At 72.9% G+C, this 169683-nt stretch carries 144 protein-coding genes, 1 tRNA gene and 2 riboswitches; of the genes, 64 read left to right on the forward strand and 81 right to left on the reverse strand.

The annotated features are described in order from the left end of the window. Positions 1 to 150 precede the first annotated feature (150 nt). The 4 genes from ACFYVJ_RS23570 to ACFYVJ_RS23585 all read right to left on the reverse strand — a co-directional run bounded on the left by ACFYVJ_RS23570 (position 151) and on the right by ACFYVJ_RS23585 (position 5083). Positions 151 to 1884 (reverse strand): ABC transporter substrate-binding protein, encoded by a 1734-nt coding sequence (locus ACFYVJ_RS23570; protein WP_388894707.1) that lies wholly within the window; start codon positions 1882 to 1884, stop codon positions 151 to 153. A 133-nt stretch (positions 1885 to 2017) separates the two neighbouring features. After that, positions 2018 to 3016, reverse strand: coding sequence for an ABC transporter permease (locus ACFYVJ_RS23575; RefSeq protein ID WP_388894710.1), 999 nt, complete (start codon positions 3014 to 3016; stop codon positions 2018 to 2020). Between the two features lie 360 nt (positions 3017 to 3376). Then, entirely contained in the window at positions 3377 to 4177 is an 801-nt protein-coding gene (locus ACFYVJ_RS23580) for an enhanced serine sensitivity protein SseB C-terminal domain-containing protein (protein ID WP_388894713.1), read from the reverse strand. A gap of 132 nt (positions 4178 to 4309) precedes the next feature. After that, the gene (locus ACFYVJ_RS23585; RefSeq protein ID WP_388894716.1) at positions 4310 to 5083 is read right to left on the reverse strand and encodes an enhanced serine sensitivity protein SseB; all 774 of its coding nucleotides are present in this window, start codon (positions 5081 to 5083) and stop codon (positions 4310 to 4312) included. A 131-nt stretch (positions 5084 to 5214) separates the two neighbouring features. Here ACFYVJ_RS23585 and ACFYVJ_RS23590 point away from each other — a divergent pair, with 131 nt between their 5' ends. After that, positions 5215 to 5820 (forward strand): hypothetical protein, encoded by a 606-nt coding sequence (locus ACFYVJ_RS23590; RefSeq protein WP_388894719.1) that lies wholly within the window; start codon positions 5215 to 5217, stop codon positions 5818 to 5820. Between the two features lie 80 nt (positions 5821 to 5900). On the opposite strand, the gene ACFYVJ_RS23595 is transcribed toward ACFYVJ_RS23590, so the two are convergent. Beyond that, positions 5901 to 6464, reverse strand: coding sequence for an AAA family ATPase (locus ACFYVJ_RS23595; RefSeq protein WP_388894722.1), 564 nt, complete (start codon positions 6462 to 6464; stop codon positions 5901 to 5903). A gap of 164 nt (positions 6465 to 6628) precedes the next feature. Further along, positions 6629 to 6726: riboswitch (glycine riboswitch) on the forward strand. Between the two features lie 157 nt (positions 6727 to 6883). Between ACFYVJ_RS23595 and gcvT the strand changes: the two genes are divergently transcribed. The 5 genes from gcvT (at position 6884) to ACFYVJ_RS23620 (ending at position 12869) form a co-directional block, all read left to right on the forward strand. Then, entirely contained in the window at positions 6884 to 8017 is a 1134-nt protein-coding gene (gene gcvT, locus ACFYVJ_RS23600) for a glycine cleavage system aminomethyltransferase GcvT (protein ID WP_388894725.1), read from the forward strand. Positions 8018 to 8118: 101 nt separating this feature from the next. Continuing rightward, the gene (gcvH, locus tag ACFYVJ_RS23605; RefSeq protein ID WP_388894728.1) at positions 8119 to 8493 is read left to right on the forward strand and encodes a glycine cleavage system protein GcvH; all 375 of its coding nucleotides are present in this window, start codon (positions 8119 to 8121) and stop codon (positions 8491 to 8493) included. Positions 8494 to 8548: 55 nt separating this feature from the next. Beyond that, positions 8549 to 9817, forward strand: a complete 1269-nt coding sequence (glyA, locus tag ACFYVJ_RS23610) for a serine hydroxymethyltransferase (protein WP_388894731.1) — start codon at positions 8549 to 8551, stop codon at positions 9815 to 9817. A 235-nt stretch (positions 9818 to 10052) separates the two neighbouring features. Beyond that, on the forward strand, positions 10053 to 11435 hold the full coding sequence (locus ACFYVJ_RS23615; protein ID WP_388894734.1) for an L-serine ammonia-lyase: 1383 nt from the start codon (positions 10053 to 10055) through the stop codon (positions 11433 to 11435). 479 nt (positions 11436 to 11914) lie between these two features. Beyond that, positions 11915 to 12106: riboswitch (cyclic di-AMP (ydaO/yuaA leader) on the forward strand. A 1-nt stretch (position 12107) separates the two neighbouring features. Further along, positions 12108 to 12869 carry a transglycosylase SLT domain-containing protein gene (locus ACFYVJ_RS23620; protein WP_388894736.1) on the forward strand — a complete coding sequence of 254 codons (762 nt, stop codon included), beginning with the start codon at positions 12108 to 12110 and terminating at the stop codon, positions 12867 to 12869. 120 nt (positions 12870 to 12989) lie between these two features. On the opposite strand, the gene ACFYVJ_RS23625 is transcribed toward ACFYVJ_RS23620, so the two are convergent. After that, positions 12990 to 14468: a glycosyl hydrolase gene (locus ACFYVJ_RS23625; protein ID WP_388894739.1), complete on the reverse strand. Its 1479-nt coding sequence runs from the start codon at positions 14466 to 14468 to the stop codon at positions 12990 to 12992. Positions 14469 to 14803: 335 nt separating this feature from the next. On the opposite strand from ACFYVJ_RS23625, the gene ACFYVJ_RS23630 reads away from it, so the two are divergent. Next, positions 14804 to 15556: a hypothetical protein gene (locus ACFYVJ_RS23630; protein WP_388894742.1), complete on the forward strand. Its 753-nt coding sequence runs from the start codon at positions 14804 to 14806 to the stop codon at positions 15554 to 15556. Positions 15557 to 15614: 58 nt separating this feature from the next. On the opposite strand, the gene ACFYVJ_RS23635 is transcribed toward ACFYVJ_RS23630, so the two are convergent. After that, positions 15615 to 16148: a hypothetical protein gene (locus tag ACFYVJ_RS23635; RefSeq protein WP_388894745.1), complete on the reverse strand. Its 534-nt coding sequence runs from the start codon at positions 16146 to 16148 to the stop codon at positions 15615 to 15617. A gap of 194 nt (positions 16149 to 16342) precedes the next feature. On the opposite strand from ACFYVJ_RS23635, the gene ACFYVJ_RS23640 reads away from it, so the two are divergent. Further along, positions 16343 to 18118 carry an RNA ligase family protein gene (locus tag ACFYVJ_RS23640; RefSeq protein WP_388894748.1) on the forward strand — a complete coding sequence of 592 codons (1776 nt, stop codon included), beginning with the start codon at positions 16343 to 16345 and terminating at the stop codon, positions 18116 to 18118. After that, on the forward strand, positions 18118 to 20439 hold the full coding sequence (locus ACFYVJ_RS23645; protein ID WP_388894751.1) for a poly(A) polymerase: 2322 nt from the start codon (positions 18118 to 18120) through the stop codon (positions 20437 to 20439). Before ACFYVJ_RS23640 ends, ACFYVJ_RS23645 begins: the two co-directional genes overlap by 1 nt. A 46-nt stretch (positions 20440 to 20485) precedes the next feature. Here ACFYVJ_RS23645 and ACFYVJ_RS23650 read toward each other — a convergent pair whose 3' ends face one another. Both ACFYVJ_RS23650 and ACFYVJ_RS23655 read right to left on the reverse strand, forming a co-directional pair. Continuing rightward, positions 20486 to 21292: an SAM-dependent methyltransferase gene (locus ACFYVJ_RS23650; RefSeq protein ID WP_388894754.1), complete on the reverse strand. Its 807-nt coding sequence runs from the start codon at positions 21290 to 21292 to the stop codon at positions 20486 to 20488. A 4-nt stretch (positions 21293 to 21296) separates the two neighbouring features. Further along, positions 21297 to 22172 (reverse strand): SAM-dependent methyltransferase, encoded by an 876-nt coding sequence (locus ACFYVJ_RS23655; RefSeq protein ID WP_388894757.1) that lies wholly within the window; start codon positions 22170 to 22172, stop codon positions 21297 to 21299. A 245-nt stretch (positions 22173 to 22417) separates the two neighbouring features. Between ACFYVJ_RS23655 and ACFYVJ_RS23660 the strand changes: the two genes are divergently transcribed. From ACFYVJ_RS23660 to ACFYVJ_RS23670, 3 genes are all read left to right on the forward strand, one after another. After that, positions 22418 to 24298, forward strand: a complete 1881-nt coding sequence (locus ACFYVJ_RS23660) for a sugar-binding protein (RefSeq protein WP_388894760.1) — start codon at positions 22418 to 22420, stop codon at positions 24296 to 24298. Positions 24299 to 24539: 241 nt separating this feature from the next. Next, positions 24540 to 25868 carry a DUF2252 domain-containing protein gene (locus tag ACFYVJ_RS23665; protein ID WP_388894763.1) on the forward strand — a complete coding sequence of 443 codons (1329 nt, stop codon included), beginning with the start codon at positions 24540 to 24542 and terminating at the stop codon, positions 25866 to 25868. A 184-nt stretch (positions 25869 to 26052) separates the two neighbouring features. Then, positions 26053 to 27900 carry a chitinase gene (locus tag ACFYVJ_RS23670; protein ID WP_388894766.1) on the forward strand — a complete coding sequence of 616 codons (1848 nt, stop codon included), beginning with the start codon at positions 26053 to 26055 and terminating at the stop codon, positions 27898 to 27900. A 196-nt stretch (positions 27901 to 28096) separates the two neighbouring features. Here the strand turns inward: ACFYVJ_RS23670 and ACFYVJ_RS23675 are convergent, their stop codons facing one another. Further along, positions 28097 to 28726, reverse strand: a complete 630-nt coding sequence (locus tag ACFYVJ_RS23675; protein WP_388894769.1) for a snapalysin family zinc-dependent metalloprotease — start codon at positions 28724 to 28726, stop codon at positions 28097 to 28099. A 199-nt stretch (positions 28727 to 28925) separates the two neighbouring features. Between ACFYVJ_RS23675 and ACFYVJ_RS23680 the strand changes: the two genes are divergently transcribed. The 4 genes from ACFYVJ_RS23680 to ACFYVJ_RS23695 all read left to right on the forward strand — a co-directional run bounded on the left by ACFYVJ_RS23680 (position 28926) and on the right by ACFYVJ_RS23695 (position 33705). Beyond that, positions 28926 to 29873 carry a LysR family transcriptional regulator gene (locus ACFYVJ_RS23680; RefSeq protein WP_388895052.1) on the forward strand — a complete coding sequence of 316 codons (948 nt, stop codon included), beginning with the start codon at positions 28926 to 28928 and terminating at the stop codon, positions 29871 to 29873. A gap of 222 nt (positions 29874 to 30095) precedes the next feature. Continuing rightward, complete coding sequence (locus ACFYVJ_RS23685; protein ID WP_388894771.1) at positions 30096 to 31475, forward strand: hemolysin family protein; 1380 nt, start codon at positions 30096 to 30098, stop codon at positions 31473 to 31475. Continuing rightward, positions 31472 to 32494, forward strand: a complete 1023-nt coding sequence (locus ACFYVJ_RS23690; protein ID WP_388894774.1) for a hemolysin family protein — start codon at positions 31472 to 31474, stop codon at positions 32492 to 32494. The genes ACFYVJ_RS23685 and ACFYVJ_RS23690 overlap by 4 nt, the downstream gene beginning before the upstream one ends. Positions 32495 to 32634: 140 nt before the next feature. Then, the gene (locus ACFYVJ_RS23695; protein WP_388894776.1) at positions 32635 to 33705 is read left to right on the forward strand and encodes a hypothetical protein; all 1071 of its coding nucleotides are present in this window, start codon (positions 32635 to 32637) and stop codon (positions 33703 to 33705) included. A 33-nt stretch (positions 33706 to 33738) separates the two neighbouring features. Here ACFYVJ_RS23695 and ACFYVJ_RS23700 read toward each other — a convergent pair whose 3' ends face one another. After that, positions 33739 to 34389: a LysE family translocator gene (locus ACFYVJ_RS23700; RefSeq protein ID WP_388894779.1), complete on the reverse strand. Its 651-nt coding sequence runs from the start codon at positions 34387 to 34389 to the stop codon at positions 33739 to 33741. A 444-nt stretch (positions 34390 to 34833) separates the two neighbouring features. Here ACFYVJ_RS23700 and ACFYVJ_RS23705 point away from each other — a divergent pair, with 444 nt between their 5' ends. Next, positions 34834 to 35568 carry an ANTAR domain-containing protein gene (locus ACFYVJ_RS23705; RefSeq protein ID WP_388894782.1) on the forward strand — a complete coding sequence of 245 codons (735 nt, stop codon included), beginning with the start codon at positions 34834 to 34836 and terminating at the stop codon, positions 35566 to 35568. A gap of 131 nt (positions 35569 to 35699) precedes the next feature. Here ACFYVJ_RS23705 and ACFYVJ_RS23710 read toward each other — a convergent pair whose 3' ends face one another. The 3 genes from ACFYVJ_RS23710 to ACFYVJ_RS23720 all read right to left on the reverse strand — a co-directional run bounded on the left by ACFYVJ_RS23710 (position 35700) and on the right by ACFYVJ_RS23720 (position 37984). After that, entirely contained in the window at positions 35700 to 36185 is a 486-nt protein-coding gene (locus ACFYVJ_RS23710; RefSeq protein WP_388894785.1) for a hypothetical protein, read from the reverse strand. A gap of 87 nt (positions 36186 to 36272) precedes the next feature. Then, positions 36273 to 36923 (reverse strand): S1 family peptidase, encoded by a 651-nt coding sequence (locus ACFYVJ_RS23715; RefSeq protein WP_388894787.1) that lies wholly within the window; start codon positions 36921 to 36923, stop codon positions 36273 to 36275. Positions 36924 to 37378: 455 nt separating this feature from the next. Continuing rightward, a complete protein-coding gene (locus tag ACFYVJ_RS23720) occupies positions 37379 to 37984 on the reverse strand; it encodes a hypothetical protein (protein ID WP_388894790.1) in 606 nt (201 codons plus the stop codon). Between the two features lie 228 nt (positions 37985 to 38212). On the opposite strand from ACFYVJ_RS23720, the gene ACFYVJ_RS23725 reads away from it, so the two are divergent. Beyond that, on the forward strand, positions 38213 to 38908 hold the full coding sequence (locus tag ACFYVJ_RS23725) for a response regulator transcription factor (protein WP_101421329.1): 696 nt from the start codon (positions 38213 to 38215) through the stop codon (positions 38906 to 38908). A gap of 42 nt (positions 38909 to 38950) precedes the next feature. Here the strand turns inward: ACFYVJ_RS23725 and ACFYVJ_RS23730 are convergent, their stop codons facing one another. Continuing rightward, complete coding sequence (locus ACFYVJ_RS23730; RefSeq protein ID WP_388894793.1) at positions 38951 to 40762, reverse strand: GAF domain-containing protein; 1812 nt, start codon at positions 40760 to 40762, stop codon at positions 38951 to 38953. Positions 40763 to 40990: 228 nt separating this feature from the next. On the opposite strand from ACFYVJ_RS23730, the gene ACFYVJ_RS23735 reads away from it, so the two are divergent. Beyond that, a complete protein-coding gene (locus ACFYVJ_RS23735; protein WP_388894796.1) occupies positions 40991 to 41563 on the forward strand; it encodes a TIGR03086 family metal-binding protein in 573 nt (190 codons plus the stop codon). Between the two features lie 22 nt (positions 41564 to 41585). Here ACFYVJ_RS23735 and ACFYVJ_RS23740 read toward each other — a convergent pair whose 3' ends face one another. From ACFYVJ_RS23740 to ACFYVJ_RS23755, 4 genes are all read right to left on the reverse strand, one after another. After that, complete coding sequence (locus tag ACFYVJ_RS23740) at positions 41586 to 42056, reverse strand: PaaI family thioesterase (protein WP_388894799.1); 471 nt, start codon at positions 42054 to 42056, stop codon at positions 41586 to 41588. A gap of 576 nt (positions 42057 to 42632) precedes the next feature. Beyond that, on the reverse strand, positions 42633 to 43217 hold the full coding sequence (locus ACFYVJ_RS23745; RefSeq protein ID WP_388894802.1) for an ATP-binding protein: 585 nt from the start codon (positions 43215 to 43217) through the stop codon (positions 42633 to 42635). 294 nt (positions 43218 to 43511) lie between these two features. Further along, the gene (locus ACFYVJ_RS23750) at positions 43512 to 44279 is read right to left on the reverse strand and encodes an enoyl-CoA hydratase/isomerase family protein (RefSeq protein ID WP_388894805.1); all 768 of its coding nucleotides are present in this window, start codon (positions 44277 to 44279) and stop codon (positions 43512 to 43514) included. A 115-nt stretch (positions 44280 to 44394) separates the two neighbouring features. Continuing rightward, complete coding sequence (locus ACFYVJ_RS23755; protein ID WP_388894809.1) at positions 44395 to 45633, reverse strand: Ig-like domain-containing protein; 1239 nt, start codon at positions 45631 to 45633, stop codon at positions 44395 to 44397. Between the two features lie 332 nt (positions 45634 to 45965). Between ACFYVJ_RS23755 and ACFYVJ_RS23760 the strand changes: the two genes are divergently transcribed. From ACFYVJ_RS23760 to ACFYVJ_RS23770, 3 genes are read left to right on the forward strand one after another with little or no spacing between them, the layout of a single operon-like run. Next, entirely contained in the window at positions 45966 to 47261 is a 1296-nt protein-coding gene (locus ACFYVJ_RS23760; protein ID WP_388895056.1) for an MFS transporter, read from the forward strand. Between the two features lie 34 nt (positions 47262 to 47295). Next, positions 47296 to 49251, forward strand: a complete 1956-nt coding sequence (locus tag ACFYVJ_RS23765; protein ID WP_388894812.1) for an ABC transporter ATP-binding protein — start codon at positions 47296 to 47298, stop codon at positions 49249 to 49251. After that, entirely contained in the window at positions 49248 to 51104 is a 1857-nt protein-coding gene (locus ACFYVJ_RS23770) for an ABC transporter ATP-binding protein (protein ID WP_388894815.1), read from the forward strand. Before ACFYVJ_RS23765 ends, ACFYVJ_RS23770 begins: the two co-directional genes overlap by 4 nt. A 37-nt stretch (positions 51105 to 51141) precedes the next feature. Here the strand turns inward: ACFYVJ_RS23770 and ACFYVJ_RS23775 are convergent, their stop codons facing one another. After that, positions 51142 to 51642 (reverse strand): HAD domain-containing protein, encoded by a 501-nt coding sequence (locus ACFYVJ_RS23775; protein WP_388894818.1) that lies wholly within the window; start codon positions 51640 to 51642, stop codon positions 51142 to 51144. A 425-nt stretch (positions 51643 to 52067) separates the two neighbouring features. On the opposite strand from ACFYVJ_RS23775, the gene ACFYVJ_RS23780 reads away from it, so the two are divergent. From ACFYVJ_RS23780 to ACFYVJ_RS23800, 5 genes are all read left to right on the forward strand, one after another. Beyond that, on the forward strand, positions 52068 to 52970 hold the full coding sequence (locus ACFYVJ_RS23780; RefSeq protein WP_388894821.1) for a lysozyme: 903 nt from the start codon (positions 52068 to 52070) through the stop codon (positions 52968 to 52970). A 111-nt stretch (positions 52971 to 53081) separates the two neighbouring features. Further along, positions 53082 to 55328 carry a right-handed parallel beta-helix repeat-containing protein gene (locus tag ACFYVJ_RS23785; RefSeq protein ID WP_388894824.1) on the forward strand — a complete coding sequence of 749 codons (2247 nt, stop codon included), beginning with the start codon at positions 53082 to 53084 and terminating at the stop codon, positions 55326 to 55328. Next, positions 55325 to 55813 (forward strand): hypothetical protein, encoded by a 489-nt coding sequence (locus ACFYVJ_RS23790; protein WP_388894827.1) that lies wholly within the window; start codon positions 55325 to 55327, stop codon positions 55811 to 55813. Before ACFYVJ_RS23785 ends, ACFYVJ_RS23790 begins: the two co-directional genes overlap by 4 nt. Beyond that, complete coding sequence (locus ACFYVJ_RS23795) at positions 55813 to 57096, forward strand: hypothetical protein (RefSeq protein ID WP_388894830.1); 1284 nt, start codon at positions 55813 to 55815, stop codon at positions 57094 to 57096. The genes ACFYVJ_RS23790 and ACFYVJ_RS23795 overlap by 1 nt, the downstream gene beginning before the upstream one ends. A 41-nt stretch (positions 57097 to 57137) precedes the next feature. After that, on the forward strand, positions 57138 to 57722 hold the full coding sequence (locus tag ACFYVJ_RS23800) for a TetR/AcrR family transcriptional regulator (protein ID WP_388895059.1): 585 nt from the start codon (positions 57138 to 57140) through the stop codon (positions 57720 to 57722). A gap of 11 nt (positions 57723 to 57733) precedes the next feature. On the opposite strand, the gene ACFYVJ_RS23805 is transcribed toward ACFYVJ_RS23800, so the two are convergent. The 11 genes from ACFYVJ_RS23805 to ACFYVJ_RS23855 form a co-directional block, all read right to left on the reverse strand. Further along, positions 57734 to 58465, reverse strand: a complete 732-nt coding sequence (locus ACFYVJ_RS23805; RefSeq protein WP_388894832.1) for an MBL fold metallo-hydrolase — start codon at positions 58463 to 58465, stop codon at positions 57734 to 57736. An 83-nt stretch (positions 58466 to 58548) separates the two neighbouring features. Then, a complete protein-coding gene (locus tag ACFYVJ_RS23810) occupies positions 58549 to 59637 on the reverse strand; it encodes a hypothetical protein (RefSeq protein ID WP_388894834.1) in 1089 nt (362 codons plus the stop codon). After that, positions 59637 to 61070, reverse strand: coding sequence for a polysaccharide pyruvyl transferase family protein (locus ACFYVJ_RS23815; RefSeq protein WP_388894836.1), 1434 nt, complete (start codon positions 61068 to 61070; stop codon positions 59637 to 59639). The genes ACFYVJ_RS23810 and ACFYVJ_RS23815 overlap by 1 nt, the downstream gene beginning before the upstream one ends. Positions 61071 to 61125: 55 nt before the next feature. Continuing rightward, on the reverse strand, positions 61126 to 62466 hold the full coding sequence (locus tag ACFYVJ_RS23820) for a UDP-glucose dehydrogenase family protein (RefSeq protein ID WP_388894838.1): 1341 nt from the start codon (positions 62464 to 62466) through the stop codon (positions 61126 to 61128). Positions 62467 to 62484: 18 nt separating this feature from the next. Next, positions 62485 to 63822: a hypothetical protein gene (locus tag ACFYVJ_RS23825; RefSeq protein WP_388894841.1), complete on the reverse strand. Its 1338-nt coding sequence runs from the start codon at positions 63820 to 63822 to the stop codon at positions 62485 to 62487. 14 nt (positions 63823 to 63836) lie between these two features. Further along, positions 63837 to 65939: an acyltransferase family protein gene (locus ACFYVJ_RS23830; RefSeq protein WP_388894844.1), complete on the reverse strand. Its 2103-nt coding sequence runs from the start codon at positions 65937 to 65939 to the stop codon at positions 63837 to 63839. Between the two features lie 55 nt (positions 65940 to 65994). Continuing rightward, positions 65995 to 67944, reverse strand: coding sequence for a glycosyltransferase family 2 protein (locus tag ACFYVJ_RS23835; RefSeq protein WP_388894847.1), 1950 nt, complete (start codon positions 67942 to 67944; stop codon positions 65995 to 65997). A gap of 13 nt (positions 67945 to 67957) precedes the next feature. Beyond that, positions 67958 to 69979 (reverse strand): hypothetical protein, encoded by a 2022-nt coding sequence (locus ACFYVJ_RS23840; protein WP_388894850.1) that lies wholly within the window; start codon positions 69977 to 69979, stop codon positions 67958 to 67960. Beyond that, complete coding sequence (locus ACFYVJ_RS23845; protein WP_388894853.1) at positions 69976 to 71508, reverse strand: SDR family NAD(P)-dependent oxidoreductase; 1533 nt, start codon at positions 71506 to 71508, stop codon at positions 69976 to 69978. Before ACFYVJ_RS23845 ends, ACFYVJ_RS23840 begins: the two co-directional genes overlap by 4 nt. A gap of 131 nt (positions 71509 to 71639) precedes the next feature. Continuing rightward, positions 71640 to 73205, reverse strand: a complete 1566-nt coding sequence (locus ACFYVJ_RS23850; protein ID WP_388894856.1) for a glycosyltransferase family 2 protein — start codon at positions 73203 to 73205, stop codon at positions 71640 to 71642. Positions 73206 to 73295: 90 nt separating this feature from the next. Then, positions 73296 to 74669, reverse strand: a complete 1374-nt coding sequence (locus tag ACFYVJ_RS23855; protein WP_388895062.1) for a cation:dicarboxylate symporter family transporter — start codon at positions 74667 to 74669, stop codon at positions 73296 to 73298. A gap of 136 nt (positions 74670 to 74805) precedes the next feature. Between ACFYVJ_RS23855 and ACFYVJ_RS23860 the strand changes: the two genes are divergently transcribed. The 5 genes from ACFYVJ_RS23860 (at position 74806) to ACFYVJ_RS23880 (ending at position 81179) form a co-directional block, all read left to right on the forward strand. Next, complete coding sequence (locus tag ACFYVJ_RS23860; protein WP_388894859.1) at positions 74806 to 77007, forward strand: ATP-binding protein; 2202 nt, start codon at positions 74806 to 74808, stop codon at positions 77005 to 77007. Then, complete coding sequence (locus ACFYVJ_RS23865; RefSeq protein WP_388894862.1) at positions 77004 to 77705, forward strand: response regulator; 702 nt, start codon at positions 77004 to 77006, stop codon at positions 77703 to 77705. The genes ACFYVJ_RS23860 and ACFYVJ_RS23865 overlap by 4 nt, the downstream gene beginning before the upstream one ends. Positions 77706 to 77919: 214 nt before the next feature. Beyond that, positions 77920 to 79260, forward strand: a complete 1341-nt coding sequence (locus ACFYVJ_RS23870) for an ABC transporter substrate-binding protein (RefSeq protein ID WP_388895065.1) — start codon at positions 77920 to 77922, stop codon at positions 79258 to 79260. Between the two features lie 23 nt (positions 79261 to 79283). Continuing rightward, entirely contained in the window at positions 79284 to 80270 is a 987-nt protein-coding gene (locus ACFYVJ_RS23875) for a carbohydrate ABC transporter permease (RefSeq protein WP_388894865.1), read from the forward strand. A 3-nt stretch (positions 80271 to 80273) separates the two neighbouring features. Further along, a complete protein-coding gene (locus ACFYVJ_RS23880; RefSeq protein ID WP_388894867.1) occupies positions 80274 to 81179 on the forward strand; it encodes a carbohydrate ABC transporter permease in 906 nt (301 codons plus the stop codon). A 144-nt stretch (positions 81180 to 81323) separates the two neighbouring features. Here ACFYVJ_RS23880 and ACFYVJ_RS23885 read toward each other — a convergent pair whose 3' ends face one another. Then, complete coding sequence (locus ACFYVJ_RS23885; protein WP_388894870.1) at positions 81324 to 81869, reverse strand: lytic polysaccharide monooxygenase auxiliary activity family 9 protein; 546 nt, start codon at positions 81867 to 81869, stop codon at positions 81324 to 81326. Positions 81870 to 82139: 270 nt separating this feature from the next. Here ACFYVJ_RS23885 and ACFYVJ_RS23890 point away from each other — a divergent pair, with 270 nt between their 5' ends. Both ACFYVJ_RS23890 and ACFYVJ_RS23895 read left to right on the forward strand, forming a co-directional pair. Beyond that, complete coding sequence (locus ACFYVJ_RS23890; protein WP_388895068.1) at positions 82140 to 82727, forward strand: helix-turn-helix domain-containing protein; 588 nt, start codon at positions 82140 to 82142, stop codon at positions 82725 to 82727. A 216-nt stretch (positions 82728 to 82943) separates the two neighbouring features. Next, positions 82944 to 83471: a GNAT family N-acetyltransferase gene (locus ACFYVJ_RS23895; RefSeq protein ID WP_388895071.1), complete on the forward strand. Its 528-nt coding sequence runs from the start codon at positions 82944 to 82946 to the stop codon at positions 83469 to 83471. Here ACFYVJ_RS23895 and ACFYVJ_RS23900 read toward each other — a convergent pair. Further along, complete coding sequence (locus tag ACFYVJ_RS23900; protein WP_388894872.1) at positions 83468 to 84340, reverse strand: oxidoreductase; 873 nt, start codon at positions 84338 to 84340, stop codon at positions 83468 to 83470. The genes ACFYVJ_RS23895 and ACFYVJ_RS23900 overlap by 4 nt on opposite strands. 138 nt (positions 84341 to 84478) lie before the next feature. Between ACFYVJ_RS23900 and ACFYVJ_RS23905 the strand changes: the two genes are divergently transcribed. Continuing rightward, a complete protein-coding gene (locus ACFYVJ_RS23905) occupies positions 84479 to 85333 on the forward strand; it encodes a LysR family transcriptional regulator (protein ID WP_388894875.1) in 855 nt (284 codons plus the stop codon). Positions 85334 to 85351: 18 nt separating this feature from the next. On the opposite strand, the gene ACFYVJ_RS23910 is transcribed toward ACFYVJ_RS23905, so the two are convergent. The 4 genes from ACFYVJ_RS23910 to ACFYVJ_RS23925 all read right to left on the reverse strand — a co-directional run bounded on the left by ACFYVJ_RS23910 (position 85352) and on the right by ACFYVJ_RS23925 (position 88847). Then, positions 85352 to 85942 carry a hypothetical protein gene (locus ACFYVJ_RS23910; protein WP_388894878.1) on the reverse strand — a complete coding sequence of 197 codons (591 nt, stop codon included), beginning with the start codon at positions 85940 to 85942 and terminating at the stop codon, positions 85352 to 85354. 33 nt (positions 85943 to 85975) lie between these two features. Beyond that, positions 85976 to 87031: a hypothetical protein gene (locus tag ACFYVJ_RS23915; protein WP_388894881.1), complete on the reverse strand. Its 1056-nt coding sequence runs from the start codon at positions 87029 to 87031 to the stop codon at positions 85976 to 85978. A gap of 8 nt (positions 87032 to 87039) precedes the next feature. Further along, positions 87040 to 87699 carry a hypothetical protein gene (locus ACFYVJ_RS23920; RefSeq protein WP_388894883.1) on the reverse strand — a complete coding sequence of 220 codons (660 nt, stop codon included), beginning with the start codon at positions 87697 to 87699 and terminating at the stop codon, positions 87040 to 87042. A 122-nt stretch (positions 87700 to 87821) separates the two neighbouring features. After that, entirely contained in the window at positions 87822 to 88847 is a 1026-nt protein-coding gene (locus tag ACFYVJ_RS23925; protein ID WP_388894886.1) for a 6-phosphofructokinase, read from the reverse strand. Between the two features lie 268 nt (positions 88848 to 89115). Between ACFYVJ_RS23925 and pta the strand changes: the two genes are divergently transcribed. The 3 genes from pta to pyk are packed head-to-tail and all read left to right on the forward strand — an operon-like array spanning position 89116 to position 93938. Continuing rightward, positions 89116 to 91275 carry a phosphate acetyltransferase gene (gene pta, locus ACFYVJ_RS23930; RefSeq protein ID WP_388894889.1) on the forward strand — a complete coding sequence of 720 codons (2160 nt, stop codon included), beginning with the start codon at positions 89116 to 89118 and terminating at the stop codon, positions 91273 to 91275. Beyond that, a complete protein-coding gene (locus ACFYVJ_RS23935) occupies positions 91272 to 92480 on the forward strand; it encodes an acetate/propionate family kinase (protein ID WP_388894892.1) in 1209 nt (402 codons plus the stop codon). The genes pta and ACFYVJ_RS23935 overlap by 4 nt, the downstream gene beginning before the upstream one ends. A gap of 33 nt (positions 92481 to 92513) precedes the next feature. After that, entirely contained in the window at positions 92514 to 93938 is a 1425-nt protein-coding gene (gene pyk / locus ACFYVJ_RS23940) for a pyruvate kinase (RefSeq protein WP_388894895.1), read from the forward strand. Between the two features lie 22 nt (positions 93939 to 93960). Here the strand turns inward: pyk and ACFYVJ_RS23945 are convergent, their stop codons facing one another. The 4 genes from ACFYVJ_RS23945 to ACFYVJ_RS23960 form a co-directional block, all read right to left on the reverse strand. Then, complete coding sequence (locus ACFYVJ_RS23945; protein WP_388894898.1) at positions 93961 to 95295, reverse strand: hypothetical protein; 1335 nt, start codon at positions 95293 to 95295, stop codon at positions 93961 to 93963. Then, entirely contained in the window at positions 95282 to 95842 is a 561-nt protein-coding gene (locus tag ACFYVJ_RS23950; protein ID WP_388894900.1) for a DUF6114 domain-containing protein, read from the reverse strand. The genes ACFYVJ_RS23945 and ACFYVJ_RS23950 overlap by 14 nt, the downstream gene beginning before the upstream one ends. A gap of 90 nt (positions 95843 to 95932) precedes the next feature. Continuing rightward, positions 95933 to 96562, reverse strand: a complete 630-nt coding sequence (locus ACFYVJ_RS23955) for a DUF6230 family protein (RefSeq protein WP_388894903.1) — start codon at positions 96560 to 96562, stop codon at positions 95933 to 95935. A 465-nt stretch (positions 96563 to 97027) separates the two neighbouring features. Then, positions 97028 to 98014 carry a tetratricopeptide repeat protein gene (locus tag ACFYVJ_RS23960; protein WP_388894906.1) on the reverse strand — a complete coding sequence of 329 codons (987 nt, stop codon included), beginning with the start codon at positions 98012 to 98014 and terminating at the stop codon, positions 97028 to 97030. Positions 98015 to 98210: 196 nt separating this feature from the next. Here ACFYVJ_RS23960 and ACFYVJ_RS23965 point away from each other — a divergent pair, with 196 nt between their 5' ends. Both ACFYVJ_RS23965 and ACFYVJ_RS23970 read left to right on the forward strand, forming a co-directional pair. Beyond that, positions 98211 to 98879, forward strand: coding sequence for a TetR/AcrR family transcriptional regulator (locus tag ACFYVJ_RS23965; protein ID WP_388894909.1), 669 nt, complete (start codon positions 98211 to 98213; stop codon positions 98877 to 98879). A gap of 67 nt (positions 98880 to 98946) precedes the next feature. Further along, the gene (locus ACFYVJ_RS23970; protein WP_388894912.1) at positions 98947 to 99921 is read left to right on the forward strand and encodes an NAD(P)-dependent alcohol dehydrogenase; all 975 of its coding nucleotides are present in this window, start codon (positions 98947 to 98949) and stop codon (positions 99919 to 99921) included. 85 nt (positions 99922 to 100006) lie between these two features. On the opposite strand, the gene ACFYVJ_RS23975 is transcribed toward ACFYVJ_RS23970, so the two are convergent. Beyond that, the gene (locus ACFYVJ_RS23975) at positions 100007 to 101707 is read right to left on the reverse strand and encodes a methylmalonyl-CoA mutase (protein ID WP_388894915.1); all 1701 of its coding nucleotides are present in this window, start codon (positions 101705 to 101707) and stop codon (positions 100007 to 100009) included. Between the two features lie 152 nt (positions 101708 to 101859). On the opposite strand from ACFYVJ_RS23975, the gene ACFYVJ_RS23980 reads away from it, so the two are divergent. Beyond that, positions 101860 to 102201, forward strand: a complete 342-nt coding sequence (locus ACFYVJ_RS23980; RefSeq protein ID WP_388894918.1) for a DUF3817 domain-containing protein — start codon at positions 101860 to 101862, stop codon at positions 102199 to 102201. Positions 102202 to 102261: 60 nt separating this feature from the next. Here ACFYVJ_RS23980 and ACFYVJ_RS23985 read toward each other — a convergent pair whose 3' ends face one another. Then, on the reverse strand, positions 102262 to 102768 hold the full coding sequence (locus ACFYVJ_RS23985; RefSeq protein ID WP_388894921.1) for a MarR family winged helix-turn-helix transcriptional regulator: 507 nt from the start codon (positions 102766 to 102768) through the stop codon (positions 102262 to 102264). Positions 102769 to 102789: 21 nt separating this feature from the next. Continuing rightward, entirely contained in the window at positions 102790 to 104136 is a 1347-nt protein-coding gene (locus tag ACFYVJ_RS23990) for an MFS transporter (RefSeq protein ID WP_388894924.1), read from the reverse strand. A gap of 82 nt (positions 104137 to 104218) precedes the next feature. Here ACFYVJ_RS23990 and ACFYVJ_RS23995 point away from each other — a divergent pair, with 82 nt between their 5' ends. Together ACFYVJ_RS23995 and ACFYVJ_RS24000 are read left to right on the forward strand one after the other, a co-directional pair. Continuing rightward, positions 104219 to 105211, forward strand: coding sequence for a DUF5937 family protein (locus tag ACFYVJ_RS23995; protein ID WP_388894927.1), 993 nt, complete (start codon positions 104219 to 104221; stop codon positions 105209 to 105211). A 121-nt stretch (positions 105212 to 105332) separates the two neighbouring features. Continuing rightward, positions 105333 to 106340, forward strand: coding sequence for a glycoside hydrolase family 6 protein (locus ACFYVJ_RS24000; protein WP_388894930.1), 1008 nt, complete (start codon positions 105333 to 105335; stop codon positions 106338 to 106340). A 197-nt stretch (positions 106341 to 106537) separates the two neighbouring features. Here the strand turns inward: ACFYVJ_RS24000 and ACFYVJ_RS24005 are convergent, their stop codons facing one another. From ACFYVJ_RS24005 to ACFYVJ_RS24015, 3 genes are all read right to left on the reverse strand, one after another. Beyond that, a complete protein-coding gene (locus ACFYVJ_RS24005; protein ID WP_388894934.1) occupies positions 106538 to 108472 on the reverse strand; it encodes a galactose oxidase-like domain-containing protein in 1935 nt (644 codons plus the stop codon). Between the two features lie 3 nt (positions 108473 to 108475). Further along, positions 108476 to 110461, reverse strand: a complete 1986-nt coding sequence (locus tag ACFYVJ_RS24010; protein ID WP_388894937.1) for a glycosyltransferase family 2 protein — start codon at positions 110459 to 110461, stop codon at positions 108476 to 108478. Positions 110462 to 110593: 132 nt separating this feature from the next. Next, positions 110594 to 110938, reverse strand: a complete 345-nt coding sequence (locus tag ACFYVJ_RS24015) for a DUF3817 domain-containing protein (protein ID WP_388895074.1) — start codon at positions 110936 to 110938, stop codon at positions 110594 to 110596. 129 nt (positions 110939 to 111067) lie between these two features. Between ACFYVJ_RS24015 and ACFYVJ_RS24020 the strand changes: the two genes are divergently transcribed. Genes ACFYVJ_RS24020 through ACFYVJ_RS24030 form a run of 3 tightly spaced genes read left to right on the forward strand, consistent with a single transcriptional unit; the run spans position 111068 to position 113070 of the window. Beyond that, positions 111068 to 111706 carry an AIM24 family protein gene (locus ACFYVJ_RS24020; protein ID WP_101421379.1) on the forward strand — a complete coding sequence of 213 codons (639 nt, stop codon included), beginning with the start codon at positions 111068 to 111070 and terminating at the stop codon, positions 111704 to 111706. After that, a complete protein-coding gene (locus tag ACFYVJ_RS24025; RefSeq protein WP_388894941.1) occupies positions 111707 to 112357 on the forward strand; it encodes an AIM24 family protein in 651 nt (216 codons plus the stop codon). It abuts the gene before it with no gap. Positions 112358 to 112380: 23 nt separating this feature from the next. After that, positions 112381 to 113070 (forward strand): AIM24 family protein, encoded by a 690-nt coding sequence (locus ACFYVJ_RS24030; protein ID WP_388895077.1) that lies wholly within the window; start codon positions 112381 to 112383, stop codon positions 113068 to 113070. Positions 113071 to 113129: 59 nt separating this feature from the next. On the opposite strand, the gene meaB is transcribed toward ACFYVJ_RS24030, so the two are convergent. Together meaB and ACFYVJ_RS24040 are read right to left on the reverse strand one after the other, a co-directional pair. Then, entirely contained in the window at positions 113130 to 114092 is a 963-nt protein-coding gene (meaB, locus tag ACFYVJ_RS24035; RefSeq protein ID WP_388894944.1) for a methylmalonyl Co-A mutase-associated GTPase MeaB, read from the reverse strand. A 99-nt stretch (positions 114093 to 114191) separates the two neighbouring features. Next, complete coding sequence (locus ACFYVJ_RS24040; protein ID WP_388894947.1) at positions 114192 to 115400, reverse strand: acetyl-CoA C-acetyltransferase; 1209 nt, start codon at positions 115398 to 115400, stop codon at positions 114192 to 114194. A 132-nt stretch (positions 115401 to 115532) separates the two neighbouring features. Between ACFYVJ_RS24040 and mce the strand changes: the two genes are divergently transcribed. The 7 genes from mce (at position 115533) to ACFYVJ_RS24075 (ending at position 124776) form a co-directional block, all read left to right on the forward strand. Beyond that, positions 115533 to 115970: a methylmalonyl-CoA epimerase gene (gene mce, locus ACFYVJ_RS24045; RefSeq protein ID WP_388894949.1), complete on the forward strand. Its 438-nt coding sequence runs from the start codon at positions 115533 to 115535 to the stop codon at positions 115968 to 115970. Between the two features lie 166 nt (positions 115971 to 116136). Continuing rightward, on the forward strand, positions 116137 to 119511 hold the full coding sequence (scy, locus tag ACFYVJ_RS24050) for a polarized growth protein Scy (protein WP_388894951.1): 3375 nt from the start codon (positions 116137 to 116139) through the stop codon (positions 119509 to 119511). 103 nt (positions 119512 to 119614) lie between these two features. Beyond that, positions 119615 to 120550: a cellulose-binding protein gene (locus ACFYVJ_RS24055; protein ID WP_388894954.1), complete on the forward strand. Its 936-nt coding sequence runs from the start codon at positions 119615 to 119617 to the stop codon at positions 120548 to 120550. A gap of 145 nt (positions 120551 to 120695) precedes the next feature. After that, positions 120696 to 121703, forward strand: coding sequence for an ABC transporter ATP-binding protein (locus tag ACFYVJ_RS24060; RefSeq protein WP_388894957.1), 1008 nt, complete (start codon positions 120696 to 120698; stop codon positions 121701 to 121703). Between the two features lie 5 nt (positions 121704 to 121708). Further along, complete coding sequence (locus tag ACFYVJ_RS24065) at positions 121709 to 122488, forward strand: ABC transporter permease subunit (protein WP_388894960.1); 780 nt, start codon at positions 121709 to 121711, stop codon at positions 122486 to 122488. 159 nt (positions 122489 to 122647) lie between these two features. Then, positions 122648 to 123814, forward strand: coding sequence for an ABC transporter ATP-binding protein (locus ACFYVJ_RS24070; protein WP_388894962.1), 1167 nt, complete (start codon positions 122648 to 122650; stop codon positions 123812 to 123814). Continuing rightward, a complete protein-coding gene (locus ACFYVJ_RS24075; protein WP_388894965.1) occupies positions 123811 to 124776 on the forward strand; it encodes an ABC transporter permease in 966 nt (321 codons plus the stop codon). The genes ACFYVJ_RS24070 and ACFYVJ_RS24075 overlap by 4 nt, the downstream gene beginning before the upstream one ends. 67 nt (positions 124777 to 124843) lie before the next feature. On the opposite strand, the gene ACFYVJ_RS24080 is transcribed toward ACFYVJ_RS24075, so the two are convergent. Together ACFYVJ_RS24080 and ACFYVJ_RS24085 are read right to left on the reverse strand one after the other, a co-directional pair. Further along, a complete protein-coding gene (locus tag ACFYVJ_RS24080; protein ID WP_388894967.1) occupies positions 124844 to 125509 on the reverse strand; it encodes a response regulator in 666 nt (221 codons plus the stop codon). Then, complete coding sequence (locus ACFYVJ_RS24085) at positions 125502 to 126776, reverse strand: sensor histidine kinase (RefSeq protein ID WP_388894970.1); 1275 nt, start codon at positions 126774 to 126776, stop codon at positions 125502 to 125504. Before ACFYVJ_RS24085 ends, ACFYVJ_RS24080 begins: the two co-directional genes overlap by 8 nt. Positions 126777 to 126943: 167 nt before the next feature. Here ACFYVJ_RS24085 and ACFYVJ_RS24090 point away from each other — a divergent pair, with 167 nt between their 5' ends. Next, a complete protein-coding gene (locus tag ACFYVJ_RS24090) occupies positions 126944 to 127594 on the forward strand; it encodes a hypothetical protein (protein ID WP_388894972.1) in 651 nt (216 codons plus the stop codon). On the opposite strand, the gene ACFYVJ_RS24095 is transcribed toward ACFYVJ_RS24090, so the two are convergent. The 3 genes from ACFYVJ_RS24095 to ACFYVJ_RS24105 form a co-directional block, all read right to left on the reverse strand. Then, on the reverse strand, positions 127511 to 128083 hold the full coding sequence (locus ACFYVJ_RS24095; RefSeq protein WP_388894975.1) for a cob(I)yrinic acid a,c-diamide adenosyltransferase: 573 nt from the start codon (positions 128081 to 128083) through the stop codon (positions 127511 to 127513). The two genes, ACFYVJ_RS24090 and ACFYVJ_RS24095, sit on opposite strands and share 84 nt — an antisense overlap. A 23-nt stretch (positions 128084 to 128106) precedes the next feature. Then, positions 128107 to 128862 (reverse strand): ABC transporter permease, encoded by a 756-nt coding sequence (locus ACFYVJ_RS24100; RefSeq protein ID WP_388894978.1) that lies wholly within the window; start codon positions 128860 to 128862, stop codon positions 128107 to 128109. Positions 128863 to 128964: 102 nt separating this feature from the next. After that, positions 128965 to 129750: an ABC transporter ATP-binding protein gene (locus ACFYVJ_RS24105; protein WP_388894981.1), complete on the reverse strand. Its 786-nt coding sequence runs from the start codon at positions 129748 to 129750 to the stop codon at positions 128965 to 128967. A gap of 79 nt (positions 129751 to 129829) precedes the next feature. On the opposite strand from ACFYVJ_RS24105, the gene ACFYVJ_RS24110 reads away from it, so the two are divergent. The 5 genes from ACFYVJ_RS24110 to ACFYVJ_RS24130 all read left to right on the forward strand — a co-directional run bounded on the left by ACFYVJ_RS24110 (position 129830) and on the right by ACFYVJ_RS24130 (position 135725). Next, positions 129830 to 130471, forward strand: coding sequence for a TetR/AcrR family transcriptional regulator (locus ACFYVJ_RS24110; RefSeq protein WP_388894983.1), 642 nt, complete (start codon positions 129830 to 129832; stop codon positions 130469 to 130471). 125 nt (positions 130472 to 130596) lie between these two features. After that, positions 130597 to 131451: a 3-hydroxyacyl-CoA dehydrogenase family protein gene (locus ACFYVJ_RS24115; RefSeq protein WP_388894986.1), complete on the forward strand. Its 855-nt coding sequence runs from the start codon at positions 130597 to 130599 to the stop codon at positions 131449 to 131451. A gap of 330 nt (positions 131452 to 131781) precedes the next feature. Next, complete coding sequence (locus tag ACFYVJ_RS24120; protein WP_388895080.1) at positions 131782 to 132066, forward strand: STAS domain-containing protein; 285 nt, start codon at positions 131782 to 131784, stop codon at positions 132064 to 132066. Between the two features lie 109 nt (positions 132067 to 132175). Next, entirely contained in the window at positions 132176 to 134941 is a 2766-nt protein-coding gene (locus ACFYVJ_RS24125; RefSeq protein WP_388894989.1) for an ATP-binding protein, read from the forward strand. Between the two features lie 223 nt (positions 134942 to 135164). Beyond that, a complete protein-coding gene (locus tag ACFYVJ_RS24130) occupies positions 135165 to 135725 on the forward strand; it encodes an RNA polymerase sigma factor (RefSeq protein WP_388894992.1) in 561 nt (186 codons plus the stop codon). 346 nt (positions 135726 to 136071) lie between these two features. Here the strand turns inward: ACFYVJ_RS24130 and nucS are convergent, their stop codons facing one another. Beyond that, a complete protein-coding gene (gene nucS / locus ACFYVJ_RS24135; protein WP_047018161.1) occupies positions 136072 to 136743 on the reverse strand; it encodes an endonuclease NucS in 672 nt (223 codons plus the stop codon). Between the two features lie 217 nt (positions 136744 to 136960). Between nucS and ACFYVJ_RS24140 the strand changes: the two genes are divergently transcribed. Beyond that, positions 136961 to 137353, forward strand: a complete 393-nt coding sequence (locus tag ACFYVJ_RS24140) for an SCO5389 family protein (RefSeq protein WP_388894996.1) — start codon at positions 136961 to 136963, stop codon at positions 137351 to 137353. A gap of 65 nt (positions 137354 to 137418) precedes the next feature. Here ACFYVJ_RS24140 and ACFYVJ_RS24145 read toward each other — a convergent pair whose 3' ends face one another. Next, on the reverse strand, positions 137419 to 138450 hold the full coding sequence (locus ACFYVJ_RS24145; RefSeq protein ID WP_388894998.1) for an LLM class flavin-dependent oxidoreductase: 1032 nt from the start codon (positions 138448 to 138450) through the stop codon (positions 137419 to 137421). 199 nt (positions 138451 to 138649) lie between these two features. Between ACFYVJ_RS24145 and ACFYVJ_RS24150 the strand changes: the two genes are divergently transcribed. From ACFYVJ_RS24150 to ACFYVJ_RS24160, 3 genes are all read left to right on the forward strand, one after another. Beyond that, positions 138650 to 138976, forward strand: coding sequence for an ATP/GTP-binding protein (locus ACFYVJ_RS24150; RefSeq protein WP_388895000.1), 327 nt, complete (start codon positions 138650 to 138652; stop codon positions 138974 to 138976). A gap of 321 nt (positions 138977 to 139297) precedes the next feature. Beyond that, on the forward strand, positions 139298 to 140551 hold the full coding sequence (locus ACFYVJ_RS24155; RefSeq protein WP_388895002.1) for a glycoside hydrolase family 18 protein: 1254 nt from the start codon (positions 139298 to 139300) through the stop codon (positions 140549 to 140551). 315 nt (positions 140552 to 140866) lie between these two features. After that, complete coding sequence (locus tag ACFYVJ_RS24160) at positions 140867 to 142621, forward strand: glycosyl hydrolase family 18 protein (protein ID WP_388895083.1); 1755 nt, start codon at positions 140867 to 140869, stop codon at positions 142619 to 142621. 99 nt (positions 142622 to 142720) lie between these two features. On the opposite strand, the gene ACFYVJ_RS24165 is transcribed toward ACFYVJ_RS24160, so the two are convergent. From ACFYVJ_RS24165 to ACFYVJ_RS24280, 24 genes are all read right to left on the reverse strand, one after another. After that, positions 142721 to 143161: a DUF2550 domain-containing protein gene (locus tag ACFYVJ_RS24165; protein ID WP_018842171.1), complete on the reverse strand. Its 441-nt coding sequence runs from the start codon at positions 143159 to 143161 to the stop codon at positions 142721 to 142723. 36 nt (positions 143162 to 143197) lie between these two features. Further along, positions 143198 to 143578 carry a F0F1 ATP synthase subunit epsilon gene (locus ACFYVJ_RS24170; protein WP_388895005.1) on the reverse strand — a complete coding sequence of 127 codons (381 nt, stop codon included), beginning with the start codon at positions 143576 to 143578 and terminating at the stop codon, positions 143198 to 143200. Positions 143579 to 143688: 110 nt separating this feature from the next. After that, positions 143689 to 145134, reverse strand: coding sequence for a F0F1 ATP synthase subunit beta (atpD, locus tag ACFYVJ_RS24175; protein ID WP_388895007.1), 1446 nt, complete (start codon positions 145132 to 145134; stop codon positions 143689 to 143691). A gap of 2 nt (positions 145135 to 145136) precedes the next feature. Beyond that, positions 145137 to 146078, reverse strand: coding sequence for a F0F1 ATP synthase subunit gamma (locus tag ACFYVJ_RS24180; protein ID WP_388895009.1), 942 nt, complete (start codon positions 146076 to 146078; stop codon positions 145137 to 145139). A gap of 2 nt (positions 146079 to 146080) precedes the next feature. After that, positions 146081 to 147652: a F0F1 ATP synthase subunit alpha gene (gene atpA, locus ACFYVJ_RS24185; protein WP_388895011.1), complete on the reverse strand. Its 1572-nt coding sequence runs from the start codon at positions 147650 to 147652 to the stop codon at positions 146081 to 146083. Between the two features lie 104 nt (positions 147653 to 147756). Continuing rightward, complete coding sequence (locus ACFYVJ_RS24190) at positions 147757 to 148572, reverse strand: F0F1 ATP synthase subunit delta (protein ID WP_388895013.1); 816 nt, start codon at positions 148570 to 148572, stop codon at positions 147757 to 147759. Between the two features lie 58 nt (positions 148573 to 148630). Next, positions 148631 to 149197 (reverse strand): F0F1 ATP synthase subunit B, encoded by a 567-nt coding sequence (locus tag ACFYVJ_RS24195; RefSeq protein WP_388895015.1) that lies wholly within the window; start codon positions 149195 to 149197, stop codon positions 148631 to 148633. Between the two features lie 29 nt (positions 149198 to 149226). After that, on the reverse strand, positions 149227 to 149472 hold the full coding sequence (gene atpE, locus ACFYVJ_RS24200; RefSeq protein ID WP_388895016.1) for an ATP synthase F0 subunit C: 246 nt from the start codon (positions 149470 to 149472) through the stop codon (positions 149227 to 149229). An 80-nt stretch (positions 149473 to 149552) separates the two neighbouring features. Then, the gene (atpB, locus tag ACFYVJ_RS24205) at positions 149553 to 150263 is read right to left on the reverse strand and encodes a F0F1 ATP synthase subunit A (protein ID WP_388895086.1); all 711 of its coding nucleotides are present in this window, start codon (positions 150261 to 150263) and stop codon (positions 149553 to 149555) included. 304 nt (positions 150264 to 150567) lie between these two features. After that, positions 150568 to 151017 carry a hypothetical protein gene (locus ACFYVJ_RS24210; RefSeq protein WP_388895018.1) on the reverse strand — a complete coding sequence of 150 codons (450 nt, stop codon included), beginning with the start codon at positions 151015 to 151017 and terminating at the stop codon, positions 150568 to 150570. Between the two features lie 258 nt (positions 151018 to 151275). After that, positions 151276 to 152685 carry an MraY family glycosyltransferase gene (locus tag ACFYVJ_RS24215; protein ID WP_388895019.1) on the reverse strand — a complete coding sequence of 470 codons (1410 nt, stop codon included), beginning with the start codon at positions 152683 to 152685 and terminating at the stop codon, positions 151276 to 151278. Positions 152686 to 152832: 147 nt separating this feature from the next. Next, on the reverse strand, positions 152833 to 153465 hold the full coding sequence (locus ACFYVJ_RS24220) for a protein-tyrosine-phosphatase (protein WP_388895021.1): 633 nt from the start codon (positions 153463 to 153465) through the stop codon (positions 152833 to 152835). Beyond that, complete coding sequence (locus ACFYVJ_RS24225) at positions 153462 to 154109, reverse strand: L-threonylcarbamoyladenylate synthase (protein ID WP_388895023.1); 648 nt, start codon at positions 154107 to 154109, stop codon at positions 153462 to 153464. The genes ACFYVJ_RS24220 and ACFYVJ_RS24225 overlap by 4 nt, the downstream gene beginning before the upstream one ends. A 13-nt stretch (positions 154110 to 154122) precedes the next feature. After that, on the reverse strand, positions 154123 to 154980 hold the full coding sequence (gene prmC / locus ACFYVJ_RS24230) for a peptide chain release factor N(5)-glutamine methyltransferase (RefSeq protein ID WP_047018144.1): 858 nt from the start codon (positions 154978 to 154980) through the stop codon (positions 154123 to 154125). A 37-nt stretch (positions 154981 to 155017) separates the two neighbouring features. Then, on the reverse strand, positions 155018 to 156097 hold the full coding sequence (prfA, locus tag ACFYVJ_RS24235; protein WP_388895026.1) for a peptide chain release factor 1: 1080 nt from the start codon (positions 156095 to 156097) through the stop codon (positions 155018 to 155020). A 143-nt stretch (positions 156098 to 156240) separates the two neighbouring features. Further along, entirely contained in the window at positions 156241 to 156462 is a 222-nt protein-coding gene (rpmE, locus tag ACFYVJ_RS24240; RefSeq protein ID WP_018840095.1) for a 50S ribosomal protein L31, read from the reverse strand. Between the two features lie 219 nt (positions 156463 to 156681). Beyond that, positions 156682 to 157830: an LCP family protein gene (locus ACFYVJ_RS24245; protein ID WP_388895029.1), complete on the reverse strand. Its 1149-nt coding sequence runs from the start codon at positions 157828 to 157830 to the stop codon at positions 156682 to 156684. Positions 157831 to 158037: 207 nt separating this feature from the next. Beyond that, complete coding sequence (gene rho / locus ACFYVJ_RS24250; protein WP_388895032.1) at positions 158038 to 160020, reverse strand: transcription termination factor Rho; 1983 nt, start codon at positions 160018 to 160020, stop codon at positions 158038 to 158040. Between the two features lie 545 nt (positions 160021 to 160565). Further along, positions 160566 to 161537, reverse strand: coding sequence for a homoserine kinase (thrB, locus tag ACFYVJ_RS24255; protein ID WP_047018139.1), 972 nt, complete (start codon positions 161535 to 161537; stop codon positions 160566 to 160568). A 409-nt stretch (positions 161538 to 161946) separates the two neighbouring features. Beyond that, complete coding sequence (gene thrC, locus ACFYVJ_RS24260; protein WP_388895089.1) at positions 161947 to 163011, reverse strand: threonine synthase; 1065 nt, start codon at positions 163009 to 163011, stop codon at positions 161947 to 161949. A 36-nt stretch (positions 163012 to 163047) separates the two neighbouring features. Continuing rightward, positions 163048 to 164340: a homoserine dehydrogenase gene (locus tag ACFYVJ_RS24265; RefSeq protein ID WP_388895036.1), complete on the reverse strand. Its 1293-nt coding sequence runs from the start codon at positions 164338 to 164340 to the stop codon at positions 163048 to 163050. A gap of 157 nt (positions 164341 to 164497) precedes the next feature. Next, positions 164498 to 165886, reverse strand: a complete 1389-nt coding sequence (gene lysA / locus ACFYVJ_RS24270; RefSeq protein ID WP_388895039.1) for a diaminopimelate decarboxylase — start codon at positions 165884 to 165886, stop codon at positions 164498 to 164500. 42 nt (positions 165887 to 165928) lie between these two features. After that, complete coding sequence (locus ACFYVJ_RS24275) at positions 165929 to 166972, reverse strand: DALR anticodon-binding domain-containing protein (protein ID WP_388895043.1); 1044 nt, start codon at positions 166970 to 166972, stop codon at positions 165929 to 165931. A gap of 63 nt (positions 166973 to 167035) precedes the next feature. Beyond that, positions 167036 to 167488 carry a response regulator gene (locus tag ACFYVJ_RS24280; RefSeq protein WP_388895046.1) on the reverse strand — a complete coding sequence of 151 codons (453 nt, stop codon included), beginning with the start codon at positions 167486 to 167488 and terminating at the stop codon, positions 167036 to 167038. A 164-nt stretch (positions 167489 to 167652) separates the two neighbouring features. On the opposite strand from ACFYVJ_RS24280, the gene ACFYVJ_RS24285 reads away from it, so the two are divergent. Then, positions 167653 to 167724 (forward strand) — tRNA-Arg (locus ACFYVJ_RS24285). Positions 167725 to 168017: 293 nt separating this feature from the next. On the opposite strand, the gene ACFYVJ_RS24290 is transcribed toward ACFYVJ_RS24285, so the two are convergent. Beyond that, entirely contained in the window at positions 168018 to 169031 is a 1014-nt protein-coding gene (locus ACFYVJ_RS24290) for a tyrosine-type recombinase/integrase (protein ID WP_388895049.1), read from the reverse strand. Positions 169032 to 169683 lie beyond the last annotated feature (652 nt).

Consider the following 169683-nt stretch of genomic DNA (forward strand, 5'->3'; position numbering starts at 1 on the left):
GGGGGGGGGGGCCCCCCCCCCCCCCCCCCCCCCCCCGGGGGCCCCCCCCCCCCGGGGGCCCCCCCCCCCCCCGGGGGGGGGGGCCCGGGGGGGGGGGGGGGGGGGGGGGGGGGGGGGGCCCCCCCCCCCCCCCCCCAGCCGGTGGGGGTGCTACTTCAGGCCGAGGTTCAGGTAGTCGTACTGACCGCTGAACGCCTGCGAGACCACCAGGTTGGTGAGCTTGTCCGAACGCTGGTGCAGGACCTTGAAGTAGGAGAGGGGCACGATGGCCGCCGTCTCCAGCATCTTCTTGTCCACCTCGGCGTACGCCGTGGCACGGGCCGCCTTGTCGGGGTCCGCGATCGAGTCGTCCAGGAGCTTGTTGATCTCCGGGTCGTCCAGGTACGAGATGTTCGTGTTACCGGACTCGCCGAGCGCGCCGCCGTTGGCGATCTGCTGCAGGAAGCCGTAGCCGCTGGGCCAGTCGGAACCCCACTGCATCATGTACAGACCGGCGTTGTTGTCCTCGGTCCACTTGCGGGAGCCCGCGAAGTCGGTGAAGTACTTGCCGCCGGGGAACTTCTGGATCTCGGCGTTGATGCCGACCTTCTTCAGGGCCGCCTGGATCGCGGTGGCGTTGTCGATCTCGTCCTGCCGCTCGGTGCGGGCGGTCAGCACGGTGTCGAACCCGTCGGGCTTGCCGCACTCCTTGAGCGCGGCCTTGGCCTTGTCCACGTCGCCCTTGTTGCCCTCGCTGGCGTACGGGTCGTCGTACGCCTCGTGGCTCGGGACGTCCGGGGGCAGCGCGGTGGTGGCGATGTCGCCCTTGGGCTCGCCGCCGAGCGCGCGCATCGAGGAGTCCTTGTCGACGGCGTACTCCACGGCCTTGCGGCAGTTGACGTCGTCGAACGGCGCGAGCTGGGTGTTCATGGCCAGGTAGGTCAGCCGGCCGCCGGTCGGGTTGTCGAGCATGTTCGACTTGTCCCGCAGCATCTGGGACTGGGTCTGAGCGGTGACGCCGAGGGCGTCGAACATGATGTGGGTCTTGCCGGCCTCGATGTTCTTGTCGATGGTCTCGGGGTTGACCTTGAACCGGACCTCGATCTTGTCCGGGAGCTGCTTGCGGATCGGGTCCGTCTTCGGGTCCCACTGGTCGTTGCGGACCAGGGTGGCGGACTTGTCCAGGTCGAAGCTCTCGAACTTGTACGAGCCGGAGGAGACGATGTTCTTCTGGTAGTCCGAGCCGTTGTCCTTGTCCCGCGGCACCGGCGCCGTCTGGGTCATGGCCACGAGGTAGTCGAACTCCTGGAACGCCTGGTCGAGCTTGAAGACGATCGTGTGGTCGTCGGGGGTCTCGATGGACGAGATGCCCTCTTCGCTCTTGTCCTTGTACGGACCCTTGTAGTCGTCAGGGTTCTGCAGGTACTGGGCGAAGTAGTTCGGGCCGAGGGAGAGCACGTCGCGGGCGTAGTTGCTCCGCTCGACGGCGTACTTGACGTCGCCGGCCGTGATCTCGGTGCCGTCCTCGTACTTGACGCCCTTCTTGATCTTGTAGGTCCAGGTCTTGCCGCCGTCGGTGGCCTCACCGGGGCCCTCGGCGAGGTCCGGGACCGGCTCCGCGGCCTGTGCGCCCGGGCCGGGGGCGTAGGTCATGAGGGAGCGCGCGTACAGGCGGCTGAAGTTCCACACGTAGCCGTAGTACGTGTTGCCCGGGTCCATCGAGTCCGGCACGTCGGCCGACTCGTAGACGAGGGTGCCGCCCTTCTTGTCGGAGGCGTTGAGGACCTTCTCGATCGCCGCGTTCGCGGCGGCGCCGCCGCTCTCGCCGTCGTCGCCGCCGTCGTCGTTGCCGCCACCGCCGCAGGCGGAGACGGTCAGCGCGACCGAGACGGCAACCGCGAGCATGGCGGCTGATTTCGACCTGAGTTTCATGGTGAGGCGTTGCCCCCTGGTTCGGAGTGATGGGACGAGAGCGGGAACGGCGGGTGCCGCGCCCAGGCTGCTTCTTGGGGTCATCGGGGTCACGGGCTCATCGGCGTCATCGGCGGCCCTTGGGATCGAGTGCGTCCCTGAGCCCGTCGCCCAAGAGGTTGAAGGCCAGCACGGACAGGAAGATCGCCACGCCCGGTACGATCATGAACATCGGATCGACCTGGTAGTAGTCGATCGCGCTGCTCAGCATGCCGCCCCAGGATGCCTGCGGCGGCTGGATGCCCACGCCGAGGAAGCTGAGCGCCGCCTCGAAGAGGATGTTGGTCGGGATCAGCAGGGTGGAGTAGACGAGGATCGGCCCCACCAGGTTCGGCAGCAGCTCCCGGAAGAGGATGAAGGGGCCGCGCGCGCCCAGGCTCTTCGCCGCCTCCACGAACTCGCGTTCGCGGAGGCTGAGCGTCTGTCCGCGCACGATGCGGCCGATATACGGCCAACTGAAGAAGCCGATGACGAAGATCAGCACGCCGATGTGCAGCTCCAGGCCCTTCAGCCCGAACGCGCCGCCCTGCAGCGCGGCCGAGATGGAGATGGCGAAGAGCAGCACCGGGAAGGCCAGGAACGTGTCCATGGTCCGGCTGATGATCGTGTCCGCCCACTTGCCGTAGTAGCCGGCGATCACGCCGAGGACGGTGCCGATCACGACGGCGACCATGGTGGCTCCGAAGGCGACGAGCAGCGAGACCCAGGAGCCCTCCAGGATCCGGGTGGCGATGTCGCGGCCGAGCCGCGGCTCGATGCCCAGCGGGTGGTCCCAGCTCATGCCGCCGAACGAGCCGTACGGCGTGGCCAGGGAGGGGTCGACCAGATCCTGGTTGAGCTTGTTGGGGTCGAGCCCGAAGATCGACTGGATCGGCCGGGAGAGCGCGGCGATCAGGATGAGGAACACCACGAGGACGCCGCCGGCCATGGCGACGCGGTCGCGCTTGAGCCGCATCCAGGCGATACGCCCGAGTGAACGGCCCTCGATCCGGCTCTTGTCCACGCCCTCGACGAGAGCTTCCGGCGTCGCCTCGGTGGCGCCGGTCGTCTCGATAGGTGCCGTCATGTTGTGGGGACCCCTCTCGAGCGGCGGCGTCCCGCCGTCGTCTGCCGCGGTAGCGGCTCAATCGCTTCGCTGGTGCAAGTCATGCCGTGGTGCCGTGATCCGTTGTGCCGTAGTGCCTGGTGCCGTTAGTCCGTGATCGTGAAGCTCTGCCGTCGCACAGGGGAACGACAGCTTCCCGCGGGGGGAGTCTTCAATGCGCCTGCGATCACTCGCCAGACCCCAAGGGGAATGGATGCGCAAACGTGATGCGATGCAGTGGATAACCGTTATCCGGACATCCGACCGCCGCTGAGCGGATCTTCACCGGCCCGATATCGGTATACGTACGGATATAACAGGGTCAGACAGGTCGGGGGCTGCTCAGAACTGCGGCGCAGGTCCCGGCTGCCAGCCGGACTGCGGGGCGCCGCCCGCGGAGTGCGGCGGCGGGTAGCCGTAGCCGGCGGGCGGGGCGGCCGGGCCGCCGCCGTAGGCGCCGCGGTCGAAGAACGGCCGGGAGTTCGCCCGCATCCACATCGCCACCGGGTCGTGGTCGTCCGCGAGCGCCACCGTGGAGACCGCCAGGCCCGGGGGCACGGCGGCCACGGACTCCTGCATCATGGACTGCGCCGCGGCGACGGACTGCGCACCCGTGTCGTACAGGTCGATGCCGATGGCGAGGTACGGCTCGCCGAGCGCCGGCTGCACCCAGGCGCGGCAGAGCGTGCGCACGGCGGGGGTCCGGTGGGCGGTCTGGCCCAGCAGGGCGTAGAACTGCGCGACGTCCACGACCGGTTCCGCGATCCGCAGCGGCCCCGCGGGCAGCCGGTCCAGGCCCGTGGCCACCCGGCGCAGGTCGAGCCAGGGGACGCCGACGCCGCCGCCGGCGGCGTGCGGGTCGAGCCAGAGGCCCCAGCGGTCCGGGTAGAGCGCCGCGGCGATCTCCGCCCCGGCGACGGGCTCGTGGGCGCCGGCCCAGCCGCTGGCGGCCAGCTCGCGGTCGGAGCTGAAGCAGGGCGCGTAGGCGTGGCCCTCGACCTGCATGCTGCCGTACTGCGCGTCCGGCGAGTCGGGGCGGCCCTGCCAGAGCAGCATCCACACCTGCCCGGCGGCCAGCGCGGCGAGCAGCGCCTCGTACGCGTCGTACCTGCCGGGAGCCACCTGGCGGACCAACTGGTCCACACCCGCTCCCCGCGCGCTCCCGCTCGCGCCCCCGTTCACCCTGGGCCCCAACCCTTCGTCTCGGCCGCCGCCGCTCCCGGGCACGCGTGTACGCCCGGAAAGGTCATCAAACCAGCTTAGAGCCTGACCCCGTCAGCCGACCCGGATGTAGAACGGCTCGACCTTGGCCCGCATCCAGGTGATCACCGGGTCCACCGCGGCGTCGAGGAAGACCAGTTGGACCTTCCACGGCACCGGCTGCGCACCGAGTGCGCGGCCCAGCGCCTCCACCGTCGCCTGCCTGCTCTCGTCGTACGTGTCCAGCAGCTCGACCCCGATGTAGAGCTGCTCCGCACCGCCCTCGACGCTCGCGAGCCCCCGGCGCGCGCTGCGTACCACCCCGATCCGCTCGAACTCCTCCCGCGCGACGGACAGGAAGTCCACCGGGTCGTCCTGCCAGTCCGGCGTGAACAGCCGCACCCGGCCGCCGCGCACCTCCCCCGGCAGCCGCGGCGCCCCGCGGTCCCGGCACAGCTCCGCGACCGCCGCCGGCGGCAGCGGCACGCCGACCGTGCCGCCGGGGTTGACCGCGATGCCGACCTGCGGCGGCAGCCCGCGGGCGAACTCGCGGGCGGGCGCGACGGTGAACGACATGTGGGAGCCGGTGACCCGCAGGAACTCCTCCTGCGAGGAGAACACCGGCACGTACGGTGCGCCGCCTATCTCGGTCGTCGGCAGGGGTAGCGTGGGGCTGTCCGGCCCGCCGCCCTCCGGCAGCGGCACCCACAGGCTGCTGCGGCCCAGCACCTCCAGCAGCCGCGGGGCGGCCTGCGGGTTGCCGAGCGAGGCGGCGAGCACCTCCTCCAGCTCGTTGCCGGGGAAGCCGCCCGTGGCGGGGGGCTGCGGGGAGCGGTAGTCGAAGCTCATCGGGACCAGCCAACTTTCGGGGGATGAACGTCGGCACCCTAACGGCTGCCAGCGCTCGCGGGCGAAGGCCGCACCTGCCCACGGTGGAGTCCTCTCACCCTCAGGACCTCGCGACAGGGAGCCCGTTTTCCATGCGTACGAACCGAATGGCCGGCCTCGCCGCCACCGTCGTCTCCGCCGTCGCCGGCGGCGCCCTCGTGCTCGGCATGGCCGGGCCCGTCGCCGCCGCCGGGGACGCCGCCGTGGGCGGGCACCGCGGCGGCGGGACCGCGGCGTCCGCCCCGGCCGCCGCCGACGTCGACCCGCCGACGCTGCACCTGCTGGCGCAGCTCGGGCACCTCACCGCCGCCACGGCCCGGACCGTCGAGCAGGTCCAGCAGGCCGTCGCCGACGGCGGCCGGCAGAACCCGCGCACGCTGCCCGACGTGCGGTCGCCCCTGGACGCGGTGGGCGCGGCGGCGGGGGCCAAGGGCAAGGTGAAGTCGATGAAGGCGCGGGAGACGACCGCCCTGGCGCAGGCCGTCGGCTCGCTGCGGGAGGAGCTGGCCGGCCTGGTACGGGCCGGGCGGGCAGGCGACCGGGCGGCGGTGGCCGACCGGGCCACGGTGACCGTGGCGGCGCTGGTACGGGTCCTCGCGGCCACCGCGGTCAGCGGGCTGGTGCCGGCCGGGCAGATGCCGCAGATGCCGCAGAACGCGGCGGCGCCGCCGAGGCTGCCGGCGCAGTCCGGCGCGTAGCGGCCGGGCCGCCGGCCGCCGCCTGCCGGTCCGGTCCGTCCGGCGGTGCGGTGCGGTCCGCCGCCTCGCCGCCCGCGGGCTCAGCCGAAGCTGATCGAGCGCAGCGCCCCCGTCGCCTCCCCGTCCAGCACCAGCACCGAGTCGCACCCCTCCGCCGGCTGCCCGGCGTGCGCCCAGTCCAGCAGCCTCCGGTGCGCCCACCGGTGCCGGGCGAAGGCGTACCGGGACACCGCACGCCCGCGCCGCGACTGCCGCTCCCGCGCCACCTCCGGCGGCACGTCGAGCACCACGACGTGCACCCCGCGCCCGTGCCGCCTGGCCTGCCTGGTCAGCCACCACCGCACCCACGGCAGCGTGCCGCAGTCGTGCACGACGAGGCTGCCGCCCGCGCGGACCGCGAGCCGCAGCCGCGCGTAGTGGTCGACGCGGACTAACGGCCGGTAGAGGGCGTACGGCAGCCGCGTGCCCAGCTTCTGCGCCCAGCGCTCGCGCACGTACTGCGAGTCGATCAGCCGCACCGCGGCCGGCGGCTGCGTGCGGCGCATGAGGGTGCTCTTGCCGCTTCCCGGCAGGCCGGAGATCACGACGATGTCCCCCTCGGGATATCGAAGCCGTTCCCTGGAGGCCGCCTGCTCCACCGTCACGCTGCCTCCCACGCCCCGCACCGCTGCCTCTTGCCGTCCACAAGCCTCGCAACAGCGGCGGGACTCGACAAGGACGCAACGGAAGGTGGCCTCCCACTTCTTCCCCTGTCCCGCGGTCGAGGGCGCGTGCAATGATGGGGCCCGCCAACTGCATACCGGCCGTCAGAACCCGCGCGGGAGAGTCCCGGTGCCTCGTCGCACCGGGCGCCGAAGGAGCAAGTCCTCCCTTGAATCTCTCAGGCACCGTCACCGCGCGGGCGAGGCAGATCTGAAAAGCGGGCGGCGCACTGGAGCACGACCGTGCGCCGGCGCCGCCCCACCCAAGGTGCAAGCCACGCTCCCGCGGGATCGTGGCGAACCTCTCAGGTTCCGATGACAGATGGGGAGGACACGACCACCCCCTGTCCGGGAGCCTGATGATGACCACTGAGAGCCCTGCACCGCGCCGTACCGCGCTCGACGCCACGCACCGCGCCCTCGGCGCCACCATGACCGACTTCGCCGGCTGGGACATGCCGCTGCGCTACGGCAGCGAGCGCGAGGAGCACGTCGCGGTGCGCACCCGCGCCGGCCTCTTCGACCTCTCCCACATGGGCGAGATCGCCGTCACCGGCCCGCAGGCCGCGGCCCTGCTGGACTACGCCCTGGTGGGCCGGCTGTCCGCGGTGCGCCCCGGCCGCGCCCGTTACACGATGATCTGCCGCGAGGACGGCGGCATCCTCGACGACCTGATCGTCTACCGGCTCGCCGACGAGGAGTACATGATCGTCGCGAACGCCGCCAACGCCCAGGTGGTCCTGGACGCCCTCGCCGGGCGGGCCGCCGGCTTCCCGGGCGCCGAGGTGCGCGACGACCGGGAGGCGTACGCCCTGATCGCCGTGCAGGGCCCCAAGTCGCCGGCCGTCCTCGGCCGGGTCACGGACGCGGACCTGGCCGGCCTGAAGTACTACGCGGGCCTGCCGGGCACCGTCGCCGGCGCGGAGGCGCTCATCGCCCGTACCGGCTACACCGGCGAGGACGGCTTCGAGCTGTTCGTCCGCCCCGCGGACGCGGCCGCCGTCTGGGCGGCGCTGACCGCGGCGGGCGCGGACGACGGCCTGGTGCCGTGCGGGCTCTCCTGCCGCGACACCCTGCGCCTGGAGGCCGGCATGCCGCTGTACGGGCACGAGCTGACCACCGCGCTCACGCCCTTCGACGCCGGGCTCGGCCGGGTCGTCAAGCTCGACAAGCCCGGCGGCTTCGTCGGGCGCGAGGCGCTCGAACGGGCCGCCGAGCGGGCCGCGGCCGAGCCGCCGCGGGTGCTGGTCGGCCTGGTCGCCGAGGGCCGGCGGGTGCCGCGCGCGGGGTACGGGGTGGTGGCCGGCGGCCGGCGCATCGGCGAGGTCACCTCCGGCGCCCCCTCCCCCACCCTGGGCAAGCCGATCGCCATGGCGTACGTGGACGCCGCGCACGCGGCACCGGGGCCCTCGGCGGCCACCGGCGTGGGCGTCGACATCCGCGGCAGCCACGAGCCGTACGAGGTCGTCGCCCTGCCCTTCTACAAGCGCGACTGACCGGCTCCGCACCACGCCCGGCCCTTGTCCGCGGCGGCCGCTCGACCGCGCCACCAGCGCCCCTTTACGCCACTCACGTCCCGATCCTGGAGAATCGCCTTATGAACAACCCTGAGCACCTGCGCTACAGCAAGGAACACGAGTGGGTCGCGACCGACGACGGCGTGGCCACCGTGGGCATCACCGCCCACGCCGCGAACGCGCTCGGCGACGTCGTCTTCGTCCAGTTGCCGGACGTGGGCGCCGCGGTCACCGCGGGCGAGCCCTGCGGCGAGCTGGAGTCGACGAAGTCCGTCTCCGACCTCTACGCGCCGGTGACCGGGGAGGTCATCGCGAACAACCAGGACGTCGTGGACGACCCCGCGCTGGTGAACTCCGGTCCGTTCGAGGACGGCTGGCTGTTCCGGGTGCGGGTCTCGGCCGAGGCCGCCGACCTGATGTCCGCCGCCGAGTACACCGCGTTCACCGCGGGCTGAGCTCCGCCGCCGCAGCCCCGCCCGCCCGCGTCCCTCTCTTTCCCCGGAAGGTCCCATGTCCCTTCTGAACGGCTCGCTCCACGAGGTCGACCCCGAGGTCGCCGCCGCCGTGGACGCCGAACTCAAGCGCCAGCAGTCCACCCTCGAAATGATCGCCTCGGAGAACTTCGCCCCGGTCGCCGTGCTGGAGGCACAGGGCTCGGTCCTCACCAACAAGTACGCCGAGGGCTACCCAGGACGCCGCTACTACGGCGGCTGCGAGTACGTCGACGTCGCCGAGGAGCTGGCCCGCGAGCGGGTCAAGGCGCTCTTCGGCGCCGAGGCGGCGAACGTCCAGCCGCACTCGGGCGCGTCGGCGAACGCGGCGGCGATGTTCGCGGTGCTCAAGCCCGGCGACACGATCCTGGGCCTGGACCTGGCCCACGGCGGGCACCTGACCCACGGCATGAAGATCAACTTCTCCGGCAAGCTGTACGACGTCGCCGCCTACCACGTCGACGCCGAGACCGGCCAGGTCGACATGGCCGAGGTCGAGCGGCTGGCCAAGGAGCGGCGGCCGAAGCTGATCATCGCGGGCTGGTCGGCGTACCCCCGGCAGCTCGACTTCGCCGGCTTCCGACGGATCGCCGACGAGGTCGACGCGCTGCTGATGGTCGACATGGCGCACTTCGCCGGTCTCGTCGCCGCGGGCCTGCACCCCAACCCCGTGCCGTACGCGGACATCGTCACCACCACGACGCACAAGACCCTCGGCGGCCCGCGCGGCGGGGTCATCCTCTCCCGCCAGGCCCTCGCCAAGAAGATCAACTCGGCCGTCTTCCCCGGCCAGCAGGGCGGCCCGCTGGAGCACGTGATCGCGGCCAAGGCGGTGTCGTTCAAGATCGCCGCGTCCGGGGAGTTCCGGGAGCGGCAGCAGCGCACGCTGGACGGCGCCCGGATCCTGGCCGAGCGGCTGCTGCGGGACGACGCCCGCGCGGCCGGCGTCTCCGTGCTCTCCGGCGGTACGGACGTCCACCTGGTCCTGGTCGACCTGCGCGCGTCCGAGCTGGACGGCCAGCAGGCCGAGGACCGGCTCCACGAGATCGGCATCACCGTCAACCGCAACGCGGTCCCGGACGACCCCCGCCCGCCCATGGTCACCTCCGGCCTGCGTATCGGCTCGCCCGCGCTGGCCACCCGCGGCTTCACCGCCGCGGACTTCGAGGAGGTCGCCGACGTCATCGCCGAAGCCCTCAAGCCGGGCTTCGACGAGGCGAAGACGGCCACCCTCGCCGCCCGGGTCACCGCCCTGGCGCAGAAGCACCCGCTGTACCCCGGCCTGTAGCCCGTACGGCCCGGGGGGGGGGGGCGCCCCCCCCCCCCGGCCCCCCCGGCCCCCCCCCCCGCCCCCCCCCCCCCCCCCGGCCCCCGGCCCCCCCCCCGCCCCCCGGGGGCCCCCCCCCCCCCCCCGGGCCCCCCCCCCCCCCGGGGGGGGGCCCCCCCGGGCCCCGGGGCCGTACGCGCAACCCGTCACCGCACCACGCACGCGCACGCCCCACGCAAGGACAAGGGAGTCCCGAGTGGCCATCTCCGTCTTCGACCTCTTCTCGATCGGCATCGGCCCGTCGAGCTCGCACACGGTGGGCCCGATGCGGGCATCCCGGATGTTCGCGCGCCGGCTGAAGAACGAGGGCCTGCTGGCCCACACCGCCGCCGTACGCGCCGAACTCTTCGGCTCCCTGGGCGCCACCGGCCACGGCCACGGCACCCCCAAGGCAGTGCTCCTCGGCCTGGAGGGCCACTCGCCGCGCACCGTCGACATCGAGTGGGCCGAGGGCGAGGTGGAGCGCATCCGCAGCACCGGGCGGCTGCACCTGCTGGGCGCCGAGATAGGGCGCGACCACGAGATCCCCTTCGACGTCGCCGCCGACCTCGTGCTGCACCGGCGCCGCTCGCTGCCGTACCACGCGAACGGCATGACGCTGGCCGCGTACGACGCGGACGGCGGGACGCTGCTGGAGAAGACGTACTACTCGGTGGGCGGCGGCTTCGTCGTCGACGAGGAGGCGGTCGGCGAGGACCGGATCAAGCTCGACGACACCGTACTGAAGCACCCGTTCCGTACCGCGGACGAGATGCTGCGCCGCACCCGCGAGACGGGCCTGTCGCTCTCCTCGCTGATGCTGGAGAACGAGCGCGCCTGGCGCACGGAGGCGGAGATCCGCGGCGGGCTGCTGGAGATCTGGCGGGTCATGCGCGAGTGCGTCGCCCGCGGCACCAGCCGCGAGGGCATCCTCCCCGGCGGCCTCAAGGTCCGCCGCCGCGCGGCCGGCGAGGCCCGCCAGCTCCGCGCGGCGGGCGACCCCGCGGCGCACGCGATGGAGTGGGTCACCCTGTACGCGATGGCGGTCAACGAGGAGAACGCCGCCGGCGGCCGCGTCGTCACCGCCCCCACCAACGGCGCGGCGGGCATCATCCCCGCGGTCCTCCACTACGCGGCGGACTTCGTCCCCGGCGCGGACGACGACACCGCGGTCCGCTTCCTCCTGGCGGCGGGCGCGATCGGCATGCTCTTCAAGGAGAACGCCTCCATCTCCGGCGCGGAGGTCGGCTGCCAGGGCGAGGTGGGCTCGGCCTGCTCCATGGCCGCAGGCGGCCTCGCCGAGATCCTCGGCGGCACCCCGGAACAGGTGGAGAACGCCGCGGAGATCGGCATCGAGCACAACCTGGGCCTCACCTGCGACCCGATCGGCGGCCTGGTCCAGATCCCGTGCATCGAGCGCAACGGCATGGCGGCGGTCAAGGCCATCACCGCGGCCCGCATGGCACTGCGCGGCGACGGCCAGCACTTCGTCTCCCTCGACAAGGCCATCAAGACCATGAAGGAGACGGGCGCGGACATGAAGGTCAAGTACAAGGAAACCGCCCGCGGCGGCCTCGCGGTCAACGTGGTGGAGTGCTGAGGGAGTTGGCGAGAAATCCGCACGCCGCACTCGCCAACTGAGCACCCCCCGTCCGCAATCCGGCGGTGACTCCGAAGAAGTCGTTTCCCTTTGGCCAGTTGACGCCTCGCCGTCTCCGCTGGCGAGCGGTTTCCCCCGCTACGGATTCGTGAATTCCCGCCGTACGGACGCGGCACCAGACAGCCCGGAACAAACGGACTTGTCGGATATTCCCTGCCGGACGATACGCCCCATTTGAAGGATTCGCCCCCGATCGCCCCGTGCTCCTGCCCGATCGGACCTCATGTGTCCGGTGACGCGAATCACGTTCGGCCGCGAGCGCCCGCGGGGGGAATTCACAGTTTCCTTATCCCGAAAGCGAGTTGCGGCCCGCTCCGCTTTCCGCGGCGGCACTCACCCGGCCCGGGAGCCGGTCCCGTATTGGCCGGACGAGTTCCGCAGCTTGTCCGGACCGGAAAGACATGCTTAAGTCTCCGCCAGCCGGGTGGACGCCGAATCCTGCCGCCATCCGGAAACCGTTCCCTAATCACACACGGCAGGAGCGGGGGACCCATAGGTAAGTTGCCGGTCCGTATTCAGGACCGGCTTGGGGTGAAGTCGCACCGCGGTGCGGCCGGGCATCTCCAGCCCGAACCCGACAGCTCACCTCGCAGGCGCTGAGGAGAAACACCCATGCCTGCAAAAGGTAAGCATCGCCGTCCCAAGCTGCGCCTGATCAGCCGCGGCCTCACTTTCGCCGGCGTCAGCGGCGTCGCGATCGCCGCCCCGCTGATCGGCGCGTCCTCGGCCTCCGCGGCCGGCTCCGTCCCCGCGGCCGCCCCCCAGACCGGTGTACGCGCCGAGGCCCCCGCCGCGGCGACCGCCGGCGCGGCAGCGGCCACGTACGCCGTGGTCGCCGGAGACTCCCTGGCGAAGATCGCCGACCGGGAATCCGTGCGCGGCGGCTGGAAGAAGCTGTACGAAGACAACCGCGAGGCCGTCGGCGGCAACCCGCACTTCATCCTCCCGGGCCTTGAACTCGTGCTCGGCGCCAAGGCCGACAAGGCCGACAAGGCCGACAAGGCCGAATCCGAGCCGGGCATGAAGACCGCCAGCGCGACCGTCACGAGCTACCCGGACAACCTCGACGGCTGGATCCGGGAGTCCCTCGACATCATGGCCGAGCACGGCATCCCCGGTACTTACGACGGTATTCACCGCAACATCATGCGGGAGTCCGGGGGCGACCCGCAGGCCATCAACAACTGGGACATCAACGCCGTGAACGGCACGCCCTCCAAGGGCCTGCTCCAGGTCATCGCTCCCACCTTCGAGGCGTACCACGTCCCCGGTACCTCGACGGACAGCTACGACCCGGTGGCCAACATCACCGCCGCGTGCAACTACGCGGCCGACCGGTACGGGTCGATCGACAACGTCTACGGGCCGTACTGACGGACCGGAGAGCGCCGGTGTCCCCACCGGCGCTCTCCACGGGCCTGCGGCCCGTCCCGCCGAACGAGGGCGGGCGGCAGACCCGACGGGCCGGGGAATGCCCCGTGCGCCGGCCCCGGTTCAGCGGGTCCGGGCCGGAGGGTGGGAGCGCCAGTCGCCCAGTTCGTCGAGCGTGATGACGTAGTCGTCCTCGTAGACCTTCCTGAGGAACGGCAGCGGGTTGTGCTCGCCGTCGTCGATGAACTCGCCGCTCCAGGTCGTGAACCAGCTCCAGTCCGCCTCGTAGGTCCGCAGCAGGTCCGGGTCGGGGATGGAGCCCGTCTCGGTCATGGCGACGAGCTTCTCGTCGCCGACGAGGTCGACCAGCTTGTCGTACGTACCGCTGGCCGGTCCGTGGTCGCCGATCGGGGGGTAGGTGTCGGCGCTGATGACGTCGACGACGTCGTCGCCGGGATACCAGGCCGGGTCGACGGAGTTCCACACCCAGATGAGGTTGTGCAGCCCGTGGTGGCCGGTCATGCGCTCGTACATCAGCCGCCACAGCTCCTTGGCCGGCCCGGGGCCCTTGGCGCCCCACCAGAACCAGCCGCCCTCGGCCTCGTGCAGCGGGCGCCACAGCACCGGGACGCCCGCGTCCTGCAGCCGCTTCAGCTCTGCCGCGATGGCGTCGATGTCGCGCAGCAGCAGTGCGTACTCCGCGGACTGCGGGTCGGCGAGCGCCGCGGCCACGTCGAAGGTCGTCGCGTCGGTGTAGAAGCCGCGCCACCACTCCTTGCCGGGTTCGTCGATGAGGCCGGCGGGGGCGTTCCAGTGCCAGACGAACGTGGTGATGCCGCCGCGTTCGTCCCAGGCGAGGGCGTTCTCGACCTCGGTGGAGGTGGTGCCGCGCTCGACGCGGCTGGGGGAGTAATCCATCATGTCGTGGCCGGCCACGGCCGGCGCGCGGCCGACGTTCTCCTCCACCCAGCGGACGGAGGCCGCGTCCTGCTGGCCGCTGAGGATGTGTTCGCCGTAGCCCGCGGTGAGGTAGCTGAGCAGCGCCCGGGCCTCCGGGGTGGCCTGCGGGTCGACGGGGACGCCCGAGACCTGGTGCGGCGGGCGGGGCTCGCTCGGGCTGAGGCTGATGGCATCGATCTCGTACCAGCCCCAGTTGTTCACGATCGTGATCGTGTCGGCGCCCTCCCCGAGCAGCACCTTGCCGGCGGCCACGGTGCTGAAGGTGTCGGTGGCGGCGAGCGTGACGTCGCCCGCGCCCTCGCCGTTGAGCTGCAGCGATGCCACCTTCTGACCGTACGGGGCACGGTAGTGGATGGTGAGGTCGTGGAGCCCGGCCGGGCCGTCGGGGACGGTGACGGTGACGGAGTCCTCGGCCGCGTCGAAGCCGGTGACGTAGCCGGTGCCGGAGTGGCCGGGCGCGGAGGACTCGACGACGGTGCCGTTCAGCCGGCCGTCCTCGGCCTCGTAGACGACGGGTTGGGCACGGGCGCCGTTCTGGCCGGCCGCGGCCTCGGGGGCCGTACCGGCGGAGAGGAGGGCCGCGAGGAGCGCGGTCAGGACGAGGAGCGCCAGTGCGGGCGTGCGGCGGAGTAGGTGGATCACCGGGGATCTCCTGCCGGGGTGTGGGGGATACGGGCGGGGGGTGCGTTCCACGGTCGATGGGAGCGCTCCCATCATGCTTCCGTGTAATGGCCACGTCAATGCGGCGGGCGGCGGGCGTCCGTCGCCGCCGGCCCGGGACGGACACCGGCGCGGTGACGCGGGCGATGTCCGTGAGACCTTCGCCGGGGGCCGGTTCGGCGGGCCGGGCCGCCGGATCCGGACCCGTGCCGATTCGACGGCAACCGTTCGACGGCTCTGCGGCCACCGTCCTCGTACGCGCGGGAGAGCGCACCCCTCCCGTGCCCCCCACGACACGAGGCAAGGAGAGTGGCGCGATGAGCCGCAGCAAGCGCACCCCCACCGGACGACCCCGGCGCCGGAGCAGAGCCGTTCGTACCCTGATCGCCGCCCCGCTGCTGGCGGCGCTCGCACTCCTCGGGCATCTGGCGGTGCCCGCGCAGGCCGCGGTGGCGCAGACCTGGCAGTCCTGCGACCAGTGGGGGAACTGGCAGTCGCCCGACGGCTACATCCTCTACAACAACATCTGGGGCTCCGGCGCGGGCAGCCAGTGCATCTCCGCGGAGTCGGCCCACGACTGGACGGTCCACGCGGACCACCCGAACACCGGTGGCATCAAGTCGTACCCCAACGCCAAGTGGATCGTGAACGAGCCGGTGAGCCGGATCGACCGCCTCAGCAGTACGTACGACGTCACCGTGCCGAGCAGCGGCGCGTACAACACCACGTACGACGTGTGGGACACCGCCTACGACTACGAGGTCATGCTCTGGATGAACTGGACCGGGCCGGTGGGACCGCTCGGCCAGTTCCGGACCACCGTCGCGCTCGGCGGCCACACCTGGGACGTCTACAGCGGGAGCAACGGCAGCAACGAGGTCTTCTCCTTCCTCCGGCACGGCGACTCGACCGCCGGCCGGGTGGACCTCCTGGCCGTGCTCCGCTGGCTGAGCGACCAGGGCTGGTGGGGCGACGTGACCGTCGGCGACGTCCAGTTCGGCTACGAGATCACCTCGGCGGCCGGCGGGCTGGACTTCACCACGAACGCCTTCGACGTCACCTCCGGCTGACCGCGCCGGCGCGGCGGCGGGCGCCCCGGCCCGCCGCCGCGCGGCGGGCTGCCGCGGCTCAGCGGAGCACCGCGGCGCGCTCGGCCTCGGTGAGCGGGGGCATGTGGCGGACCGCGACGGCGGCCAGACCGCCCCGGGTGCCCGGGATCAGGTGCTCGACCAGGGCCAGTTCGGCCGGTGCCGGCCGGCCGCCGTTGTAGGGGTTCTCGATCGCCGACAGGCCGGCTTCGGGGGCGGGGAAGGCGTGGGTGGCGAGGGTGCGGCCGCCGTAGCGGATGGTGGCGAAGCTCTCCGCTTCGCGGAGCAGCCGGTAGGCGCGGAAGTAACTCACCTTCTCGCGGGCGCGGAACAGCTCCTTGAGCTCCTGCGCGAGCCGGACGTCCGCACCGCCGCCGTCCAGGACGGCCTCCCGGATCCGGTCGAGGACGGGTGCGCCCGCCCGGTCCAGGAACACCATGATCGACCCGGGCGGGGTCAGCAGGCCCTGGGCGGGATCGCTCGGGACGTAGTCGATGATCTCGATCGGGCTGGTACGAAGCTCGCGCTCCACCAGTTCATCGGCCGCGAGCTGCAACGCCGTTGACCTGTCCATACGCGCGGTCCGTTTCTCCGAGGCACGAGGGTGCCGCAGTGTCGGCTCCCGCGCGCGGCGGCCCCGTCAGGCGCACGACGTACGGGCGGGGAATTCACCCCACCGGCGGCCGTCACCGCCGGGGTTATTCGCTGGAGCCGGGCCGCCGGGCGCTTCTAGAGTGGCCGGACCCGACCGCGTCACGGAGCCGGATCATGCGTGTGCACTATCCCCGTACGCCGCATCTGCCGTGGTCCCCGGGGGCGGCCCCGGACGACGTACGAACCGGTGACCTGGGCGGGCTGCGGGGGCGCGAGGTCGTGGTCACCGAGAAGCTCGACGGGGAGAACACCACCCTCTACGCCGACGGGCTGCACGCCCGGTCCCCGGACTCGGCGCACCATCCGTCGCGGGCATGGGTGAAGGGGCTGCAGGGGCGGATCGGCGGGGAGATACCGCCGGGTTGGCGGGTGTGCGGGGAGAACGTCTTCGCGCGGCACTCCCTCGCGTACGAGGACCTGGAGAGCTGGTTCTACGGCTTCTCGGTCTGGGACGGCGACCGCTGCCTCGGCTGGGACCGTACGGTCCGGTTCTTGCGGCGACTGGGCGTGCCCGTGCCGCCGGTGCTGTGGCGCGGAGTGTTCGACGAGCGGGCGCTGCGCGCGCTGCGGCCGGACACCGCGCGCCAGGAGGGGTACGTCGTACGGGCCGTCGAGGGCTTCGGGCGCGCGGAGTTCGGGGAGCGGATCGCCAAGTGGGTGCGCCGGGGGCACGTGCAGACCGGCACGCACTGGATGCACGCCGCCGTCGTGGAGAACGGGCTGGGGCCGAAGGCCGCGCTGTGGACGGTGCGTTCGGGCGGGACGGCGAGCGTGGCGGCGCTGTCGGCCGCGGTGGGCGTCGCGCCCGGGGACCCGCCCGCCGCCGGGGCCGAGGTCGCGGAAGCGGTCGCCGGGACCGGCGCCGAGGCCGCCGTCGCCGACGTGTCCGCGCGGCTGGACGGGCTCGGCCGCCACGGTGACGCGCGGCTGGCCGGGGTGCTGGCGGTGATGCTGCGCGGCTCGCGCCGGGCGTGGCTCGCGCCGCGGCTCGCGGGGCCGCTGGGCCTGCCCGCCGCGCGGCGGGTCGCCGATCTGACGGGGCTGTTCGCCGCCGTGCAGCGCCCGTACCCGGACGGCGACCGAAGGGCCGGTCTCGTACGCCTCGCGCTCGCCGCCGACCTCGGGGTGCTGCACGCGGTCGCGGGGGCGCTCGCGCGGGACGCGGAGGCGCGCGAGCAGGTGGAGTGGTCGGCGCTGCACGCCGAGGACGCCGGGCTGCTCGGCGCGGCGCCCCTGGCGCCGCTGCGGGCCGGGCTGCGGGAGGCGCTCGCCGGCGTCGGCGCCGATGCCGCGGACAGGTGCTGGGCCGAGGCGCGGGAGGCGTACGCGGCCGGGCGGATCACCACGGCCGCGGAGGCGGTGGCGGCGAGTTGGCGGTGGCGCTCCGGATCGTTCCCCCGGCTGGTCCACCTCGTCGGTCCATCCGGCAGCGGCAAGAGCACGTTCGCCAGGGGCCTCGCCGGGACCGACGCGTACGTCAGCCTGGACGACCTGCGCGAAGCCCGCGGCTCGCGCGCCGACCAGCGGGCCAACGGTGACGTCCTGCGGACCGGTCTGGCACGGCTCGACGCGGCGCTGGCCGGCGGCGGGACCGCGGTGTGGGACGCCACCTCCCTCAACCGGCACCAGCGGGCCGCCGTGCACCGGGTCGCGGAGCGCCGCGACGCCCTGGTCACCCACGTGGTCACGCTGGTCGGCGAGGACGAGCTGGCGCGGCGCAACCGGGAGCGGACGCACCCGGTGCCGCCGGACGTACTCGCCGCCCAGCTCCACCGGTTCACCCCGCCCTACCCGGGCGAGGCGCACCGCACCTGGTACGTCGGGGCCCACGGCGCGGTCGCCGACGTCAGCGGCGCCCTGGCCGGGGCGGCGGACGGAGGCGAGGCGTGATGCGTACGAGCGACGAGATATACCACCGGGTCCGCTGGGACCCGCGGTTCGATCCGGCCAGGTTCGTGCTGGGGATCCACCAGCGCGGCGCGGCCCCCAAGCGGGTCCCGCTGCCCTCCTTCGTCCCCGGCGGCGACATCCCGTGGCACCGGATCGTGTTCGTCGAGGCGGACGGCGAACTGCTCTGGGACCGCACCGCCGGCGTGGACCGTATCGACACCTCGGACGCCGGCAGGAGGCGCAGTCCGCGGCTGCTGCGCGCACCCTTCTTCACCGCCAGGACACCCTTCCGGTGGGAACCGGGGGCCGGTTGGCGCCCCGCGGGCGACCCGCCGCCCGCGGCGGCGGGGAGCGCCGCGCGCGTCCGTGTCCTCACCTGGAACACGCTGTGGGACCGGTACGACAGCGACCGCATCGAGACCGCCCGGCGCCGCCCGCTGCTGCTCGCGTCCCTGGCGGCGGCCGACGCGGACGTCATCGCGCTCCAGGAAGTCGAACCGGACCTGCTCGCGCTGCTGATGCGGGCGCCCTGGGTCCGGGCCGGCTACACCCTGGGGACCGACCCGGGCGGCAAGGACGTCCCCGACTGCGGGCTGCTGCTGCTCAGCCGGCTGCCCGTACGGGAGGCGGGGTGGCACGGGCTCGGCCCTCACAAGGCCGTCACCGCCGTCACCGTGGACACCGGCGGCGCACCGCTCGTCGTGGCCGCGACCCATCTGAGCAGCGACCACTCCGACGACGGCCCCGCCAGGCGGGAGGCCCAACTGGGCAGGATCGCCGAGGGGCTCGGCGGCGTGTCCTGCGACCTCGTCCTGGCCGGTGACTTCAACGACGGCGGCGACGCACCCGCCGCCGCGCTCGGGCTGCGGGACGTCTGGACGGAAGTCCACGGCCCGGCCGACAGGACGCCCACGTTCGACCCGGGCGTCAATCCGCTGGCCGCCGTGTCCTCGCTGTCCGGCCAAGCCTCGCGGCTGGATCGCGTCTTCGTACGTCCCGGGCGGCTGCGCGCGGCGGGGGCCGCCCTGCGGGGCGACTCGCCGGCGGCGGACGGGCTGTACGTCTCCGACCACTACGGCGTGCAGGCGGACATGGAGCCGGCCCCCGCCGAAGCCGCAGCCGAACCCGCCGCCACCGAACCCGCCACCGAAGCCGCCACCGGGCCCGCGGCCCGGCCCGCCGCCACGAGCGAGGCCGAGGACGCCCGGGCGCGCGAGATCCTGCGGCGCGTCTCCGTGGCGCTGGGCGAGGGCGTCGTCCACCTCGCCGGATCGCGGCGCATGGGCTGTGCCCTGGCGGGTGCGGACGTGGATCTGGTCGCGGCGCTGCCCGGCACCGCCGATCCCGCCGCCGCACGCGCCCGGGTGACCGCCGCCCTGCCGGACGCGACCCGGGTGCGGCAGGTGACCGGCGCCCGCGTGCCGGGCCTGCGGCTGCGCACCGACGGTCTGGACGTCGACCTGGTGGTCGTCGCCACCGGAGCCCTCGATCCCGCGGAAGCCGTCGCCCGCCGCGCCGGGCCGGGCGACGCGGCGGCGGTCGCCCTGAGCGCGGTGAGCGACGCGGACGCGGTACGGGCCGCGGTCGCCGGCCGGCACGCCGCCTTCGCCCGGCTCGCCACCGGGGTGAAGGCGTGGGCGAAGGCCCGCGGGCTCGACTCGGCGCCGTTCGGCGGACTGCCGGGCCTGGCCTGGTCGGTGCTGGCGGCCCGTACCGTACGCGAGGCCGCGGACCCGGCCGCGCCGGACCTGCCGGCACAGTTCTTCGGCACCTGGGCCGCCTGGGACTGGCGGAATCCGGTCGCCCTCGGCGCCGCGGCCGCCGGACCGCCGGAGCCGGTGGCCGTCCTCACCCCCACGGAGCCGGTCCGCACCTGCACCGGGCAGGTCACCGCCGGCTTCCGCGACCTGCTGGCCGACGAGTCGTACCGCGCCTGGACCCTCCTGGAGCAGGCGGCGGAGACCGGCGCGGACCCCTGGCCCGCGCTGCTGGCGCCGCCGCCGCTGCACCGGCGGCACGCGGCCTGGGCGGTCCTGACCGTACGCGGCGGCGGCGCCGGGGAGTTCGAGGAGACCCTGGGGCGGGTCAGGGGGCGGCTGCTGGCGCTGCTCACGGCGCTGGCGGAGGCCGGCGCGGCCGACGCGCACGCCTGGCCGCGGCCGTTCGAGACCGGCCCGGCCCTCGCCCGGTACGCGATCGGCCTCGGCCGCACCCCGCCGGGCGCCGCCCGGCTCGCGGAGATCGCCGGCGGATGGAGCGGCGGGCTGCGCGGGGTCGGCGTCGACTGGGCGGCGGGCGGCACCGTACCGGCCCTGCGCTGATCCCGGGCCGCGCTCGCCCGTACCGTGGCCGCTGTGGCCCCCGCGGCTACCGCTTGCGGCCGACGCCGCCCCACTGGTCCACGTCCCGCGGACCGGCGAACGGCGTCGGGTCGGGCCGCCAGGTGGGGATGGGCACCACGCCCGGGTCGATCAGCTCCAGCCCCTCGTAGTACGCCTTGATCTGGTCCGGGGCGCGGAGGCGGTACGGGACGCCGCCGGCGGCCGCGTAGCGGCGGAGCGCCTCGACGTACTCCGGGCTGGTGTCCGTGCCGTCGTACTGCACCAGGAAGCTGCCCGGCGGCAGCCCCGCGAGCAGGCGGGAGACGAGGCCGCGGGCCGTGGTGTGGTCCTCGACGTGGCCGAGGATGCCCAGCAGCATCAGGGCCACCGGGCGGCCGAGGTCGAGGGTGCCTGCGGCCCGGGCGAGGATCGCGCCGGGGTCGTGGACGTCCGCGTCGAGGTACGTCGTGACGCCCTCGGGGGTGCTGGTCAGCAGGGCGCGGGCGTGGGTGAGGACCATGGGGTCGTTGTCGACGTAGACGATGCGCGACTCGGGGGCCACGCGCTGCGCCACCTCGTGGGTGTTGTTCTCCGTGGGCAGCCCGGTGCCGACGTCGAGGAACTGGCGGATGCCGGCCTCCGCCGCCAGCCAGCGCACCGTGCGGATGAGGAACGCGCGGCAGGCGCGGGCCTTCTCCGCCTGCTGCGGGTAGACCGAGAGCACCTCGTCGCCGGCCGCGCGGTCGACCTCGTAGTTGTCCTTGCCGCCGACCCAGTAGTTCCAGACCCGCGCCGAGTGCGGGACGGAGGTGTCGATGGCGCCGGCGAGCCGCGGCGCTTCGTCGTCGCTCACGGCGTCACGGCTTCCTCGCGATGAGGCCCAGGCACGATGCCTCGGCATCGGTGTACAGGGGCGCGGGCGGTTCTTCCGGGGTGTCGGGGGACCAGCGGTTGACGGGCAGGATGCCGGGCGGCAGCAGGTCGAGGCCGAGGGCGTCGACGAGTCCGGCGAGTTCGCTCTCGTCGCGGGCGTGCGCGGGCAGGCCCTGGCGGTGGTAGAGCCGGGCGGCGGCCTCGACCTCCGCGGGGGCGAACTCGGCGGTGATGTGGCTGAGGATGAGGTGGCTGCCGGCGGGCAGTGCGTCCATCAGGGCGCCGACGATGCGCCGCGGGTCGTCCTCGGGGGTGATGAAGTGCATGATCGCCACGAGGTTGACGGCGACGGGCCGGGCGAGGTCGAGGGCCGGGTCGGCGCCGGTCATGCAGGGGTGGCCGAGGATGGTCTCCGGGCGGCGCAGGTCGCCCTGGATGTAGTCGATGCGGCCCGCGGCGGTGGAGTTCATCAGGGCGCGGGCGTGCGCGAGCACCACGGGGTCGTGGTCGGTGTAGAGGATGCGCGCCGCGGGGCGTACGGCCTGGGCTATCTCGTGGACGTTCGGCGAGGTGGGGATGCCGGTGCCGACGTCCAGGAACTGGTCGACGCCGAGGGCGGCCAGCCGCTCGACGGCCAGGTGCATGAAGTGCCGGTTGGCGCGGGCGAACTTGCCCACGCTGGGCCAGACCCCGACGACCCGCTCGGCGGTCTCCCGGTCCGGCGCGTAGTGGTCCTTGCCGCCCAGGTAGTAGTCGTACATCCGGGCGGTCTGCGGCTTGGTGAAATCGATCTCGGGCGGGGTCCAGGACGTCCCGGCCACGGTGCTCAGCCAGGCCGTCTCGCCGCTCTCGGTGGTCACATGCGCTCCGGATTACGCCGTCGGATGATCCGCACTCTGTCACACCCGGTGCGGTTTGTCTCGTACTCCCGTTCCCGTGCGCTCAGTTGGGAACACCGCGGAACGCGCGGGGAGCCGCCGCCCGAAGTCCAGTTGACAAGATGTCCTGACAAACCCCTTGCCCCCGCTCCCGGACTGGCTTAGAAAGGTCGGTCGTGAGCCCTCGTCAAGCAGGGCTCACCACGTACGTCAAGGGGAGGCCATCGGTGACGAACTCGGCGCAGGGGGACAGAACGGAGCCCGCAGGGGCACAGGACGCGGACCGGTCAGGGCCGAGCCGGCGGCTCGTCTCGGCCGCACTGGTGTCCGGCATCGTCGGTACGGCACTGGGCGCGACCGCCCCGTCCGCGTGGGCGGACGACTGGAGCGTGCCGCGCCCGCGCAAGGCGCCGCCGGGACGGCGGGACCGCGCCCACAACGACGTGCTCTTCGTCGGCGCGCACCCGGACGACGAGTGCGGCAACCTCGCGACCTTCGGGCAGTGGCGGGAGCAGCACGGGCTGAGCACCGGCGTGCTCACCGTCACCCGCGGCGAGGGCGGCGGCAACGCGGTCGGCCCGGAGGAGGGCCCGCCGCTCGGCCAGATGCGCGAGGACGAGGAGCGCGAGGCGGTCGGCCTCGCCGGCATCGACAACATCTACTACCTGGACAAGCCCGACTTCTGGTACACCCTGTCCGGCCCGCTGACGGCCGCGATCTGGGACGTGGACGACACGCTGGAGCGCGTCGTCCGGCTGATCCGCGCCACCACGCCCGACACGGTCGTGACGATGGACCCGCGCCCCTTCAACCAGCACGGCGGCCACCAGTTGTCCGCGCGGCTGGCCATCGAGGCGTTCTTCCTCGCCGGCGACCCGCGCGCGTTCCGCTCGCAGATCACCAAGGAGGGCTACCGCCCGCACCGCCCGCGGCTGCTGCTCGCGCAGAACTACGGCTTCGGCAGCCTGCTCGGCCCGGACGCCCCGAAGCAGCGGCGCACGGACCGCGCCAGCGGCCTGCCCGTCTTCGGCGTCTTCACCGGCACCCCCAGCAAGGAGTACGGCACGAGCTGGGCGCAGGTGGAGCGCAACGCCGCCCGCAAGTACGTCACGCAGGGCTGGGCCGCGCGGCCGCCGCAGGTGCCGACCGACCCCGAGCAGTTGGGTTCGGACTGGTACACGGTGCTGGCGGCGAACGGCAAGGCCGTGAAGTCGAAGGTGCGGTCCCAGGGCGAGCTGCGCCCGCTGTACGCGGAGTTCCGCGACTGGACGGAGCGCGTCGGGCTGCCGTGGCTGGCGAACGACACCCAGCCCACGTACCCCGCCGCCCCGGCCACGACGATCCCCGAGGTCGCCACCGCCCCCGTGCTCGACGGGGTGGAGCGTCCCGGCGAGTACCCGGGCCCGGAGCTGCCGCTGGTGCACTGGGAGGGCGAGAAGGTCGGCGCGGAGGACATCTCGGCCACGGCGAAGCTGTCGCGGCACGGTGACGACCTGTACGTGTTCGTCAAGGTCACCGACGACCGCAGGGGCACGGCGCTGGAGGAGAGCGACGCCAAGCGCCACTGGCGTACGGACGCGGTCGAGATCACCCTCGACCCGCGTGGCACCGCCGACGACACCTCGACGACCTTCAAGACGGGCATCTTCCCGTACACCGCGAACGGCGGCGGTGCGGCGGCCGAGCGCGACGGCGACAACCGGCAGGGCCCGGCGGCCACCACGGCGCCCGGGATGCGGGTGGTCTCGGCGGTCTCGGACCCGTACCGGGGCTACACGATCGAGGCGAAGATCGCGCTGGCCGACCTGCCGGCCGCGGCGGACCCGGAGAAGTTCGCGCTCAACGTGCTGGTGTACGACTCGGACACCGACGACAAGACGGGTCAGACCCGGCTTGCGTGGTCGCCGTTCGGCAGCGCCCAGGCCGACCCGTACGTCTGGGGCACCGCGACGCTGGAGGGGTACACCCCGCCGGCGGACCGGCCCACGGAGCCGGCCGAGCCGGAGATCCCGAAGGACGCGGCACGCAGCGAGGACTCGCCGGCATCGGTGGCGCAGTCGCGGCGTACGGGCGTCCCGCTCGCGGTCGGCCCGCGCCCCCGCCGCTGACGCGGCGCACGGGCAACGGCAGACCGGCAGACCGGCAGACCGGCAGAAGGACAAAGGCAGAAACAGCAGGAGGACGGGCCGGCTCCGGCCCGGCCGAAGCCCCCGGCGGGCGCGCGCCCTTGACGCGCGCCCGCCGGGCGTACGCCCCGCGCCCCGCCCGCCCCGGCGGGGCGCGGACCGCACTTCCCGGGCACCCCGGGCGCCCCGTTCGGAGGGGTGCTCCGCCGGTATCGTGAGCCGCATGGTCACGGACACCAAGGACGCTCAGCGCGGCGAGGAAATACTCGCCGTCTTCGACTCCGCATTCGGTGAGCTGCTCGCCGCCGATCCCGCCGCCTTCCGGCTCAAGTTCCGCAAGATGGCGGCCTCGGCGTTCGCCTTCTACCGCGGGACCGCCGCCCTCTACTACCACGACCTGGAGGCCGGCGAGCGCGGCGACCCGTTCCTGACCGAGCAGACCGGCCGGGTCTGGATCCACGGCGATCTGCACGCCGAGAACTTCGGCACCTACATGGACGCCAACGGCCGGCTCGTCTTCAACGTCAACGACTTCGACGAGGCGTTCGTCGGCCCGTTCACCTGGGACGTCAAGCGGCTGGCCGGCTCGCTGGCGCTCATCGGCTACACCAAGGCGCTCAGCGACGGCCAGATCTCCGGCCTCGTCCGCGCCTACGCCGGCGCCTATCGCGAGCGCATCCGCGCCCTCGCCGCCGGCGCCAAGGACGACGAGGTGCCGCCCTTCACCCTCGACACCGCCACAGGACCGCTCCTCGGCGCGCTGCGCACCGCCCGTGCGCACACCCGCTTCGGGCTGCTGGAGTCGATGACGGAGGTACGGGACTTCGAGCGCCGCTTCACCTCCGGCGGCGGCGCCATCGAGCTGGACGCGTCGACCCGCGCCCGGGTGCTCGACGCGTTCGAGGGCTATCTGGAGACGCTGCCCTCCGGCGGCCGGGAGCGGCGCCCGGACGCGTACCGGGTGAAGGACGTGGTGGGCCGCCGGGGCATCGGGATCGGCAGCGCGGGGCTCCCGTCGTACAACATCCTCCTCGAAGGGCACAGCGACGCCCTGGAGAACGACATCGTCATCTACATGAAGCGCGGCCAGACCCCGGCGGTGGCGCGGCACGTCACCGACCCGGCGATCCGCGGCTACTTCCACCACGAGGGGCACCGCACGGTCATCTCGCAGCGCGCGCTGCAGGCCGCCTCCGACCCGTGGCTGGGCTGGACCGAGCTGGACGGGGCGGGGCAGTTGGTCGCGGAGGTGTCTCCGTACGCGGTGGACCTGGACTGGTCGGACATCGACGACCCGGAGCAGGCCGCGGCCGTCGTGGGCGACCTGGGCCGGGCCACCGCCACCATGCACGCGGCGGCGGACGTGGCGGAGAGCGGGCACTCGCTGGTGCCGTTCTCGACGGAGCAGGCGATCGACCAGGCGATCTCGGCGGACGCCGACGGGTTCACCGAGATGCTGGTGGACTTCGCGCACGACTACGGCGTACGGGCGCGGGCGGACCACCAGATCTTCGTCGACCTCTTCCGCAACGGGCGGATCTCCGGCCTCTGAGGGAAGCCCCCGGTTTCCACGACGGCCTCCTGACGGCGGAACACGGCGGCGGCACAGGGCGCGTACGCGGACGGCGTGCGCGCCCTGACGTGTACGCGTCCCCTTGACATCATTATTGGTCTGGACCAACCTGTCCCACGCGCATCCCCGCCAGGCCCCAACACCCCAAGCCGTGGAGGCAGTTGTGGACCGATTCCCGCGCTTCTCCAGACACCGTTCCGGCCGCAGCGCCCCGCTCGCGGCCCTGCTCGCCGCGCTCGCCCTGCTGGCCGGCGCGCTCTCCGGCACCGCCGCAGGGGCCACCGCGCCCGAGGCGGCCGCGGAGCCCAACCTCGTCCGCAACGGCGGCATCGAGGCCGGTCTCGACGGCTGGAGCTGCTCCGCCGGCAGCGGCTCCGCGGTCACCAGCCCGGTGCGCAGCGGTGCGTCCGCCCTGCGGGTCCAGCCGTCGGGCGGCGACCAGGGCCAGTGCACCCAGACCGTGCCCGTGCGCCCCAACTCGCAGTACGCGCTGAGCGGCTGGGTGCAGGGCGCGTACGCCTACCTCGGCGCCCGCGGCACCGGCACCACGGACGTCGCGGACTGGACCCCCGCCGCGAGCACCTGGACCGAGCTGAACACGTCCTTCACCACCGGCCCGAACACCACCTCGGTGACGGTCTACACCCACGGCTGGTACGGCCAGCCCGCGTACCACGCCGACGACCTCACGCTCACCGGACCCGGCGGCGACCCGGGCACCGCCCCCGCCGCCCCCTCGGGGCTCGCGGCCGGCGCCACCACCGCCACCTCCGTCACGCTGTCCTGGGGCGCGGTGAGCGGCGCGACCGGCTACACCGTCTACCGGGACGGCACCCGCGCCACCTCCGTGACCGGCACCTCGGCCACCGTCACGGGGCTGACGCCCAGGACCGCGTACCGCTTCGAGGTGACCGCCACCAACGCCGCCGGCGAGTCCCCCAGGTCCACCGCGGTCAGCGCCACCACCGGCGACGGCGGCGGCAACCCCGGCGGCACCCTGCCCCCGCACGCCCTCGTCGGCTATCTGCACACCAGCTTCGCCAACGGCTCGGGCTACACCCGGCTCGCGGACGTCCCGGCGAGCTGGGACGTCATCAACCTCGCCTTCGGCGAGCCCACCTCGTCGACCTCCGGCGACATCCGCTTCGCGCTCTGCCCGCAGACCGAGTGCCAGAACGTGGAGCCGGTGGCGGACTTCAAGGCGGCGATCAAGGCCAAGCAGGCCGCGGGCAAGAAGGTGCTGCTGTCCATCGGCGGCCAGAACGGGCAGGTCCAGTTGACCAGCACGGCCGCGCGCGACGCCTTCGTCCGGTCGGTCGGCGGCATCATCGACGAGTACGGGCTCGACGGCGTCGACATCGACTTCGAGGGCCACTCGCTCTCGCTCGACAACGGCGACACCGACTTCCGGAACCCCACCACCCCGTCGATCGTCAACCTGATCTCGGCGCTGAAGACGCTCAAGGCGAAGTACGGCGAGCGGTTCGTGCTCACCATGGCGCCGGAGACGTTCTTCGTGCAGATGGGCTACCAGTTCTACGGCACCGGCCAGTGGGGCGGCCAGGACCCGCGCTGCGGCGCGTACCTGCCGGTGATCCACGCGCTGCGCGACTCGCTCACACTGCTGCACGTCCAGGACTACAACTCCGGCCCGATCATGGGCCTGGACAACCAGTACCACACCATGGGCGGCGCCGACTTCCACATCGCGATGACGGACATGCTGCTCACCGGCTTCCCGGTCGCGGGCAACGCCGAGCGGTTCTTCCCCGCGCTGCGGCCCGACCAGGTGGCCATCGGGATGCCGGCCAGCACCCAGGCAGGCAACGGGCACGTGTCGACCGGCGAGGTGAACAAGACGCTGGACTGCCTGACGAAGGGCAGCAACTGCGGCTCGTACCGGACCCACGGCACCTGGCCCGGCATGCGCGGGCTGATGACCTGGTCGATCAACTGGGACCGGTACAACAACTGGGAGTTCAGCAGGAATTTCGACGCCTACTGGCCGTAGGAGGGCCGGAGCCGGAGACGTGCGCCGGCCCCGGGCGGCCGGACGCGCGCCGCGCCCGCCCCGCGGATTCGCGGGGCGGGCGCGGTCGGGCCGCCGGGCACTCGGCCCGCGGGCAGCGGCCCGCCGGTCCCGTGTGGGGCCGGGACCGGGCTCGGCCGGCGGCCGGTTCCGGGCGCGGCCCGGAACCGGGTCCGGCTCAGCCGAAGTTGCGGTCCACGCGGGCGGCTTCGTTCGCGTTCGGGTAGGCGTTGCGGCAGGAGGTGCCGGGGCCGCCGCCGGACATCAGTTCGCTGCACGGGCCGCTGTAGTTGTCCGGCAGGCCGAGGATGTGGCCGGTCTCGTGGGTGACGACGCGCAGCGAGTAGTACTGCTGCGTCTGGCGCAGGTCCAGGAAGACGTAGCCGTGGCCGCGGCCGTCGGTGACGGCGTGGCTGCCGCGCGGGTCGTTGCCCTGGCGGTAGCTGAAGTCGCCGGAGCCGGAGGTCTCGGCCAGCGTGATGTTGTTGGTGGCGTTGTTCCAGATCTGGGTGCTCTGGGATATGTCGCCCTGGTAGTTGGGCGCGCTGGCGTCGTTGTACGTGATGGTGATGGCCTGGTAGCCGGGTTCGGCCGCCTGCTTCTCGCGCGCCTTGTCCCGGATCATCTCGAAGAAGGCCCGGTTCTGCGCCTGCTGTTCCTTGTCGTGCCCGACATACGCCGCGGAGGCGGTGGCCTGCGTCGTCTGCCGGTCGTGGTGGTCGGCCGCGGGTGCCGGGGAGGCGGCCAGGCCGGTCAGCGCCAGGCCGAGGCCCAAGGCGGTCGAGACCAGTCTTCCGGAGAGCTTCATGGGGGTTTCTCCTCACGAACGATTGGTCGGTCGGTCGGTGAGGAGTCTGCGGGCGAAGAGGTGGCCGGGGGCAGATCTCATCCGGTGATAGCGGCGTGCGATCCCACCCCCGCCGGCGCCCGCCGCCGGGGCGGAACGGCGCATAGGTGTAGTGCCCCTGACAAATAATTGCGGCTATGCTCCCCGCGTGGAGCTGGAGTTGAGGCATCTGCGCGCGCTGTGCGCGATCTCCGACGCCGGAAGTGTGCACGGGGCGGCCAGGTGGCTCGGAGTCTCCCAGCCCGCCCTGACGGCCCAGTTGAACCGCATCGAACGGGCCGTGGGCGGCCGGCTGTTCGTACGCGACCGGTCGGGCTGCCGCCCGACCCCGCTCGGCCGCTCCGTGACGGCCCGCGCCCGGCCGATCATCGCCGAGATGTCCACCCTGGTCAGCGAGGCGCGCGAGGAGGCCCGCGCGCTGGAGAGCGGGCCCCGGCTGCGGCTGGGCAGCACCGCGAACCGGGCGGTGGCCGGCTGGCTGTGCCGGCTGCGCGGGCGGTTCCCGGACACGGACGTCTCCATCCGCGTCGACCCGTCGCCGAACTCGCTGCTGCGGATGGTCGCCGAGGGCCAGCTCGACGTCGCGTTCGTGCACGAGGTCACCGGCTGCCCGCTGCGCGTACCCGACGGCGTCGGCCAGCGCACGCTGCTCTGGCGCGAGCCGCAGTTCGTCGCGCTGCCCGCGGCGCACCCCGCGGCCGCGGGCGAGGAGGTGGCGCTCGCCGACCTCTGCGGGCACCCGTGGGTCATCGACCCGCACGTGGACGGCGAGTGGCACGGCATCCGCCGGATGTTCGCCAGCGCCGGTCTCGAGCTGCGGGTCATCCAGGGCGACTATCTGACGGGCGCCGACCTGGTACGGGCCGGGGTCGCGGTCACCCCGTGCCAGCCCACCTCGACGCCGCGCCCCGGCATGGCGATCAGGCCGCTGCGCGGCGACCCGCTGACCGTACGGCTGCTGCTGGCCGCCCGGGCGGCCTCGACCACCGACGGCGAGTTCCACGCCGTCTACAGCGCGCTGGAGGACGCCTACCGCGAGGCGGCCAGGTCCACCGAGACGTATCTGCGCTGGCTGCACCGCAACGACAACCCGCTGCTGCTCACCTGACGCCAGCTGACGCCGGCCCGCCCGCACCCCTCCGTGCCTGGCCGCGGGCGCGCAAGCCGGTTTACTATCCCTTTACCCTGGTGTCGGAGACACTCGACAGGAGACACTTCCGGCACCCCGCCGACGATCACGAAGGAGCAGCGGTCCCGCAATGGGCGAACCTCCCAGTACCAGCCGTGCCACAGCCCGCCGGAGAACGAGCGACGGGGCGGGGGTGGCACGGTGACCGAGATCCTTCTGCTGCTCGCCGCCCTGGCCCTCACCCTGGCCTGCGCGATCTTCGTGGCGGCCGAGTTCTCCCTGACCACCGTCGAGCGCGGCGACCTGGAGCGGGCCGCCGCCGCGGGTGAGCGGGGCGCCGAGGGCGCCCTGAAGGCCGTCCGCCGGCTCACCTTCCAGCTCTCCGGCGCCCAGCTCGGCATCACCGTGACCTCGCTGGTCATCGGCATGCTGGCCGAGCCCTCGCTGGCCACGCTGCTGCGCGGCCCGCTGGAGGCCATGGGCCTGGGCGGCACGGCGCCGCCGGTCGCGACGCTGCTGGGCGTGGCACTGTCCACGGTGGTCCTGATGGTGATCGGCGAGCTGGTGCCGAAGAACTGGGCGATCGCCCGGCCGCTGGCCGTGGCGAAAACCGTGGCCGGGCCGCAGCGCGGCTTCACTGCCGCCTTCGGCCCGTTCATCCGCCATCTGAACAGCACCGCGAACCGCGTCGTGCGCCGCGTCGGTCTCGAGCCCGCCGAGGAGCTGGCCTCGGCCCGTACGCCCGACGAACTGGTCTCGCTGGCCCGGCACTCCGCCGCGGGCGGTGCGCTGGAGCCGGACTCCGCCGAGCTGTTCGTCCGCACCCTGCACCTGCACGAGCTGACCGCGGAGAACGTCATGACGCCCCGCGTCGACGTCAAGGCGCTGGAGTCCGGCGCCACCGCCCTCGACGCCGCGAACCTCGCCCACGCCACCGGGCTGTCCCGCTTCCCCGTCTACGCGCACAGCCTGGACGAGGTCGTCGGCACGGTGCACATCCGCGACGTGCTCGCGCTCGAACCCCGCACCCGGGCCGCGACGCCGGTCACCGAGCTGGCCACCGAGCCGCTGCTGGTGCCCGAGACGCTGCCCGCCGACCGGCTGCTGGAGCAGTTGCGCGAGCGGCGCACGATGGCCGTGGTCATCGACGAGTACGGCGGCACCGCGGGCGTGGCCACCATGGAGGACATCGTGGAGGAGGTCGTCGGCGAGGTACGCGACGAGCACGACCCGGTCGAGCTGCCCGACCTGCAGCCGGCGGGCGTCGGCGCGGACGGCAGGCCCACCTGGGACGCCGACGGCAGCGTCCGCCTTGACCAGCTCGCGGAGCTGGGCCTGGAGGCCCCAGAGGGGCCGTACGAGACCGTCGCGGGGCTGATCGCCACGCTGCTGGCCCGCATCCCCGCCAAGGGCGACGCGGTGCACCTCGCCGGCTGGCGGCTGGACGTCCTGGCCGTCGAGCACCACCGCGCCGACCGGGTCCGGATCACCGCTCCCGCCGAGGACGCGGCCGCTGCCGCGCCGCCGCGCCGGGCCGCCGCGCCCGACCAGCGCCGGCCCGCGGAGGAGGTGCGCCGGTGACCGCGCTGCAACTGTGGATCGGCGCCCTGACGCTGGTCACGAACGCCTTCTTCGTCGGCGCGGAGTTCGCGATGATCTCCGTGCGGCGCAGCCAGATCGAGCCGCAGGCCCGCCGCGGGCACAAGCGCGCCCGCATCACGCTCTACGGCCTCGAACACCTCTCCGCGATGATGGCCACGGCCCAGCTCGGCATCACCGTCTCCTCGCTGGTGCTGGGCGCGGTCGCGGAACCGGCCATCGCGCACCTGCTGGAGCCCGGCTTCGAGGCGTCGAACGTGCCGTCCGCCGCGGTGCACCCGATCGCGTTCGTGATCGCGCTGACCGTGGCGACGTACCTGCACATGCTCATCGGCGAGATGATCCCGAAGAACATCGCGCTGGCCGCGCCCGTGCCCACGGTGCTGCTGCTGGGCCCCCCGCTGGTCGCGGTGACCCGGGCGCTGCGCCCGGTGGTCTTCGGCATCAACGCCTTCGCGAACGTGCTGCTGAAGCTGCTGCGGGTGGAGCCGAAGGACGAGGTGGCGGCGGTCTTCACCGACGACCAGCTCGCCCGCATGGTCACCGACGCCAGCCAGGCCGGGCTGCTGGAGCCGGCCGACGGCGAGCGGCTGCGGGACGCGCTGGAGCTGGGCACCCGGCCGGTCGGCGAGATCCTGGTGCCCGCGGGCACCATGACGACCGTCGAGGACACCGTCACCCCGGCGCGCCTGGAGCGGCTGGCCGCCGAGGCGGGCTTCTCCCGCTTCCCGGTCACCGACCGGGGCGGCGCGCTGCTGGGCTACCTGCACATCAAGGACACCCTCGGGGTGACGGAGCGGGACGCACCGTTCCCGCGTACGGCGCTGCACCCGATGACGCGGGTGGCCATCGACACCCCGCTGGACGACACGCTGACCGCCCTGCGCGCCGCCGGCAGCCATCTGGCGGCCGTCACCGGCGACCAGGGCCGGGTGCTGGGCTTCGTCACCATGGAGGACGTCCTGTCGGAGCTGGTGGGCCCCGCACCGGCCGCGGCCTGAGCGCTCGCCCGCCGGCCCCGCCCACCGGCTCCCGCCGGGGGTACGGGCCGGCGGGCGGGCGGCGGCGCGCGGGAAAACCCCTCGTGTGCGGGGACCGGCCGCGGTACGGTCGCGCTCTCGGCGACGGCGGGAGGCGGCTCATGCACGGTCCGCCCTCCGGCGCGCCCGCGGACGCCCCCGTACCCCCGGCACCCGGCGTCGAGCTGTTCTGCGACGAGTCCGGCTACGAGGGCGAGAACCTCGTCGGCGGCATCACCGACGTCTTCGCCCACGCCGCTGTGACGGTCCCGGCCGCGGACGCGGCTGACTGCATCCGCGAGCTGCGAAACCGCATCCGCTCCCCCGCCACCGTCTACAAGGCGAACCACCTCCAGCGCGAGAAGCACCGCGGCACGCTGCTGTGGTTCCTCGGCCCCGGCGGGCCGCTCCCCGGCCGCGCCCGCGTGCACCTGACGGAGAAGTCCTTCTTCGCCGTCGCCCGGATCGTGGACCTGCTGGTGTCGGGCACGGACCCGGCGGACGCGGCGGCGATGCTGCGCGGCGCGCACGCGCGCGGCCCCGCGGGCGAGCTGTACCGCGCGGGCCCGCGCCTCTACGGCGGCGAGCGCTGGCGGGCGTTCCTCGCCGCGTTCAACGAGCTGATGTGGATCAACACCCGCCGGGGCGCGGAGACCTCGGCGGACGGCTTCTTCGGGCTGGCCGGCGAGCTGCACCGGGCCGGGGCGCCGGGCGAGGCCGGGCGGCTGCTGGGGCTCGTACGGCAGGCGCGGCCGCGGACCGAGGCGCTGCGTGCCGCGCTCCTCGAAGACCCGCGGACCGTGCCCGCGCTGGACTCGCTGCTGCCGGCGCTGGCCGCCGCGGTCGCGTACTGGGGGCGGGACGGGGCGCCGGTGACGGTCGTGCACGACCGGCAGACGGCGCTGACGGACGAGCGGGTGGCGCGGCTGTACGAGGTGTGCCGGCCGCCCCGGGCGCGGCTGCGCGGGCTGCGCTTCGTCGACGCCGAGACCGATCCGCGGGTGCAGCTCGCCGACTTCCTCGCGGGGATCGCCCGCAAGCGGGCCTCCGACGCACTGGCCGGTCTCGCCGACCCCGAACTCGACGAGCTGCTGCGCCCGTACGTCGCCCCGGACTCGGCGTGGGGCGACGCGCGGAGCTGGGCGCTGCTCGCCCCCGCACCCGCGCCCCGGGCGGGCCTCACCCCGGCGTGAGGGCGCCCGGGCCCGGGGCTCCCGGGTGCGGGCTCAGCGGGGTGTGGCCGCCAGCCGTACGGCAAGGCCGGCGAAGACCGTGCCGCTGAAGATGTTGAGCCCGCGCGCCAGCCGGCGGCTGCGGCGCAGCGCCCGCGACAGCCGGCCGGAGAGCAGGCCGACCGAGCCGTCGACGCAGAAGCCCACGATGACGCCGATGATGCCGAGGAGGAGCAACTGCAGCGGCAGATGGCCGCGGCCGGGGTCCACGAACTGCGGCAGGAACGCGATGTTGAACATGATGACCTTGGGGTTCAGCAGGTTGGTGATCATTCCCTGCCAGAACGCGCGGCGCGGCCGGGGACCGCTGCGCCCGCCGTCGGCGCCGGCCGCCGCGTCGTCCTCGCCGCCGGGCACGGAGCGGTCCCGGAAGGCGCGGATCGCGAGGTAGAGGAGGTAGGCGGCGCCGAGCCAGCGGAGCACGTGGTAGAGCACCGGCAGCGCGCCGAAGAGCGCGGAGAGCCCGAGGGCGGCGGCGCAGGCGTGCACGAGCATGCCGCAGGCCACGCCGGCCGCGGCCATCACGCCCATGCCGGAGCCGCCGCGCCCGCCCATGGCCACGATGAACATCATGTCGGGGCCGGGGGTGATGGAGAGCACGAAGATCGCCACGACGAAGGCGGCGAGGAGGGACAGGTCGACCATGGCGGCGATACTGGCACCGCGCCGCCGTGCCGGGCGACCGAATTCCGGATGCCGGGACGCGCCGCCGCGGGACTGTCGCCCGGCCCTCGTACACCGCCTCCGCGAGTCCTGCGCACCGTCGCGGCATATGCCATCCGCGGTCCCGGACGACCGCGGAACGCTCGCTGAACGCCCGCGTCCGCGGGGCAGCTTCGCCCCCCGTGCCGCAGCCGTCTAATGTGGTCTGCCACGACCACCCCGGACCCCGGTGGGCCGTCGCCGGAGCACGAGCGAACCGCCCATCGCCGGGAGCAAGTCCCGGTGCGCGCCCACGCTCGACCGGGAAGCACTCCCGAGTTCAGCCCACGTGCCCGGATGCGGGCAGCGGGTCGCGCGTGACCTCCGGCGGCACGTCCGGCCGCACATCCGGCCGGCACAGCAGCCGTGAAACGAGGTGACGACCCCATGCCCGAGGAGTCGCGAGAGGAAGGTCTGGCCGCCGCGTTCGTGGACCTGGCCGACACCCTCGACAGCGATTTCGACGTCGAGCAGCACGCGCGCAGGCTAGCGCTGCACTGCGCCGAGTTGGTCGACGTCAGCGCCGCGGGCGTCGTCCTCGCCGCCGACGACGGTGCCGCGCTGACCGCGTCGGCCTCCGACGAGCGCGCGCACGCCCTGGAGGAGGCGGAGGTGGAGTGGGGCGAGGGCCCCGCCGTGGACTGCTTCCGCACCGCGAGACCCATGCCCGCCATCGCGCTCGCGCACGCGCGGGCCCGCGCGGACTGGCCCCGCTTCACCGGCCGGGCGCTGGAGCTGGGCTTCGCCCTCGTCGCCTCCGCGCCGATGCAGGTACGGGGCCAGACGGTCGGCGCACTCACCCTCTTCCGGGACCGGCCCGGCACCCTGCACGCCGCGCAACTGCGGCTGGGCCAGGCGCTCGCCGACGTCGCCACCCTCGGCATCCTGCAGCAGCGCGCGCTGGCCGAACAGACGGCGGTCGCGGCGCAGTTGCAGAACGCCCTCAACTCCCGCATCGTCATCGAGCAGGCCAAGGGCGCGCTCGCCCAGCGCCGGAGCATCGCCGTCGACGAGGCGTTCCGCCTGCTGCGCGGGCACGCCCGCAACAACCGCAGGCCGCTGGCCGACGTGGCCCGCGAGGTGGTCGAGGAAGGGCTCGACCCGGCGCCGCAGGACGGCTGAATCCGGCCCCTGGGACGGCCGGTTCCCGCCGGCCGGCTCCGGTCCTTCGGTCCGGTCCGTCGGCAGGCACGCGCGCCGGGGGGCGCGGGGCCGGCGGGCGGAGACCGGGGACAGCGGAGGCCGGGCGGGACTCAGGACAGGGCGAACGTCGGCGGCACGCTGGGCAGTTCCATCGCGGCGTCCAGGAACCGGTCCTCGCGCGGCGGCAGGAACTGCAGCGTGCTCGCGTGCGCCGGTCCTTCCGCCGTCATCGCCCACATGCACAGCATTGCCGCGGGACGCCCCGCGGGACCGGGCGACGCCTCCAGCGTGGCATAGCGCACCGGCGCCCCCAGCGGCGCCGTCACCAGCACGAAGTGCGCCTCGGGCGGCGCCACCGCGGGCGGCAGCGTGACGAGGACGGAGTCGTGCCGGACGAGCCGGCCCACCGGCCGTTCGTCCGACTGCTCCCCGGCGGGCAGCCCCGCCCCCGCCTGCCGCCACAGCGCCCGCAGCTCGGCGTCGAGCGAGCCGTCGAGCGCGGCGGCGAGCAGGCGCTCCGGTGCGGTCAGGGCGAAGTCGCGGAGCACGGCGTGGGCGAAGGCGTAGTGCTGGCGTCGGGCATCCGTAGGATTCATACATCAGTTCTATCCGAGCCCACTGACAACGCCCCTCCGCCCGGCGGCCGTTCGCCCGCGCGAACGGCCGAACGGCCGCCCGCCGGCTCAGGGCAGGGTGAGCCCGTACGCCTGGAGTGCGGGGACCACCGGCTGGTAGAAGGTCGTCCCGCCGCTGACGCACGAACCGCCGGACACGATCAGCCCGAGGGCCGTGCCGCCGGAGTAGGCGGGCCCGGCGCCGTCGCCAGGCTCGACGCAGACGTTGGAGCTGAACAGGCCGAAGACCACACCCTCCGGGTAGCTGACGCTGATGTTGAGCGAGAGGACCGTGCCGCAGTGCACGCCCGTGGTCCGGCCGGCGTGGCAGATCTGCCGCCCGACGGAGGGCTGGGCGGCACCGGTGATCTGGATCGCACCGGTACCGGCCGACACCTGGCTGGGGTAGGTGAAGGCGGGGTTGGTGTAGCGGATCAGGGCGAAGTCGCCGCCGGGGAAGTTCACGCTCTCGGTCCTGCCGACCTCCACCGTCCTGGCGGGGTCCACGTACCAGACCGGTCCTGCGGCGTCGGCGCAGCGGCCCTGCATCAGGGCGTAACGCTCCCCGCCGCGGCCCGCGTTGAAGCCGACCGGGCAGGACGGCCCGGTGCTGCTGTAGAGGACGTCGCCGCCGCGGACTGCCTGGGCCTGCGCCCCGGCGGCGGGCGGGGCGAGGGTGGTGAGCACGGCGAGGAGCACGGCGGCCAGAACGGCCGCCACCGGGGTGAGCCTGAGGGGGGCGGGGTGCGGGGTGAGCGGAGCGCGACGTAAGTTCACGGATCCTCCCGTCGTGGGGTCGGCGACCGCATTGTCGCGCAGGGCCGACTGCCCCGTACAGCAGAGCCGTTCGGCCCTATTCGGGTGCGTATCGCCCCGGGCATGCTGGATCCGCCTCGGCGAGCCGTGGCGTGGGGGGTGAGAGCCGATGCGGCGCGGAAGCCCGCGCCGCATCGGCTCGCCTTCGTCTTCGCCGTCCCTCCCGCACGGCCGGCCGCCGCGCGCGCCTCGCCGGCTAGGGTCTGTCGTTTGGATCTTCGCCGGGCTCGCGACGCCTGGCACCGCACCTCGCGGCGTTGTCGTCGGTCGACGACGCTCCGCGTCGACTCCCTCCTCTGCCTTGCGATGCACGGCACCAGCCGCCGCTCCCTGATCCGACAAGATCCAAACGACAGACCCTAGCGCTCGGAGGGCCCCGCGCTCCCCTGCCGCCAGTGCGGCTCCACCCGCGCCCAGTCGCGCTCCCACTCCTCCGCGCGCCTGCGGTCGAGGCGTACGCGCACCACGGTCCTGGACCCGAACGCCAGGCACCCCACCACCCCGGCCGCCCCGCCGGCGGCCACGGCGCTCTGCACGCCGGTGTCGCCCGCGGGCGGCGGCGGGTCGACGGCGTGCCGGCCCGCCGCGTCCGTCCAGATCTCCGCCTCCGCGCCCTTGAGCAGCCCGGCGGACACCGGCGTACGGCCCGTGCGCGCCCGCCCGTCCACGTCCCGCCAGCGGACCTTGGTGGCCACCTCGCCGCCCGACCACGCGTCGCCCCGCAACATCGTCAGCGGCGGCGCGTCCTCCAGCAGCACGGCTGTCGTACGCTGCCGCTCCGCGCTGCGGCTGCTCAACTCCTCGTGGACGGCGGCCGCGGAGGCCCAGGCGGCCGCCGTACCGCCGAGGGCGAACACCGCGAAGGCGCCGAACGTCACCCAGCCCTCCAGCACGTCCGTACGCCGTCTGAAGGGGTTGCGCCGGCTCCACACTCTGCGTACCGGGCGGTCCCCCTCGCACCCCATGCCCGCTCCCGCGGCCATCGGCACCCCCCATCCGCTTCCCTCGCGCCCGGGTAAAGGCTCTCCCACCGACTGTCGCACTTCGGTCCCCGTTCGGCGAGAACCGGGCGGACGCCGGCGCGCGGGTCGTAGCATCCGGGTGCCCGCACCGTGCCGGTCATGGGCCCGTTCGGCCCTACCCCCGGGGCACGGCGGCCAAGGACGATCGAGCCAGCCGAGCAGGACTGAAAGGTGCCCGACGTGACAGTGGAAAGGAAATTCTCGGCGGCCCGGCCCATCAGGGTCTTCCTCGTCGACGACCACGAGGTGGTCCGGCGCGGCCTGCGCGACCTGCTGGAGGCCGAGCCCGGCATCGAAGTGACCGGCGAGGCGGGCACGTTCGCGCAGGCGCTCGCCCGCGGCCCCGCGCTGCGGCCCGACGTCGCCGTACTGGACGTCCGGCTGCCGGACGGCGACGGCATCGGGGTCTGCCGCGAGCTGCGCTCGCGGATGCCCGAGCTGGCGTGCCTGATGCTGACGTCCTTCGACGACGACGACGCGCTGCTGGACGCCATCATGGCGGGGGCCTCGGGGTACGTGCTCAAGCAGATCAAGGGCGGCGACCTGGTCTCCGCGGTACGGACCGTGGCCTCCGGGCAGTCCATGCTCGACCCCGCCACCACCGCCCGGCTGATGACGAACCTGCGCCGTGACGACGTCCCTTCCGCACCGGAGAACGAGGTGCTCGCCGGCCTGTCGCCGCGTGAGCTCGACGTACTGGAGCTGATCGGCGAGGGCCTGACGAACCGGCAGATCGGCCAGCGGCTCTACCTGTCGGAGAAGACCGTCAAGAACCACATCTCGCGGCTGCTCGCCAAGCTCGGCGTGGAGCGCCGCATACAGGCGGCGGTGCTGGCCAGCAAGGCCCACCGCCCGCCGGGCGCGTGACGCCCGCCGTACGCACCCGCCGCGGCCCGCGCGCCGCGCCGCTCACCCCCGGCCGGGGTCCTGCCCGCTCCCGTCCGTGCCGTCCGCGCCGTCCTCCGGCCCGTCCGCCCGCTCCTCCGGGCCGCCCGGCTCCCGCGCCGCCCGGCGGTCCAGCGGCACCCGCCACACCAGGCGCGTACCACCGCCGGCCGGCGGGTCGAGCATCAGCTCGCCGCCGAGCTGCCTGGCCCGCTCCGCGATGTTCGCGAGGCCGCTGCGCCGCCCGCCGGCCGGCAGGCCGCGCCCGTTGTCCGTCACCGTGAGCGCGACCAGGCCCTGCCCGGCGATCACCGTGATCTCGACCGACGACGCGCCCGCGTGCCGGGCGGCGTTGGACAGCGCCTCGCCGAGCACCGCCACGAGGTGGTCGGCCACCGGCGCCGGCACGTCGGTGTCGAGCAGCCCCTCGGTGCGCAGCACCGGCGTGAACCCCAGGGTGGCGACCGAGTCCTTGACCTGGCTGAGCACGCGCAGCCGCAGGCCCTGCGCGGTCGGCCCGTGCTCGTGTCTGCGCAGGCCGAAAATCGTGGTTCTGATGATCTTGATGGTCTCGTCCAGGTCGTCCACCGCGCGCAGCAGCCGCTCGGTGCCCTCCTCGTGGGTCACGAAGCGCACCGCGCTCTGCAGCGTCATGCCGGTGGCGAACAGCCGCTGGATGGCCAGGTCGTGCAGGTCCCTGGCGATGCGGTCGCGGTCCTCGAAGAGCGCGAGCTGCTCGGCGTCCCGGCGCCGCTGGGCCAGCTCCATGGCCACCGCCGCCTGCCCGGCGAAGCCCACCAGGGCGTCGGTCTCCTCCGGGCCGAAGCGCTCGCCGCCCGCCTCCCGGCCGACGAGCAGCACGCCGCGCAGCCCGTCGCTGGTGCCCAGCGGTACGGCGACCGCCGGGCCGATGCCGTTGGCCGGCAGCACGCTGTTCCGTACCCGCGGGTCCTTCGTCACGTCGTCGCTGATCGCCAGCTCGACCCTGGTGAAGGCGGCGCCGGACAGCGTCCCCTTCATCGGCATCGTGCGCCCTTCGAGCACGTCGGCCGCGGTGCCCTGGGCGAGCACGATACGCAGTTCGTCGGCGCCCTCGGCGGGCAGCGCGACGGTGCCGAGGTCGGCCTTGAGGATGCTGCGGGCCCGGTCGAGCATCAGGCCCAGCACCTCTTCCTCCTGGGCGCCGGAGAGCAGGGTGTTGGTCACCTCGCCGCTGGCCTCGATCCAGCGCTGCCGGCGGCGGGCCTCTTCGTACAGCCGGGCGTTCTCGATCGCCACGCCCGCGGCCACGGCGAGCGTCGACAGGACCGCCTCGTCCTCGCCGTCGAACTCCTTGGCGCTGCGCTTCTCGGTGAGGTAGAGATTGCCGAAGACCTCGTCGCGGACCCGGATGGGCACGCCGAGGAAGGAGTGCATCGGCGGGTGGTTGGCCGGGAGGCCGTACGAGGACGGGTGGTCCTGGAGCTCCTGGATGCGCAGCGCCTCGGGGTGCCGGATCAGCTCGCCGAGCACGCCGTGCCCCTGCGGCAGCGGGCCGATCTCCTCGTACTCCTCGACGGAGATCCCCACGGGGATGAACTGCGCCAGCCGCTCGCCGTGTTCGATGACGCCGAGGGCACCGTACTCGGCGTCCACGAGCACCACCGCGGCCTCCACGATCCGCCGCAGCACCTGGCGCAGGTCCAGCTCCCTGCCGACCGTGAGCACCGCCTCCAGCAGGCTGTGCACCCGGTCGCGGGTGCCGCGCACCTCGTCGATGCGCAGTTGCAGCTCGTCCAGGAGCTGGTCGAGCTGGAGGCGGGGCAGGTGCCCGCCGCCGTGTCCGCTTGTCGCCATCGCATCCCCCCACAGGACCCCGGGTGGTCAGACAGCACCTCCCCGCACCACGGTAGCCACGTCGTCACGCTCCGGGAGCCTTTCCCGGTCACCCGAATGCACGATGCGGCGCGGGCCTGCGGAAAGCCTCACGGAGTGTGGACACCGGCGAGGCTCCCGGCCGCCGGGCCCGCGGCGGGGGTCCCGCTCGGCGGGCGGGCGGCCGGGATGCGCCCTTACCGTGGGCATATGGCAGAGAACGAGACCCTGGCCCTGCACGCCGCCGCGCTCGATCAGTTCACCCGGCACGTCCACCAGGTCGGTCCCGACCAGTGGGGTGCGGCCACGCCGTGTACGGAGTGGAGTGTGCGGGATCTCGTCAACCACATGACCGTCGAGCAGTTGTGGGTGCCGCCGCTGCTCTCCGGCGACAGGGTCGAGGGGGTGGGCGACGAATACGAGGGCGACCAGCTCGGCGACGATCCGGTGGAGGTCTGGGACGGCGCCTCCGCCGAGGCCCGCGCCGCCTTCGCGGAACCGCTCGCCCTGGCCCGCAGGGTGCACCTGAGCTACGGGGACAGCTCCGCGGAGTCGTACTGCCTGGAGATGGCCGTGGACGCGATCGTGCACTCCTGGGATCTGGCCCGGGGCATCGAAGCCGACGACGTACTGCCCGCGGAGCTGGCGGAGTTCGCGCTGGCCCAGGTGGAGCCGCAGGCCCGGATGCTGGCGGCCAGCGGGCTCTTCGCCGCCCCGGTGCCGGTGCCGCCGGACGCGGACGCGCAGACGCGGCTGCTGGGGCTGACCGGGCGCCGCGCCTGAGCCGCGGGGCCCTGCGGCGGGGCTACGTGTCCGTGCGCTGCGGGGCGGTGAGGATCGTGCCCTGCGCCACCGCACACAGCTCGGGACCGCGCTCACCGTCCGCGGCGGCCCGGGTGTCCGCGGTGTCCCCGGTGGCCGGCCCCACCGCGTAGATGTCGCAGCGGCAGACGGCCTGGCGCCGGCCCGCGTGCACCACGTACGCCTCGGCCCGCAGGGTGCCGTCCCGCGCCGGGCGCAGGTACTGCACGGAGAAGCCGCCGGTGAGGACCGCGGGGCCGAGGACCGTGCCGGCGGCGAAGGTCAGCGCGTTGTCGGCGGCGTAGGCGAGCAGCCCGCCGTGCGCGTAGCCGAACTGCTGCCGCAGGTCGTCGCGGATGTCCACCTCCAGCGTCGCGGCACCGTCCGCGAACGCGGTGATCCGCGCGCCGAGCAGCCGGCTGAACGGCTGCTCGTCGAGCACCTTCTGCGCGAAGTCGATCCCGAGGTCCGTCATGTGACCCCACGGTAACGGCTGTTGCGCCGCGCCCCTAGCTTGTTCTTTGCCCTGGGCGGTCTGTAGCCGGGCAGGGCGGGCCCATGAAGGCGTCGAGCTCTTCGATGATCTTGCGGAGTTCGCGGGCTCCGCGAGGCGACATTGCCCGGATCACGCCGCCGAGCAGGTCGCGGGCTTCGAGTGGGTTGCCGCAGCAATACCAGTGCACGTTGCCGAACTCGTCGTCGTGCCAGAGCTCGCGCTCCGGGCGATGGACGTAGTCCCGCCAGAGGCGCAGTGCCGCGCTGGTGTCCCCCGGCCGAAGGTAGTTCCGCGTGCGTTCAAGGCGAACGATCTCGGACAGTGCTCGCGGGGAGAGGCGGTCGATGGCCGGCCTCGAGTTCTGTGGCTCATGCCGGTCCGGGATTCCGGCCCGGATGCGTCCTGGCCGTCTACGCGGCATGGACCTTTCGGTTGGTCGTCATGCCGTACATGGTGCCACGATCCCGCAGCGGACCGCTGGACCTGGCTCCCGGCCGTCGCCCACCCGGCTCCGCCTGGCCCGGCCACCCGCACCGGCGACTTCTGGCACACGCCCTAGCCGCGCTCGGGTTCGCGGAGTTCGACCCAGGTGCACTTGCCGCGGGGCAGCAGGTCCACGCCCCAGCGGTCGGCGACCTGGTCGATGAGGAACAGCCCGCGGCCGCTGGTGTCCATGTCGCGTACGGGCATCAGGCACGGCAGCGCGCGCGAGGGGTCGCGCACCTCGATGCGGATCCGGCCGCGCCCCCGCGACATGCGCAGCCCGAACGTGCGCGCCCCGGTGTGCCGTACGGCGTTGCCGACGAGCTCCGAGACCAGCAGCACGGCGTGCTCGGCCAACCCCGGCGACATGCCCCAGTGCCGCACGACGACCGCCTCGGCGAGCCGGCGGGCGGCCCCGGCGGACTCCGGCCGCGACGGCAGCCGCACCTCGCCGACCGCGGGGTTGCCCCAGTGCTCCATCGGTCCCGGCGCGGCGGTGCCCGAAGCACCGTCGGCGGGGGCCGCGGTGGGGAAGCGCCGGTAGGCGGGCGAGGGCAGCGGCCGCAGCAGCTTCCTGCGCGACCGCCGTACGGCGAGGGTCTCCGGATGTGCCGGCTCGTCCCGGTGGAGTTGCTGGATGTCCTCGAGGCCCGCCATGGCCTCATGATGGCGCGGGCGGACGTCTTTGGGAGCATTTCCGCGCCAACAAGTCCTGCGGAAGCCTACATTCCGTGAGCGCTCTCAGGCATATGCCAGAGCTACGTGGCCTCGGCCCCACCCCGCTGAACTGCGTAAACTCCCCGGTGCCCGGCCGCCGCCGGACCCCAAAACGCCCGAATCACCGAAGTCTTGCTTCCGGCGTCCACTACCCCCGGGCGGGGGTAGTGGTCACGGAGCGTCGCCGGGCGCCCGGGGCGGCGGCACCCGCCTGGCGGGCGCCGGCGGGCCGGCTCAGCGGAACTCCGCCTTCCCCGGGCCCTGCTCCACGAAGCTGCGCATCCCGGTCTCCCGGTCCTCGGTCGCGAACAGTCCCGCGAACCAGCTCCGCTCCAGCGCCAGCCCCGTCTCCAGGTCCGTCTCCAGACCGTGGTCCACCGACTCCTTCGCCGCCCGCAGCGCCATGGCGGGCCCCTTGGCGAGCCGCGCCGCCCAGGCGTGCGCCTGCTCGTACACCTCCGCGTCCGGCACCACCCGGTCCACCAGACCGATCGTCAGCGCCTCCGCGGCCTTGACCATCCGGCCGGTGAAGATCATGTCCTTGGCCCGCGAGGGCCCGACCAGCCGGGCGAGCCGCTGCGTGCCGCCCGCGCCCGGGATCAGCCCGAGCAGGATCTCCGGCTGGCCCAGCTTCGCGCCCTCGCCCGCGATCCGGATGTCGGCGCAGAGCGCCAGCTCGCAGCCGCCGCCCAGGGCGTACCCGTTGACCGCGGCGACGACCGGCTTCGGCACCCGCGCCAGCGCCGTGAACGACTCCTGCAGACCGCGGCTCCGCGCGACCATGGCCGCGTGGTCCATCGCCTGCATCTCCTTGATGTCGGCGCCGGCGGCGAAGACCTTCTCGCCGCCCCACACCACCAGGGCGCGCACGTCGTCACGGCCGGCCGCCTCGGCGGCGAGTTCGCGGATACGGTCCTGGACGGCGATGTCCAGGGCGTTCATGGGCGGGCGGTCCAGGCGCAGCGTACCGACGCCCTCGGCGACCTCCAGGTATGCAGTCATGCCACCACACGTTAGCGCTCATTAACGCCGCGGGGCCCGGTGCGCTTGCTCACACACCGGGCCCCGAGTGCCGTCCGTCCGGATCATCCGGCGGCGCGGCGATCGCTCTCGTCCGTCACTGCGGTGCGGTCCACTCCTCCCAGGACATGTTCCAGCCGTTCAGGCCGTTGTCCGGGGCGATGACCTCGTCCTTGGCGTTCTTGACCTCGACCACGTCACCGATGAGGGAGTTGCGGAAGAACCAGGAGCCGGGCGTCGACTTGTCGCCGCCGCCGCGGGCGTCGTACAGGCCGATGCAGCCGTGGCTGGCGTTGGCCGAGCCGAACGTGGCCTGTCCCGACCAGTAGTTGCCGTGGATGAAGGTGCCGGAGGTGGAGAGGCGCTGCGCGTGCGGTACGTCCTTGATGTCGTACTCGCCGCCGAAGCCGACCGTGTCGCCGTCCATCCTGGTGACCTCGAGCTGCTCGGTGATCACCATCTTGCCGTTCCAGGTCGGCGTGGACGGCGCGCCCGTGGTGACCGGGATGGTCTTGATGTTCTTGCCGTTGCGCTCGACCTTCATCTTCTTGCTGTCGGCGTCGACCGTGCTCACCTGGCGGCGGCCGATCTCGAAGCCGACGTCCTTGTGCTGCTCGCCGTAGACGCCGTCCGCGCCCTCGACGCCGTCGAGGCGCAGGCTGAGCGTCACGTCCGTGCCGGGCTCCCAGTACTCCTCGGGGCGGAAGTCCAGCCGCTGGTTGCCGAACCAGTGGCCCTCGATCTCCACGTCGGGGTCGGCGGTGACCTCGATGGCCTCCTCGACCTCCTTCATGTTCGAGATCGGCTGGTTGAAGTTGAGCGACACCGGCATGCCGACGCCGACGGTGCTGCCGTCCTCGGGCGTGAAGTGGCCGATGAAGGTGTTCTCCGGCACGACGGTGGTGAAAGTGGTGTCCTTGGCGGACTCCAGCCCCTCGGAGTCCTGCGCGACGGCGTGCACCTTGTACTTGGTCTGGGTACGCAGGTGGCCGGCCGGCTTCCAGACGGCGCCATCCTTCGAGATCTCGCCCTTGACCTCGGCGCCCTTCTCGTCCGCCACCTTCACGGAGACGAGCTTGCCCTTGTCCGCGGTCACCTTCAGGTCGCCCTGGGTGCCGACCGCGTCGGCGCCGTCCTTCGGCGTGATCTCGACGACGGCCCGCGAGACCTTCTGCTCCTCGCCGCCCGAGCCGGAACCCCCGGAACCGCCCTTGCCCCCGTCGCCGTCCCCGCCGTCGGAGCCGCCGCACGCCGTCACCACGACGAGCACGGCTCCGGTCAGCAGCGCCGACAGGCTGTGCCGGGTACGTCCCCTTCGTATCCGCTCCACCTTCAACGCCGTATTCTCCCCTCGGCCACACCGAGCCAGAAGTCCCCCGCGCGTGGTCCATGCGCGCCTTTGCGTTCAAGGTATCCCCAGCCACGGAGTTGTGACGCCGCACGATTGTCACCGTTCGGTCCCAACTGGTACGCGCTCCAAAGGCGCTTGCCGCGCGGTAATCCGGTGGCGCCCCGGGAGCCGCCGGGTGACACTGCAACCCGATGACCTCCTCTTCCGCCTCTTCCCCGCCCCCGTCCCCCCGCCCACAGGACCCGGCCGGGAGCGCCCGCCCGCCGGAACCCCCCGCGCCGCCGCACGACGGCCCGCCGGAGCTGCCCCGGCGGCCCCTGCGCAGCCGCGAGTTCGGCCTCTTCTTCGTCGCCCGCGGGATCGCCAGGCTCGGCGACATGATGGCGCCCGTCGCGCTCGCCGCCGGGCTGATCATGCACGGCTACGGCGCCGGGGCGGTCGGCCTGGCGATGGCGTCGATGACGGCGTGCTTCGCCGGATTCGTCATCTTCGGCGGGGTGTTCGCTGACCGGTTCAACGCCCGCGCCGTGATGATCGGCGCCGACCTCGCCCGGGTCGGCACGCAGGTGGCGATGGCCGGGCTCTTCCTCTCCGGCGACGTCGTGCTCTGGCAGGTCTGCGCGCTGTCCGCGCTGAACGGCACCGCGGCCGCGATGTTCCAGCCGGGGGTCGCCGGCATCATCCCGCGGATCGCCGACGACGTGCAGGGCGCCAACGCCTCGATCCGTACGGCCGAGTCGGCGATGACGCTCGCCGGCCCCGCCGCGGCGGGCGCGCTGGTCGGCGTCACCTCGCCCGGCGGCGTCTACGCCGCGCACGCCGCGACGTACGCCGTGAGCGCCCTGTGCCTGGCGCTGCTGCGGCTGCCGCCGCGCCCGGCGGACGACGCGCCGCCCCCGCCGCCGCCGAAGGGCGGGCGCGGACGGGCGTTCCTTGCCGATCTGGCGGAGGGCTGGCGCGAGTTCTCGTCCCGCACCTGGATGTGGGCGGTCATCGCGGTGTGGATGGTCTTCATGATCGGCTCCTGGGGCCCGACGGTGCCGCTGGTGGCGGCGGAGGTGGTCGGGGAGTACGGGGCCGGGGCGTACGGCGTCGTCAACTCCGTGATGGGCGCCGGGATGGTCGTCGGCGGGCTGGTCGCGATGCGGCTGCGCCCGGCGCGCCCGCTGCGCGCCGGGGCGATCGCGGCGCTCGGCTTCGGCGCCCAGCCGGCGGCGGTGGGGCTCGGGCTGCCGGTGCCGGCGATCGCCGGGGCGATGGCGGTGGCCGGGGCGGCACTCGCGTTCTGGGGCGTGATGTGGGCGACGAGCGTCCAGACGCAGGTGCCGCCCGCGGCGCTGAGCCGGGTGAACGCCTACGAGATCGCCGGCTCCATCGCCATGCTGCCGGTCGGCAACGCGCTCGCCGGGCCGGCCGCGGGGGCGTTCGGCGCGCACGCGGTGCTGGTGTTCAACGGGGTGCTGGCGGTGCTGACGGCGTGCGCGCTGCTCGCCGTACCGGCGATACGCAACCTGCGCAGGGTGGACCGCGTACGCAAAGATCCCGCCAAAGCAGACACCCGGTGGACGCATGCGCGCATGACCGACAGGTCAGGAGAAGGGAAAACAGGGTGAGCGGTTAGCCTGCCCTTACGTAGGCTCGGGGGCGATGCCTGCAGCCGCCATACGCACCGAAGAGCCCGAGCCCGCCGACTCCCCGACCGCCGCCGGTACCGGCCCCGACCTCGAAGGACCGCCCGCGGGCGGCGAGGAGGACCGCTCCGCGGTGCGCTCGCTGGTGCGGCTGTGGCCGTACGTCCGCCCGGTGCGGGTGCGGCTGTTCTCGGCGGCCGGGGTGGCGATCGTCGCCTCCTGTATCGGGCTCGTGATCCCCCTGGTGCTCAAGTGGCTCGTGGACGGCCCGGTGGCCGACCGCGACTCGGCGGGCGTGTGGCTGGGCGGCCTGCTGATCCTGGCGCTCGGCATCGCCGAGGCGGCGCTGTTCGGCTTCCGCCGCTGGCTGGTGGCTCGCCCGCTGGCCGGCGTGGAGGCGGCCATGCGGGCGAGCCTGTACCGGCACCTGCAGCGGCTTCCGGTCTCCTTCCACGACCGCTGGGCCTCAGGACAACTGCTCTCCCGCGGCACGACGGACCTCCAGCTCATCCGGATGTTCCTGGCCTTCCCGCTGACGTTCCTGGTCGTCAACGGCACGACCATCGCGGTCGGCTGCGCGGTCCTGCTGGCGCAGGAGTGGACGCTCGGCCTCGTGCTGCTGGCGCCGGTGATCCCGCTGGTGGCGCTCTGCTCGGCGTTCGAGCGGCGCTTCTTCGGCGCCGCCCGCCGGGCGCAGGACCAGGTCGGCGACCTGACGACGGTGGTCGAGGAGGCGGTGCTCGGCATCCGCATCGTCAAGGGCTTCGGCCGGCACCGCAGCCAGGCGCAGGCGTTCCGCCGGCTGACCCACGAACTGCGCGGCACCGAACTGCACAAGGCGCGGCTGCTGGCCGGGATCTGGGCGCTGATCATGACGCTGCCGGAGCTGGCGATCGGCGCGGCGCTGGTGCTGGGCACCATGCAGGTCGCGGACGGCGACCTGTCGGCGGGGACGCTGGTGGCGTTCCTGTCGACGGCGATGGCGCTGCGCTGGCCGGTGGAGTCGATCGGGTTCCTGCTGGCGATGTGCAACGAGGCGGCGACCGCGGCAGACCGCTACTTCGAGGTGCTGGACGAGCCGGAGGCGGACGCGGCGGACCGCAAGTCCGCCGCGGCACCTGTGCCGCCTGCCGTTTCCCCCGCCGCCGTGCCCGCGCAGCGCACCGCGCCGCCGCCGGAAGCCGCGGACGGCATCCGCTTCACCGGCGTCGTCTTCCGCCACCCCGACGCCGGCCCCGGCACCGCGCCCGTACTCGACGGCGTCGACCTGCACGTGCGCTCCGGCGAGACCCTCGCCCTCGTCGGCGCCACCGGCTGCGGCAAGACGACCCTCACGGCGCTCGTCCCGCGGCTGTACGACCCGACCGCGGGCCGCATCAGCCTCGACGGCCGCGACATCACCGACCTCCCCCGCGACGAGCTGCGCGCGCTGGTCGCCGTCGCGTTCGAGGAGCCGACGCTCTTCTCCGCGACCGCCGGCGAGAACGTGCTCATGGGCTCGTACGAGGCGGAAGAGCACGATCTGCTGCGGGCGTTGGACGTCGCGCAGGCCGACTTCGTGCACCGGCTGCCGGACGGCCACCGCACGGAAGTCGGCGAGCAGGGCCTCAGCCTCTCCGGCGGCCAGCGGCAGCGCCTCGCGCTGGCGCGGGCGATCGTCGGCCGGCCGCGCTTCCTCGTGCTCGACGATCCGCTCTCCGCGCTCGACGTGCACACCGAGGCGCTGGTCGAAGCCGCGCTGCGGCGGGTGCTGGCGACGACCACGGCGCTGGTGGTCGCGCACCGGCCGTCGACGGTGCTGCTCGCCGACCGGGTGGCGCTGCTGTCCGGCGGCCGGATCGCGGCGGTCGGCACGCACGACGAACTCCTGCACGGCAGCGCGGAGTACCGCGCGCTGATGGCGGGCGTACCGGAGGAGCGGACGGACGGCGCGGCCGGTGCCGCGCACGGCGACGAGGGGGAGCGGCGATGACGGCGACGGTCACCGAGAGACCCGGCGGCGAGGAGCCGGACGACGACCGCCCGCGCCCGCGGACCGACCCGTTCGACCAGGACCTGCTGCCCGCGCCCGAGGGCGCCTCGCGCACCCTGCTGCGCTCGCTGCTCGCGCCGCACCGCCGCCGGGTCGCCGCCGCGACCGTGCTGATCCTGCTCCAGCAGGCCGCGGTGCAAGCAGGTCCGCTGCTGGTCGCGTACGCCATCGACCACGCGGTGCCCGCGCTGCGGCGCGACGACCACGGCCCGCTGATCGCCGTGGGCATCGCGTACGCGGTCTGCGCGGTGGCCTCCGGGCTGCTCCAGCACACCTTCGTACGGGCCGCCGCGCGCATCAACCAGGACGTGCTGCTCGACCTGCGGGGCCGCATCTTCCGCCACGCGCAGGCCCTCGACGTCGACTTCCACGACCGCTACACCTCGGGACGGCTCATCTCCCGCTCCACCAGCGACGTGGAGTCGCTGCGCGAGCTGCTGAGCGAGGGGCTGCAGGAGCTGATCGTCGTGGTGCTCCAGGTCGTGTACATCTCCGCGCTGCTGCTCTGGCTGGACCTGGGTCTCGGCGGGGCGGCGCTGCTGTCGTTCGTGCCGCTGTACCTGCTGATCCGCAACTTCCAGCGGCGTTCGATCAAGATCTACACCAAACGGTCGACGGCGATCGCTCAGGTGATCGTGAAGTTCGTCGAAACGATGAACGGCATCCGGCCGGTCCAGGCGTTCCGCCGGGAGCGCGCGAACGACGAGGACTTCGACCGGCTCAACGGGCACCACGAGCGGGTCAACGGCGACTCCATCCTGGAGATGGCGCGTTACGTGGTCTCCTCCCGGCTGACCGCGAACTTCTTCGTGGCGGCGATCGTGCTGTGGGGCGCGTACCGGGTGGCGGAGGACGACCTCGCGCTGGGGGTGCTGGCCGCGGCGGTGCTGTATCTGCGGCGGCTGTACGACCCGATCGACCGGCTCGGGATGTTCCTCAACTCCTACCAGTCGGCGGCGGCGTCGCTGCAGAAGATCGCCGGGCTGCTGGCGCAGCGGCCTGGGGTGGCGGAGCCGGCGGAGCCGCGGCCGCTGCCGGCGCGGCGGGAGGAGCTGCCGGGCCGGGAGGTGCGCTTCGAGGGGGTCGGCTTCTCGTACCGTACGGGCGGCGAGGTGCTGCCCCGCTTCGACCTGACGGTGCCGGCGGGGCAGACGGTCGCGGTCGTCGGCTCGACGGGGGCGGGGAAGTCGACGCTGGCCAAGCTGCTGGCGCGGTTCTACGACCCGAGCGCGGGCCGGGTGCTGCTGGACGGGGTGGACCTGCGGGAGATCGCGAACGCGGAGCTGCGGCGCGGGGTGGTGATGGTCACGCAGGAGGCGTTCCTGTTCTCGGGCACGGTGGCGGAGAACATCGCGATCGGCCGCCCGGACGCGACCCGCGAGGAGATCGAGGCGGCGGCGAAGGCGCTGGGCGCCCACGCGTTCATCACGGCGCTCCCGGACGGCTACGACACGGACGTACGCAAACGCGGCGGCCGCATCTCGGCGGGCCAGCGCCAGTTGGTCGCGTTCGCCCGCGCGCTGCTGGCGGACCCGGCGGTGGTGATCCTCGACGAGGCCACGTCGTCGCTGGACATCCCGGGCGAACAGGCGGTGCAGGAGGCGATGCAGACGGTCCTGCAGGGTCGCACGGCGGTGGTCATCGCCCACCGCCTGTCGACGGTGGAGATCGCGGACCGGGTCCTGGTGATGTCCGAGGGCCGCATCGTGGAGGACGGCCCGCCCGCCACCCTGATAGCCGACCGCGGCCGCTTCGCGGCCCTCCACCGGGCCTGGCAGGACAGCACGCTCTGACCCCCGGCGGCACGGGCACCTTCGTACGGGCCCCGGCCTAGAGCCCGCGCAGCCAGGCGTCGAGAGCGGCGAAGTCTGCATCGGTGAGCCCCCGCCCGGGGTCGACACGGTGCAGCAGGGCCCGCTCCGGATGGTGATCACCCACCCAGCGGCGGTCGGCTTCGGAGATCTCGTCGTCGACCCAGGCGAACGGGCGGCCGGCCGCCCAGTCGACGAGGAGCGGGGTCTTCCAGTGCAGGCCGCCGGGCTCTTCCCGGTCGTCGTGCTCGGGGATGCCGACCACGGGCAGGTCCGGCAGGCCGAGGAGGGGCGCGACGCTCTCGTTGGCGTCGGCCTGCCAGGTCGTGGCCCAGACGAGTTCGCACGGCAGCGCCGCCAGCCGCGGCCCGTCCGCCGGTTCGACCCGGGTCAGCAGGGGGTTTCCGGTGTCGGGCGTGCGGTGTGCCGTACCGCCGGGTCGGCCGTGCCATGTGGGGCCGAAGGGGATGAGCGGTCCGTCGACGTCGAGGAAGATCAGGGGGCGTACGGAATCGGTCACAGCCGCACGGTAACGGCCGTGGCCGAGGCCCGGATCCGGGGGCCGGGACGGCGGCCGGTGGGAGTGGTGGGGCGCCCCGGGGTCAACGGGTGCGGTGGGGTGCGCGGTTCGATCGGCGGCGGGAGCCGATGACCGTGGGGGTGCACAGCGTGTCTAGTCTGGCACGCTCCGTGACCGGAATGCTATTCTTCGTTTCGGCTTTCACACCATGAAAGTTGACGATTTCCACTCCGGTAACCGCAGCTCAGCGCACGCGTCACTGGACTGGACCATAAAGGGTGGCGGTCCCCCCTTCTCAGGCAGGCGTTCCTATGCGTCACTCTTGTCGTGTACGCATCAGAAATGCCGGTCTGTTCGTACACCAAGCAGCACCCAGCACCGCCTCTCCCCACCCCCACAGAGCACACGAGTGCCAGGAGGCCGCGATGCACCTGCACAAATCACTCACCCACCGCCTCTTCTCCCGCCGCGCCGGCCGCACCCGCGCCGGCGCCGCCGTCGTCCTGGGCGCATCCCTCGCCCTGGTCGCGGGGCTCACCGCCCCGTCGGCCGCGTCCTCACCGGCCGCCGACAGCGACGCCAAGAAGAAGAACCCCGTGCCGCTGGGCCACGCCTACATGGGCATGGGCGTGACCGCGGATCAGTCGTCGCCCGACGTCAGCCCGATGGACCACACCACCGGTGTGCAGGGGATCGACGTCTCGCACTGGCAGGGCAGCATCAACTGGACGTCGGTGCGCAACGCCGGCATCCAGTTCGCCTGGATGAAGGCGACCGAGGGCACCACCTACAAGGACCCCTCGTTCAACACCAACTACCCGGCCGCCTACCGCGCCGGCGTCATCCGCGGCGCCTACCACTTCGCCCGGCCGGACTCCTCCAGCGGCGCGGCCCAGGCCAACTTCTTCGCCTCCAACGGCGGCGCCTGGTCCCGGGACAACCTCACCCTGCCCGGCGTGCTGGACATCGAGAACAACCCCTCGGGCGCGGCCTGCTACGGGCTCTCCCAGACCGCGATGCGCAACTGGATCCTCGACTTCTACAACACGTACAAGGCGCGGACCAGCCGTGACGTCGTCATCTACACCAGCCCGAGCTGGTGGAACAGTTGCACCGGAGGCTGGAACGGCATGGCCTCGCGCAGCCCGCTGTGGGTCGCGCACTGGACCTCCGCGCACAGCCCGTCGATCCCGAACGGCTTCCCCTTCTACACGGTGTGGCAGTACACCAGCACCGGGCGGGTCGCCGGCATCTCCGGCAACGTCGACCGGGACAAGTTCAACGGCACCCGCGCCCGGCTGCTGGCGCTGGCCAACAACACCGCGTAACCCGGGGACATCATGCGACGAAGGGGCCGGCCGGGGCTACGGCCGGCCCCTTCCGCACGGGCCCCCGCGCCCGGGGGTCACAGAAGATGAAAATTGCTCTACTCTTCCGCCATGTCGTGGACGCGTAAGGTCCGAACGGCCCTTCTCCCGCTCGTCGCGCTGGGCGCGCTGCTCCTCACCGCCGCCCCCGCCGCCGCGCACGAGGAGCGCCCGGTCGAGTTCCCCGACGGCACCGGCAGCGTGCCGGCGTACCGCGACGAGGAGCCCGACCTGCTGGTCTGCAAACCGGACCGGGCGGACTTCGAGGCCCGTGTCGCGGACTTCCCCACCGCGCTGCGCGAGCGCAACCTGCGGCTGTACGAGCGCTGCCGCGACCGCGGTTACGAGCATCTGCAGGAGGCCGTCGACGCCGCCGACGCGTCCGGTATGACCATCGCCATACTCCCGGGCGTCTATCTGGAGGAGCCCAGCCGGCCGCAGCCCACCGGGGCCTGCGCCCGGCTGAAGGCCCCGCGGTCCGACTTCGGGTACCAGATCCTGTCGTACGCGCAGCAGGAGCGCTGCCCGCACAACCAGAACCTCGTCGCCATCATGGGCAAGCGGGACCTGCAGATCGAGGGCACCGGCGCCGACCGCGGCGACGTCGTCATCGACGGCCAGTACCGCAAGCTCAACGTCATCCGCGCGGACTCCGCCGACGGCGTCTACTTCCGCAACTTCACCGCCCAGCGGTCCACCTTCAACTCGCTGTACGTGCTGGCCGCCGACGGCTTCGTCATCGACGACGTGCTCACCCGGTGGAACGACGAGTACGGCTTCCTGACCTTCGCCTCCGACCACGGCCTGTACCGCGACTGCGAGTCGTACGGCAACGGAGACTCCGGCATCTACCCGGGCAGCGCCTCCGACATCAACGACGGCCGCGGCTACGACGTCCCCCGCTACGCCATCGAGATCACCGGCTGCCGCAGCCACCACAACATGGTCGGCTACTCCGGCACCGCGGGCGACTCGGTCTGGGTCCACGACAACGAGTTCGACCACAACATGGGCGGCGCCTCCATGGACAGCGCCTTCCCCGGCCACCCCGGACTGCCGCAGAACCACGCGAAGTTCGAGCGGAACCTCATCCACGACAACAACCAGAACTACTACCCGTACGTCGCCGACGGCACCTGCGCCAAACCGCCCGCGGAGCGCGGCTACGAGCAGGGCGTCGTCTGCCCGCAGATATCCATGCCGCCCGGGACCGGCATCATCACCGCGGGCGGCAACTGGAACATCTACCAGGACAACTGGATCTACGGGCACCAGCGCACGGCGTTCTACCTCAACGCCGTGCCCGCGTTCATCCGCGGCGAGGGATCGCCTGGCAAGCAGCTCGACACCTCGCACCACAACCGCTACGCCGGCAACCACCTCGGCGTCGACCGCGCGGGCAACGAGCGGCCCAACAAGACGGACGTGTGGTGGGACGGACAGGGCGAGGGCAACTGCTGGCAGGGCGACGCGGGGGCGAGCAACCCGCGCACGCTGCCGGAGTGCGGCTCGCGCCCCGGCGACGTGTCGGGCGGTTCCGACCGGATCGTCGGCGAGCCGGTGAAGCTGGCGCAGTTGCTGGTGTGCGCGGAGTACGACGTGCAGGCGCGGAAGCTGCCCGCGGGGTGCGACTGGTACGGGGCGCGGGGCATCGAGCGGATCGAGGTGCAGATCGCGCTGGCCGTGGCGGTGGTGCTGGGGCTGGTCGGCGGGGTGCTGTGGTGGCGGCTGCTGCGGCGCGACGCGGTGGCCGGGGGCGCCGCGGTGGCGGGGGCGGCGGGGCTGGTGCTCGACGTGGTGGGGGCGGCGGGTTCGTACGCGCACACCTGGGTGCCGGTCGTCGCGCTGGTGCTGACCGGCGCGTGGTGGACGGCGACCGGGCTGCGGCTGCGGGCCCGACTGGCGGGCGGGCGGCCCGGGTTCACGGGGGTGACGATGGCGATGGGCGTGCTGACGCTGCTGGACGCCTTCGACAAGTCGGTGCTGCTGATCCCGTGGATACCGCTGAGCCCGGCGTGGCTGCGGACGCTGCTGGGACTGGTGTGGGTGATCTGGACGGTGATAGCGGTCGCCAGGCGCGTACCCGCGCCGGACCCGGCGGCCGGCCCGGCGGTGGAGGAGGCGGCGGAGGAGGCGGGGGGTCCGGGATCGGAGCGCGCGAAGGAGCCCGCGGCGCACCCGCACGCGGCTCCCGAGACGGGCCCGGCGGCGGGCAACGCGACGGGCCCCGCGGCTGACCCGGAGCCAGGCCGCCCGGCGGCCGGTCCCGGTCCCCGGCCGGGGACCGCCGGCCCGGCGCCGGAGGCCGGCCTCGCATGAGCCGCCGCACTCCCTTTCCCGCCCCCTCCCCCGCCGTCCGCCTCGCTCTGCTCGGCCTCCTCGCCGCCGTGCTCGTGGCGCTCGCCGGTGCCGGCTGTTCGCGCGGCGACACCCACCACAAGCCCGGCACCGGCCACGAGGTCGCCACCGGATCCGTGCCGCCCGCCACCGACGTGCCCGACCGGAGCGCCAACGGCTCCGACGCGGGCGCCGGTACGGGCGCAGGCACCGTCGTGGAGATCGCCGTACGGGACGGCGAGGTCGTCCCCGCGCCCGGCCGGGTGGAGGTGGGACTGGGCGAGCGCGTGACCCTCCGCGTCACCGGCGACACCGACGACGAACTCCACGTCCACGGCTACGACAAGACCGCGGAACTCCGCGCCGGCGAGGCCGCCGAGCTGGCGTTCACCGCGGACCGCGCCGGGGTGTTCGACGTCGAGACGCACGGCTCCGGCCTCGTCCTCACCCAGCTCATGGTGCGCTGATGCCGCTCGCCCACGGCGTCGGCGGCACCCAGGACCTGCCGATACCCGCCTTCTACGCCTACGCCGGCGGCTTCGCCGCCCTGCTCGTCTCCTTCCTCGCGCTCGGCCTCCTCTGGCCGGAACCCCGCTACGCCGGCGCCACCGCGGGCCGCCCCCTGCCCCGCGCCGTGCAGCGCCTCGCCGCCGCGCCCGCGCTGCGCCGCACCGCCGCGGGCGCCGGGCTCGCCGCCGCCGCGTTCGTCGCCGGCCACCTGCTCCTCGGCCCCGACGACCCCGCCCGCAACCCCGCGCCGGGCGCGGTCTACGTGCTCCTCTGGGTCGGCCTCGTCCCCGCCTCCCTCCTCCTCGGCCCCGTCTGGCGCCTGCTCAACCCGCTCCGTACGCTCCACGCCCTGGCCTGCCGCGCCCTGGGCCGCGACCCCGCCGCAGGACGCCCGCTGCCCGCCCGGCTCGGCCACCGGCCCGCCGCCGCCGGGCTGCTGGCGTTCACCTGGCTGGAGCTGGCCGCGCCGGAACCGGCCGCCACCGCCGCCCTGTCGGCGTTCCTCGCCGCCCACGCCGCCGTCCAGCTCACCGGCGCGGCCGTCTACGGCGACCGGTGGTTCGCGCAGTGCGACCCCTTCGAGGCGTACAGCGCGCTGCTCGCCCGGCTCGCCCCCGTCGGACGCCGCCCCGTCGACGGCGTGCTCGTGCTGCGCTCCCCCCTCGCCGGACTCGACGCCACCCCCGCCCTCCCCGGGCTGACCGCCGTCCTGTGCGTGCTCCTCGGCTCCACCGCCTACGACGGCTTCTCCGCCGCGCCCTCCTGGATCGGCACCCTGCAGACCTCCTCCCTCGGCCGCACCGCCACCGCCACCCTCGGCCTGCTCGCCGCCGTCGCCCTCGTCGCCGTCCTGTACGCCGGCTGCGCGGCGGCCGTCCGCCTGGTCTCCGGCCGGCTCGCCCATCCGCTGGGTGCCTTCGCCCACTCCCTCCTGCCGATCGCGCTCGGCTACCTCGTCGCCCACTACTTCACGCTCTTCGTCACCGAGGGCCCCCGTACCGTCGCCCTCGCAGCCGGCACTGACGATCCGGCCCCGGCCGACCCCCCGCTCGATCCCGGCGGCCTCGCCGCGCTCCAGGTCACCGCCGTCGTCACCGGCCATGTCCTGGGCGTCATAGCGGCCCACGACCGCGCCGTCCGCCTCTTCCCGCCCGCCCGCGCGGTCGCGGGCCAACTGCCGCTGCTCGCGCTGATGGTCTGCTACACGGTCGGCGGCCTGACCCTGCTGCTGGCGGCGTGACCGTGCGGCCGGGCGGCGCGGCGGCGGAGCGGTCCGGCACCATGGACGGCGTGAGCACCCCCTCCCTCCGCCGTACCCCCGTCCAGCAGCGCAGCGCCGAGCGGCTGGCCCGGATCCTCGACGCCTGCGCGGAACTCCTCGACGAGACCGGCTACGAGGGCCTGACGACCAGCGCCGTCGCCGACCGCGCCGGCGTGCCCATCGGCTCGGTGTACCGCTTCTTCCCCAACAAGCGCGCGCTCGCCGACGCGCTCGCCGCCCGCAACCTCGACGACTTCACCGCCCGCGTCACCCGCCGGCTGGCCGCCGAGCCCGCGCAGGCCGGCTGGCGGCGCATCCTGGACTCGATGCTGGCGGAGTACGTCGCGATGATGCGGACGGTCCCGGGCTTCGCGCAGGTGGACTTCGAGGCCAACGACCCGGTCGCGGCCCGGCTCTGCGACATCCTCGCGGAGCGGCTGTCCCTGCCGGTGACGCCGTCGCTCCAGCGGTCGTGCCTGGTGGCCGTCGAGGCGGCCGACGCCCTGCTCCAACTCGCCTTCCGCGCCGACCCGGAGGGTGACGCGGAACTGCTGGCGGAGACCCGGACGCTGCTGCACGCGTATCTGTCGCGCACGCTGGACTGAGGAGGGCGGGGTCAGCCTCCCAGGGCCGCCTCCGCCTCCTTCCGGCGGCGCGGCGCCTCGTGGCTCTCCACGTACCAGTCGTACGCGCCGCCCACCAGCTCCCGCGCCAGCGCCAGGTCCGGGCCCGCCCCCTCCTCCCGCAGGTGGTGCGGGGGCGGGTAGTAGCAGTCGCCCACGAACAGCACGCCCTCCGACGGCACCCCGACCACCGTCGAGTCCGCCGCGTGCCCTCCGCCGACGTGCCGCAGTTCGGCCGTCACGCCGCCGAGCCGGATCACGTGCCGGCCGGTGAACGTCGCGGCGGGCGGCACGATGCGGAACGCGTCCCAGCCGTCCTCCGCCATGGCCCGCAGGCGCGCCGCGTAGCTCGGGGCCAGTCGCGGGTCACGGGCCATCTCGGCCCGTACGTACGCCTCCGACCACGGCTTCTCCGCCTCCGTGCGCAGGGCGTCCGCCGTCAGCTCGTGCGCGGTCACCGGCACGGCCCACTCCTGCGCGCCCCAGACGTGGTCCCAGTGGTGGTGGGTGTAGACGAGGGCCCGCGCCTTGGGCAGGCCCGCGCCGCCGAGGGCGTTGCGGATCCGGCGGGCCAGCGCGGGGCTGTGGCCGGCGTCGACGAGCAGACAGCCGTCGTCGCCCGCGATCACCCCGACGCCCGCCCGCACCCGGTCCGGGTCCGGGTGGTGCGGCCACCACCACACCCGGTCCGTGATCCGCACCAGCCCCGGCACCGCTGCCGCCATGTGCCCGCCTCCCTCTCGCCGCCCCGGCGCCGACAGGCCCGGGACCCGGACTATATGCCGGGCCGCGCCCGCGGGCCCCGGGGCTACGGAGCCTCGGCCGCCGCCAGCAGCGCCCCCGTCACCGCCGCGTACGCCGCGGCCACCGGCAACGACGGCTCCGCGGCGGCGGAGTCCCCCGGCCCTGCGGCCCCGGCGGACCCCGCCGGGTCCCCGGCGGGGTGCTCCGGCACCAGCGTGTCCAGGTCCCCCACCACCCGGACGCCCGACTTCCTGATCCCCGCGACCATCTCCGCGCTGACCTCCGCCGCCGCCCGCCGCGCCCACGCGGGCGTGGCGATCCGCTCGGCGGGGTCCTTCGGCACGTGCGCCCCGCGCAGGCAGCGCACCAGGGCCTCGCGCACCAGCTTGCGTTCCGTGGCGGGGCGTTCGGCCCTGGCCAGCTCCCTGTTCACGAGCCGCAGCACCTCCACCTCCCCGGCGGTCAGCGAGCGGTTGGTGAACCCGTCCTGCTCCGGCTCCAGCACCCCGTCCGGCAGCCCCAGCAGCCCTTCGAACGCGCGCAGGTGCGCCAGCGGTTCTGCCTGGTCGACGACGACCACCGTGAGGCGGTCCGCACCGACGGCGTCCGCCCAGCGCGCCACCAGCTCGTCGTGCCGGTGCCGCCGCCAGAACGACGGCGTCGGCTTCCGGTACGGCGGTCTGCGCAGCATGCCGTCGAGCCACTTCTCGTACGTGTGCTGGTGGCCGGACTTGATGTACTCCTGCCACTGCGAGGGCAGGATCTTCACCAGCGGCCGCAGCGTCACGACGACGTGCACCCGCTCCCCGCCGAGCCCGTCGACCACCGCGCGCACCGCGGCGGCGTCCGCGTTGGCGAAGCGCTCGCTGCTGACGACGACCCGGCGCCGCCGCCCCGCGCCGGCGACCTCCGCGCACAGCTTCTCCCAGTGCGCCATGCTCGGCGCCTCCAGGCTGTGCACGGGGGTCCCGCCGGCGATCGCGGCGGCGGCGTGCGCGGGCTGCCGGGAGGCGCCGGCGTACCGGACGCCGTGCGCGGCCAGCGCGCGCCGGCTGCGGTGGAACGCCCCCTGCAGCGTCGTGGTGCCGGTCTTGTGCGGCCCGATGTGCACCAGCCGGGTACCCGGCGGGAGCGCGCCCTGCCGCTGTGCCATCAGCCCCGCCCGCCCCGGCCCTTGAAGACCCCGCCGAGCCGCGCCATCGGCCGCTTGTCCATGGCGGTGACGCGCCGCTCGAGACCGGCGAGCCGCTTCTCCAGCCGCTCGACCTCGCCGGCCAGCTCCTCGTTGCGCTCCTTCAGCTCCGTGGCGCGGCGCACCGCGCCGTCCAGCCGCTTGCGGGCGATGTCCGCCCGCTCGTGCAGCCACGCGAAGCGGTAGGCGTAGGCGCCGTCGTCGGAACCGTCCCAGCTCCGGATCGAGGGCGGCAGGTCGAGTTCGGCCATGCGCTTCTCGAACGCGGCGCCGTCGTCGCCGTGGGAGTAGGTGTTCTGCAGGTCGTTGCGGTCGAGGAACTGGACGAAGCGGTCCCAGCGCTCCCGGTGGCCGGTGTGCAGCCCCGAGAAGTCGGCGTTCTCGTACACCTTGGCCGGGTCCATGTCGGCGGGCTGGTCGGCCAGCATCTCGTGCGGGATGCCGAAGTAGCGGCAGAGCTCCAGGGTGCGCGAGTCGTGGACGAGCACGACGGCGGGGGTGCCGGCGAGCAGCGCGGCGATGTTGCCGTGGATGCGGGTGCCGAAGGCGAAGTCGCGCTCGCGCAGCTCGGCCATCCAGCCGTACGGGTCGGTGGGCACCCGCGTCTTGTCGTCGCGCAGCAGGCCGTGCGCGCCGGCGGTCGGCAACTCGGGCGTCAGCCCCTTCTCCACCGACGTGTCGCCCCAGAGCAGCAGTTCGGCGTCGGTGAGGTTCTGCGCGTAGTACACGAGGTCGTCGAAGCGCTCGTACGCGCGCTGCGCGATCTCCGCGATGGGGCCGACGCGGACGGCGTCCGGGGAGACGTTGATCGCGATCCGGGAGGCGTCGGTGATGCCCGCGTCGGTCTTGCGGATCTCGGGGAAGGTGTCGCCGTAGAGGAACATCGACGGGCAGCCGATGATGTCGACGTCCTTGAAGCCGAGTTCGTTCAGGTAGCCGGCGGTCAGCTCGCCGCGTACGCCCACCGACGCGGACCGCTTGAGCACCGCCTTCATGAACTTCTTCACCGACGGCTCGATGGCCTTGAGCCGCTCGGTGTCGTAGTCCGCGGCGACCTGGGCGCCGACGCCGATGACGACGACGGGGATGGTCAGTTGCTCGATGAGCCGGGTGAGCCGGTTGAGCGAGGCTTCGAACGACGGCCGGAAGGCGTTGGCGAGCGGCACGACGAAGGCGTCGTACTCCTCGTTTATCCGGGCGGCACGCTCCGGGGAGTAGTCCGTCTTGATGCCGTTGGACGTGACCTCGGTGTCCGGGGTCAGGAGCAGTTTGTGGACTGCGTCGCTGAAGAGCAGGTTCCCGGAGTTGGTGCCGATCAGGTCCTGCTGGATGACCTCCGTCGTCGTCGGGATGTGGAAGGGGCTCTTACCAGAGCGGATGAGAAGGCGCTTCATGGTGGGGGTGGTTCCGTTCGTGTGGGGGTGCTGCGGAGTGGTGCGGGAGAAGACTTCAGAGCGCGGGACGGCCGATGGCGCGGAAGGTCCAGCCCGCGGCGCGCCAGGGCGCCGGGTCCAGGGTGTTGCGGCCGTCGATGAGGTGCGCGGTGGCTGCGGCGCGGGCGAGCCGGCGCGGGTCGAGGTTGCGGAACTCGCTCCATTCGGTGAGGTGCAGCACGACGTCGGCGCTGCCGACCGCGTCCTCGGCGGAGTCCGCGTAGCGCAGCGTGGGGAACTCCCGGCGGGCGTTGTCCATGCCCTTCGGGTCGTAGACGGTGACCTGGCCGCCCTGGAGGTGGATCTGCCCGGCGACGTTGAGCGCGGGGGAATCGCGCACATCGTCGGAGTCGGGCTTGAACGCGGCGCCCAGGACGCCGATCCGCCGGCCCAGGAAGGTCCCGCCGCAGGCTTCGCGGGCGAGTTCGACCATGTGGGCGCGGCGGCGCATGTTGATCGAGTCGACCTCGCGCAGGAACGTCAGCGCCTGGTCGACACCGAGTTCACCGGCACGGGCCATGAACGCCCGGATATCCTTGGGCAGGCAGCCACCGCCGAAGCCGATCCCGGCACGCAGGAACTTCTTCCCGATCCGGTCGTCGTAGCCGATCGCCTCGGCCAGCTTGACCACGTCGCCGCCCGCCGCCTCGCATATCTCCGCCATGGCGTTGATGAACGAGATCTTGGTCGCGAGGAAGGCGTTGGCCGAGGTCTTCACCAGCTCGGCGGTCGGGTAGTCGGCGACCACGAACGGGGTGCCGTCGCCGACCGGCCCCGCGTACACCTCGCGCAGCAGTTCCTCGGCGCGCTCGCTCGCGACGCCGACGACGACGCGGTCGGGGCGCAGGGTGTCCTCGACGGCGAAGCCCTCGCGCAGGAACTCCGGGTTCCAGGCCAGCTCGGCCTGCTCGCCCGCCGGCGCCAGTTCGGCCAGCCGGCGCGCCAGCCGGGCCGCGGAGCCCACCGGCACCGTCGACTTCCCGACCACCAGACAGGGCCGGTCGAGCCGCGGCGCCAGGGTGTCGATCGCGGCGTCGACATAGCTCATGTCGCAGCCGTACTCGCCCTGCTTCTGCGGCGTGTTCACACACACGAAGTGCACGTCACCGAAGGCGGCCACCTCGTCCCAGTCCGTGGTGAAGCGCAGCCGCCCCGTCGCGCCCTCGACCCCCGCGACGTGCTTGCGCAGCAGGTCCTCAAGGCCCGGCTCGTACATCGGCACTCTGCCCGCCGACAGCAGCTCGACCTTCTCCTTGACGACGTCCAGGCCGAGCACCTCGAAGCCCAGCTCCGCCATCGCGGCGGCGTGCGTGGCACCGAGGTAGCCGGTGCCGATCACAGTGATTCTCAACGACATCCGTGCAGGTCCTTCTGGTTATCGGCGGATACGGCGAAGGCCGCGCCTGGCGGCGCTCCGCAGCGGGTTGGTGGCGCCGCCCCGGCCTCCGGCGGAGGCGTCGGCGGGCGCCGGCTCGGGCGTGGGGGTGGTGGCGGCCGTCCCGGTGGCGGTGGACGCGCCGGACCCGGAGGAGTTCGGCCCGGTGGCGTCCTTCGCCGCCGCGGCGGCCTTGCTATCGTGCGCGGCCGCTTCGGCGGCGGTCCTGGTGTCGAGCGAGGACTGCGCGAGCAGTGCGCCGATGACGGCCTGCGCCGCGGCGGCCGCGGGGATCGTCGCCTCGGCCGGCGGCGCGGCCGGCGCGCTCGGCCGCTTCGCCAGCGACGCCAGGTCGCCGACGATGTTGACGCCGAGCGCGGCGATGGCGGCGGTCATCTCCTCGGCCAGCTCGGTCGCCTCGGCCACCGCCCACTCGGGGGTGGTGACGCGCGCCTCGTCGCGGCCGGGCTGGTACTTGTCGCGCATCCGGCGCAGCGCCCCGGCGCGTACGACCTTGCCGTGCCGCTCCACGGACCAGCCGCGGCGGTGCGACTCCACGTTGAGCAGCCGGACCAGCTCGGCCTCGCCGTGGGTCATCGACCGGTTGTCCCGCTCGTCGTAGACGAGGAACCCGGCCGGCAGCCCGGCGAACTCCTCGAAGACGCGGAGCTGCATCTGCTGGTCGGACTCGTCCTGCACCAGGACGGTCAGGTTCTCCGGGCCCGCGGCCGCCGCCCAGCGGGCGATCAGCTCGTCGTGCCGGTGCCGACGCCAGAAGCTGGGCGTCGGCTCGATACACGGCTCCCGGTGGAACATGGCCTCCAGCCAGTCCTCGTACGACGAGCGCAGCCCGTTGCGCACGTACTGCTGCCACTGCGACGGCAGGATCTTCAGCAGCGGCCGCAGCGTGACGACCACGTGCACCCGTCCGCCGCCGCCGAGTTCCGCGACGACGTCGCGGGCGGCGTCGTCACCGGCGTTGGAGAAGTACTCGGTGCTGATGACCGTGCGCCGGTCGGCGGCCTGCTCGACCTGCTGCACCAGCCGCCGCCAGCGCTCCATGCCGGGCCGGTCGCGCTGCAGGAACACGTCGAGCTCTTCGCGTACGGGCGTGCCCGCGGGCCCCGGGAACTCGACCCCGATCTTGGCGAGCGCCGCCGCGACCGGCTGCCGCTTGCTGCCGGCGTAGACCACGTCGTAGGCGGGCAGCCGGTCACGCGCGCTGTGGAACGCGCCCTGCAGCGCGGTAGTGCCGGTCTTGTGCGGACCTATGTGGAGGAGGCGCCCGCCGCGCGGCACCGTGGGCACCAGCGACGGCGGCGTTGGCTGCGTCGGCATCAGAAGTCCTTCTCTCATCCGACACTCTCCGGCAACTGGTCGTCCAGCCAGCCCGTGAGCGTCTGCATGTACGTCTCGGTGATGTGCTCACCGGCCCGGTAGACGATCACGTTGCCGATGACGGCCGGGCAGGTACCGTCCGGGCAGAGCTCGGGCGCGAGGTCGATGACGTCGACCCCGGTCCGCTTCGCCGCCTCCGTGGTGACCTGCTCGTATTCCAGCCCCTCGCGCAGCGGGAACGCGCAGTCGGTGAGTTGGTCGGTGGCTCCCGACACGCACGAGGGTATGTCCTGCGGCGGGTACGGGATGTCGGCGAACGCTGTGACGTCCGCCCCGTTCTCCTTCAGCTCGCGCAGCGTGGCGGCCATCCCCTCGCGCAGGGCGGCGGTGTTGTCGTCGCCGTCGAGCTTGTCGCCGCCGCTCATGGCCGCCTGGTCGTCGCGGTTGCCGACCAGGACGAGGTCGGCCTCCTCCGCCGCGATGCGCTCGACGGCGGAGGCGCGCCAGTCGTCGCACTCGGTGTAGTCGCGCTCGTACTGCCGGTTGTAGATGGTGACCTTGGCGGGCGTGCAGGCGGACTTGGTGAGGATCAGCAGCCGCCAGCCGCGCTCCTCGGCGACGGTGATCAGCGCCGGGGAGAACTGCGCGGCGTGCGAGTCGCCGAAGAGCGCCACCGTGGTGTCCGAGTCCTTGTCGCCGTAGACGCAGCCCTCGGCCTCGGTGTCGCGCTGGCCCGCGTGGCAGCCGTTGCCGTACACCGCGCCCTCGTCGGCGTCGGCGTCCTCGGGCAGCGGGCTGAGCACGGAGGCGGACTCCTGGACCTTCGTGGAGTCCTGCAGCGCGGCGGCGCCGACGGCCTGCGAGGGGTCGGCGAGCTTCATGGTCGGCACGGTGGCCCAGGTCAGCCAGCCCAGCAGGGCGCCGGCGGCGGTGCAGGCGAGGCCGAGGACGAGGCCGCGGCCCACCGGCGCCAGCGCGCGCGAGACCCGTACCGGGTTCTCCACCAGCTTGTGGGTGAGCGCGGCGGGCACCCAGCTCGCCGCGACCACGACCGAGAGCTGGGCGGTGGTGATGCCGGGCCACTTGACGGTCGCGAAGGCGACGGCCGGCCAGTGCCAGAGGTACCAGGAGTACGAGATGCGCCCCACGTACCGCATCGGCGCGGTGCCCAGCAGCTTCGCGCCCGCCGTGTCCTGCGCCGCGGCCCCGGCCGCGATGATCGCGGCGGCGCCCAGCACGGGCAGCGCGGCGGCGGAGCCGGGGAACGGGGTGTCGTCGGAGAAGCCGAAAGCGGCCACCGCGATGGCCCCGAGCCCGGCCAGGGCCAGCCCGCCGGCGAGCCGGCCCGGCAGCCGCCGCCAAGCGTCCGCGGGCACCAGCGCGACCAGCCCGCCGACGGCCAGCTCCCAGCCGCGGGTGAAGGTGGAGAAGTACGCGGCGCCGGCCTCCTCCTGGGTGAGGTAGACGGAGTACGCGAACGAGGCCACGGCGATGGCGCCGAGCGCGACCGCCAGCCGCGGGCGCACCGCCTTGCCGCCGCGGCGCGTGCACCACCAGCCGATGGCGATGATCAGCAGCGGCCAGACCAGGTAGAACTGCTCCTCGACCGCCAGCGACCAGAAGTGCTGTACGGGGCTGGCGTCGGCGCCGAGCGCGGAGTAGTCGACGGCGAGCGACGCCTGCTGCCAGTTGACGACGTAGAGCGCGGCCGCGGCCAGGTCCTTGGCGACCGTCTTGCGTTCCACCGGCGACATCAGCAGCCACGCCAGCAGCGCGACCGCCGCCAGCACGACGGCGGTCGACGGCAGCAGCCGGCGGGCGCGGCGCGCGTAGAACCCGGTGAGGGAGATCCGCCCGCTGCGCTCCAGCTCGCGCACCAGCAGCCCGGTGATCAGGAAGCCGGAGATGACGAAGAAGACGTCCACGCCGACGTAGCCGCCGGAGATGAGCGGGACGCCGGCGTGGTAGAGCAGCACCACCCCGACGGCGACGGCCCGCAGGCCCTCGACGTCGGGACGGAACCCCCGGCCGGGGCCGGCCGCGCGCTGCGCGTCCGGCTGGGACCGGCGCTCGGTCGGATCGTGCGCTTCGAGCGCCGGGGCCTGCTGGCCGTGCATCAACCCTCCGGGTAACGGTGCTGGTGGTGTGGGGTACGCCTGCCGCGCCTCGACGTCACTTGCGCGCGGCGAGCCGGCGCAGCACGGTGACGATGTTCCGGCCGGCCGGCGGTCCCGCGTCGGCCGGGGCGGGCTCGGCGGGGCTCACGGGCACGGTCCAGGCGAGGCTTCCGGCGCGTACGGTGACCTGCGGCGTGAAGGAGTCGCGCCGCTTGCGGGCCTCGCGGGGCAGCCGCAGCCGGGCGCGGTACTTCCGGCCGGCGCCGGCGGCCTTGCCCGGCTGGGCGACGGCGGAGGCGACGATGCCGGCGGGGCCCTCGACGTCGAGCCGCACCGCGTCCGCGGGCAGCCCGGAGACGGTGGCGCGCACGTCGACGACGAGTTCGTCGCGGCGCGTCACAGCCTGGGCGGCGACGTCGAACCGCTTGGCCGCGTGGTGCTTGATCTCGCCCAGCTCCAGGGTGAGGTGGCCGGTGGAGCGGATCGCGTAGAGGGTGACGACCTGGCCGGAGCCGGCGTGCTTGGGCGCGGCGTGCATCGCCGGCTGCTTGACGAGGGCGTTGTTGTTCTCGTCGCCGAACCGGGTGACGTTGGCGTCGCCCGAGGCCAGCGAGAGGTCCCAGAGCGCCTCGGCGAGCGGCTCGCCGCCGCCCGCGGTCGCCGGGTCGACGTCCAGCCGGAAGTCCTGGTAGCCGGCGTCGTCCCGGTCCCCGGCCACGGTCAGCGGCAGCCGGTGCTCGACGATGCCGCCGCGCTGCTTGAGCAGCATCTCCGGCGGGGCGCTCCAGCCGTCGGGCGCGGGCGCCTTGATCTTCCCGGCGAGGTGGACGACGCCGGAGGCGGGGTCCAGCTCCGCCGTGCCGACCCGGAACGGGATGGGCAGTTCGTCCGTGATGTCGTAGAACTCGTCCGGGATGTTCCTGGCGGGGTCGCGGAAGAACGGGTAACGGGCGTAGACCCGGCCGTTCTCCGCCAGGTGCTCCGCCTCGCGGTCGCCCAGCTTCTTGTGGTACTTCGACGCCGTGAGCAGGTCGTCGAGGTCGCCGCGGCGCACCAGCTCCATCAGCAGCCGCTCCACCGCGGACAGCCGGGCGGCCATGCCCTCGCTGTAGTACTCGTCGAAGAGCCGCCGCATGTCCTCGAACGCCTCGCGCTGGTCCGAGGCGTTCTTCTCGCGGCGCAACTGCCGGATGGTGTGCGGCAGGTCGATGGTGTAGTGCCTGGCCAGCAGGTGGTGGCGCCGCGGGCCCTCCGGCACGTACTCGCCGACCAGCTCGAACATCGCGCGCAGGAAGCGGATCCGCGGCGCGGTGCCCTTGGTGACGGAGGTGTTGTTGCCGCCGTCGTCGCGCTTGACCCAGTACACGCAGTCGTAGTCGGCGATCACGCTGATGCCGTCGGCGTTCAGGTACGCGGCACTGGTGAACGGCTGGTCCTGGCCGACCCGCAGCTCGGGCCGGAACCGCAGCCGGTGCTTCTCGACCAGCTCGCGCCGGAAGAGCTTCATCGGGTTCAGCGTCCAGTACACGCGCGAGCTGAACACGTCGGTACGGGCCAGGTTCTGGTGGTACATGGATGTCGGGGCGTTGCGGCCGTTGACGCCGATCATCTTGCCGACGACCACGTCGGTGCCGTGGGTGTCGGCCAGGCGGACCATCCGCTCCAGCGTCTCGCGGCCGATGTAGTCGTCGGCGTCGAGGAAGAACACGTAGCGGCCCCTGGCCCGCTCCAGACCCACGTTGCGCGGGCCGGCCGGGCCGCCGGAGTTCTCCTGGTGGATGACGGTCATCCCCGGGTTCTCCGCGGCGAGCCGGTCCAGCTCGGCGCCGGTGCCGTCGGTGGACCCGTCGTTGATGACGAGGATCTGGAGCCGGTCGGTGCCGATCGTCTGCTCCAGCACCGAGGTCACGCTGCGGGTGATGTAGGGCATCGAGTTGTACGCGCCCGTGATCACCGTCACGTCGGGTATGGGTCCGGCCGCGGCCGTGTCCGCAGGGGTGGTCATCGTGCGGTTCTCCTTAGACGGCGCGCTCTAGATTGCGGCGCTCGGACTTCTCCGCCAGCGCGCGCACCGCCTCGCCGAAGCGGACGACGGAGGCGGGCTCGTCGGGTCCGAGCAGGTATTCCTTCAGCTCCTCGCGCGCTCCGCGCAGCGGGTCCGCCGCGGGGTCGGGGACGGCGGCGAGCAGCTCGTCGATCCTGGCGGCGTCGGGGGCGAGGATGACCGCCGCCCGTACCGCGGTGTTCTGGCGTGTGAACTCCTGCTCCCCCAGGCCCGCCGAGTCGGTCACCGCGTACGGCTTGCCGCTGGCGATGAAGTCCGACACGACGCTGGAGATGTCCGAGACCATGCCGTGCGAGACGTTGAAGCAGTCGTACAGCCGCGGCCGGTCGCCGGTGACGACCCGGTGCTCCCACCAGCCGAAGGAGCGCCAGTAGGCGTGGTTCCACTCCTCCTTCAGCCGGGCCGCCTCCGCCTCGCGGGCGGGGTCGACCACGGCGTCGCGGGAGGTCTGCGCCTCGTCGGCGGAGTCGTCGGTGAGCCGGCCGAGCCGCTCCAACTGCGCCTCGATACGCGCCAGCTCGGCCCGCGCCGCCTCCCGCTCGCCCTGCTCGGCCGCGGCGGCCCGGACCCAGCGGGGGTCGGCGGCGCGCTGCGTACGGGCCTGCTCGACCATGGCGACGATGCGCTCGTGGGCGGCCTTGGCGAGCGGGCTGACCATGCCGGTGAACGGGTGCGGCTTGTACAGCACGCGCACCGGCGGGTCGGCGGCCAGCAGCCGGCGGACGATGTTCTCGCCGGCCAGCATGAGCGAGGTGTTGCCCGGGTCGTCGGTCCAGCCCTCCCACGTCGGCGCGTAGAGGATGGTGGGGACGCGGTCGGCGGCGGGCACCTCGGCGGGGCGGATCGGCGCCAGTTGCGGGCGGCCGACCTCCACGATGGCGTCGTCGCGGACACCGACGTCGGCCAGCGCGTAGCGGTCGCGCCCGGCCCGGCCCGCGGTCCACACCTCGTCGTAGACCTTGGCGTACGGGTTGATGCTGGCGACCTTGTCGCTGTCGCCGTGGCCGATGAAGACGTGCTTCATCGTGGGCACCCGCAGCAGGTGGATGTTCTTGCCGACGTTCGCGGGGTACAGCGCGACCCGTACCGACGCCAGGTCCATGTTCATCAGGTGCACCGCGGACGGCACGCACGCCACCGGCACGGTGGTGGAGGCCAGACCCGGCAGCGTGTGCTGCTCGCGCACGATGAGCAGCGGCCGCTCGTCCAGCTCCTCCAGCGTCTCCAGCCACATGTTGATCTGGTACGTGGACTCCTTGGTGCCGGAGAAGTAGAGCACCAGGGTCGGCCGGTAGGCCCGCAGCCACTCGTCGAACCACTCCAGCACCGCGTCCCGCTTCGGCGGCAGCGCGCCGGGCCGCAGGTGGTAGGCCACCACGAGGATGTAGAGCACCGTCAGGCCCAGCGTCACGCCCATGCCGGCGTAGCCGTACGCGCCCCGCCCGGTCTCGGCGGCGACGAGCACGCCCGTCACGGCGAAGAGGTCGAGGTGCTGGACCTTCTCGGCGGCCCGGTGGGTGAGCACCCGGGGCGCGGCGTCGGAGATGCCGAGCGGCGCCAGGTCGATGTTGCGGGTGACGACGGGCAGCTTGCGGCGGTTGCGCAGCAGCGTGAGCAGGCCGCTGTGCGGCGCCTGGAGGGTGGCGACGAGGGCGAAGCAGGCGATGGCGTCGTAGCCGAGGGTGTCGCCGGCGACGCCCATCCGGGCCAGCAGCAGCACGAGCAGCAGTTGCCGCAGCATGAAGCGGAGCGTCAGGCCCGCGCGGGCCCGGGAGAGCCGGGTGAGCAGGTAGACGTTGCGGCGGTGCAGGAAGTGGTCGGAGACGTAGCTGACGGCCGCCACCACGGCGAACATGCCGAGGCTCGGTATCAGCGCGGCCACGAGCATCAGCGGGTACGAGGCCAGCATCAGGGCGGCGGCGGCGAACTCCGCCGGGCTGCCGACCCGGACCAGGCGAATCAGTGCCCCCGTCACCGCACACCCGCCTCGGCGCCGCCCTCGCTGCGGTCGAGCACGGCGGCCAGCGCGCGGTCCACGCGCGAACCGCGGGTCGGATCCTGCTGCCGTACGTCGATGACGTGGCCGGTCATCTCCGAGAGCAGCACGTCCAGGGAGGTGCGGGCGACGGCCTCGGAGGCCAGCAGCGAGCCGGCGGGCTCCTCGCCGAACGCCTTGGTGCGCATCGGGGTGGCGGTGCGCTCGGGGTTGATGCAGTTGACGCGGACGCCGTCGCCGGCCCACTCGTCGGCGAGCGCCTGGGTGAGGTTGACGACGGCGGCCTTGGTGGAGGAGTAGAGGCTGTACTCGGCGCGGCCGCGGGTGTAGCTGCTGGAGGTGTAGAGCAGCAGTTGGCCGCGGGTCTCGGCCAGGTACTTGTGGGCGATCCTGGCTATCTGCACCGGGGCGAGGTAGTTGACGCGCAGGGCCTCTTCGAGGGCGGCGTCGTCGGTCTCGGCGAGCCGGCCGATGCGCAGCACGCCGGCGGTGTTGACGACGTAGTCGACGCGGCCGGTCTCGTCGTAGGCGCGGCGCAGCGCGGCCTCGATGTCGGCGGGGTTCTCCACGTGGGTGCCGGTGGTGGAGCGGCCGAGCGGGTAGACGTGGGCGCCGTAGCCGCGGGCCAGCTCGCAGATGTCGCCGCCGATGCCGTACGAGCCGCCGAAGACGACGAGCGTGCGGCCCTCCAGCAGGCGGCGGTGGGCCTCCTCGTCGCTGTGCTCGGGGGCGGAGGTGGAGGCGAGCTGGAAGAGCTTGTCGGCGATGAAGACGTCGACGGGGTGGGTGACCTTCATGTTGTACTCGTCGCCCGCGACCACGTGGATCGGCACGTCCGGCAGGTACTTCAGCACCACCGAGCAGTCGTCGGTGGCCTGGAAGTTCGGGTCGCCCGCGGCCACCTCGTACGCCCGCCGGATGGTGGAGAGCTTGAACGCCTGCGGGGTCTGCCCGCGGCGCAGCCGGGAGCGGTCCGGGACGTCGGTGATGAACTCGCCGTCCTCGCCGTGCCGCCGGGTGACGATGATCGTGTCGGCGGAGGGGATGGCGACGTCCACGGCCTGGTAGCGCTCCAGGGCGGTGACGCAGTCGGCGATGACGCGGGCCGACAGCAGCGGGCGTACGGCGTCGTGGAAGAGGACGTTCGCGTCCTCGCCCTCGGCGAGGTCCGCGCCGATCTCGGCGATGGCGCGCTCGGTGGTCTCGTTGCGGGTGCCGCCGCCCTCCAGCACGCGGCGCACCTTCGTCAGCCCGGCCTTGGCGACGATCCCCTCGACGTCCTCGACGTAGCCGGGGGCCATGAGGACCAGGATCTCGTCGACGCTCTCGGCCTGCTCGAAGACCGTGAGGGTGTGCTCGATCACGGTCTTCCCGGCGATCTTCAGCAGTTGCTTGGGTATGGAGAGCCCCACGCGTTGCCCCGTACCGCCCGCCAGCACCACGGCGGTGGTTCGGATGGCCTGGCCGGACGTACTCGCTGTCGGCTCCGTGGGGGCGCCTGTCGACACTGCTGCTCCTGGTGGTGATCGTGAGCGTCAGCCGAATTCGGGGTGAATTCGGCTCGACTGAAAGACATCCGAATGATGCGCAAAGTTGTACCCGGTTACGAGCTGCGCACGAGATCGTCACCTCCCCGTGATCAGGAGGCCGGGCGGACCGCCCCGCGGCTGCCCCGGCCGAGCCAGCCGAGCAGCGCCCGCACGGGGTTCGCGCTCTCCACCCGTACGGCCTGCAAAGGCAGCTCCGACCTGCTGTTTCCCGCGATCCGCAGGGCCAGGTGCCAGGTGCCGGGCTGGGGCAGCCGGATACGGGCCGTGAACACCTGCTTGCCGCCCGTGCCGGAGGCGGATGTGGCGGTGTTCACACGCTCGTTGGCGGGTGCCGGGACCGCGACGGCGACCGTGCGCCCGTCGCTCTCGCGGGTCGCCGTCAGCTCCAGCGCCACCGCCGGCAGCCGGACGCGGCGCCGGCCGCGGACCGATAACACCCGGGAGTCCCGGCGGTCCTGGGCGACGCTGACGGACCCGGGGCGGATGAAGGAGCGGGCGCCGACCTGGCGGGTGACGTCGAACACGGCGTCGGGCAGGCCGAGGCGGGAGTCGCGGAAGTACGGGTAGTGGGCGAAGACCCGGCCGCCCTCGACGGTGAAGTCGGCGGGCGCCAGCCAGCGCACGGGCTTGGCGCCGCCCGCGCGGTCGAGCGCGTCGCGGCGCCTGCCGATGTACCGGACGACCGCCACCGCCTCGTCGTACAGCCCGCGGCGCACCAGCTCGCTCTGGAGCCGCACGATCGCCGGGAGCTTCGCGATCGCCGTCTCGCTGTACCAGCGGGCGACGGGCTCGTGTAGCGCGGCGAACATCCGGCGGGAGCGGTCGGGGTCGCTCTCGCGCTGCACGCCGCGCAGGGCGCGCTGGAGGTTGACCCCGAAGAGGCGGGTGAGGAGGTGGTCGCGGCGGGGTCCCGCGGGGGTGTTCTCGCCGACGAGGGCGAACATCGCGGCGAGGGTGCCGGAGCCGCCGGGGCTGCCGGGGCGGGGGGCCTTGCGGACGGTGGTGGTGAGGTTGCCGCCGTCGTCGCGGAGCACGTAGTACACGCAGTCGTACGAGGCGAGCACGGAGATCTTCGCCGCGTGCAGGTACGCCTTCGTCACGAAGATCTGGTCCTCGCCGGTACGCAGTTCCTCGGGGAAGCGCAGCCCGTGCCGCTCGATCAGCTCGCGGCGGAACAGCTTCATGGGGTTGAGCACCCAGAAGACCCGGGAGCCGTACAGGTCGGCGTCGGGCTGGTCGCGCTTGAACATCGACGTCGGCGGCTTCCGCCCGCCGACGCCGACGAGCTTGCCGACGACGACGTCCGAGCCGTTCTCGTCGGCCATGGCGGACATCCGCTGGAGCGCCTCGGGTCCCAGGTAGTCGTCGGCGTCGAGGAAGAACACGTAGCGGCCGCGGGCCAGCCGGATGCCGGCGTTGCGCGGGGCCGCGGGGCCGCCGGAGTTCTCCTGGTGCACGACGCGGACGCGCCCCGGGTGCAGTCGGGCGAAGCGGTCCAGCTCCGCGCCGGTGCCGTCGGTCGAGCCGTCGTCGACGGCGACGATCTCGACGGCCTCCGGCGGCAGGCTCTGCCCGAGCACCGATTCGACGCACCTGGTCAGGTACGGCATGGCGTTGTACGCGGCGATGACCACGCTGACGTGCGGCTGCTCCACTGGCCCCCCAGCCCGTTCTCGATGTTGTCCAAGGAGACCGGCCCGGGGGGCGAATGGTTGTCCTGTGTTTCCGTATTCGTAACGGGTTATTCAGACCTTGACGGGCTGCGAACCCGGCTCCAGCGGCGCGTCCGCCGGCTCCTCCGGCTGCTCCGCGGGCGAGGGCGCGTGGTCGTCGACCAGGGTCGCCTCGTCGAACGGCACCCGGCCGGCGAGGACCTGCTCGACCCGGTCCTTGTCGATCTCCTTGGTCCAGGTGCCGATGAGGACCGTGGCCACGGCGTTGCCCGCGAAGTTGGTCAGCGCCCGGGCCTCGCTCATGAACCGGTCGATGCCGACGATCAGGCCGACGCCGTCGACCAGTTCCGGCCGGTGCGACTGGAGCCCGCCCGCCAGGGTGGCCAGGCCGGCGCCGGTGACGCCGGCGGCGCCCTTGGAGGCGACGATCATGAAGACGAGCAGCGAGATCTGCTGGCCGATGGTGAGCGGGTCGCCCATCGCCTCGGCGATGAACAGCGAGGCCATGGTGAGGTAGATGGCGGTGCCGTCGAGGTTGAAGGAGTAGCCGGTCGGCACGGTGATGCCGACGACGGGCTTGGAGACCCCGAGGTGCTCCATCTTCGCGATCAGCCGCGGCAGCGCCGACTCCGAGGAGGAGGTGGAGACGATCAGCAGGAACTCCCGGGCCAGGTACTTCAGCAGCCGGAAGATGTTGATGCCGGTGAAGAACTTCAGCACCAGGCCGAGCACCACGAAGACGAACAGCGCACAGGTGACGTAGAAGCCGATCATGATCATGGCCAGCGACTTCAGCGCGTCCACGCCGGTCTCGCCGACGACCGCGGCGATGGCGCCGAACGCGCCCACCGGGGCCACCCACATGATCATCGCGAGCACCCGGAAGACCAGCCGCTGGATGTGCCCGATGCCGATCAGCACCGGCTCGCCGACGCGGCCCATGGCCTGCAGCGCGAAGCCGACGAGCAGCGCCACGAACAGCGTCTGGAGCACCTCGCCCTCGGTGAAGGCGGAGACCATGGTGTGCGGAATGATCCCGAGCAGGAACTCGGTGGTCGACTCGGCGTCGCCGGCGGCGGCCTGGTCGGCCCCCACGCTGCGGGTCTCGTCGGTGATGTGCAGGCCGTCGCCAGGCTGCACGATGTTGCCGACGACCAGGCCGATGGCCAGCGCGGCGGTGGACATCACCAGGAAGTAGCCCAGCGCCAGCCCGCCGACCGCGCCTACCTTGGCGGCCTTGCGGACCGAGCCGATGCCCAGCACGATCGTGCAGAAGATGATCGGCGAGATCATCATCTTGATCAGGTTGACGAAGCCCTCACCGATCGGTTTGAGCTCCACGGCCGCGTCCGGCGCGGCGAAGCCGACCAGGACGCCGGCCAGGACGGCGACGATGACGGCTAGGTAGAGAAAATGGGTGCGGTCCCGCTTCACGCGGCCCGCCACGGGGGTGGGTGCAGCCACGTCGCTGCCTCCTCACGGCTCGGTTTCCCTGCGGTTCCGGTGAATATGTCGGCCGCCGCGGACGGCGTCACCGTTGCGTTCATTTCGTTCACGTGACCGGTCCGGCGACACTGGAGCCATGCGCCTCCCCCGTCCCCGCAGCCTGGCCGGCCAGCTCTTCGCGATGCAGGTCGTGCTGGTCACGCTCATGGTGGCCGGGGCGGCGGTCTTCATGTACGTCACGGCGCACGACCGCGCGGAGGAGGCGGCGGCCCGGCAGGCGGAGTCCACGGCGCGGTCCGTGGCGGCGGCGCCGGGCGTCGCCGAGGCGGTCACCGGCGACGGCAACCCCTCCGACGTCCTGCAGCCGTACACCGAGCGCGCCCGGCGGGGCACGGCGGTGACCTTCATCACGATCATGGCTCCGGACGGCACCCGCTACACCCACCCCAACCCGGACGTGATCGGCGAGGCGTTCCTCGGCCACACCGCCCGCGCGCTGCGCGGCGAGACCTTCACCGAGACGTACACCGGCACGCTCGGCCCGTCGCTGCGCGTGGTCACGCCGGTACGGGCGGACGACGGGCGGATCGTCGGGCTGGTGAGCGCGGGGATCACCATCAAGACGATCAGCGACGAGGTGCGGCGGCAGCTCATGCCCGTGCTCTACGTCGCGGCGGGCGCGCTGGCGCTGGCGGGGCTCGCCACGTACCTGATCAACGCGCGGCTGCGGCGGCACACGCACGGCATGAACGCCGGTGAGCTGAGCCGGCTGCACGACTACCACCAGGCGACGCTGCACGCGGTCCGCGAGGGCCTGCTGATGCTCGACGGCGCGGGGCGGATCGCGCTGGTCAACGACGGCGCGCGGGAGCTGCTCGGCATGGGTGCCCGCGGCGAGGTGGTGGGCCGCCCGGTCGCGGACCTCGGGCTGCCGGGGCCGCTGACGGAGGCGCTGCTGTCGCCGGGGCCGCGGGTCGACGAGGTGCACCTGACCCGGGACCGCACGGTGGTGGTCAACACCTCGCCGGTCACCGGCGGCGAGCACCGCGGCACGGTCGTCACGCTGCGGGACGTCACGGAGCTGCAGACGCTGACGGGCGAGCTGGACTCGGTACGGGGCTTCGCGGAGGCGCTGCGCTCGCAGGCGCACGAGTCGGCGAACCGGCTGCACGCGGTGGTCTCGCTGATCGAGCTGGGGCGGACGGCGCAGGCGGTGGAGTTCGCGACGTCGGAGCTGGAGCTGGCGCAGACGCTGACGGACCGGGTGACGGGCGCGGTGACGGAACCGGTGCTCGCGGCGCTGCTGCTGGGGAAGGCCGCGCAGGCGAACGAGCAGGGGGTGGAGCTGGTGCTGAGCCCGGACAGCCGCATCGACGACGGCGTGCTCCCGCCGACGCTGCCGCCGCGGGACCTGGTGACGGTGCTGGGCAACCTGATCGACAACGCCGTGGACGCGGCGGCGGAGGGTGCGAGGACCCGTACGGCGTCCGGGATACGGGACACGGCGCAGCCGCAGGTACGGGTCACGGCGCTGGCGGCGGACGGCGAGCTGCTGCTGCGGGTGGCGGACGACGGCCCGGGGGTGGACCCGGGCCGCGCGGAGGAGGTCTTCGCCCGCGGCTGGACCACGAAACGCGCGGGCCCCGCCGGCCGCGGCCTGGGCCTGGCCCTGGTCCGCCAGGCCGCCCGCCGCCACGGCGGCGAGGCCACGCTGACGAGCGGGGAGACGGGCGGCGCGGAGTTCACCGTCCGCCTGCCCCTGGGCCCGCCGGCCTCCCCGGGCGCCCCGGCTCCGGAAACCGGGTGGCCACCGGAGGGAACGGCGACGGCAGCGGCGGAGTCGCCGAGCGGACCGAGCCCGGAAGCCGAGGACCCGCGGGACGGGCCGGCGCCGGAAGCCGGCCCGGCCGAGGGTGCGAAGGACGCGGGAGCCGCACCGCCCGCGGACGTGGCGGAAGCCGGGACGGCCCCGGGCGAGCCGGTCACGGCAGCCCCGGCGGCCGGGAGCGGGCCCGCCGCGGAAACCGCGGCACAGCCGCGGGACCCGGCCGACAGCGGCGCCGCCGCGTCGGCGCCCCGGGTCCCCGCGGCGCGCAACCCGGCCGACGACACCCCGCGCCGGCACCGGCCGACCGGACCCGCCGACCCACCCACCGCACGGCCGGATCCCGGCGACTCCGCTTCCGACCCTCTCCGCCCCGCGGGCCCCTCCGCTCCCGCACGGGCCGCCCGGCCCGCGAACGCGCCCGAACCGCCCGCGCGTTCGGCTCCCCGGACCCGCGCCGGCCACCCGTACCCCCGGCGCCCCGCGGACGCCGACCGCCGGGGTGACCGGTGACCGCTCCCGGGCGCTCCGCGCCGATCCGCGTGCTCGTCGTCGAGGACGATCCCGTCGCCGCCGATGCGCATCGGCTCTACGTCCAGCGCGTGCCCGGGTTCGCCGTCGCCGGGGCCGCGCGGTCGCGGGCCGAGGCGGCCAGGATCCTCGACCAGGTGCCCGTCGACCTGATCCTGCTCGACCTCTACCTCCCCGACGGCCACGGCCTCGCCCTGCTCCGCTCGTTGCGTACCGCGGGGCACGCCGCCGACGTCATCGCCGTCACCTCCGCCCGCGACCTGGCCGTGGTCCGCGAAGGGGTGTCCCTCGGCGTCGTGCAGTACGTGCTGAAGCCGTTCGCCTTCGCCACCCTGCGCGACCGCCTCGTCCGCTACGCCGAGTTCCACGCCGCCTTCGGCGAGGCCGGCGGCCAGGACGAGGTGGACCGCGCGCTCGCCGCGCTCCGCGCCCCGGCGCAGGCCGCGTTGCCCAAGGGGCTCTCGGGCCCCACCCTCGCCGCCGTCACCGACGCCCTGCGCCGGGCGGGCGACGACGGCCTCACGGCCACCGCCGCCGGCGAGGCCACCGGCACGTCGCGCATCACCGCCCGCCGCTATCTGGAGCACCTGGCGGAGACCGGCCATGCCGTCCGCGCCCCGCAGTACGGCCAAGTGGGCCGCCCCGAGCTCCGCTACCGCTGGTCCGGCTCCCGCCCCTGACGGCCCGTCACGCGGCTCCGCGCGAAAACTTCCGGGCCCGGCGACGGCTGAAATCAGTCGGTACAGCACGGGAAACCGTCGGTACAACAACGTTGTCACCGATACGGGACAGCCCTTGTCAGAAGGATTGACCGGACATCCGGACAGCCGTACTTTCTCCGCATCCTCGCCCGAGCCGCAGGGAGGTCCCGCCGTGCACCGCCCCGTTTCCCCCATGCTCGCCACCGCGCTCACCGCCGTCCTCGCCGCCACCGCGCTCTCCGCCTGTGGAGACTCCGGGAGCGATCCGGACACGATCAGAATCCAGTTCAAGAAGTCCACCGACGCCAAGAACAAGATCTTCGACCGCGAGATCGAGGCGGTGAAGAAGGAGTTCGAGGAGAAGTTCCCGGGCAAGAAGGTCGAACTGATCCCCGTTCAAGTGCCTGACGAGCAGTACTACACCAAGGTCCAGCAGATGCTGCGGTCCCCCAAGACCGCCCCCGACCTGGTGTACGAGGACACCTTCCTGATCAACTCCGATATCGCCGCGGGGCTGCTCACGCCCCTCGACGACTACCTCGAGGACTGGAAGGACTGGGGCCAGTACATCGACACGGCGAAGACCGCCGCGCAGGGCCAGGACGGCAAGACGTACGGCGTCCCGGACGGCACCGACACCCGCGGGCTCTGGTACAACAAGGAGCTCTTCGCCGAGGCCGGACTCCCCGTCGACTGGCAGCCGAAGACCTGGGACGACGTCCTGGACGCCGCCCGCACCATCAAGCGCGAACTGCCCGACGTCATCCCGCTGAACGTCTACACCGGCAAGCCCGCCGGCGAGGCCGCGTCCATGCAGGGCTTCGAGATGCTGCTGTACGGCACGGGCGCCGACCCGCTGTACGACCCGAAGTCGAAGAAGTGGGTCGCCGGCAGCCAGGGCTTCACCGACGCCCTCGACTTCGTGCACACCGTCTACAACGACGGCCTCGGCCCCGACCCGCAGGACGCCCTCGACCCCAACGTCGGCACCAAGGTCGGCACCGAGTGGCTGCCCGAGGGCAAGCTCGCCATCGACCTCGACGGCTCCTGGATGTCGAACAACTGGCTGGAGACCGGCCCGAAGCCGTGGCCGGAGTGGACCGAGGTGCTCGGCCAGGCCGCCATGCCCACCCAGAACGGCGAGGCGCCCGGACGGGTCAGCATGTCCGGCGGCTGGGCCTGGTCCATCCCCGCCAAGGCCAACAACCCCGACCTGGCCTTCGAGTTCATGAAGGTCGCCCAGTCGCGGAAGAACAACACCCGGCTGACCATCGCCAACGGCCAGATCGCCGTCCGCGAGGACGTCGCCGCCGACCCGGAGTACCAGGCGTACGTCCCGGGCGTCGAGTTCTTCACCGGCCTGGTCGAGGACACCCACTACCGCCCGGCGCTGCCGGTCTACCCGCAGGTCTCCACCGCCATCCAGGAGGCCATGGAGCAGGTCACCACGGGCGACGCCTCCGCCGAGGAAGCCGCCGGGGGCTATGACGAACAGCTCGATTCGATCACCGACGGCGAGGTGGTCGAGAAGTAGCCGCCCGAGCAGCCCGAGAGGCCATGGTGAGCAAGCACACCCCCGCCCCCGCCGGGCCCCGGGACGCCGCCGGTGCGGCGCGCGTCCCCGGCCAGGCGGGCGGCGGCCGCCGCCGCACCGGACCTGCGAAGCACCCGCAGCCGCCCCGCTCCGTGCTGCGCGCGCTGCTGCGGGCGCTGCCCGTGGGTCCCTCCCTCGTCCTGATGCTGCTGTTCCTGGCGGGCCCCATCGCGTACTGCGTGTGGATCGCCTTCACCGACCTGCAGTTGTCGGGCCAGGCCGAGTCGTCGTTCGTCGGTCTGGAGAACTTCCGTACCGCCTTCGACGACGAGGGTTTCATCAACGCCGTCTGGCTGACGCTGGTGTTCACGATCCTGTCGTCGATCGTCGGCCAGAACACGCTCGGACTCGCGCTCGCGTCGCTGATGCAGCGGGCCTCGAAGACGGTGCGCACCGTCACCGGCGCCATCGTCATCACCGCCTGGGTGGTGCCCGAGGTCGTCGCCGGCTTCCTGCTCTACGCCTTCTTCCGCCGCGAGGGCACACTCAACTCCGTACTGGACTGGCTCCATCTGCCCAGCCAGAACTGGCTGTACACGCTGCCGATCCTGGCCGTGTCGTTCGCCAACATCTGGCGCGGCACGGCGTTCTCGATGCTCGTGTACTCCGCCGCGCTCTCCGAGATCCCCAAGGAGATCACGGAGGCGGCGGAGGTCGACGGCGCGGGCGGCTGGCGGAAGCTGTGGCACGTCACGCTGCCGATGATCAGGCGCTCGATCGCCACCAACCTGATGCTCAACACCCTGCAGACGCTCTCGGTCTTCGGGCTGATCTGGGCGATGACCCGCGGCGGCCCCGGCGACCGCAGCCAGACGCTGCCGCTGTTCATGTACGAGCAGGCGTTCAAGAACAACCTGCTCGGCTACGGCACGGCGGTGGCCCTGCTCCTGCTGCTGGTGGGCGCCCTGTTCTCGCTGGTGTACATGCGGATGCTGCGTACGGAGGTATGAGCGATGCCCACGTCCACGCTCACCCGCGACACCCCGCCGCCCGGCACCCCCGCGCCCCGCAAGCGCGGCCCGGGCCGCAGGCCGGGCGCGCGCCGGAACAGCCGGCGGCTGGCGGCCGACCTGTGCCTGCTGCTGGCGGCGCTGGCGTTCGTACTGCCGCTGGCCTGGCTGCTCTTCTCGTCCGTCGACGCCGACTCGGGCCTGACCGCCCGGCCGCCGACGGACGTCACCTGGGACAACTTCGACGCGGTGATGACCACGGACATCACCTTCCGCCCGCTGCTCAACAGCCTGATCCTGTGCGGCTCCGCGACGGCCGTCACGGTCGTCGCGGCGGCGCTGGCGGCGTACCCGCTGTCGCGCTTCAGCTCGCGGCTGAACCGCCCCTTCATGCTGACGATCCTCTTCACCACCAGCCTGCCGATCACCGCCATCATGGTCCCGGTCTACGGGCTGTTCGTGCAGATCAACCTCATCGACACCATGTCCGGCACGGCGTTCTTCCTGGCCAGCTCGCAACTGCCGTTCGCGATCTGGCTGATGAAGAACTTCATGGACGGGGTGCCGAAGGTGCTGGAGGAGGCGGCCTGGACGGACGGCGCGTCGTCGATGCAGGCGCTGGTGCGGGTCATCCTGCCGCTGATGGGCCCGGGCGTCGTGGTGGTGACGGTCTTCTCGTTCATCATGATGTGGGGGAACTTCTTCGTCCCCTTCATGCTGCTGCTCAGCCCGGACCAGATGCCCGCCTCCGTCTCGATCTTCGAGCTCTTCGGCAACATGGGCTCTGTGGTCTACGGGGAGCTGGCCGCCTTCTCGATCATCTACTCGGCGCCGGCGGTGCTGCTGTACGTGCTGATCGCCCGCCGCCTCGGCGGCGGCTTCGCGCTGGGCGGCGCGGTGAAGGGCTGACGGTGCGGGGGCGGGGTGCGGTGAAGGGCAGACCGGGGCCTGGCCGGCCCTCCACCGCCGCCCGCGGCGGCCGCGCGGCGCGCCTGGCGGGAAGCCCGCCGGACGTGTCCCTTACGGCCACGGGGACGGACCTGCCCGGCGGCGTCAGCCGCCGATGTTGACGTCGATGCAGGCGTAGAAGGCGTTCCCGGTGTCGGCGACGTTCCACACGGCGAGCACCTTCTGCTTGCCGGTGATCCCGCCGAAGTCGACGGAGTGGCTGAACTCGGCCGGCGGCTGGGCGCCGCCGTCGTCGAACTCCGCGACCTTCTGGCCGCCGACGAAGTACTGCCAGGTGCTCGTGCGGTGCCTGGCCGTGATCTTCCAGTCGAACGTCGTGGTGCTGCCGACGTTGGTGACGTTCCAGCCGCGGTTGTCGTCGTCCAGTTCGCCGAAGCCCTGGTTCCCGCCGCTGCAGCTCGTCAGGCCCTTGGGCCCCTCGACGCTCTGCGGCTCGTACTTGATGCCGCCGCACGGGACGACGCCCTGCGCGCACTGCTGCTGACGGCTCGGCGGGCTGGTGATCCAGCCGTGGGCGCTCGCCTGCTGGCTGGGCAGGGCCAGGAGGAGCAGCGGCGCTACGCCGGCGCCGACGACGGCGGCACGTGTCGCACTGCGGCGTTTGCTGGCAGGCTTGGTCCTGCGGTGCATACAACTCTCCTTGCGTGGGGGGTCATTGGTCTAGACTTTAGCTCTTGGCCGTCCACCGTCAACCCCTCCGGCCCCACGCGCATCCCGCCGCAGCTTCGGCGGAACGCACGGTTGATAACGGGGTGCACCACTACCTACGGTGACGGTGTGACGACACAGGTGCCCGGCCCCGGCGCCGGCCCGCCGGAACATCAGCCGCCCTTCGACCCCGAGGCGGCCCGCCGATTACGCCGCGCCCTGGGCCTCGGTCACGACCACGTCGCCTACGGCATGCGCGCCGCGTACGGCCTGGCCGTACCCGCCGCCGCGGTCGCCGACTGGGAGAAGGGCCACGCCCGCCCCTCGCGCACCGAACTCGACGCCCTGGCCGGCGCGTTGTGGTGCACACCGGCCGACCTGATGGGCTCCCCCACGTCGCTCCACGCCCACCGCCGCGCCCACGGCCTGCCCCTGGACGACGTGGCCCGGCACATCGGCATGGACCCCGCCACGTACCTCAGCGCGGAGCGCACCGGCCGCTGGCCCGGCACCGAGTCCCAGGCCACCCGGCTCGCCTACCTCCTCCGCCTCCCGCTGCCCGACCTGCTGGACCTCACCGGCCGCAGCGAACCCCTGGCCCGCCACCTCCGCGACGCCGCCACCACCCGCTGGCAGCCCCAGGTCCGCCCGGTCGCCCGCCTCACCCGCCTCCCCCGCCGCCCCCTGGAACGCGCCCTGAGCACCCTCCACGAGGAGTACCAGACCCGCACCGCCGCGGCCCGCAACTGGGGCGACGGCCCCCCGCCGGAATCCGCGGCGGGAGTGACGACGTACCTCCAGCAGGTGCTCCCCCGCTTCTGGGAACTCCTCCGCAACTGACGGTGGCCGGCGGGCGATGACGCCGGCGGACGGTGCTGCGCGGACAGTCGCCGGTCCCCGGGAGCACAAGGGGCCGCAGGCTATGCTCGGCGGGAACCCGCGGGTGACGTGACACAGCCCCGCCGGGGACGGTCCGGGTCCTCGCCGCGGGACGCGTACCGGCCCGGCCGCTCGCCTTCCGCATCCGCATCCCTGGGAGTTCCGACGGACACCGAACTGACCGCCGTCGCCGCCGAGACCATCAGGACCGCGCGGCTCGACCTGCTGCCGCTGCGCGTCGGGCACGCCGACGAGATGGCCGGCGTGCTCTCCGACCCTGCGCTCTACGCGTTCACCGGCGGCTCGCCGCCCGCGCTCGGCGAACTGCGGGCGCGCTACGTGCGGTTGGCCGCCGGGGCGCCCGGGGGCGGGACGGTGTGGGGGAACTGGGTGCTGCGGGTGCGCGCGGACGGCGGGCTCTGCGGGTACGTGCAGGTGACGATCCGCGAGGAGGTCGCCGAGGTCGCCTGGGTGGTGGGGACGCCGTGGCAGGGCCGCGGCTACGCCGGTGAGGCCGCCCGGGGGCTCGTCGCGCGGCTGCGGAGGCTGCCGTTGCGGGCCGTCGTCGCGCACGTCCACCCCGGCCACCGCGCCTCCGCGGCCGTCGCGGCGGCCGCGGGTCTTGAGCGTACGGACCTCGTCCAGGACGACGAGGTCGTCTGGCGCCTCGACCTCACCTCGCCGCCACCGCCCGCCGCCCGCTAGCGGCCGATGCCGTCCAGTTCCGCCATGTCCGCCCGGGAGAGCGCGAGTTCCGCCCCCGCGGTGTTCTCGCGCAGGTGGGCCACCGAGGACGTACCGGGAATGAGCAGGATGTTGGGCGACCGCCGCAGCAGCCACGCCAGCGCGACCGCCATCGGCGTCGCCTCCAGCCGCGTGGCCACCGCGGACAGCGCCGTGGACTGCAGCGGGGTGAAGCCGCCGAGCGGGAAGAAGGGCACGTAGGCGATGCCCTGGGCGGCGAGTTCGCCGATCAGCTCGTCGTCCTGGCGGTGGGCGAGGTTGTACATGTTCTGTACGCACACCACCGGCGCGATCGACCGCGCCTCGGCGACCTGCTCCGCCGTCGCGTTGCTCACCCCGAGGTGCCGGATCAGGCCCTGCGACCGCAGTTCCGCCAGGGTCCCGAAAGCCTCGGCGAGCGAGCCCGGCCTGGGGCCCTGGACGTCGCCGAGGCGGAGGTTGACCACGTCGAGGGCGTCGAGGCCGAGGTCGTCCAGGTTCTCGCGGACGGACGCGCGCAGTTCCTCGGGGCGCCGGGCCGGCGGCCAGCCGCCCTGCGCGTCGCGGACCCCGCCGACCTTGGTCACGATGTGCAGGGACGCCGGGTAGGGGTGCAGGGCCTCGCGGATGAGCCGGTTGGTGACGCGCGGTCCGTACGCGCCCGCGGTGTCGATGTGGGTGATCCCGAGGGCCACCGCCTCCCGCAGGACGGCGAGCGCGCCGCCGCGGTCGGCGGGCGGGCCCATGACCCCGGGTCCCGCGAGCTGCATGGCGCCGTAGCCGACGCGGCTGACGGTCAGATCGCCGAGGGTCCAGGTGCCGCCGGGAGGCGGGGCGGAGGGGGTGTGCATGGCTGTGCCTTCGCTGTCGGGGCGGTAGCGGGCCGTCCGGCCCGTGCCGTCGATGCTCGCCCGAGGGCGCGCGGCGCGGCCAATACCGACACGGCCGCCCCTCATACCCGGCGGGTATCACCGACGTAGCCTGGATGCGTGGACACCCTGGAGACCCGCGAGCTGCGCTACTTCGTCGCCGTGGCCGAGGAACTGCACTTCGGCCGCGCCGCCGGCCGCCTCGGCATCGCCCAGCCGCCGCTGTCCCGGGCGGTCCAGCAGCTCGAACGGCGCCTCGGCGTCCGGCTGCTGGAGCGCGACCGGCGCGGCGTCGCCCTGACCGCGGCCGGCGAGACGCTGCTGCACGAGGGCCGCGCCGCCCTCGCCGCGACCACCGCTGCCGCCCGCCGCACCCGCCGCGCGGGCGGCGCCGACGGCCCGGGCGCCTCGCCCGACCGGCTGGTGCTCGCGGTGAAGGCCGCCGCGTCCCACGAACTGCTGCACAAGCTCCTCGACGCCTACGCCGCCGAACCCGGCGCGGCCGACGTCGAGGTGCTGCCCAGCGGCACCTGCGAACAGGGGGAGATGCTGCGCGACGGCCGCGCCGACGTGGCGCTCATGCACGCCCCGTTCAACTCGCTGGCCGGCTTCGACAGCGAGGAGCTGACGAGCGAGGGCCAGATCGCCATCCTGCCCGCCGCCCATCCCCTCGCCGCGCGTACGGCCCTGACCCTGGCGGACATCGCCGACGTCCCCGGCCTCCCGCTCGCCCGCTGGACCCGCGACGCGCCGGGTCCAGGACCCGAGATCCACGACCAGACGCAACTGGCCCAGTTGATCGCGCTCGGCCGCACCGCCGCCGTCTTCCCCGACTCCGCCCGCGCCTGGCTCTGGGCCGAGCACACCGCCGTCCCGCTGACCGACGCGCCGCCGGTGGTCACGCACATCGCCTGGCCCGCGCACAGCCGCTCGCTCGCCCTCGCGCTCCTGGTCCGTACCGCCACCCGGCTGTGACGCGCTCGGACCGCCGCGCTACTCCTCCACCTGCGCCCGCTGCCAGGCCAGATAGTCCGCGACCAGCTCCGGCGGGTTCGCCTCCGCGGTGAGCGGGATCTGCTCCTCCGGATCGTCCATGTCGAACAGCACCACGGGCAGCGGCCGCCCCAGCACCTCCTCGACGCGCCCCGTCTCGTGCAGATGCCGCGCCACGTCCACGCAGTCCTCGGCGAAGTCCGCGCACAGCAGGTCGTACACCGCGGACCACCGGTCCGAAAACTGCTCCTCGTCCTCGAACCACAGCCCCTTCGCGGTCGCCTCCGCGCGGTGCAGCACGGTGCCCACGGGATCCTCCGGCACGTGCCCGACCCGCTCGAACCCGTCGAGGATCCAGTACGCGTACGACCACCGCACCTCGCCGTCGGGATCCAGCTCCCCGCGGGCGGCCTCGCGCTCGCGGCGGATCTGCGCCTCGGTGTTGTAGCCGACCTGCACGTACGGATAGCGGGCGTCCTGGTCGACGCGGTACATCTGCAGGGCGACGACGTAGATCTCGGGTCTCAGCTCCACCGGAAACGTGTCGAGGATCCGGTACGCCTCCTGCTTCAGATGCTGCCGAAACGACATCTCCGCCCACCCTTCCCGGCGACCCGTCCGCCCCTACCGTACGACCGACTGGATCTCCCGCACGTCGAGTTCCTGCGTGGCCTCGATGATCCCGGTCGGCAGCGGTTCGTCCGTCGTGCCGTCCGAGGCGCTCCAGGTCACCCGCCAGGTGACGGAGGCGGTGAAGTCATAGGGGCCGGTGCTCTCGGAGGACCGGAGATAGGTCACCCCACACGGCGGCACCTTGTCGGCGTTCCCCTTCCGGTACGGGGCCCCGACGCCCCCGTCACCGTCCATCGCACACTCACCGCCGCCGGGGTGCAGTTCGGCGTCGTCGGTACCGGGATCGATGGTCAGCGAGACGGGGGTGGCGGTGGTCTCGACCCACAGCCCGAGGGCGGGCACTTCGGCCCGTGCAGTCACCGGCCGGAACTCGGCGCCGTCCAGCCACACCCAGGTCGGAAGGTTGACGACCTGCTCCCCCTCGGGCCGCAGCTCGGCCTCGGTGTCGGGCACGATCATCCGCTCGTAGGCGAGTTCGGCAAGCATCCTGGGATCGATGGCCTGCCCCTGTGCCCAACCGGGCGGAGGCTCCTCGTTGTCCACCCAGAACGGCACCTCGCTGCATGCGCTCCGAGCGAGGAAGTTCTCTTCAGCCGGGTTCGGTACGCCGGCCCAGAACATCCCCTCCCCGTCGTTCTCGACGTTCCAGTCCTTGAAGCCCGGGTGCCTCGGCCAGCTATAGCCGTCCTCGTAGTGCCTGAGCAACACCGCCAGGCCGCTGCCCGGGTGGCCGGTCATCCCCGGCTTCCCCATCTGCTTCTCCAGGGACTTCTTGGTCACCCGCTTGAAGTCCTTGGCGCCGAGATAAGGGGCGTACCAGCACGGCGGCGGATCCCAATCCGCGGTGGTGGGTGTGAGGTTCCCCGGCTCCCGGCCGTCGTCCTCCACCGCACCGGAGAACTTGATGCCACCGCCCGTGCTGGCCCAGATCTCGTTATCGCTGGCACCGGCATCGGACCCCGGGTCCGTGCTGACGTCGGCGCGTGCCGGGGAGCCTGCCGACAGCAGGAGTCCGATCCCCACGAGGAGCGATAACCCTCTCGTCATCCTTCGTGCTACTCCCTGCACTGTGTCGCCTCCGTCTCGACCTCGATGCTGGTGGCCTGCCAGACGTCGTCCCGGCCCAGGGACGTGCCCATCGCGACCCGGTAGTACAGGAAGCTGGAGTCGCTCTCCTCGGTGCGCAGCACCTTCCCCGAGTCGATCTCCTTGCTGAACATCTCCGCCTGGTTGGCACAGAACGACAGCGCGACCGCGGTCGCGTGCGTCTCCCTTTCGAGCCGGTAGAAGCGCTGCGTGCCCGTCAGGGTGACGCCTGCCTCAAGGCTCTGCTCGACCTGGTCCTGCGCGTACGTCAGAGCTTGGCCTCGTCCGTAGAACTGAGCCGCCGGATCCGCATGCGACTGCTCGGTGACACCGCGGAAGATGCTCCGGAGGTAGTTCTGTGCGTCGCGCTGCGCCACGATCTCGTCCGGATTCGACGGCTCGGCCCAGTCGAAGACCAGTTCCACGTCTTTTGGCAGCGATACGTCCGGCGCCCCCTCCGGCGCCTCTTCCTCCGGCTTCGGCGATTCCGGCGCATCGGACGACGAGTCCTTCGCCCCTTGGATCTTCCCCGACTTGCCGTCGCCGGAGCCGGAATCCCCGCACGCGGTGAGCGTCAGCGCCGCAGCCGTCGCGAGGGCGGCGGCCGTCAGGGCAGTGCGTGTGCGCATGGCAAGAAGCTCCCGGTCGGTCGGCGGGAACAACTGGCGCCGGTGCGCGGCCTCTTGTCCCCCGGTGGCGGACTCTGCACGGTACGTTACCGAACCCGCCGCCGGGGCTTAAGGACAGCGCGTCAGAAGACGACCTCCGCCTCGTCCATGCGGTACGCCGGCACCCGCTTCAGCTCCCGGGTCGCCTCCGCCAGCGGGGCCATCACGATGTCCGTCCCCCGCAGCGCCGTCATCTGCCCGAAGTCGCCGCGGTGCACCGCCTCCACCGCGTGCCACCCGAAGCGCGTCGCCAGCACGCGGTCGTACGCCGTCGGCGTGCCGCCGCGCTGGACGTGGCCGAGGATGACCGGCTTGGCCTCCTTGCCCAGGCGCCGCTCCAGTTCGCCGGCCAGGCGGTTGCCGATGCCGGTGAAGCGCTCGTGGCCGTACTGGTCGATCTCGCCCTTCTGGTACTCCATCGTGCCCTCCGCCGGGTGCGCGCCCTCGGCGACGCAGATGACGGCGAACTTCTTGTGCCGGTCGAAGCGCTCCTCGACCATCTTGCACAGGTTGGCGATCTCGAAGGGACGCTCCGGCAGGCAGATGCCGTGCGCGCCGCCCGCCATGCCGGACTCCAGCGCGATCCAGCCCGCGTGCCGGCCCATGACCTCGACGACCATGACCCGCTGGTGGGACTCGGCGGTGGTCTTCAGCCGGTCCATCGCCTCGGTGGCCACGCCGACGGCCGTGTCGAAGCCGAAGGTGCGGTCGGTGGCGGAGATGTCGTTGTCGATGGTCTTCGGTACGCCGACGACCGGCATCCCCGCGTCGGCGAGCATCGCCGACGCCGTGAGGGTGCCCTCGCCGCCGATCGGGATGAGCGCGTCGAGGGCCAGCTCGCGGCTCAGCTCCTCGGTGTTCTCGCAGGCTTCGCGGAGCCGGTCGCGCTCCAGCCGGGACGAGCCGAGGACGGTGCCGCCGCGGGCGAGGATGCCGCTGACGGCGTTGAGGTCGAGCTTGCTGTACCGCCCTTCGAGCAGTCCCTTGAAGCCGTCCTCGAATCCGATCACCTCGTCGCCGTGACCGGCCACGGCGCGGTGGACCACCGACCTGATCACCGCGTTCAGGCCGGGGCAGTCTCCGCCTGCCGTGAGTACTCCGATGCGCATGTCTCTCCTGCTCGGTGCCGTCGCATGCATGCTCGATGCCGATTCTCCCATGCTCCGGGAGTCACTCGTCCGAACAGCCGGTTAACCCTCTGTCACACTCGGCGGTCACCTCGCCGTCACCCCCGGGGGGGCAGAGCCGCCCGCACCCCCGCCCCCGCGCCCCGCCCCCGTACCCGCCGCAGTACCCGCCGCCCTTCGCGCGCCCCGCCCCCTGCCCGACTGTATGGTCGAACAGGACCGCGACGGACGGGACGGATGGAGTGCAGGAGTGACCCGCAGCGTCTACGTCGCCGGCATCGGCCGCGGTGACGGCCGTCAGGTCGTCGAGCTGGGCATGATGGAGCTGCTCTCCCGCCAGGTCGACCGGGTGGGGATCTTCCGCCCGCTGGCGCACGCCGACGCCGATGCCCGCGACCCCGTCTTCGACCTGCTCCGCGCCCGCTACCGGCTGAGCCAGCCGCGCGCCGGGGTGCTCGGCATGACGTACGGGCAGGCGTCCGCGCTCCAGGCCGAGGAGGGTACGGACGCGCTGGTGGCCCGGCTCGTCGGGCGGTTCCACGAGATCGCCGCCGACTACGAGGCCGTGCTCATCTTCGGCAGCGACTTCGCCGACACCAACATCCCCGCCGAGCTGGCGCTCAACGCCCGCCTCGCCAACGAGTGCGGCGCCGCCGTGCTGCCCGTCGTCGGCGGCGCCCAGCAGTCCGCGGAGTCGGTGGTCGCCGAGGTGCGCAACGCGCACGACGCGTACACCTCCCTCGGCTGCGACGTGCTGGCGATGATCGCCAACCGGGTCGGCCCCGACGCCGCCCCCCGGGCCCGCGCCGCCGCCGCGGACATCGGTGCCCACCTGCCCGTGCCGGTGTACGTCATCCCCGAGGACGCCGGCCTCGCCGCCCCCACCGTCGCGCAGATACGGGACGCCCTCGGCGCCGGGCTGCTGGCCGGCGACGCCGGCGGGCTGGCCCGTGACGTACGCGACTTCGTCTTCGGCGGCGCGATGCTCCCGGCGTTCCTGCCGGCCCTCAGCGAGGGCTGCATGGTCATCACCCCCGGCGACCGCGCCGACCTCGTCGTCGGCGCCCTGGCCGCGCACTCCGCCGGCTCCCCCGCCATCGCCGGGGTGCTGCTCACGCTGGACGAGCGGCCCGGCCCCGACATCATGGCGCTGGCCGAGCGGCTGGCGCCGGGGACGCCGCTGCTCACGGTGGCCGAGGGCTCGTTCCCCACCGCCGCCGCGCTGGTCGGGCTGCGCGGCGAGCTGAACGCCGCGACGCCGCGCAAGGCGGACATCGCCCTCGGCCTCTTCGAGTCGCACGTCGACTCCGCGCAGCTCACCGGGCGGCTGGCGGGGGCGGCGAGCGGACGCGTGACGCCGATGATGTTCGAGCACATGCTGATCGAGCGGGCGCAGTCCGGCCGCAAGCACGTGGTGCTGCCGGAGGGCACCGAGGAGCGGGTGCTGCTGGCGGCGGAGGTGCTCGTACGGCGCGGGGTGTGCGATCTCACCCTCCTCGGCGAGGAGCAGACGATCCGCAAGCGCGCCGCGGAGCTGGGGCTGAGCCTGCCGCTGCTGAGCGCGGACGCCCCCTCGGCGCGGCCGGACGGACCGGCCACGGCCCGGATCACCGACCCCCGCGTCTCGCCGCTGCGGGAGAGCTTCGCCGAGCTGTACGCGCAGTACCGCTCGCACCGCGGCGTCAGCGTGGAGCTGGCGTACGACGTGCTGGGCAACGTCAACTACTTCGGCACCCTGATGGTGCAGCAGGGCCTGGCCGACGCGATGGTCTCCGGCGCCGCGCACTCCACGGCCGCCACCGTCCGCCCGGCGTTCGAGGTCATCAAGACCGCGCCGGGGGCCGCGATCGTCTCGTCCGTCTTCTTCATGTGCCTCGCGGACCGGGTCCTGGTGTACGGGGACTGCGCGGTCAACCCGGATCCGAACGCCGAGCAGCTCGCGGACATCGCCATCCAGTCGGCGGCGACGGCCGCGCAGTTCGGCGTCGAGCCGCGGGTGGCGATGCTGTCGTACTCGACCGGCACCTCGGGCTCCGGCTCGGGCGTCGACAAGGTGCGGCGCGCGACCGAGCTGGTCCGGGCCCGCAGGCCCGACCTGGAGGTGGAGGGCCCGATCCAGTACGACGCCGCCGTGGACGCCACCGTCGCCGCCGCCAAGATGCCGGACTCGCGGGTCGCGGGACAGGCCACGGTGCTGGTCTTCCCCGACCTCAACACCGGCAACAACACGTACAAGGCGGTGCAGCGCACGGCCGGCGCGATCGCCGTGGGACCCGTGCTCCAGGGGCTCAACAAGCCGGTGAACGACCTGTCCCGGGGCGCGCTCGTCCAGGACATCATCAACACCGTCGCCATCACCGCCGTACAGGCGCAGGGCACCGCCGCCCCCGCGAAGGACGGCCGCCCGTGACCGCGCAGACCCGGATCCTGGTGCTCAACTCCGGCTCCTCGTCGCTGAAGTACCAGCTCATCGACATGGCGGGGCCGACGCCCGGCGCCGACCGCCCGGCCCGCGGCATCGTCGAGCGGATCGGCGAGCCGCGGGCAAGCGGCGGCGTACCGGACCACGCCGCGGCGCTGCGCGCCGTCGGCGCGGAACTGGCCGCCGCGGGGCACGGTCTGGACGCGCCCGACCTGCTGGCCATCGGCCACCGCGCCGTCCACGGCGGCACCCGCTTCACCGAGCCGGTCCTCGTCGACGACGGCGTGCTGGACGAGATGGAGAAGCTCGTCCCGCTGGCGCCGCTGCACAATCCGGCGAACATCGCCGGCATCCGCGTCGCCCGCGAGCTGCGCCCCGACCTGCCGCAGGTCGCCGTCTTCGACACCGCCTTCCACGCCACCCTCCCCGAGCACGCCTGGCGCTACGCCCTGGACACGGCCACCGCCGACGCCCACGCCATCCGCCGCTACGGCTTCCACGGCACCTCTCACGCCTACGTCTCCCGCGCCACCGCGCAGTTGCTCGGCCGCGACCCGGCGGACCCCGGGGACTTCAACGTCCTCGTGCTGCACCTCGGCAACGGCGCCAGCATCTCGGCGGTTGCCGGCGGCCGGTGCGTGGAGACGTCGATGGGGATGACCCCGCTGGAGGGCCTGGTGATGGGCACCCGCAGCGGGGACCTCGACCCGGCGGTGGTCTTCCATCTCGCCCGCGAGGCGGGCATGGACACGGACGCGATCGACACGCTGCTGAACAAGCGGAGCGGCCTCGTCGGCCTCTGCGGCGACAACGACATGCGGGAGATCGGCCGCCGGATCGCCGAGGGCGACGAGCGCGCGCGGCTGGCCTTCGACGTGTACGTCCACCGCATCCGCAAGTACGTCGGCGCCTACACCGCCGTGCTGGGCCGGGTGGACGCCGTCGCGTTCACCGCCGGCGTCGGCGAGAACTCCGCCGCCGTACGGGAGGCGTCGCTGCGGGGCCTCGGAGGTCTCGGCATCGAGCTGGACTCCGTACGCAACGCGGTACGCGGCTCCGCACCCCGCGTGGTCTCCGCGCCCGGCTCCCGGGTGACGGTCGCCGTGGTGCCCACCGACGAGGAGCTGGAGATCGCCACCCAGACCCGCGACCTGGTCCGCGGCGGCGGCCCGGCGCTCCCCCCACCGGAATAATTCCGGTCGAGAACAAACCGATAGGATGCCGCCATGCGCCGAGCGAAAATCGTCTGCACCCTGGGTCCCGCCGTCGACTCCTTCGAGCAGCTCAAAGCGCTGATCGAGGCCGGCATGTCCGTGGCCCGCTTCAACATGAGCCATGGCACCCAGGCCGAGCACCAGGAGCGCTACGACCGGCTGCGCAAGGCCGCGGAGGAGACCGGGCGGCCCATCGGCGTGCTGGCCGACCTCCAGGGCCCGAAGATCCGGCTGGAGACCTTCGCCCAGGGCCCGGTGGAGCTGGCGCGTGGCGACGAGTTCACGATCACCACCGAGGACGTGCCCGGCGACCGGACCATCTGCGGCACCACGTACAAGGGCCTGCCCGGTGACGTCTCCCCCGGCGAGCGCATCCTCGTCAACGACGGCGCGGTCGCGCTGGAGGTGCTGGAGGTGCGCGGCCCCGAGGTGCGCACCATGGTCATCGAGGGCGGCGTGGTCTCCGACCACAAGGGCATCAACCTGCCCGGCGTGGCGGTGAACGTCCCGGCGCTCTCCGAGAAGGACGTGGACGACCTGCGCTTCGCCCTGCGCATGGGCTGCGACATGGTCGCGCTGTCCTTCGTCCGCGACGCCGGCGACATCGGCGACGTGCACCGGGTGATGGACGAGGTCGGGCGGCGGGTGCCGGTCATCGCCAAGGTCGAGAAGCCGCAGGCGATCGACCACATGGAGGAGATCGTCCTCGCCTTCGACGGCGTGATGGTGGCCCGCGGCGACCTGGCGGTGGAGTATCCGCTGGAGAGGGTGCCGATGGTGCAGAAGCGGCTGATCGAGATGTGCCGCCGCAACGCCAAGCCGGTGATCGTCGCGACCCAGATGATGGAGTCGATGATCAGCTCCTCGCGTCCGACGCGCGCCGAGGCGTCCGACGTCGCGAACGCGATCCTGGACGGTACGGACGCGGTGATGCTGTCCGCCGAGTCGTCGGTCGGCAAGTACCCGATCGAGACGGTCAAGACGATGGCGCGGATCGTGGTGGCGGCGGAGGACGAGTTGCTGTCGCGCGGGCTGCAGCCGCTGGTGCCGGGCAAGAAGCCGCGTACGCAGGGCGGTTCCGTGGCCCGGGCGGCGTGCGAGATCGCGGACTTCCTGGACGCGCAGACGCTGGTGGCGTTCACGCAGTCCGGGGACACCGCGCGGCGGCTCTCGCGCTACCGCGCGTGCCAGCCGATCCTGGCCTTCACCACCGACGAGCACACGCGCAACCAGCTCACGCTGAGCTGGGGCGTGGAGCCGGTGCTCGTGCCGCACGTGGACAACACCGACGCGATGGTGGATCTGGTGGACGCGGAGATGTTGAAGCTCAACCGCTTCCGCGAGGGCGACACGATGGTCATGACCGCCGGGTCGCCGCCCGGGGTGGCGGGCACCACGAACATGGTGCGCGTGCACCACCTGGGCGGCGAGCGCTGAAGCCGGGCGGCACGGCCAAGCGCTACTCGATGGTGTTCTCGAGGCCCGGCACGGTGAGCGTGCCGCCGAACTGACCGGCCTGGACGACCCGGACGTCGGTGAAGAACGCGAACGGCAGGTCCAGCGGCGGCGGGCTCTCGGGGCTGAACGTCATCGGGATCAGCCCGAAGAGATCTCCCTTCAGCTCCTCGGTGTACATGGTCACGGTGCCGTTGCGGATGGTGGACGTGCTGCCCTCGTCGGCGCGTACGTGCGTCGTGTTCCTGCCGGGTCCGACGACGGTCTGGTGCAGGTCGCGGATGTCGACGCCGTCGTCGGCGGTGTACTTCAGCACCTTCTTGACCTTGCCGCTGTAGGTCTTCACCTCGACGATGCCGTGGTACTTGAGACCCTTGAGGGTGAGCTTGGTGCTGTCCAGCCGCCACGGGTCGTCGGGCAGCAGCGGCAGCCCGGGTTCGAGTGCGGCGTCCGCCAGTGCCTCGGGGTCGGGGGTGGGGCAGGGGAACGGCTCCTTGCCGTCCGCGTCCGGGGCGGCGTCGTCCCCGGCGTCCGGCTTCTCGTCCGCGGGATCCCGGGCCGTGTCCCGTACCTTGTCGTCCAGCTCTTCCACGGTGGCGCCCGCCTCTTCTGCGGCGTCGCGTACGGCCTTCTCCCTCTCGCGCCGCTCCTCGTCCGACGCGGCGCCGGAACCGGAACCGGAGTCCTTCACGCCGTCCGAACCCGTACCCGGGCCCGAACCGGCGGAGCCGGCACCGGAGTCGGCGCCGTCCGGGCCGCCGGACGGCTCGGCCCCGGGCTCCGCTCCGGGGTCGTCCCGGCCGAGCAGCCCGTCCAGGGTGTCGCCGAGGCCCAGCGGGTCGTACCAGGGGCGGGACTCCGACGGCGAAGGACTCGGCTCCGGCGCGCCGGCCTCCCCGGCGCCGCCGCCGTCCGGCCCGCCGCCGGAGGCACCGCCCGGGCCGGAGCCCGAGCCGCCACCGCCGCCCGGCCGCTCCGCCGCGGACCCGTCGTCCGTCGCCGACGGACTCGGCGAAGGACCGCCGCCCGGCTGGGCCGACTCCCCGGCGCCCGGCGCCTCTTCGCCGTCCCGGGCCCCCGGCGCGTCCCCGGCGTCCGCCGTCTCCTCGTCCTTCGGCTCCTCCGACTGCTCCGCGCACGGCCCCGGCCGCCAGCGGTCCGCCGGGTCGTCCTCGGCGATCGCGGGCCGCGGCGTGAGCCCCAGCCCCAGGAAGACCGCGGTGGGCATGGCTGCCAGGGCTATCGCCTTGCCCGCCGGCACCCGGCCGAGCAGCGACCTGCGGGGTGCCGCGTGCCGCGGCCCCCGGCGTACCGCCCTCGCGTGGTCATCCGGCCGCACGGTGCCTCCCGCCGTCGATGTCCTCCAGCACGTCCACGCCCGGCTCGCCGGCGCCGGCTCTCTTCTCCTCCGCCGCGCCGTCCGCGGTCCCGTCCGCCGCCCCGTCCTCGGAGTCGGCGGCACCGGAGTCGCCGGCGGCCGCCGCGGCCCCCGGCACACCCGGCGCCCACGACACGGCCAGCGCCCCGCCGATCAGCGACAGCAGGAAACCCACCAGCAGCCCGCCGAAGTTGGACACCGGAATCGACACCAGCGCCAGCACGATGGAGGCGACGCCCGCGAACACCCGGACGACGGCGTGGAACCACATGGTCAGCCCGAGCGTCACCAGCAGCACGCCGATGATCAGGCCCCCGGCCCCCGCCTGCGTCGCCATCTGCAGGCTGAGGTTGCCGAGCTTGATGTTGTAGTACGGCAGCGCGCCGATCGGCACGCCGCCCGCGATGGTCAGCAGACCCGCCCAGAACGGACGGGAGCCGCGCCAGCCGCGGAATCCCAGCCGCCAGGTGTGCAGACGGTGCAGCAGGTCCGTCAACTCGGCGCTCATGAAAACAGCTCCCCGGTACGGCGGTGCGGTGCGGTCAGTGGGGGGTCCGGCGGGGAGCGGTACGCGCCTCCCCGCCGGCCGAGTGCGTGGTCAGAAGCACTCTTTGACGCCCTTGTGCAGCTTCATGCTGAGCCCGCTCAGCTTGAAGGTGCCGGCGCTGGTGGCCCAGGCGGTCTGCTTCACGTCCGTGAGGACGGCTCTGTCGGCTTCCTGCGCGAACCCGTTCGGGTTCGCGTTGTCGCCCTTGCCGATGCCCGGCCCCTTGGTGCTGGACCCGGCGGCCACACCGATGTTGATGTTCTCGAACGTCGCGTCGGCGTCGAGCTGCGCGATGTCGATGTAGAGGTTCTTCGCCTCCACCGGCTTGTCGTCACCGGCCGTCAGCACCAGGCTGACCGAGCCGATGAGCGGGACGTCGGGCGTGACGACCGACTGGCACATGCCGTTGATCTTCGCTTCCTTGAACGCGGAGATCGCGACCGGCCGGGTGGCCTCGTCGCCCTCCAGGTCGTGCCCGCTGTCGACGCCGCTGTACTGCACGAAGCCGACGCCCTCCAGCCGGTCCGCCGTGACCTTGAACTCCTGGCCCGACACGCTGAACGACGCCGCCAGCGCGCCCTGGCTCAGCGCCACGCCGATCGCGGCGGTCGCCGCCAGGCTCGGCACCATGACCACGGCGAACCGCTTCCACCTGGTCCCACCACGTGCCTGGGACTCCATGCCTCTCCTCCTTCTCGGACGTACGTCCTGGGCCCGTGGGCCGGTCCTCGGGAGCGAGGAGGATCCGCACGCGCTCGCGGGCGCGGCTCTGCGGGTCCGGTACGGGCGCGGACGCGCTACGTCGAAGGGGGCGTTACCCCCGAGCGACTCGTTGTCCGGACAGGCTCCGGTCCGCGGGAACGGTCCGCGGAAACGGGGAACCCCCCTGTCCGGATGGCGATCGTGGTCCATCGGAAGGGGGGCGCACAAGGGGTTCGTTACCAACGGGTAACGCGAGGGCGAGGCAGATCCGGCCACGATGGCCGGATCCTGCACCCTGGGTCGCCGCCGGGCGCGGACGTACCCGACGACATGGCATGACAAAGGCGGTCATCTGACAGCGCGTCAGTTACTCCGAGTAACAGCCCTGCTCACAGTCAATTTTTGGCAAAGCAGCACGGGCTGTCACCCTACGTCAACCCGTGCTCAGAACAGCACCCGGGCCAGCGCCTGCCGCCCCGCCACCACCCGCGGATCGTCGCCGCCGACGACCTCGAACAGCTCCAGCAGCCGCACCCGCGCGGCCTGCCGGTCCTCGCCCGCGGTCCGCGCGACCGTGTCGACCAGCCGCCCGAACGCGTCCTCGACGTGCCCGCCGACCAGGTCCAGGTCCGCGACCCGGATCTGCGCCGCCACGTCCGACGGCGCGTCCGCCGCCTCCTTGCGTACGGCCGCGGGGTCGAGCCCCTCCACCCGCCGCAGCAGCTCCGCCTGCGCGAGGCCCAGCGTGGCCTCCACGTTGCCCGGGTCGTCGGACAGCACGTTCTGGTACGCCTGGATCGCACCGCCGAGGTCGCCCCGGTCCAGCGCGTCACCGGCCGCCGCCAGCGCGCTGTCGTACGGGCCCGCCGGCTCCTCCGGCGCCTCCCCCTCACCGGCGGCGTCCTCGCCGGCCGCGGCGTCCTCGGCGGCCACCGCCTGCCCGACGATGCCGAACTGCTGCTCGGCGACCTTGATCAGCTCGTCCAGCACCTGGCGGATCTGCGGCTCCGGCGCGGCGCCCTGGAACAGCGGGATGGCCTGCCCGCCGACGACCGCGAAGACCGCGGGGATGGACTGGACGCCGAACTGCTGGAACAGCATCTGGTTCGCGTCCACGTCGATCTTGGCCAGCACGAACCGCCCGGCGTACTCCTGCGCCATCCGCTCCAGCAGCGGGCTGAGCTGCTTGCACGGCTGGCACCACTCGGCCCAGAAGTCGACGACGACCGGGACCTCGGTGGAGCGCTGCAGGACGTCCTGCTGGAAGCCGGCCTCGTCGACATCGATGACCAGCGCACCGGCGCCGGGCGCGGGCACCCCGTCCCTGGCGGCCTGGGCCCGGGCCGCCTCCGCCTTCTCCTTGGCCTCCGCGGCCGCCTTCACCGCGGCCAGGTCGACCGCTCCGCTCATAGACATGTTGCGTGGCTGCATACGCCCTATCCTCCCCCCTTCGCACGGTGCATTGAACGGACGGGCCGCGGATGACCCGTCGAACCCGCCCGGAAGGGTTCGTCCCGGGCGGGTTCCAAGGTGCAGCAGAAGACACCGGTCGCTCGGGGGTGACTTACGCTACGGGCCGTAGCGTAACCCACCTGCGGCGGCGGGGAGAAGGGATAAGGTCCAGCTCATGAGCCACGAGACGCCCGCCGCGCGGCGCGCGGGCCGGCCGCGCAGCGCGGCCGCGGACCGGGCCATCCTGGACGCCGCCCGGGCCGCGATCGCCGAGACGGGCTGGGCCGGGGTGACGCTCGGCGGCGTCGCGGCCCGCGCCGGAGTGGCGAAGACCACGCTCTACCGGCGCTGGCCGGGCAAGAACGAACTCGTCCTGGACGCGCTCGCCGACCTCTTCGACTCGCTGCGGCTGCCGGACCACGGCAGCCTGGCGCGGGATGTGGAGGGCGTGGTGCTGCAGTTCGCCGAGTTGCTGCGGGAGCCGCGCACCCGCGGCGCGCTGATGGCCGTGCTGGCCGAGGCGACCCAGGACGCGGCGCTGCGCGAGCGGATCCGCGGCGCCATCGTCGACCGGCAGCGGCATCTGGTGCTGCTGGGCCGCGCACGGGCGCAGGCGCGCGGGGAGTTGCCGGCGGAGCCGGACGCCGCGGCGGCGGACCGTACCGCGGACATGATCTTCGACGTGATCGCCGGCTCCGTGCTGCACCGGCTGCTGGTCAGCGCGGAACCGGTGACGGCCGCGTGGGCGAAGGCGTTCGCCACCCTGCTGACCGGGGGCCTGGCCGCCCTGACGGACCCGGCGCCCGACCCGGCCGCGGGCAGCGGGGATCCGTCCGCGCAATAGGTCCTTCGGGCCTGTCCCGGCCGCGCCCGGAGCGGGATGCTGGCAGCCCACCTCGAAGGAGGGGCCCATGAAGGCGATCGTCCAGGACCGCTACGGCCCGGCCGGGGTGCTGCGGCAGGCCGAGATCGCACGGCCGGAACCGGGTGCGGGCGAGATCGTCGTACGGGTGCGCGCCGCGGGACTCGACCCCAGCGTGTGGCACCTGATGACCGGACTCCCGTACATGATGCGCCTGATGGGCTTCGGCCTGCGCCGGCCGAAGGACCCGGTCCGCGGCTGGGACGCCGCGGGGACCGTCGCGGCGGTCGGCGCGGGCGTCACCCGCTTCGCGCCCGGCGACGAGGTGTTCGGCGTCGGCAGCGGCGGGACCTTCGCGGAGTACTGCCGGGGCGCCGCGGAGATGTTCGCGGCCAAGCCGGCGGCCGTGGACTTCGAAGCCGCGGCGGCCGTGCCCACCTCCGCGATCACCGCGCTGCGCGCGCTGCGCGACGCCGGCGGGCTGCGGACGGGCGGGCGCGTCCTGGTCCTCGGCGCGGGCGGCGGCGTGGGCACGTTCGCCGTCCAACTGGCCAAGGCGCGGCAGGCGGAGGTCACCGGCGTCTGCGGTACGGACAAGACGGAACTGGTCCGCTCGCTCGGCGCGGACCACGTCGTCGACTACACCGAGCGGGACGTCACCGCCGGCACCGCCCGCTACGACCTCGTCCTCGACACCGCGGGCAACCGCCCGCTCGCCGCGCTGCGCCGCGTCCTCGCCCCGCGCGGCACGATCGTGCTCGTCGGCGGCGAGGGCGGCGGCAGATGGACCGGCGACCTGCGGCGCTCGCTCGGCGGCTCCGTGCGCTCGCTGTTCTCCGCCCGGAAGGTGAAGGCGCCCTACGTGCGCCCCCGGCCGGAGGACGTCGAGGAGGTGCGCGGCCTGCTGGAGTCCGGCACGATCACGCCGGTCGTCGGCCGGACGTACCCGCTCGCCGAGGCCGCCGAGGCGGTCCGGGACTGGGAGAAGGGCCACACGCGCGGCAAGTCCGTCCTCGTCGTGTGACCCCGCTGCCCTCGCGCACGTACGGACCGGCCCGCACGCGGTACGGACCGGTCCGTGCGCGTACGGGCCGGGCCGCGCGCGTACGTCAGAAGGCCGCCGGCTCGGTGTAGACGCCCCACTCGTCGCGCAGCGCGTCGCAGATCTCGCCGAGCGTGGCCTCGGCCCGTACCGCCTCCAGCATCGGCTCGATCATGTTGCCGCCGTCCCGGGCCGCCGTGAGCATGGCCGCCAGCGCGGCGCGCACCCGCGCGTCGTCGCGGGCGCCCTTGCGGACGCCCAGCGTGCGCACCTGCTCGCGCTCCACCTCGTGGCTGACCCGCAGGATCTCCAGGTCGCCGGTGACGGAGCCGGTGTGGCAGTTGACGCCGACGATCTTCTTGTCGCCCTTCTCCAGCGACCGCTGGTAGCGGAAGGCCGACTCGGCGATCTCGCCGGTGAACCAGCCGTCCTCGATGCCGCGCAGGATCCCGGACGTGATCGGCCCGATGGGGTGCCGCCCGTCGGGGTGGGCGCGCCGGCCGCGCTCGCGGATCTGCTCGAAGATCTTCTCCGCGTCGGCCTCGATCCGGTCGGTGAGCTGCTCGACGTACCAGGAGCCGCCGAGGGGATCGGCGACGTTCGCGACGCCGGTCTCCTCCATCAGCACCTGCTGGGTGCGCAGCGCGATCTCCGCGGCCCGCTCGCTGGGCAGCGCCAGGGTCTCGTCCAGGGCGTTGGTGTGCAGCGAGTTGGTGCCGCCGAGGACCGCGGCCAGCGCCTCGACGGCGGTGCGCACCACGTTGTTGTACGGCTGCTGTGCGGTCAGCGAGACGCCCGCGGTCTGGGTGTGGAAGCGCAGCCACTGCGCCTTCTCGCTGCGCGCCCCGTACACGTCGCGCAGCCAGCGGGCCCAGATGCGGCGCGCGGCGCGGAACTTGGCGATCTCCTCGAAGAAGTCGACGTGGGCGTCGAAGAAGAAGGACAGCCCGGGGGCGAAGGCGTCGACGTCGAGCCCGCGGGACAGGCCCAGCTCCACGTAGCCGAAGCCGTCGGCGAGGGTGTACGCCAGCTCCTGCGCGGCCGTCGAGCCGGCCTCGCGGATGTGGTAGCCGGAGACGGACAGCGGCTTGTACGCGGGGATGCGCTCGGCGCAGTACTCCATCAGGTCGCCGATGAGGCGCAGGTGCGGCTCGGGCTGGAAGAGCCACTCCTTCTGCGCGATGTACTCCTTGAAGATGTCGGTCTGCAGCGTGCCGTTGAGCACGCCCGGGTCGACGCCCTGGCGCTCGGCGGCGACCAGGTACATGCAGAAGACGGGGACCGCGGGGCCGCTGATCGTCATCGAGGTGGTGATGTCGCCCAGCGGGATGTCGCGGAAGAGCACCTCCATGTCTGCGGCGGAGTCGATGGCCACGCCGCAGTGCCCGACCTCGCCCAGCGCGTGCGGGTCGTCGGAGTCGCGGCCCATGAGGGTGGGCATGTCGAACGCGACGGACAGGCCGCCGCCGCCGGCGCCGAGGATGAGCTTGTAGCGCTCGTTGGTCTGCTCGGCGTTGCCGAAGCCGGCGAACTGGCGGATGGTCCACGTCCGGCCGCGGTAGCCGGTGGCGTACAGGCCGCGGGTGTACGGGTACTCGCCGGGCCAGCCGATGCGCTCGAAGCCCTCGTAGACGTCCCCGGGGCGCGGGCCGTAGACCGGCTCGACGTCGTCGCCGGAGAGCGTGGTGAAGTCCGCCTCGCGCTTGCGGGCCGCGTCGTAACGCGCCTGCCAGCGGCGCCGGCCTTCTTCCATGGCCGCAGCATCCATGCCCGTACCGCCTCTCTCTGCGCGCGGATCGCGCGGCGCATTTAATAGGACGTCCTACTAAGTGTTGCATGCCCCGGGCCCGCGCGCGGCATACGCGGCCGGGGAGTGGGGGTGGTCACGGCGCGTTTCCGGCGGGGTTTAGGCTCGATGCCATGAAGAAGAGCGTCCTCACCCGCTACCGCACGATGGCGTACGTGACCGGCGTGCTCCTCGTCCTGCTGACCCTGGGCATGATCGGCAAGTACGCCCTGGACCTCTCCGGCGCGGACGGCTTCACGAAGGTCGTGAGCATCGCCCACGGCTGGCTGTACATCCTCTACCTGGTGTTCGCCTTCGACCTCGGCTCCAAGGCGAAGCTCCCGGTCGGCAGGCTGGTCTGGGTGCTGCTCGCGGGGACGGTGCCGACGGCGGCGTTCTTCGTGGAGCGGAAGCTCACCCGGGAGGTCGGGCCGCTGGTCGTCCGCGAGGGCGAGCCCGCGGCGGCGAAGGCGTAGGCAGGCGCGGGACGGCCGGGCGCGGGACGGCGGAGCACGCGCCGGCGCGCGGCCGCCGGACTACTGCTCGAAGTCGCCCGCGGCTATCCGCAGCGGGCGGAGCATGGCGAAGATCTCGGCGCACTGCTCCTCGTCGTACGCGCCGAGCCCGAAGTCCATCGCCATCAGGTCGCGCGTCGCCTGCTCGACGACCTCGCGGCCCCGGTCGGTGATCGACGCGAGCGTGCCCCGGCCGTCGTTCGGGTTGGGCCGCTTGGCCACGTAGCCGGACCTGACCAGCCGGTCGACGGTGTTGGTCACCGACGTCGGGTGCACCATCAGCCGCTCGCCGATCTTCGACATCGCCAGCTCGCCGGCCTTGGAGAAGGTGAGCAGCACCAGTGCCTCGTAGCGCGCGAAGGTCAGCCCGTACGGCTTGACGACGGCGTCGACCTGCGCCAGCAGGATCTGGTGGGCGCGCATCACCGAGGTGATGGCCCCCATCGCGGGCACGGCTCCCCACCGCTGGCGCCAGAGTTCATCGGCGCGCGCGATGGGGTCGAACGACAGGCTCAGCGGCTTCGGCACGTCGCCGACCCTACCGCCCGGTCACGTCGCGGTCAGCCCGGTCTCATCCTTCGGTCGGGTCCTGCGCACTTCCAGAACGACCAGCAGCGAGCACACCGTGCCGGTCACGCCGACCCCGGCGACGGCCAGGTGCACCGGGGCGAACTCCGCGACCGCGCCCGCGGCCGCCATGCCCACCCCCTGCAGCGTCATCAGCCCGGCGGTCTGCAGCGTCATCGCCCGGCCGCGCATCTCCTCGGGCACGGCGGCGACGAACCACTGGTCGAGGCCGAGCGAGTACGAGATGCCGAAGCCGGTGAGCACCAGCAGCGGCAGCGCCCAGCCGAAGGACGGGTGCATCACGAAGCCGATCGCGGGGACCGTCGCGAACACCGCCACCGGGAAGACGATCCGTTCCCTGCCGCGCGGCCCGAGCAGCGAGCCGGCCAGGATCTCGCTGGTGACCGCGCCGATCGGCATGCCGGTCATGAGCAGCCCGAGCCCGAGGGCGCCGATGCCGAGTTCGTCCGCGTACGCGGCCGCCAGCGCCTCGGGGGCGACGACGAAGGTCGGCGGTATCCAGGTGAGCAGCATCAGCGCGCGGATGCGGCGGTCGCGCAGGAAGGTGCCGGCGGCGGCGAGCGAGGCGCCTACGGTGCTCGTGCGGCCGGGCGCCCCCGCGGCGCCCCCGGCGGCGGTACGGGCCGGGCGGGCGCGGGTGCCGAAGCGCAGCACCAGCGCCGAGCCGAGCAGTCCCACCGCGGTCAGCGCCAGGGTCGCGCGCGGGGAGAACGCCGCCAGCAGCCCGCCGAGGGCGAAGCCGACCAACTGCGCCGCCTGCGCGGTGAGCCGGATGACGGACCGGCCGAGGACGAACCGGTCGCCGGTGCCGAGGATGTCGGCAAGCGTGGCGATCCGGGTCCCGGTGAAGACCGGCGAGATGACCCCGGCGACACAGCGCAGCACCAGCAGCGCGGCGATGGGCATGCCGGGCAGCACCATCGCGGCGAAGCAGACGGCGGCGATCAGGTCGCAGGTCACCAGCACCCGGCGGGCCGGGACGCGGTCGGCGATCGAGGACAGCAGGGTCCCGCCGACGAGGTACGGGAGCAGGCCGACGCCCAGGGTGAGGGCGCTCAGCAGCGGGGAGCCGGTGCGGTCGTAGACGAGGACGGTCAGCGCGATGGCCGCGACGACCTCGCCGAGGATCGACATGACGTGCGCGGCGAAGACGAACCGGAACTCGCGGACGCGGAAGACGTCGGCGTAGCGGGAGCGCGGGTCGGCGGCATCGCCCGCGGGGGCGGGGGCCGGGACGTCCCCCCGGCCGGACGGCGGGGCCGCGGGCACGGGTGCGGCCGCGCCGTCCGGGGCTGTGGTGTCGCTCATCCCCGGAGCCTCGCCCGCCGTCGGCGGGGAGCCGTAGTCTTTCGGCACCAGCCGAATCAGTCAGGCAGCAAGGAGGGCGCCCGTGCCGGTGTACATGCGCTTCGGCTCCGACGACCTGCTGCGCTGCCGCTTCGCGGTCTCCCCGGTCTTCGAGACCCACGAGGCGGTACGGACGCTGCGCCGCACCGAGCGGCACGGCTACCACCGGCCGTGGCTGCGCCGCCTCGGCGACGCCGCCGCCGGGCTCGACCTCGGCGCGCTGTGGATCTTCATGCCGCACACGGGGAACGGCTACACCCCGGACTTCCTCGGCGGCCCGCCGCACGCGGCGTACACCTCGGTGGCCGAGGGGCTGGCCCGGCTGCGCGCCACCGACCCGGCGCTCGCGCACGCGGAGATGACCCTCTCGTTCAGCACCATGCCCGGCACGGCCGAGTCCCCGCTCGGCCGCAAGCTGCTCGACGACCCGGCCGCCGCGATCGAGCTGATGGCCGACGTCACGGAGCGCGCCTGGCACGCGCTGGTCGAACCGTTCTGGCCGCGGGTGCACGACCTGCTGGAGGCGGACATCGACTACCGCGCCCGGCAGCTCGCCTCCGCGGGCCTCGGCGAGCTGTTCGCGCTGCTGCACAACCGGCTGTCGTACGAGGACGGCCTGCTGACCGTGCGCACCAAGAACGACTACTACTACGAGCGCGACCTCGCCGGCGACGGTCTGCTGCTGATGCCCAGCGCTTTCGCCTGGCCGGACGTGGTGACCGGCTTCCAGCCTCCCTGGCAGCCCACCGTCATCTACCCCGCCCGCGGCGTCGGCACCCTGTGGGCGGAGCCCGGACGCGAGGCGGCGCAGGCGCTGGGGCGGCTGCTCGGCGCCGGCCGGGCCGCGGTCCTCGCCGCGCTCGACGAGCCGGCCTCCACCTCCGCGCTGGCCCGCCGGCTCGGCCTGGCCCCCTCCTCGGTCTCCGCGCACCTGACCGTGCTGAAGGCGGCGGGCCTGCTGACGTCCCACCGCGAGCGCCACCGGGTGCTCTACGAGCGCACGCCGCTGGGCGGCGCGCTGGCCGCGGGCGGCTGACGCCCATCCGGACGCCTCGGGCCCGCGGCACCGGCCGCGCGGGCGCGGCGTTCCGTAGTGAAAGATCCGCTCATGTCACGATCGACGGGTTCTGTTCGATCGCCTCCCGCGGGAGAAGTGCATGTCGGCGCGGATCCGTACGCTCACCAGCCTCCTGCTCCTCGGGGTCCTGCTCGGCTGCACGCCCGGGGACGGCGACGGTGACGGGGCCGAGCCGCGGGACGGCGAGCGGGCGCGGCCGGCCTCGGCCGCGAAGACGCCGTTCTGGGTGGACCCCGGCTCACCTGCCGCCCGCCAGGTGCAGGCGTACAAGCAGCAGGGGCGGGCGGAGGACGCCGCGCTGCTGGAGCGGATCGCGAGCCGGCCGGTCGCCGAGTGGCCCGCGGGGCACGACCCCGGCGGCGACGTGCGCAACGCGGTACGCGGCGCGGAGGCGGGCGGCCGCACCGCGGTGCTCGTGGCGTACAACATCCCGCACCGCGACTGCGGCCAGCACTCCGCGGGCGGCGCCCCCGACGCCGCCGCGTACGAGCAGTGGATCGGCTCCTTCGCCGACGGCATCGGCGACGCGAAGGCGCTGGTGATCCTCGAACCCGACGCCGTCCCGCACGTCGTGGACGGCTGCACCCCGCCGGAGCTGCACGAGGAGCGCTACCGGCTGATCTCCGGCGCCATCGCCCGGCTCAAGCAGCACCCGGGCGTCAAGGTCTACCTCGACGCCGGCAACTCCTCCTGGATCGCCGACCCGGGCCGGCTCGCCCAGGCGCTGCGCCAGGCGGGCATCGGCGCGGCGGACGGCTTCGCGCTCAACGTCTCCAACTTCCAGCGCACCGCAGAGCAGCTCGCCTATGGCCGCCGGCTCTCCGACCAGTTGGACGGCGCCCACTTCGTCGTCGACACCAGCCGCAACGGCAAGGGCCCGCTGACCGGCGCCCCGGACCAGGTGTGGTGCAACCCGCCGGGCCGGGCGCTCGGCGAGCCGCCGACCACGCGCACCGGCGACGAGCGGGCCGACGCCTTCCTGTGGGTCAAGCGCCCCGGGGAGTCGGACGGGCCGTGCCGCGGGGGCCCCAAGGCCGGCACGTGGTGGCCGGACTACGCCCTGGGCCTGGCCCGCCGCGCGGGCTGAGTACCCCGGCGCGGACGCGCGGCGGGGCGGGCGCACGAACGGCAGGACGCTCCCGTACAAGCGGCAGGACGCTCTCCGTACGAGCCGCAGGACGCTCCCCGTACGAGCGGCAGGCGCCCCCGGATCACCGGGAGGCGCCTGTCCGCGGGATGGTACGCCGGCGGGGCCGAGGGGCAGCGGCCCCGCCGACGGGCTTGTCAGGGCACGTGCACCCACTTCGCCTCGGACGGCACGCCCTTGCCGTCGGCGACGAAGAGCATGTACCAGCCGGGCGGCACCAGGCTCGGGTCCGCAGGCACCGTCACGGTCACCTTCCCGGCGCTCTTCTTCACGTCCAACTGGATCGAGCGCTGCTCGACGTCCGTGACGTGGGTGACGGAACCCGGCCGGATCAGCCGCGCCTTCGCGACCCGCCCGGCCCCCTCGACCTCGTACGTCGCCTCCTGCCCGCGCCCCGGCCGCTCGGGACCCGCACCGATCGACAGCCGCTTGCCGTCCTCGGCCTTGTGCAGATACGGCGGCGTGAAGATCTCGATGCGCTTCTCGAAGGTGCCGGGCCGGGTATTGGCCTTGTCGCCGAAGAGGGAGTCGGAGCCGAAGGTGGCCACCCGGCCGTCGGGCAGCAGCACGGCCTCGGAGTGGTAGTTGCGGCCGACCTTCGGATCGGCGGCGCGGGTGAAGGAGTTGGCGCCCGGGTCGTAGAACTGGGCCTTGTGGATGTCGCTGTCGCCGCGGCCGCGGTAGTCGGCGGAGCCGCCGCTGGTGAAGACCGTGTCGTCCGGCATGATCACGCTGTTCAGGTACCGGGTGCCCTGCGGCAGTTCGGGGCCGTCCGCGTACGCGGGCCGGTCCTTGGTCAGGTCGATGATCGAGGTGCGCGGCGTCGCCTTGGCCGACTCCCCCACCCCGCCGCCGCCGAGCACCATGACCTTCTGGTCCTGCGCGGGCGGCAGCAGCAGCGACCCGGCGGTCTCCAGTTGGTCGGGGTCGGTCAGGCCGGGCACGGTGGTGAAGGAGTTGTCCTTCAGGTCCCAGATCCCGGGCTTGCGGCCGCGGTCGGCCGGGCCGTAGCCGGCGTTGGCGCCGGAGTAGAAGAGCTTGCCGCCCCCGGTGAGGAAGAGCGCCGGGTACGTCGGGAAGTAGCGGTTCGGCGCCTTGGACCACTTCTTGGTCTTCGGGTCGTAGACCTCGTTGTCGCCGTAGAGGATCTCGCCCGACTCGTCGAGGCCGGAGACCGAGAGGACCTTGCCGTCGGGCAGCGTCACGAGGGTGGGGTACCAGCGGGCCTTGTCCATCGGGTCGACGCGGACGTAGCGCTCCTGGACCGGGTCGAACTCGAAGGTGTCCTTGATCCCCTGGAAGTCCTGCTTGTCCATGGTGAGCTTCTGCGCCAGGCCGTAGACGTTGTCCGCGCTCTTGCCCGTCAGGCCCTCGACGGCGTACTGCGCCTGCCGGTCCTGGACGTAGCCGCGGCCCTCCTCCTCGGCCTCGACGAAGACGTTGGCCTCGGCGGCGGTGACGACCGCCTTCCTGCCGCGCTTGGCGGTCTTCTTCTCGGCGGCCGGGACGGTCACGGCGGCGGTGGTGCGGTAGACGAGCCCGGAGGGGGCGATGAAGCCGGTGCCCTTCTTGATCCTGACGGGTTCGTCCGGGTCCTCGTTCTTCACCAGCATCCGGCCGCCGGCGCGCTCGACGTCGCCGTCGAGGAGTTCGTAGCGGGCGGTGCCGCCGGCGACCAGCAGCCGGCCGTCGGCGAGTTGGGTGTGGCCGGCGCAGAACAGGTCGGCGGGGGTGCGTATCTCCTCGTAGCTGTTCTTCTCCGGGTCCCACAGGATGGTGCGGAAGGTGCCGGCGTCGAACTGCTTCTGGTCGTTGCCCGAGCCGGCGATGAGCAGCACCTTGCCGGTGTGCAGCAGCGTGGCGTGGATGGCGTTGAGGTGGTACGAGTCCGGGGTGTCCTGCACCTGCCAGGAGCCGAACTCCCGCTGGTAACCCGGCCGGGATATTCGGTACTCGTGGTACTGCTCCTCGGCGAAGCCGATGGCCGCGGGGGCGTTGAGTCCCGCCAGCACCAGGACCACGCCCGTGCCTATCGCCGCCTTCTTGAACCGTTTGCCGGGCCGGTACCCCATGGATCAGCTCCTCCCGCTCGTCGTCGCAGTGGTGGTCGCCGTCGCGGTCGTCCCCGTGGCCGCGGCGGTCGTCGCCGTCGCGGTCGTCGCCGCGGAGGCCGCCGTCGTCGCCGTGGCGGTGGAGGCACTGGCGGCGGTGGGGGCGGTGGGGGCGGTCGTGGCCGCGGGGGCGGTGGCGGCGGTGGCCGGTGCCGCGTCCTCCGCCGCCCTGGCCGGCTTCCACAGCCTCGTCCGCAGCCCCCTGGCCCGGCCGCGTACGGCAGCGGCGGCGGCCACCGCCGCCCGGCGCCTGACGTCCTCGCGCCGGTTCGCGGTCCGCACCTGCCAGGAGGACCAGAGCCAGATCGCCGCCGGCGCGAGCGCGAGGCACACCCCGAGCACCGTCCAGGTGCGCATCGCGACGTGCGTGTGGCCCAGCACCACCGACGCCAGGAACGAGACCGCGAGGACCGCCGCCCAGAAGAAGTGGATGCGGAACGTCGCCAGCCGGTCGGGACTCGCGTCGCCGCCCTTGGGCGTGACCACGAACCGGCACGGCCGGCGCAGCACCGCCGCCTTGAAGGACGTGAAGTAGATCGGCGCCGACATCGCCGACATCAGCATCCCGGCGAGGCCGCCGGAGCCCTCGGGCTCGTGCGGCGAGACGTTGTGCCGCCGGTTCCACAGGTAGAGGCCGATCTGCAGGGCCGCCGCGTCGCTGTAGAGCATCAGCCAGATCGAGGCCGGCACCTGGGTGCCGGAGGAGCCGAGCCAGAGGAAGAGGACGCAGCTCAGCGCGCCGAGGAGCCAGTTGACCGCCGTCATCGGGTAGTAGACGAGCATGAGCGAGTAGTTGAGGAGCCGCCGGAGGGGGAAGCGCTCCCTGCCGCGCCCGTACTGGCCGATGATCGTCTCGTATGTGCCGCGCGACCAGCGCAGTTGCTGGGTGAAGAAGTCGGTCCAGGAGTTGGGCCCCTCGCCGACGGCGAGCACGTCCGGGGTGTAGACCGACGACCAGTGCCGGCCGGTGGCCGGGTTGCGGGTGCGGTGCAGCTCGAAGCCGGTGGCCATGTCCTCGGTGATCGAGTCGTAGAGGCCGCCGATCTGCCGGAGCGCGGTGATGCGTACGGCGTTGTTGGTGCCGACGAACATCGGCGAGCCGTAGGCGTTGCCGGCGCGCTGGATCAGCGCGTGGAAGAGGTACTGCTGGCTCTCCGCGAACTTGGTGACGGCGGTGTCGTAGTTGCCGTAGACCTGCGGGCCGACGACGAAGGCGACGTCGGGGTCGCGGAAGTAGCCGAGCATCCGCTCCAGGTAGTTCGGCAGCGGCACGTGGTCGGTGTCGACGGAGGCGAAGAAGTCGTAGCCGTCGCCGTACGCGGCCAGCCAGGCGTTGTAGTTGCCGTGCTTGGTCTTCGCTCGGTGGGGGCCCTCCTCGGCGTTCCACTGCGGCACGCCCTTGCGGCTGAAGTGCCGTACGCCCAGCTCCGCGCAGAGCGCCCGGGCCTCGGGGTCGTCGCCCTCGTCCAGCAGCCAGACGTCCAGCGGCCCCTCGTGCCGCAGCGCGACCGCGCCGGTGAGCGTGGCGCGCACCATGGCGATGGGCTCCTTGCCCGGCACGTACGTGGTGAGGAAGGCGACCCGGGTGCCGGGCTCCGCGGTGACCGGGACCGGGTCCCGGGCGACCATCGTGGCGTGCGCGATCGAGACGACGTTGACCAGCCGGAACGACTCGATCAGCCCGATCGATATGAGCATCACCGCGTCCGCGGTGAGCAGCCAGGGCGGGGCGCCGGTGCGCTCGGTCCAGTGCGAGGGCCAGACGAGGTAGAGCAGCAGGGCGCAGGACAGCAGCGGCGCGAGCGCCATGAGCAGGACCGCCCGGACGCGGTGCGGCTCACGGGAGAGCAGGCGCGTGTAGCGCACCCGGTAGGGCCCGGACGGATCGGGATCCGTCAGCGGCCCCGCGAGGCGGCTGAACTTCTCGTAGTCATAGCCTTCCGGCCGCACGGTCCCTCCGCAGATACGACAACGCCGACATATCCCACCAAAAGCGGAAAGTGGTTGCGTGTCGAACCGGAGAGGGCCGTGCGGGGGGTTCCGTACCGCGAAGGGGCCGGACGGGGCGTCAGCGGGCGGCGGTCAGGTGCCGACGACACCCTCGCGGCGGGCGCGGTCGGCGATGATCCCGGCCTCCAGCTCGCGGCGCAGCATGCGCTCGGCGGCGAAGCCGCCGCCGGGCAGCACGGCGAGGACGAAGTACAGCGCCCCGCGCTTGAGCGGCCAGCGGGTGCGGTTCCAGGCGTCGGCGAGGAAGAGCACGTACCCGATGAAGAGCAGCCCGTGGATCATGCCCATCACCGGGACCGCGTCGAAGTCGGTGGTCCGCTTGAGCACGGAGCACACGAGCAGCAGGAGGAAGGAGACCGCCTCGGGGGCCGAGATCAGCCGGAGCCGGCGGAGTGCGGATGCGGTGTCGATGGCCACAGGGTCCATGGGAACAGCCTTCGGATCGTCCGGAATCCGGGGGATCTCCCCGGGCAAACTGGACCCCATTGTGTCAGCCGCTCATACCCGGCCTTCCGGGAGGGGTGGCCGAGCCGCTAGCGTCGGCCCGTGGCTCAGTTTCGACTGCAAGGCAGCAAGGTGCTGGCCGTGGACATGGCCGGCGACGCGGTGAAGGCGAAGAACGGCTCGATGGTCGCCTACGACGGCCAGATGTCGTTCAAGAAGCTCACAGGGGGCGGCGAGGGGATACGGGGGATGGTGACGCGCCGGCTGACCGGCGAGTCCATGGAGCTGATGGAGGTGAAGGGGCAGGGCACCTGCTTCTTCGCCGACCGGGCCAGCGTGATCAATCTGGTCGGCCTCCAGGCCGACAAGCTGTACGTGGAATCGAGCAACCTGCTGGCGACCGACGGCGGGCTGAAGACGGGGACGAGCTTCACCGGGATGCGCGGCGCCAGCACGGGCACCGGGCTCTTCACCACCACGGTGGAGGGTACGGGGCAGGCGGCGATCATGTCGGACGGGCCCGCGGTGGTGCTGCGGGTGACGCCGGGCACGCCGCTGGTCGTCGACCCGGGCGCGTACGTCGCGCACACCGGGCAGGTGCAGCAGCACTTCCAGTCCGGCGCCACGTTCCGCACCCTCATAGGCGAGGGGGGCGGCGAGGGGTTCCAGATCCGCTTCGAGGGGGACGGGCTGGTCTACGTACAGCCCAGTGAGCGCAACACGGTGGGGGGTGCGGTCTAGATGCCGTTCCGGATGCTCAATTCGAAGATCGCCGAGGCGCAGGTGCTGCCCGGCCAGACGATGTTCAGCCAGCGGGGGGCGATGCTCGCCTACACCGGGCAGGTCAGCTTCACGCCCAACATCCAGGGCGGCCAGGGCGGGCTGACGTCGATGATCGGCCGCCGGGTAGCGAACGAGGCGACGCCGCTGATGACCGTCGAGGGCTCGGGCACGGTGATGTTCGGGCACGGTGGCCACGAGGTGCACGTGATCGACATGGCCGGCGACACCCTGTACGTGGAGGCCGACCGGCTGCTGGCCTTCGACGGCTCGCTCCAGCAGGGCACCATGTTCATGGGCTCGCAGGGCGGCGTCATGGGCATGGTCCGCGGCCAGGTCACCGGCCAGGGCCTGTTCACCACCACCCTCGCCGGCCACGGCGCGGTGGCGGTGATGGCGCACGGCGGCGTGCTGGAACTCCCGATCACCCCGCAGCGCCCGGTGCACGTCGACCCGCAGGCGTACGTCGCCCACCGCGGCCAGGTGCAGAACAAGCTCTCCACCGCCCTCGGCTGGCGCGACATGGTGGGCCGCGGCTCCGGCGAGGCGTTCCAACTGGAACTGTCGGGCAACGGCACGGTCTACGTGCAGGCATCGGAGGAGAAGCTGTGAACGCCGGACCCGTCGTCCACGACATGAACACGCTGCCGCGCAACGACAACGTCCACCCGTACGCCTTCAGCGTCGCGCTCAACGGGCAGTGGTTCCTGCAGAAGGGGAAGATGATCGCCTACTACGGGCAGATCTCCTTCGAGGGCGTCGGCCACGGGGCGTTCGAGGGGCTGGTGGCCGGGAGCTTCCACTCGCCGCTGCACGCCGCGGACTGGGTGGTGGCGCGGGGCAACGGCGTGATGGTGCTCGCCGACCGGGCGTTCGACGTCAACTCCTTCGACCTGGACGACGGCAACCTCACGATCCGCTCCGGGAACCTGCTGGCGTTCGAGCCGGGTCTCGAGCTGAAGCAGTCCATCGTGCCGGGCTTCCTGACGCTGATCGGCACGGGCAAGTTCGTCGCCGTCTCCAACGGCGCCGTCGTCTTCGTCGAGCCCCCGATCCGGGTGGACCCGCAGGCGCTGGTGGGCTGGGCGGACTGCCCGTCGCCGTGCCACCACTACGACCACGGGTACATGCAGGGCCTGCTCGGCGGGATCCGGGCGATGACCGGCATCGGCGGCGCGTCCGGCGAGGAGCACCAGTTCCAGTTCACGGGCGCCGGGCAGGTGCTGCTGCAGTCGACCGAGACGATGCAGGCCGGGCTGGCGACGGGGGCCGTGCCGCATCAGCAGGGCGTGCCGGGCGGCACGCCCGCGGGGTACGGCAGGTAGCAACGGCGGCGGAGCGCGTACGGGCCGGGCTTCCGGTTCGTACGCGCCCCTCCGCGCGCTCAGCCGCCGGTGAGGCCCTCCAGCAGCTCGTCGGCGGCGGCGTACGGGTCAAGCTCGCCCGCGGTGATCCGCTCGGCGAGCGCCGACAGCCGCCGGTCGCCGTGCAGGTCCGCCATGCGCTCGCGCAGCGCCGTGACCGCGATCGTCTCGACCTCCCCGGCCGCCCGCCGCAGCCGGCGCCCGGCCAGCACGCCGTGCTCCTCCATCCAGGCCCGGTGCTTCTCCAGCGCCTCGACGACCTCGTCGGTGCCCTCGTCGCGGGCGGCGACGGTCCTGACGATGGGCGGGCGCCAGTCGCCGGGGGCGCGGGCCTCGCCGAGGCCGAGCATGTGGTTCAGCTCGCGGGCGGTGGCGTCGGCGCCGTCGCGGTCGGCCTTGTTGACCACGTACACGTCGCCGATCTCCAGGATCCCGGCCTTGGCCGCCTGGATGCCGTCGCCCATGCCGGGCGCCAGCAGCACCACGCAGGTGTCGGCCTGCCCGGCGATGTCCACCTCCGACTGCCCGACGCCGACGGTCTCCACCAGCACCACGTCGCAGCCGGCGGCGTCCAGCACCCGGATCGCCTGCGGCGCGGACCAGGCGAGCCCGCCGAGGTGGCCGCGGGTGGCCATGGAGCGGATGTAGACGCCGGGGTCGGAGGCGTGCGCGCCCATCCGCACCCGGTCGCCGAGCAGCGCGCCGCCGGAGAACGGCGAGGACGGGTCGACGGCCAGCACGCCGACCCGCTTGCCGCGCCTGCGGTACGCGGTGACCAGGGCGGAGGTGGACGTGGACTTGCCGACGCCGGGCGCTCCGGTGAGCCCGACGACGTAGGCGCGGCCGGCCAGCGGGGCGAGGGCGGCCATGACCTCGCGCAGGTGCGGCGACGCGCCCTCGACCAGGGTGATGAGCCGGGCGACGGCCCGTGGGCTGCCCTCGCGGGCGGCGGCCACGAGCGCGGCTACGTCTGCGGCTGGCATGTGTGATCGCTCCTTGCGTCCGTACGGGGCCTGCTCCCCGGCCCCTCCCCTGCCCCGGTCACCGTACGGACCGGGGCCGCCGCGCCCGTGGCGCCGGCCTCAGGCCCCCGGGACCCGCACCACCAGCGCGTCGCCCTGGCCGCCGCCCCCGCACAGGGCGGCCGCACCGACGCCGCCGCCGCGGCGCTTCAGTTCGAGGGCGAGGTGCAGGACGAGCCGGGCGCCGGACATCCCGATCGGGTGACCCAGCGCGATGGCGCCGCCGTTGACGTTCACCTTTTCGGGGGTGACGCCGAGGTCCTTCATGGACTGCACGGCGACGGCGGCGAACGCCTCGTTGATCTCGATGAGGTCGAGGTCGCCGACGTCGATGCCCTCCTTCTTCAGCGCATGCAGGATGGCGTTCGAGGGCTGGGACTGCAGGGAGTTGTCCGGGCCCGCCACGTTCCCGTGGGCGCCGATCTCGGCCAGCCAGGTCAGCCCCAGCTCCTCGGCCTTGGCGCGGCTCATGACCACCACGGCGGCGGCGCCGTCGGAGATCTGCGAGGCGGTGCCGGCGGTGATCGTGCCGTCGGGCGCGAAGGCGGGGCGCAGCTTGGCCAGGCCCTCGGCGGTGGTGTCCGGGCGGATGCCCTCGTCGGTGTCGACGACGACGGCCGCGCCCCGGCGCGCGGGCAGCTCGACCGGGGTGATCTCCTCGGCGAAGATCCCGCGCTCCCGGGCGGCGGCGGCCCGCTGGTGGGAGGCGGCGGCGAAGGCGTCCTGCGGCTCGCGGGCGATGCCGAGGCGGGTGTTGTGCTTCTCGGTGGACTCGCCCATGGCGATGCCCTCGAAGGAGTCGGTGAGCCCGTCGTGCGCCATGGAGTCGAGCATCTGCAGCGCGCCGTACTTCACGCCCTCGCGGGACTTCGGCAGCACGTGCGGGGCGTTGGTCATGGACTCCTGGCCGCCGGCGACGACGATGTCGAACTCGCCGGCGCGGATGAGCTGGTCGGCCAGGGCGATGGCGTCCAGCCCGGACAGGCACACCTTGTTCACGGTCAGCGCGGGCACGCTCATCGGGATGCCCGCCTTGACCGCGGCCTGGCGGGCCGGGATCTGCCCGGCCCCGGCCTGGAGCACCTGCCCCATGATCACGTACTCCACCTGGTCGGCCGCGACGCCCGCACGCGCCAGGGCCGCCTCGATGGCGAAGCCGCCCAGGTCCGCGCCGGAGAAGGCCCTCAGGGAGCCGAGGAGGCGCCCCATGGGGGTACGGGCGCCCGCGACGATCACGGACGTGGTGCCTGAAGTGCCGCTGCCAGTCATGCGCGTCCCCTTCGGGGAGGAGTGAATGAGGGTTAACTTCAGCGTACTGAGCGGTACGCGTCCGGGTCACGGTTCGTTCGGTGTGACTGTGCGCACGTTGCGTAACCTTCCCGGCGGCGGTGGACTGTGCGCATGCTGACGCGCATCGACCACATCGGAATCGCCTGTCATGACCTTGACGCAACCGTCGAGTTCTACCGCCGCACCTACGGCTTCGAGGTGTTCCACACCGAGGTCAACGAGGAGCAGGGGGTCCGCGAGGCCATGGTGAAGATCAACGAGACGTCCGACGGCGGCGCCTCGTACCTGCAACTGCTCGAACCGATCCGCGAGGACTCCGCGGTCGGCAAGTGGCTGGCGAAGAACGGCGAGGGCGTCCACCACATCGCCTTCGGCACCCCGGACGTCGACGCCGACGCCGACGCCATCCGTGACAAGGGTGTACGCGTCCTCTACGACGAGCCGCGGCGCGGCTCGATGGGCTCGCGGATCACCTTCCTGCACCCCAAGGACTGCCACGGTGTGCTGACAGAATTGGTCACTTCCGCATCGGCCGCGGGCGGACACTGACCTTTGATTCCCGTGGCCGGTAGAGTGCAGGGGGCCGCCCGCGTCCTGGGCGGCCCGATCATCTGACACCATCGATACCAGCACACGAACGCTGCACGTGAACGCAGCACACGTCATCGCCATTGCCAGCAGGCAGAAACGACCCGGGGACGGATGGGACCGCGCAGTGCGGGGCTACGACCGCTACGAGCCTGACGCCGTGATGGACGGGCTCTCGCAGTTCGAGGCCGAGATCGAGCGGCTGAAGAAGGAGCGGGAGAAGGCCGTCCAGCACGCCGAGGACCTCGGCTATCAGGTCGAGGTATTGCGCGCCAAGCTGCACGAGGCGCGCCGCGGACTCGGCGCCCGCACCTCCTTCGACAGCGCCTCGCACCAGGCCGAGCAGTTGCTGCGCAACGCCCAGGCCCAGGCGGACCAGTTGCGCGCCGACGTCGAGCGCGAGCTGCGCGAGGCCCGCGCCCAGGCGCAGCGGCTGCTCCAGGAGCACGCCGAGCGCCAGGCCCGGATGGAGGCCGACCTGCACGCCGAGGCGATCGCCCGGCGGCAGCGGCTGGACGAGGAGCTGGCGGAGCGCCGCACCACCGTCGAGACCCACGTCAACGAGAACGTGTCGTGGGCCGAGCAGTTGCGCTCCCGTACCGAGGCGCAGGCCCGCCGGCTCATGGACGAGACCAGGACCGAGGCGGACCGGCTCGTCGCCGCCGCCCGGGCCGAGGCGCAGCGCCAGTCCGAGCAGACCCGCCAGCGGGTCGGCAGCGAGGCGGAGGCCGCCCGGGCGGAGGCCGACGATCTGCTGCGGCGCGCCCGCGCCGACGCCGAGCGGCTGCTGAACGCCGCGTCCACCCAGGCCCAGGAGGCCACCACCCACGCCGAGCAGTTGCGCAGTTCCTCGGCCGGGGAGGCGGAGGAGGCTCGCCGGGAGGCGACGGACGCGCAGCGCCGGGCCGAGGAGAAGCTGGCGGAGGCCGAGACCTCGCTGCGCTCCGCGCGCACCGAGGCGGACCGGCTGGTGGCGCAGGCCGAGGAGGCGGCGACCAAGAAGATCGCCGAGACCGAGGCCGGCGCGGACCAGCGGATGCGCACCACGCGCAACGAGATCGCGCGGCTGGTCGGCGAGGCCACCAAGGAGGCCGAGGCGATCAAGGGGGAGGCCGAGCAGGTGCGGGCCGACGCCCGTACCCAGGCCGAGGCGCTGATCGCGGAGGCCGAGGAGACGGCACGTACGCGCTCCGCCGAGGACAGCGCGAACGCCATCGCCAAGGCCGCCAAGACCGCCGAGGACGTGCTCAACAAGGCGTCCAGGCAGGCCGAGGACACCACCACGGCCGCCGGCGAGGAGGCCGACCGGATCCGCCGGGAGGCGGAGGCCGAGGCCGAGCGGCTGCGGGACGAGGCCGCGGCGGCGGCCGAGCAGCTCAAGGGCGCGGCCAAGGACGACACCGAGGAGTTCCGGGCCAAGACGGTCGAGCTGCAGGGCGAGGCCCGGCGGCTGCGGGACGAGGCCGAGGCGTTGCGCGCGGAGGCCACCGCCGAGGGCGAGCGGATCCGCGGCGAGGCCCGCAGGGACGCGGTCGCGCAGATCGAGGAGGCGGCGAAGTCCGCCGAGGAGCTGCTCGCGAAGGCCGGCACGGACGCGGAGGAGCTGCGCGAGTCCGCCACGGCCGAGGGCGAGCGGGTACGCGGCGAGGCCGCGGAGCGGGCCGCGACGCTGCGCGAGCGGGCCGAGGAGGCGCTGGCCAAGGCCCGTACCGAGGCCGACGAGCTGCGCGCCGAGGGCGAGGCGCAGGCCGCGAAGATCACCGAGGCGGCGGCGGAGGCCGCGCGCAAGACCCGTACCGAGGCCGACGAGGCCGTCACCGCCCGCCGGGCCGAGGTGCAGACGGAGCTGGACCGGCTCCAGCAGGAGGCGGCCGCCCGGGTCACGGCCGCCGACGAGGCGCTGGCCGCGGCCCGCGGCGAGGCGGAGCGGATCCGCCGGGAGGCCGCGGAGGAGACCGAGCGGCTGCGCGCGGAGGCGGCGGAGCGGCTGCGTACGCTCCAGCAGCAGGCGCAGGCCGAGGCGACCCGGATGCGCGAGGAGGCCGCCGCCGAGACGGCCACGACCCGCGCCGAGGCCGAGGCCGCCGCCCACCGGCTGCACGAGGACGCCACCGGCGAGTCCGAGCGGCTGCGCCGCGAGGCCCAGGAGGCGGCCGACCGGATCCGCTCCGAGGCGTCCGCCGCCGCCGAGCGGCTGGCGGCGGAGGCGCAGGAGGCGCTGACCGCCGCGCAGGAGGAGGCCGCGCGCCGGCGGCGCGAGGCGGAGGAGATGCTCACCGCCGCCCGCGGCGAGGCGGAGCGCGAGCGTACGCAAGCCACCCGGCAGGCCGAGGAGTTGCTGGCCTCGGCGCGCAAGCGGGTCGAGGAGGCGCAGGCGGAAGCCGCCCGGGTCACCGAGGAGTCGGAGCGCCGGGCGCGCGAGCTGGTGACCGCGGCCGAGCAGACCGCCCAGCAGGTGCGGGACTCGGTCAGCGAGCTGCGGGCGCAGGCCGACGAGGAGATCGCGGGGCTGCGGTCGGCCGCGGAGCACGCCGCGGCCACGCTGCGGCGCGAGACCAAGGAAGAGACGGACGCCGCCAAGGAGTTGGCGGAATCGACCGTCAACGACGCGCTAGCAGAGGCCGAACGCCTGCGTACCGAGGCCGAGCGGGTCCGGGACGAGTCCCGCGGCGATGCCGCGAAGCGCCGTACGGAGGCCGCGGAGCAGGCCGACAAGCTGGTCGAGAAGGCGCACGAGGAGGCCACCCGGGCCACCGCGGCGGCCGAGGAGCAGGCCGACGTGATGGTCGCCGCCGCCCGCAAGGAATCCGATCGGCTGGTGCGCGACGCCAGTTCGGAGGCGAGCGGTCTGGTGGAGAAGGCCCGCGCCGACGCCGACCGGATGCTTGAGGAGGCCCGCCGGGACTCGCACGCGATCCGCGAGCGCGCCGAGGAGTTGCGCACCCGCACGGAGGCCGAGACCGACGCACTGCACGACCGCGCCCGGCGCGAGGCCGCGGAGGCCACCAAGGCCGCGGGCGAGCGCGTCGACAAGCTCGTCGCCGCAGCTCACGAGCAGCTCAACGCGGCCGAGACGCGCGCCCAGCAGATGCTCACCGACGCCAAGGGCGAGGCCGGCAAGGTCCGTATCGCCGCGGTGAAGAAGGCGGAGGGGCTCCTCAACGAGGCCGAGCAGAAGCAGGCCGAGGCGTTCGACGCGGCCGAGCGGACGAAGGCCGAGGCGCGCGCGGAGGCCAAGCGGATGGTCGACGAGGGCCGCCGCGAACTGGAGTTGATCACCCGCAGACGCGAGGACATCAACGCGGAGATCTCCCGCGTGCAGGACGTCCTCGAAGCCCTGGAGTCCTTCGAGAGCCCCGGCACCGCGGGGGCGAACGGCAAGGACGCCAAGGATGGCAAGAACAGCCAGGTCAGCAAGGGGAAGGACGGCGGCGGGAAGGCCCCCGCCGCCGCCGCGGCCCGGTCGGGGGGCAAACAGCCCGGTGGCAGACCACTCGATTGAGCGGACATTCTCCAGATCAAACCTGGATTGACACTGTGACACGCCGTCAGCACCCCTAGGATTCCCCTTATCACCTCACTCGGTCTCTTTCGACAGGAACCCCATGAGCGACACTGCCAACCCCTTCGGTTTCGAGTTCGCAAGGCGCGGATACGACCGCGAACAGGTGGACGAGCGGATCACCAAGCTCGTAGCCGACCGCGACAGTGCCCTCTCGCGCATCACCTCCCTTGAGAAGCGGATCGAGGAGCTGCACCTCGAGACGCAGAACGCGCAGGCGCAGATCGCCGACACCGAGCCGTCGTACGCCGGCCTCGGTGCCCGGGTGGAGAAGATCCTGCGGCTCGCCGAGGAAGAGGCCAAGGACCTGCGCGAGGAGGCCCGCCGCGCCGCCGACCAGCACCGCGAGCTGGCCGAGTCGGCCGCGCAGCAGGTGCGCAACGACGCCGAGTCGTTCGCCGCCGACCGCAAGGCGAAGGCCGAGGACGAGGGCGCGCGGATCGTCGAGAAGGCGAAGGGCGAGGCCAGCGGGCTGCGTGCCGAGGCGCAGAAGGACGCGCAGTCGAAGCGCGAGGAGGCGGACACCCTCTTCGAGGAGACCCGCGCCAAGGCCGCCCAGGCCGCCGCGGACTTCGAGACCAACCTCGCCAAGCGCCGGGAGCAGTCCGAGCGCGACCTCGCCTCCCGCCAGGCCAAGGCCGAGAAGCGGCTCGCGGAGATCGAGCACCGCGCCGAGCAGCTCCGCCTGGAGGCCGAGAAGCTGCGTACCGACGCCGAGCGTCGCGCGCGGCAGACGGTCGAGACGGCGCAGCGCCAGTCCGAGGACATCGTGGCGGACGCGAACGCCAAGGCCGAGCGGATCCGCAGCGAGTCCGAGCGCGAGCTGGCGGCGCTCACCAACCGCCGCGACAGCATCAACGCCCAGCTCACCAACGTCCGCGAGATGCTGGCGACGCTGACCGGCGCGCAGGTCGCCGCCCAGACGGGCGTCGACGAGGTCGAGGACAAGCCGGGCGTGCCCGCCCAGCAGTCCCGCTGAGTCCGGTGCGGCCGGGCGGCTCACCCCGCCCGGCCGTGCGGTACCCGTCCGGCGCCCTCCGCCCCGCAAGCGGAGGGCGCCAATCCGGTTGTGTCGATTGCTCCCAGGAGATGCGTTCGATGACCTCGCCGCCTAGGGTTAGCGCATGATCGAACTGGAGGGGCTGACCAAGCGGTACGGCGACAAGCTCGCCGTCGACCACCTGACCTTCCAGGTGCGGCCCGGAATGATCACCGGATTCCTTGGTCCGAACGGCGCCGGCAAGTCGACGACGATGCGCATGATGCTCGACCTCGACAACCCCACGTCCGGTTCCGTGCGCATCGACGGCAAGCACTACCGCGAGCTCCAGGAGCCGCTGAAGTACATCGGCGCCCTGCTGGACGCGAAGAACATGCACGGCGGCCGCAGCGCGTACAACAACCTGCTGTGCCTGGCCCAGAGCAACCGCATCCCCGACGCCCGGGTGAGCGAGGTGCTGGAGACCGTCGGCCTGACCGCGGTGGCGAAGAAGAAGTCCAAGGGCTTCTCGCTCGGCATGGGCCAGCGCCTCGGCATCGCGTACGCGCTGCTGGGCGACCCCGAGATCCTGATGTTCGACGAGCCGGTCAACGGACTCGACCCCGAGGGCATCCACTGGATCCGCAACCTGATGAAGAGCCTGGCCGCCCAGGGCCGCACGGTCTTCGTCTCCAGCCACCTGATGAGCGAGATGGCGCTCACCGCCGACCACCTCGTCGTCATCGGCCAGGGCAAGCTGCTCGCCGACACCTCGATGGCCGGCTTCATCCGGGAGAACTCGCGTTCCTACGTGCGTGTGCGCACCCCGCAGCCCGAGCAGTTCAGGGACGCCGCGAGCGCCGCGGGCATGTCCGTGAGCCTGCACCAGGACGGCGCGTTCGAGGTCGAGGGCGCCGACATGGCCGAGCCGGTCGGCGAACTGGCCGCGCAGCACCGCGTGACGCTGCACGAGCTGAGCCCGCAACAGGCATCCCTGGAGGAGGCGTTCATGCAGATGACCGCCCAGGCGGTCGAGTACCACGCGCACGATCTGAGCGACCCGAACGCCGCGGCGGCCGGAGCCGCGCCTCCGGCGCCGCCCGCGCCGAACGCGCCGCCGGCACCGGGTCCGCAGTGGGGCAAGGGAGACTGACGGCCATGGCAGCACCCTCGGCAGTGCTCAAGTCGGAGTGGACCAAGATCCGTTCGGTCAGCTCCACGATGTGGACGCTGGCCGCCGCGCTGGTCCTGACCGCCGCGGTGGGCGCGCTCCTGTCCGGCGTCATGAACGCGACGTTCGACGACCTCTCCGAGGCCGAGCGGCTCACCTTCGACCCGACCCTGGTGAGCTTCTTCGGCATGATGCTCGGCCAGCTCGCCATGGTCGTCTTCGGCGTCCTCGTGATCAGCACCGAGTACAGCTCCGGCATGATCAAGACCTCGCTGGCCGCGGTGCCGCAGCGGGCCACGTTCTACGTCTCGAAGATCGCCGTCGCCACCGCCCTCGCCCTGGCCGTCGGGCTGCTCACCAGCTTCGTCACGTTCTTCCTCGGCCAGTCGCTGCTCGGCGACCACAAGGCGTCGATCGGCGACGAGCACGTGCTGCGGGCCGTCATCGGCGCCGGCCTGTACATGGGCGTGATCGCGATGTTCTCCATGGGCGTCGCCGCGATGCTGCGCAGCACGGTGCTCTCGCTCGGCCTGCTGATGGCGTTCTTCTTCCTGATCTCCTCGATCCTGGCGGGCGTCCCGGCCACCAGGGACGTCGCGCGCTACCTGCCGGACCAGGCGGGGTCGCGGATCATGCAGGTGGTGCCCGGCGCGCTGAACAGCGACGAGACGCCGTACGGGCCGTGGGGCGGCTTCGCCATCATGTGCGCGTGGACGGCGGCGGCGCTGATCGGCGGGTACGTCGTGCTGAAGAAGCGCGACGCCTGACCCCTCGCCCGTCGCCCCGTCCCCCCTCGCCGCTCCCCAGGTGCCTCTTCCGGCAGCCCGGCGGCCTGCCCGCCGGGAACCGGAGGCGTCCCGATAGCCTCTTAGCCTGAAGGGGGACGGGAAGTCGCGTGCGCCCCCGTGTCCGACGCAGGGGGCCACATGATCGAAGCACAGGGTCTGACGAAGACCTACGGCGGGAAGACCGCCGTCTACAACCTTTCCTTCACCGTCAAACCGGGTGTCATCACCGGCTTCGTGGGCCCCAACGGGGCGGGCAAGTCGACGACGATGCGCATGATCCTCGGGCTCGACGAACCGAGCAGCGGCAGCGTCACCGTGGGCGGGTACCCGTACCGCAAGCTGCCCAACGCCCCCCGCCAGGTCGGCGCCCTGCTCGACGCCAAGGCGGTGCACGGCGGCCGCAGCGCCCGCAACCACCTGCGCTGCGTCGCCCAGCTCTCCGGCATCCCGCAGCGCCGCGTCGACGAGGTGCTTGACGTGGTCGGGCTGCGCGAGGTGGCGGGGCGCCGCTCCAAGGGCTTCTCGCTCGGCATGGGCCAGCGCCTCGGCATCGCCGGCGCGCTCCTCGGCGACCCGCAGATCCTCCTCTTCGACGAGCCGGTCAACGGCCTCGACCCCGAGGGCATCCTGTGGATCCGCAACCTGATGAAGCGGCTGGCGAGCGAGGGCCGCACCATCTTCGTCTCCAGCCACCTGATGAGCGAGATGGCGCTGACCGCGGACCACCTCATCGTCATCGGCCGCGGCCAGCTCATGGCCGACATGAGCGTGCGGGACTTCATCAACACGCACTCGGCGAGCTTCGCCCGGGTCCGCGTGCCCGACCGGGAGCAGGGCCTGCGGGAGAAGCTGACCGCCCTGCTCACCGGGGAGGGCGCGCACGTGCAGCAGGAGGACGACGGGGCGCTGCGCGTGGGCGGGATGCCGCTGCCGCGGATCAGCGACCTGGCGCACGACGCGCGGATCCAGTTGTGGGAGCTGTCCCCGCACGAGGCGTCGCTGGAGGAGGCGTACATGCGGATGACGCAGGGCGCCGTGGACTTCCGCTCCACCGCCGACCACCGCGCCGGCCTGCAGCAGCCGGCGGGCCCGCTGCCCCCGCAGGGGTACGCGCCCCCTGGCGGCCCCGGCTACGCGCCGCCCATGGGCGCTCCCGGGATGCCGCAGGGCGGCCCCGGGATGCCGCCGCCCGGCTATGCCCCGCCCCCGCCGCAGGGGTACGCCCCGCCGCCACCCCCGGCCGCCCCGCAGGGCCCGGCCGGCGCCGCCGCTCCCGCCCCGCGCGAAGGTGAGACCCCCCGATGAGCTACCCGCCGCAGCCCTCCGCCCCCGCCCCCGGCGCGCCCCCGGCGCCCGGCGCCGCTCCCGGCCCCGTCCCCGGCGCCGCGCCGCCGGCCGGCCCGCCCCCTGGCGGCGGCTACTCCTCGCCGATCCCCATCGTCAAGACGCACCTGGGCCACGCCTTCGCCTCCGAGTGGACCAAGATCCGCTCGGTGCGCTCCACCATGTGGACGCTGGGCGTGATGCTCCTGCTCGTCGTCGGCGTCGGCTTCCTCATCGCGCTGGCGATGAGCAGCGACGACTGGGTGGGTGCCCCGCTGCTCTCCGGCGGCCTCTTCGGCCTGATGCTCGGCCAGATCTGCATCGTCACGCTCGGCGTGCTGGTGATCACCTCCGAGTACGGCACCGGCATGATCCGTACCACGCTCACCGCCTCGCCCCAGCGCTGGCGGGTGCTGGCGGCCAAGGCCGTGGTCTTCTTCGTGCTGGCCTTCGTGCTGACCACCGCGGCATGCGCGATCACCGCGCTGGTCCACTCGGCGGTCCTCGGCGGCCAGACCGTGCCGGAGTACGAGCTCGACAGCTCGACCTTCAAGGACTCGGTCTCCGACAGCGGCGAGCTGATCGCCACCGGCAGCCAGTGGTTCGACGCCACCGTGGGCGCGGCGCTGTACGTGTCGCTGCTGGGCCTGCTCGCGCTGGCCATGGGCGCGATCCTGCGGCACTCCGCGGGCGCCATCACCACGATGGTCGGCTTCATCCTGCTGCCGCTGATCATCGCCCTGTTCATGCAGGCGGAGAGCCTGCGCGACGTCCAGCGCAAGCTGATCGAGTACTCCCCGCTCAGCGGTCTGGCCTCGCTCTTCGGCATCCCGTTCTTCGACGACGGGAGCATCGGCGGCTGGGGGCTCCTCGGCCTGCTGGCCGCCGTCACCGGCGGGATGCTCCTGCTGGCGTTCGCGCTGCTGTCGAAGCGGGACGTCTAACCGCGCGCGCAGGGCCGGGGGCGGAGACCGTACGGGACACGGCCGTACGGACTCCGCCCCCGGCCGCTCAGACGCCCAGCTCCTGCGCCAGCACCGCCGCCTGCACCCGGCTGCGCAGCCCCAGCTTCGCCAGCAGCCGGCTGACGTGGGTCTTCACCGTGGCCTCCGCCATGTCGAGCCGGGCCGCGACATCCGCGTTGGACATGCCCTGCCCCAGGCAGGCCAGCACCTCCCGCTCGCGTCGCGTGAGGGTGTCGAGCACCGCCGGGTCGGGGCCGTCGGGCGACGGCGCCCGCCGGCCGCCCGCGAACTCGGCGATCAGCCGCCGGGTCACCGCCGGGGCGATCAGGCCCTCGCCGCGGGCGACGGTGCGTACCGCCTCCACCAGGGCGTCCGCCTCGGTGTTCTTCAGCAGGAACCCGGCGGCGCCGGCGCGCAGCGCGCCGAAGACGTACTCGTCGAGGTCGAACGTCGTCAGCACCAGCACGTCCGCCAGCTCCTCGGCGCTGATCCGCCGGGTCGCCGCCACCCCGTCGAGCTTGGGCATCTGGATGTCCATCAGCACCACGTCCGGCCGCAGTTCGCGGGCCAGCCGCACGGCCTCCTCGCCGTCGGCGGCCTCGCCGACGACGCTGAGGCCCGCGGCGGAGCGCAGGATGAGCACGAGCCCGGCGCGTACGGCCTGCTGGTCCTCGGCGACGAGGATCCGGACGGGCGGGGCGGCGTCAGCCATGTGTCCTCCGTTGCGGTGCGGCGGTGTCCTCGACGGTGGGCAGCCCGGCCCGGACGGCCCACCGCTTTCCGGCGGCGGGTCCGGCGCCGGCGTCCTCGGGTCCCGCGGTGAACGAGCCGCCCAGCAGGGCCACGCGTTCCTCCATCCCGATCAGCCCGGCGCCCGAGCCGGGCGCCCGCGGCACGGGCCCGGCGCCCGGCCGCCCGTCCTGCTGCCGTCCGTCGCCCAGCGGGCTGGTCACCGCCACCGTCAGCGGCTCGGGCCCGGCGAGCGCGACGCGTACCTCACCGGGGGCGGCGTGCTTGAGCGCGTTCGTCAGCGATTCCTGCACGATGCGGTACGCGGCCAGCTCCACCGGCGCGGGCAGCGGCGCGCCCGGCGCACGGGCGTCGTCGAGGGCGAAGTCCAGGCCGCTGGCCGCCCCGTTGACGCGGGCCTGCTCCACCAGCGCGGCCAGCCCGGCCAGCGTCGGGGCCGCCGCCGGCTCGGCCTCCGCGCCGTCGGCGGCGTCGGAGGCGGCGCGCAGCAGGCCGATGAGGCGGCGCATCTCCGCGAGCCCCTGCACGCTGTTCTCGCGGATGACGGACAGCGCCTCCCGGGACGCCGTCCGGTCGTCGATGGACTGGGCGGCGGTGGCGTGGATGGCGATGGCGGAGAGGTGGTTGGCCACCATGTCGTGCAGCTCGCGGGCCATCCGGGCGCGCTCGGCGCCGATGGCCTCGCGCCGGTCCAGCTCCGCGAGCAGCGCCGTCTGCTGCGCCCGCAGCCGGGCGGCGTCGGCGGCCTGCCGGTGCGTGCGTACGGCGACGCCGGTGGTGGCGGGGGCGAGCGTGATGAGGCCGACGGCGACGCCGAGGAGGATCGCGGCCCGGTCCTGGAAGACGGCCAGCACGACGATGGTCGAGGCCACGGTGAGCACGGCGGCGGCCCGCGGGATCCAGCGGGCGGCGGTCGCGGTGCCGTAGAGCACGGCCGCGTACATCAGGTCCGTGAACATCAGGATCGTGGCCAGCGTGCCCCAGGTGAACTGGTCGGCGACGACGGCGACGACGGCGATGCCCAGCGCGGTCATCGGCCGGCTCCGGCGCAGCAGCTCGGCGCCGGCCATGACGGCGAGCGGGATCAGCGTCAGCCGCGAGTCGTGGAACGGCCGCCCGCCCTGGGTGTGCAGCCCGAGCGCCCACAGCGCCACCCCGCCGAGCAGGCCGAGGACCGCGATGAGCACGTCGTCGCGGTGCGGCCGGAGCGAGGGGCGTGAGCTGGTCACTCCCCCATCAAACACGGCCGCCGCCCCGGCGGCCTCCGTATCGCGGGCGGCTTTGGGCGGGCGGGGGCTACATCGAAGGATGCAGTCCGGGATCGTCGCGTACGACGACGTCCCCGCGCGTACCGGGCGGGAGCCTGGAGGGGAGGACGGGGAAGGGAGAGCACACCGTGATCGTCACGCTCATCATCGTCTGCGAGGTCGCCTTCTGGGTGCTGCTCGCGGCGGGGCTCGCGCTGCGGTACCTGGCGAGGAAGCCGCGGCTGGGCGCCGCGGTGCTGCTGTGCGAGCCGCTGCTGGAGGTCGTGCTGCTGGTCGTCACGGCGATCGACCTGAAGAACGGCGCGGAGCCGGACTGGAAGCACGGTCTCGCCGCGGTGTACATCGGCTTCTCCGTCGCGCTCGGCCCGACGACGATCCGCTGGGTCGACGCCCGCTTCGCGCACCGCTTCGCGGGCGGGCCGCCGCCGGTGAAGCCGCCGAAGTACGGCATGGCGCGGGCGCGGCACGAGTGGTCGATCGCCGTCCGCTGGATCCTGGCGAGCGGCATCGCGATGGCGCTGCTCCAGGGCGCCATCTGGTACGTGGGCGACGACGGCGGGACCGAGTCGCTGCGGGCGTGGCAGATGCGGATGCTCGTCGTCATCGGCATCAACCTGGTCATCGCCTTGAGTTACACGCTCTTCCCCAAGCAGCGTCCCGCGGGTGCGGTGGAGCCGGAGGCCCGCCAGGACGGGTCAGCGTTCGCCGCCGGGCACCCACAGCACGTCTCCGACCGCCTTGTTGGCGGTGCGCGCAAGGATGAAGAGCAGATCCGATAGCCGGTTGAGGTACGTGGCCGTCAGCGGGTTCATGGTCTCGCCGTGCACCTCCAGGGCGGCCCACGTCGACCGCTCGGCCCGGCGCACCACCGTGCACGCCTGGTGCAGCAGCGCCGCGCCGGGGGTGCCGCCGGGGAGGATGAAGCTGCGCAGCTTCTCCAGGTCGGCGAGGAAGCGGTCGCAGTCGGCCTCCAGCCGGTCGACGTACTCCTGCTCGACGCGCAGCGGCGGGAACTCCGGGTCGGGCCGCACCGGCGTGGAGAGGTCGGCGCCGACGTCGAAGAGGTCGTTCTGCACCCGGGTGAGGACGCGGGCGACCTCGTCGGACAGCCCGCCGAGGGCGAGGGCGGTACCGATGACGGCGTTGGCCTCGTTGGCGTCGGCGTACGCGGAGATCCGCGTGTCGGTCTTGGGCACCCGGCTCATGTCGCCGAGGGCGGTGGTGCCCTTGTCTCCGGTACGGGTGTAGATCCGCGTCAGGTTGACCATGTGCCCAGCGTATGCCCGCGGCGCTACGCCCCGGCCGCCCGGAACACGCGTGTGCCGAGCGTCACCGCGGCCGCGGCGAACGCGGCGGCGACGAGCACGCCCCGCAGCATCTCGGCGCCCGCGTACTCGCCGACGAAGGCGGCGCGTACGGCGTCGACGAGGTAGCGGAACGGCACCGCGTGCGACAGCGTGTCCAGCCATCCCGGCGCCAGCGTCATCGGCAGCATCAGCCCGGACAGCAGCATCGCCGGCAGCGAGACCGCGTTGACCGCGGGGCCGAACTCCTGCGGCGTACGGACCCGCAGGGCGAAGGCGTACGACAGCGAGGCCATCGCGATCGTGACCAGCGCGACGAACCCCAGCCCGATGAGCACCCCGGGCAGCGGCGCGCGCAGGCCCATCGCCACCGCGGCGGCGACGAGCAGCACGGACTGGAAGAGCAGCAGCAGCGCGTCCCGCAGCACCCGGCCGAGCAGCAGGGCGAGCCGGCTGACGGGGGTGGCGCGCATGCGGTCCAGCACGCCGAGGTTCTTCTCCACGATGACGCCGAAGCCGGCGAAGGAGGCGCCGAGCAGCGCGAGCATCATCAGCAGCCCGGGGACGAGGACCTGCCAGGAGTTCCCCTCCGCGGACAGCGGCAGGTCGCGCAGCAGCGGGCCGAAGAAGACGAGGTAGAGCAGGGGCATGAGGATGCCGAAGAGCATCTGGAAGCGTGAGCGCAGGGTCTGGCGGGCGTAGCGGCCGAAGACGAGGGCGGTGTCGGCGGCGAGGGCGTGCACGGCGGTCTCCCGGGGGCTGAGGGCGTACGGAACGGGCGTGGCGAGCCCGGCGGACGGGCTCTTGGGCTGCCGGGCTTCGGTCTGCCGGGCGGGCTGCCGCCGTCAGACGGCGAGCGGGGCGGGGTCCGCACCGGCGGCGGGGCCGCGGCCGGTGAGGGCGAGGAAGGCGTCCTGCAGCGAGGCATCGGGCGAGCCGGCGTGACGCTCCTTCAGCTCCCGCGGCGCGCCGTCCGCGACGACGACGCCGTGGTCGACGACCACGATCCGGTCGGCCAGCGCGTCGGCCTCGTCGAGGTAGTGGGTGGTGAGCACGACGGTCGTGCCCTGCCGGGCGCGCAGCCGGCGCACCAGGTCCCACAGGTCGGCGCGGCTGCCGGGGTCGAGCCCCGTGGTCGGCTCGTCCAGGAAGAGGAGTTCGGGCCGGTGGACGAGGCCGAGCGCGAGGTCGAGCCGGCGCCGCTGGCCGCCGGAGAGCGACGCGCAGGGCCGGTCGAGCAGGTCTTCGAGGCCCAGTTCGGCGGCGAGTCCGGCGGCCCGCGCGGCGGCCTCGGCCTTCGCCAGCCGGTAGAGGCGGCCCTGGGTGACCAGTTCCTCCCGTACGGAGACGTGCGGGTCGACGCCGCCGCTCTGGGCCACGTACCCGATCCGCTCGCGCACGCCCGCGGGGTCCGCGACCAGGTCGCGGCCGGCGACGGTGGCGGCGCCGCCGGTGGGCGGCAGCAGCGTGGTGAGCATCTGCAGGGTGGTGGTCTTGCCGGCGCCGTTGGGCCCGAGCAGCCCGACGATCTCGCCGGGCCGGACGCGCAGGTCGACGCCGCGGACAGCTTCGACGGGCCCCTGCTTGGTCGTGAAGGTCCGGGCGAGGCCGGAGGCGCTGAGGATGGGCATGACCCCAGAAAAACAGAGTCACTTGATTTTTGCAATGCCTCTAATTTTTCACTCACACCAGCATGGGTACCATGAGGGCATGGCCGAAGGACTCAGGGAGCGCAAGAAGCGGCAGACCAGGCAGCACATCTCCGACGTGGCCACCGGCCTGTTCCTGGAGCGCGGCTTCGACGCCGTCACGGTCGCCGAGGTCGCCGAGGCCGCCGACGTCTCGGTCAACACCGTCTACAACTACTTCCCGGCCAAGGAGGACCTCTTCCTCGACCGCAGCCGCGGCCTCGTGGAGCGCACCTCCCGCGAGGTACGCGGCCGGGCGCCCGGCGAGTCCGCCGCGGACGCCGTGCTGCGCGGGCTGCGCGACGACGTCGAGGCGGGTTCCGGCCGGGTCGGACTCAACCCGGGCATCGGCAAGTTCCTGGTCGTCGTCGAGGAGGCGAACGCCCTCCAGGCGCGGCTGTGGCAGATGCAGCAGGAGGGCGTGCTGCACCTGGCCGCCACTCTCCGCGAGGAGACCGGGGCCGCCGCGGACGACCGGCTTCCGGACCTGATCGCGGGTCAGCTCTCCTGGGTCAGCATCGCGCTCTTCGACTTCGTCCGCCGCGAGATGATCGCCGGCCGCGACCCGGCGGCCGTCTCCCGCGACGCGCTCGGCCTGCTGGACGAGATGGAGGAGCTGTTGGGCGAAAAGGTGCTCAACTACGCACGCAGGGCCGGAGACTGAGCCTCGCACGTGTGATGTCCGTCATCTGAGACGTGACGCGCATCTCTAAGCGCTCCGCGAACGGGCCAGGAGCGCTAGTGTCCGCTTCAGAGCACGTGAACGAGCCGTATAGCGAGGGAACCACCGTGGAATCCGCCGGAAAACTCGCCGTCGTCGGAGCCGGACTCATGGGGTCCGGTATCGCCCAGGTCGCCGCCCAGGCCGGCTGGCACGTGGTGCTGCGCGACCTCACCGACGAGGCGCTGGCGCGCGGCACGGACGGCATCAAGGGCTCGTACGAGAAGTTCGTCGCGAAGGGCAAGCTGGACGCGGCCACCGCCGAGCAGGCGCTCGCCCGGATCACCACCACCACCGACCTCGACGCCGCCGCCGACGCGGACATCGTGGTCGAGGCGGTCTTCGAACGGCTCGACGTCAAGCAGGACATCTTCCGCACGCTCGACGGCCTGGTGCGCGACGACGCGGTGCTCGCCTCCAACACCTCCGCGATCCCCCTCACCAAGATCGCGGCGGTGACCGCCCGTCCCGAACGCGTCGTCGGCACGCACTTCTTCTCGCCGGTCCCCATGATGGGGCTCTGCGAGCTGGTACGGGGCCTGAAGACCAGGGACGACACCCTCGCCCGCGCCCGGGCCTTCGCCGAATCCACCGGCAAGACCTGCATCGTCGCCAACCGCGACGTGGCCGGCTTCGTGACCACGCGGCTGATCACCGCGCTCGTCGTCGAGGCCGTCAAGCTGTACGAGTCGGGTGTCGCCACCGCCGAGGACATCGACGTCGCCTGCCGGCTCGGCTTCGGCCACGCCATGGGGCCGCTCGCCACCGCCGACCTGACCGGCGTCGACATCCTGCTGCACGCCGCCGAGAACATCTACACCGAGACCCAGGACGAGAAGTTCGCGCCGCCGGAGCTGATGCGCCGCATGGTCGACGCCGGCGACATCGGCCGCAAGAGCGGCCGCGGCTTCTACGAGCACTGACCCCGGGCCGTCCGCCACCCCGGCCGCCGATGCGGCCGCGGGTGGGCACCGGCGTCCCCCGCAGGGGTGAAATCGGTACGGATACCCGTACAGACGGCAACCCGGCACCGTCCGGGACAGTCAGATCTATAGAGGAACCGGCACGGACTCGGCATCACGACCACGAGAACCCGCAGACGGGGAGCACACATGTTTGAGGCGGAGGGCCGCGAAAGCGCCCCGCCCTACCACCACCCGGCCCGCCATCGCGCGGGCCCCGCACGCAGGACCGCCCGCCGCCCCGTCCCGGACGGCGCCGCGGACGGCACGGGCCCCGGGGCGCCCGCGTACATCAAAGGGGACTGCGCGGAACTGACCGTCGGGGGCTGCCTCGACGTGCGCAGCGCGGCGGACGCCCGGGCCGCCCTGCACCGGGCCGTCGACGAGGGCCGCGGCGACCTGGTCCTCGACCTCACCGACCTGGACTCCTGGGACGCCACCGGGCTCGGTGTCATCATGGGGGCACACCGCAGGGCGGGACGGGCCGATCGCCGGCTCGTGCTGCGCGGGGTGCCGCCGCAGATGCAGCGGGTGCTGGTGGCCACGCGGCTCCACCGCATCCTCACGATTCAGTGAACAAACGGCGTCGTCGGGGCGTCCCCCCTCGGTGATCGCCCGGCGGAGGTCATAGGGTTTCCGGGCCGGGGAGCGGCACGGCGCAGGACGGCGGGCAGGGGGCTTCGCGATGGACCCGAACACGGGCCACGGACAGGACGACACACCCGAGGGCATATCCCCGCCCGCGGGCTCTTCCCCGGGTTCGTACCCCGGCGAGCCGGCGCACACGCACCCCGATCCGGAAGAACCGGGGGCCGCGTACCCGGAGCACGACCACGGCGCGGGCGGGTACGGGGACGACGGCACGGGGGCGTTCCCCGGCGAGGAGCCGGTGCGGCCGTACGCCGACGAGGCGCTGCGCCCCTACGTCGAGGAACCCGACGCGGCCGCCGGGCCCGCGGGCCCGCCCGCCGTCTCCGCCCCCGGCTCCTTCCCCGGGCCGCTCCCGGGCCCGCCCCCCGCCTCCGGCGGCAAGGGCGGCGGCCGCGGGCGGCCGGGCGACGGCCTCTCCCCCGGCGCACGCCCCGGCCCGGCCCGTACGGCCCGCGTCATCGCCGGCGAGTACCGGCTCACCGTCAACCCCGTCGACGGCACCCACGCCGAGCTGTGCCCGCCCGCGGAACGCCCGGGGCCACCGCGCCGGATGACCCCGGAGGAGCGCGCCGAGCACCGCAGGCCGCCGTCGCCGCCGCCGGGTCCCGCGGCGCCGCAACTGCCGCTGCTGGAGCGCGACGAGATCCGCGAGCGGCTGGTGCGCCTGCTCTCCCACGGCCGTTCCGTCCGCCTCACCGGCCCCTCGGGCTCCGGCCGCACCGCGCTGCTGGAGGCCGTCGCCGCCGACTGCGCCGAGTTGGCGCCGGACGGTGTGATCCGGCTGAACGGCCGGGCCCGTACCCCCACCGACCTGCGGTACGAACTGTGCGCCGCCGTCTACGAGCTGACCGGCCGGCGCCCCGACCCCGGCCAACTCGCCGAGCTGCTGCCGCAGATCGGCGCGGTGGTGGTGCTCGACGACGCCGAGTTCGGCGGCACCGCGCTCGAAGAGCTGCTGGACGCCACCCCCGAGTGCGCGTACCTGATCTCGGTCACCCCCGACGTGGCCGGGCCGACGGCCGCCTCGTACCTCGAAGAGGTCGAGCTGCCGGGCCTCGGCCGGGCCGCCTGCATGCAGTTGCTGGAGCGCGCCGGGCGGCTGCCGCTCGGCGACGAGGAGCGCACCTGGGCGGCGGACCTGTGGTTCGAGTCGGAGGGGCTGCCGCTGCGGTTCGTGCAGGCCGGTGCGGTGCTGCGGCTTGCCGGTCCCGGCGCGGGCGAGCCGCTGCCGACGCTGGCCGAGAGCGCCGCGCCGGCCGCGCTGCTGGCGTCGCGGCTCAGCGGCGCGGCCCGTACCGCACTGCGCTTCGCCGTGGCGCTCGGCGGCGTCTTCCCGCACCACGCGCAGTTGCCCGCGCTCGCCGGCGAGGCGCTGGCCGACACCGCGCTCGCCGAACTGGCCGGCTGCGGTCTTGTCTCCGGCGGCCTCGGCCGCTACCGGCTGGCCGCGGGCGTCTCCGCCCAGTTGACCGCCGCGGGGTACGCCCTGCCGGCCGAGGGCGGCCAGGACCCGGCGCTCACCGCCGCGCAGCACTACGCCTGGTGGTCCGCCCACCGCTCGGTGACCTCCGAGGCGGTCGCGGACGACGCGGACGCCATCCTCGCCGTGCTCGGCGGCCTCGTCGCCGACCGGGAGGGCGCCACCGCCTCCACCGCGGTGCTGCTCGCGCGCGCCGCCGCGCCCGCGTTCGCCGCGGCGCTGCGCTGGAGCGCCTGGGAGCGGGCGCTGCGGTACGGGCAGGAGGCCGCCCGGCGCGCGGGCGAGGTCGCGGCGGAGGCGTACTTCCACCACGAGCTGGGCGTGCTGGCGCTGTGCACGGGCAACACCGCCCGGGCGCGGGCCGAGTTGGAGGCGGCGCTCGCGCTGCGCGGGGCGATCTCCGACCGCGGCGGCGAGATCGCCAGCAGGCGCGCGCTCGCTCTGGTCACGCACGGCGCCGGCAGCGAGGCCGTGACGGCGGCGCTGCCGGTGGTGCCGGCCGGCGCCGGCTCCGTACCGGAGGGGGCGGCGGCGTTCGACGAGCCGGGCGAGGGCGCCGAGCGGCCCACCGTGCTCATCTCCCCGTCCTCGGGGGGCACGGAGACGACCGTGACGCCCACGGTCCGCGGGCCGGGCGCCGAGGCGGCGTCCGCGTCCAAGCGCAACCTGATCGCGGCGGGCGCCGGTGCGCTGCTCGTCGCGGTGCTCGGCACGGTGGTGACCCTGGGCATGGCGGGCAGCGACGACCCGCCCGCCGACCGGGTCGAGGTGGAGCGCTCGGCCGCCGGGGACGACGACGGGCTGCCCACCGAGGAGCCGTCCCGCAGCCCGTCCTCGGAGTCGCCGCCGCCGTCGCCGGAGTCGTCGGCTCCGGAGCCGTCCGAGGAGTGGACGGACACCGGCGACGAGACGAGCAGCGCGCCGCCGCAGAGCCCGTCGAGCAGCGCGCCGGGGACGCCGTCGGACAGCGGCTCGTCGTCGGACGCCGGGTCCTCGAAGGGCGGTACGTCGAACGGCGGCGGCACGGACACCGGCGGCGGCGACGGCGGTACGCAGAACGGCGGCACGACGACCGACGGCGGTACGACCCAGAACGGCGGCACGACCGACAACGGGGGCACCACCGACGACGGCGGGACGACCGACGACGGCGGCACCACGGACGACGGCGGCACCACCACCGACGACGGCGGGACCACGGACGACGGGGGAACGACGACGGACGACGGCGGCACGACGCCCCAGGGCGGCACGACCACCGGCACCGACTCGGCGGCCTCCGGCGAAACGGCCGGCGCCCCGTCCGGCGAGGTGGCCTGACGGAGCGCCGGAAGGTGAATCCTTTCCGGACCTCCCCGCCTCCTATCTCCGTACCGGCCGAACGGGCCGGCGGAACCGGGAGGAAATACCGATGATGGTCACCGGGCTCGTCGTGATCGGAGCCCTGCTCGTGGGCGCATGCAGTTGGCATCTGATCCGGCGCTACAGGAGCCGGAGCTGACCGGCGCCCGCGTGCGGAGCGGCCTGCGGACATGAGCAGCGCATGAACCAACGCTTCCCCTGGCCGGACGAGCGGCTGATCAAGGCCGCTCAGGACGGCGACGCCACCTCACTCACCGCCGTCGTCATGCAGTCGCAGCCGCATGTGCGCAAGTTCGCCGCATCGCTGTGCGCCTCGCCGCAGGACGCGGAGGACGCGGCGCAGGAGGCGCTGATCATCCTCTACCGGAAGATCGGCACCTTGCGGGCCACCGGCGCGCTTGCCTCGTGGATGTTCCGGATCGTGCGCAACGAATGCCTCCGGCAGGTACGGGTGCTCGTCTCGCGGCGCGGCGAGGCGCCGGCCGAACCGGAGGCGTCCGCGGAACCGTCCGCAGAGGACGCGGTGCTGCGCAGACTGGAGGTCGAGCGGATCGCCGCTGCGGTCTGCGCCCTTCCCCGCGACCAGCGGCAGGTCCTGGTCATGCGGGACGTACAGGGCCTGCCAGGCAAGACCGTCGCCCGTTCACTCGGGCTGAGCAGCGCCGCGATGAAGTCGCGTCTGCACCGAGCACGCGCGGCACTGCGCCACTCGCTGGAAGCGGCCGACCGAGCCGTCGGCTGAGCAGTCGGAGGAGTCCCATGGCCATGAACACCGTGAAGCCCGCGCGGAGCGCGAGGATCCGGGCCACCGAACGGCCCGCCGCGCCCGAGAGGAACGACGCCGGCGGCTCCGTCCCTCGCCATCTGGCGCGCGGCGCCCTCGGCTTCGGGCTGATCATCGGCTCGATCGCCCTGATACCCGTCGCCGGCCCGGCCGCCCTGCTGGCGGCCCCGCCGGCCCTGATCGCCTTCCGCGGCTGCCCCACCTGCTGGGCGGCCGGCCTGGCGCAGGCCCTCTCCCGCGGCCGTCTGGAAAGGCGGTGTGCCGAGGGCGCCTGCACCCTCTCTGCGAGGCACCAGGCCCCCCGTCAGAACAGCTTCAGCTTGCCGTCGTCCGTCCCTCGGAGTGCGTCGTAGTCCAGGACCGCGCACTCGATCCCGCGGTCCGCCGCCAGCACCCGCGCCTGCGGCTTGATCTCCTGCGCCGCGAACACTCCCCGCACCGGCGCCAGCAGCGGATCGCGGTTCAGCAGGTCCAGATAGCGGGTGAGTTGCTCCACGCCGTCGATCTCGCCGCGCCGCTTGATCTCCACCGCGACGGTCGTCCCCTTCTCGTCGCGGCCAAGGATGTCCACGGGGCCGATCGCCGTGGGGTACTCGCGCCGGATGAGGGTCCAGCCCTCGCCCAGCGCCTCCATGCGGTCGGCGAGCAGTTCCTGGAGGTGCGCCTCCACGCCGTCCTTGACCAGGCCCGGGTCGACGCCCAGTTCGTGCGACGAGTCGTGCAGCAACTCCTCGATCGTAATGATCAATTTTTCGCCTGCCTTGTTCTCGACCGTCCACACGGCGACACCGTCCTGTTCACCTTCTTTCAGAGTGCACGGCGGTGACATCCAGTTGAGGGGCTTGTACGCACGGTCGTCGGCATGGACGGAGACGCTGCCGTCGGCTTTGACCAGGATCAGCCGGGGCGCGGAGGCGAGGTGGGCGGTGAGCCGCCCGGCGTAGTCGACGGAGCAGCGGGCGATGACGAGGCGCATGGCGCACCACGCTACTCGACTCCCGGCACACGCAGCGATCTGACCCCTGATGCACCTTTCGCCAATGGCCAGTTGTGTACGCGTTCTTGTGGTGGAGCGGCATCCTCCGCCCTACGGTGGAAGCAGTCGGTCGCCACGTGGGCACCGAGAGTGGTGATCGTCGTACCTGTCCGGTCAGGCCCCGCCCGAACCCCGCGGGGCTGCGAGAGGAGAATCCATGTCGCTGGACGTCCCACCTGCTCTGCTCGATCAGGCCGAGCGGGGCGAGGTCGACGAAAGGGAGTTTGTCGACTGCGTCCGGACCTCACTTCCCTATGCCTGGGACATGATCAGTTCCCTGGTGGCACAACTGAAGGTCGACGGCGGAAACTTCGCCGACAACCAGGTACCGCCCCCGGACGAGCACGCCCGCGGCCAGCTCCTGCGCGCGCTCGCCAGCAATGCGATACGGGGGGCGCTGGAGCGCCACTTCGGCGTCCGGCTCGCTTTCCAGAACTGTCATCGCGTGGCGGTCTTCCCCCTGGAAGCCTCGTCAGAGGAGCCGCTGGCCCGCTTCACCTCTGCGCGGGCGCAGTTGCTCAACCAGTCACCGGAGCTGCGTGACTGCTGACAGGCCCAGGACACCCCCCGCGCTGCCGCTCCCCACGCCGTCCGCTCGCGCCGCCCTCCGGGTGGTCAGCGAGCGAGGAGCGGCAGCACCTCCGCACCGATACGCCGTACGTTCCGCTCGGTGGCGCCCAGCTCCCCCGAGCCCTCCACGAGCAGCGCGAAGCGCGTGATGCCGGTACGTTCCGCGGTCGCCGCCAGCCGGTCGGCGCAGAGCCGCGGCGGGCCCACCGGGTGCAGCGCGCACAGCAGTTCCGTGTACGCCTCCGGATCGCGCATCGGACGCCTTCTGCCGTCCACCGTCTCCATCGCCCCCACGCCGCTGCGGAAGGCCCCCGGCAGGGCCGTGCGCAGCAACTCCGCCGCGCCCTCGGGGGTGTCGTCGACCTGGGCGACGCCGGCCGAGACGTGGCCCGCCGCGTCGATCGCCTCCGGGCTCATCCCGGCCTCCCGCGCGGTACGCCGCCACAGCCGCACCATCTCCGCCTTCTCCTCGTCGCCGCAGTGCATCCCGAGCAGCATCGGCAGCCCGCGTCCCGCGGCGAGCCGGACGGTGCCGGGCGAGGTGCAGGCGACGAGCACCGGTACGTCCTCCGCGCCGTGCAGCGCCTCGGCCGGCCGGGGCACGACGGCGACCTCGCGGAACGCGTAGCGGTCGCCGCCGGCCCCGACCCGCGGTTCGCGCAGCCAGCGCAGCAGCAGGTCGAGCGACTCGGGGAAGTCGCTCTCGTACGCCGCGAGACCGGTGCCGAAGACCTCCAGGTCCACCCAGGGCCCGCCGCGCCCGACGCCGAGCACGAAGCGCCCCTGCGCGGCGTGGTGGAGCAGCGCGGCCTGCTCGCCGAGGGCGACGGGGTGCTGGGTGGGCAGCACGCTGACGGCGGTGCCGACGCGGATGCGGCTGGTGCGGCCGAGGAGCAGCGCGGCGAGGGTGACGGCCGAGGGGCAGGTGCCGTACGGGATGAAGTGGTGCTCGGCGAGCCAGACGGAGTCGAGCCCCGCCTCCTCCGCCGCGACGCCCGTCCGCACGGCGCGGTGCAGGGCGTCGCCCTGTCCCTGGCCGGGGAACTGGGCGCCGAGCACGAACGAGCCGATGTGCATCCTGCCCCCTGTGTACCGATGGTGCTGTCGTGCGCGGGGTACGAACGGCCCGTCACCTGCGGCGACGGGGCCCAACCCCGAAGTCGTCTTCATTGTTGGCGATCGACGGGTGAATCGTCATTCTTTGTGCCCGGGGCTGGACTTCGCGCCCCGTACCCTGGTAGGGAATTCCGTCACGACGATCTTCCGAGGTGCCGACGTGTCCCCCCGCCGGAACAAGCCGCGCTCAAGCGGCGCCGCCCGTCCGTCCGCGGACGACGACCTCGCCGGCCGCGTCGGCACGCCCGACGCGGTGGACTACGGGGGCGAGGAGTTCCTCGTCCGCCGCGTCGCCGGGTCGGCCTCCGACAAGAGCTACCGCTGTCCGGGCTGCGACCAGGAGATCCGCCCCGGCACGCCGCACGTGGTGGCGTGGCCCGAGCACCGCGGCGCGGACCTGCGCCGGCACTGGCACACGGCCTGCTGGAACGCGCGCGACCGCCGCGGCACCCGCCCGCAGCGCTCGCGGAACGCCCCGCGCCACTGACACGCGGCACCGGCACCGGCACCGGCACGCGCTGGCTGCCACCCGCAAGACCGGGGCCCGCGCCACCGGCACGCGCCACCGCCACCCGGAGACCGGCGCCCGCGCCACCGCCCCGCCCCATCGGCGCCCGCGCCCACCTGCCCGTACGGCACCGCTCGCCGCGGACCGCACAAACCCCCCTGTGGTCCAGACCTATTGACGATTGGTGCAGACCTTCCCTACGCTCCCCCATCACTGCGGTGAGCATGACATTCGCATGCCCACCGGGCGACGCAGGTCCCACCCCCACACGTATCCGGACCTAGCTCGAGGAGCACGCCCTTGAGATCCCCCCACGTACGCACCCGCACGCGCGTCATCGGCATCCTGCTGACCCTGGCGCTCGCGATCCCGCTCACCGTGCTGGCCACCCTGGCACCGTCGAGCACCGCCGGCGCCGCGACGACCCCCGCGGGCCCCAAGGCCGCCGGCGTGAAGATGGGTTACTTCACCGAGTGGGGCGTCTACGACCGCAACTACCACGTGAAGAACATGGACACCTCCGGCACGGCGGAGAAGATCAACACCATCAACTACGCCTTCGGCAACGTCCAGGGCGGCCGCTGCACCATGGGCGACTCCTTCGCGGCCACCGAGAAGAGCTACACCGCCGACCAGAGCGTCGACGGCGTCGCCGACACCTGGGACCAGCCGCTGCGCGGCAACTTCAACCAACTGCTCAAGCTGAAGAAGAAGCACCCGCACCTCAGGATCCTCTGGTCGTTCGGCGGCTGGACCTGGTCCGGCGGCTTCACCCAGGCCATGCAGAACCCGGCCGCCTTCGCGCAGTCCTGCTACGACCTGGTCAACGACCCGCGCTGGCAGGGCCTGTTCGACGGCATCGACCTGGACTGGGAGTACCCCAACGCCTGCGGGCTCACCTGTGACAGCAGCGGCCCCGCGGTGATGAAGGACATGATGCAGGCGTTCCGCGGCAAGTTCGGCGACCAGTTGGTGACGGCGGCCGTGACCGCCGACGCCTCCGCCGGCGGGAAGATCGAGGCCGCCGACTACGCCGGGGCGGCCCAGTACGTCGACTGGTACAACGTCATGACGTACGACTTCTTCGGCGCCTGGGACGCCCAGGGCCCCACCGCCCCGCACTCCCCGCTCGCCGCGTACGACGGCATCCCGAAGCAGGGCTTCGACTCCACCGCGGCGATCGGGAAGTTCAAGGCCGCCGGCGTCCCGGCGAACAAGCTGCTGCTGGGCATCGGCTTCTACGGCCGCGGCTGGACCGGCGTGACCCAGGCCGAGCCCGGCGGCACCGCCACCGGGCCCGCGCAGGGCAAGTACGAGCAGGGCATCGACGACTACAAGGAGCTGAAGGGCAAGTGCCCCGCCACCGGCACCGTCGGCGGCACCGCGTACGCCCACTGCGGCAACCAGTGGTGGAGCTACGACACCCCGCAGACCATCGGCGGGAAGATGTCCTGGGCCAAGCAGCAGGGCCTCGGCGGCGCGTTCGTCTGGGAGCTGAGCGGTGACACCGCGAACGGCGAGCTGATGTCCGCCGTCAACAGCGGCCTCGGCTGAGGCCGTTCGGCCGGCCGCCGCGCCGGCCGGAGCCCGGGACGGTGGTGTCGCCCCCACCGACCCGGGCTTCTTCCATTTGGTCCAGACCTATTGACCGCATTGGTATGTACCAATAGCCTCCCTGGCGAGTGAGTGTCATGGCATGAACAAATATCTGGCTCGTGTACGACGGGCGGCCGTACGCGCGGACGCGCCGCCCGCACCTGACGGAACGGCACTCGACGAGGGAGACACACCTTGAGATCCCCCACCGGCAGTCGCCTGCTGAGACGCGCCACGGCCATCGTGGCCGCCGTGGCCATCCCGCTCGCCGCCATGGTCGGACTCGCCAGCCCCGCCCAGGCGGCCGGCGCGACCGCGACGTACCAGAAGGCATCAGACTGGGGCACCGGCTTCGAGGGCAGGTGGACGGTGAAGAACACCGGCACCGCGCCCCTCTCCTCCTGGTCCATTTCCTGGGACTTCCCCGCCGGCACCAGCGTCACGTCCTCCTGGGACGCGGACGTCACCAACACCGGTACCCGCTGGACCGCCAAGAACAAGTCGTACAACGGCAGCCTGGCCCCCGGCGCCAGCCTCACCTTCGGCTTCAACGGCTCCGGCAGCGGCGGCGGCAACGTCGCCAACTGCACCCTGAACGGCGACCCCTGCGACGGCGGCGGCGTCCCCGGCGACAGCGCCCCCTCGGCTCCCGGCACGCCCAGCGCCGGGACCATCACCGACACCTCCGTCGCGCTGAGCTGGACGGCGGCCACCGACGACAAGGGGATCAAGAACTACGACGTGTACCGCGGCAGCACCAAGGTCGCCACGGTCACCGACACCAAGTACACGGACACCGGCCTGACCGCCGGCACCCCGTACACCTACAGCGTCCGCGCCCGCGACACCGCGGACCAGGTCGGCCCCTCCAGCGGCTCGCGTACCGTCACCACGACGGGCGGCGGCGGCCCCGGCGGCGGCAAGATCAAGATGGGGTACTTCACCGAGTGGGGCGTCTACCAGCGCAACTACCACGCGAAGAACCTCGACACCTCCGGCACGGCGCAGAAGATCAACACCATCAACTACGCCTTCGGCAACGTCCAGAACGGCCGCTGCACCATGGGTGACTCCTACGCCGCGATCGAGAAGGCGTACGGCGCCGGCGAGAGCGTCGACGGCGTGGCCGACACCTGGGACCAGCCGCTGCGCGGCAACTTCAACCAACTGCTCAAGCTGAAGAAGAAGTACCCGCACATCAAGATCCTCTGGTCCTTCGGCGGCTGGACCTGGTCCGGCGGCTTCACCCAGGCCATGCAGAACCCGGCCGCCTTCGCGCAGTCCTGCTACGACCTCGTGTACGACCCCCGCTGGCAGGGCCTGTTCGACGGCATCGACCTGGACTGGGAGTACCCCAACGCCTGCGGGCTCACCTGTGACAGCAGCGGCCCCGCCGTCATGAAGAACATGATGCAGGCGTTCCGCGCGAAGTTCGGCAACAAGCTCCTCACCGCCGCCATCACGGCCGACCCCTCCAGCGGCGGGAAGATCGACAAGGCCGACTACGCCGGCGCGGCCCAGTACGTCGACTGGTACAACGTCATGACGTACGACTTCTTCGGCGCCTGGGACGCCCAGGGCCCCACCGCCCCGCACTCGCCCCTCACCGCGTACGACGGCATCCCGATCGCGGCGTTCAACTCCGACGCCGCGATCCAGAAGCTGAAGGGCATGGGCATCCCGTCGAGCAAGCTGCTGCTCGGCGTGGGCTTCTACGGCCGCGGCTGGACCGGCGTGACGCAGAGCGCGCCCGGCGGCAGCGCGACCGGGCCCGCACCCGGCAAGTACGAGCAGGGCATCGACGACTACAAGGAGCTGAAAGCCAGGTGCCCGGCCACCGGAACGGTCGCGGGCACGGCGTACGCCCACTGCGGCAACCAGTGGTGGAGCTACGACACCCCGGCGACACTCACCGCGAAGATGACCTACGCCAAGAACCAGAACCTCGGCGGCGCGTTCATCTGGGAACTCAGCGGTGACACCGCCAACGGCGAGCTGATGACCGCGGTCCACAACGGTCTCGGCTGACCCTCAGACGGGCCTGAGCCCGGGGTATCCGGCGTGCGCTCGCCTCCCCGCCCCGGGTTCAGGCCCTTTCCCGTTCCCACGGACGAGTGCGCTCAGGCGCTACGCCACGTTGACGCGCTGGCCCGGAGGGGCCGCCTCCAGCCAGGCGAGAAAGCCGGTGAGCGCGTCCTCGCTCATCGCCAGCTCGATCCGGTCCTCGTCGTGCCGGCAGGCCAGCACGACGGCGTCGGAGAGCAGGGCGAGCTCCTCCTCGCCCGCGGGGGCGCGGCGCTCCAGCACCTCGATGCCGTCCCGCCGCAGCACGCGGCGCGGCCTCGGTGCGTAGGAGAAGACGCGGAACCACTCGATGACGTCACCGCTGTAGCGGGCGACGCCGTACGCCCAGCCCTTCCCCGGCCGGTCGGCACGGGCGGACCAGCGCAGGCTGCAGTCGAAGGTGCCGCCGGCCCGCTGGATGAGCCGGCGGCGCAGGCCGAAGAGGAAGAGGCCGAGCAGCAGCAGGGCGACCACCGCCCCGGCCAGCAGCAAAGCGAGGAACATCTCCACAGACCTCCTCGCCGCTCCTCTCGCGTGGCCTCAGTGACCCGCCACGGCCAGGAGCCGCACTTCCGCGCGTCGCTCCGCTCCCGCGTCCGCGTCGGCCTTGGCCCGCTCCAGGGCGCGCTCCGCGCGCTCCACGTCGATCTCGTTGGAGAGCTCGGCGATCTCGGCGAGCAGCGAGAGCTTGTTGTCCGCGAAGGAGATGAAGCCGCCGTGCACGGCCGCCAGGACCGTGCCCTCACCGCTGGCGCCCGTCGTACGGATCGTCACGGGACCCGACTCCAGCACCGTGAGCAGCGGCTGGTGTCCGGGCATGATGCCGATGTCACCGGACGGGGTGCGCGCGATGACCCGGGCGGCCTCGCCGGACCAGACGCTACGGTCCGCGGCGACCAACTCGACGTGCAGCTCGGCCACGATGGCTCCTCAACTGGGGTTTAGCAGAGAATAACTGGTTTGCGGGCCGGGGGCGGGGCGAACCCCGCCCCCGGTTGGCTCGGAGCCGGTGAAAACCGCGGGCGCACCGGTCAGGAGACGCCCAGCTCCTTCGCCTTGGCCTTCAGGTCCTCCAGGCCACCGCACATGAAGAACGCCTGCTCGGGGAAGTGGTCGTACTCGCCGTCGGCGATCGCGTTGAACGCCGTGATCGACTCGTCCAGCGGCACGTCGGATCCGTCGAGACCGGTGAACTGCTTCGCCGCGTGGGTGTTCTGCGACAGGAAGCGCTCGATCCGGCGGGCGCGGGAGACGGTGAGCTTGTCCTCCTCGGACAGCTCGTCCATACCCAGAATGGCGATGATGTCCTGGAGATCCTTGTACTTCTGCAGGATCGCCTTCACGCGCGTGGCGCACTCGTAGTGCTCCTGCGCGATGTACCGCGGGTCGAGCACCCGGGAGGTGGAGGCCAGCGGGTCCACCGCCGGGTAGATGCCCTTCTCCGAGATCGGACGGGACAGCTCCGTCGTCGCGTCCAGGTGGGCGAAGGTGGTCGCCGGGGCCGGGTCGGTGTAGTCGTCCGCGGGCACGTAGATCGCCTGCATCGAGGTGATCGAGTGGCCGCGGGTCGAGGTGATCCGCTCCTGGAGCAGACCCATCTCGTCCGCCAGGTTCGGCTGGTAGCCCACCGCGGAGGGCATGCGGCCCAGCAGGGTGGAGACCTCGGAGCCGGCCTGGGTGAAGCGGAAGATGTTGTCGATGAAGAACAGCACGTCCTGCTTCTGCACGTCGCGGAAGTACTCCGCCATCGTGAGACCGGCCAGGGCGACGCGCAGCCGGGTGCCCGGCGGCTCGTCCATCTGCCCGAAGACCAGCGCGGTCTGCGGGAGCACGCCGGACTCGGCCATCTCCGCGATCAGGTCGTTGCCCTCACGGGTGCGCTCGCCGACGCCGGCGAACACCGAGACGCCCTCGTGCAGCTTGGCCACACGCATGATCATCTCTTGGATGAGGACGGTCTTGCCGACACCCGCGCCGCCGAACAGGCCGATCTTGCCGCCCTTGACGTACGGGGTGAGCAGGTCGACGACCTTCAGACCGGTCTCGAACATCTCGGTCTTGGCTTCGAGCTGGTCGAACGGGGGCGCCGTGCGGTGGATCGCCCAGCGCTCCTGGATCTCCGAGTCGTCGACCTCGTCGTTGAGGATCTCACCCAGGGTGTTGAACACGCGGCCCTTGGTGACGTCGCCGACGGGGACCGTCAGGCCCTCGCCGCTGTCGGTCACCGGGGCCTGGCGGACCAGGCCGTCGGTGGGCTGCATCGAGATGGCGCGGACCAGGCCCTCGCCGAGGTGCTGCGCGACCTCCAGGGTCAGCACCTTGATCTCGCCCGCGTTGGCGGGGTCGGCGACCTCGACGGTCAGGGCGTTGTAGATGTCGGGCATCGCGTCGACGGGGAACTCCACGTCGACGACCGGGCCGATGACCCGCGCGACGCGGCCGGTCGCGGTGGTGGTCGTGGTCGTAGCAGTGGTCATGGTTATCGGTCACTCCCCGCGGAGGCGTCGGCCAGAGCGTTCGCGCCACCGACGATCTCGCTGATTTCCTGGGTGATTTCGGCCTGGCGGGCCTGGTTGGCAAGCCGCGTGAGCGACTTGATGAGCTCCTCGGCGTTGTCCGTCGCCGACTTCATCGCACGGCGGGTGGCGGCGTGCTTGGAGGCGGCCGACTGCAGCAGCGCGTTGTAGATCCGGCTCTCGACGTACCGCGGCAGCAGCGCGTCGAGCACGCCGTCCGCGGACGGCTCGAAGTCGTACAGCGCGTGGTACTCCTGCTCCTTCTTGCGCGCCTCCTCGAAGACCTCCATCGACTCCTCGGCGGTCTTCTCGAAGACGATCGGGAGCAGCCGCCTGTCCACCGCGGTCTGCGTCATCATCGAGTGGAACTCGGTGTAGACGATGTGGATCTCGTCCACGCCGCCCTCCGAGGTCTCCTTGCTCAGCGCCTCGATGAGCGGCGCGGCCACCCGCTTCGCGTCCGCGTACGTCGGGTTGTCCGTGAAGCCGGTCCAGGACTCGGCCACCCGCCGCTCGCGGAAGCCGAAGTAGGACACGCCCTTGCGGCCGACGATGAAGTGGTCGACCTGCTTGCCCGCGCCGGTCAGCCGGTTGGTCAGCGCCTCGGTCTGCTTGATGGCGTTGGAGTTGTAGCCGCCGGCCAGACCGCGGTCGCTGGTGATCATCAGCACCGCGGCCCGCACCGGCCGCTCCACCTCGGTGGTCAGCGGGTGCTTGGTCTCGGAGCCCGCGGCCACCGCCGTGACGGCGCTGGTCAGCTCGGTCGCGTACGGGGTGGAGGCCGCCACCTGGCGCTGCGCCTTGACGACGCGCGAGGCGGCGATCATCTCCATCGCCCTGGTGATCTTCTTGGTCGCAGAGACGCTACGGATCCGCCTCTTGTAGACCCGCATCTGGGCGCCCATGCTCAGCCCTCGCCCAGCAGCTTGCCGTCCGAGGTCTCGAACTGCCGCTTGAAGGACTCGACGGCCTCGCGGAGCGCCTGGATGGTCTCGTCGGGCATCTTGCCGCCCTCACGGATGCCGGTGAGCAGGTCCTTGCTCTCCCGGTGCAGGTGGTCGAGCAGCTCGCGCTCGAACCGCTTGACGTCCGCGACGGGCACGTCGTCCAGGATGCCGTTGGTGCCGGACCACACGGACACGACCTGGTCCTCGGTGGGGAAGGGCGCGTACTGCGGCTGCTTCATCAGCTCCATCATCCGCTGGCCCCGCTCCAGGGCCGCCTTGGAGGCGGCGTCCAGGTCGGAGCCGAAGGCGGCGAACGCCTCCAGCTCGCGGAACTGCGCCAGGTCCAGCTTCAGCCGCCCGGAGACCTGCCGGATCGCCTTGTGCTGGGCGGAGCCACCGACGCGGGAGACGGAGATGCCGACGTTCAGCGCCGGGCGCTGGCCCGAGTTGAACAGGTCGGACTCCAGGAAGCACTGGCCGTCGGTGATGGAGATCACGTTGGTCGGGATGTACGCCGACACGTCGTTGGCCTTGGTCTCGATGACCGGCAGGCCCGTCATCGAGCCGGCGCCCATGTCGTCCGAGAGCTTGGCGCAGCGCTCCAGCAGCCGGGAGTGCAGGTAGAAGACGTCACCGGGGTACGCCTCGCGGCCCGGCGGGCGGCGCAGCAGCAGCGACACGGCGCGGTACGCCTCGGCCTGCTTGGACAGGTCGTCGAAGATGATCAGGACGTGCTTGCCCTGGTACATCCAGTGCTGGCCGATGGCCGAGCCGGTGTAGGGGGCCAGGTACTTGAAGCCCGCCGGGTCGGACGCCGGGGCCGCCACGATCGTGGTGTACTCCAGCGCACCGGCCTCCTCCAGCGCGCCGCGCACGCCGGCGATGGTGGAGCCCTTCTGGCCGATCGCCACGTAGATGCAGCGGACCTGCTTGTTCGGGTCGCCGGAGCGCCAGTTGTCGCGCTGGTTGATGATCGTGTCGATGCCGAGGGCGGTCTTGCCCGTCTGCCGGTCACCGATGATCAACTGGCGCTGGCCGCGGCCGATGGGGGTCATCGCGTCGACGGCCTTGTAGCCGGTCTCCATCGGCTCGTGCACCGACTTGCGCTGCATGACCGTGGGAGCCTGCAGCTCCAGCGCACGGCGCCCCTCGGTGGCGATCTCGCCGAGGCCGTCCACCGCGTTCCCCAGGGGGTCGACGACCCGGCCCAGGTAACCGTCGCCGACCGGCACGGAGAGGACCTCGCCGGTACGGGTGACCGGCTGCCCCTCCTCGATGCCCCTGAACTCGCCGAGGACGACCGCACCGATCTCCCGCTCCTCAAGGTTGAGGGCGAGGCCGAGGGTGCCGTCCTCGAACTTCAGCAGCTCGTTCGCCATCGCCGAGGGCAGTCCCTCGATCTTGGCGATGCCGTCCATGGCCTGCGATACCGTGCCGACCTCTTCGCGCGAGGCCGCGTCCGGCTGGTACGACTGGACATAGCTCTCCAGCGCGTCCCGGATCTCCTCCGGCCGGATCGTGAGCTCCGCCATCTGGGTTCCCTGCTCTCCTTGTTGGGCCCGTAAGTTCTTGCGTCCACGGCCCAACTCGGGCCGCTGGTGATGCTCTGGAGTTGGTATGTGACGATCGGTGACCGTCAGCCCGCCATCCCGCGCTTCACCTCGTCGAGGCGGTCGGCGACGGAGCCGTTGATGACCTCGTCGCCCACCCGCACCGAGATCCCGCCGAGGACCGCGGGGTCCACGTCCAGGTTCAGGTGCATGTCCCGGCCGTACAGCCGGGTCAGCGCGGCGCCCAGGCGCTCCTTCTGCCCGTCGCTGAGCGGCACGGCGGTGGACACGACCGCGACCATCCGGTCCCGGCGCTCCGCGGCGAGCTTGGACAGGGCCTCCAGGCCCCCTTCCAGGCTACGACCCCGCGGCCGTTCGACGAGCCGCACGACCAGCCGCTCGGTGACCGGGTTGGCCCGGCCGCCCAGCAGCGTGTGCAGCAGCCCGGCCTTGGCGGCGCCGGTGCCCACCCGGTCGGTGAGCGCCCCGCGGAGCTGCTTGTCGCCCGTGACGATCCGGCCGAACCGGAACAGCTCGTCCTCCACCTCGTCGAGCTGCCCCGCCCGCTGCGCGGCGGTGAGGTCGGCGGTGTCGGCGAGCTCCTCGAGCACGTCGACCAGGTCACGCGCCCGCGACCAGCGGGCCCGTACCATCCCGGCGACCAGGTCGGCGGCCTCGCCGCCGATCTGCCCGCCGAGCACCCGGCCCACCAGCTCGGCCTTGGCCTCGCCGGGCTGCGCCGGGTCGGTCAGCGCCCGCCGCAGCGTCACCTCGCGGTCCAGCAGCGCGGTCACGGCGGCCAGCTCCCCGGCGAGCTTCGCCGCGTCGACCGAGGTGTTGTCGGTCAGCGCGTCGAGCTGCTCCCGGGCGGCGGCCAGTGCCTCGCGGCTCGCTCCGTTCATCGGTCACGCTCCTCGACTCGCTCGCTGGCGCTCGCTCGGCTCGTCGCCGTTCCGGCGTTCATGCCCCGGCCTCGGCCTTCGTCCCGGACTGGGCGGCGGCCTTGGCCTCCAGCTCGTCCAGGAACCGGTCGACGACGCGGCTCTGCCGGGCGTGGTCCTCCAGGGACTCGCCGACCAGCCGGCCGGCCAGCTCGGTGGCCAGCGCGCCGACGTCCTGGCGCAGCGCCAGCGAAGCGGCCTTCTTGTCGGCCTCGACCTGGGCGTGACCGGCAGCGATGATCTCCTCACGCTGCCGCTGGCCCTCGGCCCGCATCTCGGCGATGAGGGCCGAACCCTGCTCGCGAGCCTCCTCGCGGAGCCGGTTGGCCTCGTGCCGGGCCTCGGCGAGCTGGGCCTTGTACTGGTCCAGCGTCTGCTCCGCCTCGATCTGGGCGGCCTCGGCCTTCTCCATGCCGCCTTCGATGGCCGCCTTGCGCTCCTCCAGCACCTCGTTGATACGCGGCAGGAGCTTCTTGGCCAGCAGGCCGAAGACGATGAGGAAGGCGATCAGGCCGATGACGAGTTCCGGCAACGGCGGGACGAGAGGGTTCTGGTCCCCTGATGCCGCGATCTGCTGGAGGTTCACATCGGTGCCTTTCGTCGTAAGGAGTCCGCTCAGGACGGGTAAACGAACGGCATGACGATGCCGATGAGGGCGAGCGCCTCACAGAAGGCGAAGCCCAGAATCATGTTCTGCCGGATCAGGCCGACCGCCTCGGGCTGGCGGGCCATGGCCTGCACGCCGTTACCGAAGATGTAGCCGATGCCGACACCGGGGCCGATCGCGGCGAGGCCGTAGCCGATGGAGCCGAGGTTGCCCTTGATCTGTGCGCCGGCGGCGAGAGTCTCCATGACAGCCATGGGTGTTTCTTCCTTCTCTTCTACGGGCCGGTGGGGGTTGGCCACCGGACGATTCGGGGTGGTGCGGATGGTGCGGTGGCTCAGTGCGCCTCTTCGAGCGCGCCCGAGATGTAGCTGGCGGTCAGCACGACGAACACGTATGCCTGGACGGCCTGGATGAACAGCTCGAAGGCGATCATCACGAGCACCATCACGAAGGCCACGGGGGCGTAGGCGAAGCCCCAACTGTTCATGAAGAACCAGGTGGCGATGGTGAACATCACCAGCAGCAGGTGGCCGGCGAACATGTTCGCGAAGAGCCGCACCGCGTGCGTGAAGGGCCGCACGAGCACGTTGGAGAAGAACTCGATCAGCATGACCAGCGGCAGCACGCCGCCCAGCGACTTGTCGTACCCGGTGAGGTTCTTGAACCCGCCGGCGAGGCCGTGCCGCTTGAAGGTCAGGGTCATCCAGGTCACCCAGACCAGGATCGCCAGCGCGGCGGGGAAGGCGATGATCGAGGTCACCGGGAACTGCGCGAGCGGGATGATCGACCAGAGGTTCATCAGCCAGATGAAGAAGAAGAGGGAGACCAGCAGCGGCACCCACTTCTCGCCTTCCTTCTTGCCGATGGTCTCGTAGACGATGCCGCGGCGGACGAAGTCGTAGCCCGACTCGGCGACCATCTGCAGCTTGCCCGGGACCACCTTGGGGGTGGCGAACGCCTTCCAGAAGAAGACGCAGAGCACCAGGGTCGTCACCAGCGCCAGCAGGATCGGCTTGTTGAACTCGAAGCCGCCGATCGTGAACATCGGCTTGAAGACGAACGAGTGCAGGCCGGGGGACTGGAAGCCGCAACCACCATCAACGAAGATCTTGCAACTCGCGTCGAAAGCGAGCGTCGTATCAGCAGCACTCACCGGCGAGCTCCTTCGGCGTGACGCATGGCTACGGCAACCTCAATGTGTCGGCGTTGTGCACCGCTGGAGAGCGGTACGTGACAGGACGGGATACGGCCGGCGGGGTGCGGTGCGGCCCTGTGGCCCACTGCGCACACGCGCACCGGCGCGGCAGGGGGACCATAGCAGTCGCGGATCACTGCTTGGCCAGCGGGTCTCATCGCCCGGCCTCGGTGGCCGTACCGGAGCGATGTTCACCCGCTCCGGTTTCTCGCTCCGGTTCCACGTACGGCAACTTCAGCCGGAAGTGGGTACGGCCCATGGCGGCGGTGAACACCAGCGCCGCGGCGAGCACCGTGAAGCCGAACGCCTTGGTGTTGAAGAGCGTCGTGTCCTTGAACAGGCCCATGACGACGGCGAGCAGCAGCACCTGCGAGGTGTAGGTGATCATCGCGATCCCGAGGAACAGCTCGGGGTTCTTGCGCGAGAAGTGCTGGAGTGCGAAGAGGCCGAGACAGAAGAAGGCAAGGACCACCACGGTGGCAGCGGCGGCTCCCACACCACCCTTCACACCGGCCGCGAGTGAACTGATGATCACTGCGACGACGCCGGCGAGGGCGGTCGGGATCGCGGCGCCACGGAGGATCCGGGCGTCGTTGACCTGCATATGAGGAGTCTCCGGCGGGAGTCGGGAGCAACTGGTCGACGGTGACGAGCATGTCCCCGGGGCGGGTGCACCGCATCGAGGGGCATCTGCGCCAGAGAACCGTCGCACTACGGTCCTTCGGCTCTGCACCGGGTTCTCGTGAACGGTATCACAAGCATCTTGACCCGAGCTTTACTCAGGAAGTGTGCTGCCCGTCACACGAAAGGGCTACGTCGGCCACGTCGCTCCGCTCACCTGGAGATATGCCTGCTACGGAGGTCAATGTCCGGCCCGGCGCCAGCGCGAGCGCTCCCCCACGGCCGTGGAACCGCTGATGCCCGCGGGCACGAGCTCGTGCTCCTGTGAACCCGGCGCCCCCTTGGCGCCGTTCGCCCCGTCTGCACCGTTTGCGGCGCTTTTCCCGTTCGTCCCGTCGGCCGTGGCACCGCCGGCCGGCGCCGGGTCGCCCTGCGGCCCCGTACCGTCGCCCGGGCCCTCGCCGCCGGGCCCGTTGCCGGTGTCGCCGGGGCGGCGGTAGCGCGGCGGTACGAGCCTGTTGGCCCAGGACGGCGTCTTCGGGGCGAACCGCGGCAGCAGCAGCAGGACGAGCCCCGCGGCGCTCAGCCCGACCGCCACCAGCACCACCCAGACGTTGTCGGCCTGCACCGAGAACGCCACCATCCCGAACGCGACCAGCGCCGACCAGAAGTACATGAGCAGCACGGCCCGCATGTGCGAGTGGCCCATCTCCAGCAGCCGGTGGTGCAGATGCCCCCGGTCCGCCGCGAACGGCGACTGGCCGCGCCAGGTGCGCCGTACGACGGCCAGCACCAGGTCCAGCATCGGGATCGCCAGGATCGTCAGCGGCAGCACCAGCGGGATGAACACCGGCACCGTCGAGCGCACGGCCTCCTTCTCGCTGCCCGCGAAGACCTTCAGCGCGTCCGGATCCACCTGCCCGGTGATGGAGATCGCCCCGGCGGCCAGCACCAGGCCCAGCAGCATCGAGCCCGAGTCGCCCATGAAGATCCGCGCCGGGTGCACGTTGTGCGGCAGGAAGCCGACGCACATGCCCAGCAGCACGGCGGAGAAGAGCGCGGCGGGGGCGGCGGCCTCGATCCCGTAGCCGAACCAGATGCGGTACGCGTAGATGAAGAACGCCGCCGAGGCGATGCCCACCATGCCGGCGGCAAGCCCGTCGAGGCCGTCCACGAAGTTGACGGCGTTGATCGAGATGACGACGAGCGCGACGGTCAGCAGCGTGCCCTGCATCGGCGTCAGCACCACCGTGCCCACGCCCGGCACCGGGATCCACAGGATCGTGAGGCCCTGGAGCACCATGACGCCCGCGGCGATCATCTGCGCGCCGAGCTTGAGCAGGGCGTCCACGCCCCATTTGTCGTCCAGCACGCCGATCAGCCAGATCAGCGCGGCGCCGGACAGCAGCGCCTTGGGCTCGTTGAGCTCGAAGACCCGCTCGAATGCCTGCAACTGCGACGCGACGAGCAGCGCGGCGCACATCCCGCCGAACATGGCGATGCCGCCGAGTCTCGGCGTCGGCTCGCTGTGCACGTCACGGTCCCGGATCTCCGGCATCGCGCCGGCCGCGATCGCGAACTTCCGCACCGGGCCGGTCAGCAGATACGTGACAGCGGCTGCGATGCACAGCGTCAGCAGGTATTCACGCACAAGCTGCCCCAGAGGTTTCGCTGTTCCGTTCAGCCACACACATTAGCCCGCTCCCGGGCCTCCGTTCTCCGGGTACGGACGCAAGGCCCGTCCGGGCCGTACAGAAATAGACCCGCGAGGCGCCCGACCGGTTGCATCCGGCCATCGTCAGGCGGCCGCCGGCACCCCTGTGAGCGCCGTCACCACCGGGTCCAGCGCCTGCCCGATCTCCTCGCCGATGCGCCGGAAGTACGGCACGGGCGCCCCGTACGGGTCGTACACCTCGTCCGCCGCCGGGCTGGGCGCCAGCAGCCAGCCCCGCAGCGCCGCCGCGGCCTGGACCAGCGCGTGCGCGCGCGCCACCGCCCCCTCGCGGGCCGGCGGCAGCGTGGCGGAATCTATGGCGCGTACCAGCCGGGCGAATTCCTTCAGCGTGAACGTGCGCAGCCCCGCGGAGTGGCCCATGGAGATCACCTGCGCCCGGTGGTCCCGGGTCGCGGTCAGCACCAGATCCGCCCGGATCACGTGCTCGTCGCGCAGCTCCCGGGCCGCGAACCCGTCCGGGTCCGCCCCGGACTCCCGCAGCACCGTCGCCGCGTGCGCCTCCATCGGCGCGCCCTCGTGCCCCCAGGTGCCCGCGCTCTCCACCGCGATGCCCGCCGCGGGCCGCGGGCCGAGGCGCACGTCGAGGGCATGCCGCGTCAGCCGCTCGGTGATCGGCGAGCGGCAGACGTTGCCGGTGCTGACGTGGAGGATCCGGAATCCCTGTATGTCCCCCGTGCGCCCTTCGGGCGCGGTCAACTGGCGACCTCGAGCCCGCCTGCGACCTCGCGCAGTTGCTCCGCGGTCACCGCGCCCTCGCGCAGCAGCACCGGCGTGCGGCCGGTGATGTCCACGATCGAGGACGGCACCGCGGCCGGCGTCGGGCCGCCGTCGAGATAGACCGAGACCGACTCCCCCAGCATCTCCTGGGCGGCGTCGCAGTCCTGCGGGGCGGGGTGGCCGGTGAGGTTGGCGCTGGAGACGGCCATCGGGCCGACCTCCTTGAGCAGTTCGAGCGCCACCGGGTGCAGCGGCATCCGCACCGCCACCGTGCCGCGGGTCTCGCCCAGGTCCCAGGTGAGCGACGGCTGGTGCGTGGCGACGACGGTCAACGCACCCGGCCAGAAGGCGTCGATCAGCTCCCACGCCTCCTCGCTGAGGTCCTTGACGAGCCCGTGCAGCGTGTTCGGCGAGCCGATGAGCACCGGGGTGGGCATGCTGCGCCCGCGGCCCTTGGCGTCCAGCAGCGCCGCCACCGCCTCGTCGGCGAAGGCGTCGGCACCGATGCCGTAGACCGTGTCGGTGGGCAGGACGACCAGCTCGCCGCGGCGGACTGCGGACGCGGCCTCGCGCAGCCCGGTCTTGCGATCGGCCGCATCGCTGCAGTCGTAGCGCCGTGCCATGTCAATCTCCTTCTCAGGTACGGACCCTGCGGGCGGTCGCGAATCGAGGCCGGTTGTTGAGGTCGGGGTGGTCGGCGGCGTCCGCCCAGCCGCGTTCCTCGGTGAAGAGCCACGGCACCTGGCCGCCCTGGGTGTCGGCGTGCTCGACGACCAGCACCCCGCCGGGGCGCAGCAGCCGCCGGGCCGCGACCTCCAGACCGCGGATGAGGTCGAGGCCGTCCTCGCCCGAGAAGAGTGCGGCCTGCGGGTCGTGGTCGCGGGCTTCCGGGGCGACATGCTCCCACTCGGTCAGCGGGATGTACGGCGGATTGCTGATGACCAGGTCGACCTGGCCGTTCAGCTCCGGCAGCGCGGTGCGCGCGTCTCCATGGTGCAGCACGACCCGGGCGCCGCCGTCGTTGTGCGCGGCGTTCTTGCGCGCCCAGTTGAGCGCCGTCTCCTCCAGCTCGACCGCGTGCACGGCGGCCCGCGGCACCTCCTGCGCCATGGCCAGCGCGATGGCGCCGGAGCCGGTGCACAGGTCGACGATCAGCGGCTCGACGACGTCCATGGCGCGGACGGCCGCTATGGCCCAGTCCACCACGGACTCGGTCTCCGGCCGGGGCACGAAGACGCCGGGGCCGACCTGGAGTTCCAGATAGCGGAAGTAGGCGACGCCGGTGATGTGCTGCAGCGGCTCGCGGGCCTCCCGGCGGGCGACGGCCTCCCAGTAGCGGGCGTCGAAGTCGGCGTCGGCGACGCGGTGCAGCTCACCGCGGGGCACGCCGTGCACGTACGCCGCCAGCTCCTCCGCGTCGAACCGCGGGGAGGGCACGCCGGCGTCGGCGAGCCGCCGCGTGGCCTGTGCCACTTCGACGAGCAGCAGGTTCACGATCCCTCCGGTCCCTCGGCCGTATCCCGTGCGGTGCTCAGCCCGCGTCCGCGAGCTTGGCCGCGGCGTCCGCGTCCACGCATGCCTGGATCACCGCGTCCAGCTCCCCGTCGAGCACCTGGTCCAGGTTGTACGCCTTGAACCCGACCCGGTGGTCGGAGATCCGGTTCTCCGGGAAGTTGTAGGTGCGGATGCGCTCCGACCGGTCCACGGTACGCACCTGGCTGCGGCGCGCGTCCGCCGCCTCCTTCTCCGCCTCCTCCTGCGCCTCGGCGAGCAGCCTCGCCCGCAGGATACGCATCGCCTGCTCCCGGTTCTGAAGCTGGCTCTTCTCGTTCTGGCAGGAGACCACGATGCCGGTGGGCAGGTGCGTGATGCGTACCGCGGAGTCCGTCGTGTTGACGGACTGGCCGCCGGGGCCCGAGGAGCGGTAGACGTCGATGCGGAGGTCGTTGGGTCCGATCTCGACCTCGTCGACGTCCTCGGCCTCGGGCAGCACCAGCACGCCGGCCGCGGAGGTGTGGATCCGGCCCTGCGACTCGGTGGCCGGCACCCGCTGCACGCGGTGCACGCCGCCCTCGTACTTCAGCCGCGCCCACACGCCCTGGCCGGGCTCGGCGGCGCCGCCGCCCTTGAGCTTCACCGAGACGGAGACGTCCTTGTAGCCGCCGAGGTCGGACTCGTTGGCGTCCAGCAGCTCCGTCTTCCAGCCCTGCCGCTCGGCGTAGCGCAGGTACATCCGCAGCAGGTCGCCGGCGAAGAGCGCGGACTCCTCGCCGCCCTCGCCCGCCTTGACCTCCAGGATGACGTTCTTGTCGTCGCTGGGATCGCGCGGTACGAGCAGCAGCCGCAGCCGCTCCGTGAGCTCCTCGCGCTCCCGGTCCAGGCTCTTGGCCTCGGCGGCGAAGTCCGGGTCCTCCGCGGACAGCTCGCGGGCGGCGGCGGCGTCCTCGCCGGCCCGCTCCCAGGCGCGGTAGGCGGCGATGATCGGGGTGAGCTCGGCGTAGCGCTTGTTGAGCCTGGTGGCGCGGCGCTGGTCGGCGTGCACGCCGGGGTCGGCGAGCTGCTCCTCAAGGGTGGCGTGCTCGCCGATGAGATCCTTGACGACCTCGAACATCGTGGGGCGCTCCGTAGGGGGAAGTAGCAGGACCAGGCGCGGGCGGCCGGGTGGGAGGAAACTGCCGGCCGGGCGGGACGAAAAACGTGCGCCGGCCCGGTCCGCCCCTCTTCGGGGCGGCCGGCCCGGCGCACGCGGACGGGCTACTTCTTCGCCGCGGCCTGCTTGCCGAAGCGGGCCTCGAAGCGGGCCACGCGGCCACCGGTGTCGAGGATCTTCTGCTTGCCCGTGTAGAACGGGTGGCACGCGGAGCAGATGTCCGCGCGGATGGTGCCGGAGGTGACGGTGCTCCGGGTGGTGAAGGAGTTACCACAGGTGCAGCTCACCTGGGTCTCCACGTACTCCGGGTGGATGTCGCGCTTCAAGGGATTCTCCTAGGTTCGGGAGGGCTCCGGGTCGATCGGCGGGATGCGTCACGTGAACCGGGGCCGACGTACCAGTCTACGAGGACCGGTCGTGCTCGCCAAAACGGGTCCCGGGCCCGCTTTATTCCACGCCGGGCACCACGGGGGGTGACGCACGGACGGCGGCCCGGTCAGGGTGCGGAGGGCGCGGAAACGGGCCCGCGCGCTCACGCTCCGGGGTCAGCCGGCCGCCGCCTGTGCACCGCCGCCGGGCGCGACCTCCTCCAGGCCGTCGCCGCCGGCCGGCGGGGCGGCGACCACGTCGCGCTCGCCCTGCCCGCCCGCGTTCCCCTTCAGCGCGGACTTCGGTATCGGCCGGTCCTCCCGCAGCGCCTTCCAGACCTGCGCGGACTCCTTCCCCATCGGCACCACGCGGTTGCTGTCCTGCTTGTCGGCCGTCACCGGCAGGGTCGCCATCTGCATGTCGTTCGGGCCTATGTCGCCCAGGCTCTCGGCGAGCCGGCGCAGCTTGTTCACCGTGCCGAGGCCGTCGTCCGTGGTGATCGACTTGGTGGCGGTGTCGGCCAGCCCGATGAGCTTCGCGGGGCTGGTCAGCAGGTCGACCTGGCCGACCTGCTGCACCAGCGCCTTGACGAACACCTGCTGCAGCTCTATCCGGCCCAGGTCGCTGCCGTCGCCGACGCCCTTGCGGGTACGGACCAGGCCGAGCGCCTGCTCGCCGTCCAGGGTGTGGGTGCCGGCCTTGAGGTCGAGGTGGCTGTCGGGGTCGTCGATGTCCTGGCGGGTGGTGATCTCCACCCCGCCGAGCTGGTTGACGAGCCGCTTGAAGCCGCTGAAGTCGACCTCGACGAAGTGGTCCATGCGCACCCCGGTCATCTTCTCCACGGTCTTGACCGTGCAGGCGGGGCCGCCGACGGAGTACGACTCGTTGAACATGGCGCGCTTCGCGGCCGGCGCGGTCTCGCCGTCGTCGCGGCTGCACTCGGGGCGGTCGACGAGGGTGTCGCGCGGGATGCTGACGACGCTGGCGCGCTTCCGGTCCTCGTAGACGTGCACGATCATCGCGGTGTCGGAGCGGGCGCCGCCGCCGTCACGGCCGTATTTGGCGTTGTCGCCGGCCCGGGAGTCGGAGCCGAGGACGAGGATGTCCATGGAGCCGTTCGGCAGGTCCTCCGGCCGGTCGCCGCCGAGCTTGGCGTCGAGGTCGACGCTGGTCAGATTGCCGTTGAAGCGGAAGTAGAGGTACGTGAAGCCGGCCCCGCCGAGGACCATCACCCCGACGAGCGTCCAGACCGCCACGAGGACCGCCTTGCGGCGGCGGCTGCGCGGCCGGTGGCCGGGATCCCCGACGTCGTACGGTTCCGTCATCGGCTCCTCACCTCAGCCGGTCAGGTCCCTGGTTAACCGCGGGTCAATCCGAACTTTTCCCCACATTCCCCGACAGGGATCACCTAAAAGGGTTACACACGTACTGCTGAACGCGCAAAAGCCTCCCCTCGTTCCAAGGGGAGGCTTTTGCCTACGAAAACTGCCCGACCTGCACCGGTTCGCGTGGGACCGGCGCCGGGTTGCGCGTCAGTCGCCGTTGGGCGTGGGCGTGGTCTTCTGGATCTGGAGCAGGAACTCCGCGTTGCTCTTGGTCTGCTTCATCTTGTCCAGCAGCAGCTCCATGGCCTGCTGCTGGTCCAGCGCGTGCAGCACCCGGCGGAGCTTCCAGACGATGGCCAGCTCGTCGCTGCCCATCAGGATCTCCTCCTTGCGGGTGCCGGAGGCGTCCACGTCGACCGCGGGGAAGATGCGCTTGTCCGAGAGCTTGCGGTCGAGCCGCAGCTCCATGTTGCCGGTGCCCTTGAACTCCTCGAAGATCACCTCGTCCATCCGCGAGCCGGTCTCGACCAGCGCGGTGGCCAGGATGGTCAGCGAGCCGCCGTCCTCGATGTTGCGCGCGGCGCCGAAGAACTTCTTCGGCGGGTAGAGCGCCGTGGAGTCCACACCGCCGGACAGGATGCGGCCGGAGGCGGGCGCCGCCAGGTTGTACGCGCGGCCGAGGCGGGTGATCGAGTCGAGCAGCACGACGACGTCGTGGCCCAGCTCGACGAGCCGCTTGGCCCGCTCGATGGACAGCTCGGCGACCGTGGTGTGGTCCTCCGCCGGGCGGTCGAAGGTCGAGGAGATGACCTCGCCCTTCACCGACCGCTGCATGTCGGTGACCTCTTCCGGCCGCTCGTCGACGAGGACGACCATGAGGTGGCACTCGGGGTTGTTCGTGGTGATCGCGTTGGCGATCGACTGCAGGATCATCGTCTTGCCGGTCTTCGGCGGCGCCACGATCAGGCCGCGCTGCCCCTTGCCGATGGGCGAGACGAGGTCGATGATCCGCGGCGTCAGCGCGCCCGGGTCGCTCTCCAGACGCAGCCTGTCCTGCGGGTAGAGCGGGGTGAGCTTGCCGAACTCCGCCCGGCCGCGGCTCTGTTCGGGGCCCTCGCCGTTGACCGAGTCGAGCCGGACGAGCGCGTTGAACTTCTCCCGGCGCTCGCCGTCGCGCGGCTGGCGCACCGCGCCCGTGACGTGGTCGCCCTTGCGCAGGCCGTTCTTGCGCACCTGGGCCAGCGAGACGTAGACGTCGTTCGGGCCCGGCAGGTAGCCGGAGGTGCGGACGAAGGCGTAGTTGTCGAGGATGTCGAGGATGCCCGCGACCGGGATCAGGACGTCGTCCTCGGCGATCTGCGGCTCGCTGTAGTCCTCGCGGCCGCCGCGGCGCCCGCGGCGGTCGCGGTAGCGGCCCCTGCGGCCGCGCCGGCCGCCGTCGAAGTCGTCGTCCTGCTGCTGTTGCTGCTGCTGCCGGCCGCCGCCCTGGTTCTGCTGGCCGCCGCCACCGCCCTGACCGCCGCCGTCGTCGCCCTTGCCGCGGCGGTTCTGCCGGTCGCGGCGCCCGCCCTGCCGGTCGCCGCCGCCCTGGCGGTCGCCCTTCTGCCGGCCGCCGTCGCCGGACTGCTTGGCGTCGCCGCCCTTCTCGGACTTGTCGGCCTTCTCCGCCTTCTCGGCCTTGTCGGCCCGGTCGGCCTTCTCGCCGCCGTTCTGCTCGGCGCCGGTGTCCTGCACCTTGACGGGCTGGCCGGGAATGTCGATCCGCGAGTCGCCGTCGTCCTTGCGGCCGTCACCGTCGGCCTGCTCGGCCGCGTCGGTACGGGCCCGGGAGGTGGCCCGGCGCTTCGGCCTGGCCGCGCCGCCGTCGGCCTGGGCGTCCTTGCCCGCCTTGTCGGCGGCCTTCTCGGCCTTGGCCTCGGCGGGCTTGCCGCCGTCGGCGCCCTGCCTCTCCTTGATCACCTCGATGAGCTGGCTCTTGCGCATCCGAGCGGTGCCCCGGATCCCGAGGCCGGATGCGATCTGCTGGAGCTCCGCCAGGACCATGCCCTCCAGGCCGGCGCCGCGACGGCGCCTGGTCGAACCGGCGGTGGTTGCGGGAGCTGCCCCAGTCTCCTGCTGGGAGGCACCCCCAGAAGCTGGGCTGGCGGCGTTCTCTGCGTTGACGCCCATCAGATCGGTGGTGTCGCTCACGAAGGGTCCTTCCCTGGAGCGGTGCGTCGGCCTGTCTGGCTCGGCGACCGGTCGTGCTCTCCGGCTGCGGCCCGTGCGTTTGCGTCCGCGGGTCCGCGTCGGTGCGGTGGTCCGCCGTACGGCGGTGAAGACTGTGCAGGGTCGGCATGCTGATGGCGCGAGGCACTCGGGTGGGTGTCACGCACGACAGCGGTGCCGATTCGGGAGCGTCACTGCACCGGCAGGCTGCTCAGGCAATGTGGAAGGCTCCCGGAAGAAAGGCTGCCCCGCTGGGGAATTCCCCTTGTGGGACCTGCCCCCGGGCCCTGCGGCCCGGAGAGACCCCAGCACACAGCACGGCCGTGTGGAACCTACGACTGGAGTGCGCTGGTGCTGCCTTGAGGTTAACACTATCGGATCCTGCAGACATTCCCCCTCTCCCGGCGCCGGGGCCCGGTTCCGTGTTGTGCGGCCGGTGGTGCGGGTCGTCGTGGCGGCGGTCCGCGCGGGCCCGCTGACCTGCGCGTGGTGCCCGCGTACGGCGCGTGGCACGGCCGCCGCGGCCGTCAGGCCAGCGGCAGCACGCTCGCCCCCTCCCGGTCGAGGGCCAGCCGGTTGGCCGCCCAGCCCTCGCCCGCCGAACGGGCGACCTTCTCGGCCGCGCCGTCCTCGGCGAACGCCAGCACCGTCGGCCCCGCGCCGGAGATCACCGCGGGCACGCCGTCCGCACGCAGCCGCGCCACCAGCGCCGTGCTCTCCGGCATCGCGGGCGCCCGGTAGTCCTGGTGCAGCCGGTCCTCGGTGGCGGTGAGCAGCAGCTCGGGGCGCCTGGTCAGCGCCTCGACGAAGAGCGCCGCGCGGGCGGCGGTCAGCGCCGCGTCGGCGTGCGGCACCGTACGGGGCAGCAGGCCGCGGGCCTCCGCCGTGGACAGCGGGTTGCCCGGCACGAACACCACCGGCACCACGCCCCCGGCCGGCTCCAGCCGGATGGCCCGTACCGCCGCGGGGGCGTCCCCCGGGGCCGTACCCGCGCCGCCCGTGCCGTCATCCGTCCAGGCCAGCGTGAACCCGCCGAGCAGGCACGCCGCGACGTTGTCGGGGTGGCCCTCCAGCTCCGTCGCCAGTTCCAGCAGCGCCGCGCGCTCGGGGGCGTCCAGGACGCCCGACCGCTCGGCGCCGCCTATCGTCACCGCCCGCGCGGCGATGATGCCGGCGCAGATCGCCGCGGCGGAGGAACCGAGCCCGCGGCCGTGCGGAATGCGGTTCGCGCACACCACTTCGAGGCCCCGCGGCTGCCCGCCCAGCGCCTCGAAGGCGCTGCGCATGGCCCGTACGAGCAGGTGGGACTCGTCCCGCGGCAGGTTCTCCGCACCCTCGCCCGCGATGTCGACGTGCAGCCCGGACTCGGCGACCCGGACGACCACGTCGTCGTACAGCCCGAGGGCGAGGCCGAACGTGTCGAAGCCGGGGCCGAGGTTGGCGCTGGTCGCCGGTACGCGGACGCGTACGGGCGCGGCGCGGAAGGCTGGACCGGCCATCGCTTGCGTGACTCTCCTTGTGACTCTCACCCGGTCTCCCGGGCGGTGGGGGAAATCAGCTCGGTTACGACTGTGCCCGACCGGCGCCCCCGCGGCACGCCGTGCGCGCGCGGACGGGCGGTGCGGACGACATGCGGAAGGGGGTGCCCGGGACACTCGACCGGCGGGCTCAACGCCAGCTTATCGAAGGTGGGTTCCCCTGCGACATAGGGCGCACAGGAGGCGCTCGATGCGCGGCCCGCGCACGTCCCCGGCGCACGGCGGACCGGCCGGCACCGCGTGCGCCCCGGGAGCCGGCCGTACGGCCGTCTGCCCAGGCCGGACGGGCTGGTCCCGGTGCCGTACGCCGGTGCGCCCGTGCCGTACGCGGGTATGCCCGGCCGGTGCGCGGGCCGCGGGTGCGCCGCGGTCAGGCCAGCCCCAGCCGCTCCGCCGCCGCGTCGGCGTCGACCGGCACGGCGACGGGCTGCGGGGCGCCGGCGACCGCCCAGTCGGGGTCCTTCAGGCCGTTGCCCGTGACCGTGCAGACGATCCGCTGACCCGGGTCGACCCGGCCCTGCTCGGCGGCCTGCAGCAGCCCCGCGACGCTCGCCGCCGAGGCCGGCTCGACGAAGACGCCCTCCTGCGCGGCCAGCAGCCTGTACGCCCGCAGGATCTGCCGGTCGGTGACCGCCTCGATGTGCCCGCCGGACTCGTCGCGCGCCCGCTCGGCCAGCTCCCACGAGGCGGGGTTGCCGATGCGGATGGCGGTGGCCAGCGTGCTCGGGTCCTTCACCGGCTCGCCGCGCACGATCGGCGCCGCGCCGGCCGCCTGGTAGCCCCACATCCGGGGGGTGCGGGTGGCCATCCCGTCCGCGTGGTACTCGCGGTAGCCCTTCCAGTACGAGGTGATGTTGCCCGCGTTGCCGACGGGCAGGACGTGGATGTCGGGGGCGTCCCCGAGCGCGTCCACGACCTCGAAGGCCGCGGTCTTCTGGCCCTCGATGCGCACCGGGTTGACGGAGTTCACCAGCGCCACCGGGTACTTCTCGCTCAGCGCGCGGGCCAGCGTCAGGCAGTCGTCGAAGTTGCCGTCGACCTGGAGGATGCGCGCGCCGTGCACGAGCGCCTGCCCCATCTTGCCCAGCGCGATCTTGCCCTGCGGCACCAGCACGGCGCAGGTCAGCCCGGCCCGTACCGCATAGGCGGCCGCGGAGGCCGAGGTGTTGCCGGTCGAGGCGCAGATGACGGCCTGGGCGCCGGACTGCTTCGCCACGGAGATCGCCATCGTCATGCCGCGGTCCTTGAAGGACCCGGTGGGGTTGGCGCCCTCCACCTTCAGATGGACGTCGCAGCCCGTGCGCGCGGAGAGCACCTGGGCCGGCACCAGCGGGGTCCCGCCCTCCCGGAGCGTCACCACCGGAGTCTCCGCCGTGACCGGCAGCCGGTCGCGGTACTCCTCGATGACGCCCCGCCACTGGCGGGTGCCGGACATTCGCGGTTCGTCGATCACTGCGTCCATTTCCTTACGTCACTCCCCTTCGACCCGCATGGTGCTCGCCACGCCGCGGACGGTCTCCAGCCGCCTGAGCGCCTCGACCGTCGCGGCCAGCGCGGCGTCCGTCGCCCGGTGCGTGACCACCACGAGCGACGCCTCGCCGTCCTTGCCCTGCTGCCTGACCGTGTCGATGGACACGTCGTGCTCGGCGAAGACCGCGGCCACGTGGGCGAGCACGCCCGCCCGGTCGGCCACGTCGAGGCTGATGTGGTACCGCGTCACGACGCCGTCGGGCGGCGCCACCGGTAGTTGCGTGTACGCGCTCTCCCCCGGACCGCTGCCGCCGCTGAGCCGGTGCCGGCCGACCGCGACCAGGTCGCCGAGCACGGCGCTGGCGGTCGGCGCGCCGCCGGCGCCCGGGCCGTAGAACATGAGCTGCCCGGCGGCGCTGGCCTCGACGAAGACGGCGTTGTACGCCTCGCGCACGGAGGCCAGCGGGTGGGTCCTGGGGATCATCGCAGGGTGCACCCGCGCGGTGACGGACGAGCCGTCCGGCGTGCGCTCGCAGATGGCGAGCAGCTTGACCGTACAGCCCATGCGGGTCGCGGACGCCATGTCGGCGGCGGTGATCTCGGTGATGCCCTGGCGGTGCACGTCGTCGAGGCGGACCCGGGTGTGGAAGGCGATGCCGGCGAGGATCGCGGCCTTGGCGGCGGCGTCGTAGCCCTCGACGTCGGCGGTGGGGTCGGCCTCGGCGTAGCCGAGCGCGGTGGCCTCCTCCAGCGCCTCGGTGTAGCCGGCGCCGGAGGTGTCCATGCGGTCGAGGATGAAGTTGGTGGTGCCGTTGAGGATGCCGAGCACGCGGTTGACCTTGTCGCCGGCCAGCGACTCGCGCAGCGGGCGGACCAGCGGGATGGCGCCGGCGACGGCGGCCTCGTAGTAGAGGTCGGCGCCGTGCCGGGCGGCGGCGGCGTGCAGGCTGGGGCCGTCCTCGGCGAGGAGCGCCTTGTTGCCTGTGACGACGCTGGCGCCGTGCTCGAAGGCGGTGGTGATGAGCGTACGGGCCGGCTCCAGACCGCCGATCAGTTCGACGACGATGTCGATGTCGCCGCGTTTGACCAGCGCCGTGGCGTCCGTGGTGACCAGCTCGTCCGGGATCCCCGGCCGCGGCACGCCCGCGCGCCGCACCGCGACGCCCGCCAGCTCGACCGGGGCCCCGATGCGGGCGGCGAGGTCGGCGGCGTTCGCCGTCATGATGCGCGCGACCTCGGAGCCGACGGACCCGCAGCCCAGGAGCGCGACCTTCAGCGGACGCCTCTCGCTCATACGACCTCGTTCCTCGTTCCTCACGTGCACCGATGGGGGGCGATTCCAGTCTCACGCAGCGGCGGGCGATTGCGGCGCCTTGTCCGGATGCCGAGACGTACCGTTTACGTCCTGAGATATCCCTGAGATATGACCGGGCTGCCGCTCAGCCCGCCGCTCAGCCCACGTCGAGCCGCAGCAGGTCCTCCTCCGTTTCGCGGCGCACGATCTCCCGCGCAGCGCCGTCCGCCACGGCCACCACGGGCGGGCGCAGCACGTGGTTGTAGTTGCTCGCCATCGCGCGGCAGTACGCCCCGGTGGCCGGCACCGCGAGCAGGTCGCCGACCGCGAGGTCCGCAGGGAGGTAGGCGTCGCGTACGACGATGTCGCCGGACTCGCAGTGCTTGCCCACGACGCGGGCGAGCATCGGCTCGGCGGCGGACGCGCGGGAGGCCAGCGCGACCGAGTAGTCGGCGTCGTAGAGCGCGGTGCGGATGTTGTCCGACATGCCGCCGTCCACGCTCACGTACGTACGCAGCCCCTCCAGCTCCTTGACCGTGCCGACCTCGTACAGCGTGAACGCCGTGGGGCCCACGATCGCGCGGCCCGGCTCGACGGACAGCCGCGGCACGGCGAGACCGGCGGCGCTGCACTCGCGGGAGACGATGTCGCGCAGGGCCTTGGCGATCTCGTGCGGCTCGCGCGGGTCGTCCTCGGGCGTGTACGCGATGCCGAGGCCGCCGCCGAGGTCGATCTCGGGCAGCTCCACCCCGTGCTCGTCGCGGATCTCGGTGAGCAGCCCGACGACGCGGCGGGCGGAGACCTCGAAGCCGGCCATGTCGAAGATCTGCGAGCCGATGTGGCTGTGGATGCCGACCAGTTCCAGGGAGTCGAGCTTCAGCACCCGCCGTACCGCCTCGGCCGCCTGGCCGTCGGCGAGCGCGAGGCCGAACTTCTGGTCCTCGTGGGCGGTGGCGATGAACTCGTGCGTGTGCGCCTCGACGCCGACGGTCACCCGGATCTGCACCCGCTGGCGCTTCCCGAGCCGCTCCGCGAGGTGCGCGACGCGGACGATCTCCTGGTACGAGTCGAGCACGATCCGCCCGACGCCGGCCTCCACGGCCCGCTCGATCTCGGCCGGGCTCTTGTTGTTGCCGTGCATCGCGATCCGCTCGGCGGGCATCCCGGCGGCCAGCGCGGTCGCCAGCTCGCCGCCGGAGCACACGTCGAGGTTCAGCCCCTCCTCGCGCAGCCAGCGGACGACGGCGCGGGAGAGGAACGCCTTGCCGGCGTAGAAGACGTCGGCGTCCTCGAAGGCGTCGGTCCAGGCGCGGCAGCGGGCGCGGAAGTCGTTCTCGTCGAGGAAGTAGGCGGGGGTGCCGAACTCCTCGGCGAGCCGGGTCACGGGCAGCCCGCCGACGGTGACGACGCCGTCGGCGCCGCGGGCGACGGTACGGGCCCAGACGCGGGAGTCGAGGTCGTTGAGGTCGGCGGGGGGTGCGGCGTAGTGCCCTTCGGGCAGCACGTCGCCGTGCCGGGGGCCGGCGGGGTGGGCGGATCGGCTCACGGCGGGGTACTCCTTCGGTGGTGCGGGGTTCTCACGGGTGGCTCACACGTACTCGGGCGCCTGTATGCCGAGCAGGCCGAGGCCGTTGCGGAGGGCGACGCCGGCGGCGGCGGCCTGCCGCAGCCGGGCCCGGTGCACGGCGGTGGGCTCCTCGTCGCCGCTGGGCAGGGCGGGGTGGGCCGCCTCGGCGCCGAGGAAGGCGCCGGCCAGGACGTCGAGGTGCCGGGCGAGCCGGTCGGGCGCGCGGCGGCGGGCGGCGGTCTCCACGACGGCGGGGAGCTCGCCGATGGCGGCGCGGAGGACGCCGTCGGAGCGAGTGTGCCGTACGGGGGCGGCGGGGGGCGCGGCGGGTGGCGTGTCGGCGCTGGTGCCGGTGCTGGTGCTGGTGTCGCCGATCCGGAGCGCGGCGGCGGCGCGGGCGAGGGCGGCGGTGCGGGAGTGGGCGTACTGGATACGGAAGAGGGGGTTGGGCTCGCGGCGGAGGAGCAGCGCGGGGGCGAGGCGGGACCGCTGGTAGGCGGGGGTACGCAGGAAGGCCCAGCGCAGCACGTCGGAGGGAAACCCGTCGGGACCGGGACCTGGACCGGGGCGGGGGCCGTCCGCGGCCGGCACGGCCCGTACCCGTACGAGATCCCCCTGCTCGCCGACCGACGCACCGGCGGCGAGGAGGAGGCGCCGGAGGGAGGCGGCGAGGACGAGGGCGCGGGGATGATCGTCGGGGACGAGGCGGAAGGACTGCGCGCGGAGGAAGTCGCCGTGCCCGAAGAGCTGCCCGGCGGCGAGGGCGTCCTCGACGGAATCGCCTGCGGGCCGCAGGGTGATGTTGAGGAACCCGGGCCCGGTGACGGTCACGGCGGCGATGCCGGGCTGGGCGGCGAGCCGGTCGCGCAGCAGGGCGGCGACGTCGAGAGGATCGCGGCCGGCGGCGTGGGCGAGCTGCAGGGCGGCGTTGGTGGCGTAGTCGCCGCAGCCCCCGGGCCGCGGGCGCTCCACGACGACGCGCGCCGGCACGGGTGCGCCGAGCTCACCCACCGCGGCGGATCGCACCGTACGCAACACGGTGCCGGTGAGCTCTGCGGGGTCCACGGGACCAGCGTACGAGAGGGACGGGGTGGGGAGGCGAACCCTTTTACCGGACTCGTCCCCGGCTCAGCACACCGGAGACCCGGCGGGCTCCGCGTCGTCGGCGGCGTCCCCGGCGACGCCCCCACCGACCCGCTGCGAAGCGCGCCGCGCGGCGAGCCGGCGCACGACCCGTACGAGATCGACGGGCTCGAAGGGCTTGGCCACGAACGCATCCACCCCGGCCGCCCGCCCCGCCTCGGCCTCAAGCTCGGTGCACCCGCTGACCACCGCTATCGGCAGCCCCCGCGTCCGCGGATCGGCCCGCAACCGGGCCGCGGTCCGCAGCCCGTCGAGCCGGGGCATGACGATGTCGAGCGTGACCACATCGGGACGCACCCGATGGACGGCTTCCAGACACTCGGCACCATCGGCCGCGGTCACGACCTCGAAACCTTCAAGTTCGAGATTGACCCTGATCAACTGCCGGATCACCTTGTTGTCATCGACGACAAGGACCCGACCGGACAAGCCAGGCACATGGAAAAGGGTAGGCGCGCCCGCCCCCCTACGTCCGGCTTTTGGGCACTTCCGCCCCTGACCTGCACACACACCCCGCCCCCCACCCCCAAAACCCAGTACCCGACCACCCCCACGAAGCTGGTAGGGTTCTACCCGTCACCGCACCACCACGCGGCGGACACGCCCCCGTAGCTCAGGGGATAGAGCAACGGCCTCCGGAGCCGTGTGCGCAGGTTCGAATCCTGCCGGGGGCACAGATGATCAGGGCTTTGACCTGCGGGTATGCAGGGCAGGGCTCTCTGTGTTCATGCCAGAAGGCAAACGGTCCTTTGACCGTTGCACTTCCACGCTCGCGGGGCAGGCCACGGCCCGTTATCGCTGCCTGATGCCAGGTCAGAAGCCTGCGAGGTGCCGTCACGAACCGCCAATCTCTGCGGAGTGAGGTGGAGACTCGCTCCATCCATCCCCCTCCTGACTAGGCATGATGACGCTCCGGTTGGTGAAATGCGAACGGATTCGGTGGTCGATTCCCTGGCGGATGGCGTGACTATTCCTCGTTGTCGGAGGGCGGGTCGTACGCGGTCAGCAGGTGCTCGATCCGGTTGTTGGTGATGGACTGCCGGTCGTAGAGGCACTTGGCGTAGCGGGTGAGGAGAACTTCGACGCTGTTGCCTGCGCGCTGGGCGACTTCGGCGGGGTCTGCGCCCGAGCACAGCCAGGTGGACAGGGCTGAGTGGCGCAGGTCGTACGGCCGGGCGGCAAGTGGGGTCGGGATCCACCGGGGTGGCAGGGCGAGGGTGCGGGCTTCTGCCCAGACGCGGTAGTAGGTCGTGGAGCCGACGCGTTCGTTGAAGAACAGCCTGCCGTCCTCGGCGACTCCGAAGGTGTCGACGCTCTCGCGCCAGATCGCGACCAGGTGGGGCGGTAGCGGTACCACTCGGGTGTCGCCGGGCGGGCGGTTCTTCAGTCCGCGATCGTCGTGCCGGCGCCCGCTGTCGGTCCATTTCTTCCCCGCCTGAGGCAGAGTGCGGTTGACGATCAGGCGTCCCCAGCCGGTGGTGGGCAGCGTGCAGTCGGCCGCTGCTACGGCTGCCGCCTCCTCCGGACGCAGTCCGGCGTAGTACATGCCGGCGAAGAAGCCGACCAGCCGCCGGCCCTTGGCGCGGTCGTAGTTGCCGACGTAGGAGACCGCGCTGAGCAGGTTGCGGGCCTGCAGCGGGTTGATGACCACACGCGGGTCCACGGCCTTGACCTGTCGCGGGGTGCTCCAGCGGATCTGTTTGAGCGGGTGACTGGACAGCTCGCCGCGCTCGATGGCGTAGTGCAGGACGCTGGAAAGGACCTTGCGCTTACGCCGCATTGTCTCCACCGCGGCGGCGGAACCGTCACGTTTGCGGTGGAGCGCGTCCAGCACACCGCGCGCCACTGCCGGGTCGTGGAGATCGGCCAGCGGACGCGACGCACGCGCCACCCAGTCCAGCACCCGCCGGGCATCCGCCGGGACTTCTTCCGCCTGAGGTCCGCGCTCGGTGAACGCCCAGCTCTGCAGGGATCGGTGCAACAGAGTCTCGTTCGGCCGCCGCGGCACCGGATAGAGCATCGCCCGTGTGATCGCGGCCAGCGCCTCACTCCTCTCCCGCCGAGTTATGAGCGGAACGGCCGATCCAGTGCGCCTGAGCATAATCCACGGCAAAGGCGTACCAACTGACCTCCGAGGGCACCCGAGCCCCGAAGGCCGCCTCGGGCCCCGACGCCAACCCAGCCCGCAACGCCCGCACCAACTCCGACCCGAACAGCTCCGCCAACTGCCCCGCCAGCCCGGCCCCATCGCCGTGTGTGAGATGTCGTCCCGGAGCACGGCACCGGCCAGACGCCCTACCGGGCTTCCCAGGATCTGGATGCTGATGCCTGAAACGGTCCATGCGCGCTCCTCGTGTAGCTCCTGCTTCGAGCGTGCTCCTGTCCGCTGGTTCGGTACGCAAGGGCGCACGGTGCCAGGACGTGGAAGCCCGGGTAGGCGCACGGAGTGCTCACGCGCGCGGGGCATGCCGAGATAGTCGAGGAACATGTTGCTGACGCCAGCGTGGCCTTCCCAGGCCCAGGCCCTGCACCAGCTATTGAGATTCAAAGCGTGGTGTCGTGCGGGCTGACGTCTCGTGATCCCTGCGGTATGCCGGATGTGTGAGGTATCCACAGGGTGGCGGGCTTACCGA

The organism is Streptomyces sp. NPDC004134 (assembly GCF_042874195.1).
In the GTDB taxonomy this organism is placed as follows: Bacteria; Actinomycetota; Actinomycetes; order Streptomycetales; family Streptomycetaceae; genus Streptomyces.

What these genes read in the sequence shown, in the direction of transcription:
- ACFYVJ_RS23570 (WP_388894707.1), bottom strand. Translation starts at nt 1,884, where the DNA reads ATGCTCGCGGTTGCCGTCTCGGTCGCGCTGACCGTCTCCGCCTGCGGC.
- ACFYVJ_RS23575 (WP_388894710.1), bottom strand. Translation starts at nt 3,016, where the DNA reads ATGACGGCACCTATCGAGACGACCGGCGCCACCGAGGCGACGCCGGAA.
- ACFYVJ_RS23585 (WP_388894716.1), bottom strand. Translation starts at nt 5,083, where the DNA reads ATGAGCTTCGACTACCGCTCCCCGCAGCCCCCCGCCACGGGCGGCTTC.
- ACFYVJ_RS23590 (WP_388894719.1), top strand. Translation starts at nt 5,215, where the DNA reads ATGCGTACGAACCGAATGGCCGGCCTCGCCGCCACCGTCGTCTCCGCC.
- gcvT (WP_388894725.1), top strand. Translation starts at nt 6,884, where the DNA reads ATGACCACTGAGAGCCCTGCACCGCGCCGTACCGCGCTCGACGCCACG.
- gcvH (WP_388894728.1), top strand. Translation starts at nt 8,119, where the DNA reads ATGAACAACCCTGAGCACCTGCGCTACAGCAAGGAACACGAGTGGGTC.
- glyA (WP_388894731.1), top strand. Translation starts at nt 8,549, where the DNA reads ATGTCCCTTCTGAACGGCTCGCTCCACGAGGTCGACCCCGAGGTCGCC.
- ACFYVJ_RS23620 (WP_388894736.1), top strand. Translation starts at nt 12,108, where the DNA reads ATGCCTGCAAAAGGTAAGCATCGCCGTCCCAAGCTGCGCCTGATCAGC.
- ACFYVJ_RS23630 (WP_388894742.1), top strand. Translation starts at nt 14,804, where the DNA reads ATGAGCCGCAGCAAGCGCACCCCCACCGGACGACCCCGGCGCCGGAGC.
- ACFYVJ_RS23635 (WP_388894745.1), bottom strand. Translation starts at nt 16,148, where the DNA reads ATGGACAGGTCAACGGCGTTGCAGCTCGCGGCCGATGAACTGGTGGAG.
- ACFYVJ_RS23640 (WP_388894748.1), top strand. Translation starts at nt 16,343, where the DNA reads ATGCGTGTGCACTATCCCCGTACGCCGCATCTGCCGTGGTCCCCGGGG.
- ACFYVJ_RS23645 (WP_388894751.1), top strand. Translation starts at nt 18,118, where the DNA reads ATGCGTACGAGCGACGAGATATACCACCGGGTCCGCTGGGACCCGCGG.
- ACFYVJ_RS23665 (WP_388894763.1), top strand. Translation starts at nt 24,540, where the DNA reads ATGGTCACGGACACCAAGGACGCTCAGCGCGGCGAGGAAATACTCGCC.
- ACFYVJ_RS23675 (WP_388894769.1), bottom strand. Translation starts at nt 28,726, where the DNA reads ATGAAGCTCTCCGGAAGACTGGTCTCGACCGCCTTGGGCCTCGGCCTG.
- ACFYVJ_RS23695 (WP_388894776.1), top strand. Translation starts at nt 32,635, where the DNA reads ATGCACGGTCCGCCCTCCGGCGCGCCCGCGGACGCCCCCGTACCCCCG.
- ACFYVJ_RS23700 (WP_388894779.1), bottom strand. Translation starts at nt 34,389, where the DNA reads ATGGTCGACCTGTCCCTCCTCGCCGCCTTCGTCGTGGCGATCTTCGTG.
- ACFYVJ_RS23705 (WP_388894782.1), top strand. Translation starts at nt 34,834, where the DNA reads ATGCCCGAGGAGTCGCGAGAGGAAGGTCTGGCCGCCGCGTTCGTGGAC.
- ACFYVJ_RS23710 (WP_388894785.1), bottom strand. Translation starts at nt 36,185, where the DNA reads ATGAATCCTACGGATGCCCGACGCCAGCACTACGCCTTCGCCCACGCC.
- ACFYVJ_RS23720 (WP_388894790.1), bottom strand. Translation starts at nt 37,984, where the DNA reads ATGGGGTGCGAGGGGGACCGCCCGGTACGCAGAGTGTGGAGCCGGCGC.
- ACFYVJ_RS23730 (WP_388894793.1), bottom strand. Translation starts at nt 40,762, where the DNA reads ATGGCGACAAGCGGACACGGCGGCGGGCACCTGCCCCGCCTCCAGCTC.
- ACFYVJ_RS23735 (WP_388894796.1), top strand. Translation starts at nt 40,991, where the DNA reads ATGGCAGAGAACGAGACCCTGGCCCTGCACGCCGCCGCGCTCGATCAG.
- ACFYVJ_RS23740 (WP_388894799.1), bottom strand. Translation starts at nt 42,056, where the DNA reads ATGACGGACCTCGGGATCGACTTCGCGCAGAAGGTGCTCGACGAGCAG.
- ACFYVJ_RS23745 (WP_388894802.1), bottom strand. Translation starts at nt 43,217, where the DNA reads ATGGCGGGCCTCGAGGACATCCAGCAACTCCACCGGGACGAGCCGGCA.
- ACFYVJ_RS23750 (WP_388894805.1), bottom strand. Translation starts at nt 44,279, where the DNA reads ATGACTGCATACCTGGAGGTCGCCGAGGGCGTCGGTACGCTGCGCCTG.
- ACFYVJ_RS23765 (WP_388894812.1), top strand. Translation starts at nt 47,296, where the DNA reads ATGCCTGCAGCCGCCATACGCACCGAAGAGCCCGAGCCCGCCGACTCC.
- ACFYVJ_RS23770 (WP_388894815.1), top strand. Translation starts at nt 49,248, where the DNA reads ATGACGGCGACGGTCACCGAGAGACCCGGCGGCGAGGAGCCGGACGAC.
- ACFYVJ_RS23780 (WP_388894821.1), top strand. Translation starts at nt 52,068, where the DNA reads ATGCACCTGCACAAATCACTCACCCACCGCCTCTTCTCCCGCCGCGCC.
- ACFYVJ_RS23785 (WP_388894824.1), top strand. Translation starts at nt 53,082, where the DNA reads ATGTCGTGGACGCGTAAGGTCCGAACGGCCCTTCTCCCGCTCGTCGCG.
- ACFYVJ_RS23790 (WP_388894827.1), top strand. Translation starts at nt 55,325, where the DNA reads ATGAGCCGCCGCACTCCCTTTCCCGCCCCCTCCCCCGCCGTCCGCCTC.
- ACFYVJ_RS23795 (WP_388894830.1), top strand. Translation starts at nt 55,813, where the DNA reads ATGCCGCTCGCCCACGGCGTCGGCGGCACCCAGGACCTGCCGATACCC.
- ACFYVJ_RS23800 (WP_388895059.1), top strand. Translation starts at nt 57,138, where the DNA reads ATGGACGGCGTGAGCACCCCCTCCCTCCGCCGTACCCCCGTCCAGCAG.
- ACFYVJ_RS23805 (WP_388894832.1), bottom strand. Translation starts at nt 58,465, where the DNA reads ATGGCGGCAGCGGTGCCGGGGCTGGTGCGGATCACGGACCGGGTGTGG.
- ACFYVJ_RS23810 (WP_388894834.1), bottom strand. Translation starts at nt 59,637, where the DNA reads ATGGCACAGCGGCAGGGCGCGCTCCCGCCGGGTACCCGGCTGGTGCAC.
- ACFYVJ_RS23815 (WP_388894836.1), bottom strand. Translation starts at nt 61,070, where the DNA reads ATGAAGCGCCTTCTCATCCGCTCTGGTAAGAGCCCCTTCCACATCCCG.
- ACFYVJ_RS23820 (WP_388894838.1), bottom strand. Translation starts at nt 62,466, where the DNA reads ATGTCGTTGAGAATCACTGTGATCGGCACCGGCTACCTCGGTGCCACG.
- ACFYVJ_RS23825 (WP_388894841.1), bottom strand. Translation starts at nt 63,822, where the DNA reads ATGCCGACGCAGCCAACGCCGCCGTCGCTGGTGCCCACGGTGCCGCGC.
- ACFYVJ_RS23830 (WP_388894844.1), bottom strand. Translation starts at nt 65,939, where the DNA reads ATGCACGGCCAGCAGGCCCCGGCGCTCGAAGCGCACGATCCGACCGAG.
- ACFYVJ_RS23835 (WP_388894847.1), bottom strand. Translation starts at nt 67,944, where the DNA reads ATGACCACCCCTGCGGACACGGCCGCGGCCGGACCCATACCCGACGTG.
- ACFYVJ_RS23860 (WP_388894859.1), top strand. Translation starts at nt 74,806, where the DNA reads ATGCGCCTCCCCCGTCCCCGCAGCCTGGCCGGCCAGCTCTTCGCGATG.
- ACFYVJ_RS23870 (WP_388895065.1), top strand. Translation starts at nt 77,920, where the DNA reads ATGCTCGCCACCGCGCTCACCGCCGTCCTCGCCGCCACCGCGCTCTCC.
- ACFYVJ_RS23875 (WP_388894865.1), top strand. Translation starts at nt 79,284, where the DNA reads ATGGTGAGCAAGCACACCCCCGCCCCCGCCGGGCCCCGGGACGCCGCC.
- ACFYVJ_RS23880 (WP_388894867.1), top strand. Translation starts at nt 80,274, where the DNA reads ATGCCCACGTCCACGCTCACCCGCGACACCCCGCCGCCCGGCACCCCC.
- ACFYVJ_RS23885 (WP_388894870.1), bottom strand. Translation starts at nt 81,869, where the DNA reads ATGCACCGCAGGACCAAGCCTGCCAGCAAACGCCGCAGTGCGACACGT.
- ACFYVJ_RS23890 (WP_388895068.1), top strand. Translation starts at nt 82,140, where the DNA reads ATGCGCGCCGCGTACGGCCTGGCCGTACCCGCCGCCGCGGTCGCCGAC.
- ACFYVJ_RS23900 (WP_388894872.1), bottom strand. Translation starts at nt 84,340, where the DNA reads ATGCACACCCCCTCCGCCCCGCCTCCCGGCGGCACCTGGACCCTCGGC.
- ACFYVJ_RS23910 (WP_388894878.1), bottom strand. Translation starts at nt 85,942, where the DNA reads ATGTCGTTTCGGCAGCATCTGAAGCAGGAGGCGTACCGGATCCTCGAC.
- ACFYVJ_RS23915 (WP_388894881.1), bottom strand. Translation starts at nt 87,031, where the DNA reads ATGACGAGAGGGTTATCGCTCCTCGTGGGGATCGGACTCCTGCTGTCG.
- ACFYVJ_RS23920 (WP_388894883.1), bottom strand. Translation starts at nt 87,699, where the DNA reads ATGCGCACACGCACTGCCCTGACGGCCGCCGCCCTCGCGACGGCTGCG.
- ACFYVJ_RS23925 (WP_388894886.1), bottom strand. Translation starts at nt 88,847, where the DNA reads ATGCGCATCGGAGTACTCACGGCAGGCGGAGACTGCCCCGGCCTGAAC.
- pyk (WP_388894895.1), top strand. Translation starts at nt 92,514, where the DNA reads ATGCGCCGAGCGAAAATCGTCTGCACCCTGGGTCCCGCCGTCGACTCC.
- ACFYVJ_RS23950 (WP_388894900.1), bottom strand. Translation starts at nt 95,842, where the DNA reads ATGAGCGCCGAGTTGACGGACCTGCTGCACCGTCTGCACACCTGGCGG.
- ACFYVJ_RS23955 (WP_388894903.1), bottom strand. Translation starts at nt 96,562, where the DNA reads ATGGAGTCCCAGGCACGTGGTGGGACCAGGTGGAAGCGGTTCGCCGTG.
- ACFYVJ_RS23960 (WP_388894906.1), bottom strand. Translation starts at nt 98,014, where the DNA reads ATGCAGCCACGCAACATGTCTATGAGCGGAGCGGTCGACCTGGCCGCG.
- ACFYVJ_RS23965 (WP_388894909.1), top strand. Translation starts at nt 98,211, where the DNA reads ATGAGCCACGAGACGCCCGCCGCGCGGCGCGCGGGCCGGCCGCGCAGC.
- ACFYVJ_RS23970 (WP_388894912.1), top strand. Translation starts at nt 98,947, where the DNA reads ATGAAGGCGATCGTCCAGGACCGCTACGGCCCGGCCGGGGTGCTGCGG.
- ACFYVJ_RS23975 (WP_388894915.1), bottom strand. Translation starts at nt 101,707, where the DNA reads ATGGATGCTGCGGCCATGGAAGAAGGCCGGCGCCGCTGGCAGGCGCGT.
- ACFYVJ_RS23980 (WP_388894918.1), top strand. Translation starts at nt 101,860, where the DNA reads ATGAAGAAGAGCGTCCTCACCCGCTACCGCACGATGGCGTACGTGACC.
- ACFYVJ_RS23990 (WP_388894924.1), bottom strand. Translation starts at nt 104,136, where the DNA reads ATGAGCGACACCACAGCCCCGGACGGCGCGGCCGCACCCGTGCCCGCG.
- ACFYVJ_RS24000 (WP_388894930.1), top strand. Translation starts at nt 105,333, where the DNA reads ATGTCGGCGCGGATCCGTACGCTCACCAGCCTCCTGCTCCTCGGGGTC.
- ACFYVJ_RS24005 (WP_388894934.1), bottom strand. Translation starts at nt 108,472, where the DNA reads ATGGGGTACCGGCCCGGCAAACGGTTCAAGAAGGCGGCGATAGGCACG.
- ACFYVJ_RS24025 (WP_388894941.1), top strand. Translation starts at nt 111,707, where the DNA reads ATGCCGTTCCGGATGCTCAATTCGAAGATCGCCGAGGCGCAGGTGCTG.
- ACFYVJ_RS24030 (WP_388895077.1), top strand. Translation starts at nt 112,381, where the DNA reads ATGAACACGCTGCCGCGCAACGACAACGTCCACCCGTACGCCTTCAGC.
- meaB (WP_388894944.1), bottom strand. Translation starts at nt 114,092, where the DNA reads ATGCCAGCCGCAGACGTAGCCGCGCTCGTGGCCGCCGCCCGCGAGGGC.
- ACFYVJ_RS24040 (WP_388894947.1), bottom strand. Translation starts at nt 115,400, where the DNA reads ATGACTGGCAGCGGCACTTCAGGCACCACGTCCGTGATCGTCGCGGGC.
- mce (WP_388894949.1), top strand. Translation starts at nt 115,533, where the DNA reads ATGCTGACGCGCATCGACCACATCGGAATCGCCTGTCATGACCTTGAC.
- ACFYVJ_RS24055 (WP_388894954.1), top strand. Translation starts at nt 119,615, where the DNA reads ATGAGCGACACTGCCAACCCCTTCGGTTTCGAGTTCGCAAGGCGCGGA.
- ACFYVJ_RS24060 (WP_388894957.1), top strand. Translation starts at nt 120,696, where the DNA reads ATGATCGAACTGGAGGGGCTGACCAAGCGGTACGGCGACAAGCTCGCC.
- ACFYVJ_RS24065 (WP_388894960.1), top strand. Translation starts at nt 121,709, where the DNA reads ATGGCAGCACCCTCGGCAGTGCTCAAGTCGGAGTGGACCAAGATCCGT.
- ACFYVJ_RS24070 (WP_388894962.1), top strand. Translation starts at nt 122,648, where the DNA reads ATGATCGAAGCACAGGGTCTGACGAAGACCTACGGCGGGAAGACCGCC.
- ACFYVJ_RS24075 (WP_388894965.1), top strand. Translation starts at nt 123,811, where the DNA reads ATGAGCTACCCGCCGCAGCCCTCCGCCCCCGCCCCCGGCGCGCCCCCG.
- ACFYVJ_RS24080 (WP_388894967.1), bottom strand. Translation starts at nt 125,509, where the DNA reads ATGGCTGACGCCGCCCCGCCCGTCCGGATCCTCGTCGCCGAGGACCAG.
- ACFYVJ_RS24095 (WP_388894975.1), bottom strand. Translation starts at nt 128,083, where the DNA reads ATGGTCAACCTGACGCGGATCTACACCCGTACCGGAGACAAGGGCACC.
- ACFYVJ_RS24105 (WP_388894981.1), bottom strand. Translation starts at nt 129,750, where the DNA reads ATGCCCATCCTCAGCGCCTCCGGCCTCGCCCGGACCTTCACGACCAAG.
- ACFYVJ_RS24110 (WP_388894983.1), top strand. Translation starts at nt 129,830, where the DNA reads ATGGCCGAAGGACTCAGGGAGCGCAAGAAGCGGCAGACCAGGCAGCAC.
- ACFYVJ_RS24125 (WP_388894989.1), top strand. Translation starts at nt 132,176, where the DNA reads ATGGACCCGAACACGGGCCACGGACAGGACGACACACCCGAGGGCATA.
- ACFYVJ_RS24130 (WP_388894992.1), top strand. Translation starts at nt 135,165, where the DNA reads ATGAACCAACGCTTCCCCTGGCCGGACGAGCGGCTGATCAAGGCCGCT.
- nucS (WP_047018161.1), bottom strand. Translation starts at nt 136,743, where the DNA reads ATGCGCCTCGTCATCGCCCGCTGCTCCGTCGACTACGCCGGGCGGCTC.
- ACFYVJ_RS24140 (WP_388894996.1), top strand. Translation starts at nt 136,961, where the DNA reads ATGTCGCTGGACGTCCCACCTGCTCTGCTCGATCAGGCCGAGCGGGGC.
- ACFYVJ_RS24145 (WP_388894998.1), bottom strand. Translation starts at nt 138,450, where the DNA reads ATGCACATCGGCTCGTTCGTGCTCGGCGCCCAGTTCCCCGGCCAGGGA.
- ACFYVJ_RS24160 (WP_388895083.1), top strand. Translation starts at nt 140,867, where the DNA reads ATGGTCGGACTCGCCAGCCCCGCCCAGGCGGCCGGCGCGACCGCGACG.
- ACFYVJ_RS24165 (WP_018842171.1), bottom strand. Translation starts at nt 143,161, where the DNA reads ATGTTCCTCGCTTTGCTGCTGGCCGGGGCGGTGGTCGCCCTGCTGCTG.
- atpD (WP_388895007.1), bottom strand. Translation starts at nt 145,134, where the DNA reads ATGACCACTGCTACGACCACGACCACCACCGCGACCGGCCGCGTCGCG.
- ACFYVJ_RS24180 (WP_388895009.1), bottom strand. Translation starts at nt 146,078, where the DNA reads ATGGGCGCCCAGATGCGGGTCTACAAGAGGCGGATCCGTAGCGTCTCT.
- atpA (WP_388895011.1), bottom strand. Translation starts at nt 147,652, where the DNA reads ATGGCGGAGCTCACGATCCGGCCGGAGGAGATCCGGGACGCGCTGGAG.
- ACFYVJ_RS24190 (WP_388895013.1), bottom strand. Translation starts at nt 148,572, where the DNA reads ATGAACGGAGCGAGCCGCGAGGCACTGGCCGCCGCCCGGGAGCAGCTC.
- atpE (WP_388895016.1), bottom strand. Translation starts at nt 149,472, where the DNA reads ATGGCTGTCATGGAGACTCTCGCCGCCGGCGCACAGATCAAGGGCAAC.
- atpB (WP_388895086.1), bottom strand. Translation starts at nt 150,263, where the DNA reads ATGTTCACGATCGGCGGCTTCGAGTTCAACAAGCCGATCCTGCTGGCG.
- ACFYVJ_RS24210 (WP_388895018.1), bottom strand. Translation starts at nt 151,017, where the DNA reads ATGCAGGTCAACGACGCCCGGATCCTCCGTGGCGCCGCGATCCCGACC.
- ACFYVJ_RS24225 (WP_388895023.1), bottom strand. Translation starts at nt 154,109, where the DNA reads ATGGCACGGCGCTACGACTGCAGCGATGCGGCCGATCGCAAGACCGGG.
- prfA (WP_388895026.1), bottom strand. Translation starts at nt 156,097, where the DNA reads ATGTTCGAGGTCGTCAAGGATCTCATCGGCGAGCACGCCACCCTTGAG.
- ACFYVJ_RS24245 (WP_388895029.1), bottom strand. Translation starts at nt 157,830, where the DNA reads ATGACGGAACCGTACGACGTCGGGGATCCCGGCCACCGGCCGCGCAGC.
- thrB (WP_047018139.1), bottom strand. Translation starts at nt 161,537, where the DNA reads ATGGCCGGTCCAGCCTTCCGCGCCGCGCCCGTACGCGTCCGCGTACCG.
- thrC (WP_388895089.1), bottom strand. Translation starts at nt 163,011, where the DNA reads ATGTCCGGCACCCGCCAGTGGCGGGGCGTCATCGAGGAGTACCGCGAC.
- ACFYVJ_RS24265 (WP_388895036.1), bottom strand. Translation starts at nt 164,340, where the DNA reads ATGAGCGAGAGGCGTCCGCTGAAGGTCGCGCTCCTGGGCTGCGGGTCC.